Raw genomic sequence first — 216861 nt, forward strand, 5'->3', positions numbered from 1 at the left:
CGCGTGCGTGCTGCCCAGCCGCCGCTTCCTGCTCGGCTCCCGGACCCCGGAGACCGCATGACGACGCTCCACCGACTCCTCGTCGGCCTGGCGCTTTTACTGACGGCCGCCTGCTCCTCGGGGGGTGAAAAGGGCGACCACGCCGAGCCGACGCCCACGCGAACGCCCTCGGTCGTCGCCGACCCCACGCCGTCCGCGAGCGCCTCGGCCTCCGTGAGTCCGGGTATCTCGTCGCCCACCCACAGGCCCAAGCCGTCCGCGTCGCCTTCCCGTTCTCCTGACAGGACCCCGGCCACCACTGCCGCGCCCGCGGGAGCGGGGTTCCCGGACGCCGGCAACACCGGCCCCCGTCTCCGGCTCAAGGCGCGTGCCGCCGGGAACATGAGCGTCAGGACCGACGGGGCCGTCATCCGGGGCCAGGACATCACCGGCTCGCTCGACATCTACGCGAACAACGTGACGGTGATCGACAGCAGGATCACCTCCACCAACTGGTGGGGGATCAACCTGCGCCCCGGCTACAGCGGGCTGAGGGTCCTGCACACCACCATCACCGCCGTTCCGGGCAAGGGGCCCGACAACGGCGGGGTCGACTACGCCGTCTCCAACATGGGCAGCAGCGCCATCGAGGTCGGCTGGTGCGACATCTCGGTGTTCGGCAACGCCCTCTCCATGGGCCAGGGCAACCTCCACGACAACTACGTCCACGGCCTCGTCCCCTTCCGCAACAACGGCGGCGAGTGGCAGCACACCGACGCGGTGATCAGCGGCGGCGGCAGCAGCGGCACCCTGGTCGTCCGGCACAACACCCTGCTCAACGCGGTCCCCGTCGACCAGGGGGCGTCCGCAGCCGTCGGCCTGTTCGCGGACACCGGGCACGTCTCCAACACCGTCATCGACGGCAACCTGCTGGCCGGCGGCGCCTACGCCCTGTACGGCGGCGGTGACGGCGCCACCGGGATCACCGTCACCAACAACGTGTTCTCCACCCGGTACCACCGCTACTCCGGCGTCTACGGTGCCGTCACCGCCTGGAACGCGGGCGGCGCGGGCAACGTGTGGCGCGGCAACCGGTTCGACGACGGCACCCCCATCACCCCGGAACCGGCAGGCTGAGGAAGAGGATCATGCGACGCATCGCCCGCGCCCCCTGGGAGCTCCTCAAGCGCGCCTTCGGCTGGCTCGTCCTCTTCGAGCTGCGCAACAAGGTGCTGCTGCTGCCCTCGGCGGTGCGGCTGCGTCGCCTCGAGGACGCCGAGACCCGCCGCCTCACGGCGGTCGTCGGGCCGGTGCCGCAGGCCCTCGTCGCCACCGTCATCGCCACCCACCGACGCCCCGACGCGCTGCGGGCCGCGGTCGCCTCGGCGCTGGCCCAGACGGTGCGCGACCATGTCGTCATCGTCGTCGACGACGGCGCCGGGCTCCCCGAACTCCCCGACGACCCACGCCTGTTCGCCGTCTCGCTGGCACGCAACACCGCCGTGGCGGGCGTCGTGCGCAATGTCGGCATCCGTCTCACCCGCTCGCGGTACGTGGCGTTCCTGGACGACGACAACCTGTGGGAACCCGACCACCTGGAAAGGGCGTTGACGGTCCTGGAGGCCCCCGGCGGACCCGACGGCGTCTACACCGCGCTGCGCCGCGTCCTGCCGGACGGGACCGAACGGGACGTCCTGTCCGTGGAGTTCGACCGGCACCGGGCCGCCCGGGAGTCCTTCCTGGACACCAACGCGTTCGTCGCCCGGCGCGACGGCTCCCTGCACTTCAGCCGTCTGCGCAGGACACCGAAGGTGCTGCCGCGCGAGGACTGGGAGCTGGTGTACCGCTACAGCCGCCATCACGCTGTACGCCATGTGCCGCACGCCACCGTGCGGTATCTGGTGAACCCCGGGAGCTTCTACACCACGTGGTCCGGCTGAGCGGCGCCCGGCCTGAGCAGCGCGGCGACCGCGGCCCTGCTGGCCCGCCGGCCCAGCATCGCCCGTGACGTCTCACGCAGCAGTACGGCGGCCCGGAAGCAGGCCGTCGGGACCGCTCCGTGGCGCCGCCGGTACAGCCGCACCCGGTTGAGGGTGAGCAGGGCCCACAGCCGGGGCGACACCTGGGAGTCGCCCCCCAGGTGAACGGCCTCGGCCGACGGCTCCAGCTGCGTGACGTGGCCCAGGTCCCGCGCCCGCAGGCAGTACTCGGTCTCCTCCGAATAGAGGAAGAAGGACTCGTCCCAGGGACCGCAGGCGGCCCGGCACTCGGCCGAGATCGCCATGAGCGCGCCGGTCGCCCAGTCCGCACGTGTGGGGCGCCGGTAGGCGCCGGGGTCGGTGACCAGTTCGCTCAGCCACGGGAAGCGCCCGGCCCGCCGGTTGCCGATGACGGCCTCGCCGAGGGCCCGCAACACGCTCGACTCCCGCCGCAGCGAGTAGTGGGGCGTGTCCCGGCCCTCCTCGTACAGCAGGGGTACGGCGATCCCGACGCCGTCGCCGAGGCTGTCGACGAGGCGCTTGGCGCAGCCCTGCCGCATCCGGATGTCGGGGTTGCAGATCAGGGCCACGTCCCCGCGGTCGACGGCCTTCAGCGCCGCGTTGACGCCGGCCGCGTACCCGGCGTTGCGGCCGGTCTGCACGACGGTCGCGTCGGGGGCCAGCTTCCCGAGGAGCTCGACGGTGTCGTCGGCGGAGTCGTTGTCGGCGACGACCAGCCGCCAGTCGAGGCCGGCCATGCCGTCCGGGAGGGCGGCGAGGAACCCGGGGAGCACCTTGGCGCTGTTCCAGGTGACGACGATGACGGCGACGGGGCTCAACGGGACTCCACGAGTTGGGGAAGCCGGTCTTCGGAGGCCTTGCGGGGGACGGCCGGGAGAGCGGCGGCGGCTGCCTCGCGCCGGATGAAACCGAGGTAGCTGCCCCCCGCCCCGAGCACCAGGAAGAACATGCCGGCGAACATGGGGAAGCTGAGCGAGTCGAAGGTCGCGCTGCTGACCAGGGCGACCAGCGACGAGGCGAAGAACGCCTGCCCGAGTTCACGGTCGGACTCGGTGCGGGCGAGCCGCCGGACGGCACCGCCGTGGTGGATGCCGGTGATGAACAGGACGAGCAGGGCGAGAAGTCCGAGCGCCCCCATCTCGGCCAGGGTCAGCATGTACTGGTTGTCGGTGAAGAAGTACAGGTCCGGGGTGAAGGTGCCGAAGCCCCGCCCGAACAGCGGGTGCTCCTTCAGATAGGGCACGATCGCGCTGTACTTGACCGTGCGGGCCTGGGTGCTGCTGTCGGAGTTGGTCAGGAACGACGCGAACAGGCCCGTGATCGTGCCGATCAGTCCGGGGACGAGCACCTTGAAGACCGCCACGGAGGCCGTCATCACGCCGATCGCGGCCCAGCGCCGGGCCGGCTTCCAGCGCGGCACCATCACCAGGGCCACCAGCAGCAGCCCGATGATCGAGGTCCGCGACACCGACAGCGGCAGCGCACCGCCCATGAGCACCACCGGGGCCCAGCGGCGCAGGACGTGGCGGTGGCGTCGTACCGGATCGAAGGCCTGCTGGATCGCGAAGGGCAGCAGGATGGCCAGCATGCCGGCGAACTCCAGCGGCTGGGCCGTGGTGGCCCGGGGCCGGGTGAAGGCACCGCGGTCCATGGCGCTCACCTGGGCGACGCTGGTCTGCAGGCCGGGGATGTGGATGGAGTCGGCGATGTTGGTGGCCGCGAAGAAGTCGTAGAAGCCGATCGCGGCGACGACGGACGCCAGGACGACCACCCGGCGCATCAGGACGTCAAGGCGGCCGCGTTCCTGCATGGCCGCCGAGGTCAGGACGACGAGCGAGACCCACACCAGGTATCCGATGAGCCCGCGGTCGGCCCCGAGGACCTCCTGGTGCGAGCTCTCGCGCATCGCGTCCGCGATGTAGGCCATGAGGACGGCCGTGCCGAGCACGCACATCGAGACCCGCACGAACCTGGTTCCCGGCGCGGGCAGAATGCGGCCGCCCAGCCAGGTCGCGAGGTACCACAGCAGGCCGAGCAGGGCGAAGACGTTGGCCGGGGTGCCGACGCCGCCAAGCGCGGGCAGGGCGAGGTTCGAGGGGATGAAGAAGGCCAGTGCCAGGTAGACGGTGAGGATCGCGGTGGCGTCGACGCGGCGGTTCAGCCAGCCCACCCGTTCGCGTTCGCGGGCGGGGGCGCGGGCCTGGCGCGGCCGGGCGGCGGCGTTGCGCCGGCGGCGGACCACCGTGATGCCCTCCACCAGGATCGACAGCAGGAACGCGCTGACGACGCCCACGATGACGACGGCCGCGATGCCCTGGTAGCGGTTCTTCGACTCCGCCACCGGGGTCTGCGGCAGCACCACGGGGGCCGTCTGCACGAGATAGGCGGGCGGCACCTTGGCGGCGGCCTGGAGGGCGTCGAGCTGCTCGCCCGCGAAGGCGGTCAGGATGTCGGTCTCCTCGAGCACCTTCTCCCGGTCCGTTCCGGTGACGCCGAGGACGAGCAGCGGGCTCTCGCTGTCCGGTGCGAACCCGGTCGTGTAGGGGTCCGTGACGCCTCTGCCGTGCAACTCCTTGGCCGCGTCGCTCGATTCGAGGGTTCTGATCAGCACGTCGGCCGTGACGATCAGCGAACCGCCCGCGTTCGAGATGGGGTTGCCGAAGGTGGGGGCCAGCCGGGCGACGGCCGAGGAGTCCAGCAGCGCGACCGAGCTCTGCGACTCGTAGGAGACCGGGACCGTCTCGTACAGATACGCGCCGCCGAGCAGGCTCAGGACGGTGAACGGCACCATGAAGTACCACCGTCGGCGCAGAATGGCCCATATCTCACCAATGCTCACGAACCATTCCTCCTTTCGGTGGCATCCGGCCACATGTCCTGCCAGTATCGGGGGCGACGGAAGGAACTCACATGTCGCCCGGGAACGTCGCCGACGCCCTGCTCCGCCGCTGGTACGTCCTGGTGGTGGCGCTGCTGTTGACGGCTGCCGGTGCCTACCACGTGGTGCGCCCCGCCCCCCAGTACGTCGGTTCCGCGGTGGTGGTGCTCAAGCCGCCGGTCACCCAGAACCAGCCCAACCAGCTCACCAACCTCCAGCCGCCGCTCGCCGTGCTCTCCTACGGCGTCGTACGGCAGCTGGAATCCCCCGCCGGGACCAAGGAGCTGAAGGCGGCGGGCGTGCACGGGACCTACCATCTCGTCCCCCGCAACAGCGGCACCAGCGCGACGCCCCGCTATCTGATCCCCTCCTTGCAGGTGCAGTCGCAGGCGTCCGGCGCGAAGGCCGCGGTGACGGCGGTGAGCCGCATCATCGACGTCTACACCCGGCATGTCGACGCGCTGCAGAAAGCCCAGGGAGTTCCGACCGGGGCGCGGATCACGGCGACGGTCCTGACCTCCCCGAGCGCCGCCCAGGTGCAGGGCGACAGGATGCGGGGCCTGGCGGGTACGGCGTTGCTGGGCGCGGCGGGCGGGATCGTCGGCGCGTTGTGGCTCGACCGGCTTCTGCTGAGCCGCCGCAAGGACGCTCCGGGACGCCGCCGTCGCACCGATCCGGTGCCCGTGGTGAGCTGAGGGGAACGGGTCGTTCATCAGATTCCGCGGCGCTTCCAGGACTCCCACCACAGCCACTCCCGCCCGCGCTCGGCCACGGCCGACCACACCAGCGGCTGGAGGTAGGGCATGGCCTTCGGCCCGATCCGCCGTCTGAGCCGCAGCGCGCGGTACTCGGGCAGACTCCGGTAGCCGGGCAGGCACTCCTCGGCGAACGCGACGCACTCCTCGACCGGGACGACCGCCGTACGTCCCCGGTCGTAGGCGCGGTAGGCGCGGCGCAGCGCGAAGCGGGCGAGCCGGGTGTGGACCTGGTCGGCCAGGCGGTCGGCGTCGGGCAGCCGGTCGGCGCACTTGGTGAGCACCGAGTCGAAGGCCACGAGCCGCTGGCGCAGGTCGTCGAGCTGGCCGCCGAAGTCGACGGTGGACATATTCTTGCCGTGGACGCGGTAGAAGGCCTGGTCGGCGCCGCGGATGTAGCCGACGTCGGCGTGCGCGGCGAGCCGCATCCACATCTCGATGTCGCCGGCGTGGGGCAGCGCCGGATCGTAGCCGCCGACCTTGCGCTGGAGGCTCGTACGCACGACGACCTCCGGCGAGGTGATGCAGCCGGTGCCCTCACGGAAACGCCGGTCGAGCCACCAGTGGCCAGGGTAGACGACCGAACCGGTGCTCCGGGTACGGGCCTCGGGCAGCGGGCCGCCGTGCTGGAAGCGCAGGGGCCGTCCGTAGGCGAAGCCGGCCTCGGGGTGGGCGTCCAGGAGGGCCGCGGCCCTTACCAGCGCGCCCGGGACCAGCCGGTCGTCGGCGGAGAGCAGGGCCACGTAGTCGCCGTCGGCCCACTCCAGCAGGCCTTCGTTGTACGTGGCGATGTGGCCCTTGTTGGTCTCGTGGACGTGGACCTCGATCCGCGGGTCGGAGGCGGCCAGTTTCTGCGCCACCTCCGCCGAGTCGTCGGGCGAGGCGTCGTCGATGATGAGCACCCGGACGTCGACGCCGTCCTGCTCGTCCAGGACGCTGCTCACACAGTCGGCCAGGAAATGGCCGTACTTGTAGCAGGGGATGACAACACTGACGGTGCTCATCTGTGGGGAAGCCAATCCCCGGTGACGGCCCGCGCCGGACTCGGCGCGGGCCACCACCGGTGGGTTCTGGTCGGTCAGTTCTTCTTCTTGCGGACGGTCGTCTTGCTGGTCAGGGTCCAGGTCTGGGACTTCACCGTGTGTCCCTTCTTGTCCAGGGCCTTGACGCCGACCTTGAACCGGGTGCCGTCCGGCAGGGGCGACGACAGGTGGACGGACACCTTGTGGGTGGCCCGGTTGTAGGAGGTGACGGCCGTGACGTGGAGCTTCTTGGCGGCCTTGGAACCGCTCAGGACGGTCACGGTCGCCTTGACGGACGACAGCTTGGCCGAGGCGGGCAGGGTGGTGACGAGCGGGCTCGTCGCGTCGGCGGTGTGCGCCAGCGAGGACGCGGTCACCTCCGAGGCGTTGGCCGTCGCCAGGGACGCGCTCGGGTTGTCGGCGGTGAAGACCGGGCCGACCCAGTAGTTCGCGGATCCGTAGGAGCCGTTCGGGAAGGCCGCCGAACTGCCGTACCGGTAGAGCCCGTTGTGGTGGGCGCTGGTGTCGGCCGTGGCCGTGAGCGGATAGGACTGGTGGGCCGCCGAGAAGTAGCCGCCGTCCACCGCGTAGTTGCCATTGGGCGCGTGGTAGGAGGCGACGTAGGCGGTGTCGGCGGTGACGGCCACCGGGGTGGCGAAGGTCATCGTCTGCCAGCCGGAGGCCGACTCGGTGGTGAAGGTGCCGGTGGCGAGCAGCGTGCCGTCGTCGGACCACAGGCTGCCGGTGTGGGTGCCCGTGTTGGTCGCGCCCTTGTAGAACGTGACGCCGGTGATCCAGCCGTTCGCCGAGGACGTGAACCGGGTGCCCAGCTCCACCGAGTTGCCGTCACCGGTCACCGCGGCCGTGGCCGGGGTGGCGGAGGAGTTCCACAGCGTGCAGGGGCAGGTGACCGCCGGCGGCTGGGAACTGGTGGTGAAGCTCCACGTGACCGGGTCCGCCATGGCGTTGCCCCACAGGTCGGAGGCCTGGACGGACGCGGTGTACGTGGTGTGCAGCGACAGCTCGGTCGACGGGGTGAAGGTCGCCTTGTTCGACGCGGGAAGCGTCTTGGTGCCCGGCACGGTGTTGCCGTCCGGGTCCTTCACGGTGAACGTCAGGCTGTCGGCGTCGATGGCGTGGTCGAAGACGGCCGACACCGGTGCCGTGATCGACGTACCGGTCGCGCCGGACGTCGGCGAGGTGGAGGTGACCGACGGCGGGGTCGTGCTGGCCGTCGAGGTGTCCAGCACCACGTCGACCCAGTAGTTGCTGCCGGAGGACGCCGAGGACGGGAAGGCGCTGGTGGAGCTGTAGCGGTAGACGCCGTTGCCGCCGTCGGTGCCGGACTGGAGTCCGGTGAGCGGGGCGAGGCCGGCGGCCTTGTCGGAGAAGTAGCCGCCGTCGTAGGAGTATCCGCCGTTGGGGGCGAAGTACGAGGCGACGTAGGTGGTGTTGGCCTTGACGGTCACCGGGGTGGAGAAGTTCAGCTGCTGCCAGCCGGAGGCCGTCTCGCTGGTGAAGGTGCCGGTGGCCAGGCGGGTGCCGGAGGCGCTCCACAGGCTGCCGGTGTGGGTGCCGGTGTTGGCCGGCGACTTGTAGAAGCGGACACCGGTGATGGAACCGGCCACCGTGGTACGGATCTTGACGCCGAGCTCCAGCGAGCTGCCGTCACCCGCGTTGACGGTGCCGGGGACGGCGGAGGCCGGCCAGATGGTGCAGGGGCAGGCCTGGGGGCCGACGGTCAGTGCGAGGGTGGTGGTGGCGCCGATGTTGACGCTGTCGTCCACCGCGCGGACCTTGATCGACGCCGCGCCCGGGGTCGTCGGGGTCCAGGTGTAGCTCCAGGAGGTGAGGCCGGTGGCGGCGTTCCAGGTCGATCCGCCGTCGGTGGACACCTCGACGCGGGCGACGACGCCGCCGGAGTCGGAGGCGGTGCCCTTGACGGTGACCGGCTTCAGCGCCGGGACCGTGGCCCCGGAGGCCGGGCTGGTGACGGTGACGGCCGGGCCGGTGGTGTCGGTGGTGGCCGTGGCGGCGACGAGGTTGCTCTGCCGGGTGAGCGGCTGGACGCCCATGTCGGCGAGGATGTTCACGGTCGCCTGCTGCATGCGGGCGTCCTCGGTGACCACCGTGTCCGCCGGGTCGTACGTCGGCAGGTTGGTCAGGCCCCACGACCACTGCACGGTTCCGGCCCCGAACACCAGGGCTCCGGAGTCCTGGTCGCGGAACTCGACGAGGTTGTGCGTCGCGGTGCCGTTGCCGTACATGTTGCCCCAGTCGAGGCGGTACTTCCCGTCGTTGATGTCCACCGTCGTGGACGACAGGTCGATCGCGCCGGCCGGTCGGGTGCTGTTGGAGATGTCGCTGTCCCACTCGTAACCGAGCGTGCCGGTCGGGAAGGTGGCCGTCTGGCTCGCCGTGAGGTTGGCGATGGAGGTGCCCCGCCACAGCCGGTTCTTGCCGTACGAGCCGGGGACGGTGATGGCGTCGGCGCGGTAGCCGTTCACCGTGAACATGGAGCCGGTGAGGATGTTCGGCGGCTGGTAGGCCTGACCGTAGTTCGTGCTGGCCGGGTCCATCCAGGTGCCGGTCCACTCGCCGCTCGGGTCGGCGATGCCGTTGTTCTGCGCCATCTTGGTCATCTTGTAGCAGACCATGGTGCGGTTGGCCGTGTTCGCGCCGTCGATGCTCGGGGCGAGCCGGGTCTTCCAGAACACCTCGTTGCCGCTGAAGAAGGCCTGCCTGACGCCTGCCTTGCGGGCCGCCAGGACGTTGGAGTACTGGCTCTGCGTCCAGTACTCGTCATGGCCCGAGGACAGGTACACCTTGTGCTTCTTCAGCAGGGTGGCGCCGTTGGTGGACACGTCCACACCGGACAGATAGCTGACGTCGTAGCCGTTGCGCTCCAGCCAGGACAGCATCATGAACTCGGAGCCGTAGATGCCGTTGTCGCCGCCGATGTCCAGCGGCCGGTTGTAGCTGACCTCGTAGGCGCGGCCGTCGGGCGCCGGGCCCGTGCCGCCGTAGAGGTCCTGGCCGCCGTAGTCGTTGTACGCCTGCCAGGTCTGGTCACTGGTCTGCACGACGACGTCGGAGGTGCTGGAGTCCTTGCGGACGACGAACGGGTACGGCATCAGACCGTCGCCGTCGGTCTGCGTGAGGTTCGCGATGTACAGGCCGGAGACGGCGTCGCTGGGCACCGTCCAGTTCACGGTCACGGGCCAGTTGCCGCAGTCGACCAGGCCGGTGGCGGCCTTGGTGGTGCAGTTGGCCGGCTTCGTCGTGTAGTTGGCCGGGTAGGTCGTCGCCGCCTGGGCCGCGGTCGAGATCAGCCGCGCCCCGTCGCCGCCGTACCAGCCGAGGCGGTAGATCTCCACCCGGTACGAGACCGGCGACTGGATCTTGAACTGGACGTTGTCACCGGCCTGGACGCTCTCCTTGGTGGAGAACCCCTTGATGTCACCGTAGGCGTTGGGCGAGTACCAGTCGGACATGGGGCTGCCCGCCTTGGAGTTCTCGCATACGACAGGGTTCGAGCCCGTACCGCAGGGATCGGAAGCCGCCTGTGCGGACCCCGCCTGCGGGAGCACAGCCCATACCAAAGCGGCTATGACGGCGAGGCGCCCGCCCCGGAACCGTCTGCTCCATCTGTTCATGTGTACCTCTCAGCGGTGCTGTGCAGGACCGACCCTGAAGTCGGGGGTGAGGCGTGTGGTGAGGGGACCGATCAGCCTCGGAGCGCTTCGGCGAGCGCGGCCACGACCTGCTGCTGCTGGTCGGGGGTGATCTGGGGGAACAGCGGGAGCGACAGGATCCGCTCCGCGGCCTTCTCGGCGTTCGGGAAGTCGCCCCGCTCGTGGCCGAGATGGCGGTAGGCCGGGGTGAGGTGGACGGGGGCGGGGTAGTGCACCCCGGCGCCGATGCCCTCGGCGTTGAGCTTGCCGACGAGGTCGTCGCGGTCGGCTCCGGCGACCTGGACGACGTACAGGTGCCAGACGTGGACGTTGCCGGGGGCCGTCACCGGGAGGACGACCCGGCCCCCGGCCGCGAGGTCGGCGAGCAGTTCGTCGTAGCGGGCGGCGGCCGCCCGGCGGGCCGCGTTGCCGCCCGCCAGCCGCTTGAGCTTGGCCCGCAGGACGACGGCCTGGAGTCCGTCCAGGCGGCTGTTGAAGCCGGGGACGTCGTGGCGGTACTTGGCGACACCGCCGTGGTTGGCGATCGCTCGTACCAGGCCGGTGAGTTCCTCGTCGTCGGTGAGCACCGCGCCCGCGTCGCCGTAGGCGCCGAGGTTCTTGCCCGGGTAGAAGCTGGTGGCCGCGACGGTGCCGCTGCCGGGCGCGCGGCCGTCGCGGGTGGCGCCCTGGCACTGGGCGGCGTCCTCCACGACCCGTACGCGGTCCGGAAGCCGGGCGGCCAGGTCGGTGACCTCGGCCATCTGGCCGTACAGGTGGACCGGTACGACCGCGCGGGTCGCCGGTCCGACGGCCTCCAGGGCGGCCTGGGGGTCGAGGAGATGGCTGTCCGGCAGACAGTCGGCGAGGACCGGGCGGGCGCCGATCCGGGCCACGGCCCCCGCGGTGGCGATGAAGGTGTTGGCGGGCACGACGACCTCGTCGCCGGGCCCCACCCCGCTCGCGCGCAGGGCGAGTTCGACGGCGTCGGTGCCGTTGGCGACCCCCACGCAGTGCGCGACCGAGCCGAACTCGGCGTACTCGCGCTCGAACTGGCGGACCTCGTCGCCGCCGACGAACGCCGTGTTCGCCAGTACCCGGTCGAAACCGGCCCGGACCTCGTCGGCGACTTCTTCGTGGGCCGCCTTGAGGTCCACGAGCGGAATCTGGTTCATGTCAGTGGTCCCCCCACTGTCGGTGTTGCGAGTTCGTCCAGCGCGGGCGCGCCCGCCGCGCGCAGCCGTCGGGCCGGGCTCCCCACCCAGACCTCACCCGGCGGTACATCGTCGAGTACGGCACTGCCCATGCCGATCTGTGACCAGGCGCCCACGGTCGCGCCCTCCCTGACCAGGGCGCCGGAGCCCACGTAGGCGCCGCGCTCCAGCCGCACTCCCCCGCCCAGGCGGACCCCGGAGGTGAGTGTCGCGTAGTCCTCGACCACGTCGTCATGGGTGAGGACCACCTGCGGCATCACTGCCACATGGGCGCCCACCCGTACGGCGGCGGTCAGGACGCAGTGCGCGAGCAGGACCGAGCCGGGGCCGATCGCGGAGTCCGTCGAGACCACCGCGGTCGGGTGGACCACGGTGGCGTAGCGCTCCTCGGGCAGGGCGAGCCGCCGGACCAGCCGGGCGCGGGCCGCGTAGTCGCGCGGGTTGCCCACGCAGATCACCACCCGCGCCTCGGGCAGTTCGTGGACCAGCTCGCAGCCGCCGAGGACGGGCACGCCGGCGACGTCGGTGCCGTGCAGGTCCGCGTTGTCGTCGAGGTGTCCGAGCAGCTCGAAGGCGCCCGTGTCCGCCACGGCCCGGGCGGTCTCCCGGGCGAAGCCGCCCGCGCCGACGATCACGAGTCCGGTCATCCGCGGGCCTGTTCGCGCAGTGCCGCGACGACGCGGTCCTGCTGGGCCTCGGTCATCGTGTGGAACAGCGGCAGGATCAGCGAGTCGCGGCTGATCCGCTCGGTGACCGGCAGCGGCACGCTCGGGTGGTCCGCGTAGGCCGGTTCGAGGTGTGCGGCCATGATCCCGCGTCGGGCGGAGACGCCGGCGTCGGCGAGCGCTTCGAGCAGGTCGTCGCGGCCCACGGGGAAGTCCTCGGCGAGCAGCACCCAGTAGGACTGGAAGTTGCTCTGTCCGTGCGCGGGGTCGCACACGGGGGTGAGGCCGGGGACGTCGTGCAGCAACACGTCGTAGCGTGCGGCCAGTTCGCGGCGGCGGGCGATCATCGCGTCGAGCTTGCCGAGCTGGACCAGGCCGATCGCGGCCTGCACGTCGGTCATCCGGTAGTTGAAGCCGACCTCCAGGTAGCTTTCCAGCATCGGCTTGTTGCTCGCGTGGCGCTGGGCCGCCGAGGCGTTCATGCCGTGCTCGCGCAGCCGGCGCAGCCGGGCCGCCCACTCGGCGTCGTCGGTGGTGACCATCCCGCCCTCGCCGGTGGTGACGAGCTTGCGGGGGTGGAAGGACCAGGCGGCGAGCAGCGCGCCGTGTCCGACGGGCTTGCCGCCGACGGTCGAGCCGATGGCGCAGGCCGCGTCCTCGACCAGCGGCAGGTCCCAGTCGGCGCAGGCCGCGCGCAGGGCGTGCACGTCGGCCGGTACGCCGCCCTGGTGGACGGCGAGGACGGCCTCGGTGCGGGCGGTGCGGACCTGCTCCACGGTGGCCGGGGTCAGGTTGCCGGTGACGGGGTCGACGTCGGCGAACACCGGCTCGGCGCCGACGTACCGTACGGCGTTGGCGGTGGCGATGAACGACAGCGAGGGCACCACCACTTCGTCGCCGGGCCCGATACCGAGGGCGACCAGCGAGAGGTGCAGCGCGGTGGTGCAGGAGCTGACCGCGACGGCGTGCTCGGCGCCCACCCGCTCGGCGAAGGCCCGCTCGAAGGCGGCGACCCGGGGGCCCTGGGCGACCCACCCCGACAGCACGGCGTCGGAGGCGGCGCGGGCCTCCTCCTCGCCGAGCCAGGGGATCATCACCGGGATGCGGTCGGTACTCACTCGGCGGCCCCCTGCTCGGCGGAGCGCTCCGCGCGCCACCACTGGACCAGGTCCCTCAGGCCCGTGCGCAGGTCGATCTCGGCGGTGAACCCGAGCCGTTCGGTGGCCTGGCTGGTGTCCGCGAGCCGGCGCACCACCGAGTTCACCGACCGGGCGGGACCGTGCACCGGTTCCAGCCCCTCGGCGCCCATCGCCTCCAGCAGCCCGTCGGCGAGCTCGCGCAGCGAGGTCTCGCTGCCGCTGGCGATGTTGAACACCTCGTCGGTGACGTCCGCCTCGGCGGCCAGGATGTTGGCCCTGGCGATGTCGCGGACGTCGACGAAGTCCATGGTCTGGGTGCCGTCGCCGAGGATCAGCGGCGGCTCGCCCGACTCGATGCGCTCCATCCAGCGGATGAGCACCTCGGTGTACAGGCCGTGGATGTCCATCCGGGGGCCGTACACGTTGAAGTAGCGCAGGGCCACGTAGTCGAGCCCGTACATGGCGTGGAAGCTGCGCAGCATGCCCTCGTTGAAGGCCTTCGCCGCGCCGTAGAACGTGTCGTTGTTGTAGGCGTGGTGGCGCTCGGTCGTCGGGAAGACCTCGGCCATGCCGTAGACGGACGCCGAGGAGGAGGCGATCACCTTGCCGACGCCGGCCGCGGCCGCCGCCTCCAGCACGTTGAAGGTACCGTCGACGAGGACCTCGTTGGCGAGCCTCGGCTCCTCCGCGCACTGGGTGATGCGGATCGCGGCGAGGTGGAACACCAGGTCGGCGCCCTCGGTGACCTTCTTGACGGTGTCGACGTCCCGGACGTCACCCTCGACGACCTCCACCACACCGCTGGGCAGGGCCTTTTCGAGGTTGGCCCGGCGCCCGCGCACGAAGTTGTCGAGTACGACGATCTCGCGGGCGCCGCCCTCGGCCAGCAGGTCGACCAGGTTGGAGCCGATGGTGCCGGCTCCCCCGGTGACCAGGATCTTCTTGCCACGTACGGTGCTCAACTGCGGTTGCCTCTCAGGTGATGGGGATCTGTCAACGCCCGGCGCGCAGGCCGACGACCGCGCCCTTGAACTGCAGGCTCCGGGAGGCCGCTTCGAGGATGTCCAGCACCCTCAGGCCAGCCCGGCCGTCGGTCAGCGGCGCCCGGCCCGTCCTGATCGAGTCGGCGAACTCGTCGACCATGCTGCGCAGCGCTTCCTTCTCGCCGATCGCGGGCGCGACCATGTCTCCCGAGCGGTACGAGATGAGCATGTCCCGGCGCTCGTCGGCGCCGATCTCCTGCGGTGCGGCCATGTCCACGCCGCGGTCGTAGACGGACACCCGCTGCAGCGGGTTGAGGTCGTCCCAGAGCAGGGTGCGCTTGGAGCCGCCCACCATGGTGGTGCGCACCTTCGTCGGCGACAGCCAGTTGACGTGCACGTGGGCGATGGCCCCGGTGCTGAGCGTGAGCGTCAGATAGGCGATGCAGGCCTGTCCGGCGCCGATCGGGTCGGCCCCGTGGGCGGCGACGGCGACCGGCTCGACGCCCGCGGGCAGGATGAAGTCCAGGATGGACAGGTCGTGCGGGGCGAGGTCCCACAGGACGTCGATGTCCTTCTGGACGAGCCCGAGGTTGATGCGGACCGAGTCGACGAAGTGGACCTCGCCGAGCTCGCCGGAGTGGACCAGTTCCCTGATGCGGCCCACGGCGGGCGTGTAGCAGTAGGTGTGGTCGCACATCAGGGTGAGCCCGCGCTCCTCGGCCTCGGCGACCAGCCGCATCCCGTCGGCGTAGGTCGCCGCGAGCGGCTTCTCCACGAGGACGTGCTTGCCGGCGCGCAGGGCGGCCAGGGCGATGTCGAGGTGGGTTCCGGCGGGCGTGGCCACGGCGACGGCGGCCACCTCGGGATCGGCGAGAACGGCCGCGTAGTCCGAGGTGGCCTCGACGGTCGAGTAGCCGCCGAGGACCCGCCGGGCCCGCTCCACGTCGAGGTCGACCAGCGAGCGCAGCCGAAACTGCTCGCTCGCCTGGAAGTTGCGGACGAGGTTGGGTCCCCAGTAGCCGGCCCCTACGACCGCCACCCCCAACGGCTCGCTGCTCTGCGTCACGTGGTCCCTCTTCCTTCGGTCCATCAGTAGGCCCCCGTTCCGCGCACCACCGCTGTCGTGGTGCGCGCCAGGATGGACAGGTCGAGGCTGGTCGACCAGTTGTCCACATATGCGAGATCGAGCCGGACCGCTTCCTCCCACGGCAGGTCCGAGCGGCCGCTGACCTGCCACAGCCCGGTGAGGCCGGGCTTCACGAGCAGCCGGCGTCTGACCTCCGCCGGATACTCCTCCACCTCCTCGGGCAGCGGCGGGCGCGGGCCGACGAGCGACATGTCGCCCTTGACCACGTTGATCAGTTGCGGCAGTTCGTCGAGGGAGCTGCGGCGCAGGAACGAGCCGACCCGGGTGATCCTCGGGTCCCCCTTCACCTTGAACAGCAGACCGTCGCTGTTCTCGTTGAGGTGCTCCAGTTCCGCGCGCAGCGCCTCCGAGTCGGCGCGCATGGTGCGGAACTTGAACATGGTGAAGTGGTCGCCGTACCGGCCCACCCGCTGCTGCCGGAAGAGTGCCGGTCCCGAGCTGTCCAGGCGGACGATCAGGGCGACAAGCAGCATGGGCAGGGCGAGCAGAAGCAGCAGGCCGGCGGCGAAGGAACGATCCAGCAGTTCCTTCGGCAGCCGGGAGGTCCGGGAGAGGTTCGGCGCCTGGACGCGCACCAGCGGCACCCCGTTGGTGGGCCGTACCGCGAGCCGGGCCGCGGACACGTCGGCCAGGACGGGAGCCAGCAGGAAGTCCACGCCCCGCGCGGCCGCGGTCCAGGACATCCGGCGCAGGACGGAGGCGTCGAACTCGGGCGCGGGCAGCACCACCAGGGTGCCGATGCCCATGGCCCGGATGACGTCGTCCATGGTGTCCACACCACCGAGGACCGGGATCCCCAACTTGCGGACCGCCGAAGCGTTCTCCGGATCGCTCAGGCACACGCCCGCGGCCCGGAGCTCCTGGACACCGTCGCGCCGCAGCACGGCGACCAGCTCCGCGATGCCGTGCGCCGGCCCCACCAGGAGCGTGGCGCTGCGGCCCCGGTCCCTCGCCCACCTGCGGTGCAGCCGGCGCCGGAGCGCGTACCGGACCAGCACGGCGAGGAGGCCGGCGGGCAACGCGGCCATGATCATGTCATGAAAAAGGCCCGCATCGTGGGTGAAAGACCAGTGCGCGACCGCGGAGAGCGCCGGCAGGGCGACGGCGCCTCGGAGCACCCGTCGGTACTCCTCGGTGCCCAGTCCCAGGGCGCTGCGGTCGTAGGAACGGTGGGCCACCATGGCCACGATCCACGTCGGGGGCAGCACCAGGGCCACCGCCCAACGGCCGTACACCGAGTGGATCACGAAGGCCGCGGCAACAGCCGCGAGGCTGTCCGCGACCAGCAGAACGATCCGGTACCTCTGCTCCCATGGTCTTCGACGACCTTGCGGAGTCCTGTGTTCCACAAGCAATTGCTCATGCGTGACCTCAATGGTCATGCGCCCCCCACACGTGCACGGTTACCCCTGACCGAACACCGATGTGTCCCCAACACAGCGGCAGCTGAAAAACAAAGGAAGCCTCAGCGGTTCCCCAACCGCCGCATGTCCCCATACATGTCGGCTAGCGCCTGACGTTCCCCACCCAAACCCGTTCGGCGGCCCTCAATCTAGACCACCGAACGCAGTCACGGGAACAGTTGGACGAAACACACATCGCAATAGTGACATCGACTGCATACTGCCCAGGTGACGAGCATCGTGATCCCGGCCCACAACGAGGCGCAAGTCATCGGCCGGCTCCTCGACTCACTTCTGGCCGATTCCTCGGAGGACGAGACAGACATCGTGGTCGTATGCAACGGCTGCACGGACGACACCGCCCGGACCGCGGCCGCTCGCGGTCCGCGCGTGCGGGTGGTCGAGATCCCCGTGCCGTCCAAACACGCCGCTCTGCGGGCGGGTGACGACCATGCGCGGGGCTTTCCCCGCCTCTACGTGGACGCCGACGTCGTACTCGGCGGCGCCGACGTACGGGCGTTGACCGCGCCCCTCGACGACGACACCTCGAGCATCCTCGCCACCGCGCCGCAGCGGAGCATTCCGCTGGCCGGCTGCGCCTGGCGGGTGCGCGCCTACTACCGGGTGTGGCAGCGGCTGCCCGCCGTCCGCGAGGGGCTGTTCGGCCGGGGTGTCATCGCGGTCTCCAAGGCGGGACACGCCCGGATCGCGGCCCTGCCGCCCCTGATGGCCGACGACCTGGCCGCTTCCCTGGCCTTCACGCCCGAGGAGCGGCTCGTGGTCGACGCGGCCCGGGTCGTGGTCCAGCCGCCGCGAACATGGCCGGATCTGATCAAACGGCGGATCCGGGCCGCGGTGTCCACGGCCCAGGTCGAACAGCAGCACCAGCGCCCGGAAGAGGCCTCGGCGCGCACGAGCAAGGCGGACCTGATCGCCCTGGTCCGCGCCGAACCGAGGCTGCTGACGGGTGTCGTAGTCTTCCTCGCGGCGGCGGTCGTCGCCCGGCGCGGGGCCGCGAAGGCCATCCGCGCCCAGGACTTCGGCACCTGGCTGCGGGACGAGAGCAGCAGACAGCACTGAAGCGCACCAGATCCGGAGTACCGAACATGTACCTCACCGACCGCTCCGCGCCCGCGGAGGCGGACACCGGACAGGGCCGAAGACGCGGTCTGCGGCCCGGGGTCGCCCCGGTCGTGCTCGTGCTGGGCACGGTCAGCCTGATCACCGACATCTCCTCGGAGATGGTCACCGCGGTCCTGCCGCTCTACCTCGTCAGCACGCTCGGCTTCAGCCCGCTGGCCTTCGGCACCCTCGACGGCGTCTACAACGGTGTCAGCGCGCTGGTCCAGCTGACCGGCGGCCACCTCGCCGACCGCATTCGCAACCACAAACTCCTCGCCGGCCTGGGGTACGGCCTGTCCGCGCTGTGCAAGCCGCTGCTCCTGCTCGTGAGCAGCATCGGCGCGCTCGGCACGGTCCTCGCCCTGGACCGCACCGGCAAGGGCCTGCGCACCGCCCCGCGCGACGCGATGATCTCCCTGTCCACCTCGTCCGGGAAACAGGGCCGGGCCTTCGGTGTGCACCGGGCGATGGACACCACCGGCGCAATGCTCGGCCCGCTCGCCGCCTTCCTCATCCTGAGCGCGGCGGCCGACGGCTACGACGCGGTGTTCGGTGTGAGCGCGTGTGTGGCGGTGCTCGGCGTGGTCGTCCTGGTGCTGTTCGTGCCGGGACGACGGCAGGGAGGGCCGGCGGCCGGCACGGACGGCACGGGGGCGTCACCCACAGGGCGGCAGGACCCGGGCGATGCCCCGCAGGCGTTCGTGCCCGGCGCACGGCACGGCGCGCCGACCGACCAGGCGCCCGGCACGGACCTGGTCGCATCCGGCGGGCGGCAGGTCACCGGCGCGGACGAGCCCGGTGCCACCGACGACAGGCCCCCGGTCCGCGTCCGTGAAGCGCTCGCGCTCCTGCGGCTGCCCCAGCTGCGCGCCCTCGCCGGCTGCGCCGCCCTCCTCGGTCTGACCACCGTCAGCGACGCCTTCGTCTACCTGCTCCTGCAACGCCGCGCGGGCATCGCCGAACAGTGGTTCACGCTGCTCCCGCTGGGCACCGCCGTCGTGTTCCTGCTGCTGGCCGTGCCCGTCGGGGCGCTGGCCGACCGGGTCGGGCGGTACACCGTGTTCCTCGCGGGGCACGGAGCGCTGCTGACGGGTTACGCCCTCCTGCTGTGGGCGCCGGCCACACCGGCGCTGCCCTTCCTCGTGCTCGCCCTGCACGGGGTGTTCTACGCGGCCACCGACGGCGTGCTCCCGGCCGCCCTCGCGGACATCGTGCCCGCGCAGTTGCGCGCCAGCGGCCTCGCCATCGTCGGCACCAGCCAGGCACTGGCCCGGTTCTGCTGCTCGCTGGCCTTCGGCGCGGCCTGGACGGTGTGGGGGGACGGCCCGGCGCTGGCCGCGTCGGCGGTCGGCCTGCTGTGCTGTGCGGCCGTCGCGAGCCGGGTGCTGCGCCCGACGGGCGGCAACCGATGACCACCAGGGCCCCGACGGTCCAGGGGCCCCGACGACCACCACCGCCACACGGGCCCCCCGGCCGAGCTCCGGCCGGCCTGCGCGCCCGCATGCCGGAGCGGACCGTACGGCTGCTCCACTCCTCCCGCGCGGCCACCGGAACCGACAGCCCCGACGCCCGCGAGAAGCTCCGGGGCATGCCGCGCTCCGTTCGCCTCCGAGCCCCCGGGCCACCGAGGGAGCCCCGACGACCACCACCGCCACATCGAGGAACCACATGACACCGCTACGCCGCCGCCTGCTCGTTCTGCTCACGGCGGTCCTGCTGCTCGCGGGCGTGGGCACGGGCCTGGTGCTGCACGCCGCCGACCGCGCGGACCGGGCGAACCGACCCCAGTCGGACGGCCCCGCCGTCGGCACCGGCAAGCTGACGCTCGGCCAGAAGAACCGCCTGACCTTCATCAACGCGGCCGCGGGCCCGCACCGCACCGCGGTCGCCTCGGTCCCGTCCGCCGATCCGAAGGCCGGACGCACCGCCTCGGACCTCAAGTGCGCGCGCTTCTACGCGGCCGCCGGTACCGGTATCTGCCTCCAGTCCAACCCCGGCGTCCTCAAGCAGAGCAACCGCGCCCTGCTCCTGGACGCCGACCTGCGCACCCGCCACACCTACGCCCTCGCGGGCACCCCCAGCCGGGCCCGGGTCTCCCCCAGCGGACGCTTCGTCGCCTGGACCGTCTTCGTCTCCGGCGAGTCGTACGCGTCGGCCTTCTTCTCCACCCGGACCTCGGTCCTGGACACCCGGACCATGAAACTGACGCCCAGTCTGGAGTCCTTCGCCATCACCCTGGACGGCAAGTTCTACCGGGCCGCGGACGTCAACTTCTGGGGCGTCACCTTCGCTTCGGACGACGACACCTTCTACGCCACCCTCAACTCCGCCAACAAGACCTACCTGGTGCGGGGTTCGCTGTCCGCCCGCGAGGTCACCACCCTGGTCGAGAACGTGGAGTGCCCCTCGCTCTCCCCCGACGGAACCCGGGTGGCCTTCAAGAAGCGGGTGTTGTCCCGGACCGACCTGTGGCACGAGTACGTCCTGGACCTGCGCACCCTCGAGCAGACCCCGCTCGCCGAACGCCACAGCGTCGACGACCAGGCCACCTGGCTCGACAACAGGACCGTCGCCTACGCCCTGCCCGCCGAGGGCAAGGTGGGCACCAGCGACCTGTGGAGCGTCCCGGCCAACGGCACGGGCACGCCGCGTCTGCTGATCGCGGGCGCGTCCTCCCCGGCACCCCTGTAGCAGACCGCGGTCAGTGCAACTCGGCCTCCACGGGGTCGTCTTCGAGGAACCCGCCCGACTGGTGGCGCCACAGCTTCGCGTACGGGCCGTCCAGGGCGAGCAGTTCCTGGTGGCTGCCCTGCTCCACGATCCGCCCGCGGTCGAGGACGACGAGCTGGTCCATCCCGGCGACCGTGCTCAGCCGGTGGGCCACCACGAGTGCCGTCCGCCCCTCCATGAGCCGCCACAGCGCCTCCTGGACCAGGATCTCGCTCTCCGAGTCCAGGGCGCTGGTCGCCTCGTCGAGCAGCAGGATCGGCGCGTCGCGCAGGATCGCCCGGGCGAGGGCGACGCGCTGGCGCTGTCCGCCGGACAGCTTGACGCCGCGCTCGCCCACAAGGGTGTCGAAGCCCTCCGGCAGCGCGTCGGCGAACTCCGTGACGTGGGCCGCCTCGGCGGCACGGCGGATCTCCGCGTCGGTGGCCTCGGGCCGGGCGAAGGCGATGTTGTCGCGCAGGCTCCGGTGGAACATCGCCGGGTCCTGCGGCACGTAGGCCATCAGACCGCGCAGGTCGGTCTGGCGCAGTCTGCTGATGTCCTGTCCGCCGACCAGGATCCGGCCGCCGTCGATGTCCTGCATCCGCAGCAGCAGCCGGGTGAGCGTGGTCTTGCCGCCGCCGGAGCGGCCGACGAGCCCCACCTTGGTCCCGCCGGGCACGACCAGGTCGAGTCCCTCGAAGAGCCGCTCGGCGCCCGCGTGGGCGAAGCTCACCTGCTCGAAGCGGACCTCGGCGGGCCCGGGCAGCAGCGGCTCGGGCGACGGCGGGTCGAGCACGGTCGGCGGGGTCAGCAGCAGTTCGGTGAACTGCGCGGCCTCCGTCATAGAGCTCTCCAGGCGCCTGTAGATCTGATTGAACTCGAACATGATCCGGGTCGCGTTGGAGTAGTAGGTGAAGGCGACCACGACCGCCTCCACACCGTGCTCGCCCCCGCCGAGGGTGACCGCGAGCAGCAGCCCCAGCGCGTTGGTCAGCACCGACATCGGCGCGACAAAGGTGTCGATGCGCAGATTGCCGTAGTCCCACGACCGGAGCATGAGCCGGCGTGAGGCCGCGACGCGGGAGCGGTGCTCGGCGGCCTCGCGTTCCTCGGCGCCGAAGGCCCGGACGGTGTCCATGTTCATCAGGCTGTCGGCGACGTGCCCGGAGACGCGGGCGACCGCCGCCTCGCGCTCGGCGACCAGTGCCTGGCGGCGCCGGATGAGGGGCGCCGCGCACAGCGCCGTCACCGCGATCATCGTCAACAGACCGACGACGAGCAGCGGTTCGTAGCGCCAGAGCACCACCGAGCCGAACAGCAGCGGCACGACATTGCCCACGACCTGGAAGGCCAGGGTGTCGACGAACGGCTCGAAGCGGGTGGCGAAGCTCAGGACGCGCTTGGTGAGCGACCCGGCGAAGTTGTCGTGGAAGAACGTCGCGTCCTTGGCGAACAGTTCGTCCATCCCGATGACGTACAGCTGCTCGATACCGAGGGCGTCGAGACGGTTCATGCAGTGCAGGGCGACCCGCCACAGCGCTTCCGCGAGCAGCAGGACACCGGCGAAACCCAGGACGTATGGCAGGGCCGACCCGATGGTGAGTCCGCCGCCGTCGGCGATGTCTCCGGCGAGTTTCGCGACGATCAGCGGGGCGATGTAGTTGAGGCCGATGCCGCCCAGCGCGAACAGCAGCATGGCGGGAGCCGTCAGCCGGCGGAGCCGGGCCAACTCCCGTCCGTAGTAACGAAGTGCGAGGAGCACCGCGCCCCTGCGCGGGGTGATCTTCTCCAGCTCAGGCGTCTGCATCCTAACCCTGTGTGTATGGGGAGTAGCGGTCCGAGTTCGGCAGTGTCCCGCGACGACCCCCACCCGGTCCACGCGTTTTTCGGCAGGTCAGGCCCACGGTGACGGGCGAAATCTCAAGTGACGCAAGGGGATTGACGCAGAAAGCGCTTGCCATCTACGGTCCCCCGAATGGGTATGCAGCGAAGATTCGGATGGGCCTCGCTCGCCGCGGCGACCACCATGGCACTGGCGGCCGGGGTGACCGCGGCACCGGCCGCACACTCCGCGGACGATCCCGTGCGGATCGTGGTCGACGGGAACGACGTACGCGCCGGCAACGTGAACGGCCTGACCTACAAGGGCCTCGGTCTGCTCAGCTGCAACAGCACGAGCAATCTGCTGATGGACTACAAGGCGGAGCACCCCGACCGCTACTGGCAGCTCGTCAGAGTGCTGTTCGGCGGCAGGAACCCGCTCATCAACCACGTCAAGGTCGAGATGGGGTCGGACACCAACACGTCGACCGGTTCCGACCCCGCGACCATGCGCACGGCGGACGAACTCGCTGACGCGTCCCGCTCCCCCGGCTTCCAGCTGGCCGCCGACGCCAAGACGGTGAACCCGAAGCTCAAGGTCTCGATCCTGCGCTGGGTCATGCCCCAGTGGGTCCAGACCGAGTGGAACAAGGGCACCGGCACCGACGAGATGTACAAGTGGTACAAGGAGACGATCCTCGACGCGTACCAGAAGTACGGGTACATGGTCGACTACGTCGATCCGGACACCAACGAGACCACGAAACCCGACCTCTCCTTCGTCAAGTGGTACAAGCGCGCCGTGGCGAACGACACCGAATTCGCCGACTCCCGCTATGGCTTGACGCCTCGTCAGCAGCAGGCGGCCGCGAAGGCGTACCACGCCATCAAGATCGTCGCCTCGGACGAGAACACCACGAAGAACATCGGCCCGGCGATGCTCACGGACACCGAACTCTTCGGCGCGGTCGACGCGGTGGGCTACCACTACACCACCGAGGACCGGCTCGACGGCACTCCGGACAGCGCCACCTACCGGCCCTACTCGAAGCTGGCGACCGGTGACAACGCCTCCGGCCAGGACAAGGAGGTCTGGTACAGCGAGGGAGTCGGCTCCTTCGGCTGGACGGACTACCGGGTGGCCAACACCGAGGGGCCGGGCGGCGCGAGCACCGGGATCGGCGGTGTGCAGAGCGCCCTCGACATCGCCAACCGCTCCGTGAAGAGCTACGCCAACTCCAAGCGGACGCACTACATCTTCCAGCCGGCGATCGGGGCCTTCTACGAGGGCGCCCAGTACAGCCACAAGGAGCTGGTCAGCGCCCGCGACCCGTGGTCGGGGAGCATCCACTACGACGCCGCCGTGTACGTGATGCAGCACTTCACCCAGTTCGCGAAGACCGGCTGGGAGAACGGCACCAACACGGCCGGCATCTGGCGCACCGTGCCGGAGGCGAGTTACAGCGGGGTGAGCGGGACCGAGAACGTCGACGGCTCGAACGGCGCACCCAGTTACATGACGCTCGCCGACCCGGAGAAGAAGGACTTCTCCACGATCGCCGTCAACGACAGCGACCGGGCGAAGACGTACCGGATCAAGGCCGAGAACATGGACCTGGGCGGCGATCCCACCATGGAGGTCTGGGAGACCCGCGCGGCGGACCCCGGCCAGGCCTACGAAGCGAACTTCAAGCACCTCGCCGCCGAACTCCGCCCCGACGGCGACGGCTTCTACGTCTACACCGTGCAGCCGCGCTCGATCGTCACGTTCACCACGCTCGACCGCAGCCGCGACAAGGCGACCTTGCAGCGCCTGCCCGAGTCCGCGGCCCGTACCGTGCTCGACAGCGACGCGACCGGCAAGCGGCACGACACCCGTGACACCGTCCTGTACGCCGACGACTTCGGGTACGAGGAGGAGGGCCGGGTCCGGGTCGGCACGGACGACGGGGCCCGCAAGGTCTCCCAGCCGTACCTCGAGTCCCGTGGCAACCAACCGCGTTACCTGGTCGACCAGACCGGCGCGTGGGAGGTCGGCAAGGACAAGGACGGCGACAACGTCCTCTACCAGTACCTGGACCAGTCCATGAAGGACACCGGGGCCTGGAACCGGAACACCCCCAACACCACGGTCGGCGACTTCCGCTGGGAGAACTACAAGGCCTCGGTCGACGTCTCCTTCCCGGACCCGCAGGGCGGCCTCGCCACCCTCGGCGTACGCCAGCAGAAGGGCATGGCCGCGACGGACGCCGCGTACAGCATCGGGATCGGCCCGGCCGGAAGCTGGACCTTCTCCCGCTACGGCACGGCGATCCGCACCGGGACGGTCGCCGCGTCCGCCGGCTACCGCCTCGCCGTCGAGGTCAGGGGCGCGACCGTCACCGCGTACGTCGACGGACAGGCCGTCGCCACCTACCTGGACCCGGTGCCCGTGACCGAGGGCCGCGTCAAGCTCGGCACCGACTTCCACCGCACCGCGTTCGACGACCTGAAGGTCGAGAAGGTCGCCGGATACACCCCGTACGCCACCACGCTGACCGACAACATGGACAGCTCGGTTGCCTATGACGGCACCTGGAGCCGGAACGCCGCCCTCGGCGACGCGATGAACTGGTACCGGTCGACATCGACCAGCGCCACCGCCGGAGCCAAGGTCACCGTCCCGTTCCGTGGCACGGGCATCGACGTCATCGGCGGCAATGACGGAAGCGCCGTTCTCGACGTCTCCGTGGACGGCCGGCCCGTCGCCCGGGACGCCAGGACCACCGCCACCGACAAACGCCAGGCGACGTACTCGCTCCGCGGCCTGCCCGACGGCAGGCACTCGGTGACCTTCACCCTGAAGTCCGGGAAGATCGTCCTCGACGCCTTCACCGCGCTCTCGGGGGACGTGGACGGCCGGGTCGACACGACACCGGTCCGCAGTGCCCTCGAGGCGGTGGGCTCCCCGGACCGGAGCGACTACACAGCCGATTCCTGGGCCCTGTTCGCCTCCGCGCGCAAGGCCGCCAGGACCGCGGTGTCCGGACAGCGGGGCCTCGACACCCTCGGCGTCGAGCAGCTCGCGAGCAGGCTCGGCGACGCCTACGCCGGGCTGGTCCGCGAGGAAGCCTGACCAACGCGAGCGGCGGGCCCGCCATTTCTGGCAGACCCGCCGCTCGTCACCGTCGGGACGACAGGATTTGAACCTGCGACCCCTTGACCCCCAGTCAAGTGCGCTACCAAGCTGCGCCACGTCCCGGCCGCGAAACCCACGGTGTTCCGTGTGATCGCGCAGGTAGACCTTACCTCACGCGCGCGGCCGGGCCGACTGGCGGGATGTCAGCCCCGGGTGGTGACGGTCTCGCGGACCTCCGTGGTCCCCGTGACGACCCGGCGCACGCTCCGCCGTACCGGAACGAGAAGCGCGGCCAGCGCCGCCGCCAGGCACAGCACGGCCAGCAGCGAGAAACCGTGCGTGTAGCCGGACTCGTACGGCAGCCCCGACGGCTGGAGACGACCGGTGACCAGGACGCCGGTGACCGCCGCGCCGATGGAGCCGCCGATGGTGCGGATGTTGGCGTTCTGAGGTCGCCGACCGGGAGCCCTGGGAGGCGCTCACGGCCTGGCTCGACCGGTTCGCGGGCTACATGGTGACCGAGCGGGCGGTGCGCGAGGCCCTCAACGACGAGTCGGAGATCTTCGCGGCGTGCCGGGAGTCGATGTACGCGGCGGGCGGGCCGTTGCTCGAACGGGCTCAGGAGGCGGGCCAGGCACGCGGGACACGGACTTCGTGGACCTGTTGCGCATGGTCGCCGGCATCACCGCGACCGCCTTCGACGACGACGCCCAGCGCGACCGGGTGCTGTCGATCGCGCTGGACGGGGTGCGGGCGATGCCTGGAGCGGACACGCCTAGGGACTCGGGCCCGTCTCGTCGTTGGCGGGTGCGGGTTGTGGGGGCTGGTCGCGCAGTTCCCCCGCCCCTGGGTAGGTGAGGCGACTCCTGGTTCACAGGCGTCAGTGCGCGGCGACCAGTTCCTGCTCGCTGTCGACCGGTGCCTGCCGGGCGCTGCGCAGGGCCGCGAGGCCGATGAAGACCATGGACGAGAGGCCGGCGAGGGCGAAGGCGGCGAAGCCCAGGTCGCCGTTGCCCGAGGCGAGCAGCTGACCGCCGAGCCAGGGGCCGAAGACGGCGCCGAAGCGGCCCATACCCGAGGTCCAGCCGACGGCCGTGGCGCGGTGGTCCGGGTGGGAGCGGATCGAGACCGTGGCGTAGATCATCGTCTGGGCGCTGTTGAGGAAGACGCCGGTGAGGAAGACGACGATCATCGTGACGGTCATCGGCATGTGCACGCTGAGCAGGAAGACGCCCGCGGCGGTCAGCGCGAACCAGAGCGCGGAGATGCGCGGGGCGCCGAAGCTGTCTGCGGCCCGGCCCGCGACCAGCATGCCCACGATGCCGCCGAGGTTGAAGACGACCACGAAGGACAGGGCGGAGCCCAGTTCGTATCCTTCGGCGCGCATCAGGGTGGGCAGCCAGGTGGCGACGCCGTAGACGAGGAGCAGACCGCCGAACGAGGCCACCCAGTAGAGCAGGGTCTGGATCCACTCGTCGCCGCGGAAGAGCTTCGCCAGGTTGGCCCAGCGGTCACCGGCGCCGCCGGTCTTCGCGGCGGGCACCTCGACGTCGTACCGCTCGGCCAGCGCCCTGGCCTCCTCGCCGCGCCCCTTGGCGACCAGGAAGCTCAGCGACTCGGGCAGGAACTTCGCCAGGACCGGGGCGAACAGCAGCGGGAGCACACAGACCCAGAACGCGGCACGCCAGCCGACCGGGTCGATGAGCCACTTGGCGACGTAGGCGGAGAGGATGCCGCCCGCGTGGTGGGCGGTCATCAGCAGGCCGATGACGAGGGCGCCGCGGCCGCGCGGGGCGTAGTCGGAGACCATGCTGATCGCGGTCGGCAGCAGACCGCCGAGGCCGATGCCGGCCAGGGTCCGGCCGAGGCCGAAGACCTCGACGCTGCCGGCCAGCGCGCACACGCCCGAGGCCAGCGAGAAGAGGATCACGCAGCAGACCATCAGCTTCTTGCGCCCGACGCGGTCGGCGATCGTGCCGGCGACGAGGGCGCCGACCAGCATGCCGAAGGTGGCGTAGCTGCCGAGGTCGCCGGCCTGGTCCGCGGTGAGGCCGAAGGTCCTGGTCTCCAGCAGGTGGGGCAGCACCGAGCCGTAGATGAACATGTCGAGACCGTCGAAGAGCACGGCCAGCCAGCACAGACCGACGACCAGGAGGGCCAGTCCGCTGCCCCGGGCGGACAGGAGCGGGGAGGGGGAGGAAGACATCGTGGGTTACCTCTCGTACGTGGTGCGCCAGACGCTAAGAAGCCACCCGGCCGAGTGTCAACCTTTTTGTCAACAATCTCATCGACAGTCTTGCCGGATGGCTCCCCCGTGCCGCTGGCGCCGTCTCAGCCGACCGGCGGCGTCCCGTGCGTGTGGAACGACTCGATGGTCTTCAGCCCCCAGGCCTGCCCCTTCTTCCGCTCCTCCTCGGTCCAGGTGACGAGCGGCCAGTCGGGCGCGAGCACCAGCCGGGTGAGCGGGTTGCACAGCTCGATGCGGTTGCCGCCGGGCTCGTAGACGTAGAGGAAGAACGTCTGCTGGATGGCGTGCTTGTGCGGGCCCGTCTCGATGAACACCCCGCTGTCAATGGCGAGATCGGCCGCGCGCAGGACGTCCTCTCGGGTGTCGGTCGCGAAGGCGATGTGGTGCAGCCGCCCCTCGCTGCCGGTCCAGTCCGAGGTGTAGACGACGTCGTACGACTTGTTCGTGTACGTCAGCCAGCGCGCCGCGATCTTCCCGCTGTCCAGCCGGATCTGCTCGGTGGGCCGGGCGCCGAGGATGTTCTGCTGGAACTCGGAGTTGGCGAGCACGTCGGCGGCGAGGAAGTTGATGTGGTCCAACCGCCGTACGCCCACTCCCCTGTTGGGCTTGGCCTGCGGCTGGTTCTTCAGCGCGGGCCTGAGCTCGTCGGGGGCCCGGTAGTACTCGCTCTCCCAGTAGAGGGCGTGTTCGTGGCCGTCCGGGTCGGTGGTGACGTAGAGCTTGCCGAGACCGGGTTCGTCCTCGACCCACTTGCCGGTGCCGCCCGCGTCCTCAACTGCCTTGATACGGCGGTGCAGTGCCTCCTCGCTGGAGGTGCGCAGGGCGAGCCGGCCGAGGCCGGGCTGCTCACGGGCGGTGAGGACCAGGCTGTGGTGCTCGTAGTCGTCGTAGGTCCGCAGGTAGACGGTGTCGCCGTCCTGGCCGTTGACCGTCAGGCCGAGGAAGTCGCTGAAGAAGGCGACGCTGGCGTCGAGGTCCGGCGTGAACAGCTCGGTGTGGCCGATGTGGGCGATGTCGCCGAGCGGCGGAGTCATCAGTGACCTCCTGTGGGTCGGTCGGCGGCCCGGGGGAAGACGGTGCCGTCGAAGATCTTGCGGGCGGTGCGGACCACGGCGGTACGGCCGGCCCGGGGCAGGCCGTCGGGGGTGGCTGCCAGGCTGCTCTCGATGTCCAGGAACCCCGTGGGGTGTTCTATGCGCACGCGGTCGCTCCCGGGATCGAGCTCCGCGAGCCCGGCGCCCACGCTCCCGTCGATCCGCAGGCCCGCGGCCACACTGGCCGCGCCCAGGACGCCGATGGAGGTGTGGCAGCGCACGGGGATAAAGGTGCGGGTGGTGACCGCGCCGCCGTCGCGGGGCGGGGCGAGCAGGGTGAGCTTGGGGACCGTGGCGTCGGACACGTCACCGAGGCCCATCAGGCGGCCCGCCGCCAGGCGGACGGTGCGCAGGCGGCCGGCCAGGGCCACGTCCGTCTCCAGGTCCCGCGGCAGCTCGTAGCCGGTGACCTTGACGGAGGTCGCCGCGATCAGGACGGTCGGCATGCCGTTGTTCACGCAGGTCACCTCGACGCCGTCGATGACGTCGACGGCATTGCCGGTGGGGAGCAACTCCCCGGCGCCCGGCGGGAACTCGATCACCACGGCCGCGGCCGTACCCGGCACACCCGAGATCTCGGCGTCCCCGGTGTAGTCGACGCGCCCGCCCGAGGTCGGGAAGGTCGCGGTCGCGTAGTCGCCGGTGTTGACCATGCGGATCCGGACGGAGCTCTCCTGCTCCCCCGCCGTGACGATTCCGCGCTCGACGGCGAACGGGCCGACGCCGGCGAGGATGTTCCCGCAGTTCTGACGGTCACTCACCTCCGGCCTGTCCACGGCGACTTGGAGGAAGTGGTAGTCCACGTCGGCCTGCGGGTCGGCGCTCGGCGAGATCACGGCGACCTTGCTGGTGAGCGGGTGCGCGCCGCCCAGGCCGTCGATCTGCCGGTCGTCCGGGCTGCCCATGATCCGCAGCAACAGGTCGTCGCGCAGGGCGGGTTCGTCGGGCAGGTCGTCGGCGAGGAAGTAGGCGCCCTTGGAGGTGCCGCCCCGCATCAGCATGCAGGGCACCTGCTCGTTCACGACCGCTCTCCCTCGTACTCCTCGTACGTGCGGTACTCCACTCCGAGCCTCTGCAGCGTCTCCCGCAACCCGTAACGGTCCAGACCGAGTTGACCCTCGATGAAGGCGGCGCGGGTGGCGGCCTCCTTGGCCTCGCGGGCCTCCGCCTTCTCCACCGTCTCGGCCACGCGTCCGCGCGGGACGACCACGACACCGTCGTCGTCGGCGAGGATCACGTCGCCCGGGTCGATCACCTGGCCGTCGATGGCGATCGGCACGTTGACCGAGCCGCCGGTGGCCTTGACGGTGCCCTGCGAGGAGACCGCGCGGGACCAGGCGGCGAAGCCCATGTCCCGCAGCTCCTGAGTGTCACGGATGCCGGTGTTGGTGACGACCCCGCGCACTCCGCGCTGCCGCAGAGCGGTCGCGAAAAGCTCGCCGAACAGTCCGTCCGTGCAGGGCGAGGTGGTGGTGACGACGAGGAGGTCGCCCTCGCCGCACTGCTCGACGGCCGCGTGGATCATGAGGTTGTCACCGGGCCAGCCGATCACGGTGACGGCCGTGCCCGCGACCCGTACGCCCTGCTGGATCGGGCGGATCGCCGGGCCCAGCAGGCCCGTTCGGCCCATCGCCTCGCTGACGGTGGCCACGCCGTACCGCGCGAGCGCGTCGACGTCCTTCAGATCCGCCTTCGGGGGGTTGGTGACGATCACGCCGCTCATGCCAGCTCCTTCGCGATCTGCGGGTAGGGGCGCATGTACGCCTCGGCCATGGTCTTGTGGGCCAGGCCCAGGTTCGGGCCCGCGTTGCGCCTGAGCTGGACGCCGCGGCGCACGGCCAGGTCGGTGTAGTAGTCCCACAGGTGCTGCTGGGCGCCGAGGCACTCCATCGCCTTGCGCTTGGTCTCCCAGACCTCGGTGATGTCGAGGAGGACCTCGGGCTTGAAGCCGCTCATCTCGGGCTGGTGGGGCTCGAAGTAGAAGACCGGCGGGGCGCCGATGATCTCGCCCTCGCCCGGGTAGCCGATGGCCTGCGCCAGGACCCGGGCCTCCAGGGCCATCCGGTTGGCGGCCGGGTGGTCGCCGTTGTACGGGTCCTCGACCGGGTGGGTGAGCACGACATCGGGCTGGGTGGCCCGGTAGACCTCGACGAGCCCGTCGGTCAACTCGGCGGTGGGGAGCAGCGGGTAGTCGCCGGCGTCGAAGAAACGGATCTCGGCGCCGAGGGTCGCGGCGGCACGCTCGGCCTCGTCCCGGCGTATCGCCTTGATCTCGTCGAGCTTCTTCCCCTCGCGCCAGGCCTTCGCGGACTCGCCGCGCTCGCCGAAGGTCAGACAGGCGATGGTGACCTTCTCGCCCCGGGAGGCCGCCAGGGCGATGACTCCGCCTGCGCGCCACACGAAGTCCCCGGCGTGCGCGGTGATCACCAGTGTCGAACGTGGAGTGGCGGGCGCGCCTGACTGCGTCATTACGTGAATCTCCTTGGAATGGACAGGTTCGCGCCCACCTCTGCGTCGCTCAGTCGCGCAGCGCCTCGATCACACTGGTGAGGTGGGCGCGGACGGCCTTCTCGGCCGCCTGCGGGTCCCTGGCCCTGATCGCCTCGATCATCGCCAGATGCTCGTTCAGGGAGTGCTGCGGGCGTCCGGGACGCAGCGCCAACTGGAAGCGGTGGCGCACCAGTTGGGCGTTGAGCCGCTCCAGCAGATCCAGGGCGGTCCGCTGGCCGGAGAACTCCCGCACTCTGGCGTGCAGCTCCTGGTTGAGCTCGGAGTAGGTCATCGGTTCGCCGTCGGCCACGGCCTTGGTCATCGCCGTGCCCAGTTCGGTCAGCTCGGCGAGCTGATCATCACTGGCCAGGGTCGCCGCCTTGGCCGCGCACAGCCCCTCGAGGACCATGCGGCACTCGGTGATGGCGACCGCCTCCTCGACGGTCACCACCCGCACCCGGGAACCCCGGTTGCGGATCCGCTCGACGAGACCCTGGGCCTCCAGATCGATGAGTGCGGCCCGGATGCTGGCCCGTGTCACACCGAACTGCTCGGCGAGCTCGTTCTCCACCAGCCGCTGTGCCGGTGCCATCTCGCCGTGCAGGATCGCCTGCCGCAGCTGCGCGAGCGCATGCTGCTTGGCCTGCTCCCCGGTGCTCGGACGGGCTTCTTTCGGCATCGTTGCCCTCCCTGAGTGAGTGCCTGTCGAACCTAAATCTAGCCAAACAAGATTGTCAACAATTTTGTCTGCCGTATCGCGGGCACATCCGCGAGGGGCGGCCGGCCGGTGGATCGTCGCGGTCCACACGCCGGGCGTCGCCAAGGGGTGCGCGAAGGCGCCGCCGGAGACCGCACCCGGACCGGCAGGTGGCACCCTTCCGGATCAGGGCGCCGCAGGAGGGTCGCGGCGCAAACCGCCGAGCCGCGGGTGGCCGGCAACAGCGTCGGGCCGGCCCCGACAGGCGGTCCGCGGCCATTGAAGAGGGGTGGACTGTCCGGGCAGCCCGGCACCCCGGACGACCAGGCGCACCAGGCGCACCGCCCAACTGCCCGCATCCGCCGACACCGAGCTCACGGCATACCGCATCGCCCAGGAAGCCCCCACCACCGTCACCAGACACGCGGCCGTCGACGCCGCACGGGTACGGCTCGCCCACCGGGCCGACGACCTTCTCGTGGCCGTCGTCAACCACGGCACCATCCGTCGACTCCCCCTCCCCCGACGATGGTTACGGCCTGGTGGTCGCCGAGCTGCCGTACCACCTGCGGACACGGACCGACTGAGCCGTGCTGACCAGCGCACATCAGACTGAACTTGCTTAAGTCAATCAATTACGATTCACTTGAGTAAGTCAAGCAACCCCCTTACCCCCTTGTTCCCGACCGGAGGACCAGCCATGTCCGACGCCCTTGCCGAACCCGTCGCAGCGGGGTCGTCCGCCCCGCCGAAACCGAACGCCGTGGTGGCGGTGCTGGCCCTGGCCGGAATCGTCGTCTCACTGATGCAGACCCTGGTCATCCCGATCGTTCCCGAGCTGCCCAAGCTCCTGCACGCGGAGGCCTCCGACACCGCCTGGGCGGTCACCGCCACTCTCCTCGCCGCGTCGGTGGCCACGCCGGTGGTCGGGCGGCTGGGTGACATGTTCGGCAAGCGGCGGATGCTGCTGCTCAGCATCGTGCTGCTGGTGTCCGGTTCGGTGGTCTGCGGCCTCGCCGACTCCCTCGTCCCGATGATCGTCGGACGGGCCCTGCAGGGGCTGGCCGCCGCGGTCGTACCCCTCGGCATCAGCATCATGCGGGACGCGCTGCCGGCCGACCGGCTCGCCGGATCCACCGCGCTGATGAGCGCCTCGCTCGGTGTCGGCGGCGCCCTGGGGCTGCCCGCCGCCGCGTTCATCGCCGACAACTGGAACTGGCACATCCTGTTCTGGGTCTCCGCCACGCTCGGTGTCGTCGCCTTCGTCCTCATCCTGCTGATCGTGCCGGAGTCCAAGGTGCGCGCCGGGGGCCGGTTCGACCTGGTCGGTTCCCTGGGGCTGTCGGCCGGTCTGGTCTCGCTGCTGCTGGCCGTCTCCAAGGGCGGCGACTGGGGCTGGACCAGCGGCACCACGCTCGGCCTCGGCACCGCCGCGGTCCTGATCCTGCTGGCCTGGGGCTGGTGGGAGCTGCGCAGCCCGCAGCCGCTGGTCGACCTGCGGACCACCGCCAAGCCGCAGGTACTGTTCACCAACCTCGCCTCGATCGCCCTCGGCGTCTCGATGTTCGCGATGTCCCTGGTGCTCCCGCAGCTGCTCCAGCTGCCCGAGCAGACCGGCTACGGCCTCGGCAGGTCCATGCTGACCGTCGGTCTGGTGCTGGCCCCGCAGGGAATGGTGATGATGGCCATGTCCGCGGTCTCCGCGGCCCTCACCAAGGCGAAGGGTCCCAAGATCACGCTGTTGATCGGCACCCTGATCGTGGCCGCGGGGTACGGGCTCAACATCGTCCTGATGTCCGAGGTCTGGCACCTCGTCCTGGTCTCCTGCATCATCGGCGCCGGCATCGGCTTCACCTACGGCGCACTGCCCGCCCTGATCATGGGCGCCGTGGATCCCACCCAGACGGGCGCCGCCAACAGCCTCAACACGCTGATGCGGTCTCTCGGCACCTCCTTCGCCAGCGCCATCGCCGGTGTGATCCTGGCCCAGATGACCACCGACTTCGGCGGCTACGCGCTGCCCTCGGAGAACGGCTTCAAGGTCGTCATGGTGATCGGTGCGGGGGCGGCGCTGCTCGCCTTCGCCGTCGCGACGTTCATCCCGCACCAGCGCCGGACGTCACCGCAGGCCCCGACGGACGGGCCGGTGGAGCCGGCGGAGGTCGGCGCCAAGGCATAGGACCTGGTCTGTTGCAGATGGATCGGCCGCCGCTTCCTCGTGGGAGAGGCGGCCGATCTGCGTTGCGGGGCCTGCGGAATGGGGCCCGTCACCTGAGCGCCGGCTCGGCGAGCAGCACGACTCGGTCCGCTGTGGCATCGCCGGACGGCGACACCGTCCTCGGAGTGGGCGTACGACCATCCCCGCGATCGACGGAAACTGCAGGGTCGGGCACACCCCGCACCCCCTACTTGATCACCGCGTTCGCCACCACGACCACGACCCCCAGCATCGCGTCCACCACTCCGATACCGATGGCGATCGTCCACGGGCGATGGGACCAGCGGGCCGTGACCAGGCCCAGGGCGAACAGGAGGGTGATGTTGAGAATGAAGGCCAGGTACTCGACGCCGTTCGCGGGCCACCAGCCCCAGCCGGCCCCGGCGAGGAGGGCGACCGTCGGCAGGACCGCGGCGATGAGAGGCCACTCGGCGACCAGGGTGCGCAGGGCGTCCCCGCGGCGGTGCGGGGCGCGCTCGGCGATGTAGTGGGCGTAGCCGTGCGCGAGGGCGGAGGCGAGGGCGGTGACCAGGAGCCACGCGGCGTCGTAGCGGCGGCTGTCCTGGGAGGTGTGCCCGTACTGGGTGAGCGCGGCGACCATGGAGCAGGCGAGGACCGAGCCGTAGACGCCGCCGAAGAGGACGGCCTCACGGGTGTCGTGCTGGCGCGGCCGGGATGCGGCAGTCTCGGTGTCCACCATGTCCCCACGATCACCCGGGCCGCCAGGTGCCGCCAGTTCGCGACGGAGTGTACGCCCACCTGCGCCGACACTCCACACACCGTCGGCGGACGGGCCGGGAACGATCTCGCTAGGGTCGCTCCATGGACCACAGCTTCGTACTGCACATCCCCGACGCCGAGCTCGAGTCCGAGCCCCTCGCCCGGGAGCAGATCGTCTCCGGGACGCCCGAGGTGTCCGGGAAGGTGGTCTGGGAGTCGGAGGACGGACGGCAGCTCCGGGGCATCTGGCAGATCACTCCCGGGGTCGTCACCGACACGGAGGCGGACGAGCTGTTCGTCGTCATCAGCGGCTCGGCGACCATCGAGGTGGAGGGCGGGCCGACGCTGAAGGTGGGGCCCGGCGACATGGCCGTACTGCGCGAGGGCGACCGTACGACCTGGACCGTGCACGAGACGCTGCGCAAGGCGTACGCGATCAACCTGTGACGGGGGCGGGGGCGCTGTTACTTGCCGTCCGGCGGGCCCGCCGTCGTCCCCCGGATCTCCAGCGCCGGCGCGGCGAGGTCCGTACGGGCCGCTCCCCCGCGGCCCTCGAACCGGTCGAGCAGACAGCGTGCGGCGCGACGGCCGACCTCGTGGCTGGCGTTGTCGACGGTGGTGAGCCAGACGTGGCGCAGCCGGGCGATGCTCGTGTTGTCGTAGCCGACGACGGACAGGTCCCGCGGGACGTTCAGGCCCAGTTCCTCGGCGGCCGACACCGCGCCGATCGCGGCGATGTCGTTGACGGCGAAGACGGCCGTCGGCCGGTCGGGGCGGCTCAGCAGCCGGACCGTCGTGCGGTAGCCGCCCTCCTCGGTCATGTCACTCGGCTCGACGAGCGCCTCGTCCGCGAGACCGTGCTCCCGCATCGCCGCCTCGAAGCTCCCCCGGCGCAGTTCGCCGACCGCCCCGTACCCCGCGATGTGCGCGACACGGCGGTGGCCCAGCCCGATCAGGTGCTCGGTGACCAGGCGGGCACCGCGCTCGTCGTCGTTGGCGACCACGTCCACCCCCGGCAGCCTGGGCTCGCGCGCGCCGGCCACGACCACCGGCAGGCGTTCGGCCACCGCACCGAGCGCGGCCGGTTCGGGCAGCGTGCCGACGACGATCAGGCCGTCCACCCCGAGGTCCAGGAAGGGGCCCGCCGGGTCCTGCCCGGTACGACGGTTGAGACGGGCGTCGGCCAGGAGCATGCGCAGGCCGTTGTCGTGGAGCAGCGAGTTGAGGCCGTCGAGCAGGTCGACGAACCAGGGGTTGCGCAGGTCGTTCAGGAGGACGCCGACCGTGCGGGTGCGTTGTTCGCTGAGGCTGCGGGCGGCGGCGTTCGGGCGGTAGCCGAGCTCGCGCACGGCCCGCAGCACGGCCTCCCGTTTCTCCGGGCGTACCTGGTCGGAGCCCCGCAGCACGAGGGAGACCAGCGACTTCGAGACACCGGCCCGGTCGGCCACATCACGGATCGTCGGCGGTCTCATGGGTATGGACCGTTCCATGCCGTCCGGCGGCTTGTCAAAGGGTTGACAGCGAGCCAAGACGGCACCCAAGGTGACCGGGACAGAATATGGACCGGTCCAAAGAGGGGCTGTCAGTCATGGTGGACACGCTCGGCGTCGCCGTCGTCGGATTCGGCTGGATGGGGCGGGTGCACACCCAGGCGTACGCCCGTGTCCCGCACCACTACCCACAGCTTCCCCTGCGTCCGCAGCTCGTGACCGTCGCCGAGGAGGTGCCGGGGCGGGCCGAGGAGGCCGCCGCGCAGTTCGGGTTCGCCTCGACGACCCGCGACTGGCGCGAGGTCGCCGCCGACCCGCGGGTCCAGGCGGTCAGCATCACCGCGCCGAACTTCCTGCACCGCGAGATCGGCGTGGCGATGGCCGAGGCCGGCAAGCACATCTGGATCGAGAAGCCGGCGGGCCTCACCGCCGAGGAGGCCCGGGCGGTGGCCGAGGCGGCCGCCCAGGCCGGGGTGCGGAGCACGGTCGGCTTCAACTACCGCAACGCGCCAGCCGTCGAGGCCGCCCGGGGGCTGATCGCCTCCGGCGAGATCGGCACGGTCACCCATGTCCGCATCCGGCTCCTCAGCGACTACGCGGCCCACCCGCAGGGTGCCCTGACCTGGCGCTTCGAACGTGAACGCGGCAGCAGCGGAGTGCTCGGCGACCTCGCCTCGCACGGCGCCGACCTGGCCCGCTTCCTGCTCGGCGACATCGCTTCCCTCACGGCCGACACCGCGATCTTCGTGCCGGAGCGCGCCCGGCCCACCGGCGCCACGGCCGGGCACACCCTCGCCACCGGAGAACTCGGGCCGGTCGAGAACGAGGACTACGTCAACTGCCTGCTGCGGTTCGCCTCCGGCGCCCGGGGTGTCCTGGAGGCCTGCCGGGTCTCGGTCGGCGAGCAGAACAACTACGGCTTCGAGGTGCACGGCACCAAGGGCGCGGTGTTCTGGGACTTCCGCCGTATGGGCGAGCTGGGCATCAGCCGCGGCACCGGCTACCAGGACCAGCCGGTCAGCACGGTGTATGTCGGCCCCGGCGACGGTGAGTTCGGCGCTTTCCAGCCGGGCGCGGCCAACGCCATGGGCTATGACGACCTGAAGGTCGTGGAGGCGTACCGCTTCCTGCGTTCGGTCGCCGAGGGCACGTCGTACGGGGCGACTCTGCGGGACGCCGTGCACAGCGCGGCCGTACTGGACGCGATGGCGCGGTCCGCGGAGAGCGGTTCGTGGGTGGACGTGTAGGAGGAGCCCCTTCAGTACGGCATGTTGTACGGCGTGACCACCTGTATCGCCGAAGGTGTCGTCGGCCCCGCAGGCGGCAGCGCCCCGTGCGCCCGCATCACGATGTGGCACGCCTCCCGCATGTCCTGCCGCAGGTCGTGGTGGAGGACCGCCGACAGGCGGTGTTCGCGCAGCAGCCGGTCGTTGTCGTGGTCGAGGTCGTGGGCCACGAACACCGCGCACTCCCTGCCCAGGTCCTCGAAGGCCCTGAGCGTGGCGATGTTGCCGCCGCCGATCGAGTAGACCGCCCGGATCTGCGGATCCCGCTCCAGCGCGGCCCGGACGAGGTCGTACTGCGTGGCGTCCAGGCCCTGGCCCTCGGCGATCTCCACCACCGCCCGCTCCGGGTGCCGGGTGCGCATGGCGCTGCGGAAGCCCATCTCGCGCTCCTCCTCGTTGCGGAAGAAGCCGCTGCTGAGGCTGGTGAGGACGTTGCCGGGGCGGTCGCCGAGCCACTGGCCCATGAGGTAGGCGGCGGTCGCTCCCGCCGCCCGGTTGTCGATGCCGACGTAGGCGAGGCGGGCCGTGGAGGGCAGGTCGGTGACGAGGGTGACCACGGGGATGCCCGCCTCCGCGAGCCGGCCGACCGCGGCCGTGACCTCGGGGACGTCGGGAGCCTTGAGGATCACTCCCTGGGAGCCGCGCCGGACTATCCGGTCGAGGGTCTTCGTCAGTTCCGCCACCGGCCCGGTCTCACGGAAGTGGAAGCGGGAGCGCAGGACCGCGGGGTGCAGCGCGGGCAGCTCGGCCTCCAGGGCGGCACGCACGGCCGTTGAGAAGCGCTCCGGCGTCTGCATCACTATGTCGATCATGAAGGTGCGGCCGACCAGCCGGACCTGGGTGCGCTGCCGGTCCAGGTCGGTGATCGCCTGACGGACCTCGCGGGCGGTGTTCTCCCGGACCCCTCCCCTGCCGTTCAGGACCCGGTCGACGGTGGCCTCGCTCAGCCCCGCCTGACGTGCGATCTCCCGGATCGGATAGGGGTGGCCCACGCGTGTGCTCCTTGAGGGGTTTTTGATGGCTGCCTGCTGGTTGTTCGACGGCTTTGTCATGACAAGAATGGCAGCGCTGAGTCGCCCCTGTCACCGAGAGGACGCCGATGTCCTTCACCGCCGTACACCGCCGTGCCTGGCTGTCCGAGCAGGACTGCGACCTCGACTCGTTCCGCGCGCTCGTCGAGCGGACGGCCGACCCCGCCGACTACCCGAACGCCGCAGTCGTGGAGCGGAACGTCCTGCTGTACGACACCGAGCGCGTCCTCGGTGCCAAGGGCCGCAGGGAGGTCCAGGAGGAGCTGGTGCGAGCCCTGGCCGACGGCCCCGGGGTCGTCGTCTTCCAGGGGGCGTTCCCCGATCACGCGGTCGTGGACCGGTTCACCGAGGTCTTCGACTCGCTGATCCGCGAGCAGTACGCGGCGGGCACCACCGCGGGCGACCACTTCGCCAAGCCCGGCGCCAACGAGCGGGTGTGGAACGCGCTGGAGAAGGCCGCCCTCTACGACCCGGCCGCGTTCGCCGACTACTACGCCAACCCCGTCGTCGCCCTGGTGTCCGAGGCCTGGCTCGGCCCCGGCTACCAGGTCACCTCGCAGGTCAACGTGGTCAACCCGGGCGGCCTCGCGCAGACCGTGCACCGCGACTACCACCTCGGCTTCCTCTCCGACGAGGTCGCCGCGGCCTATCCGGCGCACGTGCACCGGCTCTCGCCCGTGCTCACGCTCCAGGGCGCCGTCGCGCACTGCGACATGCCGGTGGAGTCGGGGCCGACCCTGTACCTGCCGTTCTCGCAGCTGTTCGAGCCCGGGTATCTGGCGTGGCGGCGGCCGGAGTTCCAGGCCTACTTCAAGGAGCACCACGTCCAGTTGCCGCTCGCGAAGGGCGACGCCGTCTTCTTCAACCCGGCGCTGTTCCACGCGGCCGGGACCAACCGCACCACCGACGTGCGACGCATGGCCAACCTCCTGCAGGTGTCGTCGGCCTTCGGGCGTGCCATGGAGACCGTGGACCGGGAGGCGGTGTCGAACGCCGTCTACCCGGCGCTGCTGCGCCGCAAGGCGGACGGTGCCGACGCCGAGTGGCTGGACAACGTGATCGCCGCGAGCGCCGAGGGCTACCCCTTCCCCACCAACCTCGACAGCGACCCACCGGTCGACGGGCTCGCCCCGCCCTCCCAGGCGGACCTCGTACGACGGGCCCTCGCCGAGGGCTGGACCGCGCGGACGCTCCGGGACGAACTGCGGGCGGGCGCCGAGCGGCGCACGAGCTGACTCGGCGCCGCACGAACTGAAAGGTACTGGCACATTCATGGGACTTCTCGACGACAAGGTCGTCCTCGTCAACGGCGGCAGCCAGGGCGTCGGTGCCGCCATCGCCCGGGCCGCCGTCCGCGAGGGCGCGGTCGTGGCCGTCACCGGCCGGCGCCCGGAGCCCGGTGCGGCGCTGGTGGCGGAGCTGGAGGCGGCCGGCGGCAAGGCGCTGTTCGTCCGCGCCGACCTCGCCGACGCCGAGCAGGCCAGGGCATCCGTCACCCGGGTCGTCGAGGCGTACGGCCGGGTCGACTGCCTGGTGAACTCCGCCGGGCTCACCTCCCGGGGCACGCTCCTCGACACCACGCCCGAGCTGTTCGACCAGCACATCGCGATCAACCTGAAGGCGCCGTTCTTCGCGATGCAGGCGGCGGTGGCGGACATGGTCGGCCGCAAGGCACCCGGCACGGTCGTCAACATCATCACGTCCTCGGCGCACGGCGGGCAGCCGTTCCTCGCGCCCTACGTGGCCGCGAAGGCGGGCCTGATCGGCCTGACCCGCAACGCGGCGCACGCCCACCGCTGGGACCGGGTGCGGATCAACGGCCTGAACATCGGCTGGACGGCGACCGAGGGCGAGGACGCCACCCAGAAGACCTTCCACGGCGCCGGTGACGACTGGCGTGAGGAGGCCGCCGCCAAACTCCCCATGGGCAAGCTCGGCCAGCCGGACGAGATCGCCGACTTCGTGGTCCTCCTGCTGTCCGACCGCTCGGGCGTGGTCACCGGATCGGTGATCGACTGGGACCAGAACGTCCTGGGCGGCCTCGACTGACCGTTTCGCCCCCGAGAAACACCGCTCGCAAGAAACACCCTCAAGGAGCTGCACCCTCATGCGTATCGGAATCCTCGGCCTCGGCCGTATCGGCGCCTTCCACGCCGAGACCCTCTCCGGACTCGACGCGGTCGAGTCACTCGTGCTCACCGACCCCTTCGCGGAGGCCGCCAAGTCCGCCGCGGAGCGGTTCGGCGGTGAGGTCGTGGACTCGCCCGAGGCTCTGCTGGCCTCCGGCGTGGACGGCATCGTGGTCGCGGCGGCGACGGACGCCCACCCCGGGCTGATCCTGGCCGGCGTCGAGGCCGGCATCCCCGTCTTCTGCGAGAAGCCCGTCGCCAAGCACATGAGCGACGGCGTCGCGGTCCTCAGGGCCGTCCAGGGCAGCGACGTACCGATCCAGATCGGCTACAACCGCCGCTTCGACACCGGTTTCGTCAACGCGCGGGCCGCCGTGCAGAGCGGTGAGCTGGGCAAGCTGCACACCGTGCGCTCCACCACCCTCGACCCGGCCCCGCCGCCGGCCGCGTACGTCGCCGCCTCCGGGGGCATCTTCCGGGACTGCTCGGTGCACGACTTCGACATCATCCGCTGGGTCACCGGCCGCGAAGTCGTCGAGGTGTACGCCGTCGGCGGCAACCGGGGCGCCGACTACATCAAGGAGGCGGGCGACGCCGACACCACCGGCGCGATCCTCACCCTCGACGACGGCACCATCGCGGTGATCTCCAACTCCCGCCACAACGCCCGGGGTTACGACGTCCGCATGGAGATCCACGGCTTCACGGACTCCATCGCCGTCGGCCTGGAGGACAAGCTCCCGCTGCGCTCGGTCGAGCCCGGTGTGACCTTCCCCGCGGGTACCCCGCACGACTTCTTCATGGACCGCTTCACCGCGGCCTACCGCGCCGAACTCACCGCGTTCACCGAGGTCGTGGCCGGCACCCGGCCCTCCCCGTGCACCATCGCGGACGCCCTGGAGGCCGGCTGGATCGCCGAGGCGTGCACGCTGTCCCTGCACGAGCACCGCCCGGTGACGATCGCCGAGGTCCGCTCCGCCTGAGCCCGCCGCCGTGTCCCGGGCGCCCGTGCCCGGGACACCCGGGGGTGAACGCTGCGCCCGCGACGCCCGTTTACGGTCACGTGATCTCTCCGTACGACCATGAGAGCCTCCCACGTCCGACCGACCCAGGAGTCACGAGCATGCAGGAGTTACGCGAGACCGCAGGCCCCCGAACCGTGGCCGTCGTCGGTGCGGGACCGAGCGGCCTGGCCGTCGCCCGTGAACTGGAGCGCGCCGGACACCGGGTGACCGTGCTGGAGGAGCAGGACACGGTGGCCGGGAAGTGCCAGAGCGTGCACGTCGACGGGCACGCCTTCGACCTCGGCGGTCACATCTGCACCAACAGGTACGAACGGATCGCGCAGTTGCTGACCGAACTGGACGTGGAGACGGAGCGCACCAGCCGCTATCGCGTCCTGGACGCCGGGGGACGTGCCCTGCGGCAGCCGATGGCGTTCCTGCGCGACGGCTCCCTGGAGCGCTACCGGGCCCTGCGCGAGAGGGAGTTCCCCCGCATCGGCGAGCCCGGGCTCGCCCACTCCGCGCGAGCGCTCGCCGCCCCCGTCGCCCGGTGGATCGCCGACCACGGTCTCGACTCGATGGCCGAGTCCTTCGGCACCGGGTACACGGCCGCCGGGTACGGCCATCTCGACGACGGCATTCCCGCGCTGTACTTCGTGAAGTACGCGGAGATGACCGGGCTGCTGGACCCGGGCCGCGAACTCCTCGGCCACCGCGGCGACTTCACCCTCGTGGGCGGGTTCGCCACGCTGTGGCGCCGGGTCGCGGAAGAGCTGAAGGACGTGCGGTGCGGAGTGCGCGTGACGTCGGTGGAACGCCGCGGGGACGGGGTGCGGGTGCGCACCGACTCGGACCCGGTCGAGGCGGACGACGTGGTGATCGCGGTCGCGCCGGACCGTGTCCTGCCGGTCCTGGACGCCACCGACGAGGAGCGCGACCTCGCGGCACGGATCCGCGGCAATGCCTACCACACCACCCTCGCCGCCGCGTCCGGGCTCCCGGGGGACGCCTTCTACTTCCTGGCCGCCCACACCGCGAGCCGCGAGACGGCCGGCCACTGTGTGTCGTACCACCACCGCTACCCCGGCAGCGAGGTGCGGACCTTCTACTCCTACGACCGCCCCGGTGACGTCACCGCGCTGCTGCGGGAGGACATCGAGACGCTCGGCGGGCGCCTCACCGAGGTGCATCTCCAGCGGGAGTGGGCGTTCATGCCCCACTTCGGCAGCGCCGACCTCATGGACGGCGCGCTGGACCGGCTCGACGCGCTGCAGGGCCGCAACCGCACCTACTACGTCGGCGGACTACCCGCCTTCGAGCTCGTCGAGTGCGCCGTGGCCCACGCCCAGGACCTCGCGCGCCGCCACTTCCCGCCCACCGGGGCACACTGACCCGGCAGGATCACGGCCCTGCCACGATCGAGGAGGAACGGCAGACATGAGCGAACCGCTGCGCATCGGAGTCCTGGGAGCCGGGCGGATCAGCGGGGCCTCGCTGATCGGCCCGGCCCGGGCGACCGGCCACCGGGTCGTGGCGGTGGCCGCCCGCGACCGGGCCCGCGCCGAGGCCTACGCGGCCGAGCACGGTGTGGAGCGGGTGGCGGGGTCGTACGCCGAACTGATCGCCGACCCCGAGGTGGAGGCCGTCTACAACCCGCTCGCCAACGGGCTGCACGGGCCGTGGAACCTCGCGGCGCTCGCCGCCGGCAAGCATGTGCTGAGCGAGAAGCCGTCGGCGAGCAACGCCGAGGAGGCCGCGGAGGTGTGGGAGGCGGCCGCGAAGGCCGGGACGGTCTTCATGGAGGCCTTCCACTACCTGTTCCACCCGGTCACCCGGCGCCTCCACGAGATCCTCGCGAGCGGGGAGATCGGGGAGCTGCGGCACGTCGAGACCATGGTCGCGATCCAGGCGCCACCGGACGGCGATCCCCGCTGGTCGCTGCCGCTGGCCGGCGGGGCGGTGATGGACCTCGGCTGCTACAGCCTGCACGCGCTGCGCATGCTGGCCCCCTGGGCGGGCGGCGCCCCGCGCCTGGTGTCCGCGCGGGGTAGGGAGAGGGCGGGCGCTCCGGGTGTCGACGAGTGGCTGGACGCCGATCTGGCCTTCCCGGGCGGTGCGACCGGGTCGGCGCGTTGCCACATGGCGTACGACCGGCTGGAGATGAGCTGCCGGATCATCGGTTCGCAGGGGGAAGTCCGGGCGCCGAACTTCGTGCTGCCGCACACGGACGACCGGGTCGTGGTGCGCACGGCCGACGGCGAGCGCACCGAACGGCTCGGCACCCGGTCGTCGTACACCTACCAGCTGGAGGCGTTCGCGGACCGGGTGCGCGGGGGTGCGCCGCTGCCGCTGGACGCGGACGACGCGCTGTCGACGATGACCTTGATCGACGCCGCCTACCGGGCGGCCGGGTTCGAGCCGCGGCCGCGCGTGTCCTAGCTGTCGCGCAGCTCGGCCAGGCAGTCCAGTGCCGAGGTCAACTCGCCCGCGCCGTGCGGCTTGCGGGCCTCGGCCACCGCCTCCACGGCGTACGCGCCGGCCTCGGCCGGGTCGCCTGTGGCGCTGTGGCAGCGGGCGAGGTCGACCAGGAGCCGTACCCGCAGCGGCAGGACGATCTCGGGGGCGGCCCACGCGAGTGGCCCCCGAAGCGCCGCCCGGGCCTCGGGACCCACGCCCAGCGCGTCCTCGTACCGGCCCAACGCCCGCAGTACACCGACCAGTTCGGAGAGCACCTGCGGCCGCACCAGCTCGACGTGCGCCAACTCCCGCAGTGACATGGCGGCGAGGAGCGCGGCACACTCCTCGTAGACGGCCACGGACTCCTCGCTGCGGCCGACCGCGGCGAGCAGCATTCCGTAGGTGCGCAGCGCCCCGGACAGGCTTCCGAGCGCGCGGTCCCTGCGGTCGGGGGCGGACAACGCGCGGTACGCCTCCACGCTCGCGTGGGCCACCGACACGGCCTCCTCGGCCCGGCCGGTGCCCGCGAGCGCCTGTGCCCGCACGTCCCCCAGGAAGGCGCTCAGCGCCGGCGACTCCTGGTCCGGCACGCCGGCTGCGGCAGCGTACGCCTCCTCGTGGCGGCCGGACAGCAGCAACGCGTGGGCACGCAGCGCGAGGGCGCGCCCGAGACCGTCCTCATCGGCCGTCGCGCGGTAGACCGCGACCGCCTCGTCGGCCCAGGCGAGCCGCCGCGCGGCCGACGGCGACCGCAGCCCCGCCCAGGAGGGCGTGACGCAGTGCGACAGTGCCGCCCCGAGCAACGGTCCGCCCCTCTCCGGCGCCAGCCGGGCCGCCGCGCGCGGCAACGGCAGCAGTATCCGTACGAGTCCCATGCGCACCCCCTCGCCGCCCCGCCGAGGACAGCCGCGCCATGGTCGCACAGGGGCTCACGCCGAGGCCGCGATTCACCGAGTACGTAGCGAGCACGGGGGAACTTCGCCGAACTCCCCCGCACAGCACGGAGTCATCCGTACAGCGCGGGCCGTTCCACGAGTTCCACCGGCACCCGGCCGCCCTCGTTCAGCGACCGTACGCCCGCCTCGCACACCGCGGCCGCCGCGTAGCCGTCCCACACGCCGGGGCCGGTGACCTCGCCGCGGCGGGTGGCGTCGACCCAGGCCTGGACCTCACGGTCGTAGGCGTCGGCGAAGCGTTCGACGAAGTCCTGGGCGATGGTGCCACCCCAGCGCCCTGCCATGTTGGTGACCATGGCGTGGCCGTCGCCGACGCGGGCGGTGCCGCGTTCGCAGACCGCCTCGGCCTGGACCTGGTAGCCGAAGCCGCAGTTGACGAAGATCTCCACGTCGGAGAGGGCGCCGCCGTCGGTCTCGAACACGACGAACTGGGGGTCCTGGAGGTCGTCGGGAGCGTTCGCCGACGGGGACGGGCGCATGACGGTGACCGCCGTGATCTCGTGTCCGAGCAGCCAGCGGGTCACGTCGGCCTCGTGGGCCACGGAGTCGCTGATCAGCATGGAGCTGGTGAAGAAGGGCGGGCTCGCGGCGTTGCGGTGCCGGTTGTGCAGCATGAGCGGCCGCCCCAACTGGCCCGTTCCCAAAAGGGACTTGAGCTTCATGTACTCGGCGTCGTAGCGCCGCATGAAGCCCACCTGGGCCCGCCGCCGCCCCAGTCTCAGCTCGGCCTCCATGACGCGCAGTGCCGAGGCCGCGTCGGGAGTGAGCGGCTTCTCGCACAGCACCGGCAGGTCGTGCTCGAATGCCTGGAGAAGTGCCGCCTCGTGAGCGGGCCCCGGTGAGGCGATCAGCACGGCGTCCACGTCGGCCGCCGCCATCGCGGAGGCCGGGTCGGTGTAGGCGGTGCAGCCTTCGACGCGGGCGGCGATCTGCTTGGCGCGGTCCGTGTCGAGGTCCACGACGGCGCTCACCCGGGCGCCGCTGACGACCTCGTGGAGACGGCGGACGTGGTCGGCGCCCATCTTGCCGGTGCCGATGACGGCGACGCCCAGCGTGGCTCGCTCGGTCATGGTCATCCCTTCAGGCGCCGCAGGACCTCAGGAACTTACGGGTGCGCGCCGCGATCGGCAGCGGCTTGTCCGGCTCGCACGGGTACATGTCCTGCTCGACGATGGCGAACAGTTCCACACCGAGCTTCTGCGCGGCCACCAGCACCGGCTCCAACTCCGGTACGCCGGACGGCGGTTCGCACATCACCCCGCGCTGGACGGCCGGACCGAACGGCACCCCGCCCCTGACGACGTCCGCGAGGACCTCCGGGTCGACCTGCTTGAGGTGCAGATAGCCGATGCGCTCGCCGTACGTCTCGATGAGCTTGACGCTGTCCCCGCCGCAGTAGGCGTAGTGCCCCGTGTCCAGGCAGAGGTTGACGAGCTCGGAGTCCGTCGAGTCCAGGAAGTGCTCGACGTGGTCCTCGGTGTCGAGGTGGGTATCGGCGTGCGGGTGGACGACGAGGTCGAGCCCGTACACCTCCTTCACCTCGTGGCCCAGCCGTTCCATGCCCTTGGTGAGGTGCGCCCACTGCTCGTGGGTCAGCTCGGGCGGCTCCAGGAGCTCGGCGGTCCTGTCGTCGCGCCAGAAGGACGGGATGACGACGAGGTGCCGGGCGCCGACGGCCTGGGTGAGCGCGGCGACCTGGCTGACGTGCTCCCAGGTCGGCTCCCATACCGAGGGGCCGCGGTGCAGACCGGTGAAGACCGTGCCCGCCGAGACCTTGAGGTCGCGCCGGGCGATCTCGTCGGTGAGGCGGGCCGGGTCGGTGGGGAGATAGCCGTACGGCCCCAGCTCGATCCAGGAGTAGCCTGCCTCGGCGACCTCGTCCAGGAAGCGTTCCCACGGCACCTGGACCGGGTCGTCGGGGAACCAGACGCCCCAGGAGTCCGGGGCCGAACCGACGCGGATACGGTCGAGCGGGGCCGCCATCTCAGGCCTTCCCCTCGCCGGCGGTGGCCGCGGTGAGGTCGTCCTCCTCGGGGAGGGCTTCGGTGTCGACACCGCGGACCTGGGACAACTCGTGCTTGAGCGCGGCGAGTTCGGCACCGCCGGCCATGTGGTTGGTCAGCTCCTCCAGGGTGATCCGCTCGCGGGGAGCGGACAGTTCCATGGTGCCCAGGCGCAGCACGCTGAAGTGGTCGCCGACCATGTAGGCGTGGTGCGGGTTGTGGGTGATGAAGATGACCCCGAGACCGCGGTCGCGGGCGGCGGCCACGTACTTGAGGACGACGCCGGACTGCTTGACGCCCAGGGCTGCGGTGGGCTCGTCCAGGATCAGGACGCGGGCGCCGAAGTAGACGGCGCGGGCGATGGCCACGCACTGGCGCTGGCCGCCGGAGAGGGTGCCGATGGGCTGTTCGAGGTCGTCCAGGACGATGCCCATCTCGCGCAGCTCGTGGTCGGCGGTCTGCTTCATCTTCTCGATGTCCAGACGCCGGATCGGCCAGGGGCCCTTGGTCATCTCGGAGCCGAGGAAGAAGTTGCGCCACACCGGCATCAGCGGGACCACGGCCAGGTCCTGGTAGACGGTCGCGATGCCCTTGTCGAGGGCCTCGCGCGGGGTGCTGAAGCGCACCGGGGTGTTGTCGACGAGGAAGTCGCCCTCGGTGTGCTGGTGCAGCCCGGAGATGATTTTGATCAGGGTGGACTTGCCGGCCCCGTTGTCGCCGAGCACGCAGGTGACCTGGCCGGGATGGACCGTCAGGTTCACCCCGTGCAGGGCGCGGATGTTGCCGTAGGACTTGCCCGCGTCGCGCAGCTCGACGATCGCCCCGCCGTCACCGCCGGGGGCGGTCTCGGGGGTGTCGGCGAGGATCGCGCCGTGCGGGCCGGTCTCTTCAGTGGTCATAGTGCGGTTACCTCCGGGTCGCGGTGCGGCTGACCCACAGATTGATCATGACGGCGCCCAGCAGCATCACGCCGAGGAAGGCCTTGAACCAGTCCGGGTTCCAGTTGGCGTAGACGATGCCCTGCTGGACCATGCCGAACATGAACGCCCCGAACACCGGTCCGATCGCGCTGCCCGCGCCGCCGGTCAGCAGACAGCCGCCGATCACCGCGGCCGAGATGTAGATCAGTTCTTGGCCGACGCCCTCGCCGGACTGCACGGTGTTGAAGGAGAACAGGTTGTGCATGCCGACGAACCAGGCGCCGAAGCCGACCAGCATGAACAGGCTGATCTTGGTGAAGGTCACGGGGACGCCCACGGCCCGGGCGGAGTCCTTGTTGCCGCCCACCGCGAAGATCCAGTTGCCGTACTTGGTGCGCAGCAGCACCCAGGTGGCCAGCGCGGCGAAGATCAGCCAGTACACGATGGTGATCTTGATCTGGACGCCGCCGACGTCGAAGGACGATGCGAAGACCTTCTTGGCCTGGTCGAAGCCGTCCATGTCGGAGATGTCGTCGGTGGCCACGTTGCCGGTGACCAGCTTGGTCACCGCCAGGTTCACGCCCTGCAGGATCAGGAACGTGCCCAGGGTGATCAGGAAGCTGGGCAACCCGGTCCTGACGACCAGCCAGCCGTTGAGGAACCCGATCGCCAGCGCCACCAGCAGCGCCACGACGATGCCCACCCACACGTTCAGGGTGAGCTGGAAGGCGAACATCGACGCGGTCAGCGCCGAGGTGATCACCGCGACACCGGAGGAGAGGTCGAACTCCCCGCCGATCATCAGCAGCGCCACCGGCAACGCCATGATCCCGATCGTCGACGACTGGTAGAGGATGTTCGCCATCGAGCTGCCGTCGCGCACCGGCGGGGCAGCGATCAGGAAGAACACCCACACCGCCACCGCACCCAGGAACACACCGACCTCCGGACGCGCCAACAGACGCCACGCGAGCGGTCGTTCCGCGGTCCGGCCGTCCTTGACCTCGCCCGGGCCGGAGGCCGGCGGTGTCGTCACCGCCGGCTCGGCGTGCTGGGTCATACCCATCACCTGGTGCCCTTCGCGGCGAACGCAGCCACCGCGTCGACGTTGGACTTGTCGACGAAGGCCGGGCCGGTCAGCACCGGCTGCTCGCCACCGCCCATGTAGTTGCCGTTGTTCTTGTAGAGCCACAGCGAGTCGATGGCCAGGTAGCCCTGGAGGTAGGGCTGCTGGTCGACGGCGAACTCGATGGTGCCCTTGCTGATGGCGCCCGTCAGGTCCTTGTTGAGGTCGAACGTGGCGATCTTGGCCTTGCTGCCCGCGTCGGACGCCGACTGCACCGCGGTCAGCGCGAAGGGCGCACCGAGGGTGACGACGTAGTCGATGGACTTGTCCTGCGTGAGCTTGGCGGTGATCGTCGACTTCACGGACGGCATGTCAGTGCCGTTGACGTTCAGCGTCTGCAGCTTGCCGGTGAAGGTCTTCTTCACACCGTCGCAGCGCTGGGTCAGGCCGATGTTGCCCTGCTCCTGGATGACACAGACGGCACTCTTGGCGCCGGCCTCGTTCAGCCGCTTGCCGAGTGCCTCGCCGGCCACGGACTCGTCCTGACCGAAGAACTCCATCAGGCCGAGCTTCTGCCAGTCGCTGACACCGGAGTTGAGGCCGACGACGGGTATGCCTGCCTTCTTCGCCTTGGCCACGACGTCCTTGAGGGCGTCCGGCTTGGCGAGGGTGATCGCAATGCCGTCGACCTTCTGGTCGATGGCGTTCTGGACCAGGTTGGCCTGGCTGGCCGCGCTCGGGTCGGCCGAGTAGACCAGCTTGACGTTGTCCTTGGCGGCGGCGGCCTGGGCGCCCTTGCGGACGATGTCCCAGAAGGTGTCGCCGGGCGACTGGTGGGTCACCAGCGCGATGGTCATCCGGGGGGTGGTGGCCTTGCCCGCGGAGGCGCCGTCCGCGCTCTCCTCGGACTTCTTGCCGCCCGAGCTGCTGGAGCAGCCGGCGAGCGTCAGGGCCGCGGCCGCAGCCAGGGCCACGGCGGGAGCGAATCTCCGCGAACGGGAGAGAGAAGAGCGGTCCATCTTTCCTTGCACCTCACTGTGCGACGGGGGAACGTCGGGAAAGGGGGCGGGATCTACGAAAACGCGCCAACTTGCGTTGGGACGGGATCCAACTCCCCTGGCGCGGCCGCTGTCAATACTTTGTTAAGACATCATTTCACGATCAGGTCCGAATGTAAGTACAAACTATTGACAGCGTCGCCCTTCGAGCCCTACACCTGGGATGCAACGGGCCCGGAGGGCCTCGCATCCCCAGTCCGGATCGAGGAGCGTCGCGCATGGTCGAGCCAGTCCAGCAGTTCGACGTGATCAGTATGGGCCGGATCGGAGTTGATCTCTACCCGCAGCAGTCCGGGGTGCCGCTGGCGCAGGTCCGGTCCTTCGGGAAGTTCCTCGGGGGGTCGGCCGCCAACGTCGCGGTCGCCGCCGCCCGGCTCGGCCGCTCCACCGCGGTCATCACCCGCACCGGAGCCGACCCCTTCGGTACGTATCTGCACCGGACCCTCACGGATCTCGGCGTCGACAACCGCTGGGTGACACCGGTGGAGGCCTGTCCGACCCCGGTCACTTTCTGCGAGCTCTTCCCGCCGGACGACTTCCCGCTGTACTCCTACCGCCATCGAACGGCACCTGACCTGCGGATACACACCGACGAGCTCGACTACTTCGCCATCCGCGCGGCCCGGATCTTCTGGATCACCGGCACCGGTCTGAGCGAGGAACCGAGCCGCTCGGCCACGCTCGCCGCGTTGAAGTGCCGCGACCGGGCGGGCACCACGGTCTTCGACCTCGACTGGCGGCCCGAGCTGTGGAGCGGCACGGCCTGGGCGGACCCCGACGAGGCCCGCCCGTACTACGCCGAGGCCCTGCGGCACGCGACGGTCGCGATCGGCAACCTCGACGCGTGCGAGATCGCCACCGGAGTCCGCGAACCCCGGGCGTGCGCCGAGGCGCTGCTGGAGGCCGGCGTGGAGCTCGCCGTGGTGAAGCAGGGCCCGAAGGGTGTCCTCGCCGTGCACCGGGACGGCACCTCGGCCGAGGTCCCGCCGATCCCGGTCGAGGTGGTCAACGGTCTCGGCGCGGGTGACGCCTTCGGCGGCTCGCTCTGCCACGGCCTGCTGTCCGGCTGGGAACTGGAGAGGACCGTGCAGTACGCCAACGCGGCCGGTGCCCATGTCGCCGCCCGCCTAGCCTGCTCCTCCGCGATGCCGACGCAGGCGGAGGTCGACGGCCTCCTGAACGGCGTCCCGTCGTGACCGCGTACGGGCCACGGGGCTGCCGTACGACGATCCCGGCACCCGGCGGCAACCGGTCCTTGCTCCCTCCCCACCGGCACGACGAGCACCGCCTCGATGAACACCGCCGCTCCCTCTACACCGCACCGGAGAAGTTCTGATGAGCACCACCACCCGCCTGACCGTCGCCCAAGCCCTGGTCCGGTTCCTGTCCGTCCAGTACACGGAGCGGGACGGCGTACGGCACCGGCTGATCGCCGGGACCTGGGGCATCTTCGGCCACGGCAACGTGGCGGGCATCGGGCAGGCCCTCCTGGAGGCGGGCGAGGGAGCGATGCCCTTCCACCAGGGCCGCAACGAGCAGGCGATGGTCCACGCGGCCGTCGGCCACGCCCGCCAGCTCAACCGCCTGTCGGCCCAGGCGGTCACCACGTCGATCGGTCCGGGCGCCACGAACCTGGTCACCGGCGCGGCCCTGGCGACGATCAACCGCCTCCCGGTCCTGCTCCTGCCCGGCGACTACTTCGCCACCCGCGCCGCCGACCCGCTCCTCCAGCAGCTGGAGCACCCCACGGAGGCGGACGTGTCGGTGAACGACACCCTGCGCCCGGTGTCCCGCTACTTCGACCGCGTCCACCGCCCCGAGGCTCTGATCCCCTCCGCCCTCCAGGCCATGCGGGTTCTCGCCGACCCGGCCGAGACGGGCGCGGTCACCCTCGCCCTCCCCCAGGACGTGCAGGCGGAGGCCTACGACTGGCCGGAGGAGTTCTTCGCCGAGCGGGTGTGGCGGGTACGACGGCCCGCGCCGGACCCGGTGGAGCTGGCGGAGGCGGTCAGGGCGATCCGGTCCGCCGATCGCCCCCTGATCGTGGCGGGCGGCGGAGTCCACCACAGTGAGGCCGAGGAGGCGCTGAAGGCCCTGGTGGACGCCACCGGCATCCCGGTCGCCTCGACCCAGGCGGGCAAGGGCTCCCTGCGCCACGACCATCCCGCCGACGTGGGCGGCATCGGCCACACCGGCACGGCGGTCGCCGACGACCTCGCGCGCACCGCGGACCTGGTCATCGGCGTGGGCACCCGCTACTCCGACTTCACCACCGCCTCCGGCACCCTCTTCCAGAACCCGGACGTCCGCTTCCTCAACCTCAACATCACCGCCTTCGACGCCCACAAGCTGGCCGCGCGGACGGTCGTGTGCGATGCGCGAGCGGGTCTGGAGGCGCTCACGTCGGCGCTGGAGGGCCACCGCGTGCTCGCGGCCTACGAGGCCGAGTACGGCACGGGCAAGGACCGCTGGGAGCAGGTCGTGACCCGGGCCTTCGAGGCCGCGGACGAGAGCGCGGTGCCGACCCAGACCCAGCTGCTGGGCGCGCTGGACGCGGTCGTCGGCGACGAGGACGTGGTGATCAACGCGGCGGGCTCGCTCCCCGGCGACCTGCACAAGCTGTGGCGGGCCCGCAGCCCGCGCCAGTACCACCTGGAGTACGGCTACTCCTGCATGGGCTACGAGATCCCGGCGGCGATCGGTGTCCAGCAGGCGACCCCGGACACCCCGGTGTGGGCGCTGGTCGGCGACGGCACGTACCTGATGATGCCGACGGAGCTGGTCACCGCGGTCCAGGAGGGCCTGCCGATCAACCTGGTCCTCATCCAGAACCATGGCTACGCCTCCATCGGCGGCCTGTCGGAGTCGGTGGGCGGCGAACGGTTCGGCACGGCCTACCGCTACCGCGCCGCCGACGGCACCTTCAGCGGGGCCCCGCTCCCGGTCGACCTGGCGGCCAACGCGGCGAGCCTCGGCATGGACGTCCTGCGCGCCAAGACCGTACGGGAGCTGCGGGAGGCCCTGGCCACGGCCCGCTCCTCGGACCGCCCGACCTGCGTCTACGTCGAGACGGACACCGCGACCCCGACCGCTCCCCCGGCGGAGGCCTGGTGGGACGTGCCGGTGGCGCAGACGGCGTCGCGCGAGGCCGCCGTGCGGGCGCGGACGGAGTACGACCGTCAGGCGGCCGCTCGCCGCACCCACCTGTGACGTCCCGCCCCCGACCCTTTGAGGGAGGTATCTCCATGGCGAAACCCGGCGCCACGTCTCGTGCCGCGACCGCGCCCGCGCTCGACTGCCTGGACTTCGCCCTGGACCGGGGCAGTCCGGTGCCGCTGTACTACCAGCTCGCCCGGCAGCTGGAGGAGGCGATCGAGCACGGGAAGCTCGCCCCGGGAAACCTCCTGGGCAACGAGATCGACCTCTCGATCCGCCTCGGCCTGTCCCGTCCGACGGTCCGCCAGGCCATCCAGACCCTGGTGGAGAAGGGCCTGCTGGTCCGCCGGCGCGGGGTGGGCACGCAGGTGGTGCACAGCCAGGTCAAGCGCCCCCTGGAACTCAGCAGCCTCTACGACGACCTGGAGGCGGCCGGGCAGGGTCCGGCGACGCGTGTCGTTCGCCACGAGACCGTGCCGGCCTCCGCCGACGTGGCGGCCGCCCTGTCCCTCCCGGAGGGCAGCGCGGTCACGGTACTGGAGCGCCTGCGCCTGACCCACGGCCAACCGGTGGCCCTGCTCTGCAACCACCTGCCCACCGACCTCCTCGACCTCGACGACGCCCGCCTGGAGTCCACCGGCCTCTACCGCATGCTGCGCACCGCCGGCGTCACCCTCCACAGCGCCCGCCAGACCATCGGCGCCCGCTCGGCCACCGCCGAGGAGGCCGCCCGCCTCGACGAGGAGGAGGGCGCGGCGGTCCTGACCATGCAGCGCACGGCCTACGACGACACCGGCCGCAGGGTCGAGTACGGCAGCCACATCTACCGGGCGTCGCGGTACACGTTCGACTTCCAGCTGCTCGTCAGGCCCTGACACAGGGGGCCGGACCTCAGCTGCGGCCGACTCAGTGCGCCCCGTCCAGCCGCGCCCGCTGCTCCCCTGTCAGCTCCAGATCCACCGCCTCCAGGTTCTCCTCCAGCTGTGCCAGGGAGGAGACTCCCGCGAGCGGGACGATCGGGAGGTCCGAGCGGATCTGCCAGGACAGGACCACCTGGTTGACGGTGGCGCCCGTCTCCTTCGCCACCTCGGCCAGGGCCCGCAGTCGGGGCGGGGTGCCCGGGTGGTCGAAGTCCGCGGGGAGGCGGTCCGGGTGGGTGTAGGCGCCCTTCAGGAGGGGTGAGTACGCGACCAGGGTGAGGGCGGGCTCGGCGCGCACGTAACTCAGCAGGTCCGCGCCCGCGTGGCCGAGGCTGCCGTCGGGGAAGAGGTCGTCGGGTATGTCGGTGCGGGGGCGCAGATGGCTGTGGGCGTACTGGAGGACCTCGTAGCCGGGAAGGCCGGCCGCTGCCGCGAGGGCCCGGGCCCGTTCCACCCGCCACACCGCGTGGTTGCTCACGCCCAGCAGGCCCACCGTGCCCTCGGCGACCAGTTCGGCGAACCCCTCCACCGTCTCCTGGAGCGGGACCCTGTGGTCCTCTATGTGCGCGTAGAGGAGATCCAGCTTGGCCACGCCGAGGCGTTCCCGGCTGCGTTCCGCGGACTCGCGGATCACCTTGGCCGACAGGCCCTCCGCGTTGTCGAGGTAGCTCGTGCCGGGGGCCAGGGGGCGGGCGCCGAGCTTCGTGGCGATGACGATCTCGTCGCCGACGCCGCGGCTGCGCCGCCAGCGGCCCAGCAGTTCCTCGCTCTGGCCGCCCTGGCCGCCGTCCTCCCAGAAGGCGTAGTTGTCGGACGTGTCGATGAAGGTGCCGCCGGCCTCGGCATAGCGGTCCAGGACGGCGAAGGAGGTCTCCTCGTCGGTCCGGGAACCGAACAGCATCGTGCCGAGCGCGAGGACACTGACCTCGCGGCGGGTCGCCGGGTCGGTGCCGATGGTGCGGTACTTCATGGTGATTCCCTCCCGTGTGTACCCGTCTTCGGGGCACACACGGGAGTCTTCATCTTGAAGCGCACTTCAAGTCAAGGGCCGGCGTGCTCACTTGGCGAACGGGCTCACTTGGCGAACGGCCCCTCCAGCGCCGCCCATTGGAGCAACATGATCGTCTTGGCGTCGGCGATCTCCCCGGTACGGATCATCTCCAGGGCCCTGCGGAAGGGCAGTTCGAGGATCTCGATGTCCTCGCCCTCCTCGTGGAGGCCCCCGCCCTCGTGGGTACGGGTCGACGAGGCGTACTCGGCGGCATAGAAGCTGACGCGCTCGGTGACCGAGCCGGGGCTCATGTAGACGTCGAAGACGTGGCGGACCTCGCCGATGGTGTGGCCGGTCTCCTCGACGACCTCGCGCCGTACGGCGAGCTCGGGGTGCTCGTCATCGTCGTCGAGCAGACCGCCGGGGGTCTCGATCAGCAGCCCGTCGGGGTGGCCGTTGACATACACCGGGAAGCGGAACTGGCGGGTGAGCAGGACGGTTTCGCGTTCCGTGTCGTACAGCAGCATGGTGGCGCCGTTGCCGCGGTCGTGGGTCTCGCGCTGCTGGGTGCACCAGGTGCCGTCGGCGCGCTGGAGGTCGAAGGTCGTGGCCCGCTCGACGTACCAGTGGCTGGACAGCAGTTTCACCTCCCGGACCTTGACGCGCGGGTTGCCGGTCAGATCGAGGCCGGTGCGGTCGAGCCCGGTGCGGCCCCGGCGGTCGGGGATGTCGGCGCCCTCGGTCATCGGAGACCCGCCGGGCGGGTGGAGGAGCGGGAGAAGTGCGAGTTGGTCATGACCGCTTCTACCATTCCGGCGCGGGCCACGTCCCGTGCGGCACCCCTTCCCCGGCGGGCCGCACGGTGCTTAGCGTGCTCGTATGGATCATCCGCGGCAGCCGTCCCTACGGCACTTCGACCACTGCCCCTGGCTCTTCGCCGACGAGGCGACCGCGGAACAGCGGGCCGCACAGCGGGAGGTGCAGGAGGGGATCGGCGGCGACACCGGGATCGGTGAGCGGTGCTACGTCGCCGAGTCCGCGGCGGTGTTCCCGGACCGGCTGCGGCTCGGCGACGACTCGTACATCGCCGCGCACGCCTATGTCACCGACGAGCTGACCACCGGCTCGGACTGCACGCTCAACCCGTTCACCACGGTGCGCGGGAACGTCGTTCTCGGCGACGGCGTCCGCATCGGCGCCCACACCTCGCTGCTCGGCTTCAACCACTCCATGGCCCCCGACCGGCCCGTCTTCCGCCAGCCGCTCACCAGCCGCGGCATCCGGGTCGGGGACGACGTCTGGATCGGCTCACACGTGATCGTCGTGGACGGCGTGACCATCGGCGACCACTGCGTGATCGGGGCGGGAGCGGTGGTCACCCGAGATCTCCCGGCATGGTCGGTGGCCGCGGGCAATCCGGCACGCGTGCTGCGGGACCGCCGGGAGCCGGCGACGGGACGGGCCGAGCTACGGTCGGCTGGTGGCCCCACAACTACGACCGGGTCGGAGACCGGCCCCCCTCCCGGACCAGGGACGCCGACCGAGAACGATCCGGCGCGGGCACTGCGGGACCGGCGGAAGGCGGGGGTGGTGGACGCAGCGGTGGAGGCCGCGGCGCCAGGGGCAGCGATACGGCCCGACGGCGGCCCCACGGCTACGACCCGCCCGGCGGCGAAGGACACGGAGGCTCCCACGGTCGGGAGCGCAGGGGCAGCGGTGGGTCTGGCGGGGGCGCGGCCAGGAGGCGGCCGTACGCCTGTGTCCGGCGCCGGACCCGGACCCGGACCCGGACTCGGACTCGGACTCGGACTCGGACTCGGACTCGGACTCGGACTCGGACTCGGCGATGGTGATCTGGCCGCCTTCGCCGGCATCGCGCGGGCCCAGGCCGGCGAGCTGCTCGACCGTTGCTGGGACGGTGGGCGATACGTCGACCGGCCCGGTGTCGCGCCTACCGTGCGGGCCCACTGCGATGCCGTGGAGATCGCCGATCTGCTGCTCGGGGACGTGCCGGAGCACCTGTCCGCCGAAGAGCACAGCGAGCGGCTGAGCGGGCTCCAGGATCCCAAGAACGGTCTCGTGCCGGAGTTCGGCGAACCGCTTCCCGTGACGGACGCCGACGGGTTCATCGGGGAGGGAGCGGCGCTCTATCACGTGCTGTGCGTGGGATACGCCCTCGATCTGCTGGGCACCGGTCTTCCTCATCCGGTGTGCGGGGCCGGGGACATGACTGCGCGTCAACTCCTCGCGCGACTGGACGCGTTGCCCTGGCGGACCGGGGCGTGGGGCGCCGGTGCCTGGGTCGACAGCCTTGCCACCGCGGCCCATTGGAACCTGCGGCACAGCGACGGTGGCGGCGCGGGCAACGGGACGCCGGAGTCGCTGTTCGGCTGGCTGCTGACCAGGGTCGATCCATGGACCGGGATGTGGGGCAGCCCCTCCGCCGAGGAGGGCCGGCTCCAGATGGTCAACGGCTACTACCGGCTGACCCGGGGATCGTTCGCGCAGTTCGGGCTACCGGTGCCGTATCCCCAGCGGGTCGTGGACACGGTCCTGGACCACGCCCGCGACACCCGGCATTTCGGGCCCGGGCGGGAGAACGCCTGCAATGTGCTCGACGTCGCCCACCCCCTGTGGCTGTGCACCCGGCAGCTCGGCAAGGCGGCCGGCGGCTACCGCTCCGCCGAGATCCGCGACTGGGCCGAGCGGCAGCTGTCCGCGGTCCTGCGCCGCTGGCAGGACGGCCGGGGCCTCGGCTTCGGCCCCGGCGCCGCGGGACCCGGCCCCGAGCCCGGCCTCCAGGGCACGGAGATGTGGCTGGCCATCACCTGGTACCTCGCCGACCTGCTGGGCCGCTCCGACGAACTCGGCTACCGCCCCCGCGGCATCCACCGCCCCGAACCGGCCCGACAGGGAATCGGCGGTCTCGGCTGAGCCGACCGGGGGCCTCCCTCGGCTCAGGAGATCTCGAACGCTCCGAGGTCCGGCGCCTGCCCCCGGTACGGCAGTCCGACGTTCACGCCCTTGTCGATCAAGGTGCTGTCGGCTCTGGGGCGGAGACCGGGCGGCACGGGCAAGCTCCCGTCGCTCCGGCGGGGCGCGTCCCAGCCGGACGTCGACACGCTCTGGAACTGGCCGTCCGACAGGGTGACGCCCAGGTTCCAGGAGTTGTTCGCGGCGCTCGTGCCGGTCATGTTCGATGTCAGCGTGCCGGTGTACGCGAGGTTGTTGCGCAGGTTGCCCCGGCCGACGGCGGCGCCGGCCGCGTCGACGCCCAGCATGTTGAAGTCGGGGTGATTGCCGTACCCCGTGTTGTTGAAGTAGTCGTTGGCGACCGGGTGGTGGTTGGCGTAGAAGCCGGACGCCCGGTTGAGGAACGCCACCGACGTGCGCACGGTGTGCTTGACGGCCCCGGCGTCGTAGTCACCGCCGTAGCCGCCCGCCTTGAAGCCGGTGCCGTTGCCGGCCGCGGTGGTCGTGCCCGGCATGTAGCCATTGCGCCACGCCCACGAGTTCTCGATGGTCACCGACGAGTAGGCGCTGATGAGGTCGAAGCCGTCGTCGGCGTTCCACCACGCGCGGCAGCCCCGGAACACGTTGCCGGGGCGGCCCGCCGAGATGTGCGCGCCGAACCCGTCGGCGTTCTCTCCCGCCCCGTTGGAGGAGTTGGTGTCGTAGTTGTCGTGCGAGTCGGAGTTGAGGACGAGGTTGCCGCCGCCGTTCTGGAGGAACAGGCCGGGTCCCATGTGGTGGTGGGTGTTGATCTGCTCGAAGGTGTTGTCGCTGCCCGAGATCCAGATGCCCCAGGACTCGTGGTTCAGCTTGTTGTTCTGTCGTACGCCGGTGACCTCGAGGCCCTTGAGGTGGATCCAGCTGCCGGTGACGTCGAAGCCCTTGATGCGGCAGTCGTCCGTCATCCCGGAGAAGTCGAAGACCGGCTTCTCCCCCGGAGAGGCCCAGTAGCGGATCGGGCTGCCCGAACTGCCGCTCTTGTTCAGGGTGATGGCGTCGACTCTGGCCGTCTGGCTCGTGCAGTCGCTGTTGGCGCGGGTGTAGCGGTAGGTGCCGCCCCGGAAGTACACGGTGTCGCCGGGCTGGGCGACGGCCTGCGCGTGGGCGATCGACGCCCAGGGGGCGGCCTGCGTCCCTGCCGCGCTGTCGCTGCCGTTCGGGGAGACGTAATAGGTGGTCACGGCCGCCGCGCTGCTCACGGCCCCCGAACCGGCCGGGATCGTGAGGGGGCTCAGGGCGACCGCCGAGATCAGCAGCGCCCGCCCCACAAGCTGGGCAGAACTCATCGTTGACTCCAGGTTCATCCGTTGAGGAATCCGTCCAGGGCCGCCGTGGGGCGCCGTGTGCTCTCGTCCCAGGCCGAGCTGTTGTAGCCGTTGAACGACGGATAGCCCTCGGGCTCCCAGAAGAAGGTGCCGAGACCGCCGAAGCCCTGCAGCCCCGTGACGAACGCCTTCAGCGAGTCGCGCACCTGCGTGGGCTTGCCGACCGGTCCGCCGTACTCGACCTGCATGACCGGCTTGCCGTAAGTGGACTGGATGGTCTGCATGTTGGCCAGCACGGCGGGCACGTTGCCGCCCTGCGCGTACGAGGACAGGCCGGTGATGTCCCACCTTCCGCCGTTGTCCCGGTACGCATTGAGGAAGTTCTGGACGCTCGCCAGGTTCTGCGGCTGGGCGAGGTGCACCAGCACCGGTGTGCTCGGGAAGACCTGCTTGGACATGTCGTACGCCGCGTTCAGCAGGCCCGTCATCTGAGCCGGCCGCGTGACGCTGCCGACCGGTTTGCAGATACCGGAGTTGGTCTCGTTGCCGATCTTCACCCAGGCCGGGGTGACGCCATGGCTCTTGATGACGTTGCACGAGTGGTACACGTAGTCGTACATGGCGTCGAGCATCTGGCTGTAGGTCATGCCCGCCCAGGCCGCCGGCGGGTTCTGCACCCCGACCGAGTTCCAGGTGTCGCCGAAGTGGAAGCCGACGAGGACCTGCATGCCGGCGTTCTTGGCCCGCTGCGCGAGTTGGGCGGTCTCCTCGATGGAGCAGTGCCCGTTGGCCGGATCGCTGGAGGGGTTGACCCAGGTGCGCAGGCTCACCGCGGTGATGCCGTACCCCTTGAGGATCGTGAACAGGTCCTGGCGCACTCCGGCGCTGTTGTTCCAGTAGTAGCCCTGCGCCTCCATCTGCGGCAGCCAGCTGACGTCGGCGCCCTTGACGAAGGTCGCGGCCTGCGCGGGGGTCGCCAGGGGGCCCGCGCCCAGGGCGAGCGCGCCGGCGCCGGCGGCCGCGCCGAGCAGGAGGGTGCGCCGCGGTAAGCCGGAGGGGCCGGTTCGTTCGGTGTCGGTCATGTGGGGGTTCCTCGGTTCATCGGATCCGGACCGCGGACGGCCCGGGTGGGGGTATGGCGATACGGAACGCCTCCCGCCGCCGGGCCGAGCCGCTTGCCGACCGTTACCGGGGCGGGAGACCGCCGGGACTTCGCCTGTAGGTGGCCGCCGGTCCCGGTGAGGTTGCCGCCCGCGTGACCGAAACCGTCCTGAGTCCCGGAACACACGAATAGGACCCCCGTAGGCGCCCGCCTCGCGCCGCCGACTGATCCTCACAGCGCCCGCCGCGACCGCCCGCTCATGCGGCCTGTTGGCCCCCGGCGCCCCTCGACGACGCCCACCGCGCCTTTGCCGTCCGGGACTCCCCGCTTCACTCGGCCGCAGATCGGCGCACGCATCCGACGCATGAGACGATCGCCCGGCTCGTCCAGGTCGGGGCCGCCTGTCGGCCCCCGGGCTCCGACGAACCGGACCTACTCGAACGCCCTGCTCAGTGCACCGGAATGATGTCGGGGGCGCCGAGCCGTACCGCGTCGGCGGTCCGGTCGTCCGGCTGCTGCTGGGCCTCGCGTTCGGCGGCCACCCGCTTCAGGTAGTGGTCGACCTCACGGTGCCGGCGCGCTCGGTCCCACCCCAGGTGAGGCGCCATCAGTTCTGCGACGGTCTGCGCCGCGTCCACCCCACGGTCCCAGGACTCGATGGAGATCCGGGTCCGGCGGGCGAGCACGTCCTCCAGGTGACGGGCACCCTCATGGGTCACCGCGTACACGGCCTCGACCCGCAGGTAGTCGTCGGAGCTCGGCAACGGCTCGCCGAGCGAGAAGTCGGCCGCGACCATGGCGAGCAGCTCGTGCACCAGGGAGCCGTAGCGGTTCAACAGGTGCTCGACGCGGGCGACATGCAGCCCGGAGGACTGGGCGAGGTTGTGGCGGGAGTTCCAGAGGGCCGGGTAGCCGTCGGCGCCGAGCAGCGGAACGCGGTGCGTGACGCAGTCGGGCACTTTCTCGTCCAGGCCGCGGGCCGCCTCGTCGACCGCGTCCTTGGCCATCACCCGATAGGTCGTGTACTTGCCGCCCGCCACCACGACGAGGCCGGGTACCGGGTGGGCGACCAGGTGCTCCCGTGACAGTTTGCTGGTCTCCGCGGCCTCGCCGGACAGGAGGGGACGCAGACCGGCGTAGACGCCTTCGACATCCTCCGGAACCAACGGCGTGGCCAGGACGCTGTTGACGTGTTCCAGCAGGTAGGTGACGTCCTGGGAGCTGAGGGCGGGATGGGCCTTGTCCAGTGTCCAGTCGGTGTCCGTGGTTCCGATGATCCAGTGTCGTCCCCAGGGGATGACGAACAGCACGCTCTTCTCGGTGCGGAGGATCAGCCCGGTACGGGAGTTGATCCGGTCACGGGGGACCAGCAGGTGTACGCCCTTGGAGGCGCGGACGTGGAACTGGCCGCGCGTGCCGGTGAGGGCCTGGGTGTCGTCGGTCCACACACCGGTCGCGTTGATGACCTGCTTGGCCCGCACCTCGGTTTCGTCGCCGGTCTCCAGATCCGTGACAGCGGCTCCCACCACCCGCTCGCCCTGCCGCAGGAAGCGGCTGACGCGGGTGCGGTTGGCGGCCAGCGCTCCGTAGGCGACGGCCGTGCGGACGAGGAACAGGGTGTGCCGGGCGTCGTCGACCTGGGCGTCCCAGTACTGGATCGCGCCGACCAGGGCGTCGGAGCGCAGCGCGGGGGCCTCGTGCAGGGCTCGGCGCTTGAGCAGGTGGCGGTGGTGGGGCAGACCTCGGGAGGTACCGGAGGCCGCGGCCATGGTGTCGTACAGCAGCACGCCGGCGCCGACGTACGGCCGCTCCCGGATCCGGTGTCGCAGGGGGTAGAGGAACGGCACCGGACGCACCAGGTGAGGGGCCAGGAACTGGAGCAGGAGTCCGCGTTCCTTCAGGGCTTCGGCGACGAGCCGGAAGTCCAGCATCTCCAGGTAGCGCAGGCCGCCGTGGATGAGCTTGCTGGAGCGGCTGGACGTGCCCGAGGCCCAGTCGCGGGCTTCGACCAGGCCGACTCTCAGGCCCCGGGTGGCGGCGTCCAGGGCCGCCCCGGCGCCGACGACGCCGCCCCCGACGACGAGGACGTCGAGCTCACCCTCTCCCAGTCGGACGAGGGCCTCCGCGCGTGCCCCGGGTGAGAGAGCCACCGGGTTCGCCATGGTGTCCTCCTCGTGCAGCGGGTGCGGGTGGAGGCCGCGCACGCGGCTCGCGCGGCCCCGTTCGGTCGCTCCCGGCCGGGACCTATTCGACCTTGGCCCAGTCGAGCGTGCGCTCCACCGCCTTCTTCCAGCCCGCGTATCCCTCCTCGCGCTGTTCCTCGGACCACTGGGGTTCCCAGCGCTTGGACTCCTGCCAGTGGGTGCGCAGTTCGTCCGTGTCCCGCCAGAATCCGGTGGCCAGGCCGGCGGCGTAGGCGGCGCCGAGCGCGGTGGTCTCGGCGACGACCGGGCGGCTGACCGGGACGCCGAGCACGTCGGCCTGGATCTGCATGCACAGGTCGTTGGCCGTCACGCCGCCGTCGACCTTGAGCACGTCGAGGTGGACGCCGGAGTCCTGCTCCATGGCTTCCACCACGTCGCGGCTCTGATAGCAGATGGCTTCCAGGGCGGCCCGCGCCAGGTGGCCGCCGTCGTTGTACCGGGCGAGGCCGACGATCGCGCCGCGGGCGTCGGAACGCCAGTACGGGGCGAACAGGCCGGAGAAGGCGGGGACGAAGTAGATTCCGCCACTGTCCTCGACGGTACGCGCCAGGCGTTCGCTCTCGGCGGCGTCATTGATGATCTTCAGCTGGTCGCGCAGCCATTGCACCGCGGAGCCCGTGACGGCGATGGAGCCTTCGAGGGCGTAGATCGCCGGGCTGTCGCCGAACTGGTACGCCACGGTGGTCAGGAGGCCGTGCTGGGACCGCACCAGTTCCGTGCCGGTGTTGAGCACCAGGAAGTTGCCGGTGCCGTAGGTGTTCTTGGCTTCGCCCGGCGCGTAGCAGACCTGCCCGACGGTGGCTGCCTGCTGGTCGCCGAGCACCCCGGTGATGGGGATGGCGGCCCGCAGCGGCCGGGACGTACGGGTCTGTCCGAACGCCTCCCGGTGGGAGGACGGGCTGATGGTCGGCAGCATCGCCCGGGGGACGCCGAAGAAGCCCAGCAGTTCGTCGTCCCAGTCGAGGGTCTCGAGGTCCATCAGCATGGTGCGGCTGGCATTGGTCACGTCGGTGGCGTGGACGCCGCCGTCGGGGCCGCCGGTCAGGTTCCACAGCACCCAGGCGTCGGTGTTACCGAAGAGGGCATGGCCCTGCTCGGCCGCCTCGCGGACTCCGTCGACGTTCTCCAGGATCCACTGGATCTTGCCGCCGGAGAAGTACGTGGCCGGCGGCAGCCCTGCCTTGCGGCGGATGACGTCGCCCTGGCCCGAGCGGTCCAGCGCCGCCGCGATGGAGTCGGTGCGGGTGTCCTGCCAGACGATGGCGTTGTAGTAGGGGCGGCCGTTGCGCGGATCCCAGACGACGGTCGTCTCCCGTTGGTTGGTGATACCGATGGCCGCCAGGTCCTCCGGCGAGAGGTTTCCGTGCCGTAGGGCGTTCTGGATCACCGAGTTGGTGCGCTCCCAGATCTCCACCGGGTCGTGTTCGACCCACCCCGAGCGCGGGAGGATCTGTGAGTGCTCCAGCTGGTGCCTCGCCACCTCGTTGCCGGCATGGTCGAAGATCATGAAACGGGTGCTGGTGGTCCCTTGGTCCACCGCGCCGACGAAGTCCGCCATGGGATGCCGCCTCTCCTTGGGCTCTCCCGGGGCAGCCGGATCACGGCAGCCCCGGAAGCCGGTCAGCTCTCGTGCCGCTTTCGTGTCAGCTCTCGTCCGGGGCCGGTACCCGTCCCGGGGGCTCCGGCTCGGCGGTCGGCAGGAACCGGCCGATGAAGACCTTGTACAGGGCCGCTCCCAGCAGACCTCCGATCAGGGGGCCGACGATCGGCACCCAGAAGTAGAGGTGCCCGTACTGATCTCGCCACGCTCCGCCGTACCCGGTGAAGAAGCTGGCCAGCCGGGGACCGAAGTCGCGTGCCGGGTTGATCGCGTACCCCGCGTTGGTGCCCCAGGCCATACCGATGGCCACGACGATCAGACCGACGATGAACGGCGCCAGGTTGGCGCCGGGGGGCGTGTTGAGCAGGTCCGTGACCGCGAGGATCAGCAGCAGCAGGATCGCGGTGCCGATGACCTGGTCGCGGAGTGCGCCCCAGTCGCTGACCGGCAGGTTCGGGTTGCCGTTGGCGGGGAGTGTGGAGAACACGCCCTGCGTCTTGATCGTGTGGGTGGGATCCGCCTTCGCCAGCGCCTCGGTGTAGTTCCACCGGACGATCAGGGCTGCCACGAAGGCGCCGGCCGTCTGGGCCAGCGCGTAGGGAGCCACTTTGCTCCACGGGAAACCCTTGAACGCCGCCAGCGCGACGGTCACCGCGGGATTGAGGTGAGCACCGCTCAGCCTCGCCGCGACATACACACCCAGGGTGACGCCGAGGCCCCAGGCCCAGGCGATGCTGTCGTGATTTCCCAGGCCACCCGGCGGAGTCGTGAGGGCTCCGCCTGCCACGACCTGAGCCACCACGCCACAACCGAAGAGGATGAGGATCATCGTGCCGGCGAATTCCGCTGAAAGCTCGCCGACCAGTCCTGATCTCTTGAGTCGCTCAGCCATGGGTACCCGCTTCCCGCCGGCCCGAGGACCGGCCGTCGACTCCCCCGAGTACTCCACACATCAGTGTAAAACGGGCCGGAGCCATGCGCGCGCGAGCCGACACTGCGGCTCACGAGCAGCTCTCGGCGGTGCAGGTCGGCAGCGAGCACCCGTCGCGGATGTCCACGGGGAGACGGACACTGGAGACGGACACTGCGGCAGAGGTTCCGCCGCCGTTCCACCCGGGAGGTTCCCATGAAGATGCTCATCAACAGTCCGGAGACCGTGGTCGCCGACGCCCTGCGGGGGGTCGCTGCCGCCCACCCGGAGCTGGACGTGGACGTGGAGCGGCGGGTGGTCGTACGGCGAGACGCGCGGGAGGGCGGACGGGTCGGGCTGGTGTCCGGCGGAGGCTCCGGGCACGAGCCGCTGCACGCCGGCTTCGTCGGGTACGGGATGCTGTCGGCCGCGTGTCCCGGGGATGTGTTCACCTCGCCCGTTCCGGACCAGATGCTGCGCGCGGCGAGCGCCGTCGAGGCCGGACAGGGCGTGCTGTTCGTCGTCAAGAACTACACCGGGGACGTGCTGAACTTCCAGATGGCCGCCGAGCTCGCCGAGGAGGACGGCGTCCGGGTCGAGCGGGTCCTGGTCGACGACGACGTCGCCGTCACCGACAGCCTGTACACGGCCGGGCGGCGGGGCACCGGGGCGACCCTGTTCGTGGAGAAGATCGCGGGGGCGGCCGCCGAGGAGGGCGCACCGCTGGAGCAGGTTGCCGCGATCGCCCGGCGCGTCAACGAGTCCTCGCGCAGCTTCGGCGTGGCGCTCAGCGCCTGCGCCACTCCCGCGAAAGGCGGCCCGACCTTCGACCTGCCGGACGGGGAGATGGAGCTCGGCGTCGGGATCCACGGCGAGCCGGGCCGGGAGCGGCGCGCGATGATGCCGGCCCGGGCGATCGCGGAGGTCGCGGTGGGCGCCGTGCTCGACGAGCTGGTGGAGGTGGCTCCGGCCGACGGGCCGGTACTGGCCCTTGTCAACGGGATGGGTGCGACGCCGCTGCTGGAGCTGTACGGGTTCCACGCCGAGGTGGCCCGGTTGTTGGAGGCCCGGGGCGTGCCGGTGGCGCGGACGCTCGTCGGCAACTACGTGACGTCGCTGGACATGGCGGGCTGCTCGGTGACGCTGTGCCGGGCCGACGCGGAAATGCTGCGGCTGTGGGACGCGCCCGTGCAGACCGCCGCGCTGCGCTGGGGCCGCTGACCCCCGGTCGATCGAGGACTACGACCGCTTCCCCCCCTTGAGGCCGGCCGGACCCACTCTGTCCGACCACACGCGGTGCTCGACCGCCTCCACCGCCTGTCTGAGCAACTCGGCGTCCCGAGGATCGGTCCACGCACAAGGCCGCCCTCGGGAGCGCTGGTGGTGCCGCGAGCAGGCATGCCCATACCCTCGGAACCCACCCCCTTGTCAGGGCCATGACCCTCTTCTACAGTCCCCGGATACGGAGATTGTGGGAGCGCTCCCACGAGTGAGGTGTTCCAGCACTCACTCCCCTCCCTCCGAGAGGACTCCCGTACGAACGTCACGGCGCCCCGTCACGAAGAAGGCGGATCCCTCCATGCAGCTTCTTTCGACCCCCCGCTCACCGGCCCGAAGGCGCACCGCCACGTTACTGGCAGCGCTCTGCTGCGCCGCGTCACCCGTCGTGGCCGCGGCGGCCCAGCCGCCCGCGGCGAGCGCCGCCGTCACTGAGGTCCTGGGCAACGCGACCCACTTCGCCGGGCTCGGCAGCCCCTACGGCGGCTGCGGTCTGCCGCAGCGCGAACTGGACAGCCAGGACTTCGTGGCGCTCAACGTGTTCAACACACCCGGCGACTACTCGAGCACCTACCCCCGCCCGGTGCCGGACTCGAGCGCATCGGTCAAGGGCGTCTTCGACAACGGCCGCAACTGCGGCCGCTGGGTCAAGGTCACCATCGGGGACTACTGCACCGGCACCAACGACGGCGCCCCGGGCCGGCCCTTCTGCCGCAACGGCTCCTGGGTGGCCGACAAGTACAACGGGGCCACCCTGAACATGCTCGTCGCGGACAGCTGCGCCGATTCCAACGCCTGGTGCCGGGACGACCCCAACCACCTCGACCTGGCAACCGACTCCCTCAACCGCTTCCGGATCGGCGGCACCCCCGTGGGGACGATGTACCCGGACCACTGGAACAACCGTCATGTCTCCTGGAGCTTCGTCCCGGCCCCGGACTACAGCGGTGACATCCGTATCGGCTTCCTCAGGGGGGCCCAGCGGTACTGGCCCGCCATCGCCATCTCCCATCTGCCGGGCGGCATTCACGGCGTCCAGTACCTGGCGAACGGCACCTGGACCGACGCCGCGATGAACAGCGACATGGGGCAGTCCTACGTCATCGGCGCGACGGCCTCCGGCCAGAGCAGCTTCACCATACGGATCCGCGACGCGGCCGACGCCTGGCTGGGCGGCGGCCGTACGTACTCCTTCTCGCTGCCGTCAGGCTGCGCGGGAGGCTGCTCGCAGGACTACACCGCCGTCCCTTACACCACCGACAGCTCCGGAGGGACACCGCCTACCACTCCCGCGCCGAGCCCCTCCGGCGACACCGCCTGCACGGCGGAGTGGAAGCTGAGCGGCTCATGGCAGGGCGGGTACCAGGCCGACGTCACGGTCACCAACACCGGGTCCCGGCCGGTCACCGACTGGTCGGTGCACCACACCCTGCCGGGCGGTGTGACCGTGGCGAACCGCTGGAACGCGGTGGTGGATCCGTCCCGCCCCGCCACCACCGTTCACAACGGCACACTCTCCTGCACCGCGTCCTGAACTCCCGGAGATTGATCATGGTCATGACTTCATTACGCGTGCGCCGCCACCGCCTGCCGGTCTGGGCATTGGTGCTGACCGTGGTGGTGGTGGCCCTTCCCGCCATCGCGACGTCGCGCGCTCAGGGCGCGGCGACGGGCTGCACGGTCACGTACACCACCAACGCGTGGTCCGGCGGCTTCACCGCCCAGATCCGCGTCACGAATCTCGGCGCCGCCCTGAACGGCTGGCGGCTGGAGTGGACCTACGGCGGCGACCAGCAGGTCACGTCCGCCTGGAACGCGCAGGTCACCCAGTCGGGCAGCGCGGTGACCGCCGTGAACGTCGCGCACAATGCCCAGCTCGCCGCCGGCGGGTCCGTGGACTTCGGGCTCCAGGGCACCTGGCGCACCGCCGACCCGGCTCCCACCGCCTTTGCCCTGGGCGGCACGCCGTGCGGCGGAACCGCGAGTCCCACCCCGACGGCGACCGCCTCACCGACAGCGACCGCGACAGCCACGGCACCGGCCGAATGCGCCGGGGCGACGATCTGCTCCGACTTCGAGGACCAGACCGGTACCGTGCCCTCGGGCCCCTGGCAGACCGCGGCACCCGACTGCCAGGGCACGGGGAAGGTCAGCGTCGACACGTCCGTCGCCTACAGCGGCACCAGGTCGCTGCGCGTCGACGGCGGCGCCGGCTACTGCAACCACGTCTTCGCAGCCTCCACCCGCGATCTGTCCTCCGTCGGGCCCGTGGTGTACGTACGCATGCGGGTCCGGCACACCACCGCCCTGCCTACCGGCCACGTCACCTTCGTATCCATGCCGGACGCCTCACAGGGCGGCAGGGCGCTGCGGGTCGGCGGGCAGAACGGCGCGCTGCAGTGGAACCGCGAGAGCGACGACGCAACGCTGCCGGAACAGAGCCCGGCGGGGGTCGCGCTCAGCACGCCGCTGCCGACCGGCCGGTGGCTGTGCCTGCGGTTCCAGATCGACACCACCGCCCAGTCCATGCGCACCTGGGTCGACGACGGGGAGGTCGCCGGACTGCACGTGGACGGGGTGGCGACCCAGAACGTCGACGGGCAGTGGCTCTCTCGTAGGATCCCTCCCCGCCCCACCGGCCTGCGCCTGGGCTGGGAGAGCTACGGCACCGGGGACGACACTCTCTGGTTCGACGACGTGGCCCTGGGCTCCTCACCGATCGGCTGCTGACGCCCGCATGGGATCCGTCGGGAAGACAGGATCCGAACGCGCGACAGTTGTTGATTCCTTGATCCGTACTGCACGCAGTACCCGCTGGTGGACCGGTCAGCTGCAGGCCCTCGGCCTGGTCCCGGCTCACCGGCTCGTCGATCAGTTGGGTATCGAGCTCATCGATCCCTTACGGCAAACGAGGAGATCAAGTGAAACGTCGTCACGCCTTAGTGGCCACCGGTGCCGCCGGTGCACTGATCGTGGGTGGCCTCGCCATCGCCACCCTGCCAGCATCGGCAGCCGCCACCGGCTGCTCGGTCGCGTACAAGGTGCAGAGCCAATGGCCGGGAGGGTTCACCGCGGACCTGGCCATCACCAATCTCGGCTCCCCCGTGCGAGGGTGGACCGCGACGTTCGACTTCCCGAACTCCGACCAGAAGGTCACCAACGGCTGGAGTGCCACCTGGACACAGTCCGGAACCCACGTGTCCGCCACCAGCCTCGACTGGAACGGGGCGGTGGATACGGGCGGGTCGGCTTCCATCGGGTTCACCGGTGCGTGGAAGGGCGCCAATCCGGAACCCGCATCGGTTGCGCTCAACGGCGTGACCTGTACCGGCTCGGTGACATCCCCGACCCCCAGCCCCACCACCACTCCGACCAGCGGTCCCAGTGGTCCGGCCCCGGAACTGAAGGTTTCCGGCAACAAGATCGTCACCGCGAGCGGCAAGCAGTACCGGCTGCTGGGTGTGGACCGCTCCAGCGGTGAATACGCTTGTGTACAGGGCAAGAGGCTATGGGACAGCGGCCCGGTCGACCAGGCGTCCGTCGACGCGATGAAGACCTGGAACATCCACGCGGTACGCGTGCCGTTGAACGAGGAATGCTGGCTCGGCATCAACGGCTCGCCCAGTGGAGCCACCTACCAGCAGGGCGTCAAGGACTACGTCAACCTGCTGGTGGCCAATGGCATCACCCCGATCCTCGATCTGCACTGGACCCGGGGTGCCTACACCAACGGGCCGGACTGGCACTGCAAGGACGCCACCGCGACGTGCCAGAAGCCGATGCCGGACGCGCAGTACGCCCCCCAGTTCTGGACCGGTGTCGCCAACGCGTTCAAGGGCAACGACGCCGTCGTTTTCGATCTGTTCAACGAGCCGTACCCGGAGGTCGCCGGCAACTGGGACAAGACCCTCGGCTGGACGTGCTGGCGAGACGGCAGCACCTGCACCGGCCTTCCCTATGAAACCGCCGGCATGCAGGACCTGGTCGACGCTGTTCGGGCAACCGGAGCGACCAACGTCCTCATGCTGGGTGGCCTGGAGTGGGCCAACGACATGCGGGAGTGGCTGACGTACAAGCCGACCGACCCACTGAACAACCTCGCCGCGTCCTGGCACTCCTACAGCTTCAACGCCTGCGCGACCGAATCCTGCTGGGACAGCCAGGTCGCCCCGCTCGCGCAACAAGTGCCGGTCGTCATCGGTGAGTTCGGCCAGGACAACTGCGGCTTCGACTACATGCAGCGGCTCGTCGACTGGGCCGACGCGCACAACATGGGTTATCTCGCATGGACCTGGAACCCGTGGGGCTGCAGCACCGGCGCCGTGCTCATCAAGGACTGGGCCGGAACCCCGGAACCTGGCGTCGGCGAGGGGCTGAAGGCCCACCTGATCAGCCAGGACCCCTACACGACCCCGTAACCGCCCACCCAGCGGCTGCCCAGCCGCGCACGACGCCGCCCCGGCCGGATGCACCAACGGCACAACCCGGCCCGGGCGGCTTTCGACCACCACGAGTGTGAGTGTGGCGAGGTGCTCGATCCGCAGCCCACAGGGGGGTCGCCGGCTCCCGGACTCCAGGTGTGAACCCGGTCTGCGGCCGGCATCGGAGCGTCCCGCACCAGCCGGATGCCCATTCGTCCTTGTCCGACAGGGTTCCTCGTGCGTGCAGGCGGAGGGTCTGCTTGACAGTGCAGGCCACGAGCGCTTGGCGACCGGCTCCAGGCCACCCGTGACGACATCGTCAAGGTCAGCCCCGCCCGGGCCCCGGCTGACGACCACCACCGCGGCTGGGGAGATCGCGTCCCTTTCGCCGCCTGCACCGCCCGGACAGGCGAGGTCTCAGGCTGCCGCGTCGGAGACATCGACACCAGCCAATGGATCTGGACCGTGCGCGGTCCCCGACCGGCCCCCATAAATGATCAAGGGCCGGTTGCGGAAACCTCCGAAACCGGCCCTCACCTCCGACTGTCTCCAGTCGGGACGACAGGATTTGAACCTGCGACCCCTTGACCCCCAGTCAAGTGCGCTACCAAGCTGCGCCACGTCCCGGTGCGCTGCCCCGCGGTGGATCGCGGGAGCGCGCCGAAAGAACTTTACCCCACGGTGGGGGCCGCACCGAAGCCGACGCCGGGCGCGGCACAATCGGCGTATGGCCAGTACATCCTCAGGACGGCAGACGGGCGCGCGGGACCGGGACGACGAGGGGCGGGCGCGCAACGCCCGGCCGCGGGACGGGCTCGGGCGGCCGCTTCCGTACGGCGCCGACGGCGTCGCCCGGCAGCCGGAGGGCGTGGTGCGCACCCCGCAGCAGACCGTGGCCGAGGCTCAGGAACTGCTGGACGCGGGGCACCCGTTCCATGCGCACGAGGTCTTCGAGGACGCCTGGAAGTCGGGCCCCGACGAGGAACGGGCCCTGTGGCGGGGACTGGCCCAGCTCGCGGTGGGACTGACCCACTCCGCCCGGGGGAACGTCACGGGCGGACCGCGGCTGCTGCGGCGGGGCGCCGGGGCCGTGGAGGAGTGGGCCGCGTCGGAGGCCGGGCGGGGGCGGCCGTACGGGATGGATCTCGCGGGGCTGGCGGACTGGGCCCGGCGGCTCGCGGACCTCGTGGAGGAGACCGGCACGAGCGTCGACGCGGGGGCACGGGCACCGCGGTTGCGTGGGTAAGCCTATCGAGGGGTGCCGGGCGGGTGCTCCCCGCGCCCCTGGGGAGCCCTGGTGGACGCGGTGTACGTGCTGTCAGTGGTGTGGGGCAGACTCGGGGGGTGCGAAAGATTCATGTCATCGGTATCGGCGCGGGCGACCCCGAGCAGCTCACCCTCCAGGCGGTCAGGGCGCTGCGGGACACGGACGTGTTCTTCGTCCTGGACAAGGGCGAGGTGAAGAGCGATCTCACCCAGCTGCGCCGGGACATGCTGGACGCGCACATATCGGAGGGGTCGTACCGGGTGGTCGAGGCCCGGGACCCGGACCGGGACCGTGCGGCGGGCGGCGCCGCCTACTCCCCCGCCGTCGGTGACTGGCGCAGCGCCCGTGCCGACATCTACGAGCGGCTGATCTCCGAGGAACTGGGCGAGGAGGACAGCGGCGCGTTCCTGGTGTGGGGGGATCCGGCGCTGTACGACAGCACGCTCGGCGTCCTGGAGGAGATCCTGGAGCGGGGCTCGGTGTCCTTCGAGTACGACGTCGTGCCCGGCATCAGCAGTGTGTCGGCGTTGGTGGCACGGCATCGCACCGGGCTGAACCGGGTCGCGCGGCCCGTCCAGATCACCACCGGGCGGCGCCTCGCCGAGGGGTTCCCGGAGGGGGTGGACGACGTGGTCGTGATGCTCGACGCCCACCAGGCCTTCCGCGCGTACGCCGACCAGGACATCGACATCTACTGGGGCGCCTACATAGGCACGCCCGACGAGATCCTCGCCTCCGGTCCGATCGCCGAGACCGCGCCCCGGATCGAGCGGCTGCGTGCCGAGGCCAGGGAGCGCAAGGGCTGGATCATGGACACGTATCTGCTGCGCCGGAATCCCGAGCAGCGGTAGGCGCCGGAAGCACGGTGGCCACCCGGCGGACCGCCCCGTAGGCAGGGGTGATCCTCACGGTGAGCCGAGCTGGTCCAGCCATCTCTGCGCGCCCGCCACGTCGAGCACCGTCCTCACCCCGTCCGGGAGGGGCGGTCGGCGTACGACCACCACGGGCAGGGCCAGTTCGCGGGCGGCCGTGAGTTTGGCGGACGTGGCCGTTCCCCCGCTGTCCTTGGTGACCAGGACGTCGATGCAGTGGTCGTGGAGGAGCGTCGACTCGTCGGTCACCGTGAAGGGGCCGCGGGCCAGGAGGACTTCGGTGTGCGGAGGCATGGGCGGCTCGGGCAGCTCCACCGACCGTACGACGAAGTGCAGTTGGGTGAGGTGCGCGAAGGCGGCGAGTTCCGTGCGGCCGGTGGTCAGGAACACGCGTCGGCCGAGGCTCGGCAGCAACTGAGCGGCCTCGTCCAGGGAGTCGACCGCATGCCAGCGGTCCCCCGGTCCGGGCCGCCAGCCAGGGCGGCTCAGCACCACGGAGGGCACGCCGGTCGCGGCGGCCGCCCGGGCCGCATGAGCGGTGACCGCCCGGGCGAAGGGATGCGTGGCGTCGACCAGTGCGTCGACCCGCTCCTCCCGCAGCCAGCCGGCCAGCCCCTCCACCCCGCCGAACCCCCCGATCCGCATCTCCCCCGCGACTGTGCCCGGCCGGGCCACCCGCCCCGCGAGAGAGGTGGTGACGCGGACTCCCGGCCGCGACGCGAGCGCGGCGGCCAGTTCACGGGCCTCGGTGGTGCCGCCGAGGATCAGGATGTGCGGGGACATGGCGGGTAGCGTACGAGGTCAGGGGTGGGGCGCGGCGGGCCGGGTGACGAGCGCCAGGGAGCCCTGGGTCACAAGACCACTCGGCGCGTCAGCGGAGCAGCAACTGCACGCCGCCCACGATCGTCGCCGCGATCACCAACTGTTCGAAGAGCCGCTGGTTGATCCGGTTCACCGCCCATTTTCCGAGGAGCGCGCCGGGCACGACGAACGCCACGAGGGCGAGGTCGAGCAGCAGCGAGTGGCCGTCGATCAGGCCGAGGCCGACGCTGAAAGGCACTTTGGAGACGTTGACGATCAGGAAGAAGAACGCCGAGGTGCCGAGGAAGCCGAGCTTGCGGAAGCCCGCCGACAGCAGGTACATCGACATCACCGGGCCGCCGGCGTTGGCGACCATGGTGGTGAAGCCGCCGAGGACGCCGTAGGAGCGGGCCTTGACACGGCCGGTCCGGGTGACGACCGAGTCGGGGTCCTGCTCCGCGTCGGCCGTGCGGCGGCGCCAGACCGTCACCGCGGCCATGAACAGCAGGATCGCGCCGATCGACGTCCGTACCATCCCGTCGTCCGCCCATTGCAGGAACAGCGTGCCGGCGACCACGCCGACAGCGACCGCCGGGAACAGCCGCCAGAGGGTGGGCCAGTGAGCGTGCCGCCGGTAGGTGAGCACCGCGAGCACGTCACCGGCGATCAGGATCGGCAGCAGCGCGCCGGTGGAGGCGCGGGCGGGCAGCACCGCGGCGAAGATGGCGAGGCTGACCGTGTTGGCCCCGCTGACGGCCGTCTTGGAGAAGCCGACGAGCAGGGCCGCGGCGGCGAGCGCGGCGAACCCCCAGACGGAAATGTGCCAGAGCGTCATCGTGTCCATGCGGAGACCGATGCTAAGTGCAGGTAACCGGTGTCGTAAGTGCCGTCTCGCCGAGTGGTCCTGTCGACGCCCTCGGGCTAGTGCCGTTCCACCAGGACCGCGCTCCCCTGGCCGACTCCCACGCACATCGTCGCCAGTCCGCGCGCCGCCCCCGTCCGTCGCATCCGGTGCAGCAGGGTCGTGAGGATGCGGGCGCCCGAACAGCCGAGCGGGTGGCCCAGCGCGATCGCGCCGCCGGTCGGGTTGACCCGCTCGGGGTCGATGCCGAGCTCGTCGACGCAGGCCAGGGCCTGGGCGGCGAAGGCCTCGTTGAACTCGGCCTCCTCGATGTCGCCGATGCTCCAGTCCACGCGGGCGAGCGCCTTGCGGGTGGCGGGGACCGGGCCGATGCCCATCACGTCGGGGTGGACGCCCGCCGAGGCTCCGGCGGTGTAACGGCCCAGGGACTCCAGCCCCAGGTCGTTCAAGGCCTCTTCGCTGACCAGGAGGAGTCCCGCCGCGCCGTCGTTCATGGGGGAGGCGTTGCCCGCGGTGACGGTGCCGCCGGCCCGGAAGACGGGCTTCAGGCGGGCCAGCTTGTCGTACGAGGTGTCCTCGCGGATGCACTCGTCGCTGTCGACGAGCACACCGTCAGGGCGCTCCACCGGGATGAGTTCGTCGTCGAAGTGGCCGTTCTTACGGGCCTCGGCGGCGAGGCGGTGGCTGCGCAGGGCGAACTCGTCCTGGCGTTCGCGCGGGATGCCGTAGCGCTGGGCGACCTCCTCGGCGGTCTCGCCCATGGGCAGCAGGCCGTGGAGTTCCTTCATGGCCGGGTTGACCAGGCGCCAGCCGAGCCGGGTGTCGTGGGTCTCCATCCGGTGCGGCAGCGCCTCGTCGGGGCGGGGCAGCACGAAGGGGGCACGGCTCATCGACTCGGAGCCACCCGCGAGCACGATGTCGGCCTCACCGGCGGCGATGGTACGGGCCGCGAGCGTCACGGCCTCCAGGCCGGAGGCGCACAGCCGGTTGACCGTGGCACCGGGCACGGTCTCGGGCAGTCCGGCGAGCAGCGCGGCCATGCGGGCCACATTGCGGTTGTCCTCGCCGGCCTGGTTGGCGGCGCCCCAGTAGACGTCGTCGATGCGCGCCGGGTCGAGCGCGGGGACGTCGGCGACCAGGGCGCGGATCACGGTGGCGGCGAGATCGTCGGGGCGTACGGCGGACAGGGCGCCGCGGAGTCTGCCGATGGGGGTGCGGCGGGCGGCCGCGAAGTGAACGGGGCGCACGACTTGACTCCTGACCGTCGGGATCCGGGGGACCGGGAGGCTTTTCCTCGGCAGCACTTTAATTAGCACCGCTAGTTTCGGACAATAGCCGGAGGAGACGGGGCCTGGCACGGGGCCCGCCCTGCCAGGTCGCAGGTCTTCGCAGATGTGACGGGTTTCCTCGGCGGTGTGCTCACACCCTGAGACGCCGCTGTTTGCACGATTGCGGCCGGGGCACCCGCGCCCCCATGGAGTGGTTGCGTCGAGCGGCCTGTGTGGGAGAGGACCCCGAGTTGTTCTTCCCCGTGGGCACGCAAGGACCCGCGCTGCGGGACACAGCGGCGGCGAAACGCGTCTGTGCCCGCTGCCCGGTCGCCCCCGAGTGCCTCGACCTGGCGCTCAGCAGCGGGCAGACCTCGGGCGTGTGGGGCGGGACCGGCGAGCAGGAGCGCGACGAACTGCTCCGCACCGGCATTGACCATGCCAGAAGGAGGAGCACGGTATGACTGTGGTCAGGAGCACCCTGTCCGATTCGGCCCGCGAGACGGCCGGGGACGCCCTGCAGAGCACCCTGGTGGATCTGATCGGCCTGTCGCTGATCGGGAAGCAGGCCCACTGGAACATCGTGGGCCCGCGGTTCCGGTCCATCCACCTCCAGTTGGACGAGGTGGTGACGACGGCCCGCTCGTTCTCCGACACGGTGGCGGAACGTGCCGCGGCCCTGGGGGTGTCGCCCGACGGCCGCCCCGAGACGATCGCCTCCGCCTACACGCTGCCGGGCTCGAAGAGCGGCTGGATCCGGGACGACGACGTCGTCCGGTTGATCGTGGAGACGCTGGAGGCGGCCATCGGCCGGCTGCGCGAGCGCATCGAGGCGACCGAGAAGGCCGATCCGGTCACGCAGGACCTGCTGATCGGCATCACCGCAGAGCTGGAGAAGCAGCGCTGGATGTTCGAGGCCGAGAACTGGCCCCGGGACTGACCGGCCCGAAACCCCCACGGAAAGGCGCAGGCGATGACCGACCCTCTCGAACTCGACGCGCTGTGGGAGGACTTCCACCGCGTGGTGAACATGACCTCACAGGAACTGGCCGCCTGGCTGCGGGTCAGCGACGCCGCCGAGTCCGCGGAGCCGCTGCCGGAGCACGCGGGTGAGCCGACCGGGCAGCATGTCCTCGCGATCCTCCAGAAGCGGCGCACGGACCTGACCGACGACGACATCGAGGTCATGTACGAGGTGGTGGACACCGTGGACGCCTGGCCTGCTGATCAGGGCGTTGGCCTGCGCGAGGTCCTTTTGGGTCTAGCTGAAGGTCGCGGAAGTTAGCTGCATCGCGCTGATTCTCACAATGATCGTCTCCCATCCGTCTCCCATGCCGCCAGAATTCGGCCGGGAAGCGGGGTGAGCAACCGGGTTGCTTGGGGCGTAAATAGAAGAGCCGGAGCCGGAGTCGTCTTGCACACCTTGGGGGTTGTGGACCGACTCCGGCTCCGGCTCTTGCCTAACGAGCGCCTCCCCGCACTCGATACGGGGAGAGTTCACTCGTTCGGGCGGGTACGCGACGAGCGGTGTCGGGTACCCCATCAGGTCCACCACTCAGCCGTCGTAGGGGGTACACGGCTGAGTGGTGGCCCATTCGGCCCTGCGGGAACCTGAACCCCGCAGCGCCGAAGCCTCAATCTGTAGTTGCCAAAGGGCCTTGGTGACGGCCTTGATATATCAAGGCCCGGATGATGCCCCTAGCGTCGGACTCCACGTCATGATCGTCGCCAGGGGTCCGGATGCCGCCAGTTGCGCGCCACAGGCGGATCGCTGCTGACATCCAGCGCCGTATCGCCGCTGGCGAGTGGCGGCCGGGCCAGGATCTGCCTTCGAGAGCCGAGCTAGCTGCCGAACTCGGCGTACATGAACAAACGGTGCGCCTCGCCTACGTTCTCCTGCGCCGGGCCGGCGTCTTGGAGGGCGAGCAGCGCCGGGCCGTGTATGTGGCGCATCCTCCACCTATGCGCACTCTCACGGACGCGGACGCCGAGTGGCCGTATTCCAGCGAGACCACCGACACCCGCTCGCGTCCCGCCACGGTGGAGCTTGCGGAGCGGCTTGGCGTCCACGAGGGCGCGATGCTGCGGCACGAGACGGTGGAGTGCCTGGACCCGGGTGGCAGGTCGGCGATGCTGGTGTCGTCGTGGTGGCGTGGCCAGCGTCGGCCGCATGCTTCCTATACGGCTGAGCTGGGTGTGGTGTCGCTGGCCGAGGAGCAGGCTCATGCGCTTGGGCTGCTGGTGGACGCTGTCGCGTTCCGTGTGGTGCGTACCCGCCTCGACCATTTAGGTCGCCCCCTGGAGACTTCCGATCTGATTTTGCCCATGGATCGCTGGCTGATTCGTCTTGCGCCCACGCGTGAGCAGTGAGCGCTTTCATGCTTGGCGTTGGGGGGCGCCGAGTCACGAGTAAAGCCGAGTTTCGGTCGTGAGGGAAGGTGTCCCCTGCATATTTGTTGACCTTTAGTCGACGTGCCGTCTCTTTGTGTAACCGCTGGTGGGGCGTTGGCCAAACGTTCCTGCGGGTAACCCCGCCGGGCGCATGAGACGCCCCCAGGCAGGGTCAGGACCGTTCGATACGGGCCACCCGCCGACGGTGGCAGCGGTGGCCGCATCGCGTCAGCGGTACAGCCGGCCCTGCCCCCGCCTTCAGGTCGACGTTCCCGTCACAGTGCCCACACTCCCCGATCCGGCAGGGCCCGCACACGTCGCGTCGCTCACCGCCCGCCGCGGTCACAGGGCGCCTCGCAGTCCGGCGGGTGATTGGGCGGGGCACACGTAGACGGGCCCGAGCCCGGCGCCGCTGGGCGATAACCGTTCTCCGATGCGGATGCCCGGATGGTCGAGGCTGCCGCAGGGGCAGGGTTCGGTGGTGGTCTGGTGCTGGGGCGGGGGTTCCGTAGGCTCGGCCACGTCGACGCTCCGTTCGTCGGCCATGCCCCCGGGCCGCGGCGCAAGCGGTCGCGGGGGTCTCGTGCAATTGCAGGCTAGTCCTGCTTGTATCGGTCTGTCTCGCGACGTCTCGATACGTAGCCCGAGATGCCGGCTTGTGGTGCCCTGTCTAGCTTCGGATCATGGCGACTGATCCGGACGCGGAGATTGACCACGAGGGTCCTGTCACTCCTTATCGGCAGCTCGCCGAGATCCTGAAGGCCCGGATTGCCCGCGGCGACTGGGCGGACGGCAGGCCGATCGCCAGCGAGACACGGCTGGTGCAGGAGTACGGGATCGCCCGGACCACCGTGCGGCGAGCCCTCGACGTGCTCGTTGAGGAGCGGGTCGTGTGGAAGGTGCAGGGGCGCGGAACCTACGTCGGCCAGCCGCCCTCGCCATGAGTCTCTGACAGTGCCCGTCGATAGAATCTGTGGCGTGTCCCCCACTCCGTCCGAGCGCCCTCCGACGTGCACGGCCGCCGACCGCGCGGCCGAGCTCAACGCCGCCATCCGCGCCCTGTGGGCCGGACGCGGACACCCGGCGCCGCCCTTGTCGGAGGCGCAGCGGGCCGAGTATCGGCGGCTCCTCGCCGAGCTCGACCGGGTCACACGCGGAGACGTGACGACCGCGGCGTGACGTTCAGGCGTCCACGATGACCCCGAGCATCATCAGGCGGTAGCCCATCGCGGCCGGGCTCAGGTCGAAGCGGTCGGCGAGGATCTGCACCAGTTCTCGAGCCGTCCCGAACGTCGCCTCGGCTGCCGCCCTTCGCACGGCCCCTTCGGGGGCGAGGAGCGCGCCCGCAAAGCGGTTGGCCTCAGCCTCCTCGCGGTCGGTAGGCAGACTGGCGAGGTTGCCGTAGGAGTAGCGGGCCGAGGTGTCGAGGATCAGCTCGCGGGCGCGGTGCATCTGAAAGTGGCCGATGAGATGGGCCAGCGCGAACCTCTGGGTGGCCGCAGAGTGCTGCGGGTTGAGCCCGATAGCGTCCTGACCGTCGCGTCGTAGGAGTATGCCGGACAGCCCGGCCGGGCCACCCTCCCGGATGACCAGGATGCCGAGTTCGCGCGCCACCTTCTCCGGGTTGATGGGGAGATCCGTGAGGCCGAACTGGTCGATCAATTCGCGGGCCGCGACGTCGGCTCTGGACATGCGGCTCCTCCGTCAGGTTGGGCAGTGCGCTCATCGTAGGATCCTGCGGTGGCCACAATCGACTTCCCCGACAACCTGATCGCGCTGGAGACGACCGCCTGGGAGGAGATCCAGGCTGGGCGGCTTACCGTCGAGACGGCAGCCGCCGTACAGGAGCGGCTCACCCAGTTCGCGGCCGAGGCGGGCATCGACCGGCACACAGCGGAGATGGCGCTGAAGCGGGCCGTGCGGCATGCGGCAGTCGCCGAGGGCTAGATGTCGCAACGCCCCGCCCGGTCGCTGTCCCGGGCAGGGCGTCATTCGAATAGCCAACCGGGCCATACGAGCACGGATGGATGCCCCCATGCTACGACGGGCCACCGACAAAGCCGGGGCGACGACTCGACAGGACGTAGGTCCCAGATCCGAAGCTCTGCTCGGCGGCCCGCCGCAGGCCTGTGCGGATCCGCTGGAAGCCCTCGCCGACCGATTGCAAGGCGGGCGACTGCGCCAGCACGGGCGCGGGCGCGGGCGGGTAATGCCGGTCGAGCTGCTTCAGTGCACGCTCGGCGTTCGGGTACGGGCGGTACGACGTGGGCGCCTCCTCGCGTCCTCGCCAGGATGGCAGACGGTTACGCCTCGTCCGGCCAGGTCGTCAACGTCGCGCCGGTCTCCTCGTCGACGAGGGTGATGCGCGCGTCCGGCAGGGTGCCCCAGCTGCCCACCCAGACCGGCAGCTGATCCCGCGCCGTCGCTTCGACCGGCCACCAGCCCTGCATGACCGGGCGGCCGGCGGAGGTGAGGGTGAGGTGGAAGCGTTCCGGGGCGGTCACGCGGGCTTGCGGTTCTTCGGTCGGCCGTGACGCTCGAGGATTCGGTAGAGCCGCGACGGGGGCATCCCGGCCGCGATCGCGATGCCTTTGCGGTCGGCCTGCTCGTGCGTCTTGTCGGCCTCGATGATGGCCAGGTCCCGGAACTCCTCAAGGTGCTTGATGACGCGGGATGTCTGGGCGATAAGGCTCGTCAGTTGGTTGTAGCCGGACAGCTGGTCGCCGTTGCCGGCGTGCTGGGGAGGCTGGACGTCGGCGCGGTTGCGGATGGCGTCCATGAACGCCTCGGCAAGGTCGGGGTGGACGTCGCACACGATTCCGACGTTGTCGTTGTCCTCGCTGCCGAATCGGGCGAACCACTTCTTCATCATGACGCGAACGCTACTCGCATCGCGTTCGCTACACAAGGGGTAGCTCGAGCTATATAGCGAACGCAACACGCATCGGGCGCGCACAACCGCCCCAGCTCGAGCTGAATAGCATTCGCTACACACCTCGAGCTACGTCAGCCGGATTCCGCGCGGCCGGCGCGATTCGCGGACGATCGCGGCCTTCGCCTCCAGCTCGCCCAGCTGGTAGTGCACCGACGAGGGGCGCATGCCGACCTGGTCGGCGATCTCGGCGACGGTGGGTGCGTCGCCGCTCTCCGTGATGGCCGCGCGGATGATCCGGAGGATGCGCTCCTGGGTGGTGGTGAGGTAGTCGACGCGATGCTGTGCCATGCCTCGACTAGAGCACGTGTTCGAATTTTGGTGCAAGCTGGAGTCGTGACCGACCTGCCGCCCGACCTGCCCAGACTCCGCACCCTGGAGACCTGGCTCGGCCTCACCCTCGACCAGGTACGGGCAGCGATCGCGGCAGCCGAGAAGCGGGAGCAGGAACGGCAGACCGGCATCGAACGACGGCCGCCCCCGCCCGACTGGCTCCTCGAAGTCGGCCTCAACCGCGACAGCCCGCCCGTCCAAGTCCACGTCGGCGGATGCTGGAACGCAGGCAAGCGCCACCGCGACATCGGCCGGGACGAAGCGCTGCGGGCGCTCGCCGACGGGGTCAAAGCCTGCGGAGCCTGCCGGCCCGACACGGAACTCGGCTACCTCGAGGGCTAGGCGCTCTTCGCCTTCCGGGCCGCCGCCTTCTTCGCCGTCTTCTTCGTCGGCTGCTTCTTCGCCGCGGTCTTCTTCTTCGGCAGATCGTGGACATCGGCGTCCTCGCCACGGGACGCCTTGGCCTTCTCCACCGACTCGTTGAGGGCGGCCATCAGGTCGAGAACCTGGGCGGGCTTCTCCGGCTCCGGCACCTCTGGGAGCTCGCGGTCGTCGCGCTTGGCTTCGATGATTTTGGCGAGGGCGTCGGTGTAGGCGTCCTCGAACTCGGGACCGTCGAGGTCGTCGCGGCTCATCGACTCCATGAGGGCGAGCGCTCCGTCGATCTCCTCATCCGACACCTCGACGGTCGGCGGGTCCACCGCAGCGGGGTCGCGGACTTCGTCCGGCCACCTCATGGCGTGCAGGACGATGGCGTCCTCGCGGATCCGCAGCAGGCCGAGGCGTTCCCGGCCTGACCACGCGTATTTGGCGATCGCCACCTTCGATGAGCGGCCCAGGGCCTGGACGAGCAGCTTGTACGGCTTCGCCGCCACAGCGCCGTCCGGGGCGAGGTAGTAGCCCTCGGCGATGCGGATCGGGTCGATCGACTCCAGCGGCACGAAGGCTTGGATCTCGATGGCCTTCGCTGTTGGGAGCGGCAGGTCGCGGAGCTCCTCGTCGCTGATGGGGACGACCTGGTCTTTGGCGTACTCGTAGCCCTTGCCGATCTCCGACTGGGCAACCTCGCGGTCCTCCAGCTCGCAAACCTTCCGCGTGCGCACCCGGCCCATGTCCTCCAGGTGGTACATGTGGAACTGGATGCTGTGGTTTTCGGTAGCAGACTGAACGTGAATAGGCACCGTGACCAGGCCAAACGAGATGGCGCCGCTCCAAATGGTTCGGGGCATGGGTGACCTCCGCGTGAGCCCCGAGCAGGGCCAGCTTACGAGCCGAACGAGAAAACGGCATATCCGGCAAATAAGCTGAATGGGGCATGTACGGCTGGGCACTCCGACCCGTGAACCCCCACAGGAACGGAGCAACCAATGATCATCAAGAGAATGCACGACATGGGCATCCGCAGCGAACACGCCTACACCGCAGCCATGGTCTCCATCGGCCTCTCCGTCTTCACCTGGGCAACCAGCCTCAAAACCGAACCCGGCAGTCACGCCGACCTCGCCCGCGCCGACCGGTGGGGCATCTTCATCGGCGAATGGGCACCCACCTTCTTCGGCCTCGGCGTCGCCCTCTCCCAGCACGAGCAGCAAGAAGGCACCCTCACCACCAGCGTCCGCGACCTCTGGGTGGAAAAGCAGCAGCAGGACCGCCAGACCGGCTGACTCCCCGCCGCCGGCGCCATCATGCAAGGGGCGGGCAGTCGCGTCTTAGGCAGCCGCAAGCCCTCCCGTGGGGAGGACCGGGAGGGGCGGCGGGCCCTGCTGCTCGCAGCGAACGGCAGGGCCCAACAGGGACTCCACCTGGGGGAAGGGGAAGCACCCGGACGCACAGCATGCGCCCAAAACCAGCCACGGGGGAAGATCCCGGCCGGAAGTAGTTCATCCGGCGATGTCAGTGCCGCCAGCGATGATGACCCCATGACGATCACCATGCAGAGCTATGGGCTGACCTGGACCGACGCCGACGGGACTCCGCGCGCCTCAGCCGTCTCCTACGACGAGAAGTCCGCCGACCACCGCACGACCGAACTTGAGAAGGCCGACGCCACGAATATCGAGATCCTGCCGATCAAGCCCGGCGAGCTGCCTGAGCCCAGAGCGTGAGTTCGGAGTCGACGCTCCTGCGTTCGTTCGGGCGCTAGCGTGCCTCCATGGAAAACACTTGGGCGAGCCGCGACTTGCCCGTACTGGACGCGATCGTGAAGTACCTCGACGACGCTGTCGGCATGCAGTACCCGGAGCTGCGCGACATCGCCGAACTGACTGGTTTTGCGGTTAACGAGGTCGGCAAGGCCGCTCTCGCCCTGGAGAGCGACCACTTGATCGAGCTCGGGAAATCTGCTGGTGGTCCCGGAACATGGCACGTAAGCGGGGTCTCCGGAGGCGCTCGTCGCCTCGTGGGGCAGTGGCCCACGCCAGAACAGTTTGTCGACGAAGTTGCCCGCCGGCTCCAGGCCGCTGCCGACGAGGAGCCCGACCCTGAGCGGCGCGGTCGGCTCCGCGAACTGGCCAGCTCAGCCGGTGACGTAGCGCGCAACGTCTTCGTCGACGTAGCTTCAGCGGTCATCACGCGGCAGATGGGCGGCTAGACGACAAAACCCCCACCGAGACGGGGGTGCTCGGTGGGGGCAACGCCAGTGTGACACGGCGCGGATCAGCCGTTCCTGTCTTCGCCGTCGCCGCGCGTCTCTTCTTGCTCCGCGATCAGCTCGTCGAACAGGTTCAGGATGCGCTTGTTCGCTTCAGGGGAGAGCGGCTTCTGCCAGGTGATCTCCCCGGTCTCGTACCAGATCTCCATCCAGTCCTTGGACTTCCCGGGTGGCTCGTCGCTCACGGGGCCTCCTCGGCGGGCTGAACGCGCAGCATGCTCAGTGCTCGAGCGCGGGTTCCATCGTCGGTGCGCTTCCCGGCGCGGCGCAGGCCAACCTTGCGATACTTCTCCACCATCTCCGTGCTGGACCAGTCCCCGGTGATCTCCTTGATCTCACCCGCGGTGAAGCCAGCCGCTCCCAAATCCGTCGGCACGCCGGCCCGCAGTCCGTGGGCGGTGACGGCGTCCGCGACGTCTACTTCGGCGTCTGCGGCTATGGCCTTCACCAGGTTGTTCACAGCCTGACGGGTCAAGCCCTGTCCGGTGGCGTTCACGGGCCCTACGCTCCCCCACTTGTCCACGCTTCGCAGCAGGGGCAGATGAGGTGCGACCTGATCCAGCTCAGCAAGGGAGGCAAGCCACTCGTGAAGCGCGTCGAGGCAGACGGGATCGTCAACCTCGTATTCGCGGCCTTCGCTGTCCTTGTCGTTCTTGCTGACGCGCTTGCGGACCACGACCAGATCGGCGGAGACGAACTCCAGGTCACCGATTCGCAGCGCGGCCAGCTCGGAGGCTCGGCCGCGAATGTAGTAGCCGAGCAGCAGCAGGACTCGGTTGCGCTGTCCGGCTGGCGTATCCGGCGGGCAGACGCCGAGCATCTGGCGGAGTCGAGAGAGATCGACGGGCGCCGACGATTTCTGCGTCTTGCCGGCGTGCGCCCAGGCGTAGCGGTGGTCCTGGTAGATCTTCAGTGCGGGCGCGGCGTCGGGGGTGTCCTCGTAGCCGGCGCGGGCGTTCATGTGGCGGACGGCGGCGATGGCCAGGCGGAGCGTGCCGGGCGGGGAGCCCTTGCGGCGCAGGTGTGAGATGTATGAGGTCAGGTTCTTCGGCGTAGTGGGGGTGCCGGGGTTGCGACCGTTGGTGGCGCACCAGCGGGCAAAGGCGTTCCACTGATCCTGGTACGTCTGCCGAGTGTTGGCGCGTCCGCTGTTGGCGAGATCCTCGGCGGCTTCGACGGTGAGGGTGTCGTTGACGTCAACGGGCGCAGGCAGGTTCGGCGTCGACTCTTCGACGAGCTCCGCCTCGTGGACGACGTCGAGTTCGTCGTTCATGCCGTCCTGAACCTCTCGACCACTGCACTGACGACACCTGCCGGGTCTGCGGCGTCAACGAAGGCTTGGACGGACTCGTAGAAGAAGAGCCAGATGTCTTCGGAGCCGTAGGGCCACCGTGCGACGATCCCGCCTTCACCGAGATGGAGCAGGGTTCGGGAGGCGTCGGTGTATCCGATCTCCAGGGGTGCCGAGTTGGTCCATTCACAGAGGGGGCGTTCGGACTCGTTGCCGTACCCGTCCCTCCACGGCATCACGATGTCCTGGGGCCAGGTAAGAAGGGCGTCGCCGTCGTGGCTGTTGCCTTCGTAGATCTCGGCGGTGAACTCGTCCGGGAGGCCCTCGTTGAGTCGTCGCTGGTTGCCTTCCCTGTCGGCGTCGTGTCCTGGCGATGCCTCTACGGGGATGGTCAGTTTGGTGACCGTGCCGGTGGCGATGAGGTAGTGGACTCGTGCGTAGGCCGCTACCTGCCCGTCGGTCCAGCCTCCGTAGGGCTGGCCGATGGCGTTGGTGTAGTCGATGCCGGATCGGTCTTCGATCATGTCGCGGTAGCTCGCGATGAGGGCGCGACCCTCGTCCGACTGGCGAAGCTTGCGTCCGTAGTTCTCGGCGGTTTGGGCGTGGATGGCTCGAGCCATGGAGGGGCCTGTCTGTCGATGGCGGGGCGGTGCTGACAGGCTATCAATCTCACTTTCCATAAGTGGAGTTATGGAAAGTGATTCGCTTGTTCGATTCATCTGGAGCATCAAACTCCGCATCAACCCTTGCCATTCACCCTTGACTGCAAGTCTTGACTTGCTACCTTGGATGCATGCCAGGCAACAGCAAGCCCCGTCTCCTGCCCACCGGCAACTGCTGGTGCGGCTGCGGTCGTGAGGTCGGCCTCGGGAAGTTCTTCGCTCAAGGCCACGACAAGACAGCCGAGTCCGCGCTCATCGCGCTCAAGTACGAGGGGAGCGTGCCCCACTTCCTCCACGCCCACGGCTACGGCCCCCAACACTCCGTCACCGGCCACGCCGTCGAGGATGCTGGATGGCTGGAGTGCGACGAGTGCGAGACTCGGCCCGGCTACCGTGGCGCGCCCGCCAGCGTCTCCAAGCACAAGCGGCTCTACCACAAGAACGGGGACTGACCATGCCGATCACCGCCCGCAAAGCGAGACGCGCCAGACTGGCCGTCACCCTCGCCGGCCTGGTCGTCGCCGTCGTCGGCATCATCCTGTGGGGCACCGGAGAGACTGCGAAGGGCGTCGCCGAAACCCGCATGGACATGAACTCCGCCAGCAGTTGGGGTGACGCGCTCGGCTTCGACTCCGACCAGGATGCCGACTACGCGGCAGCCGTATCCGACCGGGACAGCGCCGACACACAGATGACGTTCGGAATCATCATCATCCTGCTCGGGGTAGCGCTGGTCGGGTCCCGGTGGTTCATCGCGGCACCCGCCGTCGCCCTGGCCAAGCCCACTTCGGCGGCGACGCTCACGCCCGCACAGCAGGAGCAGGCTATCGCCATGTACCTCGAAGCACAGAAACGCGCCGACGAGAAGTAAGACTGGCCCGCCTGAGGTAAGCAGGCGGGCCAGCGTCACGACACTACCCGGGATGGCCGACGCCCCACTCTTCCACTCGGAGGGTGGGGCGTCGTCGTACCCTCACGGCATGACGACTGCCGCGCTCCCGTCTGTCGACTGGATCCACCTCACGATCGGCAACCGCCGAATCAACCTCGCGCCGTCGGCCGGCATCGAACTGCGTCTCGTCGTTGACCCTGTCGCCGACGACCGCGCCTTCGGCCTTCTTGACGCACCGCGCCCGCCGAAGCTGCGAGTGGCGGTCGACCTGATCCCCGCCGACGTAGAGGCAGTCGCCCGGTGCGAGTCGGAGGCTGCGCGGATCGCCGCAGAGCTGGGGGCGTATGCCTCGCCGTTGGTGGCGCTGCAGGAGTTCTCGCTGGAGGCCGCGCTCGACGGCGAAGGCGTTCCGTACAACCGGGTGTCGGTCCCCCGCCTCACGCTCCGGCCGGGCCCGCCACCCATCTTCGACGAAGGCCAGCCGACGCCCGGCGTGCGCGTCTTCACTGCGACAGCGCACGCTGACGACGAAGCCATCAAGTACACGTTGCGACGCGCCGACTGAGCGGAGGGCCGTTGCCCGTCGGCGCCGGCCCTCCTATCCACTCGCCGCATACGCGCGCCAGACCGTGGATGCGTCCGGCGTGCGGGCTTCTCGAGCCAGCGACTCATGCCAGGGTGAGACAGAGCCGCCCCCGCTCCCCCGCCGCCGTCAGGCAGCGTAAGGGAGCGGAGGCGTCGTCATGTCACGACGGGGTGACGCGTGTTCACGGATCGTCCACATGTGGTCTACCGTGTTTCGCCTGTACCAACATCACTCGGGGGAATCTGTGCGTACCCGCATCATTTCTGCTGCCCTGTTCTGTGCCGCCACGGTCAGCATGGTCGCCTGCCAGCCGACGACCAGCCCCAAGCCGTCGGGCGTCGCAAGCCCGAAGACGTCTGCGGCCCCGGCTAGCAGTGCGCCGGCCAGCGCGAAGCCTGCCGCGAGGAAGGCCACTGTGCCGAACTTCGTCGGCATGGGTCTGCAGTCCGCGCAGGACAAGGCGCAGGAACTCGGCTTCTACGGGCTCGCCTCGCACGACGCGCTCGGCCGGGACCGCATGCAGGCCTTCGACCGGAACTGGAAGGTGTGCAGCCAGAATGTGGCCGCCGGCACGAGCGTCACGACAGAGACGACGCTGGACTTCGGCGCCGTGAAGCTCGAGGAGACGTGCCCGGCGACGGACGAGAAAGCGCCGGCAACCGCGGGCGGAAAGATGCCCAACTTCGCGGGGAAGTCTGCGAAGGCGGCGCGGGCCGCCCTGGACCCCAGTACGTCGATCGCCGTGACGGACGCGACCGGCGACAGCCGCATGATCCTCGTGGAGTCGAACTGGCAGGTGTGCACGCAGGACCCGGCTCCGGGGAAGGCGTTGAACGGGCAGCCGGTGGAGTTCACCGCAGTCAAGTACGGGGAGACCTGCCCGTAGTTACGACGATGCGCCCCCGCTCCCCCGCCGCTGATGCGGCGAGGAGTGGGGGCGTTGTCGTGCCGGTTTCGCAACGGGTCCGTATCGCAGGTCCGCATGTGGTCTACGGTGCTGGGACGTTCAACCTTGGGGGATCTATGCGCGCACGCACCGCAGCCACGGCCGTCCTGCTCCTCGCCACGCTCACCGCATGCGGCGGCGGGGGCAAGGATGCGGCGGACAAGCCGGAGACTGGCAGCCCGAAGCCGTCGGCGTCGGCAGGCCAGCCTGGCGGGCAGTCGTCGCCGGCGCAGCCCGAGAAGGGCATGAAGTTCGGAACGCCGGCAACCACGACCGGCGACGGCGGGACCGGCGTCCTGCAGATCACCCCGGAGACGGTCGTGTTCACGAAGGAAGGCGGCGGGGAGACCGCGGCGAACGGCGTGTTCGTTGTCGTCACGATGAAGGACAAGGCGATGACCGCGGTCGCTGCCGATGAGCCGGCCCCTATTAGTGGCGGGGGTTGGAAGTGGATGGCGTCGGACGGGGAGACGATCACCACCCAGGTGGGCAACGCGTTCAACGTCGTCATGGACAAGTACAACAATGCCGACCCGGTGCAGCCGGGCGCCTACCAGTGGCGGGCGCAGGTCTTCGACCTCACCGAGGCGCAGGCGAAGGGCGGCACCCTGATCTACATCGACGGAGCTGAGAAGGCGTTCCGCTGGGAGATGCCCGCAACGGATAGCGGCCCGAGCGTGGCTGAGGTGAAGAAGCAGTTGGAGTTCTGACACGACGAAGCGCCCCCTCCGGAAGGAGGGGGCGCTGCTATTCGGTCTCGTCGTCGCGGGGCGGCAGGTCGGGTTCGATGAACGGCCGCGGCGACAGCCAGAATGGTGTCGGCTCGTCCGCGTTCTCTTCGGGCACGGGGCCTCCTACGTGCTGCTGGCCTTGCCGGGCTTCGTTTGGACCCAGCGGGTGACGGTTTCGAGCGTGGCGGCGTCGAGCTGTCCGAGGGCCTGCAGCGCGGCGTGGTCCGCTGCGGTTGCGGTGACGCCGACGCCCGCGAGCGCTTCCTGCAGTTCTGCTGTGTCCTGCTCGGCTGCCGGATCCTCAGCCGATTGTTCCGCCGCGAGTTCGGCGAGGGCTGCCGGGATGGGTTGTTCTTCGATGCGGCCCATGCGTTCCAGGGAGCCGGCGTCGGCGGCGGTGTTGTCGCGGCGCGGCTGCCGGGGGACGGCTTCAGGCATCGGGTCACACTCCAGTTCGGTTGTACTCGTCCACCAGAGGATGCGCAGGCTCCGGCTCGATGCCGGCCCGGATCATCTGGCGACACCACCGGTCGGCGCTCCACGAGAACGCCCGCAGGATCGCCTCGGTGCGGGACTGCCGCTGCCTCAATTCGCCGTTTTCCTTGTCGACTCGGTCCACCGTTGCTTGCAGTACGGCGAAGTCCTGGGCCTTCGCTTGAGGCGCTGTCTGGATCGCGGCTGCCGTCCGGCTACCCCGGTAGGTGAAATAGCCCGTAACGATCACACCGAGGACGGTGACGGCCGCCCCGACCAGTCCCCAGACGCCGTTCACCCGGGTCTCCCCTCAGCCACCTGGCCGGGAAGATCAGGCGATCCGGCGCTAGGTGGCACACGAGACGCGCACCAGATCACCCCACAGTGCGATGTGATGTACCAGCCGAACAGCCACAGTCCACGGGGGTAGTCGCCGAGGATCCCTGCCCAGCCATAGGTGAACGCCCAGAAAGCTGGCGGGACGCTCGCAGCGACGAAGCCGAGGCCGTCCTGGCCGAACTTCAGCCAGGCGCAGGCGAAGGTGGCGGTACCGCAGACGATCCACAGCCAGGCCCAGCAGTGGACCGGCGCCCAGCGCGTCAGCATGCCGAGACCCTGCGTGATAGCCGGCGGCTCGAAGATGAACGACGCGCCGAAGCACACCTTGCCGATCCCCATGAAGACGAGGAACGGGCCGCGCTGGCCGAGGTGTCCGCTGAACCAGCGGGACGCTCGGCGCTGCACTCAGACTCCCTGAACCGGGGATGCCTTTACCGGACTGGACAGTTCGAGCGACACGGCCGGCACCGGCGCGGTGACGCGTTCCCGCAGCCACAGGGTAATGAGCGCGGCGATCGCGGCCATGACCTTGGACTGGTGGTCGGCGGACCAGTCGAGGCCGAGGCCGACGCAGAGTGCCATGGCGGCCTGCGCGAACTGCACGAGCATCGCGGCGAGGGCGCCGTTCTTCAGGACGATCGCGGTGATGACGCCGACAGCAGCGGCGGAGGCGGCGTTGATGGCGGTCTGGGTGCCGTCGGAGATGTCGACGCCGAACGCGGACAGCGCCTGAAGCAGTGCCGCGATGAACCCGAGCAGGTACACGGGCTCTCTGCCGAAGATCTTCATGTTGTTCTCGCTTCCTGTTCGGCGAGCCAGCGCCGGACGGTCTGGTTGTGTCTGGCGTCGGCGAGGGCGTTGTGCTCGCCGGTTTCCTGCTTGGGGAGTTCGTTCCAGCCGATGCCAAGGCGTCGGGCTTCCTGCTGGATGTCGTTGGTGTACATGGGAACGCCGTCGGGGAGGTCGATCATGCGGCCCCACAGTTGGGCGAGGCAGACATGGTCGTAGGCGCCGTAGTTGGCCCAGAGTTCGACGTCGTCGCCAGAGTCGCGGATGAAGTCGCGGACCTCGCGGGCGATCTGCTCGATGGGCTTCACTGCCGGATCGTGGTAGTTGAACAGCCACGACTGCGGCATGTGGTTGTTCCAGTCGCCGGACGGCTTCGGCAGGTTGGGGACGACGTTTTCCATCAGCCACTGGTGCTTGCGCACCCGGCGCCGGAGCCGCCAGCCCTTCCATCCGCGGGCGGCCAGCAGGCCGTTGACGGCGTAGTAGGTGCGGCCGTCGTCGGCCACGATGCCGATGGAGATCGGCTCGATGGTCCGTCCGTTCTCCAGGAACTCCCAGTCGTAGTCCAGGGCGGTCACTCGGCGAGCCTCTCGGCGAGCCTGGCCGCCACCTTGTCCGCGATCGCGTCGGCGAGGCCCGGCGCCGCGGCCACCTTGGCGGCCAGCGCGTCCAGGTCCACGCCACCGGCGGCAAGGGAATCGACGACCTCGGCGACCTGCCCGACAACCTGCTGGGTCTTGCGGATGCCCTCGACCGCAGTCTGGAGGCTGTAGCCGCCGGGCCAGGTGGTGTTCTTGAGGGTCCTGCCGTCTTCCTCGTAGTAGTCGCCGTTGTTCACCGGCGGCCGGGCCGCGGGGACACTGTCCGACGCCCACACCGCAGCGGCGATCTTCTTGATTTCGGCGTCGGTAAGCGCCACGTCGTCCTCCTGGGGGGTGGTGGTTTTGCCGGTCGCGCGGGCGACGATGCCCGGGAACACGACCTCCTTGAACTGCTTCACTCGCGCATCGCCCGGGCACGAGTGCGCGCTCGGGTTCCATGCGTCGAACAGGCGGTGGTAGCCGTAGCCGGGATCGTCGGCGCTGCGGCAGATCCGCAGCGGGATGCCGTGTTTCTTGTGCAGCCACACGCCGAGCTGGATGAGCGCTTCGACCTGCGCGGCCGTCCACGGGTCGGATGCCTGCAGGTTGGACGCCGACTCCAGGGACACCGCGCCGGTGCCGTCCGCCCGCCGGTTCGCTGCGGCGTTCGCGTCCGCGCGAGTCTCGGTACCGATGAACTGACCGAGCGAGCCGTCATAGCCGAGGCCGAAGTGGCTTTCGAGGTTGGTAGACTTCCAGTACTCATAGAGTCGTTCCGGCGTCCACGGAGCCACGACGCTGTGCACGATGAACTGCGTGGGCCGGATCTCCGGTTGGCCATCGCTCTCCGGCTGAAGCTCCATCTTCTTTACGAACGGGCACCAAGCCATCAGGGTGCCTCCTTTCTCTCCCCCGAAGGGACACCGGTATGGATGTGCCCACCTGCACAGTTGACGGATGTGACCGCGCCGTGCGCGTGCGCTCCCGAGGGTGGTGCGCCATGCACTACAGCCGCTGGCAACGCCATGGGGACACGGGCCCTGGAACTGCGCATCGTGTGCACGCCCGCACGGCGGCGGAACCTCGGCGGTGCGAATTCCCGGGCTGCACGCGGGCGTACATCAGCAAAGGGCTGTGCGCTAGCCACAACTGGCAGCGCAATGTGGGGCGGGACCTGACTTCGCTGCCAGATCGCCGAGAGGCGAAGCCAGCCGACCGAAACGAGCGGGGTGAGAAGCAGTGCCGCACTTGCCTCGTATGGCTCCACGTAGGCATGTTCACCCGCCTCGCCAGCGCCACTGACGGCCTGCAAGGACACTGCCGGGACTGTGGCCGGGACGCCCAGCGAAAGGCTCTCTATCGGATGCCTCGCGGAATGTACGCGGACATGCTGGCAAGCCAGGGGGGCGTGTGCGCCATCTGTGAACAGCCGAGTAGTGACGGCCGGGCCCTTGCTATCGACCACGACCACACCTGCTGTCCCGACTCCGCTGGGTCTTGCGGTCGATGCGTGCGCGCCCTGCTGTGCACCGCATGCAATCACGGACTCGGCAGGTTCCGGGACGCCCCTGAACTCCTGCGAGCCGCAGCCGCGTACCTGGAGCATCACCGCTCCAGGTAGTCCCGCGTAGTGCTGCGCATCCGACTCGGCTGCAGCTCCATTCGCGTGGCACCGGGATACCAGGCCATGAGGGCCCCTCTCTGGGCATGAAAAAGGCCCCTCACCTGGGGCGCGAGCTTCGTGTTCGTGAGGGTCAGGTGGTCTTGATAAAGACGACGTGCAGTCGCACGTTGGAGCCGCTACTGATGTCGCCTGTGGCGGAACGCAGGGTGCAGACACCATCGGTGCCGACGACGAACCCGCCGGATGCGACACCGCTGTCCCAGGCGCCGTTGATCGTCTGATGGGTGGGCCGCCAGCCGACCGGAAGGGTGCAGCAGACGGTGTCGGCGATGTTCCCGCTAGATTCGCTGATCGTGCCACCGGTGCGGGCCAGGAAGACGTCGACAGCGGTGACGCGGCCTTCACGGTAGGCGGCGAAGTCGAGCTGGCTGAACCCGGAGGCAACGGACAGGCCGCTCGTGGTGGAGGTGAGGGCCTGCGGTGGCGGCGCCCACGCCGACCCGTCGTACACCTCCAGCCGGTTCACATCCAGCAGGTAGGTGGCCATGCCCTCGACCGGCGCATACGAGCCGACCAGGGTGGCGCCGCGGGCCGACGCCGACGCGAACCGCATCACCGTGCGAGGAATGATGCCGTCGGCGAGGGCCTGCGCGGCGCCCGGGATGGACGGGACATCCGTCATCTGCCACACGCCGACACTCTGGCCGTAACTGTCCGGGGTGGGCATCAGTCGCTCGCCTCCTGCGGCCAGTCGAGCTCGGCCGGGACGGCTGCACTGAACTGCTGAAGATCCATGCCGTGCTGCCGATAGACGGCGCGCAGCGCCGCCGCCAGGTCTTCGACCGGCGACACCTCGCCCGACTCCAGATAGCTGGAGAAGGCGGCGGTGCCGACGTACTCGCCCCCCTCGTTGACGATCTGCGTGCGGAAGGTGGTTTCCGGGGGGAAGGCTGCGCCGTCCACAGGGTCTCCTAAAGGTCGTAGTAGCAGCCGTCCAGGCTCAGCCAGGTCGTGATGCTGGTGGTGGCGCTGGCGTAGACGGTGAGCGTCCCGGCCGCGGCCAGTTCGACGCGCACCGTGCCTTTGGTGTCCGCGCTGTAGTTGCGAGCCACAGTCCACGTGCGGGGATTGGCGGGGCGCGCCACTGCCGGGAACGTCGTGCAGACGGTGGGCGCGGTCAGGTTCGTCGTCGACGTGAGTGCGCCTCGCAACTCGACCCGCCGGCCGCCGCCCGCTGGGGTGACGATGCGGAACTGGGCCACATCGAGGCTGCCCTGGCCGGCGGTGAAGCCTGCGGCCGGGGTCAGCGCGGTCCAGGGCGTGCCGGTAGCTGTGGAGAGCCGGCCGCGGGCCAGCCAGTTGCCTGAACTGTTCTGGTCGATGGCGATGACGTCGCCGACCGCGGGCAGGGTGTAGGCCTCCAGGCAGCGGATCGACGGGATGCCGTCGGCGTCGACGGTGCCGTCCGTGTTGACGGCGGTGACGGTGGCGAGCCGCCAGTCCGAGCCGTGGACGCTGGGCGTCCGCTCTCCCGTGCGTTGGGCCTGGCGTCGCAGGGCCGCGGTCAGGTCCCGGTCGATGGCGTGCCCCGTCATGCGTCCTCCTTCGCGGAGATCGTGGAGATCGGGAAGTCGCCGCCGAAGTCGAGGGGGACGGTGAAGGCGGCCACCTGGTGCAGTTCGCGGGTGCCGTCTTCGTGGGCGATCCGCAAAACGTCGCCGGGTTCGAGTGCCGGGTTGGGCAGTGAGGAGATGTCGCCGGACGCGTTGGGGGCTTTGGCCTGGGCGAGTTTGAGGGTGGCGGCGTTCTGGCAGGCGCTCACCGAGACGAGGGTGGCCGAGCTGTAGAACAGGGGGCGGCGCCCGTAGGGCCCACCCCAGTAAGTGGGGCTTCCCGTGTCGTTGTCGGTGGCCAGGTACTGGACGGGGGCGACGTTGTCGCTGGTGTTCTCGCCGCGGGCCAGCACCCCGTTGAACACGTTGTCGGAGGTCATGGCCCGGTTGGCGGAGATGTAGGCGCCGCCTTCGGCTGCGTCGATCGACCAGGCGGGGGTGGTGGTGAGCAGGTCGGGCAGGGTGGCGATGGCGAACACGCCGTCGGCGTTGGCGTACACCTCTGCCCCTGCCGCAGCGGCGATCTCCTGGCAGCCCGCCCACGGGTCTGCTTCAGTGTCGAAAATCCTCGTACCGATAGGGATGTCGACGATGGTGGAGATGACGTCGGCGGTCGGCAGGCTGCGCCGGATCAGTTCGGTAACCGCGGACACGACGGTGCCGGTGACCCGGTACGGGGCGGTGAACTTGTCGTCCGTGACCACGGCAGCCAGGTCTTTCCCCTGCAGGGTAACCGGGCCCTGGGTGACGTCACCGCTGACGGCGTCCAGCCGGAATACGCCCAGCGGGACCAGCTCCTGGGTGCCGTCGCCGTAGTCGACACCACGGTAGAGCTGTAGCCGTGCCCCGTAGGTGGCCAGCTGGTCTGCCGGCGTCCGGGGGATGCGGGACGGGTCGGCGCAGGTAACAGTGCAGGTGCGGCGGATCGCTTGCGACCGGTCCACCACCACCGAGCCGCCCGTGTGTTCGATGTCGGTGATGCGGCCGTCGGCGAGAAACAACTGCACCCGTGTGACCGGCTTGTGGGATTCGGTGATGCGCTGCAGGAACCGGTCGGAGACGGGATACAACGCGTCACCCCGTCCGGCGGTCGAGCAGCAGATCCTCACAGGTGGCGTATACGGCCAGGAGGTCGGCGCAGGTGTCGAACTCGGTGAGGACGTCCTGGCAGGTGCGGCCCGCTGACCCGTTGACGCCGGTGGTGACCGGCATGTCGCTTTCGGTCAGAGGCAGTGTCCAGGCCCGCCACTGTTCTTGCGCCAGCCGGCCGACCCGCACCTCCGGCACTTCGGCGACCGACACGTACATGTCGTCGACGCCCATGCCTGGATTGGCTTGCCACAGCAGGGTGTTGCCGGAGTCGAGCAGCAGGTGCAGGGCCTTGCGTTCGGCGTCCGAGCGGGTCCAGATCGCCAGATCGCCTTCCAGGCCTTGCCGCACGCCGGAGAAGGTGACCTTGTTGCGGCGTCCGCGCACCACGTAGGAGGACTGCTCGACGGGCCGCTTCCAGTCCGGTGCCTGCTGCACGACGACCAGGCAGTTCCGCTGCGGGTTGCCTGGGTCTTTCAGCCAGCTGGTGTTGATGTCGGCGAGTGTGAGCGTCACCGTCGACGATGACCGAGTTCCGGAGATCACGTCGGGGCTCGTATAGGTCTCGATGTGGTAGTAGACGGGCGCCCCGATGGGCGCCTCATGATCCTCGACAATCATCAGGTCGGAGGTGATGAGCTGCTGGTCGATCAGTCCGGCCGCGCCGCGAACCAGGGTCCGCAGGCCGTCCGGGCCGACCCGGTACACGGTGATCAAGTCGTCGACCAGCAGCTCCCGCAACGTCAGCTCGATGTAGCCGTCACTGTCGTGGGCCTCCACCGCGGTCTGCGGCAGCACCTCCCACAGCGTGACCTGATCCACGTGGATCACGCTCGACGTCGCCGATGCGGTCACCACCACCTCGACCGCGGCCTGCGTTGCCCCCGCGGGCGCGACCGCATCAGCGGGAAGCGCGTACCAGGAAGAGCCCGGCAGCGAATAGGTGGTACCGGTCGACGAACCCAGGTCGACGTTGGAGGCGTTGAACCAGCGCACCCGGGTCCGTACCGACGACCAGGAGCCGGCCGCCGGATGGACGATGACCTGCGCCCGATAGTTCAGACCGGCCGTGATCCCGCCGACCTTCGCCGATTGGAGCGTTGAAGCCGTCGCAGTCGCCGACGAGACGGCCAACGAGTAGGAGCCGTCGAACGAGGACAACCCCCACGGTGTAGTGCGGGCGAGCGTCGCCACCCCGGACGTCACCGTCCAGCCGGCCACGCCCTGCTCGATCGACGAATCCGCATACGGCAGCAGGCTGCCCGCCTGCAGCTTGGGGGCGACCGTCACCACGACGGTTTCCAGGCGCAGCACCTGCCCGGCCGACGCCGAATCCAGGCCGGCCGCCACCGAGCACGTCGCCGCGTTCGCCGGGGCGACCATGCTGGCGCGCTGCCGGTACATGCCCGTCGTCGCAGGAGGTGCCAGCGTGGAGCGCTGGGCCGCGACCTGGTTGCCCGCGGCGTCGTAGAAGCGCAGTTCGATCCACGCCTGCGAGGTGAGGACTGGGGGCTGCAGGTAGGCGTAGGCCAGATATTCGGTGCCCGGCGTCACTGCGGGCCGGTCGACGGCGAGTACGGAGGCGTTGCCGGTGGCTACGGCGGTCATCGCCAGGGTCTGACCGCCGGCCAGGTAGTTGTCGACAGCCCAGTTGATGGCGGGCACTTGGCGGGAGATCGTCGCGTTGACGACGGCCGCCCACCCGGAGGCGTCGACCTCGGTGGATTCAGTGTTGAACGGCAGCAGGTTGCCGGTCGTGCGGATTGGCAGCCCGAGGTAGACGTTCTCCCAGAAGTGGCTGATGTTCGCGCCGGTCTCCGTCGACGACAGCAGCACCTGCGCCATGGTTGCGCCGGCCGGTGCAGCCCCTGCCACCGATACGCGGTGCCAGCTTGCTGACGCCGCCATGGTCACGGTGGACCAGGTGATGCCGAGTTCGGTTCCGCTGCTGCTCAGCCAGCGGATCCCGATCCGCTCCGCCGTCGATGTCGCCCCGGCCGTGTCGGAGAACGTGTAGTACACGGTCCCAGCTACGACGGGGTAGGAGGAGACGGTGCGGGCCTGCATCTCCCCCGCGGCCACCGACCGCACGGACAGGCAGCCGCCCCCACCGGTTCGACCCCCGACACCCAGGCCGATGGTGCAGTTCAGCTTGGGTGTCCACCCGGAGGTGTTGGGGTCGATCGTTTCGGTGGTGGAGCTGAGGAGGTTCCCGGGGATCGTCAAAGTGGGTCCTCCTCAGCTCGCGTAGAGGCTGCTGATGAGCCGCTGGTTGCCTTCGTTGACGACCTGCTGCGCTTCGCCGCGGACCTTCCCAAGGAACTCGCCCGAGTCGAGGTACAAGTTGCCCTCGAAGCTGGAAGCTCCTCCGTGCGCGGCCATCGACGTCAGCGCGTTGGCCTGCGATGTGGTGAAGACCGGCTCGGGCCTGCCGGTGCCGTTGTAGGCAAGGTTCAGCCCTGGCTGCAGGTAGCCGCCAGAGTCGTACTTGCCGGGCTGGAAGCCATACCACGAGGTGAACAGGGGATCGTTGTATCCGCGGGCGCTTGGGCCGTAGTGGACGCCGCGGCCTCCACTGGACTCGACGTTCGTGCGTCCGAGCGTCCCTGCCGTGTGGCCGACACCGGCGTTGGTGATGCCGATACGGAACGGCGAGCTGCCGTGGTACACCCAGCCGGGAGGCGCCGTCTTCCCGGAGAACGCCCCGGTGGCCCACCGTCGCCGGTTGGGCGCCTGGCCGCGGATCACGTTCTCGATGGCGCCCATGAACCCGGAACAGTCGAACCCGGCCGGGCCGACCCCGCCCCAGAGATACGGCTTGCCGTTCTGGCTCTTCGCCCACTTCAACGCCGCGGCGATCCGTGGTCCGCCGACCCCTCCGGCGCCCTTCTTGTCGGCCTCCTTGCTGTAGCCGAACAAGGCGTCGATGATCTTGCTGGGGATGCGGCGGATCAGCTTGCCGAAGCCGGTGTCCATGCCGGGGAAGGCGCTCAGCAGCGGATTGACGACAGTTTTCACGCCGGACCGCGCCGAGCCTTCCAGGGTGTCAGCGAGCCAACTCGCCCCCTTCTTGATGGTGTTCCAGGCCGCAGTCCCGGCGCCGAGCGTGGCGGAGGCTGCTTTGCCGATCCATCCGAAGATGCCGCCGTCCGCGAACCGCTGCACGACCCCGCCGTTGGCGTAGCGCAAGGAGGTGTCCGTCGGCGTGCGCGGGTTGCCGCCCAGGAGCGGCGCCAGTGCAGCTTTCACCCCGTCGGAGCCGCGGGACTTCGCGATCGAGTTCATCGAGCCGACGAACCCGGAGCCCACCGCCCTCGTGAACTCCGGCCGGAAGATGGACTCGCCGCCCGACAGTTCAAGCTGGCCGCCGGTCGGGGACACGAACTTGTGGACGTCACGGCCCGGCGTGTAGCCGGGCATGATGCCACCCGAGGCGAACTTGAACTTCGGCAGCTGTGGCGCACCGAAGGCCTTCGCCACACTGTTCCAGACGCCCCGAATGCCTGAGTTGTACACGACATCCACGACATATTGGACGGGCTTGCGGGCAAGGTCGCGGACCTTCGACCACTGTTCGCCGATGTAGTCCTTGGCTGTCCGGAACGCGGCTCCGACAGCCTTCACGCCTGCCTTTAGCAGGTCGAACTGAGGCTTTACGCCCTTCGACCACAGCCAGGTCGCCCGGTCTACGATCCACCCGAAGGCGGGCCTGATCGCGTTCGTGTACAGCCACTTGGCCTGCTCGCCGATTGCCCGGAAGGCGGGGGCGAGGGCGTTCTTCCACAGCCACGTCGCGACCCGTGCCACCACCCGGAAGGCGACCGCCATCGCGTCGAACTGCGGCTTCAAGACGTTCTTGTACAGCCACACGGCGAGCGCCGCGATCGCCTCAAACGCAGGCTTGATCGCGACCTTCCACAGCCAGCCTGCGATCGCCCCGAACACCTTGAACGCGACGATGATCGGCAGGATTACCGCGACGACGATCGCCGTGAACAGGATTCGGGCCGCCAGCGAGATGGCGTTCCAGGCGGGCCTGATGGCGTTCGTCCACAGCCACATCGCGGCGCGGCCGAGCTGCTGCAAGCCTTGCCAGATGAAGCCGAAGACGGGCTTGAGGACGTTGTTCCACGCCCACAGGGCCGCCGTCTGGATGCCGGCCCACGTGGCCTGCACGGCCGCCCGGAACCATCCGAACTTGTTGTAGGCGTAGATGACCGCGGCGGTGAGGGCGACGATCCCGATGATGATCAGCGTGATCGGGTTCGCCATCGTTGCGGCGTTGAACGCCCACACGGCGATCGTCCACAGCTTCGTCGCCACATAGGCGGCGTAGATGCCCTGCACCAGCCACGGCGCATGCTCGGCGATGATGCCGATCGCCTCAGCCAGCCCGCCCAGCGTCTTCAGCAGGATGCTGCCGATCGGCCCCAGCGCCTTACCGACGTCGAAGAACGCGCCGAAAATCTTCCCCAGCGCGTCCGCGACGATCGGACCCTGAGTTGCCGAGTAGTCCAGGAACTTCTCGAACGCCGGGCTCCCCTTCAGCCCGGTGGCCCACGCGGAGAATCGTCCCGTGATCCGCTGCATTCTCGTCGAGATCGAATCCATGTGCGGCAGGAAGGCGTCGATGACGCCGACCATGCCCTTGAAGATCCGGCCGAAAGACACTCCGAGCCCGGTGATCGCAGGCCCGACCGAGCCAGCCAGCTCCGTCTTGAACTGCCGCCACCACGGCGACTTGAAGCCGCGCGACACCCGATCCTGCAGGCCACCAATCGCCTTGGCCGCCGCCAGGACGAAGGGAGTGAGCCCCGGCAGGCTGCGCCTCAGCCCGTTCAACGCGCGGGTGAAAATGGGCATGACGGCAGGCTGCAGCGCCCTCGACCAGGCGCTGAAAGCTGTACGCAAGCCGACGAACGCGTTCAAGGTTGCGCGGGCAGACGGAGTCAGCTTCGCCAGCTCGGCACGGTACTTGGCCTGCGCGATCGCAGCCTGATCCACGCCGCCGGCGGCCGACTGCGACGCGGAGGCGATCTGCCGCTGAGCCGAAGCGATCGAATCAGCCCCCGACTGCTGGGCCTGCACGACACGCTCCTGCGCGCGAGCAATGCTCTCGGCGCCCTGACGCTGCGTCTCCGCAACGTTCTTCTGTGCCTCGCTGAGCTTCTGTTGGGCGTCCGCGATCGCCCGCGTGTTCTCGATCTGCGTCTTCGCGACGCTGTCCTGCGCTTTCTTCAGCGCAGCCGTCCGGTCGACAACATCCTGCTGGGCGGCAGCAAGCCGCTCCTGTGCACTCCGGACCGTGTCGCTGCCCTCGACGCCGGCCTTGTTCGCCTTCGCCGTGTCCGACTGGAGGCGCTGCGTCTCCTGGCGCTGCTCCTTGAGCCGCTGCAGCGCCTGGTCGTAGGCCAGGATCGCCTTCTGCTTGTCCAGGGCCGAGGAACTCTGGTTGCCCAGGACCGCATTGCGCTGGGCGGCGGCTTCCTTCAGCGCGATCTCGGCATCCCGCTGCGACAGCACCGAGTCGGCGAGCTCGTTGTTCATGTCCTGCAGCTGCCGGGACGCCTCCGCGCGGGCCGCCGTCAAGTCCAGTTGTGCCTGCCGGGCACTCTTCTGCGCTGTGCTGAGGTCCCTCTCGGCCTGGGCGACTTGCTCGTTCGCCTGCTCCATGCGGTCCGCGGCCTGGGCGTAGGCATCGGACAACGACTGGCGGGCCTGCTTCACCTGCTGCGCCGCCTGCGCGTTCGCCTGCGACGCCTGCCGCACCGCATCCGATACACCGCGCTCGGCATCGGCGATCTGACGGGCCGCATTACGGCGGGCCGTCGCCAACGCCTGCTGCGCGCCAGCCATCTGCAGAGCCTTCGACGCGCCCTGCGCGTTCGCCTGGTTGCCCTTGTAGGTGGCGTTCGTTGCCGCGTCCTGCGCCGACTTCTGCGCCTGCAGCACCGTGCCGATCTGCTTGAACGCCGGGACCGCCACCAGGGCGATCGAACCGACACCGGCTGCCGCAGCCGCGCCCGCGGCAGCGATCGCCCCCAAGCCGGCGGCGATCACCGGCAGGACAGGCAGAATTGCCGGGCCGAGGGCAATCGCGGCGAACACGAGGCCGTTGATGCTGGCCGTCGCCGACGAAGCGTCGACGTCAATGCTCTGCCCGTCGAGCCGGTTTACGGCGGCCTGAAACGCAGCCAACTGGGCCAGTGCAGCCCCGGCATCCACGCGGACGGCAACGTCCGCGTCCTGCACTGACAGACGCGCCAGGCGGGCCCGAATGTCGTCGACGCGGGCGAGCGCCTCACCCGCGTCAATGTCGATGCCAACCCGCTGATCCTTCAGGGCCGTCAACTGGGCCCGCAGGGAAGCTATCTCCGCGCGTGCCGGAGACGTATCGGCATCAATGTTGATGTTCGGCAGTGATGCTTCAGCCTGCTCGACCGCAGCCCGCAGTCGTGCGCCCAGGCCGCCGTCCGTCTCGATCCGGATCCGGGCCGGGTCTGCCGTCAACGCATCGATCTCGGCCCGGATTTCGGCGAGCGCGGCCCGGGCTGCAGCTGTGTCGGAACGTACCGCCACGTTCGGGTGGGCCGCTCCGAGGCGGCGCAGGCGCTCCTCAATGTCGGCGATCTCAGCATCCGCCGCCGTCACATCAACATCGACGCCGATGCGCTTGTTCGACAGCGTTTCCAGGCGGGCGCGGAGCCGGGCCAGTTCGGCATCGACACCCGTGTCGGACAGCTTGACGTCCAGCTTGGGCATAGCCCGGAACGCCTCGGTGAGCTTGGCCCTCAACGAGCGAGCGAATGCGCCACCCGTGTCCGCACCCTGCCGAGTGGCAGCCGGGCGTGCCGCCTTCGCACCGTTGTTGATGCCGTCCCGAATCGCCGGCGCCATCTGCGCGGCGATCTGCCGCCCGATGATCCTGCCGACCTCGTCGCCGATCCGCGATGCAGGGGGTACGAGAGCCGCCTGAAGGCGACCCTCAATGCCCCGCGCGTTGGGCAGAACATCGACTTCGACAGAACCGACAGAGATAGCGGGCACCGGGAGCCTCCTCCCGGCGCCCTACGCGGCGCCCCCGTTGAGCAGCGTGAACAGATGGTTGGCCTGCGCGTCGGACAGGCTCTGCTTCGGGCGGAGCGGCTTCGCTCCGGGCCGCCGGATCGGCTCCGGAGGCCTGGGCCGCTTCGACTTCTGCTCGGTGTTGACGCACAGCAGCACGTACTCAAGGCGGGCTACACGGTCAGCGACCATCGCCAAGAGCTGTTCGGTCTGCGACCAGCGGCCCTTCTCCGGCTCGCCCTTCTCGCCCTGCTCCGCCAGCTCCTCGTCCGGCATGGCGTTACGCAGGGCCGTCCACGTGGCCGACTCCGGCGGCAAGTGCTGGATGAGGACCCGCAGCCTGCGCCACGACATCTGCCCGCGGTGCACGTCCAGCAGGTCGACCCCGTGGTAGTAGCGCAGCAGGTCGGCTTCTATCGCCTCCGCGTGCGCCTCGACGACGGCGCGGGTCCACGCGAGTTTCCCGGGCTCTCACCAAGCCGAGACGACGCCTCTTGCGTGAACTCGATGAACTCGACGATCGTCGGGTCGAGCTCCAGGTACAGGTCGTAGTCGTCGGGATGGAAGATCTTCCCTGCGAAGCCGTCCAAGTCCCCCTGGTTCAGCATCCGCTGCCACGACGACCTCCACGCCGAAGCCGGAATGATCTGCACCTCCTCGCCGCACAGTTCAGCGGTGACGTAGTGCCCCTCGGCCTCGATCTCCTGGGCCTCCGCCGCCGAGACCTCCAGGTCGTCGACATCCTGCTCTTCGACGGGCCGGCGGCTGGTGGCCGGGCGGGATGCCGCCCTCGCCCCGCTGCGGGGCTTCCTGCTCGTGCTGCTGGGGGTCTTGCGTGCGGACTCGGCCACGGCGCGGGCTCCTCATCTCTACGGCGCGGGGCAGGGGTTGAAGGTGAACGGGCCGCGCCCGCGCCAACGGGGCACCCGCAGGTGCCTACGGCCCGTCCACCAGCTCAGGAGCCCGTGTAGGCGGGCGTCACCGGGATCTTGTCGACGTGGTAGACGGTGTTCCCGGACGCGTCCGGGTACGTGGTGATCGTCCACTCGTAGCCGCTCATTTCGTCCTGTTTGAACGTCACGTCGCTACGGTCGTTGATCTCGCCCTGCGGCACGTAGAAGCCCTTGTAGGCGTCCCCGTCGACCACCAGGAACCAGAACGCACGCCGGTCCGGCACCGGGCTCGCGGTCTCCGCGTACTTGGTGAGACCGTCACCGTCCGGGACCAGGTCGGCGGCGTCCAGCCGGTACTGCAGCGACTGCACCGCCACCCGCGACGTCTCCCACACCGTCAGCCCGAACGTGCGCACCGACTTGGTGATCTGCGTGCGGAACGGCGACGTCAGACCCCACGGCGTGAACTCCTGGGAGTCCTCGTCGAATCCGTAGGTCAGACCGTCGTCCGAGATGGCTCCGAGCGGCTCCCACGGCGCCGTCGGCTGGTTGCGGGGATCGGCAGGCGCGGTCGTACCGACCGGCGCCACCCAGCCCCCGCCGTTGGCACCCACCAGGGCGAGGTCCGCGGCGCGGGTGATGTTGACCATGATGTCTCCAGACATGCGAAAGCCCGCGCACGGGCGGGTGTTGAAGGGGCACGGCGCGGGCCCAAAGCCGGTCAGAAAACCGGGTGACAGAAGATCTCGTAGGTGCCGCCGACGCGGCGCAGCGCGGTGTTCTCGTAGTCGCGGGGGCCAGGCAGCGTCAGCGCCCGGATACGCCCGAAGACGACCGTCTCCCCAGCCGTTCCGGGCAGTTCGCCCGTCAGCCAGGCATGCACGGCACGGCTCCACGTGATGGCATCCGCGCGATTGGTTCCGAAGACGTCCATGTCCACGAGGAATCGGGCCACGAGAAGACCGTCATCACTGCCAGCAGGCACCTGCTGGAGGCGGATTGTCGGCAGCTCGGCGAGCAGGTTGTTGTCGAGCTCGTCCCGCACCACCGCATCCGGGAACTTGGCCGTTGCACGGGTGATGAGTTCCAGCTCGACATCGACGAGGGCGGTCACTGGTTCCGGCCCCCCAACTGGGCGGCTCTCAGCAGGACGTGATGCGCCCTCACCTTTTCAGAGCCGTACTCGACATGCCACGCGTAGTAGGCGGTGTTCCGGACGTGCGCCACTGCACGGTTGCGCCGGTGGCCGCCGCGGGTACCACTACTGGTCTCCCATGAGGCCTTGTAGTGACCGGGGTGCGGGCCCTCCTCGTAAACCGGGGAAAGACCCACAGCAACATCCTTGATGAGGTTGGCGCGCCGTAGCATCTCGGCCTGCATGCCCGGCATGCGCAGCATCTCGCCGACACCTTTGCGCTTCATCTTGAACCGTGCCTCCACAGCCCACCTCCTGTCGGTCAGCCAGTGACGCGGTCGGCGGCGAACTGGATGACGCCGCGGGTTCCGGTGAACGGAGAGCGGCCCCAATCGCCCGGTTCGCCCGTGATGTCGCACTTCACGCCTCGCACCATCACCTGATCCGTAGTGCGCAGCGGCAGTCGGGCCGTTGGCGGTTGGTCGGCCGGAACATAGACGGTCCAGCCGACGATGACCGTGTCCCGGTTCTGCTGTTGATCGCCGCCCACCTGAGGCGTCTCCTGCCGCGGGGTCACGACGCAGCGCGCGAGGTCGAACGACTCGTCCGGGCCCGGAAGCGGATGCCCGCGAGGGTCCCGGTCCGGCGAAGTACCGGTACGCAGCACCCGCACGGTCTCCCCGAACGGATACGGCATCAGCCATACCCCCAGCCCGGCTCGAACTCGTCCACGAACCCGGCATCGTCGACAGGCCACGTCGGCGACGGATCCGCCGTCGAAGGTGTCGGGTCGACCGTGAACGCCCCGCCGCGGCCAGCCAGCGACTTGAGGGCGCTCTTGTCCGCCTTCGTCAGGTACAAGCCGCCCGAACCAGTCGGCCGCTGCACCGACATCGGTCCGATCGTCTCGTAAGACACCTGCTGCGGGTTCACGTAGGCCCGGCCGGCGACCGACAGCACCACCGCTTCGGCACCCTCAGGCAGCGGCTTGACCACTGTCTGACACAGCTGGATCGCAGTGTTCAGCAGCAGATCGGCACGGTCCCCGTCGATCTCCCCAAGGCCCAAGTACAAGCCCAATTGCTCAGCGGTAGGAGGGACGAAAGCCACGACGCCTCCTCAGGCCAGGGACTCCACAGCGCTACACCAGGCCGCCAGATCGGCAGCCGGATTGAGCTCGACAGACCGGGCCTTCGCCCGCTTCGACGCCAGCCGGTACTCGGCAGGCGCCTGCAGCTTCCGCAGGACCGCCTCATAGCCGGCCACGTCGTTCCGGTCGACGAAGACGCCCGCTTCCCCGAGTGACTCGCACAGGCCCTCGGTGGGGTGCGCGACGACAGGGATCCCCGAGGCCAGCGCTTCGACCCCGGCTCGCCCCCACGACTCATACGAGGACGGCATCAGCAGCACCTCCGTGCGGCCGTACACCGCCTCCCTCATGTCCTCGCCGCGTACATGCTCGACGATCTCGACGTTGGGCAGGTCGGGAAGGATCTGCTCACCGTAGGCGCCCTTCACAGCGAGGAACTGCTGGTCCGGCATGCGGCGGGCCAAAGCCTCGAGGACCTTGCCGCCCTTGGCCTCATTGCAGTTGATCAGCGTGATGGCCTTACCGGCCTTCGTCGTGTACTCGTCCGCGAACACCGGCGGGCGCACGATCAGAGACGACACGGGCCGGATGGACTTCGGGTACTCGGCGAAGAAGAGCTCCGCCTCCCGCTCCATCCACTGGCTGTTGTACACCGCCAGCGCGGTCCCGCCCGCCGCCATATCCCGGAACGTCGGGCGATGCGTGTTGTGGCAGACCACGGCAAGCGGCTTGCCCCACCCCCGGGCCAGAGACGCCGTCGCCGGCACCGTCTCCAGATGCGCCAGCAGCACATGGGCGCGCTTCACCGCAGTCGGGAAGTCGAGCCGCGACTCCAGCGGCACGACCTTGATGCCGCGGTACTCGTACTCCTTGTGGGCCTTGCCGTAGCGGGACAGCCACACCTGCACGTCATGCCCGCGCTCCACCAGCGGCCGGAGCATCGACACGACCATGTGCTCGGCCCCGGCGTTGTGCTCCGGCGGCATCGCGTGCACGCGGGCGACGATGGACAGCGGCTTGGCTGCCCCGCCCGGCGCGGAAGCCGGGACAGCCCGCCCCATCAGGAACCGCTCGGGGTGCCGGTGAACTTCACGAACGCGTCCGCGTCGCCCATGACGAAGCCGTAGTACGCCTCCGCGAGGATCAGGACGAGGTTCTCCTGGAACGCCGAGTGCACGCCGCCCTCCTCGTCGACGTAGGTGGCCTGGTCGGAGATCCGCACGGTGATGTCCATGCCGACTCCGTAGGCCGCCTGAGACCAGTCGCCGCCGATCGCACGCAGCCCCGTGTCCGTCGATGCGGACTGTCGGCGCTGCTTGCCCGACACGCTGCGCGAGTAGGCGAGTGGCTCACCGATCAGAGTGCCGGCCGCGGCCATGTCCGTGCCGGGGGTCTGCGTGTCGACCAGGATTGGCCGACCCGTCGTGTCGGTGGCCAGCAGCAGCTTCGGCTTCAGCCGGTGGTCGGCGACGGTGCCGGTGTAGTCCCAGTCGTCGTCGATGACCTGCTCCATGCCCTTGACCAGGTCGGCCCAGATGCCGCCCGTGGCCTGGCTGGCCGTACCGAGCGCGACCGAGTTGGAGGTGGCGGCCAGGTACTCGCTGAAGGGGCCGGTGGCGCCCTTCATGGTCTTGCCGTGGATCGCAGCGTGGTCGAAGGCCCGGGCGAACGCGGTCGGCAGGTCCTTCTGCAGCTGGGCGTACAGGCCGGCCGTGTTGGTCCGAGCGACCTCCATCGCGACCGGGATCAGCACGGCGAGCTTCTTCGCCTGCATCTGCTTGACGTCGATTCCGCCGGTCGACAGGGGCTTCTTCGCCGCCTGCCCGACCCAGTCCGCAGTCGGGACGTCCATCGGGATCGGCACCGAGGTCGTGGCGTCCAGCGCCAGCGGTGCGGGACGGGCCAGCGCCATGACCGCGGACTGTTCCACGGACTTTTCGAAGATCGGCGCCGTGATGGTCCGCGGCAGGAGCTCCTCGGGCAGGCCGGACGTGGTGATAGGGGCCGTAGCCACCATGATTCCTACTCTCTCAGCGGCCGTTCAGCCGCGTAGTCAGCCACCCGGCGAACACGTCCTCCGGGCTGGGGGCCTTGGTTCGGTTGGCACCGGACGCCTGAGTGCGGTCCGGTGCAGGACGCCGCGGGCCCTCCTGGGGCTGGCTCTTCGCCCAGTGCGGCTTGCGCTCCAAAAGCGCCTGAAGGTCGGCCTCGATAGCCGCCTCGTCGATGTCGCCGTCAGAGTCGATGTACGAGTCGAGATCCAGCGCGCCGACCGCGTCCTCCGGGTCAGCGAACGAACCGCCCGCCAGGGCCTGCACGCGGCTCTTCGCGAGCCGCTGCCGCGTGCTGGCGATCTGCTCGTTCGCGCGGGCGAGCTGGTCGTTGAGGCGCTCGGACTCCGATTTCTCGGAGTCCTTGATGGCCTGCAGTTCTGCCGCCTTCGGTTCCAGCTCCTTCAGGCGCTTGCGGAGGTTCGCGGCCTCCGAATTCGCCTTCCGGATCTTCGCCTCAGCCTGCTTCCGGTCGAACGGCTTCTCCTCAGCCCCTGCGTCCGCCTCCTGGGCGTCCTCCGCGGCCTCGGTGGTGTCGTTCTCCTCGGTCGCCGTCTCGTTGACGGTCTCCTCGGTACCGGTGTCCTGCTGCTCGGTCGTCTCGGTCTCTTCGGGCATGACGAATCGGCCCTCCAGGGGCTGTGGAAATGAGAAAGGCCGCCACCAGGGCGACCTCGTTGATCAGAAAGATCCGGGGAGCGGGTTCGAATCGTGCTCGGCCAATGCCCGCCTGAAGAGGCTGAGCTGGTCTCCCGGATGGCCTTGGGCGTACTCGCGGTAGATGCGATCCCACTCCGCCGCGTGCGGTGAAATCTCGAACCGCTGCCCCCGGAAGACGGGGACGATCCCGCAGTGGCAGTTGTTGTGGAACTTCACCACCGACGCATCACCGGAGAACCGGTCGTTGGCGTCACGGCCGGCGGTGTCTGCCGTCGCGTACACGGCGCCACGGCTGGACATGAGCTTGCAGAAGTAGCAGGCTCCGAGGGCTGCCGTGCGCGCATAGGCCACGGCTTGCGGGTCCTGCTGCACGGCTTGCCGGACCGTCGAGCGGCCCGCGTCGGCGACCAGCCTCTGTGTCGCCATATCGGCTTTGCCGAACGCCGCTTCCAGGCGGACATTCAGCGGCTCCAATTGGGCGACCGTGGCGTCGGCCTCGTCGCGCGGCCACAGGTCTTTCGTGGCCCAGCGCAGCGAGCTGTCCGTCTGCCCCGCCGACGGCGCCTCGGCGAGCGGCACCGTGAACGCCCCAGGTGCGCCAGCCGCGTCCCGTTCGCCGTCGTAGAAGTCGGCAGCCAGAGTCGCCGCCACCTCCGAGTAGCGGGCTACGACCACGCCCACAGCTTCGATCCATGACGGCACCGTCGCCTGCAGTCGGGCCGGATCAATGAGACGCCGCAGGCCACGCAGATCACGTAGCAGCAGAGCCGTCAGCCCGGCTTGGGCTGCGCGCCAACGGGCCGCTGTTGCTGAGCTATCCGAGACTGTCGATGCCAAGACCGGCCTCCGACGGCTCCGGACCCGCGCCGCTTCCGCCAGCACCAAGCTCAGCGAGACGATCCATCAGAGCGTTGCTGCCAGCCCGTCCCGCGGCGCGCTGTCGGTCCGCCCGAACCCGCTTCCGCTGGTTCTCCGTCAGGCCGGCCATCTCCAGCGCAACGTCCGAGTCGGCAGGCAGGATGCCTTGGCTGACGAGCTTGACGGTCGCGTCCACCTGGGCTGCGATCGTTGGTGTCGCCGGGTTCCGCCACACCGTCTCGATGCGCCGCGTCTTGTCCGGCGGCTCCCCGTCACGGATCCATAGAGCCAGCCGCATGGCGTCCTGCCAGCCCCGGCCGAGGCGGCGGATCCGCCGCTCCGACTTCTTGACGAGCTTCGCCTCGGTCGACCGGATGGCGTCCGCCGAAGCCGGGTTGTCGGTGGTGTAGCCGAGCATGTGCGGCGGCAGCCCGAACTGCGACGACATGATCCGCGCATACAGGTCGATGATCTTCGTCTGGCCGGACGGATCGTGAGCTGCGAACTGGCCGACGTCCGGGACGTTGCCGTCCTCGTCCCGCTCGAGCGCGAGGACACGGCCGATGTACGTCTCCCAGGCGCTCTTGGCGTTGCCCTCTGCGTCCTGAAAGGCGGACTCTGAGGCGCCGAGGATGTAGCGCTGGGGGGCGCCGAAGAACTCGGCCGCGACCTCGATGCCCATGAGGCGCCGGCACGCCGCATCCGTGATCGACATGACGTCCTGCGTGATCTCAGACTTGCCGACCCTGTCGGCTGTTCTCTGCCGGTTCGCCAGCCGCACCACCGGAACAACACCCAGGCCGTGCATGTCCCGATCGACGACCTCCCAGCCGCCAGACTCCGACGGCAGGGCCGTGATCGTCTGATCCGGCAAATACAGGACGATCATCCGCTCTTCGGGGCCCGACTCGATGTACGTGTCCGCCGCACACTCGCGGAGTGCCGCGGTACCCATACGGATCCGGGCGTCCCACATCAGCGTCATATCCAGCGGCGACTCCACCGTAATCAGCGGCGGGCAGTCGTCACCGCAGTCGCCAGTGCCGACCGCCAGATACTCGCGGCCGTAGATCAGGGCATCCAAGTGCGCCAGTGACGACTCGTCGAAGAGGTCGTTGGCGTCGGCGATCTCCTCCAACTCCGTCGAGTCCGCGCCATCAGCCCACCGGAACGCCTCCAAATCGAGGCGCTCCTCAAGCGACTCGACACCGACCCGCGGCCAACCGATGACCGTATGCAGCCCCTTGAGCTGCGGCGGAATACTGATGCCGAGGTCGCGGACCAGCTGCTCGCCGTTGAAGTACGCGTCCCGCAGCAGCAGCGCCCATCGGTCCCGCTGCATGTCCGCACGCAGCACGTTGATCAGCGCAAGCTCGTCGTCCGACAGGAAGACCAGCGGGATATCCGGACTGGTGACGGTCACCGCAGCACCACCACCCTCCCCTTGCCTGGCGTCTTCTTCTTGGCCCGCTTCGGGGAGTTCAGGATCATGCGGCGCAGCATCCGCGCCCCGACCATGCAGACGGCGAGGTCGATCTTCCGGGCAGACTCACGGTGCTCCTTGCCGATCGTCACGCCCCACCGGTTCGTCCGCCGACGGGCGTTGATCACATGCGTGCGCAGCACCTTGTGCCCGTCATGGAAGAGCGTCCTCTCGAGCACGTCCGCATGCGTGCGCTTCACGGCCTCCGTGAACGTCTCCTGATTGCGGGTATCGCGCATATCCCAGCGCACCGCGTGCGCTTTCGGGCCCGACAACACCGACCTCAGCGTGAGCTTCGCGCCCCACGTCTGGCCCCACGTGTCGATGTAGGTGTCCCAGTACATCTCGCCGTCGTCATCGTCCTGGCCCGAGCCGGGGTCAGCGAAGAACGCCAACACCCTGAACCGGGCAAACGCGTTCTCGACAACACCATGCACCTCGTCGCGAGGCACTCGATACGGCACGAACCCGGGCGTGTTCGGCGCCGGCCAGTTCGCCGGCTTCTGCCACACACCCAGGGCGGACACCAGGCCGTCCGACATGCGGCAAGCCGCCAGGCCCGTCGCGTCGTCCGACTTGGAGCCGTCAAAGAAGAGGACGATCTCGTCGCCATCCGCCAGAGCCAGATCCTCGCGCTTGCAGGCATCCCACTCGTAGCGGGCCAGCCACGCATCCTCAGCTGCAGCGATCTGGTTGTACCAGAAGCGGCGCGACCGGCTCGGCGGGTTACGGACGTCGAGGATCGACGCCTTCAGCCGCTCGATGTCCAGCCATGTCGAATCCCCGCGGACCGCCCGCAGCGTCGGCCCAATCCACGCCTCCGTCAGCTTCGCCTCAGGCGGAGCCTCCAGCGTGTCGTAGAACAAGCCCGTGTCCACAGCGCGCCCGGCCTCTGCGGCCTCGTAGGCGTCCCTGGTGCGTTCGGCCACCGAGTCCTCGCCAGGTTCGAACGCGTTCGTGTCCGCCAGCGTCCGGGACTGCCCGTCCGCCGACTTCGTGGCGTTACGCTCGATGACCGCGGCCATCTCATGGCCCGAGTTCGACTCCAGCCAGTGGTGCGTCTCGCCCATCGACGTGAACGTTGGCCGGCCGCCCTCAAGAGCGCGCGGCGACGACGTCACAGCCTCAGTGCGTGCCCGCCCCTTGTCGGCGTAGATGATCTCCTTGCCAAGGTCGATGCGATACTCCTCGATCGCCCGCTTCGACAGGATCAGCGGGAACAACGTCATCGTGTTCCGCGTCTGGTCCTGACTGACGGCCGCGATCTGCACCCACGCCGCCGGATGCTGCATCCCGAGCGGCTGCCCCGGAGGGACACCCCACTCGTTGCCCTCGTCGGCAACCTCGTTGAAGCGGCACGGCCCGACGAACTCGAACGCTGCCCACGTCGCCTTCAACGGGTCCTTGCCGTGCCCCTTAAGGCGCTGGATCACTCCATCTCGCCACAGGAACCGGTTCGTCGCCGGGTCCATCGCGTACCACCACAAGGTCAGACGAGCCTGCTCTGGCGTGTACTGCCACGGCTTCCCGACGTAGTGCTGCAGGTACGTCTTCGTCCACGCCAGGCAATGCCAGCCCAGCGTGTACTCGGGCAGGATGAACTTGCCGTCCGGGCCGCGCTTCCACGTCGGCCCGAGAGTGAAGGGCGTGACAACGTCCGGGACCTGCTCGTCAGCCGCCTGCGATGTCACGGTACGAATCCAGCGGACTCACCGACGCCAACCGCGGGCTGTCGGGCTTCTTCCGCTCCAACTCCATACGCGCCCGACGTCGGTCGCCCTCCGTCGTCAGCAGCGACGCCATCACCGAATTCAGTGCAGCGACGAGCTGGCCGTTCGGACCACGCTCGGAGCAGTCCAACACTCGCGACATCAGCTCCGCGGCATACCGGGCCACCGCCCAGTCCGACGGCTCATAGAACGCGGCCTGCCCCGATTGACGCAGGCTCAAGTACCAGTCCCTGGCTATCGGATCCCACTGCGCGCTCGGCTCAGGCAGGTCCGGAAGTCCTTCCGGTTGCCCGGATGGGGCCTGGATCAGTTCGGGACCGTCGTCCTTATTACGGCGACGGCGCTCCTCAGAACGCTTCGGGATAGGTCCGTGTGCGCCCATGACGACCTCCAGGGTCAGAGCACGCCACCAGGGCGCGCAGAGGGCTGGAAACAACGACGCCTCAGGAACGCCGCCGGGGCGTCAGAGCGAGGCAATCAAACCGGCCGCATCAGGCAGCTCGGCAAGCTCAAGCGGCGTACCAGGAACCCTGTCGCCGACGATGATGTAACGGCGATCCGAGTACACCTCGAACGCCAACTCCCCCCGGCGGATACGCCGGCCCTGCGCGACCGCGCCGCGGAACCACAGATGCAGACCAGTACCGGACCGGCCACGCTCCATATACGTCGGCGGCAACTGATCCACGATCCGCCGCGCCCACGGCAACACCCGGCCGTCCTCAACCGCGTGATCCAGATCCACCACGACCATCCGGTCACCGGCCGTCAGCACGAACCCGACCCCGTCGCCGGTCTTGGAGGCGCAGGCCGCGGCGAAGTCCGCCCAAGACGACGGGTCGTTGACTGAGGCGAAACGCCCGTCCGTGCGCATCGGCACCTTGTCCTTGTGGCGCACCCAGCGAGGACGCGACGTCAACTCGGCCGGGACGCGAGCCTGCTGCTCGGCCCTCACCCGCTCCTGGCGGGCAACGATCCGAGCCCGGCTCGACCGCTTCCGGCAAGTCGCACCACAGAACCGCGCATCCGCCCGCGCCATCAAAGGCAGCGGGCCGGCGCACTGCGCACACTTGGTGCGGCGGCCCGTGGCGGTCGTCTTCATGCGCCCAGTCTAGCCACCGAATGTCACGGCTATAGCGCCCCGACCTGCATCGTTACCATCTCGCGACTAGGTCACCCAAGGCGCGCGGACTAGACCAGCCGAGCATCATTGCAGGTCAGCAGCCTTGGGAACCCGTACAGCCGGTCAGGTGCTATACGAGGCCGATCCCGAAAGGATCATGGTAGGGGGTATGTCCCCTATGTCCGTTTCGGGTTGGATCATGGTTCGAAGATCACGGTCAGCCGGCCTGATGCCTCCAGTCGTGCGCGATCACGTCGGTCAGGTCAGGCTCAACACTCATGATCAGCTTGTTGCCTTCGATGCCTCTTGACGTGGTCTACGTCGTGATCGGGACTGCGACGTCGCACTCGGGACAGTGGACCTGGACCGCACCAGCGGCTGCCATGCCTGCCTCCCCGTGCCCTGCCGCCCTGCCCTGCCCTGCGGCCTGCCGTCGAGGGAGTGGTGCACCAGCGTCAGCCCGTCGACCCGTCCTCCTGGGCGGCTGGCCTGACCTCGGGTCCGCACACGCAGTCGGCTTCGCTCGTGCTGGTGTCGTGGTCTACGGGGTCGCGGATCGGCGTGACGTGAACGGTGTTGGTCACCGCTCGCCCCCTCCCGCGAGAGCGTCGCGAGCGTGCCGTTCTTCGGTCGCGCCGATCTTCAGGCAGCCATCTGCATGTTCCCTCAAGGCGATCACGAGGCGTTCGTAGGGAACGTTGAGAGCATCCGCAACAGCCTCAGCCTTGGGAGTCCGAAGCCATGTGCTGCCCGGCTTGGAGGGCGCGAGCAGTCCTTGTCCGCGAGCCGCATGGACCCAGCGATCGATGGTCCTGCGCGAGCGACCTGGGTAGGCGGCGTGCACCGCCTTGGTCGGGTCTTCGCCGGCCGTGGCCGCCTGCCGCCAGATGACCGCCACGGCCTCGATCAACTCAGGGCGAATCCTCACGTGCACCTCCAGGGAATGCGGAAGCCCCGACGCCTGGAACGTCGGGGCTTCCTTCCCGCCGGGATCAACGGCGGGCGTCTATTGGATCAGGCGGCAAGCGGAAGCTTCCGCCGGTGTCGCCACTCCGCAAGGAGTGCTGCCTGCTTGGAGTGGTTGCACGACGGGCAAGCCGGAAGGACGTTGCCGATGGCGTGGCGTCCGCCCCGTGCGAGCGGGATCACGTGGTCCATCTGAACCACCTCAGGTTGCTTGCCGCAATATGCACAGCATCCGCGATGCCGGAGGACGAGACGTCGCCAGTCGTTCAGCTCCACGCCGACGCTGCCAGGGTTGCTGCGCTTGAGCGCCCGGCGTGCACGCCGACGGACCCTCATCTCCTCGGGGTGACCTACTGCCCACTGGGCGGCGCTAGCGATCAAGCGTTCACGGTTCGCCTCGTAGTAGGCCCGCTTGCTGCACCAGGGCGAGCAGTACAACGCGTCCGACCTGATCGCCTGGAAAGCCGCCGCGCAGTGGGCGCAGAGGAAATCGCGCATGCCCTTGTTCTTACGCCTGCCAATCCGCCGCTTGCTGCACTTGAGAGAGCAGGTAAGTCGATCGGTCCTGGTGGCGGGGAACGGCGCTCCGCATTCGAGACAGAGCCTCGTCTCGTCGGGGCGCCGGTTCCGTTGATAGCTCGTCTGCGTGGTGCATCGACGCGAGCAGTGGAGGGCGTCGCATCGGGTCGGCGTGAAGCTCACGCCACAGGAGAGGCACGAACGAGGCGGCGCCGATAGATCGACTCCTGCCTTGACCGCCCGCTTGTAGTGCTTCGAGCAGCGGAGTCGGCGCAGCTTTCCCGTGGTGCACTCGTCTACATCGTTGCGGTCAAAGCAGTTGGCGGAGTCGTCGAGGTTGCGGGAACTCTGCGCCTTCTGATGCACAGCAGAGCACGGCTCGCATCTTCGCGTGTTTCCGTGCCGGTGGCTGATGTCTGTGCTGCACCCTAGGCAGGCGCGCGTAGTCTGCGTCATGTCGACCTGTTCGCTCAGGTTGGCCACGGCCCCGGGAGTGTTAGCGCACTCGCCGGGGTTTCTTCATCCCATTATCGCAGGTCAACTGCCTTACTGTTGGGGGTTGTTGCTGTTACCTGCGTCGCCCCTTGGTGCCCCGATTCGCCTTGGATCCGGGCCAAGCGCCTGTCGCCTCGTGGAACCTGAGGGCGCAGTATCCCTTCGCCCGCGGGCCCATAAAGCGCTGAACTCGGGATACGCAGCGGGTGAACGACCCGGAGTGAAGGCCGTAGCCGATGCCGGCCGCCTTGCCGTTCGACGTCGGGCGGTCGCTCCAGTACCTGCGTCCTTCGCGGACGATGCGCCGGTTGCTCTTGGCTCGGTTGGCCACAGCTCTCACTCCTTCTGCGGCGCGGGCTCCGGTTGGGGGTCCTGTTCTTCGTCTACCCGCATGATGCTGCGGACTTGCTCGCGGGGGACGGCGTAGCAGGCGCCGGCTGCGTCGTGGAAGACGGCCCAGCCTTGGGTGAGTTCGAGGGTGAGCGGGTCGTCTTCGAGGAGGGTGTCGTCGCCGCGGCGTTCGGCGTGGACGATGAGGTAGCGCGGCATGGTCACCGCCTCACAGGAGTCCGGGATGCTGCTCACTCGGCCGTGTTCGTCCGGGCCGCGGGTTGGTGCGCTGGGCGGCATTCCCTTCCGCACTGCTCTTCAGCCCATGACACGTGGCACACACGCCTTGCAGCCGGTCTTCCGCGTGGGCGTCGGTCTTCGCTTCGATGTGGTCACAGTGGGTCGCCGGACGGACCTGACAGATCTGGCAGACCACGTCGCGGGCAAGCACCTTGGCGCGGATCTTCGACCAGTTGGACGGCAGCCGGCTCTTGCGGTCGGAGTTCTTCCATCCTCCGCTCACAGCCGCCTCCTACTCTTCGGGGCAACGTTCGGTGTCGCTGTTGAGCGCCCATCCCCCGAACCCGGTGCGTTGTCCAGCGGGCGCGTTGGCGACTGCGACGCCGTAGAGCCGGACGGCCGCAGCTTCAGCCCGTTCGAGTGGGTCGTAGCTGCTGCCGCTGATCTCAACGGTGATCTCGCGGACTCCGTCGGACAGCTTGACCGTCACCTCAGGCATCGGGCGAGTCTGATCGTCCGACCGACTTGCCGAGGCGCGGACCTTGCGGCGTCTGGCGTACCACGGACGCGGCGATGTCCCGGAGGTCCCGGTCGCCGACCGTCAAGTTGAACTGATCTGCCACGACTTCGGTGGCGGTGTACCCGCTGAGGTCGTTGGCGGGGATGTCGATGGTCTCTTCGAAGACGAGGACGGCGCGGGCGCCGATCTTCTCGGCGAGGTCTCCGTCGTTGAGGTCGCGGCGGAGCGCTTCGAACGCTGCTTCGTCGGTGGGGACCTGGTCGACGACGAGGACGAATGGCGGCCGGTCGTCGCCGCTACCTTCGGGGAGTTCGAGGATCTGCAGGCGGGCCATCAGTCGGTCACCGCCTTGGCGTCCTCTCGATGAATGCTTCGGACGTTGGCTACCGGGATGTGGCTGACAATCACGGAATCGTCCTCGTCGCTGCCCAGGTAGGCGGTGTACTGCGTTCCTTCTTCTTCGACCCGGTCGACCTGGATGGTCTCGGTCTCGCCGTCGAGGTAGCTGATCAAGTAGCGGGGCATGGCGCGGGCTCCTGTGGTGTGGGGTTACGGCTTCCAGCGGGGTCCGCGTAGCGCTTCTGGCACGTCGCTGGTGGTGATGGGCGAGGTGAGCGCGCTCGTGAAGGCGTCTCGGAGCATCCCGGGGAGGCCTTCAGGGTGGCGCTTACGCTCTGGCGCCGTCGGCCTGTCAAGCCCGGCGAGGATCTCGGGCGTGATGCCGTGGGCGGGCGCGAGGTCGAGGAGTTCGGGGCAATCGTTGACGCTCTCCACTCCCGGGAGGCCCCAGTCGTCAATTCCGCATCCTTCGCAGGCTCCTGGGAATGCGACCTCGGCGGTGTCCGTCCGGTGTCGGCCGAGGATTCGACGGTCTGCCTCGCAGCGGCGGAGAGTGTCGAACGCGGGCTGTACGACGGTGATGCCGTCGCCGACTGGCTCGACGCCGTACTGGGTGATGGTGAGTTGTGGTCCTTCGGCCGTCTGCTGCACGTCGGTGACGGTTCCGGTGATGACTGGTCCGCCGTCACGGGGCTTGAATGCGACGCGGCGACCTTCGAGCTCTGCGCGCACGCTCGCCTCTGCGGCGTCGACTTGCTGGGTGATCCAGGCGTGGAGATCCATGGCGCGGGCTCCGGGTGTGGGTTAGAGGTCGCCTTCGGCTGCGATCACGACGCGGCGGGCGAACATGGTGAGCGTCACGGTGACGGCCTCGTCGTCGGAGATATCGTGCACGCGGATCTTCGTCCCGGAGGGGATGGGGATGTCGACCCCGTTGATGCGGACAGCACTCGGTACGAGCACCGGGTCGCCGCTCCCACGGTCGATGATCTCGATGTCGGCGCCTCGGCGCTGCGGGGCGGAAGTCATGGGCGCGGGCCTTCCGTGGGTTCAGTTGGCGGGGTCGCCGCACCATTGGCAGCGCGGGTTGATGCCGAGTGGGGGGCGTCCGTGACGTCCGCGCTTGTGGAGGTAGCGCATGCGGGCGGCGTAGGCGCGCGAGTAGACGGCCGTGTACAGGCGGTAGAGGCCGCCCGATTCGCGCCTGAAGCTGGGTATGTGGCGGTAGGCGAGCTGCTGTGCGCTGTTCACGCGACGCCTCCCGTCAGGCGTTGAGCGCCCGCCGCACGCCCTCTTCGAGCGTCACGGTGGGCACATAGTGGTTGAGCATCCGCGTGGGGTCGCTAACGCGGTGGTGTACGCCTTGGGGTGCGTCGGCGCGGTGCTTGAAGTGGGGCCGGTAGCCCGCTGTCGTGGTGACGATGTGGGCGAGGTCGTCGAAGCTGGTGGCGCGTCCCCAGCCGAGGTTGACGGGTCCGGTGACGTCGGCGTCGAGGAGCGCGAGGGTGGCGCCGACGAGATCCGAGATGTGGATCCAGTCGCGGGTGCTGCTGCCGTCGCCCCAGATCTCGAACGGATCCTGCCGCTCCTTGGCCCGGCGGATGAACGCGGGGAACGGGTACGCCTCGTCCTGGTCCTCGCCGTACCCGGAGAACGGCCTGGGTATGAGGATGCGGCAGCCTTCGGCTTCGGCGTACTGGGCGAGCTTCTCCCCCGTCAGCTTCGCCCAGCCGTAGGTGGCGTCGGGCTCCTCCATGTAGGCGAGGTTGATGTCCTCTTCGTACAGGCGCCGCACCTCACCAGGCTGCTGAAGCGCCACCGGGTACGCGGCGGAGCTGCTGAAGTAGACGGCACGCGGGGTGCCGGTGCGGATGAGCCACCGCATGTACCAGGCGTCGAGTGCGAGGTTGGTGGCGACGCCGAGCGGTGAGCCGTCGATGCTGGCCCGGCCTCCGACGATCGCCGCACAGTGGATCGCGAGATCCCAGCGCTGGTCGTCGGCGCGGAAGAAGTCGAGGGCGTCTCGGCTGCCGTCTGCGAGGTCGACGCCGGTGACGTCCCAGCCTCGGGCGTCCATTGCCGCGTGCAGGTGTCGACCGACGAAGCCTCGGTGGCCGGTGAGGAGGACGCGCACGGGCACCTCCTGACACGATGTGAACCATGGAGTCCGAAGAGACCGCGAGCGGCTACAGCAACGGCGGCATCTTGGCGCCGGGAGTGGCGTACTACCGGAATGACCACGCGTGGAAGTGCGAAGTGATCGTGCCCCTACGTCCGACGCCGGAGCAGATCAGGGACGCAGCGCTGATCGTGGCGTTCCAGGATGAGATTGATCTGATCGACACGTCAGCCCTCGACGAGCTCCCGTAGTCGCCCGGCCGTCTGCGTCAGCCTGCCTTGACGGCCTTGTAGACGCCCCATGGCAGTTGCGCCTCGACGGGCTTCAGCCCGATGCGGGTGCAGGCGTCGTCGTGGGCTTCCTGGCTCCAGGTGGTGACGTCGAGCCACGCCTGGCCTTCGACGGGCTGCTCGCTGATGGGCCAGTCGAGGACGAGGATCCCGCCGAGCTTGACTGCCTGTCGGAGTTCGGCGAGGAGGTCGAGGCAGTCCGCGTATCCGTGGTGGATCAGGATGGCGAGCGCGACGACGGCGTCGACTTTCTTGCCGAGCTGCCCGTACAGGTCCCGGCCCGGGTTGAGCAGGGTTGGCATATCGGGGTCGCGCTGGTGGAGCCGGTCGAGCATGTTCTGGGAGGCGTCGACAGCGGTGACGTCGTAGCCGAGTTCGCGCAGCGGGATGGCGACGCGGCCGTCACCGCACCCGAAGTCGATGACCTTGCAGCCGTCCGGGAGGACGGTGCCGATCAGGGCCGCTTGGTTGCGGCCCGAGCTCCAGTAGGCGTCTTCGTCGATGCCGCGTGTGGGGTGGATGGCGGCGGGGTCGGCCTGGTTCCAGGCTTCGATGATGTCGGCGGCGGTCACGCGACCTCCTCGGCTGCGCCTGTGGTGTTGGTCGCGAGCGTGATGCCGGGCGCCAGGGTGCCGCCCTGGCTGTAGGCGACGAGCTTGCGCAGCTTGTCCAGGTCGGCTTCGAGGCCGCCGTTGTCGCGGTAGTCGTAGTAGGCGGCGGCATCGGCGCTGGCCCGCTCGGAGCTGTTGCAGTCCTCGTAGACGGCGTCGACGCTCGCCTTGCCGGCCGCAGGATGCAGGTGCTCGATGACCATGTCGTTGAGGTAAGTGATTCGCTCCATGCCGCGACCCCAATCGACCCAGCACAGGTCGACGCACAAATGCACCATGACTGGAGGCGCCATGTAGCCGAGCGTCTCGACGATGTCCGAGGTCATCGCCACGGCGGTGGCCATCTTCTCGCCCTGCAGCAGGTCGTTGCCGTAGACGATGCCGGGACCGCCCGACAGGCAGATCCGGATGCGTTCGTCCCACGGCTGGGCTGCGGGCCGGGGCCGGTGGTCGTCACCGAGGAACGCGAGGAACCGGTAGTCTCCGGCGTTCTTCACCGCGGCCTGGTTCAACGTGCCGACGAGCCGTTTGCGTGCCCAGAACACGAACCGGGCCCGGTCGTCGTCGGCGAGCGCCTTCGCCTGCTGCTTGTAGCCGGCCAGCTCGGGGTCGTCCTTGTCGACGCAGAACAGCACGTCTGCGGTGGCCCCGGTGTCATCCCAGGCTTGCATGATCTGGGGGATGGCCTGGGGTCGGCCGCGGGTCGGGATGATGACGAGGAGGTCGTCGGCCATGGCGCGGGCTCCGGTCTAGTAGACGGTGAGTGTTCCGGCCCGGTAGACGGGGACTTCGGCTCCTGCGGCCCAGGTGAGCCATACCGAGTACTCGCCGGGGGCGAGTGTGAGGGTGCCGCCTGTGGGGCCGATGAGGATGCGGGCGTGGGGGGCGTTCCATTCGCCGGTCTTCCAGTCCCCCGATACGGGGTTGTCGGTGGAGGAGGCGGGCAGGAACGCGAACTTGGGGGGCGCCGCCGCGGTGATGACGGTGCCGCCGATCTTGGCTTGTGCGGTGATGCGCACGTATTCGGTGGAGGTGGCGGCTATCTCCACGGCGTGCTCACCGCCCATCCTCGGGTCGGCTTGCCGATGTCGAAGTCGACGTCGCTGAGATCTGTCGTACCGGTGGCGGCGGCGGTGGCGTCGGTGTCCAGGCGTCCGCTGCCGGTGGCGTAGTAGACGGCCCGGGGTGTTGCCGCGACCGCGGTGTCGAAGGTGGCTGTCGCGGTGCCCGTTGCCGCCCGGAGGGGGGTGGCGGTGACGTTGGTGGTGAAGGTTCCGGAGCCGGTCGCCACGACCGTGGCGCCGTTGGAGAGGGTGTTGAACAGGTCGTAGGCGGCTTCGTCGACGGTGCCCGCGTCGCGGTGGGCTGACATGTCGACGGCGCACTGGTTGGTGGAGGCGGTGACCCAGGCGGGGGTGGCGAGCGTTCTGCGGTTCGTCCAGGTGGAGCCGTCCGGGGAGGTATCCCAGAAGACGCTGCCGCCGGTTTCGCGCAGCCGCAGGAACTTGTGGGTGGTCGCCGAGTAGGCGATCGATACGGCGCCGGCGTCGAAGTAGCCGGACTCGCTGGACATCTTCAACTGGCCGGTGACGGTGTTGATGACGAAGCCGATGCGGGTGCCGTAGAGGGAGTTGGTGTTGTCGCCGATGCCTGGGGCGTTGACGAACACCGATGTGTAGGCCTCGGTGGCGGTGGATGCGGCTGGCACGTTCGTCACGGACACGTAGAAGGAGGCGCCGGCGAGGGTCCATGTATAGGAGGTCTGGTAGCCGGCATAGGAGGTGGTGCAGGGGACGTGGGCTTTGCCGCCGGATTCGGTGACGCCGCCGTAGGCGTTGCCCCAGTCGGGGCCGATCACGCCGTCGTTGAAGTTGTCCACCAGGGCGGTCAGAAGAGGCATGGCGGCCTCCCTTCCGCGCCGGGATCAGCTTGCGGTGAAGGTCCAACCTCCGGCCGCCACCTTGAAGTCGTCCCCGGCGGCGACGGTCTTGGAGACGTCGAACAGGCCGTAGGACCAGCGGACAGGCGTGCCTGCAGAGTCCCAGATCTCCCAGCCGACGACCGTCGCTGCGGGCATGCCGGAGAAGATGAGGTCGGCGCTGTTGGAGACGGCGCCGTTGACGGCTGCGGCGACGGTGATGTTTTTCCGCGCGTAGGAGCCGCCGGTGACTTCGGTGCCCGCCGCGGTGTCGCTGCCGTTGGCGGTGGTGAGCGCCATCTTCAGCGGCAGGGTTGGCGCTGTGGTGGCTGTTCCGAACAGCCAGTCTGTGACCCGGTTCTCGGCCGTGTTCGAAAGGTTGTCTGCGATCGGTCTCGCCTCCTTCGGCTAGCTCGGTTCGGGGCCGAGGTTCTTCAGGCGCAGCCGGAACGGGTACGTCGAGTGGGCGTAGATCACGTTCGCGTTGCCGGCGGCGGCGCCTTGGTGGGCGAGGGCCACGGTCGCTTTGCCGGTGCCGTCGATGTGTCCGGCGTCGACGGTGAACATGGGCGGTCCGGGCTCGTAGCCGAATGACAGCGACGGGTACAGGGCTGGGTCGCCTTCACTGAGGGGGCTGCCGGTGTCGGTGCCTGCGTAGACGGCGATGCTGCCGGCCGAGTCGAGGAGAACCCAGTCGAGGAAGTGGCCGCCCTTGCGCATGAACCGGCCGATGACCTCGATCCTGTCCCCTGCCGCTGCTGCGATGGAGCACTGCAGGGGGGTGCCAGCCGAGGTTGGGACGACCGCCCACGACGCGGCACCTGGGAGGCCGGAGAGGTTGTCGTCGGTGATGCGCACCTTCGCCGTGCGGATCGCCGCGCCGCCGCCTACTGGCCCTGGGTCGCCCTGATCGCCTTTCGGACCGACAAGGGAGGCGAGCCACTCGGCTTCCGTGCCGGAGAATCCTTCGGTGACGGCGACCTCGTAGGCTGACAGGCCGTCGGCGCCTGCCGCTCCTGGTGCCCCGTCGGCTCCCGGCTCGCCGGGGTCACCCTTGTCACCCTTCGGTCCTGGGGCGCCGGTTTCTCCCGACGGCCCCTGTTCGCCTGGGTCGCCTTTGGGTCCTGCCGCGCCGTCGGCTCCTGCGGATCCAGTCGGGCCGGTCGCTCCCGTGGCTCCGGTGTCGCCCTTCGGGCCCGTCGCGCCGGTGGCTCCTGTCGCGCCTGCCGGTCCGGCTGCTCCGGCCGGTCCGGCTGCTCCGGCTGGTCCGGTGGGTCCGATGAGGGAGGCGAGCCATTGGGTGAGGGTGCCGGTGAAGCCCTGCTCGACGGCGATCTCATACGCCGACTTGCCGGGGGTGCCGGTGGTTCCTCCGCCGGGGGCTTGGGCGGGCACGAGGTCGTCGAGGTGGACGGTGGCGCCGTCTGCGCCGTGGATGTCGGCCCAGAAGATGATGCGCTGGCCGCGGGAGGGCTGGACGTCGACGCGCCATTTCCATCCGGTCGGGCTGAGCCCGGCCGCGTTGTTGGGGATGACCTGGACGCTGAACTGCCCGTCAGTGATCGCTTTCTTGCCGCCGCCGGGGTAGATGGCGTGCCGGGTTTCGTCGGTGAGGATGGCGGAGGGGGTGAGGACGATGTTGCCGCCGAAGCCTGTGCCTGCGACCGGGGAGGGGAGGGTGCCGACGAGGGTGACGACCGGGGTTCCTGACGGGAAGGCCACGGTGCACCTCCTGGGGGGTCCCGCCACCCACGACGGGGGCGCTGCGGGCGGCGGGACGTTCGGGGCGTGGGACCGGACCCGCCCCGGTCTGGTGTTGTTGCCCGCCCGGACCCCCACAGGTCCGGGCGGACGGCGGGCCGAGCGCGAGGCGCTACAAGGCCCTCCCTGCGCTCGACCACCGCGCGCAGGAGATCAGGCGGCGAGTAAGCCGCTTTCGATGATGTCGGGCGTGGGGCCGGGCGCGATGAGCGCGCGGGTGTCCTTGTCGCGGCGGGCTTCGGGAAGTTCGGCGAGGTCGTAGAGGACGCCGTTCCGTCGCTGCGGGTTGTGGTGCCGGGTGAGTCTGCCTTCGGCTGCCCAGCGTCGGATGGTGGTGGCGGGCCGTCCGGTCCAGTAGGCGGCGAGGTCTTCGGGGACGAGCTGTGGGGGCATCGGCTCACCCCCTGAATATGCGTGAGGGCCGCGCGGCGGCGGCCCTCAAACACAGCTAGATCAAGTTGAGCACACAATACGCTCGGCTCCGCGATCTCGGCAACCCCTGTTGCTCATGTGGCAAGTCGAGGTGTCACGGCGCCCACTCGTCGCCCTTGTGATCCGGATGCCCGGCGAACGGCTGGGCGAGGATGCGGAGCATGTGGTCGCCGAGCCCCAGCATCGCGCCATCGCCTACTCCCCATTCTCCGTCTACGGCATCCTCCAGCTTGTCGATCTCGGGCACGATCTGGTTGATGAGGGCGAACTTGGCGTCGATGTCCGCGACCACGCCTGGATCGGGGGATGACTCGGTGGCGATCTCCCGCCACTTCTCGATCGGGTATGGGTGGCCGTCGACGAGTAGCCGCTCACCGTCGTGGTCGCGGACGAGCGCGACGTCGTGGCCGTCGAACACGCTGGGGATCGTCTGCCGCTTCGCATTCTCGCGAGCGCGCGCCTCCGTGTACCGGGCCCGCAGGAAGTCGGCGATGTCGCTCATGCGGTCTCCGTGGTGTGGGCGATGGCGCGCGCTTCGAGGGCGTCGGCTTCGATGTCGATGGCTTCACCGGCGCCGGGAAGGGTGCAGTCGGGGTCGTCGGCGAGGTTGCGGCAGGATTCGGCGATGGCGCGCAGGAGCGCCAAGACCGCATCGCAGGGGATGAACGGCTGGCCGTTGCTGGCAGTCACAATGGGGAGGCGGTCTGCCGCGTGAGGGAGTGGCTCCACACTCACGGTTTACCTCCCCGCGCCCTGTCCATGGCAGTGATCAGCTGGTCTGCGTAGTGCACAGAGACGCCGTGCGGGGAGCAGAACTCCCGCATCTCGTCGGCGTACTTGCGGGCCGCTGCGACTTCATGCTCGGCGGCCTCTGCCCGCTCGCGCCATTCCTGCGCATAGGCGTCTAGGTTGGCCTCTGCGCGAGCCGTGCTAATCCCAGCCTGACGCAGGTAGGCGAGGAGTCTGTCGCGCGTCGTCATGCCGCGACTCCTGCTGCTTCGGCGAGCACGGCTTCTTGTGCGGCCCGCAGCTCCCGCCACTCCCCCAGGGTTTCCCACCGTCCTCCGCAGCTGCCGCAGTGGACGCGGTGACTGTCGGCGCGAGCGGTGAGCGGCGTCCAACACAGGTCGTCGCCGACACGGACGGGGCAGTTGCCTATCTGGACACGGCCGGGACGCCGTTCGTCGTTGACGAGGGCCGTGCATTCTCCGTGCAGGCGCCGCAGGTCGTCGATGTCCTGCCCGACCTCCTCATACGACGAGCACGCCCACAGGAGGTTGTTGGCGAGGAACCCCGCCAACTCCGGTACCGCCTGCGCCGGGTTGCCGCGCCACGGCGCTACCGTCCAGCCCAGCGTCTGCCGCCAGGCGTCCTCGATCGCCGACAAGCGGGCCGCGACACCACCCGGCCCGACCAAGTTGAGGACGTCGAGACGGGGCGGGATCGGTGCCGTGCGGGTACCGCTGCCGCCTGCACCCCGGCGGCTGGCGCCCTTCATCAAAGCCGCCGTCGTGTCCAGCTGCCGGAACAGGGCCGGGAGTTCAGCTATCCACTGGGCTGCACGATCCTCGCATGGACGGCACGCCCACCGGTCGGCCTCGGTAACCCACAGCTGCCGGTTGCAGCGGGGGGTGGCGCATACCGGCCATTCGTAGCCGTCGAGTTCGGGGGTGGGGTCGTACATGGTGCGGCTCCTCCGGCGGTGGTACGGGAAGCAGGGGCACTACTGAGCCAATGGTGGCATGAGGTGTTGACACAGTGGGCCAATGGCTCAGTGCGGAGCGCGCGGATCGCGCCTGCCGGCGGAAGCGACCCGCTTCTTCGAATCCCGCCCCGGCGCTCTATCGGCCGCGTCACACTGCCGGTATGGCGCTTCGTTTCACGGTGCAGGGCGATGACGAGCAGGAGACGGCGGAGGGCTGGCAGCTGCTCCTCGACGCCGGTCTCGCGCCGGCCATGCCGCCCCGGCAGTTGACGGACCAGCGGTGGATGGCGCGGGCCGTACCCGCAACGCAGGCCCCGGCCGGAGACGATCCCGGCCGGGGCCTTGACGTGCCCTCTCAGTGACGGTTGTTGGTCTTGGACCAGACGGCCCGGGTCTGGGTGATGCGGGTTTCCTGGTGGACGTTGCCGGTGTACGTCTGGTGGATCTCGGTGGGGGCGGCTTCGCCGGCGCGCCGGATGAGCCGGGCGAGGGCGAGGATCGGTACGGCGATGGCGGCCGGGGCTGCGCAAATGAGGCCGATGACGGTCGGGTTGGCGTGTTCGGAGGCGACCATGACGGCCACCGCGATCAGGCCGGGCGGCACGGTGGCGAGGCTGCAGTACATGACCGCCCGGGCGACCTCGGTGGTGCGCTGCGACATCGCGGGAATGCCGGGCTGGGCGACGGGCGAGGTGTTGCCGATGCGCGGCCCGTCCTCGTGGCTGGGCACGTCGGGGTCGGGGTTGCGGTAGCTGGTCTGGGTGATGAAGTCGCGGACAGCCGCCTGCATGACGGAGTCGGTGAGCGGGTTGTCGGCCTGCCCGGTCGTGACGGGCGGCTCGGGCAGGTCATACATGTGCTGGTTCTCCTTCTGACTGGGGTTACGGGGTGGCGGCTTTCGCTGTGGCCTTGCCGGCGGCGGCCTTGGGGGCAGGTGTGGGCTTGGAGGGGGCGAGGGCTGCGGCTTCGGTCTGCTGCGCGTACCAAGTGCCGCCGACGCTGGCGCCGCCGTGCTTGGTCTTCTCGTGGGCGCGGAGGGCTTTGGTGGCGGTCTTCGCGTCGCGGTAGCGGGGCTTCTCCTTCTTGCCGCAGGGGCAGGTCCAGCCGACGAGCCCGGTGCGTTTGGCGGCGCCTATGCGGGCGGCCCGGTTGATCTCTGTGCGGGAGACCTTGGTCTTCGTCGGCTTGGCGGGGCAGGGCTTGGAGCCGGTGAAGGAGCCGTCTTTGCTCTGGGTGAAGATCTGGCCGTTGCCGTGGCAGGTGGTGCAGCCCACGTGGGTGGCGCGGAGGATGGCGGCGTCCTTGCGGGACTGCATGACGGATCGGCGGTCGGCGACCATGGGGGCGATGACGCGGAGGACGAGCCAGCTGCCGAGGCGGGCGTGCATGGGGCCGCCGCGGGGGATTTTGACTCGGCGTGCGGGGTGCTTGCGGGCTGTCGGCTTGCGACGGCGTGCGGGGGCCGTGCGGCGGGTGGTCGGCCGCCTTGCGGGACGCTTCGCTGCCATGATCGGAACTCCTCGGACGGTGATCGGTTTGTTGTGGTTTGTGAAGTGCTCGGGCACCGCTCGCCGCTGCTCCGTTGCAGGTCACAGCCGCTCGGGGTGCTGCTCGCGGGGTGCTCGGGTTTTCGGCGAGCAGTTGACCGAGCGGCTGGTCGAGCGGCTGTGACCTGCGGTCGAGCAGTGCCGAGCACCCCGCGAGCAGTGGACGTTCTAGGTCAAAACAGTCAGCGCTTCGAGCTTGTAGCCGCGCGGATTGATCAGCCCGTCGATGTCGCCGATCGGCACCGGAGCGCCAGCACCGACGTCCTTGAGCGCCTTCCGGAGTGCAGCCGCCGTGAGGTCGCCGTAGAGATCCGGATTGAGATCGGCAAGCGCCTCAGCGAGAGGCTCGGGCCGGATCCGCTCGACGCCAGCCGTAGCCATGACCTCGATCGCGTCGACAACAATCTGCCGGTCGCCGGGGATCACCTTCTGTCCCGATCCCCCGTCGGCAAGGTGCAGCAGCCCGGCGGCCTGCAGCGTATCCCGGTCGAACCACGGACGGCCCGCAGCCTTGCGGTCGGCGACGGCCTGCTGGATGCCGCTGCGGCTGTGCTCGTTCCACCCGTACAGCAGTGGCCGGTCGAGGCCGGGGCCCTTGATGTAGGACTGGCCCGCGTCGTTCTTGATGTCCTTGTTCTGGGCGGGCACCAGCCGGTCGGGCCGGAACCCCTTCGCGGCGGCGCCCTGGCCGAAGACGATGCGGATGTCGTCCCACCGGGACGCCAGCATGATCTTCGTGGTGAAGGTGTCGGCGATCGCATCACCCATGGCGTCGGAGGTGGCGTCCTGACCGGCCGCCACCACGTAGATGCCGGACTGCTTGCCGATACGCAGCAGTTCGATGAACCGCTCCTTGGCCAGCGGGCTCATGTAGATGTACTCGTCGAAGAACCCGACGATCGCCGGGTGCTCCTTGGTCGCCACCCACGTGTCGCCCATACCGAGCCGGTTGCGCACCACGTTGCGGCCCTTGGCCATCTTCACCAGGTGCTCCAGCCACTCCTCGCAGGCCTTGTTGCCGCGGATGGGTGGGGCGGCCATGACGCCTTCGAACTCCCTGAGCCCGTCCTTGACGGGGTCGAAGTCGAGGGCGATCGCGTTGTGGCAGGCGGTGATGACCTCGGCCAGGTCGCGGAGCACGCCGGTGGACTTGGCCGCGCCGGACACGCCGATGACGAGGATGCGCTGACCCTCGATGACGAGGGTGAGGTCGCTGCTGTCCATGCAGCGGCCGAAGTTGTGCGGGGCGGAGATGTCCAGCGAGTTGGGGGCGTGCACGACCGGCTTGGGCATGTCGTCGAACGGGTTGCCGGTGACGAGGCGCAGCACGATGTGGGCGGAGGCTTGCGGGTCGGGGTCGATGAGGGTGCCGCCGTGCTTGATGTTGAAGTGCGTGTCCAGCTGCTCGGCGACGGCGTTGACCTTGCCGGGGGTGGCGCCCTTGAGGATGACGTCGATCTCCCAGAACTTGCCGTGGAAGCCGAGCGCCCGGATCTGCCGGGTATCGATGCCCTCCCAGGCGAGCGCACGGGACACGCAGTCCTCGACCATGCTGTGCGAGGTGCACACGGCCAGCGGGAACGGCTCATCCGACTCGGGATTGTCCTGGTCGGCGACGATCTGCTCGGGGGCAATGTCGGGCCGGTTGATCCGGTAGCGGCCATACCAGGAGACCGCGGCGAACGCGGCGAGCGTGAGCGTGGCCGGGGTCATCCACCACGAGTCGGCCGCGGTGAGGCCCGCGTACTTCACGAGCGCCCACCAGCCGGCCACGTTGAGGCCGGCGACGGCGGCGGCGGTCCAGCCGAGGATCTTCCAGCGGGAGCGGCGCTCGGCCTTGTTCTGGTTCCAGTCGGACTTCTTCTGGATACCGCCCACGGCTTCCTGGAAGTCGTGGGTGCGGACGTACCGCATGCCGAGGTAGCCGATGGCGGTGGCGCCGGCCCAGAACCAGCGCAGCGTGGTGCCGGTGCCGCGCGCCGACAGTCCGATGGCGCGGCCGGTGACGGAGGCGACGACCATCGCCGCGGAGCCGGTCTTCCGCAGCACGGGGAAGGACGGCTCGTAGGGGACGATGATGCCGGGCGGGATGTCCTCGTCGGACAGGTCGTCGGGCACTTCGAGCTCGCCCGGGATCACCTTGGACAGGTCCCAGTCAGCGGGGAAGTCGGGGTGGTCGAGGCTCATGACGGGTCCTTCTGGCGGGTGATTCCGCGTTCGGCGAGAACGGTGTCGAGGAGGCTTCGGGCAGTTGCGATGCGGCATCCGACTGCGCGGGTGACGGCCCGGTTGGAGGGGTGCTTCCGAAGGTCTCGATTGGCTGCGGCGGCATCGGCGACGAGCTTGCGGACGACGTCGAGCCGGTCGTCGGCGACGGATTCGCGGACGCGGTTCGAATCTGCGTCCTTCCCTTGCGGGAAGCGGGTTGTAGCGGTTCCGTCACGCCGCGTCCAGGAGCGCTTCGGAGTCGTCATGGGAAGCACCGGCACCCGGTGCTCGGCCCACTCTCCGGAGCTTCCGGGAACCAGTAGGGCGACCGGCAGGAAGGTGGGCTGTACAGGGGTATGCACCGCGCTGGAGAGCCGCGCCTCGGACGCTTCCGGCGAGACCGAGGCGGAATCGGGAAGCACCGCCTCGGGGGCGTCCGACTGCGTCCTCCAACCTCGCTGCCCGTTCCACGCCTGCGCCCGACGGCGACGGAACGCGGCCCGCTGGGAAGCACGGATCTCACGGATCGACGGCTCCCCCGGCTTGGCCCCGTTCGCCCGCTCCCAAGCCAGCGCGTAGGCCGCTTCGATCTTCATGCCAGTGTTGTCGGCGATGCGGCGGGCCCGGCGCACCAGGATGGGGTGGCGGCGGGCGAGCCGCTTCCAGCGGGCGATCTCGTCCGCGGTCTTGCCGGCCAGGACGGCACGCTTGGACCGCATCGCGACCCACCAGAGGATCATCGCGGCCAGAGAAGCGAGGGCGTAGGCGCCGGCCCGGTACATACCCGGCCCCGAGTTGTCCTCGATGAGGTGCCCGGCGCCGTTGATGGTGGCGGCGATCAGAGTGGTGATCCAGGTGATGCGCATCAGGCCGCGGTAGGGGCGACCCTGCTCGATGGCCTGCCCGGTGAGCCCGGCGAAGGTGAGCACCATGCCCTCGGTGAGGACAGGAACACCTGCGGCGAAGAGCCCCATACCGAGGTGCGCAGCGGCGCCGGCCTGCCCGGACCAGCCCATGATCAGGGAGACGATGACGACGGGCAGTCCCCACAGCGGCACGTGGTGTGCGAGGCGCACCTGGAAGTTGTGCCAGGCGGTACGCCGCTCCTTGCGGCGTTTGGCCCGCGCCTTCTCCTTGTCGGCACGCTGCTGCTGCCTGCGCTCCAGCTTGGCCTGCCGTTCCTGCTCCTTGAGTTGGCGCTGGTGTTCGGCGTCCTTGCGGTTCTCTTCCCTCTCGCGGGCCCGGTCCTCGCGGGCTTCGCGCCGGTCGGCAACCTGGTCGAGTCGCTTCTCTTCCCGCCGCGACGGCCGCGGCGTGGGGGCGCTCTGCTCCTGGTCGGGCTTGGGCCGCCCCTCCCCGAGTTCGGGCGAGGTAACGGGCGTCCCGTTGACCTTCTCGACGGATGCGGCGGTCACGGTGATCGGTGTCCTTTCGGTGAGCGGCGGGGTGGATCAGAGGCAGGCGGCGAGGATGATGACCACCAGGGCAATGAGCCCGGGGATCGCGAAGCTGAGGACTTCCCAAGTGCTTTCGCGCATGGTGGTCATCCCTCTCGGTTGCGGCGGGTGCGGGTGGACCTGTAGCCGAACGGCCCGGGGAGGTCGCAGCTGGTGGTGGTGCGGCCGGTGCTGGACCATGTGCGCTTCGGACCGTTGCGCGGGCCGACCGTGATCGACCACGACTTGGCGTTGATGTTGAGGCGGACACCGGGAAAGACCCGGAAGCTCTTACGGAACGTGATCGGCATGGACAGGCCTTTCGAGGGTCGAGGCGGTGTGGTGGCGGAGGTAGTCGGTGATCTCGCGGATCAGGTCGCCGTCGCCGTCCGGGGCGTCCGGCTCGGGGTCGTCGTCTTCGTCGTCACCGTGGTCGTCGTCGCAGAACTCGCAGACGAGGTCGGCCCAGATCAGGCCGCGACCCCACAGCGTGTGGGCAATCGACCCGGCGAACGCGACGAGACTGCTCGGGCCCAGCGCAATCAGCAGGACGTAGACGGCGAGACTCGTGCACGGCTGGCTGAACGCGAGGTCCACGAGCATGGCGACGAGCAAGACGAACGTGCTGCCTGGCAGGTGAGCCCGGTTCAACAGCACCTGCCGCGGATAACGGGGCAGGTCCCGCCACAGAGCGAGCCAGTCGGCAAGGAGTCGAGGCAGGTGATTCATCGGGCACTCCCGGCGGGTGCGGTACGAGCGCGGTGGAATTCGCGGATGAACTCGTCGGTCAGGCCGGAGCCGACAGACGCCCCGACCGGGCCGATCCCGGTCACCGACGCCGCCCACAGCTCCAACCACGCGGCCCGGGTCGCGACGTAGTTGATGACCGGGCGGGCGGAACGGATGGCGAACACGACAGCCCCGAGGGCGGTCATGACGGCCAGGGCCAGCACCCGCACCGTCCACCGGCCCGCCCAGTCGGCGGCACGGCGCCACCGGCCGGGCTTCGCAGTGATCAGATACGGGTGCATGACGTCAGCCCTTCTTGCTGCGGCGGCGGGGCTTGTCGGGGATGGGGGTCGTGCGGGGCTGGACCGTGGTCATTGGCAGGCCCGAAATCACGTCGAAGGTGAGTCCGAGCTCCAGTTCGTCGTTCGGGTCGGCCTTCTTGGCGCGGCGCTTCGGCACGGGATTCCTCTCGGTTCGGCGAGGGTGGTTGCGTGCCCCGGGCGGGAGTCGATCCCGCGCCCTCACGGCTGGATGCCGGGGCTGTGACTGTGGGTCAGCTCTCGTTGTAGGTGGCGTCGTCGATGTGGACGTTCTTGTAGCCGTCACGCGCCAGCGTGTTGCGGGCCACGTTCTCGGCGTTGCCGCGCGACACGGTGCTGGTCTTGGTCTCGCCTGCGACGCGCGTCCGCTGGCCGCTGCTGTTGGTGGCGAAGCCCGTGTACTTGATCTTGGCCATGGGGGTTCCTCTCGATCGGTGAATGGATGGGGTGGTGCTGGTCGTGCAGGGCGCCGCACCGGTGATGCGCCGGCCAGCAAAGCCAGGAGGTGCCGGGCGGGGCAGGGGGATGGACCCCGCCCGGCGGATCAGGGGGTCAGAGCTCGCCGCGGCGCTCCAGCTCACGGGCGATGTCGTTCTGGTCGGCGATGGCGCCCACCGAGGTGTCTCCGAGGCTCCGCGCGCGGTCGATCAGCCGGTACTCGTTGCGCAGGTTGTCGCTGGTGCGGCTCTTCGTCTCAGCGGCGGCGGGGGAAGGGTTCGAGCGGAATCGCATGTCGTTCTCCTCTTCGAGTGGGCGATGTGGGGCGTGCTGGGTCAGCGCTGTACGACGGGAAGGTGCAGGTCTCGGTGCTGGACGGTGACGGTGTGGCCGCGGCGGCGGAGACGGCGAGCCAGGATTTCGGCAACTACCACCGACCTGTGCCTGCCGCCCGCGCAACCGGATCCGATGACGATCCGGTCGACAGACGGACCGGACGCGTAGGCCGTGACCTGCCGGGTCGTGGCCCGCAGTAGGGCGCGAACCCCGCTCGTGTGGAGCACGGTCCGCTTGACGGGCCGGTCGCGGCCGGTCAGCTGCCTGAGCGCCGGATCGACGTGCGGGTCACGGAACGCCCGCCGCAAGTCGAGCACAACGTCTGCCTCCGGGGCGCCAGCGTGCAGGAACCCGAACGACACGATCTCCACCTCGGCCATCAGGCGGCGGCCGGGTGGTTGACGAGCTCGGCCAGCTGGTCGACGAGACGCGGACCGAACGGGTTCGCGGCGTCGATTTCCTCGGCCCGGGCGACGATCGCGTCCAACACGGCCCAGTCGCCGGTCTTGGCGGCGGCGATCGCACGCACCGTCAACTCGGCGGACTCGTCGCCGCGCACCTCCTCCCAGGAGGCGTCGATCTGGTCGACCAGGAGACCGGCGCGGATCTCACGCACCTCGGCGGAGAAGAGAGCGGCATCGGCGGAGAAGATGAACGGAGACATGGCAGTGCCTTTCGAGTGGTGAACAAGGGAGATGGGGATGGGGTGGGGCACCGCGCCGGCGGGTGCCGTGGGGGTCGGATTTCTCCGCCGACGCGGTGGACTAGGGGGCTACTTAGGCCGGGACTCGGAGCGGTCGTTGACCTCGCGCAGCTTGCGGCGGAGCTCCGCCCACTCGTCGGCGGTCACGACTCGCCGCCGTCGATGACGCGGAGGAGGAAGTCGATGGCGGCCAGCGCCTTCCCCATCCGATCCGCCTGCCAGGCGGTCGCGGCGGCCTCGCCGTCCGGGCGGGACCCCGGCTCAATCTCGGCAAGCAGCTCGCGGGCACGCTCCACGAGGTGGCGGTCGGCGTCGTCCAGGTCGATGCGGCTCACGACTCGCCGCCGTGGTTCGGGACGACGACGAGGAACACGTCCGCGTCGAGATCCATCACGACCTCGGCCGGCTGACCCTCCCGGCGGCGGTCGGCGGCGAACTCCTCCGCCGGCCAACTGCCACGCGGGGCACCAGCAGGGAACCGCTCCAAAACCGTGCGGGCGGCCATCACGCGGCCTCGATCAGGTCGAGGCGGCCGGCGGCGGCGAGGGTGGCCTTGTGGCCGGCCATCAGGTCGACGTAGTGCGCCAGGTCGTCCGCGTGCAGGTCCGACATGATCCCGGTCTGCGCGGCCCGGATCAGCCGGTTCGCGCGGGACTCGGCGCGGCGGTAGTCGGACGCCGCCACGACCAGGTCAGGGATGACACGAAGCGCGCCAGCCTCGATGCCCTTCGGTGCATCCCCAACCGGGGACGTCACCGAACCATGCACCTGGATGAAGGCGCCGACGCGAGGCGGAGTCCCCGTGCCTCGGAACGCGGCCACCAGCTTCGACGAGGCGACCGTGACGATCGCGCTGCCACCCACGCCGTCATCGACCACGAGGCGGACACGGCCGCTGAAAGTACGCAGGCCGGTGATCGCGCCCGCTGCGGTCACGCCGTTCCCGACCGGCACCCGGTCGAGAGTGACCCTGCTGGTGCCGAGAATCGACCGGCGCTCGACGGACAGAAGCCCGAGCTCCGGGAAACGGTCGCCCAGCTTCAGCTCCAGACGGGCCAGAGCAGCCGACGCAGCCAGGGGAAGCGGGGCGGTGGGGGTGGGGAGCTGGGTGGGGGTTGCGGTGCTCATGCCGTCACCGCCTGCGGTGCCTCAGCCTGGTTGTGCAGGCGGGCCGTGCGGGCGGCTGCCCGGATCTTCGCAACGAACGCGGCCAGCTCATCGGCTGCCTCGTCGGCGGCGTCCGGGGTCAGGTACGAGTCGAACGGGGCGCCGTTGCCGAGCAGGACGTGCGCGGTCCGCAGCTCGGGGAGCTCGTGGGACGGGTCGGAGTGGACCCGCACATACAGCTCGTGGACGGCGGTGCCGGGTTCGAGCATCGAGTCGATGCTCCAGCCCACGATGCTGGAGTAGTGGTCAACGTCCTCGATCGCTACCTGCCGGTCCGCGACGTGGTCCTGGGTGCACCAAGCGGTGGGGCACTCGATGTACACCACCTGCGTGTGTCCCGAACGGCCAATCGTCGCCGGGACCAGACGGTGACCCGGCTTGATCGCCGGGAAGGGGTGAACGTTCGTGGGGTGATCGGCGCGCACGGGCGCACCGCTAAGCTTGGTCATGCCGACTCCTTGGTTACGTCAGGGAGGTCGTGCCGGTCCTGTCCTGGTGTGTGGAAGCCCAGGGCAGGGCCACATTCATTTGTGCACACGGTTGCTGGTGGAAGGCAGCTCCGTGGTGGAACTCCACCACCATAACCCGACCTATGGACCGGTGGCAATCCACCGTGCGAAGATTTCGCCATGCCCCATGGAGTCCACAGAATCCCAGCGAAGACGTACCGCCCGGAGCCCGAGCTCCTTGAGCGCGCCAAGGCCGCCGTGGCCGAGGTGGACTCCACCTTGAACGCGCACATCAACGCGTTCTTCCGCTGGCTCACGCATGAGTCAGACGAACTCCCGAAGCGGCCCGACAAGCCGCCAGTCACGCCCTCGTAGTCTCTGGGCTTTGCCGTCAAGATCACTCCTCGGGGTGCGGCGGGGAACCCCGCCTCTCGATACGAGGAGACCGCCCGCGGGCGGTGTGACGGCAGCCTGAGAGTCGATCACTCACAGCTCAATCACAGGCACAGGCAGGGGAGCCATGCCCGAGCAAGCAGCCGAAGCGTTCGTCGCTGAACTCAAGTACTGGCGGGATGTCCGGGGCCTCTCGCAGTCAGCGCTCGCCAGCAGGGTCGGCTACACGCCGTCCTACGTCTCCAAGGTCGAGGGCGGACAACTGGCCCCGTCCACCGCGTTTGCACGCCAGGCCGACGACGTCCTCAACGCGGGTGGTGCCCTTCGGCGCGCCTTCCGCGACCTGGAGGCGACCGGCCGGCCGGCCGTCCCTCATCAGGCACTGAACGGCGAGGATTCGCATACGACGAACCTGATCGTCGAGCACGAGGACACGACGCTCTACTACGACGGCCACACCTACCGGGCCACCCAGCGGCGCAAGCTCTACAACGACTCCCCCGACCCGGTCACCCGCTACCTGATCCGCATCTCCGTGGACCGCTACCCGGGCGACCCCGAGCGGTCGAACCAGCACTACCGGGAGAACCCGCTCACCTGGGACGAGATCGGACTGTCGGCCTCCATCGACGGCGAGCCGCTGACGTGGCGGGTCAAGCACGACCGGGACGCCTTCAAGGAGTTGTGGCTGCTCTTCGGGCAGTACCCGCTCTACCCGGGCGAGTCCGTGTGGCTGGAGTACAGCTACACCGTCGGCGACGACAAGTGGGGGTCTTGGTTCCAGCGCGCGGTCCGTCTGCCCACGCACCGCATGAGCGTCCGCCTCGGCTTCCCGGCCGAGCTCGACCCGGTGGCGTGGGGCACCGAGACGAGCATGACGGCCGAGGCGATGCCGTTCCGCACCGCGATCCGCCGCACCGAAGAGGACGGTCGGCGGGTCTTCTCCTGGTCCACCGAAGACCCGCCCCTGCATGCCCGCTATCGGCTTGAATGGAAGTTCCGAACCCGCCCAAACCAGGAGGAAGACTTGCACGTACTGGAGCCCGAGGCGACCGCGAGCGAGAGGATGCGGGCCGTCGGCATCGTCCAAGAGGGCGACACGATCCTGACCAAGACGGCCCGCCCGTTCGTCCTGCCCGACGAGGCCGAAGACGCTCGCCGGGTCGTCGCCGAACTGATCTCCGCCGCCGAACGGGCCTCCACCGTGCACGTCTTCGGCAAGGGCATGGGTGTCGCCGCCCCGCAGGTCGGCATCGACCGGGCCGCGGCCATCGTCCGCTCCCCCGACGGTGAGTCGATCACTCTGTTCAACCCGCGCATCGTCGAAGAGTCGCCCGACACCGACGAGCAGTACGAGGGCTGCCTCTCCTTCTTCGACGTCCGCGGCAAGGTCCCCCGCCCTCTGGCCATCAGCGTCGAACACACGGACATCAACGGTCAGGAGCGCATCACCATCTTCGAGCGCGGCATGGCCCGCCTCGTAATGCACGAGGTCGACCACCTGCACGGCGTGCTGTACCGCGAGCGAATGCGGGAGGGCGTCACCCCCATCCCCGTCTCCGAGTACCGCGGGACTGGCAACAAGTGGAGCTACGGGGCCGGCCAGTAACCCGGACACACGGAAGCGCCCCACCCGGGACTCGGGTGGGGCGCTTCTCTTTGGCCAGCCTTTGCCTAGATCAGACCGCGCTCGCGCAAATCGCGGATGACGCGTTCGCTCATCTCGCGGATCTCTTCGGCGGTGGTTCCTTTGGCCGTGGCGATGAGGGCGAGCTGCACGACGTCTCGCGCTTGGCTGTCGATGACGTCTTGGGGTAGCGGCGACTTCTGCACTCCCCCGGCACCTGGGACGTCCCCGATGGACACGGGTTCGCCGCCTTCCAGGATCATCAGGCAGCTGCCGGGTGCCCACTGGAGCAGGCCGTCGATCTTCACGTAGTTGGTCTCCCGGATTTCGAGACCCTTTTCGACGCGCTGCCATGTCCGGTTAGAGAGTCCGCCAGCTGCCGCGTTCTTGTCATTGAGGGCGATGCCGAGTTCGGCTCGGCGTCGCCTGGCGATCGCCGCGAGCCTCTCGTAGTCGCGAGTCGATTCGCTGGTCATGCGCCTCAGTATGCCAACGCTGGGCATCTCCCGCTACCCCATGGGACCTAGTTACCCATAGATGTAGCGGGATGCCTAGCGAACGGTCTACTGTGAGACGCGGCGGGCCCGCCCCGAACCGCCAAGAACCGGGCGGGCCCAGTCGATCAATCCACTGTGTCCATACAGATCGGAGAGACCATGCCCATGGTCGCATCCCCAGAAGATCCTGGTGAGAACCGGGGGCTCCAAGTCTTCGCCTTCCGTGGCGCCGAAGTGCGCACCATCATGCGGAACGGCGACCCGTGGTGGGTGGCTGCCGATGTGGCAACCGTCCTGGAAATCGGGCGAACGCACGACGCCGTCCGGTCACTCGACGACGACGAAAAGGGTACGGAGACTATCCGCACCCTTGGTGGTGAGCAGACCATCACCATCATCAACGAACCCGGGCTGTACTCACTGATCCTCCGCAGCCGGAAACCCGAGGCCAAAGCCTTCAAGCGGTGGGTAACGCACGAGGTGCTGCCGTCCATCCGGAAGACGGGTTCGTACTCGGTCGCCGAGGTATCCCGCAAGGACCTGGCCCTCATGGTGATCCAGGCCGAGGAGGAGAAAGAGGCGCTGGCCACCCGGGTCCGGGAGTTGGAGCCGGCCGCGCAGTCGTGGAACGTGCTCGCCACGGCTGACGGGGACCTGGCGGTGGCGGACGCGGCGAAGATCCTCGCCCGGGATCCGCGGATCGAGACGGGCCCGCGGCGCCTGTTCACCATGCTCATCACGATGCGGTGGGCGTACCGGCAGCAGGCCGACAACCGGCCGCGGGCCATGCAGTACGCGATCGAGCGGGGCTGGCTTTCCGAGTTGCCGCAGTCGCACAACCATCCGGAGTCGGGCGAGTTGGTGCTTGATCCGCCGCAGGTGCGGGTGACGGTGAAGGGCCTGCATGAGCTGCACAAGCGACTGGGAGGGGAGGGGCCCCTGCAGCTGTCGGCATAGCCGCCTCCGAAGCGCCCCAACTGCTCTGACGTTGGGGCGCTTCGCTGTCTCCGCGATGATGCCCGCATGACCGACTCCCTCATCGCTGGCGCGGTGATCGCCGACGCCGGCCGTGTCCTCCTGATCCGCCGCGCCTCCCCCGAGGGTGCCCTCGTCTGGTCGTTCCCGAGCGGCAAGGTCGAGCCGGGCGAGACCGCGAGCGAGGCCGCTGCTCGGGAGGTCGCGGAGGAGGCGGGCGTGGTCGTGGCGCCGCTGGTGGTCCTGGGCAGCCGGGTGCATCCCGACACCGGCTGGCGGGTGGTGTACGTGGCGTGCCGTCTGCTGTCGGGCACCGCGCATGCGGCGTCGCCGCGGGAGGTTGCGGAGGTGCGGTGGGTGCGGCTCGACCAGATCCCGGCGCTCGCCCCGGCTGGGCTGTATGGGCCGGTCGGGGCGTACCTGGGCGGGGTGCTTGCCCGCTAGACCGCCTGCTCGGCCGCTGCTGCTGGGGTTGGTGGGTACGGGGTAGCCGTGTGTCGTCTCGGCTGTCGTGTTGTGCCCGTGTGGGCGCGGGGGTCCTGTCTGGTTGGCGCCGTGTGTCGGGGGCAGTGGCGTCGCACGCTCGCGGTATGGGGGATTTCGGCGACGCGGCCGTTGGGTTGGACAAGGCGTATTGGGATCAGCGCGAGGTGGTTGAGGATCGGGCGGAGGCGTTGCGTGTGGGGGCGACGGCTCCGGGGCCGCCGGCACCGCCGGTCTGTCGGGAGTGCGGGCTGACGGCGGACCGGTTCCCGACGTATTCGGATGCGTGGGTGCTGCTTGAGCCGTTGGATCCTGCGGAGGTGTTGCCGGCACATTTTGTGCCGCCGGGCCAGCGGTGGGTGGTTGATGGGAATGGTGTTGCCTGGAATGCGGGGGATGCCGAGCCGGCGCCGGGTGTGGTGTGCCGGATTGCGCACCGTCTGGTGTGTCCGGGCCTGGAGCCGGTGGATTTGTGGCGGTGGCTGACGGCCATGCGGGAGGAGAATGCGCGCCGGGCGCAGCGGCAGGACGCTGAAAGGCTGCCTCTGCTGCGGGAGGTCGAGTTGCCGGACGTGGGCTGAGGTTGGTCTGTCGAACGCAATGTCGTCTGGATGCGTATATGACGGCTACTCGGGTGAGTGCGGCTCATGCTCGAGTGGGAAGGATTCAGTCGATGGTGGTCTTCGACTGGACAGGCGAGTGTGGCCTAGGCCACATTGTCAGACCCGTAGGGGAGACTAGGTTGTCGAGAAAGCTACTGGGGGGTAGGGGCGATTCAGATGACCATCCAAGAGCAGCGAACTTCGGACCATGACGACGATGTCATCACCGAGGTGTCCGAGGAAGAATTCCGCGAGGCCGCCTATGCGGCACTGGACCGGCTCGGCTTGACGTATGCGCAGCTGCGCGACATGGCCAGCCGCCGCGACTTCTCCTCGGCACAAGCCCACTCGCTATGGGTGTCCATCGGCGGTGCACTTGATCTCTGACAAGCTTCGTGATCAGACGACGAGATTCACGACGGAGATCAAGACTCTCCTGAACTGCACCATCGCTGATCACGTCCAGATAAAGGCGGTCGCACTCCAAGTGGGTGACGACCGCCTTTTCATGCTCGGACACCTGCTCGACAAGCGAACACTGACCGCGCACCGGTTCCGCCTCAGGCCGCGGGCAGCGAAGGTCGAACTGTGGATGGACGTCAGCTTCCAACTGCGCCTGGACGCCGAACGCGAGCACCTGATGGTCCACAAGTCGTTCTTCGGCGTCTTCCCGTCCCAGGACGCCAAGCACGGCCTGTTCCACTACGACTACGAGCGCGACAAGGCCGACGGCTACCCGGACGCCCACCTGCAGGTTGACGCCACGTCGGAGATGTTCTCGAAGCTGAACGATCCCCGCTGCGACACGGGCCGCTCGCTGGCGCAGCTGCACTTCCCGGTGGGCGGGAAACGCTTCCGCCCCTGCCTGGAGGACATCATCGAATTCCTGATCGTGGAACGGCTCGTACTCCCCCGCGACGGATGGGAGAAGGTCATCGAGGCCGGCCGTGAAGGGTTCCGCAAGAACCAGCTGATGGCGGCGATGCGGCGCGACCGGGCGACCGTTGAGGCATTCGTCGAGAAGTACGGGATCGGGTCGCAGGCGTAGTGCGCACGCCGGAAGGCCCGACCCGCTGAGGGTCGGGCCTTCGTCATGTCTCACCAGTCTGGGTCGTCGGGCGTGTAGCCGGCGATCCAGAATCCGACGCGTTCCCTCGCGTCGCTGACCGCTTCCCGGGTCTTCCATCGTAGGCGGCGGTGCCACGGCCAGCGGGGTGTGGGCGGGGGTGGTTCCATGCCGGGCGGGAGGGGGATCCCGGCGTCGAGGAGCTGTTCGGCGGTGACGGGGACGGGAAAGCTGAGGCGTTGCACGGTGATGGGCGGCTTCGGGGGCTGGGTGTCGGTCACGGTCACTCCCCCGCGTACTTCTGCGTCCAGTGCGCGCGGTCGTCGGCGGCGGCTTCCCGCACGGACGGCCCGTCGTCGCCAGCTGCCTTCAGGGTGGCGCGCCATCCTTGGAAGTGTTCGGGTTGCACGGTCGTCTCGCCGGGCCCGGAGTGGCTGGCGCGCGCCCAGTACGCCTCGAACGCGTCGAGGACTTCGCGGAGGGTGGCGGCGAGCTGGCAGGCGCGCTGTCCGTTGCTGATGCCCCGGTTGGCGTACTCGCTGTTGCGGCGGATGAGTTCGTCGATCTGCAGCCGGTAGGCGGCGTTCGCTGCGGACTGCTGCCGGTACATCTCCTGCAGTTCCCGTAGCGGGTTGTCCGTCGGGTCGCTGCTGGTGGCGGGGTTGTCCGGGGTTGTCCGGGCGGGGTTCGGCCACCAGCGGCCACCTTGATTGTCGGCGTGGCTGCCGGAGTGGTCGGGGCGCAGGACGCATTCGGTGCGCGCCCCGAGGGGGCCGGGCGACCACTGGCCGCAGCGCTCGGCGGGGGTGATGACGGGCCGGAGTGTCGGCTGGTCGGTCATGCGGCTCTCCTGGCGGGCTCGTTGAGGTCGAGTTCGTCGAAGTGGATGACGGCTCGGCGTAGGGCGATGACGGCGGCGTGGGTGCGGGAGCGGGCGCCGAGCCGCACCTGGGCTTCCTTCAGCCGCAGATGGACGGCTTGCTCGGTGGTGTCCAGGCGGGTGGCGATCTGCCGGCTGGTGTAGCCGGATGCGGCGAGGCGGAGGGCGGCGGTCTGGCCGGGGCTGAGGGGCTTGCCGGTGTAGCCGGGTGATCTCACGTCCGCCTCCCGGGGGTTCGTCCGCTGGGTGCGCCTTTGATGCGGCCGTTGGGTGTGAGGTGGCCGTCGGCGGTGGCGAGCATGCGGACAGCTTTGGCGATGACGTCGCGTTTGCGTTGGCCGCGGTAGCAGCGGGTGAGGATTTCGGCGAGGTCGGGGTCGAGGTAGACGGGCGTTTGCGGTGCGGTCACAGCTGCGCCTTTCGGGTGGGGGCCGGGCCGGTGAGGGCCCGGCGTGCGGGGGTCAGTGGGTGTGGCGGATGCATCCGCAGCGGGGTGGGCAGGTCCAGCGGGCGTCGCCGTTGTGGTGCTTGCCCCACCGGTGGCGTTCTCGGCCGCAGGCGATCTCCCGGATGACGCCGTCGGGGGTGTCGATTTCGGCGTGGGATCGGCAGGGCGCCGAGTTGTGGGGGTCGGGGATGGATGGGTGTGTGCGGGTGAGGTGTTCGTCGAACTGGCTGGCGGGGATGGCCGGGTGGCCGGGGCACCAGATGCAGGTTTCTTGCAGCTCGGTCATGCGGCTTCCTTGGGTTGGGTTCGTGTGGGTCGACGGTGTGCCGGGCCCGGTGCGAGCCCGGCACGAGACGGGGTCAGCGGGCGGCGGTTTCCATCTGCCGGGCCCGGTCGGCGGCGGCCTCAAGCAGGTGGGCCAGCTGCTGCTCGTTGTGGGTGGCGAACCATTCGGAGATCACCTCGTGGGCGTGGCCGACACGCTGCGAGAAGTACCCGGCCTCCCAGGTCTCGTCGGGCCAGCCGTGGTCGGTGACTTCGGGGTCGATGAGGCCGCCGATGAGGATGAGAGCGACGCCTTCGGCGATGGCGTGGTCGGGGGTGATGACGGCCGCGAAGTCCTCGAAGGTGGTGGTGCCGAAGAGGGCGCGGCGGAGGGCGAGGAAGGGTCCGTGGTCGGCGTATCCGGCTGCTTCGGCGAGGGCGCGGGACAGGGTGGGTGCGGTGGGGAGGTCGGCGAGTTCGGCGACGGATATGGGCATCAGTGGGCCTCCTGCTCGTCTTGAAAGCCGTGTGCGCCCGCCTGCGGCCCGTTCTGGGGGTTCAACCCTCCCGAGATACCGGCTGCGGGGGTTGAGGCGCTCCTGGGGCCGTCTGGGCCCGTTCCTGGCGCCGAGTTGGTGGTGTGGGAATCCCCGGTCATGCTTCACTCCTTGATCCAGTTCCGGTTTGCGGTGATTCGACGCCCATGCGGAACGCGGCCAGCTCCACCGCCTCCGCAATCGACAGCTCGCCGTCCGACTCGGCCCACATCTGCGCGGCCCGACGGGACAGTTCGTCGGCGAGGGCCTGCTGCTCGACGGTCATCTGCGGGCGGCCCTTGCGGGAGCGGCAGCCGGGCTGGAAGTCGGCGACCGTCACGGGGCCTCCTTCGGCTGCGGCGCCCCACCAGCAGGCGGGGTGGTGTTGCGGGTCTCGGCGGCCACACGACGCAGCTTCTCCAGCTCAACGCGCATCTCCTCGCCGAGTCGGTGCAGCGCGTCGAACGCCTCGGACTTCACCGGGACGCCGTCGTCGTCCAGGCCCCGGTCGTAGTCCCACTTGCGCCGGTGGGCCTCGGCAGTGAAGTGCAGCAGCAGAGCCTCGGCCTTCCACGACCGCACGTCTGCTCGGTCGACGCTCGCGGGCAGCACAGCGGCGCGGCGGGCCACCCCTTGGAGCGCGGTCCGGTACTGGTACGCCTCCGCCTGCGCTCGCAGGAGTTCAGCAGGCAGCACGGCCAGGACGGCGTCGGCCATGTACGCGACCGCGGCGGCCTCGGTCATGCCGCCGAGCCCGGGACGGCGGGCGTCGGATAGCGCCTGGGCGATGCGGTCGCGGAGCTCGGTTCGGTCGGTGGCGGGCTTGGGCTGGGTCATCGGAGGCTTCTTTCGGTCGTGCCCGGCGGGCGGGCTACGGTCAGGGATGGCCGGCCCGGGGGGCAGTGGCGGGCCGGGTGTGGGTGGGGTGCGCGGGCGTGGGATGCGGGCCAGTCAGGCGGCTAGCGGTAGCGCCGGGAAAGCAGCTGCGGGCCGCTGTCGTTGGCGTAGGCGGAGCGGCAGCCCGCATCGCAGAAGGCGGCGTCGGACCGTTTGCGGAGCCGGCGGTGCGGGCCGCCGGTGGTGGCGCACGGCTTCTGGCCGGTCTGGCAGCCGGTGCACCAGTCGATGGGGTCGATGTGGTCGCCGCACCAGGCGCAGCGTCGGGCGCCGTCGCCGTACACGACCGCGGTCTCGGCCCGCCGGCTCGCGTAACGATTCCTCACGCGCCTGCTCCGTTCCGGTGGTTGGTGTGCATGGGTTGCTCCTGGGGTCGCGGGTAGGGTGCGGGGCAGAGCTGGGCGCGGTTGCTGCGCGCCCAGCTCGCGGCATTCACGGGGCGGGAGTGGCGGGCGTCTCGTCCTCGGCGCCCGTCGTGTCGAGCAGGTGCCGGATGCGTGCGGCCACCGGGTGCACCGCGTCCGGCCCGGCCAGATGGCGTGCGGTCTCGTCGAGGCTGGCGGCGAACTCCAGCACCCGCTCGATCGCTTCGGTCTTCCGGCGCAGCGCCTTGCAGGCCTGCTCGTAGGCCCATGCGGTCGGGTACGGCTGCTGGTCATGGGCGATGGCGAGGTCCCTCTCACGGCGGAGCTCGGCCTGCTCTGCGTCGGCTACGGCGAGAACGGCGTCGAGCACGAGATCCATCTCGCGGTCCAGGCGCTCGGTGTGCTCGCCGTCCCAGCCGTTCTGTCGCATGAGCGCGAACAGTGGGGTGGCGTACCGCTCGCGGCGGTCAGTGGGCTGGTCGCTCATCGCTGCACCCCCGCCTTTGCGAGGCGCTGCGTGCAGTCGGCCCAGGCGACGACGGCCGGAAACTCGGCGGCGTTCGGCAGATCCGAGCAGGCCTCGCAGGCCTCCATCTCGCGGAAGTGCGAGCAGGACTCCTTGCCGGGGATCTCGTCGCCGTCGTCGGTGAAGTACTCGTCGCACTCCCGTTCCAGGCACTCCAAGTCGGCGACGTCAACGGTCACCGGACGGTGCTGCGGCTCCTGGGCGGCTGCCGGTTCGGGCTTGGCGGCGCCCGTCCAAATTCGGGGGCGAGCCGAGCAGGCGAGCCAGGGAACGAACTCGCCGTTCTCCTCGGAGCAGGCGCCACAGGCCTTCCCGGCGGGTGCGTCGAGGCAGATGCGGACGTCCTGCGGGCTACCGGTGTGGCGGGCGGACGTCAACTCGTCCCAGGCATCCCACTCGGGGGTGTCGTCGTCGGGCTCGGCGCCGTGCGGGCACTCGTCGCTGCCGATCTCGTGGAACCAGGCCTCGGGCTTGTGGTCTTCGGCGGTGGTCATCTGGTGCTCCTTCGGATTGGTGAGGCGGGTCAGGCGGCGGTGGTGGTTCGGTCTTCTGCGCGCCAGCGCCAGACGGTGCGGCGGTCCACGCCGATGAGTTCGGCGACCTCGTCGACGGGAGCGTCTTGTTCGGCGAGCCGGCGGGCGGCGATGCGGCGGCCGAGCCGGGTGAGCCCCCAGTCGGGAAGCCGGTGCTCGACCACGAAGTCGATGTCGGAGTCGTCGGCCGTCGACCAGGTCTCCTTGCTGGCGTGCCAGGCGCTCATGCGGCGGTGGCCTCTGCTTCCTGGTAGCGGCGGTCGTGGACGGTGGTGCGGGCCCGGCCGTCCTCGTGGCACGGAACCTCTGGGGTGACCTGGCACTGCGGGCAGCAGGCCGTGGCCTCAGCCCACGCGGACCGGCGCTGCGGGTGCGGCTCGGTCAGAAGCCGGCCGGAGGTGCGCAGCCGGCACGGCTTGTGCGCGGCCACGCCGCAGTGCGGGCAGGGGACGGCGCGGGCCGGGTCCTGCTTGGCGCGCATGAAATGCCGCAGGGACTCGGGCATCGGGGCACCGGCGTGAAGGGTCATCGGGTCTCCTCCGGGTCGATCAGGGCGGCGGTGCTGCGCATGGTCGACGCGGTTTCGGTCGCGGTCCCGAGCGCGGCATCCAACTCGTCGGCGGCCGCACGCTGCTGCTCGGCGAGCTGGTGGGCGTGCCGGTCCTTGATCTGCTTCAGGAGGCGCTCGGCTTCAGCTCGACCGCCGGTGATGAGCTGGCCACTGATGAAGAGTTCGATGGCGAGCTCGTCGGGCGTCATGGTCAGGTCGGGCTTCTTGGTCATCGGGTCTCCTCGGGAGGGCAGTTGCCGCAGTCGCAGGGCTGGTCGGGGTTGTGCTCTTCGTTGCGGTAGTGGTGGATGGCCGCATCCCAGACGGGCTTCGGGATGGACCGCTCCGGAGGCGGGCCGGGCGGAGAGGTGCCCGTCGGCCAGGCGCCGGGACGGTGGCCGGGCGGCTTCAACACCGCGGGCTTTGCCGGGGGTTGGCGGCGGGACTTCCCGGTGGCGATCTGCGCCCGCATGAACGCCCGCAAGTCCGCGCCGCCGCTCTCGGCGCGCATCGCCTTGATGTCCTCGACCTCGGGCTCCCAGTCGGCGCTCACGAGGCGGCCTCCTCGTCGACGATCACCGCGTCGGGGATGTCCTCGACCTCACGGGCGAGGCTTCGAGCCGAAGCCGCCTTACGGCGTTCCATCTCGGCCTGCTCTGCGGCCGGGTCCGTGTCGCCCGCTCGGGCTGCGTGCGGTGCACGCTCGCTGCCGCCAGGAGTCCGGCACGGCCGGCCTATCGCCGCCTTGCACTTCGGGCACGCGGCTCCGAGCGGGCCCGGCCGTTTCACCGCGGCGATCTCACCCGGGACCTGGCGGCCGATGCCAGCGACGAGTTCGGCGACGGGGCGGCGCTTCATCTCGATGCCGTCCGCGGCACGGACCCGCATACCGCGGAGCGCCGAGAGGTACGCCTGAACGTCGTCCGGGTCCGCGTCCGGGATCTCCGCCGACAGGCCAGGACCCTGAAAGTCCGCGGCACGCTCGTCTCGCTGCTTGCGGATCTCGGCGATGATCTCCGAGGGGCTGACGAACGGCTGCTTGCGGGCAACAGCGGCAGCAGCGGCACGGGCGTCGGCGAGGGCGAAGTCCGCGAGGACGTCGTGCCAGGCGTCGGGCGTGTACTCGTCGAACTTCTGGCCGGGGCACAGGGCCCGCACGTAGCGGGCGAGCACCACAGCTTCGTCGGGGGTCATGAGGATTCCTGCTCCATTCGGGCTTTGGCCCGCGTCATGGCGCGGTCGAAGAGGTCGTTGGTCTCTTGCTGCTGGCGGCTGCCGGTCAGCGAGTTGCGGAGTGCGACGACGTTGCTGCCGTCGGAGGTGCTTCCGAGCTCGACGGGTGTGCGCATCGCGTGCCAGCCGTCGTAGAACCAGCGGGAACTGAACGGCGGCGGGTTGGCGCCCTGCTCGGCCTTGAGCGCTTGCTCGACCATCAGCGGGATGCCAAGTCGCTTGATGTCGTTGATCACGCGGATCATGTCGTCGCCGAGGAACTTCCAGGGCAGGTTGATCCCGGCCCCGCTCATGGCGTCCTGGAGGCGGGTGATGTCCTCGGGAAGCCGGGCTTCTTCCACACCTCGGGCCGCCGAGCGTCGATCTTGTCGAGCCGGCCGGTTGTTGTGGTGGTTCCCTGACGGTTCCCTTGACGGTTCTACTGGTGGTTCGGGTGCACTCTGGACGCTGTTTCGCGTCGCAGAGTGCGCTGTTTCGCGCAGATCTGACGCTGTTTCCTGCTCAAAGTGCGCTGTTTCCGAGTCCGATACCGCGTCAGATGTGCGCTGTTCCTCGGGAGTAACCGCGTCAGATGTGCACGGTTTGGGGATGATCCGGTAGCGGTTCGAGCGGTGCCGGCCGCCGCCGTTCTCGACCACCAACTCGCCGTCCTCGACGAGTGCGGCAATCCCCTTCTGGACCGCGCGGCGAGACAGCTTGGTCCGATCCATGAGGTCGTCGATGGAAGGCCAGGCAAGGCCCTTGTCGTCCGCCCGGTCGGCCAGCGCGAGCATGACCAGCCGCGCCCCGTTACGGGACTCGGACCGGGCCCACACCCAGTTGGTGACCTTGATGCTCACGGGATCTCTTTCCGATCGCAGGGATGGCGGACGTCAGGCAGCAGGAGCGAGAGGACTGGCCGCGGCCTCGAACACGGACAGGTGCCGCGTCAAGGAGGTGGTCAGATCCGGGTCCTGGTAGTTGCCAGCTGCAGCCGCTGCCTCGTGGACGTCGACGACGTAGAAGCCCCCGTCATTGCCGATGCGGCGCAGGTTGGCGGTGAACTGCGCGGTTTCCTCTGCTGACGGCTCGCGCTCACCGGAGGCGGTGAAGGCGACCCGCCACAGTTCGATCGCGCGCGCCACCCATCCCGGCTCGTCAACTGCCTCAAGGTCGGCGTAGTCGAGGCCGCGATAGATTCGAGTGGACTTGTGGAAGCCGGCGTGAGTGGCAGCCTGGATGGCACGAAACACAGAGACCTCGGCGTCAAGGAGCTTCCCGATCTTCGCCTTCACGAGCTCCATGGCCTCTTTACCGGGGCCGCCGACGTACCGGCCGTCCCACGGATCGCCGCTTTCACCGGGCACGTAGGTCTGGGGCCACGCGGAAATCCATGCGCTCCAGATGCGGGAGTGATCGAGATCCCTGAACGCTTCGGCCATGTTGGCAATGCCGAAGTTGGCGGCATGCTGCGCTGCTTCGACGATGCGTCCCGGGTCCAGTACGGCCCAATCGGAAAGCGCGTCCAGGCTCCGCCGGAACTCGTCTCGCTGCTCAGTGGACGGAGCTCCTTCCCCGTCGTCCATGCCGGAGACCCAGACTGCGAACGCCGCCTCCAGCACGACGGATCGATTGTCGACGTCGGGGGCTCCTGCGGCAGCGCCGACGAGCACCCGCGCCCGCTCCTGGAGTTCGCCGACCATGCGCCAGCCGATGCCGCAGCAGTAGCGGAAGAGGTTCTCCGACTTCACCGTCTTGTTGGTCATCGCCTTCTCGACGATGTCGGGCCAGACGTCCTGTGGCAGGCCGGCCTCGCGGAAGGCGTCGAGGCTCCCCTTCCAGTCCTTGGGGAGGTCGAACGTTTCCTTCTTCCCGTCGCGCTCCCAGGTCCATCCGTTCCATGCGGTTCGGAAGGCTTCGCGGTATGCGACCTTCGGTGCTTGCTGCTCTCGCAGTTCGTCCACGGCCTGCCCCATGGCGGCGGCCCAGCGGAGCGCGTCATCCGAGACGCTGGCCACCAGTGGCGCGTCGGGGTTCGAGGAGCTTTTGCCGTTGTTGCAGGGTTCGCAGCTGGTGACGAGGTTGCTCGGTTCGTCGGTGCCGCCGAGCGCGACGGGGGTGACGTGATCGACGCGCAGCGGGACGTCCGGGGCGGACGCGCCGCAGTAGCGGCAGGTGTGTGAGTCCCTGCGGAGGATCTCGTACCGGAGGCGCTTTGAGACGGCCATTTGTCCCTCGATTTGGTAGTGCGTTTCGGGTTGCGCAGGGCGAATTGGGGTCGCGGAACCGGCGGGCCAATTGGCTCCGAGGTTCACTGTCTCGCGTACATCATAGCGCTCATCGCGCTTATGTACATGAATACGGTGAGGTACACTGCCGACATGACCGCGCCCAAGAGGGAGCACCAGGAGAAGATCGCCGACGTCCGCAACTCGCTTGCCGACGCGATCGAGCGCGCCCGCTACTTCGACGAGACGACCGTCATGACCAGCCGCGGGAAGCGCGTCGCCGTCATCGTCGGCATGGACTTCTACGAGCGCGCCCTGACCGCTCTGGGCGAGGAGCGCGTCCTCGTCGAGAAGCCGTCTGCTGACTGATCCCACGTCCCCTCCTCTCCTCCGGCCCCGCATTGCGGGGCCGTTGTCGTGCGCGGTCAGGCGGCTTGCTGGCTGGTGCGTTGGCGGCGTTGTCCGGCCCGGAGTTCGCGCAGGATGCCGTTGACGGTGGACTCGGCGATGTCGAGGCGGCGGGCGATCTCGTGGCTGGACAGGTTGAAGCGGCTGAGGTGTTCGACCTCGCTGCGCCGTAGGGCGGCGAGTTCGTCGCGGTTCAGTTCCGTTTCGTCGGCCGGCTCGGTGTCGGGCTGCTCGTTGGGGTTGTCGATGTCGTCCCAGGCGAGGGGGCCGTGCCATCCGCGGGCGGCGGCGAGGTTGCGGGTGCGCTGGGTGAACTTGTTGACGGGGGCCGGCCGGAAGGCGAGTCGCGTGTAGGCGTCGGCGATGCGTTGGGCGACGTCGGCGCGGACGGTGGGCTGCAGTCCGAGGGCGATGTCGTGGGCCCGGTCTTTGGCGATGGAGCATTCGCGGGCGATGAGGCGGACGGAGTGGCCGACGGTCATGAGGGCTTGGAGGCGGCGGCGCGATCCGAGGGCGTCGATGTGCAGGGTGTCGACGGCCTTCGGCCCGGGCTGAACTGCGAGGATGGCGTCTCGTGTTGCCCGCTGGACTTCGCTGCGGGTGCCGTTGGCGATGTAGAACAGGTTGCTTTGGGCGATGCCGGTTGTGGTGGAGATGGATGCCCAGGTGCGGGTTTTGCGCAGTTCGGCGAGGTGTTCGCGGGCGGGCGTTGCGTCGACCATGGCGGGCTTGCCGAGGGCCCGGCTGACTTTCCATTTTTTGTCCTGGCGGCGGCGGGCGATGAGGCAGGGCTCGCATTTGCAGGGCTTGCGGTAGCGGGGGCTGCCGTTGGCGCGGGCGTAGGTTCCGTGGGCGGGCAGCGGCTTGACGGCGGTGGTCACGGTGTCTCGTCTCCTTTCTCCCGCAGGTAGCGGTAGGCGGCGCGGCTGATGTCGGGGCTGGCGAGGGGTTCGCGTGCGATGCATCGGCAGCGGATGAGCAGGTCGTCGTCGGCGGGCGGCTGGTTGTCGAAGGCCGCCGGGGTACGGCGGAGTTCGCGGCGTTCGCGCGCCCAGTCGCAGAGCTGGAGGCCGCGGCGGCAGATCCACCGGGAGACCCTCCAGGCGACGACGAGGCCGGAGCCGAGGATGATGCCGGGCCCGTACAGGTCGCCGAGCTCCTGCATGCGGATGGCCGCGTTGGTGACGGCGTCGATCTGGTCGGGGGTCATCAGGCGGCCTTCGCCTTCTGCGTGCGGGCGGCCCGGCGTTTGGCGGCGATGACCTGCCCCTTGACGGTGAGACGCCAGACAGCGATGGGGTGCCCGTGGGTGTCCTTGCTGGTGGACGGCACGTACCGGCCGGTGTGCTCGATGACTTTCGCCGAGCGCAGGCTGTTGATTGCTGCGCCGAGGAAGCCGGGTCCGAGGTCGGGGAGGACGGTGCGGAAGTCGTTGCAGGAGAACTCGGTGACGTTCGCCCCGAAGTGCAGGACGGCCTGCTCGACGAGGAAGCGGTCCCACTCGGAGTGCTTGGCGATGTCGTTGAGGAGGGCGTCCTTCTCGGTGGACGCGAGACGCTCGGCGACAGACAGACGACGGGTCATGACGTGGCTCCGATTCGGTCGAGCAGCGGCCCCGAGTCGAGGCGGCCGTCTTCGTCTTCGAGGGCGGAGAGGCTGTGGCAGCGGGCGCACAGCTGGATCTCCTTGAACTCCATCCAGCCGTCCGGCACCCAGGAGAAGGGCCAGAGCGGGCGGGTCTGGGAGCAGCGTCCGCAGCGCCCCTCGGGCGGGGTGGTGGACGGCTTGGGGCCGCGCTCGTGCAGGGCGGCGACGGCGGCTGCAGTGTCGGCGAGGACGCCGACGAGGTGGGCGGCATGCCCGACGCAGGAGTTGCACCAGGACAGGCCGTCCGGGGGCTCGTCGGGGATCGGGTCGAGGATGACGGCCGGCGATTGGGTGACGCCCCATCCGGGGGCGCCGCACAGGCCCTGCTTGCCGGCGAACCTGCCGTCCTCGCGCATTACATGCAGGCGGCGGACCTGCTTGGCCCTGCGACCCGTCGCGGCGCTGTAGCCGCGGTAGAAGGCGCGCATGTGGTGTCCTTAGAGGTAGCGGAGCTGCTCGCATTTCGGGTGCGAGCAGCTCCGAGGCGGTTACTGCTGGGCGCTCTTGAGCGCGATGCCGCGCTCCTTGATGAAGGCGCCGAGGCTGGTCGGCTGGCCGGTCTGCGGGTGCATCAGCGGGGTGGCGAGAGAGCTGGCGGCCTCGACCTCGCGGTAGAGCTTCAGCAGCCCCTCAGCGGTCGCCTCTTCGTCGCTTGCCGCATCGATCCAGGCGGTGACGTCGATGTCCTTCGCGCCGTCGCGAAGCCAGTCGAGGTACGGCTTGGCGATGTCCCGGGCCCCGTCGGGCTGGTCGAGGCGGACGCCGCGGAAGCTGGGGCAGCGGGACTTGATGAAGCGCAGCTGGTTGTCCTGGTTCATCTCGGTGGCGACGCCGAACTCGAACTCGATGCCCTCGCGCTGTTCGGCGCGCATGCCCTTGTTGACGGGCTCCTTCTTGCCGCGCTCGTTGTCTTCGAGCACCCACTTGATCGAGGAGCGCATGGTCACGACGACGTGGCCGGGGTAGGCCATGAGCGCTTCGATCATTTCCGTCTGGATCTCGCCGCCGTCTTTCCAGCCGGCGAATTTGTTGCCGCCGTACTTGCTGGCGGCCTTCTCGACCTGGTCGAGGGTTCCTTCCGGGCCGTTCCAGAAGGGCGACAGCGAGTCGACCATCACGACCGGGTACTCAGCCTGTGCCGCTGCAGCCAGCGCCTTGGGCAGGTTGCGCGGGTCGAAGCGGCGCATCGGGAGGATGTCGAACTGGGCGGCGAGGTCGTTGACGTAGAGGGCTGCGGCGCCGCGCTCGGTGTCGATGACGGCGAAGCGTGCACCCTCCGCCAGGCCGCTGGCGACGGACAGGCCGGTCCACGTCTTGCCGGACCCGGACGGCCCCTGGATGGAGATGCGGGCCTTGGCGCCGTCCTTGGTGGCCGGGCTGAAGGTGAACAGGTTGTCGTCGTACTCGCTGGCCTGCGGCTGTGGCTGGCGACTGGTCTGGACGGGCTTGCCGAGCTGGGACATGCGGGTCTCCTAGCGGTACTGGCGCTCAAGCCAGGCGGGCGGCGAGATGAGCGGGGTCTGCAGGTAGCCGGGCCACTCGCCGGCTTCGCGGCAGAGGGCGTAGGTGTTGAGGGCGACCTCGTTGAGGTGCTTGCCGATGGCGCACGCGGCCGAGTCGAGCTCGATCACCGAGACCAGGTAGGGCGGTTCCTTCTCCTGGAAGATGAACTTGAATGGGCAGACCAGCTCGGTGAGCCCGAACTCCAGGGCGCCGTCGCGGTAGTACTCCTGCTGCTGGTGGTAGCCGTATTCGAAGATGTGGCTGGTCAGCTTCGAGGGGTTCGCGGAGCGGCAGGACTTGTAGTCGACGAGGGTGCCGTCGTGGCGTGCCCAGTCGATGCGGACGCGGCGCCAGACTCCGCGGTCGTTCCAGAGGATGGTGCGTTCGGCGACACCGCTGCCGGGCTGAAGGAGTTCGGCGGCTTCGGGGTGGAGTCGGAGGGCGTCCGCCATCGCGTTGACCTTGTCGAGGTCCCCCTGCTTGAGCGGGATGTTCCCGGCGGCGCGGATCTTCTTGATGCGCTCCTTGACCTCGTTGGTGTCCCAGCGGTCGCGGTCGACGAGGACGAGTTCGGGGCCGTCACCAAGGACGACCTTGTGGGCGGCGGTGCCGAAGTCGAACTCCTTCTTGGCCGGCTCGGGGTTGTCGAGCCAGTGCTTGAAGGCGGCCGGGCATTCGGTGGCGAGCTTGCGGGCGCCGGTCGAGGAAAGGCTGCCGCCAGGTACGGGATCGGCGTGGTAGACCTCGGACGGGACGCTGTCGTACACGCCCGGCTCGACCTCGGCTTCCACCTCCACCGCGGCGGTCACTGGTTCGCCCCGCGCATGGCGCTGGCGGTCTCGGGCTCGCACTCCTCGCACAGGCCGTCTTTGGTGAACGGGCCGTCGCTGTCGCCGCAGCGGGTACACGCCAGTGGCGCGACCTGCTTTGTGGTGCTTTCGGTGCTCATGTGACTCTCCTGAAGATGTGACTGTGGGCGGGCGGTTCGCCCCGACCGGGGGGTGGTGCGGGGCGAACCGCCCTGGGGTGGCCGCGGAGTTGGGGGGACTCGACACGGCCGGTCTGGAGGTGTTGGTCAGAGGAGGCGGACCGGCATGACGACATGCCGGTAGCTGCTGGCGTCCGGGTCGGCGGCGGTGATGACGGCCGGCCTGGTCGGGGTGGTCAAGCTGATGCGCACCTCGGGCACGTCAGCAGCGGTGAGCGCGTCGAGTAGGTAGCCCGACTTGAAGGCGATCTGCAGCGGTGGCCCGTCGATGTGCTGGCCGTCGATGTGGTTGAGAGCAACGGCACCGGTGTCGTCGCCCGCGGCGCGGACGGTGATGTCGTCGGCGCCAAACCCGAGAAGGATCTTCGGCTTGCCGTCTCCGGCGACCAAGGTTGTGCGCCGCACGGTCTCGACGAGTTCGGCGACCGGCACGACCGCCTCGGTGGCACCCGAGACAGGGAACTTCTTGTATGGGATGCGGCTGCCGACGTCGATCAAGCCGATGGTCGAGGTGCGAACCCGGTCCCCGATCCCGAACGTCTTGCCTTCCAAGGACAGGCCGATGGATCCCTCGAGCCCCTTGACTGCGGCCTCCAAGTAGTGGCCAACGACAAGGGCTTCCAGCGGCCCGTGATCCCGGCCCGGCGTCCACGGAATGGTTTGGGCGGTCATGCGGTAGCGGTCCGTGGCCCAAATCAGCAGTTGGTCGCCATCAGCGACGAACTGGATGCCGGACCGCCACAGTTCGTTGCCGATCGATTTGAGGTCGTAGTCGGTGGCCTTCACCACCTGCTTCACTGCGGCGATCAGATCGTTTGCGTCGACGTGGCCGTCAACGGCGCGGCGTTCAGCCAGCCTCGGATAGTCGTGGGCCGGCAGGACACTCAGCCGGAACACGTCCCTCTCGGCGGTGATCTCCAGTTGCTGGTTGGCGTCGGCGAGCTCCACGAGCTCTGACTTGTAGGAGCCCATGACCTGGGCGGACATGCGTCCTGGGATCACGATGCGGCCTGGTTCCATGACGTCGGCGGGCAGGGCGGCCCGTGCATCGCCGCAGTAGCTGGTGCCGGAGATGGACACCTGGTCCTCGTTGGCCTCGAGGAGGAGTCCTGCGAGGACTGGGTTCGTGGGCTTGGCGTCCAGCTGGCTAGCTGTCCAGGCGAGGAGGTCGGCGAGCTGGCGTCGTGCGAGCCTGGCTTTCACGCCGCCTCCTCCTCGCTGTCGTCTTCGACGTCCTGGAAGGCGAGCTGGTCGGCGTCGACGGCCTGCGTCTCCGGCTCGGGCTCCGGGGTGGCAGCCGGCCACGGTGCAGGCTTGCCGGTGCCGGTGACGGCGGTGTCGGGGAACAGGGCGAGCTGGGTGGCGTCCATGGCGGTCTCCTGGCGGGGTCAGGCGGCCTTGGCCGCGGAGATGGTGGGGGTGGCCGCCTGCTCGACGGGGACGTCGTCCATGGCGCGGATCAGCTCGCAGCCGGTGCATTCGCAGCGCCAGCCCGTCTCACGGCTGCCGGTCTGCCCGTGCTCGACGTGAAGCCGCTGACCCTGCTGGGTGACGAAGTCGCGCAGGCGCCAGATCTCGTCGCGCTGCTTCTCCACCAGCTGGATCTGCTGGCTGTGGCGCCGGACATCGTCGAACTGGCTTCCCCGGTCGCCGATGAGGCCGGACATTGCCCACTTGGCGCGCTCGGCGGCGGCCTTGAGTTCGCGGGTCAGCTCGACCGGGACGCGCCCGTCGGGCAGTTCAGCGGCCCGGTGGATCAGCCCGTTGATGTTGTGGGCGGAATGGGAGACGAGGTTGTGCAGGTACATCCCGGCCCACGCCTGCCTGTCTTCCACGGCGGCGCGCCGGGCCGCGGTGCGCGTTGCCCGCTCACTCTTCGCCTGGTCCTGGAGTAGAGAGCTGTAGGCGTTCTCGTGGCGCCGGCTCTCGCCCTGCGTCCGCTCCAACTCGCGGTTCAGCAGGTCGAGGTCGGCCAGGTGGTCGACGTTCTCGCCCAGCCGGGCGTACTCGTCGCGCAAGGCGGCGATGCGTTCGGCGGCGGTCTTGATGGTCACTGGGATCCTCCGTGAGAAGCTGGTGGCGAATCCCCGGGTGCTACAGACATCCGGGGCTTCTTCTTGTTCAGGCGGCGCTGAGCGCCCCGCTGTCGCGTGCGTCGTCGTGCGCCGTGTCGGAGGCGATGCAGGCGAACCGGCCGCCGCCGAGGCCGGTCCACTCCGAGCTGATGGCCCAGTCGGTGACCTGTTCGGGAGTGTCGAGGCGGAGTTCGCCGTCGTCGACGATGAGGCGCTGCCTGCAGACGTCGCATTCGGCGACATGGCAGGTGATCTGACGGATGGGCATGAGAGGTCTCCTTCGATGTGGTTGGCCGCCGCCTCGCCGGCCGGTGTCATCCGGCGCGGCGGCAGTTCAGGCGGCGGCAAGTTCGGCCGCGGTGACGACGGGGATTTCCTGGGTGCGGACGGCGTCGGCCTTCAGTTGCCGGTGGAGCCGTTCGATCTCTGCGTCGCGTTCCATGAGCTGCATGACCTGCCGTTGGATGAGCTGTTCGGCGAGGACGCGCTGCCCGTCGGCGATCTCGGCCTGTGCGGCGAGGGCCCGGCATCGGGCGGTGGCCGCTTTGAGGCGGCGCTTGTACCAGGCGAGGTCGTCACGAACGGTTTTGATCTCGCCTCGCAGCCGGATGTTGTCTTCGCCGGCCCGTCGTTTGCCGGTGCCGCGCATCACGCCGTCTCCTTGCGGAGGCGCTCGGCGGTGTCCCACAGGGCGGTGATGACCTCGTCGGAGGTGCGGCCAGGCTCGTCGTTCCAGCCCGGCACGGGCTTGCCCACGGTCTCTTCCAGGGCGAGAGCCGCGGCCTGGGCGAGCGAGCTGCCGTCGTGGTCTTCGGCCGGCCAGCGCGGCTTGCCGAACGCGGCCACGTTGATGGCGCCGACCGCATCGACGGGGCAGGCCTGCAGGAGCAGGCCGTCGTCGGCTTTGGCCTCGTCGTACAGGTAGCCCTGGTGGTGGCCGTTGCGGTCGATGACGTCGGCGGCCTTGTCGAGGATGTCGGCGACGGCAGTCTTGGACGGGGCGGTTATGGTGCGGCTCACGGATGCTCCTAGCGGGTGGGGCAGGAGGCCGATGGCGTCGAGGAGTTCGAGGACGTCGGCGCGTGCGGTGGGGTCGTGTGCGATACGTCGGCCGGGAAGATCGGGGAGCCGGGCGGCCACCTGGTCGGCGACGTGTACGGCGGTCGCGCGGTCCATGCGGCGTTTCACGTCGGCCCGGATCCTGGGGAGGGCGAGGCTTCGTGATTCGATCTCCCGGCCGGACATCAGGCGGCCCGCCTGCTGATGCGGCCGGTGAGGGTGTTGTCGGCGGCGCACCATGTCAGCGGCTGGTCCCAGTTCGCGTCGGGGTACACGGCCTGCAGTAGGGAGGCGATGCGCTGCGAGCCGCCCGCCGCGAACTTGATGATCCGGCCGTCGGCGTCCAGCGCCCGCGCCAGGTAGTGACGGACGCTGCGCCCGGTGCCGTCCATCCAGATCGGCGTGACGAGGATGGTGACCGCGTCAGGGGCGATCTGGTGGAGGCGCCACGGCAGCTGCCGCAGGTGCCGACGCCGGCGGCTGGCGGACGCCTTCCGGGGGTGTACGGGCATCTGCTCGCAGTCGGCGGTACGGCGGGCCCGCTGCATTTCCAGGAGTTCACCGCGTACTCCGCGCGGCCAGACGGTCATGTCGGGGCCGTGGATGGCGGTGAAGTCGCGGTCGAGGCGGATGAGGACTTCCTCGACGTCGTCCTCGTGGCGGCGCGGTTCGGTGACGGTCGCCATGTCAGGCCACCGCCTTGAGGGTCATCGCGGGCGGCGGGGTGCGGCGGGCGTCGATGGCGTCCAGGAGGGCGGACACCGCGCCGGTGAGGGCGGCGTACTCGCAGGCGTCGATCGGCTTGCCGCCGGTGATGGCCTGGTCGATCGGGGTGTGCATCTCGCGGACGAGGTCGATGACGGCGGCGATACCGGGGTCGAGGTCGAGCTGCTTCACTTGCCCTCCTCGGGCGGGAAGATGTCGGGATGGTTGGCCTTCCAGGCGGCCCAGGACTTGCTTGGGTACTCGCTGTGCATGTGGTGGTCGCGGTCCATGACCTGCACCAGCGACAGCGGCCCGAGCTTGGCGTCGTACTGGCCGCCCCGCAGACGGGGAGCAACGGGAACCCAGAACGGGCCGTACTCCCACGTGACGACCCGGTAAGACCAGTCGCCCTCGCCCCACTTGTGGAAGATCCGCGTCACCGCGTCGACATCCAGCGGGCGCTCCAGGAGCTTCGCCTTGTACCAGTCGTTGAAGAAGTGGTCCTTGTACTCCTCGATGTAGGAGGCCAGTTGCGCCGCCTCCGCGTCGGTGGGACGCGCTTCCGACTCGCGGTCGAAGGTGGCGATGTAGCGCCACATCGGGTGCTGGCCGGTTACCGGGATGCGCATCGCGGCCAGCGGGTCGTCCTCGTCGGCGTCCGTACCGAACGGCCACGCCTGGGTGGTGCTCACGACGCCTCCTGCGGGCGGAAGTAGGTGGGGAGGGTGGCCAGCGCGGCAGCCCACTCGGCGTAGTCGGCGTCGACCGACACGGGCGCTTCGGGGTGGCCGAGCAGCCACTCGTCGAGGGCGTAGGCGAGACGATCCGACGGGGACGCCGTGTGCGACGCGGCCACCTGCAGCGTCAGCACCGGCAGGGGCACGTCGACGTGAGCGATCGGGCGGGTCATGACGCCGCCGCCTCAGCCTTGAAGCCGCCTCGCTCGACAGCTCGGCGCACGGCACGGGCCTGGTGCTCCCAGTAGGAGCGGTCGTCGTCGGACATGCCGTCCCACGGGGCGCCGTTCGGGTCGAAGCGGTTGGCCAGCCAGGGAGCCAGCGTGTCCTTCGGCTGGACGGCCTCGGCGGTTGCCTCGGCTTCCTTCGCCGCCTTCCACACGCTCTCCGACACCGGATCGACGTGGGTGAGGGAGATGTAGGCGCCGTGATCCTCGACCCAGACGACACCGTCGCGGTCCAGACCGACCGACTTGGCCTCGGTGCGGGTGCGGGTCACGATGCGCCGGGCGTCCGAGGAGTGCTCGGGACGGCAGCCCGGGTAGGCGAAGACGAGCGTGCCGACCGGGTACAGCGCGTTCCACTGCTCGGCGTTCATGCGGCCACCGCCTTACGGGCGGCGTCCCACACGTCGATGCCGTGGCGGATCGCGTAGCAGGAGTGCAGGAAACCTGGCGTGTAGTCCTTCAGCCGCCACTCGTGCCAGTCGACGAAGTAGTAGGGCCACTCCGACTCGTCGCCCTCCGGCCGGTACGAGAAGTCGTTGAGGGCGCGGTGCGCCTCCGACTCGTACTCGATGCCGTAGTCGGCCATGTCGCTGAAGAAGTGCTCGTGGACCGCCTCGCGCAGCTGCCGGTTGGCCTTCATCCACTCCGGGCGGACCTGACGGGACAGCTCGCGGCGGATGCCGGGCGTGATCTCCTCGCGGGTGAACCGCAGCTCCTTGGCCCGCTTCGCCACCCGGCCGTCGAGGTCGTCCCGCATCCACTGGCCGAGCGTCGATGCGATCTCTCCCTTAAGGAGGTCCGGGTCGAAGCCCTCGACCTCGTCGCGCCCGGCGCGGACCTTCTCCGACCAGTAGCCGGGGTTGATCTGCCCGGTGATGGCGGTGCGGCGGAACAGGTCGAACATGTCGGGGGTGGCGTCGATGTCGAAGTGGAACGTCCAACCCGCCTTCACGACGAGGTTGTAGGGCCAGGTGATCAGCTCGAACGCTCCGAAGCTGCCGTGCTCCAGGTTCATGAACTTCAGATGCCGGTAGAGGCCGTGCTCGTGCTTGACGGTCATCTTGTGGGCGGCCGTGTCCCGGGCGAACCGGGCAGCGATCTCCGGGTAGTTGGTCACCGGACACCGCCCGTCTCGATCGAGTCGAGCGCGAGGATCGTCCGGCACGGCCAGCCGTCGCCGCACTGGTTGCAGTAGCCGTCCGACTCGGGGCCGCTGTCGACACACAGATGCAGGGAGCGGATTGCCTTCATGCCGGCACGCAGTGCAGTCAGATCGACAGAAGGGAACTTCGCGTCCAGGTAGCTGCGGATCTCGTCCGCGTCGCGCTGCTCCAGCTCGACCTCAAGCAGGAGCTCTTGGGAGCCGTTGTACTTCGGGCCGGCGATGCGGAAGCCGTGACCGCCGCCTTCCTCGTCCAGCTCGGAGATCCCGAGCTGAATGCCCTTCGTCCAGCCGTCCCGGCTGACATCCATCACGATGCGCTTGGTGCTGGCGGGCTTGCTGTTCTCGGATGAGACCATGGTCTTGGTCCACCTCTCTGTTCACGGATGGTTGCGGGTGGATCGCGCGGCTTTCGGGCCGCGACGCCCCTGCTGCCGGTGTCTGGAAGCCCGGTAGTGGGGGCCTTTGCCTCTCAGGCGACAGACTTGAGCGGCTCGCGGTCGAGCTGGGTGGTGATGGGCTCAGCCGATCGGCGGGCGGGGCGCCTGCGAGAGCCGCGGCGAGCGCCCTGTGTGGGGGCGTTGCGGTGCATCGCGGCGATCTCGGCGAGGTCGCTGTCGCTGAACTGGAGTTCGCGGCCCATGCGCCGGTGGGGGAACGGTGCGCCCTTGCTGCCGTCTTCAGGGCGGTTGGCGCCCTCGCGGAGCCACCTCTCGCCCTTGATGCTTCCGGCGTCATGCTCTTCCTGGGTCTTGAGGCCAAGCCGGACTGCGGCTCGGCCGACGTTGTAGAAGTTCTCCAGCGGCGTGGGGGACGCCTTGCGGCGGGTCTGGGGGGACATGTCACCTCTCTATGGACTGGCCCTCTGGGGGGAGGAGGAGCTGAGTGGAGTCGGCCGGCAGGCCGAGCGCTTGGCTGAGACGTGAGTAGGAATGCGGTCTCATGCGGGTGCGGTAGCCGTTTTGGAGGTGGTCGAGGTAGCGCCTGCTCAGGCGCGCCGCTCTGGCCAGCTCGTCAGTGCTCAGCCCTGCCTTTATGCGGAGCTTTCGGATTTCCGCCCCGTTCACCTGGTGGGTGGTTGGGGGTTGTTCCATGCGTTAAAGCTAGCGGAAGATGGCGACCACGTCTAGCTAATGTTCGCAGAACTTAGCGGAAGTTAGTTACCGGCCGGTCGCCTCGGAAGTGCGCCCGCGCACGCCGTCATTGATCGCTCTGCGCCATTGATCCGCTACGTTCCGGACTCCTTTGGCCCGGTCCTAGCGGGTCCTAGCGGGTCCTGCGAAGATGGCGCCATGACCTCCCCCGCCCACGAGCGACTCGCAACGCTCGTACACCAACGCCGAGCCGAGCTGAAGCTCGGCGTCGAGCCAGCAGCCAAAGCGGCTGGCATCTCCAAGGACACCTGGAAGCGTGTCGAGGCGGGCCTGAAAGTTTGGGACCGCTCCTTCGCCGGAATCGAGACCGCGCTCGGGTGGGAAGCCGGCACCTGCCGCGGCATCCTCGAAGGCCTGGACCCGGCCCCCGCCGACCCCGCGCCCGATGCCCAAGTCACTCAGATCCCGAAGGACGAGTTGAAGCGTCTCGTCGGTGACGCCGTCCAAACGGCCGCCATCGCCACCAAGGGATCCCTGACGGGGGACGAGATCCTGAAGCTGAACGAACGTGTAATCCAGGAGCTGCACAGCCGCGGCGTGATCTAGAAAAATTCACCCGTTCGACGTACAACCATTTGCATTCTTCAGGTTGTTACCCACCCCCCAGAGACCTCTTGGGTCCTACACGGTCCCAACCAGCGCAGAACATGGCAGAGTCGTCACACACCTTGGGGGTTCCCCGTTAGCACCCAAAAGGGGGAACCGTTGTGCTGAGCACTTTGCTCCAAGCGGACCTTGGTTCCGACTTCGCAGGATGGGCCGGGAAGCCGGACGGATCGGATGGGAGAATGATCTGTGTAGCTCCACCCGAGATCGCTACGAACGAAGCACTGCAACACTCCATGCGTGAGACCGTGAGGCGCGCTGGAGGCGACTGCACGAACTGCCGGGGCTGCTGGCTCGGCAGCTGAACAGCCGGACGCGGTAGTCCCGGCGGTAGGGGTACCTGCCGGGCCGCCGCAGCCGGCACCCAAGGGGACGGCATGCCATACGTCGAAGTCCGCGGCGGAAGTATCCGTGTCAAATGGTGGGCCGGCGCCTACGTCCTCGATGCGCAAGGTGTGCCCACGAAGCGGAAGAAGTACGAGTCTGCTTCCGGCCCCGCGCCAGGGGTGCCCTTTCAGGGCGAGGACGAGGCCTACGACTTCGGTCTCGATCGGGAACACGAGGTCCGGCACGGCAAGCACATCCCGCGCGCATCGGCGCGCACTCCCATGGATACCTACTGCTGGGCCTGGTACGAGGCCACCGCACTGCGGCCCCACTCCCAGAAGGCCTACCGGTCGATGCTGAAGGCCGTCATCGTCCCCTACTGGGCCGCTCGCCCCGTCGGCGAGATCAGCGCGATCGAGTACGACGTGTGGAAGCGCAAGGTCCGCGCCGAGTACTCCGACAACTACGCCGCCCAGCTGCTCGGCCTGTTCAAGATGCTCATGGATGACGCCGTCCTCAAGTACAAGATCCGCACGGAGTCCCCGGTCGTCGAACAGCGGCGCCGCGGCCGGTACGAGAAGAGAACCACCCGCAGGGCGAAGCGCAACCTGCCCATCACTGCCATCCACAAGCTGGCCACCAACGCCTACCACGTGTGGGGCTTCACCGGCTGGACCTACATCTGGACCATTGCCTTCACCGGCATGCGGCCGCCCGGCGAGATGTACGGCCTGCAGCGCGGCTACACCTCGCCCAACTGGCCGGCCTGCGACCCCGACCCGGAGCGCCGCGAAGAAGCGCAGCAGCGCTACGGCACCGCGCTCAATGCGCTGCGGGTACAGCAGCAGTTGTACAGCGCGGACCGCCAGAGGGTTCTGGCCAGCCCCAAGTACGAGTCGCACCGGACGCTGGTTGTGCCGCCGTTTCTGCACGCCATGCATGCCGCGTTGCTGTCGTCGCACGCGTCTGCGTTCACGTTCACGTCGATGACGGGCAAGCCGCTGCTCGGCACTCAGTTCAGCGAGTCGTACTGGCGGCCGATCCGTGACGGGGCCGAGGAGCGGACCGGGCGGCGGGACCGGCTGCGTCCGCGGGTCGAGGCGGTGGAGGAGATGGCCGGGCAGGACATCTACCGGCTGCGGCACTGGCACCGGGAGTTGCTGGATGAGCCGGGCGCGGACATTGCGCGGGTGGCGAAGGAGGCCCGGATGGGCCACGAACTTCCCGGCGTTGAGGGCGTCTACAGCATGGTGACCTTGGCGATGGAGGAGCGTATCGTCGAGTACCTGCAGGGGGTGTGGGAGAAGTTCACGGCGAGCGGTGTGTGGCTTCCGCCGTTTCCCAGTTCTCTCCCATCGGACGCCCCGTCGGGGGTGTCTCCCCTGTTCAGCGACTATCCGATCGTTGATTAGGGTTCATCGAGGTCATGTACGAGGTGGTGGACACCGTCACCGCGGATGCCGACGTGGAGAACGAACCCCGGGCCGAGGACAGTGTCCGCAGGCAGCGGCTGATGTCCGTCGGACACGACCCGCTCAGGCGGTGACCGGGGCCCAGGCGTCGTAGCGGAACGCGTCGGCGCGCACGGACGGACGTACGCCGCGGAGGCGGGCATCACGCCGAAGGACACCCCGCAGCCCTTGTACCGGCTGCTGGTGCCGTTCCTTCTGCTCGGCGCCCGCCTCCGCGGCGTCGCCGTGTGAGCTGTACCGGGCGCAGCTGGCGCAGGGGTGGCCGAAGACCGCCTCCGCCGCGCCTGGGTGACATGGCACACTGCTCGCACATCTTGTCGAGCAGAGGAGTTTTGCGTGACCGGGACCGAGTCGGCCGGCCGGCGGATCGACACGAGCAGGCCCCATCCGGCCCGGGTGTACGACTGGTTCCTCGGCGGGAAGGACAACTACCCCGTCGACGAGGCGCTCGGACGGCAGATCACCGCGCAGGGCGACGCTCCCCGGCAGGCCCGCGCCAACCGCCGGTTCATGGAGCGGGCCACGCGGGTCGTCGTACGGGAGGCGGGAATCCGCCAGTTCCTCGACATCGGCTCCGGTATCCCCACCGAGCCCAATCTCCACCAGATCGCCCAGTCCGCGGTGCCGGACGCGCGGGTGGTGTACGTCGACAACGACCCGATCGTCCTGGCCCACGCGGCGGCCCTGCTGCACGGCACGCCGGAGGGGGCGACGCACTACCTCCAGGCCGACGCCCGCGAGCCGCAGCGGATCCTCCAAGGAGCCTCCGCCGTCCTCGACTTCGATCAGCCCGTCGCGCTGTCGCTGGTCGCGCTGCTGCACTTCATCTCCGATGAGGACGGCGCCCAGGAGCTGGTGGACACACTGGTCGACGCGCTGGCGCCGGGCAGTTGCCTGGTGCTGTCGGCGATGACGGCGGACTTCGACCCGGAGAAGGTGAACGCGGGCATCGCGGCGTACACGGCGAGCGGAGTGACTCTCGTGGCCCGCTCGCACGACGAAGTGAGCCGCCTGTTCAAGGGACTTGAGGTGCTGGAGCCGGGGATCGTGTCCCTGTCGCGGTGGCGTCCGGACAAGCCCGAGGACGGCGAGCCCGTGTCGCTGTACGGGGCGGTCGGCGTCAAGCGCTGAACCCTGTACGGGGCGGTCGGCATCGTGCGCCGAACCCGCGAGCCCCTCGCAGTCCCGGCGGCTGCGGGGCCTGCGAGAGGCCACGCTGGGCCTTGCCCAGAAACGGCTGCCGGACGTGGTCGCGCGGCTGGAGCGGGTGAGGCCAAGGTGTTCAACGCGGCAGAGCGCACGGCCGTGGTGGACCGCCGTCGAACTCGCCGACACCCGGCGGGGATTTCAGAAGGTGATCCTCGGGATCGCCCGGCAGAGCCAGAGCCTGGTCAACCTGCAGCTCAGCCGCCTGCACACACTGGAACGCGAGCACCAGGACCCAGACGTGCTGTCGGGACTGGCCCTCACCCCAGCAGCCATCCCCCGTCCACGCTCAACTCCACCGCGTTGACGGAGCCGTTGCGCAGCAGGAAGTCCACGGCGTCCACCACGTCCGCCATGGTCGCGAGCCGTCCGGTCGGGGTCCTGGCCCGCAGGCCCGCCAGGACCTCCTCGGGCTTGGCCCGCCAGTAGGGGCTGTCCCCCACCACACCGGGATGGATCGCGTTGACCCGGACGGGAGCGAGTTCGACGGCCAGGGTGCGCATCAGCCCGGTCACCCCGGCGTTGACGGTCGCCACCGTCGTCGCCCCCGGGTAGGGCCGCTCCTTGGCCTGTCCGCCGAACAGCACGACGGCGCTGTCGTCGTGCAGCCGGGACCGCAGCGCGTGCACGACAGCGGTGTAGCCGACGAGCTTGAGGGTGACGAGATGGACGGCGGCGTCGATGTCGTACGCGGCCACCCGGTTCTCGTCGCGGGAGACGCCCGCGATCACCAGGTGGTCGACGGCTCCCACATCGCTCAGCGCGTCGACGATCTCCTTCGGCCGCGCGAGGTCCAGGGCGAGGCCCCGGGCGCCGATCTCCTCGGCCGCGGTGTCGGTGCGGTGCGGGTCCCGACCGGTGATCACCACGTCGTCGCCGCGTCGCGCGCGCACCCGGGCGAACTCCCGCCCGATCCCCGAGGTCCCGCCGACCACCACCACACCGCTCATCGGGAAGCCTCCCTCAGGTACTCCCAGTCCCGTGTGAACCGGTAGGAGTGCCGCACCGGCGGCTGTGGTGCCTGAGTCTCCAGCCAACGCAGCGGCCCGTCACCGGCGTTGGAGAAGCCGTGCACACAACCGGCCCCCGCCCAGGCGCAGTCGCCCGGACCGAGCCGGTACACCGAACCGTCGAAGACCGCGTCCACCTCGCCTTCGAGGAACAGGTACGTCTCCTCGAAGGGGTGGTCGTGCGTGCCCGCGACGCCGTCGGGCGCGTACTGCACCATGAACATCGTCGAGGCCACCGCGCCCAGATCACTGTCGACCATCATCTTCACGGTGATCCCGCTGTAGACGAGGAGCGCGGTCCGCATGCTCGCCGACACCGCGAGCAGGTCCTGGGACTGCTTCCCCGGATCCATCTGAGCGGGCTCGAAGTGCCCGAAGGACCGGGTGCGCGGGTCGCGGACATCGATGCGGACGGGCGGGCACACAGGCCAGGGAGGGACCGTCTGGGTGTCGTAGCCATACCTGGCCCGCGGTACCGGCGCGAGCATGTCCGCCCAGCGGGCGACACCGTCCCCGGCGCCGCGCCAGGCGTGCGGGACCCCGGACGGGAGGAGCCCGTAGTCACCCTCCTCCAGCAGATACGACCCCTCGGGCACATCGAGGACCACGGTCCCGTCGAGGACGTGGAAGCTCTCCTCGTACGAGTGCACATGGGCCGCGACCGCGCCGTCCGGGCGCAGCTCGCACACCCCGAAACCGGTGTGCGAGCTGCCGTCGGCCTCGCCGACCAACTCCCGTCGCCGATAGCCGTGTTCGTCGTACGGCGGCTCCGGGAGGTCGGTGGCCCGGCGCACCAGGTGTCGCGTCACGCCGGGGTCTCCTTCGCGGCCAGCAGCCGGTCGCGGGACTCCTCGACCAGGCGCCGGGCCCGTGCCACGTCGGCCGTGAGCCTGCCGTCGCGCTTGCGGACCACACCGTCGACGATGACCGTCTCCACGTTGGACACGTCGGCACTGAGGGCCACCGCGGCGGTCGCGTCGTGAACCGGGGCCACGTTCAGGGCCGTTGCGTCGATCGCAACGACGTCGGCCCGCTTGCCGGGGTGAGGGAACCGGTGCGGTCCTCCAGGCCTGCGACGTGGGCGCCGTTGCGGGTGGCGACCTCCAGCATCTGACGTGCCGTCAACATCGTGTCGGGGACCGGGACATCCGCCTGCCAGCTGTCCGCGTTGACGCGGGCGCGCTCGGCGCCGAAGGCCGCGCGGATCTGGGTGAACATGTCGCCGGGCACGGTGGTGACGACGTCGATGCTGAGGGAGGGCCGCAGTCCGTGCTCGATCGCCTTCATGACCGGCGGCCAGCCGTGCCCCATCTGCGTCTCGACCTGCGGCGCGATGGAGACCGTACCGCCGCTGTCGGCGACCAGCCGCCACTCCTCCTCGCTGAGGTAGCAGCAGTGGACGTAGGTGGTGTCGGGGCCGAGCAGTCCGAGGTCGTGCAGCTGCTTGACCATCCCGAAGCGGCCGGCGAGCCGTCCCATGGCCACGTGCACGGTGATCGGGATGCCGAGCTCGCGGGCGAGGGCCCATTCGGAGGTGACGACGTCGTTGACGCAGAAGCCTGGGCCGCGGGTGGCGAGGGCGAGGGTGAGCAGACCGTCGCCGGAGGAGAAGTACTCGCCGCGGATACGGCGGACGTCGTCGCCGGGGATGGCGATCTTGCTCTCGAACCAGTAGTCGGCGAGGGAGGTGTTGGCGCTGCCGTACGCGTACTGGGCGCGGATGCCGGTCTCCGTCAGGGCCCGGATCGCCGCGTCCGGATGCTCGGGCGTGTTGTTGATGTGGGACCAGTCGACGAGCGTGGTGATGCCCGCGTTGAGGCACTCCAGGGCGCCCGCGAGGTTGGCCGCGTACACGTCCTCGGGAGTGTAGAGGGGTGCGAAGGTGTCGAGGATGTCGACGAAGTAGTCGTCGAGGGTGGCGTCCGGGGCAACGTTCCGGATCGAGGCTTCCCAGGTGTGGCGGTGGGTGTCGACGAAGCCGGGGATCACGATGCGGCCGGTCATGTCGAGGACTTCGGCGTCCGCGCCGATCTCGCGGTCCACGGCCGCGATCCTCCCGTCCTCGATGAGGACGTCCCCGCTCGGCAGATCCCCGATGTCGGGGTCCATGGAGAGCACGTGTCCGGCTCGAAGGAGTGTCCGATGGGTCATCGCGCTTCCTCCTAGGGGATGTTCAGTACGCGGCGAGGCTCCTGACGGCCGCCACGACCTTGTCGACGGTGGGAATGACCTGTTCCTCCAGCGCGTCCGCGAACGGCAGCGGAACGCACTCCCCCGCCACCCTGCGCACCGGCGCGTCCAGCAGCCCGAACCCCTCGTCGGCCACGACGGAGACCAGGGTGGCCCCCCAACCGCCCTGGTACGGGTTCTCCTCGACGGTCACCAGCCGGGAGGTCCGCCCGAGCGAGGCGAGGACGGTGGCCATGTCGAGCGGCACCAGGGAGCGCAGGTCGACGACCTCGGCGTCGATGCCCTCCTGCGCGAGCCTCTCCGAGGCCGTGAGCGCGACCGGCACCATCGAGGCGAGGGCGACCAGCGTCACGTCGGCACCCTCGCGCACGACGGCGGCGCACCCCAGGTTGACCACGTGGTCCGGCGGCGCGGGCGGCCCCTTCGTGGCCAGCAGCCCCTTGTGCTCGAAGAACACGACCGGGTCGTCGCTGCGGATCGCCGCCGCCATCATGCCGATCACGTCGGCGGGCGTCGAAGGGGCGGCGATCTTCAGCCCGGGGACGGTCAGCGCCCAGTTCTCGGTGGCCTGCGAGTGCTGGGCACCGAAACCGAGCCCGCCGCCGTTGGCGGTGCGCACGACGAGGGGCACGGTGACCTGGCCGCCCGTCATGTAACGCACCTTGGGTATCTCGTTGGCGAGGTAGTCCCAACAACAGGCCAAAAAGTCCGAGAACATGATTTCCGCGACGGGCCGCATCCCGGTCATCGCGGCCCCCATCGCCGCGCCCACGATGGCCTGTTCGGAGATCGGCGTGTCCCACACCCGCCCGGACCCGAACTCCTTGTGCAGCCCCGCGGTGGTCTTGAACACCCCGCCGGCCTCCCCGATGTCCTCTCCCAGGCACACCACGGACGGATCGCGCCGCATCTCCCGCGCGATGCCCTCGGCGACCGCCTCCCGATACGTGATCACGTCCGCCATGCCGCACCCCCGTCCGCCCACACGTCGGTGAACGCCTCGCCCGGATCCGGCGGCGGCGCGTTCTTCGCCGCCTCGATCGCCTGCCGTACGACTGCCTGCGCGCGCTCGTCGGCCGCGGTGACCGTGTCCTCGGGCACCCCGGCCTCGATCAGCCGCCCGCGCGCGATGTCCAACGGATCGTGCTTGAGCCAGCGTTCGACCTCCTCGGCCGGGCGGTAGGTCGCCGGGTCGGCCCGTGAGTGCCCGAAGTGGCGGTAGGTCTCGGCCTCCAGTACGGCGGGCCCGTCTCCGGCCCGGGCCCGTCGCGCCAGCCGTGCCACCGTCTCCTGGACGGCGACGACGTCGTTGCCGTCGACGACCTCGCCGGGGATGCCGTACGCGGGCGCCCGGTCGGCGGCGGGGCGGGGCACCGCCGTGACGTCGGCGATCGGGGTGTACTCCATGTACAGGTTGTTCTCGCAGACGAACAGCACGGGCAGCTTCCACACGGCGGCCAGGTTCAGCGCCTCGTGAAAGGCGCCGATGTTGGTGGCGCCGTCCCCGAAGAAGGCGACCGCGAGCTGGCCGGTGCCGCGCAGCTTCGCCGACCAGGCGGCGCCGACCGCCATGGGAAGGTGGGCGCCGACGATGGCGTAGGAGCCGAGCATGTTGGTCGCGGCCTTGGTGAGATGCATGGAGCCGCCCTTGGCTCCGCACAACCCTGTTGCTCTGCTCATGAGTTCGGCGAGGCACTCCTCAGGCGTGGCGCCCCGGGCCATCGCGTGGTGGTGGCCGCGATAGGTGGCGAAGACGTAGTCGTCGTCGCGCAGGGCGGCGCTCACACCGACAGCGATCGCCTCGTGGCCGGCCGCGAGGTGGGTGGTGCCCTTGACGAGCCCCTGGAGGAACAGGTCGTGGGCGGCCTTCTCCGTACGGCGGATGAGGGCCATCTGCTCGTAGAGGGCGAGGAGTTCAGCGGTGTCCATCGCCGGTCCCCTGGTGTCCTTGAACGGTTCCGGTCCCTGTGTTCAGGTGGGACTGGGCCTCCCGGGCGGTGTTGAGTTCGCCGCCCACCGTCCAGTACTTGCGTCCCGCGACCAGGAGCTCCTCGGCCGGGAACTTGGTGATGACCTCGCAGCCGTCGGCGGTGACGACCAGTTCCTCCTCGATCCGGGCGGCGGACCAGCCGTCGGCGGCGGGCCAGTAGGTCTCCAGGGCGAACACCATGCCCGCTTCGAGGACTTCGGGGTGGTCGAGGGAGACCAGGCGGCTGAAGATGGGCTTCTCCCAGATGGACAGGCCGACGCCGTGGCCGTACTGCAGGGCGAAGGCGGCGGTCTCGTCGGCGAAGCCGAACTCCTCGGCGCGTGGCCAGACTTGGACGATGTCGGCGGTGGTGGCGCCCGGCCGGACCAAGGAGATCGCTACGTCCATGTACTCACGGCAGCGGACGTAGGCGTCGCGCTGGGCACGGGAGGCGCTGCCCACGGCGAACGTGCGGTAGTAGCAGGTGCGGTAGCCGAGATGGCTGTGCAGGATGTCGAAGAAGGCGGGGTCGCCGGGGCGGATGAGGCGGTCGCTGTAGACGTGCGGGTGAGGCGAACAGCGCTCCCCGGAGATGGCGTTGACACCTTCGACGTACTCGCTGCCGAGGTCGTAGAGGACTTTGCTGACCAGTCCGACGCACTCGTTCTCGCGGACTCCGGGGCGCAGATGGGCGTAGAGCTCCTCGTAGGCCGCGTCGACCATCGCGCAGGCCTGGGCGAGCAGGGAGATCTCGTCGCCGGTCTTGATGCGGCGGGCCTCCAGGAAGACCTGCTGGCCGTCGACGACGTCGATGCCCTCGGCGCGCAGGGCGGCGAGGACGGGCATCTCGGCGACGTCGATGCCGAGCGGTTCGCCGGCGAGGCCGTGGGCGCGGAGTTCGTCGGCGATCTTCGTGGCGACGTCCTCGGCGATGCCGGCGTCCGGGTGGAAGGCGCCGCGGAGGGTGGAGATGCCGGCGCGGGCGCCGGTGGGCGGGCCAGTGGGCGGGCCGTCCTTGCCGTCGCTGTAGTCGAGCCACGGGTTGTAGAGCTGGTGGTGGCGGGCGGCGGAGCCGAAGTCCCAGACGATCGGTTCGCCGCCGCGGACCAGCAGGGCGAAGCGGATCAGTTTGTCCATCGCCCAGGTCCCGATGTGGGTGGCGGTCATGTAGCGGATGTTGGCGAAGTCGAAGCTGAGCACCGCGCCCAGTTCGGAGCGGTTCAGCGTGTCGTGAAGACGGGCCAGGCGCTGTCTGCGCAGCCGGTCCAGGTCGACGCGCTCTTCCCAGTCGACGGCATTGGGGCCGTATGTACGGATCGCCATCGCGACCACCCCCACCATCGAGTCAACGACCGTCCGCGAGGAGTGTCAAGCGTCACTGAACAGTTTGGCTCGACACGAACCAGACACCGACGGCCGGTTCGTCGCCGTCGTTGCGGTAGCGGTGGGGGGTGGTGGACTCGAAGCTGACGGCGTCGCCGGGGCGCAAAACTTGCTCGTCGAAGCCGAGGGTGAGGACGAGTTCGCCGGAGGTCAGATAGCCGTATTCCGTGCCCGCGTGCCGCATCAGGCCGCCCGAACCGGAGGAGGAGCCGCCGGGCCGGTAGGTGACGAGCAGGAAGTCGACGTCCGTGCCGGGGACGTGCCCGAGCCGCTCCCACACGACGCCGGAGTCCAGTTCCAGCACGTCCCGCTCACCGGGGCCGACCAAGGGGCCGATGCGTCGGCCGGGGTCGGCCGCGAAGGCCGCCAGGGCGTGTACGACGGTGTCCTCACGCGCCGCGGCGGCCTGCCGCCCTTCGAAGAGCGACTCGACGGAGATGCCGAGAGCCGTGGTGATCGCGTACAGGGTGCTGACCGACGGCTGGCTCTTACCGGTCTCTATCTGGGAGACCAGACTCGCGGAGACGCCGACCTCACGGGCCAGGGCACGCAACCCCAGACCACGCTCCAGCCGCGCCTGCCGAATGCGCGCCCCGACGGCCGGCACGGGAACAGGGGACACGGGCGGGCTCCTCTCCTGTGCAGCACCATTGAACAGCCCGGCCCCACGACGGGGGAAGACTGCCCGCGTGATCGGGGCGAGAGCGCCGAGTACGCCTGGATTGGGCCGCCCGCAGTCCTGGGAGAAGCTTTCGCGCCGTCCGGGGACGACTGCGCGCGTCTCCGGGACAGAACACCCGCACCTCGACGGGAGCCCCGTACCCACGGCAAGAGCCCGCGTGCCATCCGGCGGAGACCACCCGCGCCCCCGCCGCCCCCGAGCCCCCCGTCATCCCGGAAGCAGCGCCCGCACCTCCCACCCGTGGTCCGCACGAGGTCCCGCGTGCAGTTCGCCGCCGAGGGCCGTCACCCGTTCCTTCAGGCCGACGAGGCCGAAGCCGCCCCCGTGCGCCGCCGGCGGCAACTGGCTGCCGCCGCGCCCGTCGTCGGACACCGTCACCTCAAGGCCGGCCCGCTCGTAGCGCAGCTCCACGGTGACCTGGCCGGCGTCGCCCGCGTGTCGCCGTACGTTGGTCAGCGCCTCCTGCACCACGCGGAAGGCGGCCGCCTGAACCTCGTGCGGAAGGTCGTCGGGCACCTCGGGTGCGCGGTTGAGGGCGGCTTTCTGGATGGGACTCGCGAAACCTTCTATGAGACCGGTGACGCCCGCGAGGTCGCCCACCGGGCGCCGGTCGGCCGGGTCCTCGGTGTCGCGCAGCACACCGACCGTGCGGCGCATCGACGCCAGCGCCTCGGTCGCGGCCCTCTCGATACCCGCGAGGACGGGGTCGAGTTCGTCGGCGCCGGTGTCCGCCATCATGCGCGCCACCTGCGTCTGGACCAGGATGCCGGTGACATGGTGGGCGACGAAGTCGTGCAGGTCGGCGGCGATGGCCAGGCGCTCCGCCCGCCGGGTCTCACTGACGGCGACGGTCCGCCGGTAGTCCTGCGAGCGCAGATACGCGGCGAACGCCACGGTGAGGCCGATCAGGACGAACCCGATCAGCATGTACGCCAGCATGAGGTCCTCGTCGTCGAGGAACGGGCGCACCGGCAGCGCGAGGACGGCGGCGCCGTCGAGCGTCGCGCATGCCATCACCGAGGAGCGCGGACAGTGCCGTACCGCGACGAACAGCAGGCACAGCAGGATCGCCGGCTCGCCAGGTCCGAACAGGGCACCGGAGCGCAGCACGGAGTCGGCCGTGCACAGGAGGGAGGCCACGGCCGGCACAGCGGCGCGCAGTTGGGGGGTGAGCCAGGGCGGGCGCCGGTGGGCCGGCCACAGTACGGCGGCGGTGCCGAGCAGCAGCACGGCGGTCTGTGGCCAGCCGACGCCCTTGTCGGTGCCCGAGGCGAAGAGGTCGACAGCGGCCGCCGCGACGAGGGCACCGATGCTGGCGGCCCCTACGCAGCCCCGGGCGGAAACGGACTTCATGCCGCTCACGCTATGCGCAGCCGCCGCTCACGGGATCGGCCGAACGGTCGAGACGCCGCCGTGCCGAGCCCGGAGACCCTGGCCGTTCGGCCGAGGCGGGCGCCCGGCTCCGCGGGTGAGAGTGGAGGCACTTCCGAGGAGACGCCTCTCCCGCCGGAGGCCCCCTCCTTCCCCTGTCCTCAGGAGTACGTGATGCAGAGCAAGTACCTCGTCGGCGCCGTCGGCGCAGTGGCCGGCGCGGCCGCCGTCCTCGGACTCGGCAGCCACTTCCTGGCCGGCACCGAGTCCAACACCTCCCTGGACACACAGACCACGGCGTCGGTCGGCGGCCACAAGGCACTGGCCGCGTACGTCGTCGAGGGCCGCACCCAGAGCAAGTACCACCCGCTGCCGTGGGTCGGCGTGAAGGTCACCGACGTCTCGTGCCCGAGCGGGCTCAAGGCCGTCGCCGGCGCCACCCTCACCTGCACCGGCACGAGGAGCGGCGGCGGGACCGTGGACATACCGGTGACCGTGGTCAAGGCCTCGGACACGTCCGTCACCTGGAAATTCGACCGCTGACAAGACCGCTGACAAGAGGACCGGCTCACATCATGAACACCGTCCTGGCCGGTTACGGCCTCGTCAAGAAGTACGGCTCCACCACCGCGCTCGCCGGAGTGGACGTCGATGTCCGCGAGCGCGACTCGCTGGCGATCATGGGCCCGTCCGGCTCCGGCAAGTCCACCCTGCTGCACACTCTCGCGGGGATCGTCCGCCCGGACGGCGGCGAGGTGCTGCTGCGCGGCGAGCGCATCGACCGGCTCGGCGAGAACAGACTGAGCGCGCTGCGCCGCAAGCGGTTCGGGTTCGTCTTCCAGTCGGGTCAGCTGCTCCCGGAGCTGCCCGCCGAGGAGAACGTCGCGCTGCCGCTGATGCTGGAGGGCATGCCCCGCAGACAGGCCGTCGAGCGGGCCCGCCGCTGGTTCGCGCCACTGGGCCTCGACGGCCTCGCGCACCGCAGGCCCGGTCAGCTCTCCGGCGGTCAGGCCCAGCGCGTGGCGATCGCCCGGGCCCTGGCGGTCGAACCGGACGTGGTCTTCGCCGACGAGCCGACCGGCGCCCTGGACCAGGCCACGAGCGCGGAGGTGGTCCGGCTGCTGACGTCTGTCACGCGGGAACAGGGTGCCGCCCTGGTGGTGGTCACCCACGACGCGGAAGTCGCCGGCCATTGCGACCGGGTCCTCCAGGTTCGCGACGGCCGCGTCAGTGGCCACAGCCAATACACGGTCGCCTGAGCGGCAGGAGATGCCATGCGTTCCCCCGTCATTCCGCTGACCTGGCACATCGTCCGGTCCTCCGGCCGCCGTGGCCTGCAGAGCCGGCTGCTGGCGGCCGGCGCGGCCGCGGTCGGCACGTTCGTCCTGCTGGTCATCGTCGCCGCCGCCCTCGGCTCCGGCGCCCGCGCCGACCGCACCGCCTGGCGCACCCCCGAACCCGCGAAGCACGGCACCGCGGTCCAGGCGCTCGCGACGACATACGTCCGCCACGAGCCGGTCACCGTCGTCTCCCTCGCCCACCTGCCCGGGCGCAGCGGCACCCCTGCACCGCCCGGCCTGACGTCCTTCCCGGCGAAGGGAGACGTGTACGTCTCCCCCGCCCTGGCCTCACTGCTGCACGAGCTGCCCGCGAACCAACTGGCCGACCGCTTCCCGAAGGTGCCCTCGTACGGCACGATCGGCGCCGCCGGTCTGGCCTCGCCGGACGAGCTGGTGGCCGTCGTCGGGCGTGCCCCGACCGATCCCGCGGTGTCCAGAGCGGCCGAGGGGTCCACGGTCTCCGACATCGATCAGGCGGCGCGTGCCGAGATCACCGGCTTCTCGGGCACCCACGCGAGCCTGTTCACCGCCTACGACCAGCAGATCGCCCTGGTGGGTGTGGCGCTGCTGGTGATGCCGGTGGTGGTCCTCGCGGCGGCCTCCGGACGGCTCGGCGCGGCCCGGCGCGAGCAGCAACTGGCCGCGCTGCGACTGGCCGGGGCGACCCCCCGGCAGATCATCGGCATGACCGCGCTGGAGACCGCGGCGCTCGGCGCGGCCGGTGCCCTGACCGGTGCGGCGCTGTACGCGGGACTGCTGCCCCTGCTCGCCGAGATCCCGTTCGGCATCGGGGGTTGGTACGTGAGTCAGCTGTGGGTGGGGCTGCCGTGGCTGGCGACGGTCGTCGTGGCGGTCACCGGACTCATCACTCTCAGCGCGGTGTCGATGCTGCGTCAGGTGGCGACCTCGCCGCTCGGCGTCGCCCAGCAGGCCGACCCGCGGCGGACTCGGATCATCCGGCTCGTCCTGTTCGTCGTGGTCCTGCTCTATCTGTGGAGTTCCACGGGCGGCGGGCAGCTGTCGACCCGGCAGGTGATCGGTCTGCTGCTGCTCTTCTACGGAGCGTTCTGGCTGTTCGGGCCGTGGGTGGTGGACCGGCTCGGCCGACTGGTCGGCCGCTTCGCCCGGGGCCCGGCGACCCTGCTGGCGGGCCGTCGTCTGAGCGACGACCCGCGCGGTGCCTGGCGTACGGTCAGCGGTCTGGTGCTGGCCGGGTTCGCGGCGGGGTTCTTCGCCGTGAGCATGGTCGGCATGGACGGCTCGGCCCACCGGGACCAGGTCGCGGTGGCCGGTGCGCATGCCTCCCAGGTCCGTACGCTGCTCCGTGACGCCGGTGTCACCGCCACCGTCGACACGGTGGGCGAGGACGACTGGGACGGGCTGCTGAGCGGCACACCGGGCGTGATAACCCACATATCCGGCGGCGGCCGGGCCCGTCTCGACACCGCCGTCACCGCGTTGACGGCCGCGAACCCGGCGCGGGCGCCCCTCACCCAGGACTACGTGACGGCGGGCGACCGTACCGCCATCGGCCGCTTCGCCGAGGTCAGCACGGCGACTCTGGCGCTGAGCTTCCTCGTCGCCACGACCTCGGCCGGCCTCACCGCCACCGCGGGTGTCCTGGACCGGCGCCGGATCTACGGCCTTCTCCGCCTGGCCGGCACTCCCCTCAAGGTGCTGGACCGGGCTCGCGTCCGCGAGACGGTGATCCCCCTGGTCGTCCTGGCCGGCGGCACCACCGCCGTCGGCGTCTACGTCTCCTACCGCCTCAACCAGGCCGTCGGCGCCTCGATCAATATGACGGGCGTCCTGGAACTGTCCGTGTGCGTGGCCGTGGGCGCGCTGGCGATGTTCGCGGCGATCGGCGGCAGCAGGCCGTTGCTGCGGAGAGTGACGGAGGACGCGGCACGGAGCGCGGACTGAGGCACAGGCCGGAGCGGCTCCGCTGCTCGGAGGCGGGGCCGAGGCTTACGAGCCGGCTCCCGCCAGAGCGGCGGGCGCGTCGGCCGACCGGACGACCATCAGCTCCCGGCCCGGCGTGACTCTCCGACGGAGGAAGTGCCGGCCACGAGTCGGCTCCCGCCAGAGCGTGGGCGCGTCGGCCGACCGGACGACCATCAGCTCCCGGCCCGGCGTGACCCTCCGACGGAGGCAGTGCCGGCCACGAGTCGGCTCCCGCCAGAGCGTGGGCGCGTCGGCCGACCGGACGACCATCAGCTCCCGGCCCGGCGTGACCCTCCGGCCGAGGCAGTGCCGGCCAGGAGCAGGCCCCCGCCCGAGCGGCGGGGCCGGTCGGCCGCCCCACCGTCGGCTCCCGGCCCGGCATGGACCCGATGGCGTCCTCGCGCCGACTCGGGAACTGATGCGAAGCACCGGCCCTGACCAGGACACTGCCCGCCCTCGAACCGGCACCGGGCCCGACCGTCACCCTCCGGCCGGGCCCGGTGCCACAACCCCGTCCCGTCCCGTTCCGCCCCGTCCACAGCGCCATCGCGCCCGCCCCTCCCTGAGGCATGATCGACCCATGACGAGCCCCTCCCCACCGGCCGTGCCCATCCGTGTGCTGATCGCCGACGACCAGGACATGGTCCGTACCGGCTTCCGTTTCTTCCTGGACGCGCAGCCGGACATCACGGTGGTCGCCGAGGCCGCCGACGGGGAGACGGCGGTGCGGCTGGCCCGGGAGGTGCGGCCCGATGTGTGTCTGCTGGACATCCGGATGCCGAAGCTGGACGGGCTGGAGGCGACCCGGCTGCTGGCGGGGCCCGAGGTGGCCGATCCCCTGCGGGTGGTCGTGGTCACCACCTTCGACCTCGACGAGTATGTCTACGGCGCGCTGCGCGGCGGTGCCTGCGGGTTCCTGCTGAAGGACTCCGGGCCCACCCTCCTCGCCGAGGCGGTCCGTGCCGCCGCGGCCGGTGACTCGCTGGTCTCTCCCTCGGTCACCGTGCGCCTGCTCCGGCACCTCACGGAGGGCCCGGGGCCCGCGCCGGTCGTCGCGGCCCGCCCCGCACCGGCCACCGAACCCCTGACCGACCGTGAGCTCGACGTGGTCCGCCGGGTCGCCCTCGGCCGTACGAACGCCGAGATCGCCGCCGAGCTGTACGTCTCCCTCTCCACGGTCAAGACCCACCTGTCCAGCGTCCAGCTGAAACTGGCCGCACGGAACCGCGTCGAGATCGCCGCCTGGGCCTGGCAGCACGGGCACGCGCGGCCGGAGAGCTGAGTCACCCGTTCTTCTTCGCCTCCAGCAGTTCTTCCAGCCGGTCGAACCGCTCGTGCAGGGCATGCAGCGTCCGGGTGCCCACAGAGTGCAGGCGCTTCTGCTCCCGCCCCACGAACCACGTGGCGAGCGCCGCCGTGACCATGCCGTACGTCGTGATCCCGACGACCATGACCACCGTGCCGACGACCCGGCCCCACCAGGTGACGGGGTAGAAGTCGCCGTATCCGACGGTCGTGGCCGTCTCGACCGACCACCACAGGGCTTTCGGGTAGGACGTGAGGTTGGCGCCGCGCGCCCGCTCCTCGGCGACGAGCACCGCCCAGGAACCCGTCAGCATCACCGCGAGGAGCACGAGGGTCGCACCGCCCGCCGCCTTCATATGGAGCGAGCGCCCCTCCCGGCCGAGCATCAACCCGACGGCCCTGACGAGGAATCCGGGCAGCATGCTCACTCCTGGCAGTCCGCGGGCAGGGGCGGGGCGTACCGGGCCAGTGTCACCGCCGGGAGGGCGCCCGGCACCTCGGGCAGGGCGTTCGAGTCGCGGTTTCCAGGACAAGCTGATCATCGGACGGCACAATGGCGGCAACGGCCGCAGGCGCGAGAAGGAGCACAGTCGTGAGCGAGAGCCACACCTCGTCGGGTGCGTCGGCGAGGCTGAACACAGGTGTGGCGCACAACGCGCGCGTGTGGAACTACTGGATCGGCGGCAAGGACAACTACGAGGTCGACCAGCGGGTCGGCGACCACGTCGCCGGGATGTTCCCCATCATCCGGGAGATCGCCCGCGCGGACCGCTGGTTCCTGGGCCGCTCGGTGCGCTTCCTCGCCGAGGAGCAGGGCATCCGGCAGTTCCTCGACGTCGGCACCGGGCTGCCGACGGTGGACAACACCCACGAGATCGCCCAGCGCATCGCGCCCGACTCACGGATCGTCTACGTCGACAACGACCCGATCGTCCTCGTCCACGCCCGCACCCTGCTGACCAGCACCCACGACGGCGTCACCGACTACATCGACGCCGACGTCCACGACCCGGCCGCCATCCTCGAACGGGCCGCGGGGACCCTGGACTTCAGCAAGCCGGTCGCGGTGATGATGCTCGGCATCCTCAACTTCGTCCTCGACACCGACGAGGCGCGCAGGATCGCGCGCGAGATCATGGCCGCGATGCCCGCCGGCAGCCATCTGGCCCTGACGCACCCCACGTTCGACGCCGACCTCGGCGGCGAGGGCCAGATCCCGGCCATGAAGTTCTGGAACGAGAACGCCACTCCGCCGATCACGGCCCGCAGCGGCGAGGACATCGCCACCTTCTTCGAGGGACTCGACCTCCTCGAACCGGGCCTGGTCTCCTGCTCGCAGTGGCGTGCCGAGTCCGACTCCCCGGCCGTGGTACCGCAGTTCGGCGCAGTGGCCGTGAAACCCTGACGCGGGATCCGATCGGCCGAGCCCGTCGTGGAGGACGTATGACCACCCTTGCCGACCCCGTCCCCGGAGGCCGTCCCGGGGACGTGGACCGGGCCACCGCACTGAGCGAGGAGCTGTCTGCGAAGGGTGTGCACGGCGTGGTCCTGGCCTATGTCGACACCGCGGGCATCTGCCGGGTGAAGACGATCCCGACGGCGAAGCTGCCTTCCGCCGCGGCCTGGGGCGTGGGCATGTCGCCGGTGTTCGACACCTTCCTGGCGAACGACTCAATCGTCACCACGGACACCCTGGGCTCCCCCGACGGCGATCTGCGCCTGTACCCCGATCTCGACCGGCTCGTGGCACTGGTCGGGCAGCCCGGCTGGGCATGGGCGCCGGTCGACCGGATCACACAGGAGGGCGAGCGCCATCCGGGCTGCTCCCGCACGGTCCTCAGGCGGATCGTCACCGAGGCGGCCGAGCGGCACGGGATCACCTTCAAGGCAGGCATCGAGATCGAGTGGGCGGTGGGCCGGGGCCCGGCGGCGGACGGTGACTTCGTGCCCGCCGTGTCGGGACCGGCGTACGGCGCCACCCGGCAGGTGGAGCTCGGCGACTACGCGGCCGACCTGCTGGCGGCCTGCGCCGAGCAGGGCATCGAGGTGGAGCAGCTCCACCCCGAGTACGCGGCCGGGCAGTTCGAGATCTCCACGGGCGCGCTGGACCCGGTGGCGGCGGCCGACGTCAGCGTCCTGGTACGGCAGACGATCCGGGCGGTGGCCCAGCGGCACGGGCTCGTCGTCTCCTTCGCCCCCGCGGTCTTCGCGGAAGGCGTCGGCAACGGCGGCCATCTCCACCTCTCCGCCTGGCGCGACGGCGAGAACCTGCACTCGAGCGGCAAGGGCCGGTACGGCATGACGCCCGAGGCCGAGTCGTTCGTCGCGGGTGTCCTCGCCCACCTGCACGCACTCGCGGCCCTGACCGCGCCGAGCCCGGCCAGCTATCTGCGCCTCAAACCGTCCCAGTGGGCCGGGGTGTTCACCGCCTGGGGCCGTGAGGCCCGGGAGGCGGCGGTCCGGATCGTGACCGGCACGGCGGGCCAGACCCATCGGGCCGCGAACCTGGAGCTGAAGCCGGTCGACCTGGCCGCGAACCCGTATCTCGCGTTCACCGGTCTGATCGCCGCCGGACTCGACGGGCTGACCTCGGCCCTGCCGCTGCCCAGGGAGATCACCGGGGATCCGGCCCTGCTCCCCGCCGAGCGGGCCGCCGCCATGGGCGTACGCCGGCTGCCGACCTCCCTCTCCCAGGCGGTCCGGGCCTTCCGCGCCGACGAACAGCTGCGGGCCGCGCTGGGCCCGGTTCTCGCCGACGCCGTGGTCGCCGTGCGCTTCGGGGAGAGCGATTCCGTGGCCGAGCTGGACGACGAGCAGATCGCGGCGGCGTACCGCTGGAAGTACTGAGCATGAGCGGAGCTGTCCACGAGGCCCTCGCCGCCGCCCGGCTGGTGGACCACCACTGCCACGGGGTCGTCACCGACGGACTCGACCGGACGGGCTTCGAGTCGCTGCTCACCGAGGGCACGGTCTGGGCCGGGATCTCCCCGTTCGACAGCCCGGTCGGTGTGGCGGTCCGCCGCCACTGCGCACCCCTGCTGGACCTTCCCCGCCACGCGCCGCCGGACGCCTACCTGGCCCGCCGTGCCGAACTCGGCCCGTACGAGGTCAACCGCCGCTTCCTGACCGCCGCGGGCACGGAGGTGTTCTGCGTCGACACCGGGTACGCGCCGGACCGCATCACCTCGCCCGGGGAGCTGGCCCGGATCGCGGGCGGCACGGCCTACGAGGTCGTACGGCTGGAGAGTGTCGCCGAGGCGGTGGCGGCGCGGGGCGTGGAGCCGGGCGCGTACGCCGACCTGTTCCGGGCGGCCGCTCTGGAGGCCGTGGGGCGGCCGGGTGTGGTGGCCGTGAAGTCGGTCGCCGCCTACCGCACCGGCTTCGACCTGGATCCGGCGCGCCCCTCGGACGCGGAGGTCACCCGTGCCGCCGCCGACTGGCTCGCTCGAGGTGGCCGACTGGCCGATCCGGTTCTGGTACGGCATCTGCTGTGGACCGCCGTGGACCTGGGGCTGCCGCTCCAGCTGCACACCGGGTTCGGCGACAGCGACATCCGGATGCACCGGGTGGACCCGACCCACCTCACGGACTGGCTGCACCTGACCGCGGGCACCATCCCGGTCCTGCTGCTGCACTGCTGGCCGTACCAGCGGCAGGCCGCCTATCTGGCCGCCGTGTTCGAGCAGGTGTACCTGGACGTGGGTCTGACCCTGCACTACGTCGGCCCGGCGCGGTCCCGGGCGATCCTGGCGGAGGCGCTGGAGATCACGCCGTTCCGCAAGCTGCTGTACAGCTCCGATGCGTACGGAGTGGCCGAATTCCATCTGCTCGGCGCACTGTCCTTCCGGCAGGGCCTCGCCGGTCTGCTCCAGGAGCGGGTGGACGCCGACGAGCTGAGTCTGCCGGACGCGTTGCGCGTCGCGGCCTGGACGAGCGGCGACAACGCCCGCCGTCTCTACGGGCTTCCCGCCCCGGTTCCCGTCCCACCAGGCGAGCGCGACTGAGCGCCCGCTGTCCCCGGAAAGTATGATCTAGCAATGTCTGACTTGACCGATACCACGCCCGGCTGGCTGAGCGCCGACGATCTCGAGCACGCGCGCGCCCGGATGCCCATCCTGTACGTCGAGGCCGTACCCGTGCGCGTCGACGACAGCGGCGAAGTCACCAGCGTCGGCCTGCTGCTGCGCATCGGACCCGACGGAACGGTCAGCCGGACTCTCGTCTCCGGCCGCGTTCTCCATCACGAGCGGGTCCGGGACGCCCTGCTGCGTCACCTGGAGAAGGACCTGGGCCCCGTGGCACTGCCCCGGATCCCGTCCTCACTCCAGCCGTTCACGGTGGCCGAGTACTTCCCCACGCAGGGGGTCACGCCGTTTCACGACCCGCGTCAGCACGCCGTGTCCCTCGCCTACGTCGTCCCGGTGACCGGCGACTGCCGGCCCCGGCAGGACGCGCTGGACCTGGTGTGGTTCAGCCCGCAGGAAGCCCTGTCACCGGCGGTGGCGAGCGAGATGCCCGGCGGTCACGGGGTGCTGCTCAAGCAGGCGCTGGCCCACGTGGGCTGCGCGATCTGAGGCGGCCGGTCAGTCGGTCTCCTTGCGCTGCGTCGTGCCGGGCTCGCCGCCGTCCCGCGTCCACTCGACGACCAGTTCGTCCTTGCTGCCGAAGCGGACGAGGTGGCTGCCGACGACGTTCTCCAGGAGATCGAGGTGCTCGGACTCCGTCTCCAGTGTGAGCAGCAGGGCGTCCTCGGTGGCGGTGAGGGAGCCCTTGCCTCCGTTCTGGAAGAGCAGGGTGCCCTCACCGCTCTCCTCGTCCCAGGTGGTCCGGCTGCGACGCCCGAGGTGTGAGGCGAGCTGCTTGGCGTAGCGGTGCGGCCGGTCGGTGGCGACGCGGGCTTCGGAGCGGGGCATGGGAACTCCCAGGAGTGCGAGGGCGCGGTACGGACTCGATGCTGCCGCAACACCGGCCGCCCCACGCCCATTCCGCACCCCTCGCGCCCCGTGAAGCGGAAGTGCGGACTATGCGCGGGTCGCGTTCGTCATGGAGAACTCGTCGGCCTCCGCCAGGTCGAAGTCGCCGTGGTCGCTGCCCAGGCCCTGCGCCACCAGTGCCGCCGCGGCACTGCCCAGGACGGCCGCCTCGCGTGGCGTGCGGCCCAGGCTCATCCCGCGCAGGAAGCCCGCTGAGAAGGCGTCGCCGCAGCCGGTGGTGTCGACGACCTCGACCTCGAAGGCGGGGACGGTCTCCGTGGCCTCGGCGGTGACCAGGAGGGCACCGTCGCCACCGCGGGTGACCGCGACCAGGCCCACCCCGCCGGCCAGGAACTTCTTCGCGCCGGTGACGACGTCCTGTTCCTCGCTGAAGCCGAGGACCTGGTCCTCGTTGGGGAGCAGGAAGTCGACGTACGGGAGCAGCGGTTCGATCTGGTCGAAGGTGCCGAGCGCGCCCGGGGCGAGGAGGTCCACCGAGGTGACCACGCCGTGCTCCTTGGCGTGCGCCAGGATGCGGGCGGCGACGTCGGCGCCGATCAGCTCGGGGCCGCCCAGGTGCAGGTGGCTCGCCTCGGCGACCGCGTCCCAGGGCACGTCGTCCAGGCCGTAGGTGATGTTGGCGCCGAGCAGGTGGAGGGTGGGGCGGTCACCGTTGGGCCGGATGGGCAGCACCGTCGCGGAGGTGGAGGTGTCGATGCGGCGGACGAGCAACCCGGTGTCGATCCCGGCCTTGTCGAGGAGCTGGGTGAGCAGGTCGCCCGTCGGGTCGGTGCCGATCGCCCCGGCGGTGCGCACCGAGGCGCCCAGCTTGGCGAGGGTGAGGGCGGTGCCCGCGGCCGTGCCGGCGGCGGTCATGCGGATGTCCTCGACCAGGGTCGCGCCCTGGCCCTCGGGTATCTCCTCGACCGGCCGGACCAGGACGTCCAGCACGTGCACGCCCATGGTGACGACGTTCATCGGTTCCCCTCCTGCGCGGATGGTGCGGAATCTGCGGATTGCGTGGTGCCGTAGTTGCGGGCGAGGGCGGCCTCGATCACCGCGATCTGCTGCTGTTCGTCGAGGACACGGGGCTGCCCCAGGGCGGCCGCGCGCTGGTAGACACCGCAGGCCCACTCCAGGAGCAGTCCGTGCTCGACCGCTTTGTCGAGGGTCGGGGCGTGGGTGACGGCTCCGTGGTTGGCCATCAGGGCGGCGCCCCGGCCCTCCAGCGCGGTGAGGACGGACTCGGCGAGGTCGGGGGTGCCGAAGGTGGCGTACGGCGCCACCCGGACGGTGCCGCCTAGGGCCAGCAACTGGTAGTGGATACACGGAAGTTCGTCGAGGACGAGGGAGAGCGCGGTGGCCATCGGGGCGTGGGTGTGCACGACGGCGGCGGTGCCGTAGCGGCGGTAGACGCCCAGGTGGAGGTCGAGCTCCGAGGTCGGCAGCAGACCTCCGGCGACGATCTCGCCGTCGAGGTCGACGACGGTGACCTGGTCCGGGGTGAGCTCGGCCAGGACCGCGCCGGTCGCGGTGATCGCCACGCGGTCCTCGACACGGACGCTGACGTTCCCCGCCGTACCGATGAGCAGTCCCTCGGCCCCCAGACGGCGGCAGGCGTCCGCCACGGCGGCCCGCTCCTCGCTCAGCACCGGGCTTGAGTCGGTCATGCGCGCGACGCTAACCTAAACCTGAAACAAAGTCACGTTCACGTTCGGAGGTTGTCCCGTGAGGTGGTCACGTGGGTGAGCGGAGGTCGTGCCGTGGCTGAGTCCGCCCCGGACGCCGACCCGGCCGCATGGATCGCCTCCCTGCGCCGCACTCCCCAACAGGCCCGCAGCCGGGCCCGGTTGGCCAGGGTGCTCGAAGCCGCGGAGCGCATCCTGGTCGAGGAGGGCGTCGAGTCGCTCACCACGACCCGGATCGCTTCCGAGGCGCGGGTGTCGGTCGGCTCGCTGTACCAGTACCTGCCCGACCGCGGGGCGATCATCGAGGCGCTCGCGGCCGGTTACTTCGCGAAGCTGGAAGCGGCGATGGACGCGCTCGTGGAGGCCGCGGCCGCCGAGCGCTGGGAGGACCCGGTCGGTGTCCTCGTCGACGCGTACGCCGAGATCTACCGCAGCGAACACGGCTTCCGCGCCCTGTGGTTCGGCAGCGGACTGACCGAGCGGACCCGGGCCGCGGACCGTGAGCACAAGCTCCGGATGGCCGACGGGATCCGCCGCATCCTGCTCGCGCTGCGTCTCGCCGAGGACGACGAGACCCTCGCCCGCGTCTGCCACGCCGCGATCCTCACCGCCGACGCCCTCGCCCAGGAGGCCTTCCGCCGGGACACGAAGGGGGACACGGCGCTGCTGAAGGAGTCGAAGATCCTGCTGCGCGGATATCTCACGGACATCGCGGCGCGGTACGGACCGTCCTGACGTCGTCGGGACAAAGGCGGGCGCCCGCGCGGGCGTTGCGCAGGAGGTGAGCCGCCCTCATGAACTCCGGCGCGGCCGGACCGGGTGGCACCGGCGCACGAGGCCTCGCGGCCGGCTGATCACGGCCTCCACGTATCGTGCACCCGTGACCGACACCGAGCCCCTGCGCCTGCCCGACATGCCGTTGCACGACCCCTTCGTCGTCGCCGACGAGGAGACGCGGACGTACTGGCTCTACACGTCCAACGAGCCGTCCGTGTCCGGGGTGGAGGGCGTCGGGACGATGGTCTACCGCAGTCAGGACCTGCGGGACTGGACGCGGCCCGACGTGGTGTTCCGGACGGACGAGCAGGAGGGGATCTGGGCGCGGGACGGAGCCTGGGCCCCGGAGGTGCACGCGTGGGGCGGCAGGTACTACCTGTTCACCACCCTGCACGACGAGGGCCGGATGCTGCCGGTGCCGCCCGCCGGGCGCTGGGGTACGCCGTTCCCGCTGCCGAACCACGCGCGCGGCACGGTGACCGCCGTGTCCGACTCGCTGCTCGGGCCCTTCACCGTCGTCGATCCGTGCGGGCCCACCCCGCCCGCGCACCTGATGACTCTCGACGGCACGCTGTACGTCGATCCGGCCGGGCAGCCCTGGATGGTGTACGCGCACGAGTGGCTGCAGACCGTCGACGGGACGATGGAAGCCGTCCGGTTGGCCCCGGATCTGACCGGGACGGTCGGTGACCCCGTCTTCCTGTTCAAGGGTTCGGACGCGTTCTGGCTCGGTGAGCAGATCCCCGCGGGTGTACCGCACCAGCTCGCGCCCTACGTCACCGACGGCCCGCAGCTCCACCGCACCCCGGACGGTGCCCTTCTCATGCTGTGGTCGACGTACGAGAAGGACACGGCCGGTGCGGACGGCACCATCAGCGGCGGGTACGTGCAGACCTACGCCGTCTCCAAGTCCGGTGAGCTGCGCGGCCCTTGGGAGCAGCGCCGGCCGCTGGTCCGGGAGGACAGCGGGCACGGCATGCTGTTCCGGACCTTCGACGGCCGGCTGATGATGATCCTCCACCGTCCCTTCGAGAACGCCCGCGGCAAGCTGTACGAGATGCGGGTCGAGGGTGACGAGCTGCGGGTGCTGCGGCAGTGCACCGACCTCGACGGCGACGACGTCAGCGCCTGAGGCCCGCGTTCTGCGCGGCGGTGATCACCCGGTCCCTTTCGGCGGTGCTCATCAGCCCTTCCGAGGTCCAGGTGTCGGTCAGGGCGCGTACCGCTTGCACGAACACTCCCGAGGACGCGAAGGGCGCCTCGGCCCAGAGCACGTCGAGGAAGGTCAGGCCGTCACCGCGGGCACGGTTCGGGACGCCCGAGTCGGCCCGGCCGAAGAGGATGAGCGGTTCGACGCGCTTGAAATAGGCGTGGTAGCGGGTGTCGTCCGCGAGGTGGAAGGGGGCGAGGGTGAGGCCGTGCGTGGTGAAGTGCAGCGGACGGCCCTCGGGGCGGACCGCGTCGGCGAGGGCGCCGCGAAGCGTGAGGTCCTTGTAGAAGGAGAACTCCCGGAAGGTCGTGGCCGGGCTCTGGGCGACCAGCAGGACCGGGCCGTGGAAGAGCGACTGGACCGTCGGATCGTCCGAGGCCCGCTCGACGCGCAGGCGGTAGGGGGTGGAGAGGCCGACCCGGTCGCCGGTCCGCCAGTCCCTGTTCAGGCTGAGGTAGCTGCCCGGCACGGCCGGGACCCGCTGCCGTACGCCGTTGACCGTGACGGTGACGCCTGCGGTGGCCCAGGACGGGATGCGGAGTCTCAGGTCCAGTCTGCCGCCGCCCTCGCGGAAGGTCAGGGTACGCACGCCCTCGTACGGAAAGGCACTGCTCTGCTCGACGACGAGCCCGCGTTCCGGCCAGCGCAGCGTCGAGGCTATGTGGAGGTTGACGTACAGGGCGGTGCCGTCGGCGGAGCGGAAGTAGATCGAGTCCTGGTACTTGGTGTGGTTCTCCATGCCGGTGCCGCCGCAGCAGGTTCCGGTGTTGTCGTACTCGCGCACCATCCCCGGGCCCATCCCGACGAAGTAGGTGACCTCCGGGCTGCTCGTGCTGGGAGCGTCACGGCGGGAGGCGAGGATGTGGTTGGTCAGGCCCCGCTCGTAGTAGTCCGTGTACTTGGGGTCCGGGTCGCGGAAGAAGAGCTGTCGGCTCAGCTTGAGCATGTTGTAGGTCGCGCACGTCTCGGCGTTGTTGTCACCCAGGGTGGCCGCGATGGCGCCCCTGGCCCGGAACATCTCGCCCTGTCCCGTGCCGCCCAGGCTGTAGGTGCGGGGGCCCGCGACCATGCCCCAGAAATTCCGGGCCGCCGCGGCGTACCGCTGCTCTGCGGTGTGGTCGAACAGCCGGATGTAGCCGGTGAACTGGGGAATGTGCTGGTTGGCGTGCCGGCCGTCGAGGATGTCCCGGTTCTCGGAACAGGCGTCCAGGAGTGCGGTGTTGTCGAAGCACCGGGCGGCGGCGAGGTGTTCGGGGCGTCCGGTGAGGGCGTACAGGTCGGCCAGCACCTCGTTCATGCCGCCGTACTCACCGGCGATGTAGATCGACCACATGCGCTCCAACTGGGCCTTGGGCAACCGGCTCAGGCGGCTGTGCACCCAGTCGCCCATCCCCGAGGCGATCCGCAGCGCCTGCTGGTTGCCGCCCAGGGTGTGCGCGTCGAGCAGGCCTCGCATGATCTTGTGACAGGTGTAGTACGGCGCCCAGATCGTGGGATACGTCGTGTAGCTCTCCAGCAGGACGAACTGCGTCTCCGGGTACGCCGCCAGGTAGCCGGGATGGCTCGGTTTCGGTGAGCCGTGCTCCGCGAAGGCCTGCCGGCACTCGTCCAGCGCGGTGACGAGATAGTCGAGCTTGGCCTTGAGGGCGGTCTCCCGGGTACCGGCGTACGCCTGGGCGACGAGGGACAGGAAGTGGCCGCCGTAGTGGCCGCGCAGGTTGCCGTCGGAGGTCTCCCAGCCGCCGGGCGGCCGCGCACCCCTGGTGTCGAGGCCCGCGTTGGCGCGGAAGACGGCCAGGATGCGGTCGGCGGGGTAGGAGCGGGCGTAGTCGAGCATGAGGTCGCGCTTGCGGCGGAACACGCTCTCGCCGAGGCTGACTTGGTCGAGGGGGAAGGGCCGCACGGGCCAGTCGGGCGCCGCGGCGGCGTAGGACGGGGTGGCGAGCTGCGCGAGGGGCACGGCGGCCGCTGTGGCGGCGGCCAGAGCCAACACACGTCTGCGGGTGGGGGGTTGGGACATACCGGGTCTCCGATCGTCGGTCGCGTCTGTGCTGGGCCCCGTTTCTGTACTGCTCTCTGTTTCTGTGCTGGTCCCGGTCTCTGTGCCGGCCTTCGTCTGAGCCGGACATCGTCAGTGCCGGGTCGTCGGCAGCCACACCCGCATCGTCGACGGGCCGCGGTTCGCCCAGGAGTGGTACGGCACCAGCACGATCCCCTGCCGCTCGGCGGCGGGCACCTCGGCCTGGTCCGGCGGCCGGTACGGCCACTCCTCGTCGTGCGGCTCGGCGAGTTCACCCGGCGCCACGACCGTGTCGTCCGGCCCGTCCACCGGCTCGGCGGCGGTGTCCACCCGTACGGCGTCGACCTCGCGTCCGTCCGGCAGGTCCACCGACTCGGCGCAGTACACCAGGGGGCCGCGCTGGACGGCGACCGTGCCACGTACCGCGTCGATGCGGGGGTCCGGCACGATCCAGCGCGGGGCGACGGGCAGTTCGAGCCGGATCTCGTCGCCGGGGCGAAAGACTCGGGTGACCGTCGCCGTGCCCGGGGCGACGGTGCGGCGGGTTCCGTCCACGTCGACCAGCCGGGCCGTGGCTCCCTCCGTCCACGCCGGGACGCGCAGGGACAGCGTCCACGGGTGGTCCGGGGACCGGTCGATCCGTACGGTCACGGTTCCGTCGGACGGGTAGCCGGTGCGGACGCGCAGGGCGATGTGGTCGACGGAGATCTCGGCGTCCGCGTACTGGTGGAGCTGGATGCCGTGGTCGTCGACGGAAGCCAGATACGCGGGCAGCTGGGCCAGGGTGCGGGCCACGTTGGTCGGGCAGCAGGACACCGCGAACCAGGGGGCGCGCAGACCCGATTCGGCACGTGGGCTCACAGCATCCGCCACCGGGTCGGTGCCGCGTCGGCGGCGGTGCAGGGTGTTGGCGTAGAAGAAGGAGCGGCCGTCCTCGGAGGGCGAGGTCGCCACGACGTTGAACAGGGTCCGTTCGGCGAGGTCGGCAAAGCGCGGTTCGCCGGTGGCGAGGAGGAGCCGCCAGCTGAGCATCACGGAGGCGACCGCGGCGCAGGTCTCCGAGTAGGCGCGGTCGGGTGGGAGGACGAAGTCGTCGCCGAAGGACTCGTCGCGGTGGTGGGAGCCCATGCCGCCGGTCAGGTAGGTGCGTCGGGCGACCGTGGTCTCCCACTGCCGTACAACGGCCGTGAGGAGGGCCTCGTCCCCCGTCTCCACTGCGACGTCCACGGCACCGGCCGCGAGGTAGAGGGCGCGGACGGCGTGGCCGCGCAGGACGGTGGCCTGCCGGACGGGCAGGTCGTCCTGGTAGTAGGCGCGGCCGAACTCGCCGTCGGCGAGCGTGGCGCGGCCCCGGCGGTCGATGAAGAGTGCCGCCTGGTCGAGGTAGCGCTGTTCGCCGGTCGCTCGGGCCAGTTCGACCAGGGCGGTCTCGATCTCGGGGTGTCCGCATACGGCTTCGATGCCGCCGGGGCCGAAGGTGGCGCACACGTGGTCGGCGGCCCGCTGGGCGATCTTCGCCAGCTCGCCCTCGCCAAGGGTGCGGATCTGCGCCACGCCCGCCTGGATCAAGTGGCCGTAGCAGTACAGCTCGTGGCCCCATTCGAGGTCGCTGTAGCGAGGCTGCTGGCCGGGGCGGCCGAAGGCGGTGTTGAGATAGCCGTCGGGTTCCTGGGCGGAGGCGATCGTCTCGGTGATCGTGTCGGAGCCGGTGCCTGCCCAGGCCATCGCTTCGAGCAGCTTGTAGACGTCGGAGTCGGCGAACTCCCGTCCCCGCCGCTGTTCCACGGGTGTGCTGAAGTTGCCGGTCCAGCCGACGCGTTCCATCCAGTCGCGGCAGTGGTCGAGGGTGGCGCCGGCGTTGATTTCCCTGCGCCGGGCCCAGAAGCCGCCGGTGATCCGGACCTCGTCGAGTCCGAGCGGCCGGAGCCGACCGCGACTCGGTGCGACCGGTACGACAAGGTCCCTGTTCGCCTTCAACAACGCGTCATCCCTTCAGGGCGCCCGACATGAACCCGCGCACGTAGTGCCGTTGCAGAAGCAGGAAAACGAGGAGACAGGGCACGGCGAGCACCACCACACCCGCTTCGGTGGCGCCGTAGTCGACGGCGCCCATGCTCTGTTGGCGCAGATTCGCGACGGCCAGCGGCAGGGGCGCCTTCTCGCTGTCGGAGATGAGGATCAGCGGGGCGATGAAGTCGTTCCAGGCCGCGAGGAAGGCGAAGAGGCCCACTGTGATCAGTCCCGGCCGCACCGCCGGGAGCAGCACCCGGCGCAGGGCGCCCGCGGTGCCGCAGCCGTCGACGAGGGCCGACTCCTCCAGTTCGCGGGGGACCGCCTCGAAGGAGATCCTCATCATGAAGGTGGCGAACGGGAGTTGGAACATGGCCAGCACCAGGCTCAGCCCGAGCAGGGAGTTCTGGAGGTGCAGCCGGCCGAGGAGGACGTAGAGGGGGATCAGGAGGGTGGCGTACGGGACCATGAGGATGGCCAGGGTCAGCAGGAACAGCAGGTTCTTGCCGGGGAAGCTGAACCGCGCGAAGGCGTAGCCGCCGAGGAGCGACACACCGACGGTGAGCGCGACCGTGAGGGCCGAGACGACGGTCGAGTTGAGGAGGTAGCGCCACAGTCCGGCGTCGTAGTCGAGGAGGGTGCGGTAGTTGCCGAGGCCGTAGCCGGACTCCTGGGCGGTTCCGGGCTGGGCGCTGACGGAGGCCCAGGTGTTCCAGAGCAGCGGGAAGAGGAAGATGACGGCGAGGCCGGAGGCGACGACGTAGTACGGCGTCTGTCCGAGGGCGCGGGTGCGCACGGCGCGGTCCCCCTTCATGATTCGTCGGCCTGCCGCAGACCACGGAACTGCACGGCGTTGAGGAGCAGGAGCGCGGCCAGCACGATGATCGAGAGGGCCGCCGCGGTACCGAGGTCGAGCCGCTGGAACGCCTCCCGGTAAATCAACTGCACCAATGTCACCGTGCTGTTGTCCGGGCCACCCTTGGTCAGGACGAAGAACTGGTCGAAGGCGAGCAGCGATCCGGTCACGCACAGCAGCAGGGACAGGGCGAGGGAGGGCCGCAGCAGCGGCAGGGTGATGGAGCGGAAGACCTGGCCGCGGCTCGCGCCGTCCATGCGCGCCGCCTCGTACAGCTCGTGCGGGATGCGCTGGAGGCCGACGAGCAGGATCAGCATGTAGAAGCCGGCGAACTTCCAGACGACGAGGAACACCGTCGACAGCAGGGCGGAGTTCGGTGTGCCGAGAAAGGACACCGGGCCGTCGACCAGGCCGAGTTTCTCCAGCGGGCGGCTGAGCGGGCCGGTGGTGGGGCTGTACATGCCCCAGAAGAGGAGGGATGCGGAGGCGAGGCCGAGGGCGCCCGGCAGGAAGTAGACCGTGCGGAAGAAGCCGGTGCCGGGGCGGGACTCCTGCACCAGCAGCGCGAGGAGGAGCGCGAGGCCGAGGAGGACGACCGTGACGATCCCCGTGTAGAGGAGCGTGAAGCGGACCGCGGGCCAGAACAGGGTGCTGTCGGTGACGTCGGTGTAGTTCTCGGGAGTGTTGCCGCCCTGGTCTCCGGCGAGCAACGGCCAGTCGTGGAGCGACATCTGGCCGACGAGGAGGAGGGGCAGGACGAAGAGGACGGCGACGAACACGGCTGTCGGGGTGGCGTATCCGAGGCCTTGGAGGGTGCGGGAGTGCCGCAGGCGGCGGTGCCGGCGTTCCGTCCGGACCGGGGGTTCGACCGCCTCCCGGTCCGGCGTCTGCACCTGCATGTCCCTCCTCAGCCCTAAGCCCTGGGTCACGGTCAGTCGCCCAGTGAGGCGGTGACGGCCTCGTTGTCCTTGGCGACCTTCGCCGCGTCACCGAAGACGGCGTCACGCATCAGGGTCAGCCAGGGCCCGTTGGGGTCGTTGAAGGTCTGGCCGAACTTCAGGGCGTAGGGGGTACGGCCGTCCGCCACCAGCTGGTTGATGGTGACCAGGCGCGGGTCGGCCTTGGAGTACTTGTTGGACGCGAGGTCGGTGCGGGCCACCACGTCCTTGTGCGCGGCGACCACGTCGACCTGTGCTTCGTCGCCCAGGGACCAGGCGAGGAAGTTCCAGGCCTGGTCGGTCTTGTCGCTGGTGGCGGAGATGCCGACGGCGTCCCCGCCGACGAAGGTGGACTTGCCGCCGTCGGGACCGGGGATGGCGGCCACACCGAGGTCGAGGTCCTTGGGCATCAGGCCCAGGGTCGTCGACGGCATGGGCATCACGCCGACCTTGCCCTTCGGGAAGACTCCGGTCCAGGTCACACCGGTCTCGTCGCGGGCGCCGGGGGCCACGATGTCGTCCTGGACCCAGCCGCGATAGGTGTCGTAGACCTTCTCGGCGGTGTCGGAGGCCAGGAGGGCCTCGGTGCCGTCCTTGTTCAGTACGTCCTCGCCGGCCGCCCAGATCGACGGCCACCAGGTGAAGACGCCGCAGCCGCCGCAGTTGCCGCCGAAGAAGGTGCCGCTGACGCCACCGCCCAACTTGTCCACCGCGCGCGCCTGTTGGTCCCACTCGGCCAGCGTGGTGGGCGGCTTGCCGGGGTCGAGCTTCGCCCGGCGGTAGAGGTCCTTGTTGTAGAAGAGCACCGAGAGGTCGAGGGTGTGCGGGACGACGTACTTCTTGCCGTCGTACGTGCCCGCCTTGATGTGCGACTGGGCGAGGTCGTCCGCGAAGGGCAGGGCGTCGATGCGGTCGGTTAGGTCGGCGAAGAGCCCGCTGGAGGTGTAGTTGGGGACGAACACCACGTCGGAGGCGAACAGGTCGGGGAGGTCCTTGGAACCGGCGGCCGCGCCGACCTTGGCCTGGTAGTCGTCGGTGGGGACGACGGTCAGTTCGACCTTGTTCTTGTGGTGGGCGTTGTACGCCTTGACCAGGGCCTCGCTCTGCGGGCGGGTCGCCGCGCGGGTCCACATCGTCAGCGTGGCGCCGTCGTCGGCCCCCTTCGCGTCCGCTGTGCCCCCTCCCCCGCCGCCGGAGTCGTCGTCCCCCGATCCGCAGGCCGTGGCCAGGCCGACGGTGGCGGCCAGGGCGACTGCGGCGGTGACGAGTCGGCGGACGGGTCCACACGATCCGAACGGGCTCCCCATGACGATCCCCCTACGTGACGAGCACTCGGAAGAAAAGAACCGAAAAGGCTTTCGTCAAGCTAGAACCGAGCTCACTGCCCGTCAATCCCCTGTGCAGAAGAACGAGTTCAGGTGGGGGACCGAAAATTCTCGGTTACGGTTGGGAGTGCGCGACGCGAGACAGGAGACCCCGTATGACACCCGCCCCCGGCCCCGCTCGTTCGCACACCGCCACCCTCACCGACGTCGCCCGGCTCGCCGGGGTCTCGGTGGCCACGGCGTCCAAGGCCCTCAACGGCCGCAGCCAGGTGCGCGCCGAGACCCGGCAGCGGGTGATCGAGGCGGCGGAGCGGCTGTCGTTCCGGCCCAACCAGCTGGCCCGGGGACTGCTCGCCGGGCGGACCGGCACGGTCGGACTGCTCACCAGCGACCTGGAGGGCAGGTTCAGCATCCCGATCCTCATGGGCGCCGAGGACGCGTTCGGCGCGGGCGAGGTCGCGGTGTTCCTGTGCGACGCGCGCGGTGACGCGATCCGCGAGCAGCATCATGTGCGCGCGCTGCTCGGGCGCCGGGTCGACGGGCTGATCGTGGTGGGCAGCCGGACCGATCCACGCCCCTCCCTGGGCCGTGACCTGCCCGTTCCCGTCGTGTACGCGTACGCCCCCTCCGACGACCCGACGGATCTGTCGATCGTGCCCGACAACGTGGACGCGGGCCGGATCGCGGTCGAGCACCTGCTGGCCTGCGGGCGCACCCGGATCGCGCACATCACCGGCGACCCGGGCTATCTCGCCGCGCGGGACCGTGCGGACGGCGCCCGGGAGGCGCTCGCGGGCGCGGGGCTGGCCTTTGTCGGGGAACCACGGTTCGCGGAGTGGTCGGAGGGGTGGGGGCGGGCGGCCACCGCGATGCTGTTGGAGGGGCACGCCGACGTGGACGCGGTGCTGTGCGGCAGCGACCAGATCGCGCGCGGGGTCATCGAGGTCCTGCGGGAGCGCGGGCACCGGGTACCGGAGGACGTGGCGGTCATGGGCTTCGACAACTGGCAGGTCCTGACCTCGGCCTCCCGGCCGCCGCTGACGAGCGTCGACATGAACCTGGAGCAGGTCGGACGGGCCGCCGCCCAGGCACTGTTCGGTGCGATCGACGGCATTCCCCGCTCGGGGGTGGAGACGCTGCCGTGCCGGGTGGTGATCCGGGGGTCCACGGCTCAGCTGTCCTGAACCATGCGGTTGCCGAACTCGGTCATCGGCGACCTCTCTTGACACTCCATCAGCTCGCTCCTACGTTGCGAAAACCTTTTAGGTCGTTTCAGCAAAGGGGAGCATCCGATGCGAAGACGAACTGCGCCGCGAAGGCGAACCGGGACCGTCCCCCAGCGCCTCCTGGTGATCCTGGCGCTCCTCCTGTGCTCCGTCTCCCTCGCGGCCCCCGCCCGCGCCGCGCAGACCATCGGGTTCCCCACGTTCACCGGGCCCGCGATCCCCGCTCCGCCCGTCGCTCAGACCACCGGCGACATGATGCGGGCCATCTACGACGCGGAGAGCTCGGGCACCGACTTCTGGATGGACCGGCTGCTGGCCCGCACCGGCGACGACCCGGCCGGACCCTGGCTGATGAGCCGCGGACGGGCCCTCTTCATGAAGGAGCACGACCCCGCCCGGCTCGGGTTCGCCGGCAAGGTCGCCTACTGGGAGAGCATCAACGACAACAGCGCCTACACGGTCGCCGTCACGCCGGGAACCTTCACCGAACAGGTCTCCCAGCGCCGTCAGACGCCCAGCCACTGGAAGAGCGTCCACACCAGCGGCTCGGTCTCGGTCGAGCAGACCAAGTTCATCACCGACAACAACGTCGCCGTGACGAATCTGTCGATCAAGAACAGCGGCAGCAGCTCGACCACCCTGCAACTGCGGGCGACCTCGCCGTACGCCACCACGGGCACCGGCAGCGAGCTGACCGGCCAGGTCAACGCCTACAACAACCTCACCACCATCCGCCCCCGGCTCACCGGTGACGGTTTCGCCGTGTCCGGCGGCGGCCTCAACCGGTCGGTGACGATCGCGGCCGGTGCGACGGTGACCGCCAAGGTGGTCATGGGCTTCGTCACAGACGAGATCCCCGAGTCGCTCAGCGAGTACCAGGCCTACGCGGGCTACTCCAACGCGACCGCCTTCGCGACCCACGTCCGGGCCTACAACCTGTGGTGGGCGCAGAACGTGCCCTACATCGACGTACCCGAGCCGGCGATCAAGAAGAACATCTACTACCGCTGGTGGCTGATGCGCTTCAACAACCTCGACGCCGACATCCCCGGGCAGACCTTCCAGTTCCCGACCTCCACCGAGGGCGTCCTCGGCTACAACAACGCGATCGCGCTGACCCAGCCGATGCACATCGACGACCTCAAGTACCTGCGCAACCCGGCCTATTCGTACGGCGACTGGCTCAGTGTCGGCCAGGTGTCGAAGGGCGGCCGGTTCCTCGACAACCCGGGCGATCCGGAGAACTGGTCGAACAGCTACACCCAGTACATCGCCGAGGCGGCCTGGAAGAGCTACCAGATCCACGGCGGCCAGCCGGCGATCGCGGGACAGCTCGCCCACTACGCCGAGGGCGACGTGAAGGGACAGCTCGCCCACTACGACCACGACAACAACAAGCTGATCGAGTACGACTGGGGCGCCCTGACCGGCAACGACGCCGACGCGGTCTCCTTCCACTGGAAGCCCGGGAACATGGACCGCGCCGAGTCCGCCTACCAGTACAGCGGGGCTCTCGCCGCCGCGCAGGCCTACGAGGCGACCGGCAACACGGCCAAGGCGACGGAGATGCGCACGCTGGCGAACCAGATCAAGGACGCCATCGTCAACGTGCTCTGGAACCCCAACAGGCAGCTGTTCGAGCACCGGTTGAAGTCGACCAACGAGTGGGTGCCCTGGAAGGAGATCAACAACTACTACCCGTTCTCGGTCGGAGCGGTCCCCGACACGGCCACGTACAAGCAGGCGTTGCGCCTCTATGACGACCCCGCCCAGTACCCGGTCTTCCCGTTCTACACGGCCAACCAGGTCGACAAGAAGGCGGCCGCCGACGCCGGTGAGCCCGGCTCCAACAACTTCTCGACGATCAACTCCACCGTCCAGTTCCGGCTCTACTCCTCGGTGCTGCGCAACTATCCCAACTCCTGGATGAAGGCGGCCGACTACAAGAAACTCCTCTACTGGAACGCCTGGGCCCAGTACGTCGGCGGCGACACCCGGTGGCCGGACGCCAACGAGTTCTGGGCGGACTGGAACGGCAGCGCGATCACCTACCGTTCCTGGATCCACCACAACATCCTCGGCAGCAGCAACTGGACCGTGATCGAGGACGTGGCGGGGCTGCGGCCGCGCAACGACGCCAAGGTGGAGCTCTCCCCCATCGACATCGGCTGGGACCACTTCACGGTCAACAGCCTCCGGTACCGGGGCGCCGACCTGTCGATCGTCTGGGACGACCCGGCCGACGGTGTGGTCCGGTACCCGGGCATACCGGAGGGCTACTCGATCTACGTGAACGGCAACCGGGTCGCCACGGTCGGCTCGCTGGTGCCGTTCACCTGGGATCCGGCCACCGGTGACGTCACCACGAGCGGCACGGTCACCCACCACACGGCCGTCTCCGGGCTCAAGGCGCCGAACCAGGTCGTGCAGGACAGCCCGCGCATGGTCGACATGCTCGCCAAGGCCGGCGTCGACCTCACCGCCGACCTGACCAACCTGGCCGCCGGGGCGACCGTGTCCGCCTCCTCCACCGGTTCCGGCAGCGCGGTGGGCGGAGCGGTCGACGGCTACCCCACCAACGAACCGTTCTGGGGTGCCGGCGGATCGGCCGCCCAAGACTGGTACGAGCTGAACTTCGGCACGGCCCGCACGCTCAACGAGGTGCGCCTGTACTTCAAGGACAGCCGCCCGGCGAGTACGACCTACCGAGCACCGTCGGCGTACACCGTCCAGTACCACAACGGCAGTTCATGGGTGGACGCCCCGAGCCAGACGAAGAGTCCGGCGGCACCGCGCGCCAACTACAACCTGGTGAGGTTCCCGGCGGTCAGCGCCCAACGCATCAGGGTGCTGGCCACCCACGCCTCCGGCGCCAGGACGGGCCTGACCGAGGTCAAGGTGTTCAACCGGGGCGGGGCCCAGCCACCGGCCAACCAGGCGCCCTCGGCGACGGCATCGGCGTCGTACACCTCTTCCTGGGAGAGCGTCGCCGCGGTCAACGACGGCATCGATCCGCCCTCGTCCAACGACACCGTCAACCCGCGCTGGGGCACCTGGCCGGAGACGGGTCAGCAGTGGGCCGAACTGACCTGGCCGTCGGCGAAGACCCTGAACAAAGCCGACGTCTACTTCTTCGACGACGACCAGGGCATCGACATGCCCGCCTCCTGGAAACTCCAGTACTGGAACGGCAGCGCGTACGTCGACGTGCCCGGGGCGAGCGGCTATCCGCTGGCCAGGAACCAGTACAACAGCGTCACTTTCTCCGCCACCAGCACCACCCGGCTGCGGGTGCTGCTCACGAGCAACGGCACGAACTCCGTCGGCCTCCTCGAAGCGAAGGTGTACGGCCCGTGACCAGATCCAGAATCCTCCTGGCCCTGCTGGTTCTGGCAACGGCCCTGCTCGTCGCACCGCCCGCGTCCGCCGCCGCCACCTTCACCTCGACGGCGGTGAACCAGAGCGGCGGCAACTGCCTGGATCTGCCCGGGGGTTCGACGACCACAGGGGCTCAACTCCGGGCCTTCACCTGCTCTTCGGGCGCCGACCAGAACCTCGTCTACACGCCCGTCTCCGGTACGAGCGACACGTACACGATCACCACCCGCTCCGGTCAGTGCGTCGACGTCAGCGGCGCCTCCACGGCGGACAACGCGGCGATCATCCAGTGGCCCTGCCACGGCGCGACGAACCAGCAGTGGCGGCTCGTCCCGGTGACGGTCGCGGGTACCGACAAGACCTTCAACCTGGTGTCCGTGAGTTCCGGCAAGTGCGTCGCGCCGAGCGGTGGTTCGTCGGCATCCAACACCAGCCTGGTCCAACTGCCGTGCGCCACAAGCAACGGCCGGGTGTGGCGACTGCCCGCCTTCACCGGCGGCGGCACCGGCCCGGGCACCTTCACCAACCCGCTGTCCCAGCACGGGCCCGACCCCTGGCTGACGTACTACGACGGTTCCTACTACCTCGCCACCACGACCTGGAACTCGACGGTCACCATGCGCAGGGCGAGCACCCTCGCGGGCCTCGCCACCGCCTCCGACCAGGTGATCTTCAACCTGACCCGGCCCAACGGGGCGGGCACGATGTGGGCTCCGGAGTTCCACCTGCTCGACGGCCCCAACGGGAAGCGCTGGTACTTCTACTACACGGCCGGGCGCGAGCCGTACGACCTCGGCACCCAGCGCATCCATGTGCTGGAGAGCGCGGGACTGGACCCCATGGGCCCCTACAGCTTCAAGGCCGACCTGCTCGACCCCACCCAGGACAACACCTGGGAACTGGACCCGGGCATCCTCCAACTCGACGGCAAGCTCTATCTGTTGGGCACCTTCTACAACGGCTCACAGCCCATGTTCATCCGTCCGCTGTCCAACCCCTGGACCGCGAGCGGCACCCGGCGCGTGCTGTCCACGCCCACCTACAGCTGGGAGACGGTGGGCGGCGCGGTCAACGAAGGCGCCGAGGTGCTCCAGCGGGGCGGGAAGACGTTCATCGTCTACTCGGCCAGCCACTGCTCCACGCCCGACTACAAGCTGGGGATGCTCACCTACAACGGCGGTGATCCGCTCAGCTCGTCCTCGTGGGTCAAGTCGCCGAACCCGGTCTTCCAGCGGTCCAACGCCAACGGCGTGTACGGCCCCGGCCACAACGGTTTCTTCAAGTCGCCCGACGGGACCGAGGACTGGATCGTCTACCACGCCAACAGTTCCGCGAGCGGCGGCTGCGACATGAACCGCACCACCAGGGCGCAGAAGTTCACCTGGAACGCCGACGGCACGCCGAACTTCGGCACCCCGGTGGCGCTCGGGGTCACCCTGCCCGCGCCGTCAGGTGAGTAGTCGGTTCCCCTTGGCGTAGAACGTCTGATCAACCCCGCAGAGCCCCCTGGCAAGACCCGCCGGTCTCAGATCGCCTCACGGATCGCCTGCTCGAAGCCCACGACGTGGCTGCGGGCGAGCCGCGCGGCCGTGTCGGGGTCCCCGGCGACGATCGCCTCGATCAGCGGTCCGTGCTCCTCGACATGGCCGGCCATGTCGGCGAGCCGGTCCACGAACAGGCACCAAATGCGGGTGGCGAGGTTGTCGTGGCGGACGAGGGTGTCCTCCAGGTAGGGGTTGTGCGTGGCCGTGTAGATCGCGCGGTGGACCTGGAGGTCCAGGTGCATGAGCTCGGCGGAGTCCCGCCCGGGAGCCCCGGCGGTGTCGAGTTCCCGCCGTAGCGCCGTCAGGTTCGCCCGGTCGGTGGCCGTGGCGCGGCGGGCGGCCTGCGCCGCGGCCAGGGGTTCCAGTTCCTGGCGCACCTCGGAGATGTGGGCGAGGTCGGTGATGTTGACCTCGGTGGCGAAGGTGCCGCGCCGGGGGTAGGTGGTGATCAGCCGCTCGTACTGGAGCCGCTTGAGGGCCTCACGCACCGGTGTGCGTCCGACGCCGAGGGACTGCCCCAGCTGCTCCTCGTTGATCGGCGCTCCGGGCCGGATCTCCAGCATGACCAGCCGGTCCCGGATGGCGCGGTACGCGCGCTCGGCGAGCGACAGCTCCTCGATCTCGGTCGCGACCTGCTGCATGGATGCCCCCTTGACCTGTGCGGCGAGCTCCCATACCTTACCGCACAGGCTGATATATCAGTTGCTCATTAGCTGGCTCTCAGGATGGTGCACAGATGGCAACGAGTACGTCGCTCACCAAGGCCACCTCGCCGCTCTCCCTCCCCCTCAGCGAAATCGACCCGGACGTCGCCGACGCGGTGGCCGCCGAGCTGCACCGCCAGCAGTCCACCCTCGAGATGATCGCCTCCGAGAACTTCGCCCCGGCCGCCGTGATGGAGGCCCAGGGCTCGGTCCTGACCAACAAGTACGCCGAGGGCTACCCGGGCCGCCGCTACTACGGCGGCTGCGAACACGTGGACGTCATCGAGCAGTTGGCCATCACCCGGGTGAAGGAGCTCTTCGGTGCCGAGGCCGCGAACGTCCAGCCGCACTCGGGCGCCCAGGCCAACGCGGCCGCGATGTCCGCCCTGCTCGATCCCGGTGACACGATCCTCGGCCTCGACCTGGCGCACGGCGGGCACCTGACCCACGGCATGCGCCTCAACTTCTCGGGCAAGCTGTACGACGTCGTGCCGTACCACGTGCGCGAGTCCGACCTGCGCGTCGACATGAACGAGGTCGAACAGCTCGCCCTCGCACACCGGCCGAAGATGATCGTCGCGGGCTGGTCGGCCTACCCACGGCAGCTGGACTTCGCCGAGTTCCGCCGGATCGCCGACGCGGTGGGCGCCTATCTACTGGTGGACATGGCGCACTTCGCCGGTCTGGTCGCCGCGGGCCTGCACCCGAGCCCGGTGCCGTACGCCGATGTCGTCACGACCACCACCCACAAGACCCTCGGCGGGCCGCGCGGCGGTGTCATCCTCAGCCGCGCCGGCCTCGCCAAGAAGATCAACTCGGCGGTCTTCCCGGGCCAGCAGGGCGGCCCGCTGGAGCATGTGATCGCGGCGAAGGCGGTGGCCTTCAAGGTGGCGGCGGGCGAGGAGTTCAAGGAGCGCCAGCGGCGCACGCTGCGGGGAGCGAAGATCCTCGCCGGACGGCTGCTGGCCGACGACGTGGCCGAGGCCGGGATCACCGTCCTGACCGGCGGCACCGAAGTCCATCTGGTACTGGTCGACTTGAGAAAGTCCGAGCTCGACGGGAAGCAGGCCGAGGACCTGCTGCACCGCGTCGGCATCACCGTCAACCGCAACGCGGTCCCGTTCGACCCGCGCCCGCCGATGGTGTCGTCCGGCCTGCGGATCGGTACGCCCGCCCTGGCCACCCGTGGCTTCGGCGAGACGGAGTTCCGCGAGGTCGCCGACATCATCGCCGAGACCCTGAAGGGCGAACGGCCCGAGGACGAACTGCGCACCCGGGTCGAGAAGCTCGCCGCCGCCTTCCCGCTCTATCCCCACCTCGACGGAGGCCCGGCATGACCGCCGAACCGCTGCCGGAACACCCGGACTTCCTCTGGCGCAACCCCGAGCCGCGCTCGTCGTACGACGTCGTGATCGTCGGTGCGGGCGGCCACGGCCTCGCCACCGCCTACTACCTCGCCAAGCACCACGGCATCACCAATGTGGCCGTCCTGGAGAAGGGCTGGCTCGCGGGCGGCAACATGGCCCGCAACACCACGATCATCCGCTCCAACTACCTGTGGGACGAGAGCGCGGCGATCTACGAGCACGCGCTGAAACTGTGGGAGCGGCTCCCGGAGGAGCTGGACTACGACTTCCTGTTCAGCCAGCGCGGTGTCCTCAACCTCGCGCACACCTTGCAGGACGTCCGCGAGGGCATGCGCCGCGTGGGTGCCAACCGCCTCAACGGGGTCGACGCCGAATGGCTGGAGCCCGAGGAGGTCGCCAAGGTCTGCCCCATCCTCAACGTCTCGTCCCGCACCCGGTATCCGGTGCTCGGCGCCACCTTCCAGCCCCGGGCCGGCATCGCCAAGCACGACCACGTCGCCTGGGCGCTGGCCCGCCGCGCCGACGAGCTGGGCGTGGACCTGATCCAGGGCTGCGAGGTCACCGGCTTCCTCAAGGACGGCGACCGGGTGGTGGGCGTGGACACCAACCGCGGCCGTATCCACGCCGGCCGGGTCGGTCTCGCGGCCGCCGGACACAGCAGCGTGCTGGCCGAGCGGGCGGGCATACGGCTGCCGGTGCAGTCCCACCCGCTCCAGGCCCTGGTCTCCGAACTCCACGAGCCGGTGCATCCGACCGTCGTCATGTCGAACCATGTGCACGTCTACGTCTCCCAGGCCCACAAGGGCGAGCTGGTGATGGGCGCGGGCGTCGACTCGTACAACGGGTACGGCCAGCGCGGCTCGTTCCATGTGATCGAGCAGCAGATGGCGGCCGCCGTCGAGCTGTTCCCGGTCTTCGCGAGGGCGCATGTGCTGCGGACCTGGGGCGGCATCGTCGACGTCACCCCGGACGCCTCACCGATCATCGGCCGCACTCCGCTGGAGAACCTCTACGTCAACTGCGGCTGGGGCACCGGCGGTTTCAAGGCCACTCCGGCGGCCGGCTGGACCTTCGCGCACACCATCGCCACGGGCGAACCGCATCCGTTGAACGCCCCGTTCGCCCTCGACCGCTTCACGACCGGCGCGCTGATCGACGAACACGGCGCAGCAGCCGTGGCCCACTGAGGCATTGAGGAGGACACCGTGCTGCTGATCACCTGCCCCTGGTGCGGCCCGCGCAACGAGACCGAGTACCACTACGGCGGACAGGCCCATGTCACCCACCCCGACTCCCCCGCCGACCTCACCGACGAGCAGTGGGCTGAGTACGTCTTCTACCGAGACAACCCCAAGGGCCCCTTCGCGGAACGGTGGATGCACAGCATCGGCTGCCGCCGCTGGTTCAACGTCCTGCGCGACACCGCCACCCACGAGGTGCTGACCTCGTACCGGCCCGACGAGCCACGCCCCGGAGGGAACCGATGACCGACCAACGCTTCCGGCTGCCGCGAGGCGGCCGTGTCGACCGCGGCACCCTGCTGCGATTCACCGTCGACGGACAGGAGTTGACCGGTCACCCCGGCGACACCCTCGCCTCCGCGATGCTGGCGAACGGCCTCGTCGAGGTCGCCCCTTCGCTCTACCGCGGCCGCCCGCGCGGCATCGTCGCCGCAGGCGTGGAGGAGCCCAACGCCCTGGTGCAGCTGGGCGGTCCGTGCTCGGAGGGCATGCTCCCGGCCACGACTGTCGAGCTGTACGACGGCCTGTCCGCCACCACGCTCTCCGGGATGGGCCGCCTCGACCCCACTCCGGATCCCGCCGTCTACGACAAGAAGTACGTCCACACCGACGTACTGGTCGTCGGCGCCGGGCCGGCCGGTCTCGCGGCCGCCGCCGCTGCCGCCGCCTCCGGCGCCCGGGTGATCCTCGTCAACGAGCAGCCCGAGCCCGGTGACGGGGAAGGGACCGACGAACTGCGCGCGACGCTCGACGCCGCCCCGGAGGCCGTCGTACTGCATCGGACGACAGCCTTCGGTTCGTACGACGACAACTACGTGCTGGCGCTGGAGCGACGCACCGATCACCTCGGCGCAGCCGCCCCCGAGGGGGTCTCGCGGCAGCGGCTGTGGCACATCCGGGCCGGGCAGGTGGTCCTGGCGACGGGCGCGCACGAGCGTCCGCTGGTCTTCGCGGGCAACGACCGGCCCGGCGTGATGCTCGCGGGGGCTGTGCGCACCTATCTCAACCGGTATGCCGTGGCCCCGGGTTCGCAGGCCGTGGTGGGCACGACCAACGACAGCGCCTACGACACGGTCGCGGACCTGTGTGCGGCCGGAATCCCTGTTGCCGTCGTCGTGGACGCGCGCCCCGAACTGTCCGACCGGGCCGCACAGGTGGCCGCGGCGACCGGGGTGCGGGTGCTGACGGGCAGCGCGGTTGTCGACACGTCGGGTGAGCACAGGCTTACCGGCGTCACTGTGCAGGCCCTCGACGGCGAGGGCCAACTCACCGGTGAGTCCGAGTCGTTCGCCTGCGATCTGCTCGCGGTGTCGGGCGGCTGGAGTCCGGTGGTGCATCTGCACAGCCAGCGTCAGGGCAAGCTGCGCTGGGACTCCGGGCTCGCCGCGTTCGTGCCGGACGGGGACGTGCGGGATCAGCAGGTGGTGGGGGCCGCCCGGGGGACGTACGACCTGGCGGGTTGTCTGGCCGAGGGGGCACGGGCCGGAGCGCTGGCGGCGACGGCGGCGGGGTTCCCGGTGCCCGTACCGGCCGAGCCCGCGCGGCGCGGCCCCGCCCCGACACGCGCCCTGTGGCTGGTGCCCGCCCCCGACGGAGAACCCGGCACCTGGGACAGCCACTTCGTCGATCTCCAGCGCGATGTCACGGTCGCCGACGTCTGGCGTTCCACCGGTGCCGGGATGCGCGGTGTCGAGCACGTCAAGCGGTACACCTCGCTCGGCACGGCGAACGACCAGGGCAAGACGTCCGGCGTCAACGCGATCGGGGTGATCGCGGAGGCCCTGGGCGGTTCGCTGGGCGAGATCGGCACCACGGCCTACCGGGCGCCGTACACGCCGATCGCGTTCGCCGCGCTGGCCGGGCGTGAGCGCGGCGAGCTGTTCGACCCGGAGCGGACCACGTCGATCCACAGCCGGCATGTGGCGCACGGCGCCGAGTTCGAGGACGTCGGGCAGTGGAAGCGCCCCCGGTACTACCCGCAGGCCGGTGAGGACATGGACGCGGCCGTGGCGCGCGAGTGCCGGGCGGCCCGGGAAGGGGTGGCGTTCATGGACGCCTCCACCCTCGGCAAGATCGAGATCTGGGGCGCGGACGCGGGCGAGTTCCTCAACCGGATCTACACGAACGCCTTCAAGAAACTCAAGCCCGGCACGGCTCGCTACGGCGTGATGTGCAAGCCCGACGGCATGATCTTCGACGACGGTGTGACCCTGCGCCTCGACGACAACCGCTACTTCATGACCACCACGACCGGCGGCGCCGCGAACGTCCTGGACTGGCTGGAGGAGTGGTTGCAGACCGAGTGGCCCGAGCTCGACGTGCACTGCACGTCGGTGACCGAGCAGTGGGCGACGATCGCCGTCGTCGGTCCGCAGTCGCGCGAGGTCGTCGCCCGACTAGCCCCGGACGTCGATCTGTCGAACGAGGCCTTCCCGTTCATGGCCTTCCGCGAGACGACCCTGGCCTCCGGCGTTCCGGCCCGGATCTGCCGGATCTCCTTCTCCGGCGAACTCGCCTACGAGATCAACGTCTCCGCCTGGTACGGACTCGCGGTCTGGGAGGAGGTGGACGCGGCCGGCCGGCCGTACGGCATCACCCCGTACGGCACCGAGGCGATGCACGTCCTGCGGGCCGAGAAGGGCTACATCATCGTCGGCCAGGACACCGACGGCACGGTCACCCCGCAGGACGCGGGCATGAGCTGGGTGGTCTCCAAGCAGAAGGACTTCATCGGCAAGCGGTCCTTCGCCCGCGCCGACACCGCCCGCACCGACCGCAAGCAACTGGTCGGCCTGCTCCCGGCCGACCGCACGACCCGGCTGCCCGAGGGCACCCAGCTCGTCGCACCGGACGTCGATCTGGAGACGGTGCCCGTGCCGATGCTCGGCCATGTCACCTCGAGCTACCACAGCCCGGCGCTGGGCCGTCCGTTCGCCCTCGCCCTCGTCGCCGACGGACAGGCGAGGAAGGGCCAGACCCTGCTCGCCCCGGTGGGCGAGGCGCTGGTGCCGGTCGAGGTGACCGACTTCGTCCTCTACGACCCCGAAGGGACCCGGCGAGATGGCTGAACCGATCATGGCGGGACCGGTGGCCCTGCGCACCAGCCCCCTGTCCCACCTTCAGGAGCGGATGCGCGCCGCCGCCGTCACCGGTGCCCGGGGTGTCACGCTGACCGAGGTGCCGTTCCTCACGATGGTGAACGTGCGGGTCGACCCCGCGTCCGCGGCGGCCGGCCGGATCGGCAGGACTCTCGGGGCGCCGCTCCCCCGCCGGTGCGGCGACACGGCTGCCTCGGGCCTCCATACGATCATGTGGCTCGGCCCCGACGAGTGGCTCGTGCTGTCCCGGGCCGACGCCAGCGCCGTGACCGCCCAGATACGGCGGGCCCTCGACGGCGACCCCGGCTCGGCCGTGGACGTCTCGGCGAACCGCACCACACTGGAGCTGAGCGGCCCGTCCGCCCGGGAGGTGCTGGAGAAGGGCTGCCCACTGGACCTGCACCCCCGCGTCTTCGGCCCCGGCCGCGCGGTGTCGACCACGGTCGGACCCGTCCCGGTACTGCTCCGGCAGCTCGACGACGCTCCGACGTACCGCCTGCTGCCGCGGTCCTCGTTCGCCGACTATCTGGCCCGCTGGCTCATCGACGCGATGGGCGAGTACAGCAGACCGTAAAGCGGACGCTCCGTCGTGCGCCATCGCGCACACCGTGCGGTCCCCGACATCGACTGTCAGGCGCCCAGGGAGAGCGTCCCCGCCCCCTGGCCGGGTATGTCCTCCCAGCCTCGGATCCTGGCCGCGAGCCGCTTCAGGCGCGCGTCCGAGGGGGCTACGTCGATCTGGAAGTGGGACTCGTTCGGGCGGCGGAAGTCTCCACCCCAGGCCACCACGTCCTGGCATTCCTTGAGGATGTCGCGGACCGTGGCCAGTTGGTGGGGGAAGAGACCGCCCTTGGCGCCGTCCGGGTACCAGGTCGGGCGTATCGCGACCGCGGTCCCCGAGGCGTGGTTGGTCGCGCGGCCCTTCAGCGTGCCGTCCGCGGGGCGGAAGCCGATCACCTCCCCGTCAACGAGTGTGTCGATCTCGTAGTGGTAGCGGCGGATGACGTGTACGAGCACGGTGGCGGCCTCGCCGATGCGCAGGGCCACGGAGACCGAACTGCCCGGCACCTGACGGGTCCAGATGGCTCCCGAGGTGTCGGCCTGCGATTCCGTCGGCCAGCCGTTGGCGCTGGTGTGGTGCGCGGGCGAGCCGTCCGCGGCCGTTCGCGTGGACGCGGACGCCGGGGAGGGAACCGCGAGAGTGGCGAGGCCGGCCGCCGCGGTCAGGCCGAGGCCGGTGCGCAGTACGCGGCGGCGCGGCGGGTGTGGGGATGAGATGGTCACGTCCGTCCTGTCTGAGAGTGTGGACTGCAATGGGTGCGATGGGTGCGATCGGTGCATCACAGGCCGCGCAGGGGCGCGTTGTACTTCTCGAACACCTGGTGGAGGCCGAGCATGGCCCGGCCGTAGTCCTGGGCTCGCTCGTCGGTGCCGTTGTAGCGGGCCAGTGTGAGGCGGGTGTGCTCCTCGCTGGTGAACATGGACGGCCGGGGAACGCCGACGTCGTCGGCACCCTCGATCAGGACCGTCGGCACGGTCCGGATGTTGTAGTCGTGGTCGTTGTGCAGTTGCTGCCAGACGTTCCACAGGTCGTTCTCGTCGGAGGGGAGCATGAGGTCGCCGCCGATCAGGCCGGCCAGGATGCAGTGGTTGCGGCCGCGGATGGCGGTGGCCGCGAAGATCTGCGCGAGACCGGTGCTGGAGTCGGTCTTCGTGCTGAGCCCTGTTCCGTCGTAGTGGTCGATGACCGCCTCGTCTCCGATGACGTCCAGGCTGTTGTACATCCGTATCTCCCAGAGGAGCGGGGCCTGGATGATGGCCTTGCGCATTTTGAAGGTGCGCGCGAGCTGGGTGACCAGCCCGTCGAAGCTCATCATCAGGTCGAACGCCTCGGTGGTCGACCGGTATGTCAGCGCCTGGGCGCCCTGGTTTCCGCCCGTCTCCGGCACGCCCATGCTGTTGAGGAGATACGACTGGACGTCCGCGAGCAGGGCGCCCCGCATGGACATGTCCATGTTTACGTCCAGGATTCCGGTGACCTGCTCGGTGCCGTAGGTGTTCTGGCCGGTGTCACGGCCGGACACGATGTTGTTGTCGATCTCGATGAGGCCGCTGCCCGCTCCCACCGAGACCGTGGAGATTTGGTCGAACGCCCAGTCGTCGGGCAGCGGATAGCCGAGGTTCCCGGAGAAGCCCGTGGACATGTCGCAGACGAAACTCGCCGAGGTGTAGCCCGCGGCGGCGACCCGGCTGCAGACGTTCCGGGGGCCGTAGATGCCGGTCAGGTACCCCTGGCCGTGCTCGTTCATGATGTCCCGGATGCCCCGGAAATGCGGCAGGATGTTGTCGGTCACCTCGTAGTCGAGCGCGTCGAAGTCGACGGCGAAGTAGATACGGGTGCCGGGTTTGAAGCCGTAGTACTTGGCCCGCTCGATGGCCGCGAAGGCGTCGGCGATTCCCTGCGCGCGCCGGAAGTAGGCCGCCTCCCCGCCCCAGGTCTGGTAGATCGGGAAGCAGCTCAGACCGTAGGCGGCCATCCGGCTCAGCTCACCGAGCTTGATCTTCTTGTCGAGTGAGGTGCCCGGGACGTTGGACAGGTAGCGCCCCACGATCTGGTACCCCGCGTCCCTGAGCGCCGCCGCCCGCGCGTCGGTGACCTCGGTGACACAGTCGGCTGCGGTCCCCTTGCGGGTGGCGTCACCGGTGGACACCAGCAGCGAGGCCCAGGTCTGGAAGTCCCCTCGGCCGGTGACCGGGAGCTTCGCGAAATTCTGGAAGCTGCGCACGCGTGTTGCCAGGTCGGCGTTGAAGGCGCTGCTGAACAACACCCCATGGCGCTTGTTGAAGATCATGGCGGCGGTGAAGAGACTCACCCAGGTCCCCGAGGAGCCCTCCGAGAGGGGGTTGTTCCTGATGCCCTGCTGGGTACCAGGGCCGAAGACCCCGTTCGCGACGTCGTCGCTCATGCCGATCTCGTACTGGATCGCAAGCATCAGTGCCTTCTGCACGTCCCGTGAGAAGTGACCGTCGCACGGCACGATGAAGAAGTTTCGGCGGCCGACATAGCGGCCGTTCATCCACTGCTGTACCGCGCGGGTCGGCTCGCTCCCGCCCTCGGTGACGACATAGGCGTCCATGGTGAGCAGCGCCTTGAACACCTTCGGCGGTACCCCGTCCGCAAAGGCGCCGTCGACGCCCATGTTCTGCTTCAGCTCGCGGACCGACGCCGCTACGGAGTCGTTGTAGGTGCCGTCGATGCCGCCGCCGTCGTAGCCCTTGCAGTACAGCGCGGACTGCACGATCTTGAGGACCTTCTCGTGCCGGGTGCCCGCATTGATGACGGGGTGGCGGGCCTGGAGGGTGGCGAGCGTCGTCGGGCCGAAGCTGTCGGACAGTGAGGTGATGCCCAGCTCGTACTGGAGCGCCCGGGTCAGCGCGAACATGACGGACCAGCCGGTGCGGCCGTTCTCCTCGACCTTCGGGATCCCGGCGACGTTGTAGGAGTTGATGAATTTCTGTGCCTCGATGACCATTTGGTCGGCCATGCTGTGTCCTTTCATGCGCACCTGGGCTGCGGCGGGAACGGGTCGGATGCGCCGGCGTGGACATCGGCCTTGCCGCCCCGGCTTACGAAGTACTCGCTGCGAACCCGGGCTTGCGGGACCAGCGGGGCAGACCGGCGGGCCTACGACGCGTTTGACGACTGCCCGGGCCGATGCGCGCACCGGCCCGGAAAGAGGTGCTCTCCAAGTGGTCGTGTCTGCGAGGCCGCGTCAGCAGCGCTCGACACCGTCGATCCAGTTGGTGGCGTTGTCGGTGTAGTAGCTGGCCATGTAGCCGCGGTGACCACTGGGGGTGAGCACCCAGACCCAGTAGGGGTTGCCGCCGACGCTCTGAGCCCCCTCCTGCTGGCAGTACACCCACACCCGGGCCGGGCTGCTCACTGTGGTCTGCACGTCCGGACAGTTGGTGGCCGACGGATACAGGTAGCACTGCTCCCCGCCACCGGCACGGACATTGACGCCGGAGGCCCAGACGCCGTAGTAGCCCTCGCCGTGACCGGTCGCGTGGGCAGCGCCCGCCGTACCGAAGACGAGGCCGGCGGCGGCGATGACGGTGGACGCCGTGGCCGCGGCGGCGGCTCTCACGGAATGGATCACGAGTGATTCCCCCTTGGGACGGCCCAACAGGCCTTGGAAGTAAAGGTGCTGACCCGAAACAGCGACGTGGCCAGAACCTAGCGAGGGAGCGGCTGCCGAGGTCCTGACAAATGTCAGGGCAACCGCAGGGCCCACGGCACCCTGACATCCGTCAGGACCGCCGGTCCCCTTCCTCTTTCTAAGGTTCGAGTCGTCTTCCAGGCCCGGCGGTATCGCAGGGCACCCTCCACAGACAGGAAGAGACAGCTCCCATGCGTCCGTTCCGCTCCGCTCTCGCCGCGGCCGCCGCCTTGACCGCGATCACCACCGGCGTCCTCGTCGCTCAACCGGCGCAGCCCGCACACGCCTTGGCCTCCGACTGCGAAGGCGGCGCACATGGCTTCCGCGACCACCCCGACGACGCCGAGGGCGACACCGACAAGCCCGCCGACTTCAGCCTCGGCAGCGTCCGCATCACGCTGGAGAAGGGCGTCTACGTCGGCCAGCAGATCGCCTTCGGAAAGATCAGCGGCCGGACCCAGCCCGGCGACAACGTCTGGATGGACTGGCGTGCCGACGGCTGGGACCGCGATCGGAACGCCATGTCCCCCTGGCTGCAGTGCGGGCCCTTCACCGTCCGCTCAGCCGGGCAGAGCCTGACCACACCGTTCCGCCGCACCAGCACCGACCCGCAGTACCAGTTCCGCGTCTGCGGCTCGCTGAAGTCGGACGGCGCGGTCCGCTGCTCCAACTGGTGGTAGAGCCCGCCCGCCGTTCCCGCTTCCCGGCATTCACCCGAAAGGCATGACCATGCGCAGAATCCTGCGCGGCGCCGCCGCGCTCGCTTTCACCGCCGCCGCCGTTCTCACCGGAGCCGCCCAGGCCGAGGCCGACGGCGGCACATGGGACGGCTGCCCCTACGGCGCCGTCTGCATCTACCCGGAGAACGTGACGCCGGCCACCAACCCGCACCCGAGCCACATCTTCTACTCCTACGGCTTCCACCCCATCTACAACCAGTACGGCAACCACTGGGTCTTCAACAACCAGTACGACGGCGCCCTCGTCGAGCTGTGCAAGTCCGTCAACACGGACTGCCATGAGTCCATCCCTCCGCAGGAGGGCTGGTACGTCGACCTCGGGCCGATCAACTCCCTCAACCTCAGGGAGCACTACCAGTGAGGCGCCGACTTCTCGCTGGGGCCGCCGCGCTGCTGCTGATCGGCGGCGCGGCGGGCTCCGCCGCTGCCGACGCCCCGGACAGACAGCCGGCCCGTCCCGCCGCCGCGTCCGCCGAGGTCCCCGCCGGCGTCAGCGCCGGGGTCGCCGTCTTCGACCGGCAGACCGGTACCTTCACGGAGCAGCTCAACACGAGCACCCGCTTCCGGTCCGCCTCGGTCGTCAAGCTGCTGCTGGCCCTGGACTACCTGTGGAACCGGGGCCCCGACTACACCGTGCCGGCCGCCGACCGGGCGTGGCTGGAGCCGATGTTGCGCGGCAGCGACGACGACGCGGCCAGCGACTACTGGTCGGACCACGGCGGTACGGCGATCATCACCCGCATGGTCGACCGCCTCGCCCTCAAGGACACGGCACCGCCGCCCACCGGGTACGAGGGCTACTGGGGCTACACCGCACTCTCCGCCCGCGACACGGTGACGATCTACCGCTACCTCCTGGACTCGGCGCCCGGCCCCGTGCGCGACTTCATGATGGGCAACCTGCGCCAGTCCACCCGCTGTGCCTCGGACGGCTTCGACCAGCACTTCGGCATCGCCGGGGCGTTCGACAGGCCGTGGGCGGTGAAGCAGGGCTGGTCGGGATCCTCGTACGAGAAAGGCACCTGCGGCCAGAAGCGCACCGCGACCGCGACAGTGGCGCGTGCCGGGAGTCCGGCCGCGGACGTGGATCTGACGCGGCCCGCGCTGCACAGCACGGGCACCGTGGGCGCCGGTGACCGGTCCATCGTGGCCGTGTTCACACTGCATCCCGTCGGCACCTCGTACGGGAAGGCGTACACGGACATCGGACGGCTGACCCGCTCCCTGAACGTCCCCGGAGCCGCGCGGCCCGCGGGATGGTGGTACGGCACGTGGAGCGACCATGTGAACGTCCGCCCCGACCCCGGCACCGGCAACTCACCGATCACCCAACTCCCCGCAGGCGTCGAGGTGTTGGTGGGCTGCCAGGCCAGGGGCGAGGTGGTGAACGTACCGCCTTACACCAACGAATGGTGGGCGTACCTCCCCCAGTACAACGGCTGGATCTCCAACATCTACATCAACTCGCCCGACAACAAGATGCCGGACGTCAAGGACTGCTGAGCGGCCTTGGACGACAGCTCCGCCACCTCACCCCTCGTAGTCGGCGAGGTAGCGGAGCACTTTCTCGACGTGGGGCTTCACCCGTTCGGGGACGCCGCCCTCTGTGATGACCGTGCGGTCACTCGTGCGGTAGCCGGCCGCCATCAGCGCGGGAAGGTCCTTGGCGGGCATGTCGGCCTTCTTGAACTGCTGGTCGAGCCAGCACACGTACAGCGACATCGTGGAGATCGCGTCCGGCGGCGACCGGTAGTCCTTGTCCCCGTCGCCGTCGCCGTCGACCGCCCAGGCCCGGAACACCGACGGCGTCCACATGGCGATGCCGTACTCCTCGCTCGCCGGGCGGGCCGCGTTCACGTCGAAACCGCTCTCCGCCTTGACCATGGCGGCGAGAAACGCGGGCGTGACCTCCGCGTCGGTGCAGCGGTGGGCTGCCTTCACCATGACCGGTCGCAGTGCCTCGGGTACGTCGGAGTCCTCCGGGATCTCCCCGTCGGCCGGGCTGTGCGTGACGATGACGGCCGGTGCACGCCGCCCTTGGTCTTCACCGTCGTCTTTCCCGCCTCCACCACCCCCGAGCAGCGCGGCCCCGGCGATGGCGGCAGCCGCCGCCGCGGCCAGCGCCATGGCGGCGGCCGGCAGCAGGCGACGTCGGCCACGCGGGCTCGCCAGTTGCTCGACCCGGGCGGACAGGCTCGCGGCGGTGTGGCGCAGGCGGCCCGCGTGATCGGGCGCCAGACAGTCCCCGATGAGCCCGCGCCAGTTCTCGTCGAGTCCCGCATCCAGACGCAGTGGCGCGGTGCCGCGGGCGTAGGCCTGCGCGGCGAGCGAGCGGGCCCGGGCGGTGGCGCCCGGGAACGGGTGGAGGCCACCGGTGAGCACCTGGTGGGCCAGGACGCCGAAAGCCCAGATGTCGGCGGTCGGCCGCAGCATCGTCCCGTCCGCCCCGGTGCGCTGGGACCACCACTCGGGCGGCACATGGTCGAGCGTGCCGAGCGGCGGCACATAGGCGTGGGTGCCCTCCAGTTCGGTGGCCAGGCCGAAGTCGGCGAGCCAGACCGCTCCGTCCGCGCCCAGCAACACGTTGGCGGGTTTGAGGTCGCCGTGGACCCAGCCGGCGCCGTGCATATGGGCAAGTCCGGCGGCGACGCCGCGCAGGACCCGCGCGGCGTCCGGGATCGGGCGGCCTGTCGCGGCAGCATCCAGCACCTGGCGCAGACTGGCCTCGGCCCGGTCCATGACGAGCGCGATGGCCCCGTCCAGCGCGGGCAGGTCCGGCGCGTCCACGGTGCACACCGCGTGTGTCCGTACGAGGTGCGGGTGGTCCGCCTCGGCACTGAAGCGCACCTCGCGCGCGACGAGTTCGCCGAGTGCGGCACGCTGACCGGGTGCCAAGGCGCCGGTCGGCAGCACCTTCACCGCCACGACCGTGCCGTCGGCGACCGCGCGGGCCTCGTACACGGTCCCCCAGCCGCCCGACCCGATGACGGCGTCCAACTGCCAGCCCTCGATGCGGAAACCCGCCGGCAGACGCGGCATTTCGAGAGCGCCCTGCTCGGCGCCTGAGGAGGTCATGCGCCGCTCTCCTGCGGGACGGGCCGTCTGCGGGACGGCAACAGGGCGAGGTGTTCCTCGCGCACCAGGCCGAAGCGCAGGGCGAGGGAGGCCAGTCGAGCGCGCTTGACGCCGGTGCGGCCGTTGCCGTCGGCTCCGGGCTCGTCGCCGAGGTCCAGGCGCAGCTTGGCGAAGGACAGGTAGTCGATGTGGTAGTTCACCGCGGAGCGGGTCAGACCACGACAGCTCTCCAGCGGGCGAAGTCGCTCCGCGATGTCCCCGGCGCCCGGCAGTACGTCGTCCGAGGGGTCGCGCAGCCGCGGCTCGCACAGGGCCACCAGCACCAGGAAGTACTTCGCCGTCGTATCGAGCGCGTAGGGATGCACGGTCAACTCCCCGCCGCCTGGCGGAGACTGCTCGTCCAGATAGGCGTGCTGCGGTGCGAACACCTTGAAGTCGACGGTCCCGCCCAGCGCGGGCAGGACGACTCTGGAGAACTCGAAGGGCACCGGCGCTCCGAGCCGACCTGGCGCGACGGTGATGTATTCGCCGGCCCCCTCCAGGTTCTCGACCACATACGCGGTGTCACGGCTGAAGTTCGACAGCCGCCAGTAGTCCTCGGCCGCCTCCAGCCGTCCCGCCCGCCGGGAGATTCCAGGGTCGGGCAGGACGATGGAGACTGTCCGGCCGCCGGGCATCCCGCGCCCGAAGTCGGCCACGTCCCCCGGTCCCATGTGCAGCAACTCGGGGCCGCCGACATCGACTTCACTCGGCCGTGACGGACCGGGCGGCTGCACAATGATCGTTTCCATACCGACTTTCCCCCGATGTGGTCGCCAGGATTGTAGAGACGCCTGGAGGTTTCCGCCGACCCGGTGCCTGCGCACGGGGCAGGGGCGCATCCCTCGGTCACAGTCGCCGCTTCGCCGCCGCCTCGTGAGTGGAACGTTCGCCACGGCGCGCCGGCTTCTGGTCAAAAGCCGCACGCGTGACGTCGTCACCCATGCCAGGCACCGCGTACGGGCCGATTCCAGGGGTGAGAGCACGAGGCACGACCACTAGGACGATCGGCCGATCATCCCGGTTCCCTGCGCGGGGCCGACCACTTCGGAGGTCGAGGCCAGGGTCCGGTGGCCACCCTGCCACTCAAACGACCAAGACACCGTATTCGGCATGCTCCGATACGACCTCCGACCGCTCAGCGCGTCCTGTCCGCCGACCCCTCAAAAATGATCAAGGGCCGGTTTCGGATACCTCCGAAACCGGCCCTGACCTGCAACTGTCTCCAGTCGGGACGACAGGATTTGAACCTGCGACCCCTTGACCCCCAGTCAAGTGCGCTACCAAGCTGCGCCACGTCCCGGTGCCCGTCTGACCTGGGGTTTCCCCTGGCCGAACGTGCAAAGAAACCATACCGCACTCGCGTCGGTGATCGCGCACCCCTTTCCCGCTCCTCACCCCCTGGGCGGATCGGGCAGCCCCAGCTCGGGATACGCGTCGAGCAGCCCGGACGGCGCCGCCTGCCGCCAGGAGTCGGCGAGGATGTCCCGCAGTTCGCCCTCGTCCTCGATCGCGGTGAGACGGGCGCGCACCCACGCGAACTGTGCCTCGTGGTCGGCGATCCAGAACTTTCCCGGCTCGGCCAGCACCAGTTCGTCGCGCTCCTCCTTGGGGCAGCGCACGGCGATGGACGTCTCGTCCTCGGGCAGCGTGGCGAACATCTTCCCCGCGACCCGGAACGTGGGCATGCTCCAGGCGATCTTCTCCGTCGTGTCCGGCAGGGACAGGGCGATACGGCGTACGTCTTCGGCGTCCGGCATGACAGGCACCGTAGCGGCCGGCACTGACAATCACCTGGTCACAGTGGTCCCCCGAGCCGCTTGTAGTACAGGGTGGTCGGCCGCAGTACCCCGGCGGGATCGGCCGCGT

The 216861-nt window shown here is 69.8% G+C and carries 251 protein-coding genes, 3 tRNA genes and 7 pseudogenes (1 of these 261 running past the window's edge); 81 read left to right on the plus strand and 180 right to left on the minus strand.

Going from position 1 to position 216861, the window contains the following annotated elements:
* The first annotated feature begins 57 nt into the window (after nt 1-57).
* Together ACZ39I_RS08890 and ACZ39I_RS08895 are read left to right on the plus strand one after the other, a co-directional pair.
* Nucleotides 58-1116, plus strand: coding sequence for a hypothetical protein (locus ACZ39I_RS08890; RefSeq protein WP_467243756.1), 1059 nt, complete (start codon nt 58-60; stop codon nt 1114-1116).
* A gap of 11 nt (nt 1117-1127) precedes the next feature.
* Nucleotides 1128-1919: a glycosyltransferase family 2 protein gene (locus tag ACZ39I_RS08895; RefSeq protein ID WP_467243757.1), complete on the plus strand. Its 792-nt coding sequence runs from the start codon at nt 1128-1130 to the stop codon at nt 1917-1919.
* On the opposite strand, the gene ACZ39I_RS08900 is transcribed toward ACZ39I_RS08895, so the two are convergent.
* Nucleotides 1898-2797, minus strand: coding sequence for a glycosyltransferase family 2 protein (locus tag ACZ39I_RS08900; RefSeq protein ID WP_467243758.1), 900 nt, complete (start codon nt 2795-2797; stop codon nt 1898-1900). The genes ACZ39I_RS08895 and ACZ39I_RS08900 overlap by 22 nt on opposite strands.
* Nucleotides 2794-4818 carry an O-antigen ligase family protein gene (locus tag ACZ39I_RS08905; protein WP_467243759.1) on the minus strand — a complete coding sequence of 675 codons (2025 nt, stop codon included), beginning with the start codon at nt 4816-4818 and terminating at the stop codon, nt 2794-2796. The genes ACZ39I_RS08900 and ACZ39I_RS08905 overlap by 4 nt, the downstream gene beginning before the upstream one ends.
* A 71-nt stretch (nt 4819-4889) precedes the next feature.
* Here ACZ39I_RS08905 and ACZ39I_RS08910 point away from each other — a divergent pair, with 71 nt between their 5' ends.
* Nucleotides 4890-5552 (plus strand): hypothetical protein, encoded by a 663-nt coding sequence (locus ACZ39I_RS08910; protein ID WP_467243760.1) that lies wholly within the window; start codon nt 4890-4892, stop codon nt 5550-5552.
* A 17-nt stretch (nt 5553-5569) separates the two neighbouring features.
* Here the strand turns inward: ACZ39I_RS08910 and ACZ39I_RS08915 are convergent, their stop codons facing one another.
* The 8 genes from ACZ39I_RS08915 to ACZ39I_RS08950 form a co-directional block, all read right to left on the minus strand.
* Complete coding sequence (locus tag ACZ39I_RS08915) at nt 5570-6616, minus strand: glycosyltransferase family 2 protein (RefSeq protein ID WP_467243761.1); 1047 nt, start codon at nt 6614-6616, stop codon at nt 5570-5572.
* Nucleotides 6617-6690: 74 nt separating this feature from the next.
* Entirely contained in the window at nt 6691-10128 is a 3438-nt protein-coding gene (locus tag ACZ39I_RS08920) for a DUF4082 domain-containing protein (protein WP_467243762.1), read from the minus strand.
* Between the two features lie 233 nt (nt 10129-10361).
* Complete coding sequence (locus tag ACZ39I_RS08925) at nt 10362-11480, minus strand: DegT/DnrJ/EryC1/StrS family aminotransferase (protein ID WP_467243763.1); 1119 nt, start codon at nt 11478-11480, stop codon at nt 10362-10364.
* Nucleotides 11477-12166: an acetyltransferase gene (locus ACZ39I_RS08930; protein WP_467243764.1), complete on the minus strand. Its 690-nt coding sequence runs from the start codon at nt 12164-12166 to the stop codon at nt 11477-11479. Before ACZ39I_RS08930 ends, ACZ39I_RS08925 begins: the two co-directional genes overlap by 4 nt.
* Nucleotides 12163-13302, minus strand: a complete 1140-nt coding sequence (locus tag ACZ39I_RS08935; protein WP_467243765.1) for a DegT/DnrJ/EryC1/StrS family aminotransferase — start codon at nt 13300-13302, stop codon at nt 12163-12165. The genes ACZ39I_RS08930 and ACZ39I_RS08935 overlap by 4 nt, the downstream gene beginning before the upstream one ends.
* Complete coding sequence (locus tag ACZ39I_RS08940; RefSeq protein WP_467243766.1) at nt 13299-14285, minus strand: NAD-dependent epimerase/dehydratase family protein; 987 nt, start codon at nt 14283-14285, stop codon at nt 13299-13301. Before ACZ39I_RS08940 ends, ACZ39I_RS08935 begins: the two co-directional genes overlap by 4 nt.
* A 31-nt stretch (nt 14286-14316) precedes the next feature.
* A complete protein-coding gene (locus tag ACZ39I_RS08945) occupies nt 14317-15372 on the minus strand; it encodes a Gfo/Idh/MocA family protein (RefSeq protein ID WP_467243767.1) in 1056 nt (351 codons plus the stop codon).
* A 23-nt stretch (nt 15373-15395) separates the two neighbouring features.
* Entirely contained in the window at nt 15396-16835 is a 1440-nt protein-coding gene (locus ACZ39I_RS08950; RefSeq protein WP_467243768.1) for a sugar transferase, read from the minus strand.
* Between the two features lie 249 nt (nt 16836-17084).
* Between ACZ39I_RS08950 and ACZ39I_RS08955 the strand changes: the two genes are divergently transcribed.
* The 3 genes from ACZ39I_RS08955 (at nt 17085) to ACZ39I_RS08965 (ending at nt 20669) form a co-directional block, all read left to right on the plus strand.
* Nucleotides 17085-17936, plus strand: a complete 852-nt coding sequence (locus ACZ39I_RS08955; RefSeq protein WP_467243769.1) for a glycosyltransferase family 2 protein — start codon at nt 17085-17087, stop codon at nt 17934-17936.
* 26 nt (nt 17937-17962) lie between these two features.
* Nucleotides 17963-19390: an MFS transporter gene (locus tag ACZ39I_RS08960; protein WP_467243770.1), complete on the plus strand. Its 1428-nt coding sequence runs from the start codon at nt 17963-17965 to the stop codon at nt 19388-19390.
* A 256-nt stretch (nt 19391-19646) separates the two neighbouring features.
* Nucleotides 19647-20669 carry a TolB-like translocation protein gene (locus ACZ39I_RS08965; protein WP_467243771.1) on the plus strand — a complete coding sequence of 341 codons (1023 nt, stop codon included), beginning with the start codon at nt 19647-19649 and terminating at the stop codon, nt 20667-20669.
* A gap of 10 nt (nt 20670-20679) precedes the next feature.
* Here ACZ39I_RS08965 and ACZ39I_RS08970 read toward each other — a convergent pair whose 3' ends face one another.
* Nucleotides 20680-22494 (minus strand): ABC transporter ATP-binding protein, encoded by a 1815-nt coding sequence (locus tag ACZ39I_RS08970; protein WP_467243772.1) that lies wholly within the window; start codon nt 22492-22494, stop codon nt 20680-20682.
* A gap of 174 nt (nt 22495-22668) precedes the next feature.
* On the opposite strand from ACZ39I_RS08970, the gene ACZ39I_RS08975 reads away from it, so the two are divergent.
* Complete coding sequence (locus ACZ39I_RS08975) at nt 22669-25623, plus strand: GH59 galactosidase (RefSeq protein ID WP_467243773.1); 2955 nt, start codon at nt 22669-22671, stop codon at nt 25621-25623.
* 52 nt (nt 25624-25675) lie between these two features.
* Here the strand turns inward: ACZ39I_RS08975 and ACZ39I_RS08980 are convergent.
* Both ACZ39I_RS08980 and ACZ39I_RS08985 read right to left on the minus strand, forming a co-directional pair.
* Nucleotides 25676-25749 (minus strand) — tRNA-Pro (locus ACZ39I_RS08980).
* Between the two features lie 80 nt (nt 25750-25829).
* A pseudogene (locus tag ACZ39I_RS08985) lies at nt 25830-26072 on the minus strand (MFS transporter); the annotation flags it as partial.
* A gap of 2 nt (nt 26073-26074) precedes the next feature.
* Between ACZ39I_RS08985 and ACZ39I_RS08990 the strand changes: the two are divergent.
* Nucleotides 26075-26379 (plus strand): annotated as a pseudogene (locus ACZ39I_RS08990) (SbtR family transcriptional regulator); the annotation flags it as partial.
* Between the two features lie 127 nt (nt 26380-26506).
* Here the strand turns inward: ACZ39I_RS08990 and ACZ39I_RS08995 are convergent.
* The 6 genes from ACZ39I_RS08995 to ACZ39I_RS09020 all read right to left on the minus strand — a co-directional run bounded on the left by ACZ39I_RS08995 (nt 26507) and on the right by ACZ39I_RS09020 (nt 32137).
* The gene (locus tag ACZ39I_RS08995; RefSeq protein ID WP_467243774.1) at nt 26507-27832 is read right to left on the minus strand and encodes an MFS transporter; all 1326 of its coding nucleotides are present in this window, start codon (nt 27830-27832) and stop codon (nt 26507-26509) included.
* A gap of 125 nt (nt 27833-27957) precedes the next feature.
* Complete coding sequence (locus tag ACZ39I_RS09000; protein ID WP_467243775.1) at nt 27958-28908, minus strand: catechol 2,3-dioxygenase; 951 nt, start codon at nt 28906-28908, stop codon at nt 27958-27960.
* On the minus strand, nt 28908-29990 hold the full coding sequence (locus ACZ39I_RS09005; RefSeq protein WP_467243776.1) for a 4-oxalomesaconate tautomerase: 1083 nt from the start codon (nt 29988-29990) through the stop codon (nt 28908-28910). The genes ACZ39I_RS09000 and ACZ39I_RS09005 overlap by 1 nt, the downstream gene beginning before the upstream one ends.
* A complete protein-coding gene (locus ACZ39I_RS09010) occupies nt 29987-30691 on the minus strand; it encodes a 4-carboxy-4-hydroxy-2-oxoadipate aldolase/oxaloacetate decarboxylase (protein ID WP_467243777.1) in 705 nt (234 codons plus the stop codon). The genes ACZ39I_RS09005 and ACZ39I_RS09010 overlap by 4 nt, the downstream gene beginning before the upstream one ends.
* Complete coding sequence (locus tag ACZ39I_RS09015) at nt 30688-31437, minus strand: PIG-L deacetylase family protein (RefSeq protein WP_467243778.1); 750 nt, start codon at nt 31435-31437, stop codon at nt 30688-30690. The genes ACZ39I_RS09010 and ACZ39I_RS09015 overlap by 4 nt, the downstream gene beginning before the upstream one ends.
* Nucleotides 31438-31486: 49 nt before the next feature.
* Entirely contained in the window at nt 31487-32137 is a 651-nt protein-coding gene (locus ACZ39I_RS09020) for a GntR family transcriptional regulator (protein WP_467243779.1), read from the minus strand.
* Nucleotides 32138-32855: 718 nt separating this feature from the next.
* On the opposite strand from ACZ39I_RS09020, the gene ACZ39I_RS09025 reads away from it, so the two are divergent.
* Nucleotides 32856-34334, plus strand: a complete 1479-nt coding sequence (locus tag ACZ39I_RS09025) for an MFS transporter (protein WP_467243780.1) — start codon at nt 32856-32858, stop codon at nt 34332-34334.
* Nucleotides 34335-34560: 226 nt separating this feature from the next.
* On the opposite strand, the gene ACZ39I_RS09030 is transcribed toward ACZ39I_RS09025, so the two are convergent.
* Nucleotides 34561-35073 (minus strand): hypothetical protein, encoded by a 513-nt coding sequence (locus ACZ39I_RS09030; protein WP_467243781.1) that lies wholly within the window; start codon nt 35071-35073, stop codon nt 34561-34563.
* A gap of 122 nt (nt 35074-35195) precedes the next feature.
* Between ACZ39I_RS09030 and ACZ39I_RS09035 the strand changes: the two genes are divergently transcribed.
* A complete protein-coding gene (locus ACZ39I_RS09035; protein ID WP_467243782.1) occupies nt 35196-35540 on the plus strand; it encodes a cupin domain-containing protein in 345 nt (114 codons plus the stop codon).
* A gap of 17 nt (nt 35541-35557) precedes the next feature.
* Here ACZ39I_RS09035 and ACZ39I_RS09040 read toward each other — a convergent pair whose 3' ends face one another.
* Nucleotides 35558-36565: a LacI family DNA-binding transcriptional regulator gene (locus ACZ39I_RS09040; RefSeq protein WP_467243783.1), complete on the minus strand. Its 1008-nt coding sequence runs from the start codon at nt 36563-36565 to the stop codon at nt 35558-35560.
* Between the two features lie 116 nt (nt 36566-36681).
* Between ACZ39I_RS09040 and ACZ39I_RS09045 the strand changes: the two genes are divergently transcribed.
* Nucleotides 36682-37830: a Gfo/Idh/MocA family protein gene (locus ACZ39I_RS09045; protein ID WP_467243784.1), complete on the plus strand. Its 1149-nt coding sequence runs from the start codon at nt 36682-36684 to the stop codon at nt 37828-37830.
* An 11-nt stretch (nt 37831-37841) separates the two neighbouring features.
* Here ACZ39I_RS09045 and ACZ39I_RS09050 read toward each other — a convergent pair whose 3' ends face one another.
* A complete protein-coding gene (locus ACZ39I_RS09050) occupies nt 37842-38861 on the minus strand; it encodes a LacI family DNA-binding transcriptional regulator (RefSeq protein WP_467244365.1) in 1020 nt (339 codons plus the stop codon).
* Between the two features lie 107 nt (nt 38862-38968).
* On the opposite strand from ACZ39I_RS09050, the gene ACZ39I_RS09055 reads away from it, so the two are divergent.
* From ACZ39I_RS09055 to ACZ39I_RS09075, 5 genes are all read left to right on the plus strand, one after another.
* The gene (locus ACZ39I_RS09055) at nt 38969-40135 is read left to right on the plus strand and encodes a phytanoyl-CoA dioxygenase family protein (protein WP_467243785.1); all 1167 of its coding nucleotides are present in this window, start codon (nt 38969-38971) and stop codon (nt 40133-40135) included.
* Nucleotides 40136-40172: 37 nt separating this feature from the next.
* Nucleotides 40173-40949, plus strand: a complete 777-nt coding sequence (locus ACZ39I_RS09060) for an SDR family oxidoreductase (protein WP_266511042.1) — start codon at nt 40173-40175, stop codon at nt 40947-40949.
* Between the two features lie 58 nt (nt 40950-41007).
* Complete coding sequence (locus ACZ39I_RS09065; protein WP_467243786.1) at nt 41008-42012, plus strand: Gfo/Idh/MocA family protein; 1005 nt, start codon at nt 41008-41010, stop codon at nt 42010-42012.
* 140 nt (nt 42013-42152) lie between these two features.
* Nucleotides 42153-43424, plus strand: a complete 1272-nt coding sequence (locus ACZ39I_RS09070; protein WP_467243787.1) for a protoporphyrinogen/coproporphyrinogen oxidase — start codon at nt 42153-42155, stop codon at nt 43422-43424.
* Between the two features lie 46 nt (nt 43425-43470).
* Complete coding sequence (locus tag ACZ39I_RS09075) at nt 43471-44472, plus strand: Gfo/Idh/MocA family protein (protein WP_467243788.1); 1002 nt, start codon at nt 43471-43473, stop codon at nt 44470-44472.
* On the opposite strand, the gene ACZ39I_RS09080 is transcribed toward ACZ39I_RS09075, so the two are convergent.
* The 6 genes from ACZ39I_RS09080 to ACZ39I_RS09105 all read right to left on the minus strand — a co-directional run bounded on the left by ACZ39I_RS09080 (nt 44469) and on the right by ACZ39I_RS09105 (nt 50454).
* Nucleotides 44469-45365: a hypothetical protein gene (locus ACZ39I_RS09080; protein ID WP_467243789.1), complete on the minus strand. Its 897-nt coding sequence runs from the start codon at nt 45363-45365 to the stop codon at nt 44469-44471. The two genes, ACZ39I_RS09075 and ACZ39I_RS09080, sit on opposite strands and share 4 nt — an antisense overlap.
* Before the next feature lie 131 nt (nt 45366-45496).
* The gene (locus ACZ39I_RS09085; protein ID WP_467243790.1) at nt 45497-46516 is read right to left on the minus strand and encodes a Gfo/Idh/MocA family protein; all 1020 of its coding nucleotides are present in this window, start codon (nt 46514-46516) and stop codon (nt 45497-45499) included.
* Between the two features lie 10 nt (nt 46517-46526).
* On the minus strand, nt 46527-47429 hold the full coding sequence (locus ACZ39I_RS09090) for a sugar phosphate isomerase/epimerase family protein (RefSeq protein WP_467243791.1): 903 nt from the start codon (nt 47427-47429) through the stop codon (nt 46527-46529).
* A gap of 1 nt (nt 47430) precedes the next feature.
* On the minus strand, nt 47431-48348 hold the full coding sequence (locus ACZ39I_RS09095; RefSeq protein ID WP_467243792.1) for an ATP-binding cassette domain-containing protein: 918 nt from the start codon (nt 48346-48348) through the stop codon (nt 47431-47433).
* Nucleotides 48349-48355: 7 nt separating this feature from the next.
* A complete protein-coding gene (locus tag ACZ39I_RS09100) occupies nt 48356-49435 on the minus strand; it encodes an ABC transporter permease (RefSeq protein ID WP_467243793.1) in 1080 nt (359 codons plus the stop codon).
* Nucleotides 49435-50454, minus strand: a complete 1020-nt coding sequence (locus ACZ39I_RS09105; RefSeq protein ID WP_467243794.1) for a sugar ABC transporter substrate-binding protein — start codon at nt 50452-50454, stop codon at nt 49435-49437. Before ACZ39I_RS09105 ends, ACZ39I_RS09100 begins: the two co-directional genes overlap by 1 nt.
* 257 nt (nt 50455-50711) lie before the next feature.
* On the opposite strand from ACZ39I_RS09105, the gene iolC reads away from it, so the two are divergent.
* The 3 genes from iolC (at nt 50712) to ACZ39I_RS09120 (ending at nt 54524) form a co-directional block, all read left to right on the plus strand.
* Nucleotides 50712-51689 (plus strand): 5-dehydro-2-deoxygluconokinase, encoded by a 978-nt coding sequence (gene iolC, locus ACZ39I_RS09110; protein WP_467243795.1) that lies wholly within the window; start codon nt 50712-50714, stop codon nt 51687-51689.
* A 139-nt stretch (nt 51690-51828) separates the two neighbouring features.
* Complete coding sequence (iolD, locus tag ACZ39I_RS09115; RefSeq protein ID WP_467243796.1) at nt 51829-53703, plus strand: 3D-(3,5/4)-trihydroxycyclohexane-1,2-dione acylhydrolase (decyclizing); 1875 nt, start codon at nt 51829-51831, stop codon at nt 53701-53703.
* 35 nt (nt 53704-53738) lie between these two features.
* Entirely contained in the window at nt 53739-54524 is a 786-nt protein-coding gene (locus tag ACZ39I_RS09120) for a GntR family transcriptional regulator (protein ID WP_467243797.1), read from the plus strand.
* A 31-nt stretch (nt 54525-54555) separates the two neighbouring features.
* Here ACZ39I_RS09120 and ACZ39I_RS09125 read toward each other — a convergent pair whose 3' ends face one another.
* Both ACZ39I_RS09125 and ACZ39I_RS09130 read right to left on the minus strand, forming a co-directional pair.
* A complete protein-coding gene (locus tag ACZ39I_RS09125; protein ID WP_467243798.1) occupies nt 54556-55539 on the minus strand; it encodes an aldo/keto reductase in 984 nt (327 codons plus the stop codon).
* Nucleotides 55540-55643: 104 nt separating this feature from the next.
* Nucleotides 55644-56306 carry an NUDIX domain-containing protein gene (locus ACZ39I_RS09130; RefSeq protein WP_467243799.1) on the minus strand — a complete coding sequence of 221 codons (663 nt, stop codon included), beginning with the start codon at nt 56304-56306 and terminating at the stop codon, nt 55644-55646.
* Between the two features lie 133 nt (nt 56307-56439).
* Between ACZ39I_RS09130 and ACZ39I_RS09135 the strand changes: the two genes are divergently transcribed.
* On the plus strand, nt 56440-58494 hold the full coding sequence (locus tag ACZ39I_RS09135; RefSeq protein ID WP_467243800.1) for an acyltransferase: 2055 nt from the start codon (nt 56440-56442) through the stop codon (nt 58492-58494).
* Between the two features lie 23 nt (nt 58495-58517).
* On the opposite strand, the gene ACZ39I_RS09140 is transcribed toward ACZ39I_RS09135, so the two are convergent.
* The 5 genes from ACZ39I_RS09140 to ACZ39I_RS09160 form a co-directional block, all read right to left on the minus strand.
* Nucleotides 58518-59858, minus strand: a complete 1341-nt coding sequence (locus ACZ39I_RS09140; protein WP_467243801.1) for a right-handed parallel beta-helix repeat-containing protein — start codon at nt 59856-59858, stop codon at nt 58518-58520.
* A gap of 14 nt (nt 59859-59872) precedes the next feature.
* Nucleotides 59873-60919 carry a glycosyl hydrolase 53 family protein gene (locus ACZ39I_RS09145; protein WP_467243802.1) on the minus strand — a complete coding sequence of 349 codons (1047 nt, stop codon included), beginning with the start codon at nt 60917-60919 and terminating at the stop codon, nt 59873-59875.
* Between the two features lie 469 nt (nt 60920-61388).
* Nucleotides 61389-63101, minus strand: coding sequence for a glycerol-3-phosphate dehydrogenase/oxidase (locus tag ACZ39I_RS09150; RefSeq protein WP_467243803.1), 1713 nt, complete (start codon nt 63099-63101; stop codon nt 61389-61391).
* An 82-nt stretch (nt 63102-63183) separates the two neighbouring features.
* Entirely contained in the window at nt 63184-64701 is a 1518-nt protein-coding gene (glpK, locus tag ACZ39I_RS09155) for a glycerol kinase GlpK (protein ID WP_467243804.1), read from the minus strand.
* Between the two features lie 85 nt (nt 64702-64786).
* Nucleotides 64787-65635 carry an MIP/aquaporin family protein gene (locus ACZ39I_RS09160; RefSeq protein ID WP_467243805.1) on the minus strand — a complete coding sequence of 283 codons (849 nt, stop codon included), beginning with the start codon at nt 65633-65635 and terminating at the stop codon, nt 64787-64789.
* 234 nt (nt 65636-65869) lie between these two features.
* Between ACZ39I_RS09160 and dhaK the strand changes: the two genes are divergently transcribed.
* The 4 genes from dhaK (at nt 65870) to ACZ39I_RS09180 (ending at nt 71349) form a co-directional block, all read left to right on the plus strand.
* Complete coding sequence (gene dhaK / locus ACZ39I_RS09165; RefSeq protein ID WP_467243806.1) at nt 65870-66874, plus strand: dihydroxyacetone kinase subunit DhaK; 1005 nt, start codon at nt 65870-65872, stop codon at nt 66872-66874.
* A 358-nt stretch (nt 66875-67232) separates the two neighbouring features.
* The gene (locus ACZ39I_RS09170; protein ID WP_467243807.1) at nt 67233-68465 is read left to right on the plus strand and encodes a cellulose binding domain-containing protein; all 1233 of its coding nucleotides are present in this window, start codon (nt 67233-67235) and stop codon (nt 68463-68465) included.
* Between the two features lie 23 nt (nt 68466-68488).
* Nucleotides 68489-69661 carry a cellulose-binding domain-containing protein gene (locus tag ACZ39I_RS09175; protein ID WP_467243808.1) on the plus strand — a complete coding sequence of 391 codons (1173 nt, stop codon included), beginning with the start codon at nt 68489-68491 and terminating at the stop codon, nt 69659-69661.
* Between the two features lie 191 nt (nt 69662-69852).
* On the plus strand, nt 69853-71349 hold the full coding sequence (locus ACZ39I_RS09180; protein WP_467243809.1) for a cellulase family glycosylhydrolase: 1497 nt from the start codon (nt 69853-69855) through the stop codon (nt 71347-71349).
* A gap of 556 nt (nt 71350-71905) precedes the next feature.
* Here the strand turns inward: ACZ39I_RS09180 and ACZ39I_RS09185 are convergent.
* Nucleotides 71906-71979 (minus strand) — tRNA-Pro (locus tag ACZ39I_RS09185).
* A gap of 100 nt (nt 71980-72079) precedes the next feature.
* Here ACZ39I_RS09185 and ACZ39I_RS09190 point away from each other — a divergent pair.
* A complete protein-coding gene (locus ACZ39I_RS09190) occupies nt 72080-72598 on the plus strand; it encodes a DUF309 domain-containing protein (protein ID WP_467243810.1) in 519 nt (172 codons plus the stop codon).
* Between the two features lie 98 nt (nt 72599-72696).
* The gene (cobF, locus tag ACZ39I_RS09195) at nt 72697-73470 is read left to right on the plus strand and encodes a precorrin-6A synthase (deacetylating) (protein ID WP_467243811.1); all 774 of its coding nucleotides are present in this window, start codon (nt 72697-72699) and stop codon (nt 73468-73470) included.
* 54 nt (nt 73471-73524) lie between these two features.
* On the opposite strand, the gene ACZ39I_RS09200 is transcribed toward cobF, so the two are convergent.
* The 3 genes from ACZ39I_RS09200 to ACZ39I_RS09210 form a co-directional block, all read right to left on the minus strand.
* Nucleotides 73525-74274, minus strand: a complete 750-nt coding sequence (locus ACZ39I_RS09200) for a cobalt-precorrin-6A reductase (protein WP_467243812.1) — start codon at nt 74272-74274, stop codon at nt 73525-73527.
* 88 nt (nt 74275-74362) lie between these two features.
* Nucleotides 74363-75136: a sulfite exporter TauE/SafE family protein gene (locus ACZ39I_RS09205; RefSeq protein ID WP_352380572.1), complete on the minus strand. Its 774-nt coding sequence runs from the start codon at nt 75134-75136 to the stop codon at nt 74363-74365.
* Nucleotides 75137-75213: 77 nt separating this feature from the next.
* On the minus strand, nt 75214-76401 hold the full coding sequence (locus tag ACZ39I_RS09210) for a thiolase family protein (protein ID WP_467243813.1): 1188 nt from the start codon (nt 76399-76401) through the stop codon (nt 75214-75216).
* A 227-nt stretch (nt 76402-76628) separates the two neighbouring features.
* Here ACZ39I_RS09210 and ACZ39I_RS09215 point away from each other — a divergent pair, with 227 nt between their 5' ends.
* The 7 genes and pseudogenes from ACZ39I_RS09215 to ACZ39I_RS09245 all read left to right on the plus strand — a co-directional run bounded on the left by ACZ39I_RS09215 (nt 76629) and on the right by ACZ39I_RS09245 (nt 79992).
* The gene (locus ACZ39I_RS09215) at nt 76629-76886 is read left to right on the plus strand and encodes a WhiB family transcriptional regulator (RefSeq protein WP_467243814.1); all 258 of its coding nucleotides are present in this window, start codon (nt 76629-76631) and stop codon (nt 76884-76886) included.
* Entirely contained in the window at nt 76883-77362 is a 480-nt protein-coding gene (locus ACZ39I_RS09220) for a Dps family protein (RefSeq protein WP_467243815.1), read from the plus strand. The genes ACZ39I_RS09215 and ACZ39I_RS09220 overlap by 4 nt, the downstream gene beginning before the upstream one ends.
* Nucleotides 77363-77395: 33 nt before the next feature.
* Nucleotides 77396-77707 carry a DUF3140 domain-containing protein gene (locus tag ACZ39I_RS09225; RefSeq protein ID WP_467243816.1) on the plus strand — a complete coding sequence of 104 codons (312 nt, stop codon included), beginning with the start codon at nt 77396-77398 and terminating at the stop codon, nt 77705-77707.
* A 455-nt stretch (nt 77708-78162) separates the two neighbouring features.
* A pseudogene (locus tag ACZ39I_RS09230) lies at nt 78163-78309 on the plus strand (GntR family transcriptional regulator); the annotation flags it as partial.
* A 75-nt stretch (nt 78310-78384) separates the two neighbouring features.
* Nucleotides 78385-78792: a hypothetical protein gene (locus ACZ39I_RS09235; RefSeq protein WP_467244385.1), complete on the plus strand. Its 408-nt coding sequence runs from the start codon at nt 78385-78387 to the stop codon at nt 78790-78792.
* 704 nt (nt 78793-79496) lie between these two features.
* A complete protein-coding gene (locus ACZ39I_RS09240; RefSeq protein WP_467243817.1) occupies nt 79497-79757 on the plus strand; it encodes a GntR family transcriptional regulator in 261 nt (86 codons plus the stop codon).
* Nucleotides 79758-79791: 34 nt separating this feature from the next.
* Nucleotides 79792-79992, plus strand: coding sequence for a hypothetical protein (locus ACZ39I_RS09245; RefSeq protein WP_467243818.1), 201 nt, complete (start codon nt 79792-79794; stop codon nt 79990-79992).
* A 3-nt stretch (nt 79993-79995) separates the two neighbouring features.
* Here the strand turns inward: ACZ39I_RS09245 and ACZ39I_RS09250 are convergent, their stop codons facing one another.
* Entirely contained in the window at nt 79996-80505 is a 510-nt protein-coding gene (locus tag ACZ39I_RS09250; RefSeq protein ID WP_467243819.1) for an ImmA/IrrE family metallo-endopeptidase, read from the minus strand.
* Nucleotides 80506-80553: 48 nt separating this feature from the next.
* Here ACZ39I_RS09250 and ACZ39I_RS09255 point away from each other — a divergent pair, with 48 nt between their 5' ends.
* On the plus strand, nt 80554-80760 hold the full coding sequence (locus ACZ39I_RS09255; RefSeq protein ID WP_467243820.1) for a hypothetical protein: 207 nt from the start codon (nt 80554-80556) through the stop codon (nt 80758-80760).
* Between the two features lie 356 nt (nt 80761-81116).
* On the opposite strand, the gene ACZ39I_RS09260 is transcribed toward ACZ39I_RS09255, so the two are convergent.
* The 3 genes from ACZ39I_RS09260 to ACZ39I_RS09270 form a co-directional block, all read right to left on the minus strand.
* Entirely contained in the window at nt 81117-81317 is a 201-nt protein-coding gene (locus tag ACZ39I_RS09260; protein ID WP_467243821.1) for a hypothetical protein, read from the minus strand.
* A complete protein-coding gene (locus ACZ39I_RS09265; protein ID WP_467243822.1) occupies nt 81314-81685 on the minus strand; it encodes a hypothetical protein in 372 nt (123 codons plus the stop codon). Before ACZ39I_RS09265 ends, ACZ39I_RS09260 begins: the two co-directional genes overlap by 4 nt.
* A gap of 129 nt (nt 81686-81814) precedes the next feature.
* Nucleotides 81815-82036: a LexA family protein gene (locus tag ACZ39I_RS09270; protein WP_467243823.1), complete on the minus strand. Its 222-nt coding sequence runs from the start codon at nt 82034-82036 to the stop codon at nt 81815-81817.
* 45 nt (nt 82037-82081) lie between these two features.
* Here ACZ39I_RS09270 and ACZ39I_RS09275 point away from each other — a divergent pair, with 45 nt between their 5' ends.
* Nucleotides 82082-82420: a DUF6233 domain-containing protein gene (locus ACZ39I_RS09275; RefSeq protein WP_467243824.1), complete on the plus strand. Its 339-nt coding sequence runs from the start codon at nt 82082-82084 to the stop codon at nt 82418-82420.
* Here the strand turns inward: ACZ39I_RS09275 and ku are convergent.
* Entirely contained in the window at nt 82417-83307 is an 891-nt protein-coding gene (gene ku / locus ACZ39I_RS09280; protein ID WP_467243825.1) for a non-homologous end joining protein Ku, read from the minus strand. The two genes, ACZ39I_RS09275 and ku, sit on opposite strands and share 4 nt — an antisense overlap.
* Before the next feature lie 138 nt (nt 83308-83445).
* Between ku and ACZ39I_RS09285 the strand changes: the two genes are divergently transcribed.
* The 3 genes from ACZ39I_RS09285 (at nt 83446) to ACZ39I_RS09295 (ending at nt 84668) form a co-directional block, all read left to right on the plus strand.
* Nucleotides 83446-83742, plus strand: a complete 297-nt coding sequence (locus ACZ39I_RS09285) for a hypothetical protein (RefSeq protein WP_467243826.1) — start codon at nt 83446-83448, stop codon at nt 83740-83742.
* Nucleotides 83743-83997: 255 nt separating this feature from the next.
* Nucleotides 83998-84183, plus strand: coding sequence for a hypothetical protein (locus tag ACZ39I_RS09290; protein ID WP_467243827.1), 186 nt, complete (start codon nt 83998-84000; stop codon nt 84181-84183).
* A gap of 47 nt (nt 84184-84230) precedes the next feature.
* Nucleotides 84231-84668 (plus strand): hypothetical protein, encoded by a 438-nt coding sequence (locus tag ACZ39I_RS09295; protein WP_467243828.1) that lies wholly within the window; start codon nt 84231-84233, stop codon nt 84666-84668.
* A gap of 65 nt (nt 84669-84733) precedes the next feature.
* Here ACZ39I_RS09295 and ACZ39I_RS09300 read toward each other — a convergent pair whose 3' ends face one another.
* The 3 genes from ACZ39I_RS09300 to ACZ39I_RS09310 are packed head-to-tail and all read right to left on the minus strand — an operon-like array spanning nt 84734 to nt 86639.
* Nucleotides 84734-84913 carry a hypothetical protein gene (locus ACZ39I_RS09300; protein ID WP_467243829.1) on the minus strand — a complete coding sequence of 60 codons (180 nt, stop codon included), beginning with the start codon at nt 84911-84913 and terminating at the stop codon, nt 84734-84736.
* Nucleotides 84910-86001 carry a tyrosine-type recombinase/integrase gene (locus ACZ39I_RS09305; RefSeq protein ID WP_467243830.1) on the minus strand — a complete coding sequence of 364 codons (1092 nt, stop codon included), beginning with the start codon at nt 85999-86001 and terminating at the stop codon, nt 84910-84912. Before ACZ39I_RS09305 ends, ACZ39I_RS09300 begins: the two co-directional genes overlap by 4 nt.
* Nucleotides 85998-86639: a hypothetical protein gene (locus ACZ39I_RS09310; RefSeq protein WP_467243831.1), complete on the minus strand. Its 642-nt coding sequence runs from the start codon at nt 86637-86639 to the stop codon at nt 85998-86000. Before ACZ39I_RS09310 ends, ACZ39I_RS09305 begins: the two co-directional genes overlap by 4 nt.
* A 173-nt stretch (nt 86640-86812) precedes the next feature.
* Between ACZ39I_RS09310 and ACZ39I_RS09315 the strand changes: the two genes are divergently transcribed.
* The 5 genes from ACZ39I_RS09315 (at nt 86813) to ACZ39I_RS09335 (ending at nt 89815) form a co-directional block, all read left to right on the plus strand.
* Nucleotides 86813-87133, plus strand: a complete 321-nt coding sequence (locus ACZ39I_RS09315) for a hypothetical protein (protein WP_467243832.1) — start codon at nt 86813-86815, stop codon at nt 87131-87133.
* A gap of 2 nt (nt 87134-87135) precedes the next feature.
* Nucleotides 87136-87552: a hypothetical protein gene (locus tag ACZ39I_RS09320; RefSeq protein WP_467243833.1), complete on the plus strand. Its 417-nt coding sequence runs from the start codon at nt 87136-87138 to the stop codon at nt 87550-87552.
* Between the two features lie 109 nt (nt 87553-87661).
* Nucleotides 87662-88138, plus strand: coding sequence for a hypothetical protein (locus ACZ39I_RS09325; protein ID WP_467243834.1), 477 nt, complete (start codon nt 87662-87664; stop codon nt 88136-88138).
* Between the two features lie 217 nt (nt 88139-88355).
* Complete coding sequence (locus tag ACZ39I_RS09330; protein ID WP_467243835.1) at nt 88356-89045, plus strand: hypothetical protein; 690 nt, start codon at nt 88356-88358, stop codon at nt 89043-89045.
* A 59-nt stretch (nt 89046-89104) separates the two neighbouring features.
* The gene (locus ACZ39I_RS09335; RefSeq protein ID WP_467243836.1) at nt 89105-89815 is read left to right on the plus strand and encodes a hypothetical protein; all 711 of its coding nucleotides are present in this window, start codon (nt 89105-89107) and stop codon (nt 89813-89815) included.
* A 144-nt stretch (nt 89816-89959) separates the two neighbouring features.
* Here the strand turns inward: ACZ39I_RS09335 and ACZ39I_RS09340 are convergent, their stop codons facing one another.
* From ACZ39I_RS09340 to ACZ39I_RS09365, 6 genes are read right to left on the minus strand one after another with little or no spacing between them, the layout of a single operon-like run.
* On the minus strand, nt 89960-90274 hold the full coding sequence (locus tag ACZ39I_RS09340) for a hypothetical protein (RefSeq protein WP_467243837.1): 315 nt from the start codon (nt 90272-90274) through the stop codon (nt 89960-89962).
* Nucleotides 90275-90278: 4 nt separating this feature from the next.
* On the minus strand, nt 90279-90608 hold the full coding sequence (locus tag ACZ39I_RS09345) for a hypothetical protein (protein ID WP_467243838.1): 330 nt from the start codon (nt 90606-90608) through the stop codon (nt 90279-90281).
* On the minus strand, nt 90605-91054 hold the full coding sequence (locus tag ACZ39I_RS09350) for a hypothetical protein (protein ID WP_467243839.1): 450 nt from the start codon (nt 91052-91054) through the stop codon (nt 90605-90607). Before ACZ39I_RS09350 ends, ACZ39I_RS09345 begins: the two co-directional genes overlap by 4 nt.
* Nucleotides 91055-91438, minus strand: a complete 384-nt coding sequence (locus tag ACZ39I_RS09355) for a hypothetical protein (protein ID WP_467243840.1) — start codon at nt 91436-91438, stop codon at nt 91055-91057.
* Nucleotides 91435-92016, minus strand: a complete 582-nt coding sequence (locus tag ACZ39I_RS09360) for a 3'-5' exoribonuclease domain-containing protein (RefSeq protein ID WP_467243841.1) — start codon at nt 92014-92016, stop codon at nt 91435-91437. The genes ACZ39I_RS09355 and ACZ39I_RS09360 overlap by 4 nt, the downstream gene beginning before the upstream one ends.
* Nucleotides 92013-92882, minus strand: coding sequence for a peptidoglycan recognition protein family protein (locus tag ACZ39I_RS09365; protein WP_467243842.1), 870 nt, complete (start codon nt 92880-92882; stop codon nt 92013-92015). Before ACZ39I_RS09365 ends, ACZ39I_RS09360 begins: the two co-directional genes overlap by 4 nt.
* A 410-nt stretch (nt 92883-93292) precedes the next feature.
* Here ACZ39I_RS09365 and ACZ39I_RS09370 point away from each other — a divergent pair, with 410 nt between their 5' ends.
* Nucleotides 93293-93640, plus strand: a complete 348-nt coding sequence (locus ACZ39I_RS09370; protein ID WP_467243843.1) for an endonuclease VII domain-containing protein — start codon at nt 93293-93295, stop codon at nt 93638-93640.
* A 133-nt stretch (nt 93641-93773) separates the two neighbouring features.
* Here the strand turns inward: ACZ39I_RS09370 and ACZ39I_RS09375 are convergent, their stop codons facing one another.
* The 33 genes from ACZ39I_RS09375 to ACZ39I_RS09535 form a co-directional block, all read right to left on the minus strand.
* A complete protein-coding gene (locus ACZ39I_RS09375; protein WP_467243844.1) occupies nt 93774-94370 on the minus strand; it encodes a hypothetical protein in 597 nt (198 codons plus the stop codon).
* A complete protein-coding gene (locus ACZ39I_RS09380; protein ID WP_467243845.1) occupies nt 94370-94606 on the minus strand; it encodes a hypothetical protein in 237 nt (78 codons plus the stop codon). Before ACZ39I_RS09380 ends, ACZ39I_RS09375 begins: the two co-directional genes overlap by 1 nt.
* An 8-nt stretch (nt 94607-94614) precedes the next feature.
* Nucleotides 94615-95238, minus strand: a complete 624-nt coding sequence (locus tag ACZ39I_RS09385; RefSeq protein ID WP_467243846.1) for a hypothetical protein — start codon at nt 95236-95238, stop codon at nt 94615-94617.
* Nucleotides 95235-96326, minus strand: a complete 1092-nt coding sequence (locus ACZ39I_RS09390) for a DUF5047 domain-containing protein (RefSeq protein WP_467243847.1) — start codon at nt 96324-96326, stop codon at nt 95235-95237. The genes ACZ39I_RS09385 and ACZ39I_RS09390 overlap by 4 nt, the downstream gene beginning before the upstream one ends.
* 4 nt (nt 96327-96330) lie before the next feature.
* Nucleotides 96331-98571, minus strand: coding sequence for a hypothetical protein (locus tag ACZ39I_RS09395; protein WP_467243848.1), 2241 nt, complete (start codon nt 98569-98571; stop codon nt 96331-96333).
* A 12-nt stretch (nt 98572-98583) separates the two neighbouring features.
* Nucleotides 98584-103392, minus strand: coding sequence for a hypothetical protein (locus tag ACZ39I_RS09400; protein WP_467243849.1), 4809 nt, complete (start codon nt 103390-103392; stop codon nt 98584-98586).
* 21 nt (nt 103393-103413) lie between these two features.
* Nucleotides 103414-103764, minus strand: coding sequence for a hypothetical protein (locus tag ACZ39I_RS09405; protein ID WP_467243850.1), 351 nt, complete (start codon nt 103762-103764; stop codon nt 103414-103416).
* A gap of 59 nt (nt 103765-103823) precedes the next feature.
* The gene (locus tag ACZ39I_RS09410) at nt 103824-104261 is read right to left on the minus strand and encodes a hypothetical protein (RefSeq protein WP_467243851.1); all 438 of its coding nucleotides are present in this window, start codon (nt 104259-104261) and stop codon (nt 103824-103826) included.
* A 104-nt stretch (nt 104262-104365) separates the two neighbouring features.
* Nucleotides 104366-104968: a phage tail tube protein gene (locus ACZ39I_RS09415; protein ID WP_280912310.1), complete on the minus strand. Its 603-nt coding sequence runs from the start codon at nt 104966-104968 to the stop codon at nt 104366-104368.
* Nucleotides 104969-105024: 56 nt separating this feature from the next.
* Nucleotides 105025-105417 (minus strand): phage tail termination protein, encoded by a 393-nt coding sequence (locus ACZ39I_RS09420; protein ID WP_467243852.1) that lies wholly within the window; start codon nt 105415-105417, stop codon nt 105025-105027.
* On the minus strand, nt 105414-105743 hold the full coding sequence (locus ACZ39I_RS09425) for an HK97 gp10 family phage protein (RefSeq protein WP_467243853.1): 330 nt from the start codon (nt 105741-105743) through the stop codon (nt 105414-105416). Before ACZ39I_RS09425 ends, ACZ39I_RS09420 begins: the two co-directional genes overlap by 4 nt.
* Nucleotides 105744-105760: 17 nt before the next feature.
* Entirely contained in the window at nt 105761-106135 is a 375-nt protein-coding gene (locus ACZ39I_RS09430; RefSeq protein WP_467243854.1) for a hypothetical protein, read from the minus strand.
* Nucleotides 106135-106548, minus strand: coding sequence for a hypothetical protein (locus tag ACZ39I_RS09435; RefSeq protein ID WP_467243855.1), 414 nt, complete (start codon nt 106546-106548; stop codon nt 106135-106137). The genes ACZ39I_RS09430 and ACZ39I_RS09435 overlap by 1 nt, the downstream gene beginning before the upstream one ends.
* A gap of 9 nt (nt 106549-106557) precedes the next feature.
* Nucleotides 106558-107589 carry a glycosyltransferase family 4 protein gene (locus ACZ39I_RS09440; RefSeq protein WP_467243856.1) on the minus strand — a complete coding sequence of 344 codons (1032 nt, stop codon included), beginning with the start codon at nt 107587-107589 and terminating at the stop codon, nt 106558-106560.
* Nucleotides 107589-108545 (minus strand): phage major capsid protein, encoded by a 957-nt coding sequence (locus ACZ39I_RS09445; protein ID WP_467243857.1) that lies wholly within the window; start codon nt 108543-108545, stop codon nt 107589-107591. The genes ACZ39I_RS09440 and ACZ39I_RS09445 overlap by 1 nt, the downstream gene beginning before the upstream one ends.
* Before the next feature lie 13 nt (nt 108546-108558).
* Entirely contained in the window at nt 108559-109197 is a 639-nt protein-coding gene (locus tag ACZ39I_RS09450) for a hypothetical protein (protein WP_467243858.1), read from the minus strand.
* Between the two features lie 63 nt (nt 109198-109260).
* A complete protein-coding gene (locus tag ACZ39I_RS09455; protein WP_467243859.1) occupies nt 109261-110076 on the minus strand; it encodes a VG15 protein in 816 nt (271 codons plus the stop codon).
* On the minus strand, nt 110054-111520 hold the full coding sequence (locus ACZ39I_RS09460; RefSeq protein ID WP_467243860.1) for a phage portal protein: 1467 nt from the start codon (nt 111518-111520) through the stop codon (nt 110054-110056). The genes ACZ39I_RS09455 and ACZ39I_RS09460 overlap by 23 nt, the downstream gene beginning before the upstream one ends.
* Nucleotides 111517-113271, minus strand: coding sequence for a terminase (locus ACZ39I_RS09465; protein WP_467243861.1), 1755 nt, complete (start codon nt 113269-113271; stop codon nt 111517-111519). Before ACZ39I_RS09465 ends, ACZ39I_RS09460 begins: the two co-directional genes overlap by 4 nt.
* Nucleotides 113252-113692 (minus strand): phage terminase small subunit, encoded by a 441-nt coding sequence (locus ACZ39I_RS09470; RefSeq protein ID WP_467243862.1) that lies wholly within the window; start codon nt 113690-113692, stop codon nt 113252-113254. The genes ACZ39I_RS09465 and ACZ39I_RS09470 overlap by 20 nt, the downstream gene beginning before the upstream one ends.
* An 81-nt stretch (nt 113693-113773) precedes the next feature.
* Entirely contained in the window at nt 113774-114412 is a 639-nt protein-coding gene (locus ACZ39I_RS09475) for a bifunctional DNA primase/polymerase (RefSeq protein WP_467243863.1), read from the minus strand.
* A gap of 476 nt (nt 114413-114888) precedes the next feature.
* Entirely contained in the window at nt 114889-115017 is a 129-nt protein-coding gene (locus tag ACZ39I_RS09480; RefSeq protein WP_467243864.1) for a hypothetical protein, read from the minus strand.
* A complete protein-coding gene (locus ACZ39I_RS09485; protein ID WP_467243865.1) occupies nt 115014-115343 on the minus strand; it encodes a hypothetical protein in 330 nt (109 codons plus the stop codon). Before ACZ39I_RS09485 ends, ACZ39I_RS09480 begins: the two co-directional genes overlap by 4 nt.
* 104 nt (nt 115344-115447) lie before the next feature.
* Complete coding sequence (locus ACZ39I_RS09490; RefSeq protein WP_467244366.1) at nt 115448-116374, minus strand: HNH endonuclease; 927 nt, start codon at nt 116372-116374, stop codon at nt 115448-115450.
* Between the two features lie 375 nt (nt 116375-116749).
* On the minus strand, nt 116750-116962 hold the full coding sequence (locus ACZ39I_RS09495; RefSeq protein ID WP_467243866.1) for a hypothetical protein: 213 nt from the start codon (nt 116960-116962) through the stop codon (nt 116750-116752).
* A gap of 10 nt (nt 116963-116972) precedes the next feature.
* Nucleotides 116973-117266 (minus strand): HNH endonuclease, encoded by a 294-nt coding sequence (locus ACZ39I_RS09500; RefSeq protein WP_467243867.1) that lies wholly within the window; start codon nt 117264-117266, stop codon nt 116973-116975.
* A 9-nt stretch (nt 117267-117275) separates the two neighbouring features.
* Nucleotides 117276-117482 carry a hypothetical protein gene (locus ACZ39I_RS09505; RefSeq protein WP_467243868.1) on the minus strand — a complete coding sequence of 69 codons (207 nt, stop codon included), beginning with the start codon at nt 117480-117482 and terminating at the stop codon, nt 117276-117278.
* The gene (locus ACZ39I_RS09510; RefSeq protein WP_467243869.1) at nt 117475-117837 is read right to left on the minus strand and encodes a hypothetical protein; all 363 of its coding nucleotides are present in this window, start codon (nt 117835-117837) and stop codon (nt 117475-117477) included. Before ACZ39I_RS09510 ends, ACZ39I_RS09505 begins: the two co-directional genes overlap by 8 nt.
* Nucleotides 117837-118028, minus strand: a complete 192-nt coding sequence (locus ACZ39I_RS09515) for a hypothetical protein (protein ID WP_467243870.1) — start codon at nt 118026-118028, stop codon at nt 117837-117839. Before ACZ39I_RS09515 ends, ACZ39I_RS09510 begins: the two co-directional genes overlap by 1 nt.
* A 24-nt stretch (nt 118029-118052) precedes the next feature.
* A complete protein-coding gene (locus tag ACZ39I_RS09520) occupies nt 118053-118625 on the minus strand; it encodes a hypothetical protein (RefSeq protein WP_467243871.1) in 573 nt (190 codons plus the stop codon).
* A 21-nt stretch (nt 118626-118646) separates the two neighbouring features.
* Nucleotides 118647-118871, minus strand: a complete 225-nt coding sequence (locus ACZ39I_RS09525) for a hypothetical protein (protein WP_467243872.1) — start codon at nt 118869-118871, stop codon at nt 118647-118649.
* Between the two features lie 21 nt (nt 118872-118892).
* Nucleotides 118893-119093: a hypothetical protein gene (locus ACZ39I_RS09530; protein ID WP_467243873.1), complete on the minus strand. Its 201-nt coding sequence runs from the start codon at nt 119091-119093 to the stop codon at nt 118893-118895.
* A 13-nt stretch (nt 119094-119106) separates the two neighbouring features.
* Complete coding sequence (locus tag ACZ39I_RS09535; RefSeq protein WP_467243874.1) at nt 119107-119976, minus strand: NAD-dependent epimerase/dehydratase family protein; 870 nt, start codon at nt 119974-119976, stop codon at nt 119107-119109.
* Nucleotides 119977-120002: 26 nt separating this feature from the next.
* On the opposite strand from ACZ39I_RS09535, the gene ACZ39I_RS09540 reads away from it, so the two are divergent.
* Nucleotides 120003-120212, plus strand: a complete 210-nt coding sequence (locus ACZ39I_RS09540; RefSeq protein WP_467243875.1) for a hypothetical protein — start codon at nt 120003-120005, stop codon at nt 120210-120212.
* A 17-nt stretch (nt 120213-120229) separates the two neighbouring features.
* Here ACZ39I_RS09540 and ACZ39I_RS09545 read toward each other — a convergent pair whose 3' ends face one another.
* The 11 genes from ACZ39I_RS09545 to ACZ39I_RS09595 all read right to left on the minus strand — a co-directional run bounded on the left by ACZ39I_RS09545 (nt 120230) and on the right by ACZ39I_RS09595 (nt 126657).
* Entirely contained in the window at nt 120230-120823 is a 594-nt protein-coding gene (locus ACZ39I_RS09545) for a class I SAM-dependent methyltransferase (RefSeq protein WP_467243876.1), read from the minus strand.
* Nucleotides 120820-121596 carry a glycosyltransferase family A protein gene (locus ACZ39I_RS09550; RefSeq protein ID WP_467243877.1) on the minus strand — a complete coding sequence of 259 codons (777 nt, stop codon included), beginning with the start codon at nt 121594-121596 and terminating at the stop codon, nt 120820-120822. The genes ACZ39I_RS09545 and ACZ39I_RS09550 overlap by 4 nt, the downstream gene beginning before the upstream one ends.
* A 15-nt stretch (nt 121597-121611) precedes the next feature.
* Nucleotides 121612-121911, minus strand: coding sequence for a hypothetical protein (locus ACZ39I_RS09555; RefSeq protein WP_467243878.1), 300 nt, complete (start codon nt 121909-121911; stop codon nt 121612-121614).
* A complete protein-coding gene (locus ACZ39I_RS09560) occupies nt 121902-122762 on the minus strand; it encodes a hypothetical protein (RefSeq protein WP_467243879.1) in 861 nt (286 codons plus the stop codon). The genes ACZ39I_RS09555 and ACZ39I_RS09560 overlap by 10 nt, the downstream gene beginning before the upstream one ends.
* A 24-nt stretch (nt 122763-122786) precedes the next feature.
* Nucleotides 122787-123170: a phage tail fiber protein gene (locus ACZ39I_RS09565; protein WP_467244367.1), complete on the minus strand. Its 384-nt coding sequence runs from the start codon at nt 123168-123170 to the stop codon at nt 122787-122789.
* Nucleotides 123171-123188: 18 nt separating this feature from the next.
* Nucleotides 123189-124502, minus strand: coding sequence for a hypothetical protein (locus tag ACZ39I_RS09570; protein WP_467243880.1), 1314 nt, complete (start codon nt 124500-124502; stop codon nt 123189-123191).
* Nucleotides 124503-124694: 192 nt separating this feature from the next.
* Nucleotides 124695-124934 (minus strand): helix-turn-helix domain-containing protein, encoded by a 240-nt coding sequence (locus ACZ39I_RS09575; protein WP_467243881.1) that lies wholly within the window; start codon nt 124932-124934, stop codon nt 124695-124697.
* A 133-nt stretch (nt 124935-125067) separates the two neighbouring features.
* Nucleotides 125068-125475 carry a DUF6221 family protein gene (locus ACZ39I_RS09580; protein WP_467243882.1) on the minus strand — a complete coding sequence of 136 codons (408 nt, stop codon included), beginning with the start codon at nt 125473-125475 and terminating at the stop codon, nt 125068-125070.
* Nucleotides 125472-125663 (minus strand): hypothetical protein, encoded by a 192-nt coding sequence (locus ACZ39I_RS09585; protein WP_467243883.1) that lies wholly within the window; start codon nt 125661-125663, stop codon nt 125472-125474. Before ACZ39I_RS09585 ends, ACZ39I_RS09580 begins: the two co-directional genes overlap by 4 nt.
* A 41-nt stretch (nt 125664-125704) precedes the next feature.
* Complete coding sequence (locus ACZ39I_RS09590; protein WP_467243884.1) at nt 125705-125953, minus strand: hypothetical protein; 249 nt, start codon at nt 125951-125953, stop codon at nt 125705-125707.
* The gene (locus ACZ39I_RS09595; protein WP_467243885.1) at nt 125950-126657 is read right to left on the minus strand and encodes a hypothetical protein; all 708 of its coding nucleotides are present in this window, start codon (nt 126655-126657) and stop codon (nt 125950-125952) included. Before ACZ39I_RS09595 ends, ACZ39I_RS09590 begins: the two co-directional genes overlap by 4 nt.
* Nucleotides 126658-126839: 182 nt before the next feature.
* On the opposite strand from ACZ39I_RS09595, the gene ACZ39I_RS09600 reads away from it, so the two are divergent.
* Nucleotides 126840-127040 (plus strand): hypothetical protein, encoded by a 201-nt coding sequence (locus ACZ39I_RS09600; RefSeq protein WP_467243886.1) that lies wholly within the window; start codon nt 126840-126842, stop codon nt 127038-127040.
* On the opposite strand, the gene ACZ39I_RS09605 is transcribed toward ACZ39I_RS09600, so the two are convergent.
* The 16 genes from ACZ39I_RS09605 to ACZ39I_RS09680 all read right to left on the minus strand — a co-directional run bounded on the left by ACZ39I_RS09605 (nt 127034) and on the right by ACZ39I_RS09680 (nt 136011).
* Nucleotides 127034-127534, minus strand: a complete 501-nt coding sequence (locus ACZ39I_RS09605) for a hypothetical protein (RefSeq protein ID WP_467243887.1) — start codon at nt 127532-127534, stop codon at nt 127034-127036. The genes ACZ39I_RS09600 and ACZ39I_RS09605 overlap by 7 nt on opposite strands.
* 25 nt (nt 127535-127559) lie before the next feature.
* The gene (locus ACZ39I_RS09610; protein WP_467243888.1) at nt 127560-128186 is read right to left on the minus strand and encodes a hypothetical protein; all 627 of its coding nucleotides are present in this window, start codon (nt 128184-128186) and stop codon (nt 127560-127562) included.
* Between the two features lie 207 nt (nt 128187-128393).
* A complete protein-coding gene (locus ACZ39I_RS09615) occupies nt 128394-130412 on the minus strand; it encodes a hypothetical protein (RefSeq protein WP_467243889.1) in 2019 nt (672 codons plus the stop codon).
* The gene (locus tag ACZ39I_RS09620; RefSeq protein ID WP_467243890.1) at nt 130409-131848 is read right to left on the minus strand and encodes a hypothetical protein; all 1440 of its coding nucleotides are present in this window, start codon (nt 131846-131848) and stop codon (nt 130409-130411) included. The genes ACZ39I_RS09615 and ACZ39I_RS09620 overlap by 4 nt, the downstream gene beginning before the upstream one ends.
* Before the next feature lie 128 nt (nt 131849-131976).
* Nucleotides 131977-132180, minus strand: a complete 204-nt coding sequence (locus ACZ39I_RS09625; RefSeq protein ID WP_467243891.1) for a DUF4236 domain-containing protein — start codon at nt 132178-132180, stop codon at nt 131977-131979.
* Nucleotides 132161-132598: a hypothetical protein gene (locus tag ACZ39I_RS09630; protein ID WP_467243892.1), complete on the minus strand. Its 438-nt coding sequence runs from the start codon at nt 132596-132598 to the stop codon at nt 132161-132163. The genes ACZ39I_RS09625 and ACZ39I_RS09630 overlap by 20 nt, the downstream gene beginning before the upstream one ends.
* Nucleotides 132595-132900 carry a hypothetical protein gene (locus ACZ39I_RS09635; protein ID WP_467243893.1) on the minus strand — a complete coding sequence of 102 codons (306 nt, stop codon included), beginning with the start codon at nt 132898-132900 and terminating at the stop codon, nt 132595-132597. The genes ACZ39I_RS09630 and ACZ39I_RS09635 overlap by 4 nt, the downstream gene beginning before the upstream one ends.
* 4 nt (nt 132901-132904) lie before the next feature.
* Nucleotides 132905-133057, minus strand: a complete 153-nt coding sequence (locus ACZ39I_RS09640; RefSeq protein ID WP_467243894.1) for a hypothetical protein — start codon at nt 133055-133057, stop codon at nt 132905-132907.
* Between the two features lie 94 nt (nt 133058-133151).
* The gene (locus ACZ39I_RS09645) at nt 133152-133334 is read right to left on the minus strand and encodes a hypothetical protein (protein WP_467243895.1); all 183 of its coding nucleotides are present in this window, start codon (nt 133332-133334) and stop codon (nt 133152-133154) included.
* Between the two features lie 136 nt (nt 133335-133470).
* Nucleotides 133471-133650 carry a hypothetical protein gene (locus ACZ39I_RS09650; RefSeq protein ID WP_467243896.1) on the minus strand — a complete coding sequence of 60 codons (180 nt, stop codon included), beginning with the start codon at nt 133648-133650 and terminating at the stop codon, nt 133471-133473.
* Between the two features lie 41 nt (nt 133651-133691).
* Nucleotides 133692-134054 (minus strand): RapZ C-terminal domain-containing protein, encoded by a 363-nt coding sequence (locus tag ACZ39I_RS09655; protein WP_467243897.1) that lies wholly within the window; start codon nt 134052-134054, stop codon nt 133692-133694.
* Between the two features lie 17 nt (nt 134055-134071).
* Entirely contained in the window at nt 134072-134356 is a 285-nt protein-coding gene (locus ACZ39I_RS09660) for a hypothetical protein (RefSeq protein ID WP_467243898.1), read from the minus strand.
* Nucleotides 134357-134538: 182 nt separating this feature from the next.
* On the minus strand, nt 134539-134730 hold the full coding sequence (locus ACZ39I_RS09665) for a hypothetical protein (protein ID WP_467243899.1): 192 nt from the start codon (nt 134728-134730) through the stop codon (nt 134539-134541).
* A complete protein-coding gene (locus ACZ39I_RS09670; RefSeq protein ID WP_467243900.1) occupies nt 134727-134900 on the minus strand; it encodes a hypothetical protein in 174 nt (57 codons plus the stop codon). The genes ACZ39I_RS09665 and ACZ39I_RS09670 overlap by 4 nt, the downstream gene beginning before the upstream one ends.
* Nucleotides 134900-135523, minus strand: a complete 624-nt coding sequence (locus ACZ39I_RS09675; RefSeq protein ID WP_467243901.1) for a hypothetical protein — start codon at nt 135521-135523, stop codon at nt 134900-134902. The genes ACZ39I_RS09670 and ACZ39I_RS09675 overlap by 1 nt, the downstream gene beginning before the upstream one ends.
* Nucleotides 135520-136011: a DUF6907 domain-containing protein gene (locus tag ACZ39I_RS09680; protein ID WP_467243902.1), complete on the minus strand. Its 492-nt coding sequence runs from the start codon at nt 136009-136011 to the stop codon at nt 135520-135522. The genes ACZ39I_RS09675 and ACZ39I_RS09680 overlap by 4 nt, the downstream gene beginning before the upstream one ends.
* Nucleotides 136012-136191: 180 nt before the next feature.
* Between ACZ39I_RS09680 and ACZ39I_RS09685 the strand changes: the two genes are divergently transcribed.
* A complete protein-coding gene (locus ACZ39I_RS09685; protein ID WP_467243903.1) occupies nt 136192-136386 on the plus strand; it encodes a hypothetical protein in 195 nt (64 codons plus the stop codon).
* Between the two features lie 145 nt (nt 136387-136531).
* Nucleotides 136532-138013, plus strand: coding sequence for a peptide deformylase (locus tag ACZ39I_RS09690; protein ID WP_467243904.1), 1482 nt, complete (start codon nt 136532-136534; stop codon nt 138011-138013).
* Nucleotides 138014-138078: 65 nt separating this feature from the next.
* On the opposite strand, the gene ACZ39I_RS09695 is transcribed toward ACZ39I_RS09690, so the two are convergent.
* Nucleotides 138079-138507: a hypothetical protein gene (locus tag ACZ39I_RS09695; protein WP_467243905.1), complete on the minus strand. Its 429-nt coding sequence runs from the start codon at nt 138505-138507 to the stop codon at nt 138079-138081.
* A 180-nt stretch (nt 138508-138687) separates the two neighbouring features.
* Here ACZ39I_RS09695 and ACZ39I_RS09700 point away from each other — a divergent pair, with 180 nt between their 5' ends.
* The 5 genes from ACZ39I_RS09700 to ACZ39I_RS09720 all read left to right on the plus strand — a co-directional run bounded on the left by ACZ39I_RS09700 (nt 138688) and on the right by ACZ39I_RS09720 (nt 141636).
* A complete protein-coding gene (locus ACZ39I_RS09700; protein WP_467243906.1) occupies nt 138688-139485 on the plus strand; it encodes a BRO family protein in 798 nt (265 codons plus the stop codon).
* A 66-nt stretch (nt 139486-139551) separates the two neighbouring features.
* A complete protein-coding gene (locus tag ACZ39I_RS09705) occupies nt 139552-139947 on the plus strand; it encodes an NUDIX hydrolase (RefSeq protein WP_467243907.1) in 396 nt (131 codons plus the stop codon).
* 146 nt (nt 139948-140093) lie between these two features.
* Nucleotides 140094-140567 carry a DUF6083 domain-containing protein gene (locus tag ACZ39I_RS09710; protein ID WP_467243908.1) on the plus strand — a complete coding sequence of 158 codons (474 nt, stop codon included), beginning with the start codon at nt 140094-140096 and terminating at the stop codon, nt 140565-140567.
* A gap of 198 nt (nt 140568-140765) precedes the next feature.
* Nucleotides 140766-140975 carry a hypothetical protein gene (locus ACZ39I_RS09715; protein WP_467243909.1) on the plus strand — a complete coding sequence of 70 codons (210 nt, stop codon included), beginning with the start codon at nt 140766-140768 and terminating at the stop codon, nt 140973-140975.
* A gap of 121 nt (nt 140976-141096) precedes the next feature.
* Nucleotides 141097-141636: a hypothetical protein gene (locus tag ACZ39I_RS09720; protein WP_467243910.1), complete on the plus strand. Its 540-nt coding sequence runs from the start codon at nt 141097-141099 to the stop codon at nt 141634-141636.
* A gap of 50 nt (nt 141637-141686) precedes the next feature.
* On the opposite strand, the gene ACZ39I_RS09725 is transcribed toward ACZ39I_RS09720, so the two are convergent.
* The 18 genes from ACZ39I_RS09725 to ACZ39I_RS09810 form a co-directional block, all read right to left on the minus strand.
* On the minus strand, nt 141687-141935 hold the full coding sequence (locus tag ACZ39I_RS09725; protein WP_467243911.1) for a hypothetical protein: 249 nt from the start codon (nt 141933-141935) through the stop codon (nt 141687-141689).
* Nucleotides 141936-141937: 2 nt separating this feature from the next.
* Entirely contained in the window at nt 141938-142495 is a 558-nt protein-coding gene (locus ACZ39I_RS09730; RefSeq protein WP_467243912.1) for a hypothetical protein, read from the minus strand.
* A complete protein-coding gene (locus ACZ39I_RS09735) occupies nt 142492-142752 on the minus strand; it encodes a helix-turn-helix domain-containing protein (RefSeq protein WP_467243913.1) in 261 nt (86 codons plus the stop codon). Before ACZ39I_RS09735 ends, ACZ39I_RS09730 begins: the two co-directional genes overlap by 4 nt.
* Complete coding sequence (locus tag ACZ39I_RS09740; protein WP_467243914.1) at nt 142749-142943, minus strand: hypothetical protein; 195 nt, start codon at nt 142941-142943, stop codon at nt 142749-142751. Before ACZ39I_RS09740 ends, ACZ39I_RS09735 begins: the two co-directional genes overlap by 4 nt.
* Before the next feature lie 52 nt (nt 142944-142995).
* The gene (locus ACZ39I_RS09745; protein WP_467243915.1) at nt 142996-143268 is read right to left on the minus strand and encodes a hypothetical protein; all 273 of its coding nucleotides are present in this window, start codon (nt 143266-143268) and stop codon (nt 142996-142998) included.
* A gap of 73 nt (nt 143269-143341) precedes the next feature.
* Nucleotides 143342-143743 (minus strand): hypothetical protein, encoded by a 402-nt coding sequence (locus ACZ39I_RS09750; RefSeq protein WP_467243916.1) that lies wholly within the window; start codon nt 143741-143743, stop codon nt 143342-143344.
* A 157-nt stretch (nt 143744-143900) separates the two neighbouring features.
* Nucleotides 143901-144122 carry a hypothetical protein gene (locus ACZ39I_RS09755; RefSeq protein WP_467243917.1) on the minus strand — a complete coding sequence of 74 codons (222 nt, stop codon included), beginning with the start codon at nt 144120-144122 and terminating at the stop codon, nt 143901-143903.
* The gene (locus ACZ39I_RS09760; RefSeq protein ID WP_467243918.1) at nt 144119-144619 is read right to left on the minus strand and encodes a hypothetical protein; all 501 of its coding nucleotides are present in this window, start codon (nt 144617-144619) and stop codon (nt 144119-144121) included. The genes ACZ39I_RS09755 and ACZ39I_RS09760 overlap by 4 nt, the downstream gene beginning before the upstream one ends.
* A 122-nt stretch (nt 144620-144741) precedes the next feature.
* Nucleotides 144742-145005 (minus strand): hypothetical protein, encoded by a 264-nt coding sequence (locus tag ACZ39I_RS09765; protein ID WP_467243919.1) that lies wholly within the window; start codon nt 145003-145005, stop codon nt 144742-144744.
* 106 nt (nt 145006-145111) lie between these two features.
* Nucleotides 145112-145531 (minus strand): hypothetical protein, encoded by a 420-nt coding sequence (locus ACZ39I_RS09770; RefSeq protein ID WP_467243920.1) that lies wholly within the window; start codon nt 145529-145531, stop codon nt 145112-145114.
* Nucleotides 145528-146064: a hypothetical protein gene (locus ACZ39I_RS09775; RefSeq protein ID WP_467243921.1), complete on the minus strand. Its 537-nt coding sequence runs from the start codon at nt 146062-146064 to the stop codon at nt 145528-145530. Before ACZ39I_RS09775 ends, ACZ39I_RS09770 begins: the two co-directional genes overlap by 4 nt.
* A 29-nt stretch (nt 146065-146093) precedes the next feature.
* Complete coding sequence (locus tag ACZ39I_RS09780; protein ID WP_467243922.1) at nt 146094-146330, minus strand: helix-turn-helix domain-containing protein; 237 nt, start codon at nt 146328-146330, stop codon at nt 146094-146096.
* The gene (locus ACZ39I_RS09785) at nt 146327-146632 is read right to left on the minus strand and encodes a zinc finger domain-containing protein (protein ID WP_467243923.1); all 306 of its coding nucleotides are present in this window, start codon (nt 146630-146632) and stop codon (nt 146327-146329) included. Before ACZ39I_RS09785 ends, ACZ39I_RS09780 begins: the two co-directional genes overlap by 4 nt.
* Nucleotides 146629-146886, minus strand: a complete 258-nt coding sequence (locus tag ACZ39I_RS09790) for a hypothetical protein (protein ID WP_467243924.1) — start codon at nt 146884-146886, stop codon at nt 146629-146631. The genes ACZ39I_RS09785 and ACZ39I_RS09790 overlap by 4 nt, the downstream gene beginning before the upstream one ends.
* The gene (locus ACZ39I_RS09795) at nt 146883-147206 is read right to left on the minus strand and encodes a hypothetical protein (RefSeq protein ID WP_467243925.1); all 324 of its coding nucleotides are present in this window, start codon (nt 147204-147206) and stop codon (nt 146883-146885) included. The genes ACZ39I_RS09790 and ACZ39I_RS09795 overlap by 4 nt, the downstream gene beginning before the upstream one ends.
* Nucleotides 147203-147847, minus strand: a complete 645-nt coding sequence (locus ACZ39I_RS09800; protein WP_467243926.1) for a zinc finger domain-containing protein — start codon at nt 147845-147847, stop codon at nt 147203-147205. The genes ACZ39I_RS09795 and ACZ39I_RS09800 overlap by 4 nt, the downstream gene beginning before the upstream one ends.
* On the minus strand, nt 147844-148725 hold the full coding sequence (locus ACZ39I_RS09805; protein WP_467243927.1) for a helix-turn-helix domain-containing protein: 882 nt from the start codon (nt 148723-148725) through the stop codon (nt 147844-147846). The genes ACZ39I_RS09800 and ACZ39I_RS09805 overlap by 4 nt, the downstream gene beginning before the upstream one ends.
* Before the next feature lie 33 nt (nt 148726-148758).
* On the minus strand, nt 148759-150093 hold the full coding sequence (locus tag ACZ39I_RS09810; RefSeq protein ID WP_467243928.1) for an HNH endonuclease: 1335 nt from the start codon (nt 150091-150093) through the stop codon (nt 148759-148761).
* A gap of 153 nt (nt 150094-150246) precedes the next feature.
* Between ACZ39I_RS09810 and ACZ39I_RS09815 the strand changes: the two genes are divergently transcribed.
* A complete protein-coding gene (locus ACZ39I_RS09815; protein WP_467243929.1) occupies nt 150247-150462 on the plus strand; it encodes a type II toxin-antitoxin system prevent-host-death family antitoxin in 216 nt (71 codons plus the stop codon).
* A 56-nt stretch (nt 150463-150518) separates the two neighbouring features.
* Here ACZ39I_RS09815 and ACZ39I_RS09820 read toward each other — a convergent pair whose 3' ends face one another.
* The 22 genes from ACZ39I_RS09820 to ACZ39I_RS09925 form a co-directional block, all read right to left on the minus strand.
* Nucleotides 150519-151382, minus strand: coding sequence for a hypothetical protein (locus ACZ39I_RS09820; protein ID WP_467243930.1), 864 nt, complete (start codon nt 151380-151382; stop codon nt 150519-150521).
* Nucleotides 151379-151711 carry a hypothetical protein gene (locus tag ACZ39I_RS09825; protein ID WP_467243931.1) on the minus strand — a complete coding sequence of 111 codons (333 nt, stop codon included), beginning with the start codon at nt 151709-151711 and terminating at the stop codon, nt 151379-151381. The genes ACZ39I_RS09820 and ACZ39I_RS09825 overlap by 4 nt, the downstream gene beginning before the upstream one ends.
* Nucleotides 151711-152085, minus strand: coding sequence for a hypothetical protein (locus ACZ39I_RS09830; protein ID WP_467243932.1), 375 nt, complete (start codon nt 152083-152085; stop codon nt 151711-151713). Before ACZ39I_RS09830 ends, ACZ39I_RS09825 begins: the two co-directional genes overlap by 1 nt.
* Nucleotides 152082-152576: a hypothetical protein gene (locus ACZ39I_RS09835; RefSeq protein WP_467243933.1), complete on the minus strand. Its 495-nt coding sequence runs from the start codon at nt 152574-152576 to the stop codon at nt 152082-152084. Before ACZ39I_RS09835 ends, ACZ39I_RS09830 begins: the two co-directional genes overlap by 4 nt.
* A gap of 60 nt (nt 152577-152636) precedes the next feature.
* Nucleotides 152637-153611, minus strand: a complete 975-nt coding sequence (locus tag ACZ39I_RS09840) for an AAA family ATPase (protein ID WP_467243934.1) — start codon at nt 153609-153611, stop codon at nt 152637-152639.
* A 9-nt stretch (nt 153612-153620) separates the two neighbouring features.
* Nucleotides 153621-154460, minus strand: a complete 840-nt coding sequence (locus tag ACZ39I_RS09845; RefSeq protein ID WP_467243935.1) for a PD-(D/E)XK nuclease-like domain-containing protein — start codon at nt 154458-154460, stop codon at nt 153621-153623.
* The gene (locus ACZ39I_RS09850; protein ID WP_467243936.1) at nt 154457-154600 is read right to left on the minus strand and encodes a hypothetical protein; all 144 of its coding nucleotides are present in this window, start codon (nt 154598-154600) and stop codon (nt 154457-154459) included. Before ACZ39I_RS09850 ends, ACZ39I_RS09845 begins: the two co-directional genes overlap by 4 nt.
* Before the next feature lie 126 nt (nt 154601-154726).
* A complete protein-coding gene (locus ACZ39I_RS09855) occupies nt 154727-155842 on the minus strand; it encodes a DNA polymerase III subunit beta (protein WP_467243937.1) in 1116 nt (371 codons plus the stop codon).
* Complete coding sequence (locus tag ACZ39I_RS09860; protein ID WP_467243938.1) at nt 155839-156009, minus strand: hypothetical protein; 171 nt, start codon at nt 156007-156009, stop codon at nt 155839-155841. The genes ACZ39I_RS09855 and ACZ39I_RS09860 overlap by 4 nt, the downstream gene beginning before the upstream one ends.
* 18 nt (nt 156010-156027) lie before the next feature.
* A complete protein-coding gene (locus tag ACZ39I_RS09865; protein WP_467243939.1) occupies nt 156028-156693 on the minus strand; it encodes a hypothetical protein in 666 nt (221 codons plus the stop codon).
* A 67-nt stretch (nt 156694-156760) separates the two neighbouring features.
* Nucleotides 156761-156982: a hypothetical protein gene (locus tag ACZ39I_RS09870; RefSeq protein WP_467243940.1), complete on the minus strand. Its 222-nt coding sequence runs from the start codon at nt 156980-156982 to the stop codon at nt 156761-156763.
* A gap of 66 nt (nt 156983-157048) precedes the next feature.
* Nucleotides 157049-157366: a hypothetical protein gene (locus ACZ39I_RS09875; protein WP_467243941.1), complete on the minus strand. Its 318-nt coding sequence runs from the start codon at nt 157364-157366 to the stop codon at nt 157049-157051.
* Complete coding sequence (locus ACZ39I_RS09880) at nt 157363-157902, minus strand: DUF6197 family protein (protein WP_467243942.1); 540 nt, start codon at nt 157900-157902, stop codon at nt 157363-157365. Before ACZ39I_RS09880 ends, ACZ39I_RS09875 begins: the two co-directional genes overlap by 4 nt.
* Before the next feature lie 56 nt (nt 157903-157958).
* Nucleotides 157959-158459: a hypothetical protein gene (locus ACZ39I_RS09885; protein ID WP_467243943.1), complete on the minus strand. Its 501-nt coding sequence runs from the start codon at nt 158457-158459 to the stop codon at nt 157959-157961.
* 1 nt (nt 158460) lies between these two features.
* On the minus strand, nt 158461-158670 hold the full coding sequence (locus ACZ39I_RS09890; protein WP_467243944.1) for a hypothetical protein: 210 nt from the start codon (nt 158668-158670) through the stop codon (nt 158461-158463).
* Nucleotides 158667-159170, minus strand: coding sequence for a hypothetical protein (locus ACZ39I_RS09895; RefSeq protein ID WP_467243945.1), 504 nt, complete (start codon nt 159168-159170; stop codon nt 158667-158669). Before ACZ39I_RS09895 ends, ACZ39I_RS09890 begins: the two co-directional genes overlap by 4 nt.
* Nucleotides 159167-159388 carry a hypothetical protein gene (locus tag ACZ39I_RS09900; protein WP_467243946.1) on the minus strand — a complete coding sequence of 74 codons (222 nt, stop codon included), beginning with the start codon at nt 159386-159388 and terminating at the stop codon, nt 159167-159169. The genes ACZ39I_RS09895 and ACZ39I_RS09900 overlap by 4 nt, the downstream gene beginning before the upstream one ends.
* On the minus strand, nt 159385-159813 hold the full coding sequence (locus ACZ39I_RS09905) for a hypothetical protein (RefSeq protein ID WP_467243947.1): 429 nt from the start codon (nt 159811-159813) through the stop codon (nt 159385-159387). Before ACZ39I_RS09905 ends, ACZ39I_RS09900 begins: the two co-directional genes overlap by 4 nt.
* Nucleotides 159810-160559 (minus strand): hypothetical protein, encoded by a 750-nt coding sequence (locus ACZ39I_RS09910; RefSeq protein WP_467243948.1) that lies wholly within the window; start codon nt 160557-160559, stop codon nt 159810-159812. Before ACZ39I_RS09910 ends, ACZ39I_RS09905 begins: the two co-directional genes overlap by 4 nt.
* A complete protein-coding gene (locus ACZ39I_RS09915) occupies nt 160556-160963 on the minus strand; it encodes a hypothetical protein (protein WP_467243949.1) in 408 nt (135 codons plus the stop codon). The genes ACZ39I_RS09910 and ACZ39I_RS09915 overlap by 4 nt, the downstream gene beginning before the upstream one ends.
* A gap of 113 nt (nt 160964-161076) precedes the next feature.
* Nucleotides 161077-161445 (minus strand): hypothetical protein, encoded by a 369-nt coding sequence (locus ACZ39I_RS09920; protein ID WP_467243950.1) that lies wholly within the window; start codon nt 161443-161445, stop codon nt 161077-161079.
* A gap of 1 nt (nt 161446) precedes the next feature.
* Entirely contained in the window at nt 161447-161698 is a 252-nt protein-coding gene (locus tag ACZ39I_RS09925; protein ID WP_467243951.1) for a helix-turn-helix domain-containing protein, read from the minus strand.
* A 198-nt stretch (nt 161699-161896) separates the two neighbouring features.
* On the opposite strand from ACZ39I_RS09925, the gene ACZ39I_RS09930 reads away from it, so the two are divergent.
* From ACZ39I_RS09930 to ACZ39I_RS09955, 6 genes and pseudogenes are all read left to right on the plus strand, one after another.
* Complete coding sequence (locus tag ACZ39I_RS09930; RefSeq protein ID WP_467243952.1) at nt 161897-162304, plus strand: hypothetical protein; 408 nt, start codon at nt 161897-161899, stop codon at nt 162302-162304.
* Between the two features lie 437 nt (nt 162305-162741).
* Nucleotides 162742-164103: a site-specific integrase gene (locus tag ACZ39I_RS09935; RefSeq protein WP_467243953.1), complete on the plus strand. Its 1362-nt coding sequence runs from the start codon at nt 162742-162744 to the stop codon at nt 164101-164103.
* 5 nt (nt 164104-164108) lie between these two features.
* Nucleotides 164109-164237 (plus strand): annotated as a pseudogene (locus tag ACZ39I_RS09940) (DUF3140 domain-containing protein); the annotation flags it as partial.
* Nucleotides 164236-164382, plus strand: a pseudogene (locus ACZ39I_RS09945) (endonuclease); the annotation flags it as partial. The pseudogenes ACZ39I_RS09940 and ACZ39I_RS09945, both read left to right, overlap by 2 nt.
* 117 nt (nt 164383-164499) lie before the next feature.
* The gene (locus ACZ39I_RS09950; RefSeq protein ID WP_467243954.1) at nt 164500-165294 is read left to right on the plus strand and encodes an SAM-dependent methyltransferase; all 795 of its coding nucleotides are present in this window, start codon (nt 164500-164502) and stop codon (nt 165292-165294) included.
* 46 nt (nt 165295-165340) lie between these two features.
* Nucleotides 165341-165625 (plus strand): annotated as a pseudogene (locus ACZ39I_RS09955) (histidine kinase); the annotation flags it as partial.
* A gap of 4 nt (nt 165626-165629) precedes the next feature.
* Here the strand turns inward: ACZ39I_RS09955 and ACZ39I_RS09960 are convergent.
* The 8 genes and pseudogenes from ACZ39I_RS09960 to ACZ39I_RS09995 all read right to left on the minus strand — a co-directional run bounded on the left by ACZ39I_RS09960 (nt 165630) and on the right by ACZ39I_RS09995 (nt 173956).
* The gene (locus tag ACZ39I_RS09960; RefSeq protein ID WP_467243955.1) at nt 165630-166319 is read right to left on the minus strand and encodes an SDR family oxidoreductase; all 690 of its coding nucleotides are present in this window, start codon (nt 166317-166319) and stop codon (nt 165630-165632) included.
* A complete protein-coding gene (locus ACZ39I_RS09965) occupies nt 166316-167188 on the minus strand; it encodes a cupin domain-containing protein (RefSeq protein ID WP_467243956.1) in 873 nt (290 codons plus the stop codon). The genes ACZ39I_RS09960 and ACZ39I_RS09965 overlap by 4 nt, the downstream gene beginning before the upstream one ends.
* Nucleotides 167185-168530 (minus strand): annotated as a pseudogene (locus ACZ39I_RS09970) (amidohydrolase family protein). The gene ACZ39I_RS09965 and the pseudogene ACZ39I_RS09970 overlap by 4 nt, the downstream one beginning before the upstream one ends.
* A gap of 22 nt (nt 168531-168552) precedes the next feature.
* A complete protein-coding gene (locus ACZ39I_RS09975; RefSeq protein WP_467243957.1) occupies nt 168553-169533 on the minus strand; it encodes an alpha-ketoacid dehydrogenase subunit beta in 981 nt (326 codons plus the stop codon).
* On the minus strand, nt 169521-170498 hold the full coding sequence (locus tag ACZ39I_RS09980) for a thiamine pyrophosphate-dependent dehydrogenase E1 component subunit alpha (RefSeq protein ID WP_467243958.1): 978 nt from the start codon (nt 170496-170498) through the stop codon (nt 169521-169523). The genes ACZ39I_RS09975 and ACZ39I_RS09980 overlap by 13 nt, the downstream gene beginning before the upstream one ends.
* A complete protein-coding gene (locus ACZ39I_RS09985; protein WP_467243959.1) occupies nt 170485-171861 on the minus strand; it encodes a M24 family metallopeptidase in 1377 nt (458 codons plus the stop codon). Before ACZ39I_RS09985 ends, ACZ39I_RS09980 begins: the two co-directional genes overlap by 14 nt.
* Nucleotides 171862-171913: 52 nt before the next feature.
* Complete coding sequence (locus ACZ39I_RS09990; protein WP_467243960.1) at nt 171914-172543, minus strand: helix-turn-helix domain-containing protein; 630 nt, start codon at nt 172541-172543, stop codon at nt 171914-171916.
* A gap of 267 nt (nt 172544-172810) precedes the next feature.
* Complete coding sequence (locus tag ACZ39I_RS09995; RefSeq protein ID WP_467243961.1) at nt 172811-173956, minus strand: sensor histidine kinase; 1146 nt, start codon at nt 173954-173956, stop codon at nt 172811-172813.
* A 192-nt stretch (nt 173957-174148) separates the two neighbouring features.
* Here ACZ39I_RS09995 and ACZ39I_RS10000 point away from each other — a divergent pair, with 192 nt between their 5' ends.
* From ACZ39I_RS10000 to ACZ39I_RS10015, 4 genes are all read left to right on the plus strand, one after another.
* Complete coding sequence (locus ACZ39I_RS10000) at nt 174149-174517, plus strand: DUF4333 domain-containing protein (protein WP_467243962.1); 369 nt, start codon at nt 174149-174151, stop codon at nt 174515-174517.
* A 32-nt stretch (nt 174518-174549) separates the two neighbouring features.
* On the plus strand, nt 174550-175233 hold the full coding sequence (locus ACZ39I_RS10005; protein ID WP_467243963.1) for an ABC transporter ATP-binding protein: 684 nt from the start codon (nt 174550-174552) through the stop codon (nt 175231-175233).
* Between the two features lie 15 nt (nt 175234-175248).
* Nucleotides 175249-177237 carry an FtsX-like permease family protein gene (locus tag ACZ39I_RS10010; protein ID WP_467243964.1) on the plus strand — a complete coding sequence of 663 codons (1989 nt, stop codon included), beginning with the start codon at nt 175249-175251 and terminating at the stop codon, nt 177235-177237.
* 601 nt (nt 177238-177838) lie between these two features.
* Entirely contained in the window at nt 177839-178540 is a 702-nt protein-coding gene (locus ACZ39I_RS10015; protein ID WP_467243965.1) for a response regulator, read from the plus strand.
* A gap of 1 nt (nt 178541) precedes the next feature.
* Here ACZ39I_RS10015 and ACZ39I_RS10020 read toward each other — a convergent pair whose 3' ends face one another.
* Nucleotides 178542-178985 (minus strand): potassium channel family protein, encoded by a 444-nt coding sequence (locus ACZ39I_RS10020; RefSeq protein ID WP_467243966.1) that lies wholly within the window; start codon nt 178983-178985, stop codon nt 178542-178544.
* Nucleotides 178986-179155: 170 nt separating this feature from the next.
* On the opposite strand from ACZ39I_RS10020, the gene ACZ39I_RS10025 reads away from it, so the two are divergent.
* The 4 genes from ACZ39I_RS10025 to ACZ39I_RS10040 are packed head-to-tail and all read left to right on the plus strand — an operon-like array spanning nt 179156 to nt 183137.
* The gene (locus ACZ39I_RS10025) at nt 179156-179968 is read left to right on the plus strand and encodes an SAM-dependent methyltransferase (protein ID WP_467243967.1); all 813 of its coding nucleotides are present in this window, start codon (nt 179156-179158) and stop codon (nt 179966-179968) included.
* Nucleotides 179969-180006: 38 nt separating this feature from the next.
* Entirely contained in the window at nt 180007-181410 is a 1404-nt protein-coding gene (locus ACZ39I_RS10030; RefSeq protein WP_467243968.1) for a type I glutamate--ammonia ligase, read from the plus strand.
* Nucleotides 181411-181412: 2 nt separating this feature from the next.
* A complete protein-coding gene (locus ACZ39I_RS10035) occupies nt 181413-182567 on the plus strand; it encodes an amidohydrolase family protein (protein WP_467243969.1) in 1155 nt (384 codons plus the stop codon).
* A gap of 33 nt (nt 182568-182600) precedes the next feature.
* A complete protein-coding gene (locus tag ACZ39I_RS10040; protein ID WP_352380614.1) occupies nt 182601-183137 on the plus strand; it encodes an NUDIX hydrolase family protein in 537 nt (178 codons plus the stop codon).
* Nucleotides 183138-183146: 9 nt separating this feature from the next.
* Here ACZ39I_RS10040 and ACZ39I_RS10045 read toward each other — a convergent pair whose 3' ends face one another.
* The 3 genes from ACZ39I_RS10045 to ACZ39I_RS10055 form a co-directional block, all read right to left on the minus strand.
* A complete protein-coding gene (locus ACZ39I_RS10045) occupies nt 183147-183476 on the minus strand; it encodes a DUF2218 domain-containing protein (protein WP_403663184.1) in 330 nt (109 codons plus the stop codon).
* A gap of 108 nt (nt 183477-183584) precedes the next feature.
* Nucleotides 183585-184514 carry a carbohydrate kinase family protein gene (locus ACZ39I_RS10050; protein WP_467243970.1) on the minus strand — a complete coding sequence of 310 codons (930 nt, stop codon included), beginning with the start codon at nt 184512-184514 and terminating at the stop codon, nt 183585-183587.
* Complete coding sequence (locus ACZ39I_RS10055) at nt 184511-185206, minus strand: class II aldolase/adducin family protein (RefSeq protein WP_467243971.1); 696 nt, start codon at nt 185204-185206, stop codon at nt 184511-184513. Before ACZ39I_RS10055 ends, ACZ39I_RS10050 begins: the two co-directional genes overlap by 4 nt.
* Before the next feature lie 93 nt (nt 185207-185299).
* Here ACZ39I_RS10055 and ACZ39I_RS10060 point away from each other — a divergent pair, with 93 nt between their 5' ends.
* On the plus strand, nt 185300-185959 hold the full coding sequence (locus tag ACZ39I_RS10060) for a TetR/AcrR family transcriptional regulator (RefSeq protein WP_467243972.1): 660 nt from the start codon (nt 185300-185302) through the stop codon (nt 185957-185959).
* Nucleotides 185960-186137: 178 nt separating this feature from the next.
* A complete protein-coding gene (locus tag ACZ39I_RS10065; protein WP_467244368.1) occupies nt 186138-187133 on the plus strand; it encodes a glycoside hydrolase family 43 protein in 996 nt (331 codons plus the stop codon).
* Here the strand turns inward: ACZ39I_RS10065 and ACZ39I_RS10070 are convergent.
* The 5 genes from ACZ39I_RS10070 to ACZ39I_RS10090 form a co-directional block, all read right to left on the minus strand.
* Nucleotides 187123-189231, minus strand: a complete 2109-nt coding sequence (locus ACZ39I_RS10070) for a glycoside hydrolase family 127 protein (RefSeq protein WP_467243974.1) — start codon at nt 189229-189231, stop codon at nt 187123-187125. The genes ACZ39I_RS10065 and ACZ39I_RS10070 overlap by 11 nt on opposite strands.
* A 111-nt stretch (nt 189232-189342) precedes the next feature.
* Nucleotides 189343-191208 (minus strand): glycoside hydrolase family 127 protein, encoded by a 1866-nt coding sequence (locus ACZ39I_RS10075; protein WP_467243975.1) that lies wholly within the window; start codon nt 191206-191208, stop codon nt 189343-189345.
* Between the two features lie 7 nt (nt 191209-191215).
* Nucleotides 191216-192037, minus strand: coding sequence for a carbohydrate ABC transporter permease (locus tag ACZ39I_RS10080; protein ID WP_266392658.1), 822 nt, complete (start codon nt 192035-192037; stop codon nt 191216-191218).
* 14 nt (nt 192038-192051) lie between these two features.
* Nucleotides 192052-192996, minus strand: a complete 945-nt coding sequence (locus ACZ39I_RS10085; protein WP_467243977.1) for a carbohydrate ABC transporter permease — start codon at nt 192994-192996, stop codon at nt 192052-192054.
* A gap of 32 nt (nt 192997-193028) precedes the next feature.
* A complete protein-coding gene (locus tag ACZ39I_RS10090; RefSeq protein ID WP_467243979.1) occupies nt 193029-194342 on the minus strand; it encodes an ABC transporter substrate-binding protein in 1314 nt (437 codons plus the stop codon).
* A gap of 173 nt (nt 194343-194515) precedes the next feature.
* Between ACZ39I_RS10090 and ACZ39I_RS10095 the strand changes: the two genes are divergently transcribed.
* The 3 genes from ACZ39I_RS10095 (at nt 194516) to ACZ39I_RS10105 (ending at nt 200424) form a co-directional block, all read left to right on the plus strand.
* Complete coding sequence (locus ACZ39I_RS10095) at nt 194516-195544, plus strand: LacI family DNA-binding transcriptional regulator (RefSeq protein ID WP_467243980.1); 1029 nt, start codon at nt 194516-194518, stop codon at nt 195542-195544.
* Nucleotides 195545-195652: 108 nt separating this feature from the next.
* Nucleotides 195653-198943 carry a discoidin domain-containing protein gene (locus ACZ39I_RS10100; protein ID WP_467243982.1) on the plus strand — a complete coding sequence of 1097 codons (3291 nt, stop codon included), beginning with the start codon at nt 195653-195655 and terminating at the stop codon, nt 198941-198943.
* Entirely contained in the window at nt 198940-200424 is a 1485-nt protein-coding gene (locus ACZ39I_RS10105) for a family 43 glycosylhydrolase (RefSeq protein ID WP_467243983.1), read from the plus strand. The genes ACZ39I_RS10100 and ACZ39I_RS10105 overlap by 4 nt, the downstream gene beginning before the upstream one ends.
* Nucleotides 200425-200489: 65 nt before the next feature.
* On the opposite strand, the gene ACZ39I_RS10110 is transcribed toward ACZ39I_RS10105, so the two are convergent.
* On the minus strand, nt 200490-201149 hold the full coding sequence (locus ACZ39I_RS10110) for a GntR family transcriptional regulator (protein ID WP_467243985.1): 660 nt from the start codon (nt 201147-201149) through the stop codon (nt 200490-200492).
* A gap of 95 nt (nt 201150-201244) precedes the next feature.
* Here ACZ39I_RS10110 and glyA point away from each other — a divergent pair, with 95 nt between their 5' ends.
* From glyA to ACZ39I_RS10135, 5 genes are read left to right on the plus strand one after another with little or no spacing between them, the layout of a single operon-like run.
* The gene (glyA, locus tag ACZ39I_RS10115; RefSeq protein ID WP_467243987.1) at nt 201245-202549 is read left to right on the plus strand and encodes a serine hydroxymethyltransferase; all 1305 of its coding nucleotides are present in this window, start codon (nt 201245-201247) and stop codon (nt 202547-202549) included.
* Nucleotides 202546-203766, plus strand: a complete 1221-nt coding sequence (locus ACZ39I_RS10120; protein WP_467243988.1) for a sarcosine oxidase subunit beta family protein — start codon at nt 202546-202548, stop codon at nt 203764-203766. Before glyA ends, ACZ39I_RS10120 begins: the two co-directional genes overlap by 4 nt.
* A gap of 18 nt (nt 203767-203784) precedes the next feature.
* Nucleotides 203785-204066 (plus strand): sarcosine oxidase subunit delta, encoded by a 282-nt coding sequence (locus ACZ39I_RS10125; RefSeq protein ID WP_467243989.1) that lies wholly within the window; start codon nt 203785-203787, stop codon nt 204064-204066.
* Complete coding sequence (locus ACZ39I_RS10130) at nt 204063-206888, plus strand: sarcosine oxidase subunit alpha family protein (protein ID WP_467243990.1); 2826 nt, start codon at nt 204063-204065, stop codon at nt 206886-206888. The genes ACZ39I_RS10125 and ACZ39I_RS10130 overlap by 4 nt, the downstream gene beginning before the upstream one ends.
* Entirely contained in the window at nt 206881-207492 is a 612-nt protein-coding gene (locus ACZ39I_RS10135; protein WP_467243992.1) for a sarcosine oxidase subunit gamma, read from the plus strand. The genes ACZ39I_RS10130 and ACZ39I_RS10135 overlap by 8 nt, the downstream gene beginning before the upstream one ends.
* 56 nt (nt 207493-207548) lie before the next feature.
* Here ACZ39I_RS10135 and ACZ39I_RS10140 read toward each other — a convergent pair whose 3' ends face one another.
* The 3 genes from ACZ39I_RS10140 to ACZ39I_RS10150 form a co-directional block, all read right to left on the minus strand.
* On the minus strand, nt 207549-208202 hold the full coding sequence (locus ACZ39I_RS10140; RefSeq protein WP_467243993.1) for a hypothetical protein: 654 nt from the start codon (nt 208200-208202) through the stop codon (nt 207549-207551).
* Between the two features lie 56 nt (nt 208203-208258).
* Nucleotides 208259-210463, minus strand: coding sequence for a glycoside hydrolase domain-containing protein (locus ACZ39I_RS10145; protein WP_467243994.1), 2205 nt, complete (start codon nt 210461-210463; stop codon nt 208259-208261).
* Nucleotides 210464-210691: 228 nt separating this feature from the next.
* Nucleotides 210692-211078, minus strand: a complete 387-nt coding sequence (locus tag ACZ39I_RS10150) for a hypothetical protein (RefSeq protein ID WP_467243995.1) — start codon at nt 211076-211078, stop codon at nt 210692-210694.
* A 251-nt stretch (nt 211079-211329) separates the two neighbouring features.
* Here ACZ39I_RS10150 and ACZ39I_RS10155 point away from each other — a divergent pair, with 251 nt between their 5' ends.
* From ACZ39I_RS10155 to ACZ39I_RS10165, 3 genes are read left to right on the plus strand one after another with little or no spacing between them, the layout of a single operon-like run.
* Nucleotides 211330-211818, plus strand: coding sequence for a hypothetical protein (locus tag ACZ39I_RS10155; protein WP_467243996.1), 489 nt, complete (start codon nt 211330-211332; stop codon nt 211816-211818).
* Nucleotides 211819-211861: 43 nt separating this feature from the next.
* The gene (locus ACZ39I_RS10160; protein ID WP_467243997.1) at nt 211862-212239 is read left to right on the plus strand and encodes a hypothetical protein; all 378 of its coding nucleotides are present in this window, start codon (nt 211862-211864) and stop codon (nt 212237-212239) included.
* Nucleotides 212236-213381 (plus strand): hypothetical protein, encoded by a 1146-nt coding sequence (locus ACZ39I_RS10165; protein WP_467243998.1) that lies wholly within the window; start codon nt 212236-212238, stop codon nt 213379-213381. The genes ACZ39I_RS10160 and ACZ39I_RS10165 overlap by 4 nt, the downstream gene beginning before the upstream one ends.
* Nucleotides 213382-213408: 27 nt before the next feature.
* On the opposite strand, the gene ACZ39I_RS10170 is transcribed toward ACZ39I_RS10165, so the two are convergent.
* The 5 genes from ACZ39I_RS10170 to ACZ39I_RS10190 form a co-directional block, all read right to left on the minus strand.
* On the minus strand, nt 213409-214953 hold the full coding sequence (locus tag ACZ39I_RS10170; RefSeq protein ID WP_467243999.1) for a serine/threonine-protein kinase: 1545 nt from the start codon (nt 214951-214953) through the stop codon (nt 213409-213411).
* Nucleotides 214950-215744 carry a serine/threonine protein kinase gene (locus ACZ39I_RS10175; RefSeq protein WP_352380658.1) on the minus strand — a complete coding sequence of 265 codons (795 nt, stop codon included), beginning with the start codon at nt 215742-215744 and terminating at the stop codon, nt 214950-214952. The genes ACZ39I_RS10170 and ACZ39I_RS10175 overlap by 4 nt, the downstream gene beginning before the upstream one ends.
* Nucleotides 215745-216221: 477 nt before the next feature.
* Nucleotides 216222-216295, minus strand: a tRNA-Pro gene (locus tag ACZ39I_RS10180).
* Nucleotides 216296-216386: 91 nt separating this feature from the next.
* Nucleotides 216387-216752, minus strand: coding sequence for an MmcQ/YjbR family DNA-binding protein (locus ACZ39I_RS10185; protein ID WP_467244000.1), 366 nt, complete (start codon nt 216750-216752; stop codon nt 216387-216389).
* Nucleotides 216753-216790: 38 nt separating this feature from the next.
* On the minus strand, nt 216791-216861 hold the 3' end of the coding sequence (locus tag ACZ39I_RS10190) for a GNAT family N-acetyltransferase (protein WP_467244001.1). Its footprint extends 454 nt past the window's final position; only the last 71 of its 525 coding nucleotides appear in the window; its start codon lies beyond the right edge, outside the window — the gene reads right to left on this strand; the stop codon is at nt 216791-216793.

It is taken from the genome of Streptomyces sp. NPDC024687 (genome assembly GCF_055559055.1).

What these genes read in the sequence shown, in the direction of transcription:
- ACZ39I_RS08890 (WP_467243756.1), top strand. Translation starts at nt 58, where the DNA reads ATGACGACGCTCCACCGACTCCTCGTCGGCCTGGCGCTTTTACTGACG.
- ACZ39I_RS08895 (WP_467243757.1), top strand. Translation starts at nt 1,128, where the DNA reads ATGCGACGCATCGCCCGCGCCCCCTGGGAGCTCCTCAAGCGCGCCTTC.
- ACZ39I_RS08910 (WP_467243760.1), top strand. Translation starts at nt 4,890, where the DNA reads ATGTCGCCCGGGAACGTCGCCGACGCCCTGCTCCGCCGCTGGTACGTC.
- ACZ39I_RS08915 (WP_467243761.1), bottom strand. Translation starts at nt 6,616, where the DNA reads ATGAGCACCGTCAGTGTTGTCATCCCCTGCTACAAGTACGGCCATTTC.
- ACZ39I_RS08920 (WP_467243762.1), bottom strand. Translation starts at nt 10,128, where the DNA reads ATGTCCGACTGGTACTCGCCCAACGCCTACGGTGACATCAAGGGGTTC.
- ACZ39I_RS08925 (WP_467243763.1), bottom strand. Translation starts at nt 11,480, where the DNA reads ATGAACCAGATTCCGCTCGTGGACCTCAAGGCGGCCCACGAAGAAGTC.
- ACZ39I_RS08930 (WP_467243764.1), bottom strand. Translation starts at nt 12,166, where the DNA reads ATGACCGGACTCGTGATCGTCGGCGCGGGCGGCTTCGCCCGGGAGACC.
- ACZ39I_RS08950 (WP_467243768.1), bottom strand. Translation starts at nt 16,835, where the DNA reads ATGACCATTGAGGTCACGCATGAGCAATTGCTTGTGGAACACAGGACT.
- ACZ39I_RS08960 (WP_467243770.1), top strand. Translation starts at nt 17,963, where the DNA reads ATGTACCTCACCGACCGCTCCGCGCCCGCGGAGGCGGACACCGGACAG.
- ACZ39I_RS08965 (WP_467243771.1), top strand. Translation starts at nt 19,647, where the DNA reads ATGACACCGCTACGCCGCCGCCTGCTCGTTCTGCTCACGGCGGTCCTG.
- ACZ39I_RS08970 (WP_467243772.1), bottom strand. Translation starts at nt 22,494, where the DNA reads ATGCAGACGCCTGAGCTGGAGAAGATCACCCCGCGCAGGGGCGCGGTG.
- ACZ39I_RS08975 (WP_467243773.1), top strand. Translation starts at nt 22,669, where the DNA reads ATGCAGCGAAGATTCGGATGGGCCTCGCTCGCCGCGGCGACCACCATG.
- ACZ39I_RS08995 (WP_467243774.1), bottom strand. Translation starts at nt 27,832, where the DNA reads ATGTCTTCCTCCCCCTCCCCGCTCCTGTCCGCCCGGGGCAGCGGACTG.
- ACZ39I_RS09000 (WP_467243775.1), bottom strand. Translation starts at nt 28,908, where the DNA reads ATGACTCCGCCGCTCGGCGACATCGCCCACATCGGCCACACCGAGCTG.
- ACZ39I_RS09010 (WP_467243777.1), bottom strand. Translation starts at nt 30,691, where the DNA reads ATGAGCGGCGTGATCGTCACCAACCCCCCGAAGGCGGATCTGAAGGAC.
- ACZ39I_RS09015 (WP_467243778.1), bottom strand. Translation starts at nt 31,437, where the DNA reads ATGACGCAGTCAGGCGCGCCCGCCACTCCACGTTCGACACTGGTGATC.
- ACZ39I_RS09020 (WP_467243779.1), bottom strand. Translation starts at nt 32,137, where the DNA reads ATGCCGAAAGAAGCCCGTCCGAGCACCGGGGAGCAGGCCAAGCAGCAT.
- ACZ39I_RS09025 (WP_467243780.1), top strand. Translation starts at nt 32,856, where the DNA reads ATGTCCGACGCCCTTGCCGAACCCGTCGCAGCGGGGTCGTCCGCCCCG.
- ACZ39I_RS09030 (WP_467243781.1), bottom strand. Translation starts at nt 35,073, where the DNA reads ATGGTGGACACCGAGACTGCCGCATCCCGGCCGCGCCAGCACGACACC.
- ACZ39I_RS09035 (WP_467243782.1), top strand. Translation starts at nt 35,196, where the DNA reads ATGGACCACAGCTTCGTACTGCACATCCCCGACGCCGAGCTCGAGTCC.
- ACZ39I_RS09040 (WP_467243783.1), bottom strand. Translation starts at nt 36,565, where the DNA reads ATGAGACCGCCGACGATCCGTGATGTGGCCGACCGGGCCGGTGTCTCG.
- ACZ39I_RS09045 (WP_467243784.1), top strand. Translation starts at nt 36,682, where the DNA reads ATGGTGGACACGCTCGGCGTCGCCGTCGTCGGATTCGGCTGGATGGGG.
- ACZ39I_RS09055 (WP_467243785.1), top strand. Translation starts at nt 38,969, where the DNA reads ATGTCCTTCACCGCCGTACACCGCCGTGCCTGGCTGTCCGAGCAGGAC.
- ACZ39I_RS09060 (WP_266511042.1), top strand. Translation starts at nt 40,173, where the DNA reads ATGGGACTTCTCGACGACAAGGTCGTCCTCGTCAACGGCGGCAGCCAG.
- ACZ39I_RS09065 (WP_467243786.1), top strand. Translation starts at nt 41,008, where the DNA reads ATGCGTATCGGAATCCTCGGCCTCGGCCGTATCGGCGCCTTCCACGCC.
- ACZ39I_RS09070 (WP_467243787.1), top strand. Translation starts at nt 42,153, where the DNA reads ATGCAGGAGTTACGCGAGACCGCAGGCCCCCGAACCGTGGCCGTCGTC.
- ACZ39I_RS09075 (WP_467243788.1), top strand. Translation starts at nt 43,471, where the DNA reads ATGAGCGAACCGCTGCGCATCGGAGTCCTGGGAGCCGGGCGGATCAGC.
- ACZ39I_RS09080 (WP_467243789.1), bottom strand. Translation starts at nt 45,365, where the DNA reads ATGGGACTCGTACGGATACTGCTGCCGTTGCCGCGCGCGGCGGCCCGG.
- ACZ39I_RS09085 (WP_467243790.1), bottom strand. Translation starts at nt 46,516, where the DNA reads ATGACCGAGCGAGCCACGCTGGGCGTCGCCGTCATCGGCACCGGCAAG.
- ACZ39I_RS09090 (WP_467243791.1), bottom strand. Translation starts at nt 47,429, where the DNA reads ATGGCGGCCCCGCTCGACCGTATCCGCGTCGGTTCGGCCCCGGACTCC.
- ACZ39I_RS09095 (WP_467243792.1), bottom strand. Translation starts at nt 48,348, where the DNA reads ATGACCACTGAAGAGACCGGCCCGCACGGCGCGATCCTCGCCGACACC.
- ACZ39I_RS09100 (WP_467243793.1), bottom strand. Translation starts at nt 49,435, where the DNA reads ATGGGTATGACCCAGCACGCCGAGCCGGCGGTGACGACACCGCCGGCC.
- ACZ39I_RS09105 (WP_467243794.1), bottom strand. Translation starts at nt 50,454, where the DNA reads ATGGACCGCTCTTCTCTCTCCCGTTCGCGGAGATTCGCTCCCGCCGTG.
- iolC (WP_467243795.1), top strand. Translation starts at nt 50,712, where the DNA reads ATGGTCGAGCCAGTCCAGCAGTTCGACGTGATCAGTATGGGCCGGATC.
- iolD (WP_467243796.1), top strand. Translation starts at nt 51,829, where the DNA reads ATGAGCACCACCACCCGCCTGACCGTCGCCCAAGCCCTGGTCCGGTTC.
- ACZ39I_RS09120 (WP_467243797.1), top strand. Translation starts at nt 53,739, where the DNA reads ATGGCGAAACCCGGCGCCACGTCTCGTGCCGCGACCGCGCCCGCGCTC.
- ACZ39I_RS09125 (WP_467243798.1), bottom strand. Translation starts at nt 55,539, where the DNA reads ATGAAGTACCGCACCATCGGCACCGACCCGGCGACCCGCCGCGAGGTC.
- ACZ39I_RS09130 (WP_467243799.1), bottom strand. Translation starts at nt 56,306, where the DNA reads ATGACCGAGGGCGCCGACATCCCCGACCGCCGGGGCCGCACCGGGCTC.
- ACZ39I_RS09135 (WP_467243800.1), top strand. Translation starts at nt 56,440, where the DNA reads ATGGATCATCCGCGGCAGCCGTCCCTACGGCACTTCGACCACTGCCCC.
- ACZ39I_RS09140 (WP_467243801.1), bottom strand. Translation starts at nt 59,858, where the DNA reads ATGAGTTCTGCCCAGCTTGTGGGGCGGGCGCTGCTGATCTCGGCGGTC.
- ACZ39I_RS09145 (WP_467243802.1), bottom strand. Translation starts at nt 60,919, where the DNA reads ATGACCGACACCGAACGAACCGGCCCCTCCGGCTTACCGCGGCGCACC.
- ACZ39I_RS09150 (WP_467243803.1), bottom strand. Translation starts at nt 63,101, where the DNA reads ATGGCGAACCCGGTGGCTCTCTCACCCGGGGCACGCGCGGAGGCCCTC.
- glpK (WP_467243804.1), bottom strand. Translation starts at nt 64,701, where the DNA reads ATGGCGGACTTCGTCGGCGCGGTGGACCAAGGGACCACCAGCACCCGT.
- ACZ39I_RS09160 (WP_467243805.1), bottom strand. Translation starts at nt 65,635, where the DNA reads ATGGCTGAGCGACTCAAGAGATCAGGACTGGTCGGCGAGCTTTCAGCG.
- dhaK (WP_467243806.1), top strand. Translation starts at nt 65,870, where the DNA reads ATGAAGATGCTCATCAACAGTCCGGAGACCGTGGTCGCCGACGCCCTG.
- ACZ39I_RS09170 (WP_467243807.1), top strand. Translation starts at nt 67,233, where the DNA reads ATGCAGCTTCTTTCGACCCCCCGCTCACCGGCCCGAAGGCGCACCGCC.
- ACZ39I_RS09175 (WP_467243808.1), top strand. Translation starts at nt 68,489, where the DNA reads ATGACTTCATTACGCGTGCGCCGCCACCGCCTGCCGGTCTGGGCATTG.
- ACZ39I_RS09190 (WP_467243810.1), top strand. Translation starts at nt 72,080, where the DNA reads ATGGCCAGTACATCCTCAGGACGGCAGACGGGCGCGCGGGACCGGGAC.
- ACZ39I_RS09200 (WP_467243812.1), bottom strand. Translation starts at nt 74,274, where the DNA reads ATGTCCCCGCACATCCTGATCCTCGGCGGCACCACCGAGGCCCGTGAA.
- ACZ39I_RS09205 (WP_352380572.1), bottom strand. Translation starts at nt 75,136, where the DNA reads ATGGACACGATGACGCTCTGGCACATTTCCGTCTGGGGGTTCGCCGCG.
- ACZ39I_RS09215 (WP_467243814.1), top strand. Translation starts at nt 76,629, where the DNA reads ATGGAGTGGTTGCGTCGAGCGGCCTGTGTGGGAGAGGACCCCGAGTTG.
- ACZ39I_RS09220 (WP_467243815.1), top strand. Translation starts at nt 76,883, where the DNA reads ATGACTGTGGTCAGGAGCACCCTGTCCGATTCGGCCCGCGAGACGGCC.
- ACZ39I_RS09225 (WP_467243816.1), top strand. Translation starts at nt 77,396, where the DNA reads ATGACCGACCCTCTCGAACTCGACGCGCTGTGGGAGGACTTCCACCGC.
- ACZ39I_RS09235 (WP_467244385.1), top strand. Translation starts at nt 78,385, where the DNA reads ATGCGCACTCTCACGGACGCGGACGCCGAGTGGCCGTATTCCAGCGAG.
- ACZ39I_RS09240 (WP_467243817.1), top strand. Translation starts at nt 79,497, where the DNA reads ATGGCGACTGATCCGGACGCGGAGATTGACCACGAGGGTCCTGTCACT.
- ACZ39I_RS09250 (WP_467243819.1), bottom strand. Translation starts at nt 80,505, where the DNA reads ATGTCCAGAGCCGACGTCGCGGCCCGCGAATTGATCGACCAGTTCGGC.
- ACZ39I_RS09265 (WP_467243822.1), bottom strand. Translation starts at nt 81,685, where the DNA reads ATGATGAAGAAGTGGTTCGCCCGATTCGGCAGCGAGGACAACGACAAC.
- ACZ39I_RS09270 (WP_467243823.1), bottom strand. Translation starts at nt 82,036, where the DNA reads ATGGCACAGCATCGCGTCGACTACCTCACCACCACCCAGGAGCGCATC.
- ku (WP_467243825.1), bottom strand. Translation starts at nt 83,307, where the DNA reads ATGCCCCGAACCATTTGGAGCGGCGCCATCTCGTTTGGCCTGGTCACG.
- ACZ39I_RS09285 (WP_467243826.1), top strand. Translation starts at nt 83,446, where the DNA reads ATGATCATCAAGAGAATGCACGACATGGGCATCCGCAGCGAACACGCC.
- ACZ39I_RS09290 (WP_467243827.1), top strand. Translation starts at nt 83,998, where the DNA reads ATGACGATCACCATGCAGAGCTATGGGCTGACCTGGACCGACGCCGAC.
- ACZ39I_RS09295 (WP_467243828.1), top strand. Translation starts at nt 84,231, where the DNA reads ATGGAAAACACTTGGGCGAGCCGCGACTTGCCCGTACTGGACGCGATC.
- ACZ39I_RS09305 (WP_467243830.1), bottom strand. Translation starts at nt 86,001, where the DNA reads ATGAACGACGAACTCGACGTCGTCCACGAGGCGGAGCTCGTCGAAGAG.
- ACZ39I_RS09310 (WP_467243831.1), bottom strand. Translation starts at nt 86,639, where the DNA reads ATGGCTCGAGCCATCCACGCCCAAACCGCCGAGAACTACGGACGCAAG.
- ACZ39I_RS09315 (WP_467243832.1), top strand. Translation starts at nt 86,813, where the DNA reads ATGCCAGGCAACAGCAAGCCCCGTCTCCTGCCCACCGGCAACTGCTGG.
- ACZ39I_RS09320 (WP_467243833.1), top strand. Translation starts at nt 87,136, where the DNA reads ATGCCGATCACCGCCCGCAAAGCGAGACGCGCCAGACTGGCCGTCACC.
- ACZ39I_RS09325 (WP_467243834.1), top strand. Translation starts at nt 87,662, where the DNA reads ATGACGACTGCCGCGCTCCCGTCTGTCGACTGGATCCACCTCACGATC.
- ACZ39I_RS09330 (WP_467243835.1), top strand. Translation starts at nt 88,356, where the DNA reads ATGTGGTCTACCGTGTTTCGCCTGTACCAACATCACTCGGGGGAATCT.
- ACZ39I_RS09340 (WP_467243837.1), bottom strand. Translation starts at nt 90,274, where the DNA reads ATGCCTGAAGCCGTCCCCCGGCAGCCGCGCCGCGACAACACCGCCGCC.
- ACZ39I_RS09355 (WP_467243840.1), bottom strand. Translation starts at nt 91,438, where the DNA reads ATGAAGATCTTCGGCAGAGAGCCCGTGTACCTGCTCGGGTTCATCGCG.
- ACZ39I_RS09365 (WP_467243842.1), bottom strand. Translation starts at nt 92,882, where the DNA reads ATGGAGCTTCAGCCGGAGAGCGATGGCCAACCGGAGATCCGGCCCACG.
- ACZ39I_RS09370 (WP_467243843.1), top strand. Translation starts at nt 93,293, where the DNA reads ATGTTCACCCGCCTCGCCAGCGCCACTGACGGCCTGCAAGGACACTGC.
- ACZ39I_RS09375 (WP_467243844.1), bottom strand. Translation starts at nt 94,370, where the DNA reads ATGCCCACCCCGGACAGTTACGGCCAGAGTGTCGGCGTGTGGCAGATG.
- ACZ39I_RS09385 (WP_467243846.1), bottom strand. Translation starts at nt 95,238, where the DNA reads ATGACGGGGCACGCCATCGACCGGGACCTGACCGCGGCCCTGCGACGC.
- ACZ39I_RS09405 (WP_467243850.1), bottom strand. Translation starts at nt 103,764, where the DNA reads ATGTCGTGGCGCAGGCTGCGGGTCCTCATCCAGCACTTGCCGCCGGAG.
- ACZ39I_RS09415 (WP_280912310.1), bottom strand. Translation starts at nt 104,968, where the DNA reads ATGTCTGGAGACATCATGGTCAACATCACCCGCGCCGCGGACCTCGCC.
- ACZ39I_RS09430 (WP_467243854.1), bottom strand. Translation starts at nt 106,135, where the DNA reads ATGCCGTATCCGTTCGGGGAGACCGTGCGGGTGCTGCGTACCGGTACT.
- ACZ39I_RS09440 (WP_467243856.1), bottom strand. Translation starts at nt 107,589, where the DNA reads ATGGGGCGGGCTGTCCCGGCTTCCGCGCCGGGCGGGGCAGCCAAGCCG.
- ACZ39I_RS09445 (WP_467243857.1), bottom strand. Translation starts at nt 108,545, where the DNA reads ATGGTGGCTACGGCCCCTATCACCACGTCCGGCCTGCCCGAGGAGCTC.
- ACZ39I_RS09450 (WP_467243858.1), bottom strand. Translation starts at nt 109,197, where the DNA reads ATGCCCGAAGAGACCGAGACGACCGAGCAGCAGGACACCGGTACCGAG.
- ACZ39I_RS09470 (WP_467243862.1), bottom strand. Translation starts at nt 113,692, where the DNA reads ATGGGCGCACACGGACCTATCCCGAAGCGTTCTGAGGAGCGCCGTCGC.
- ACZ39I_RS09475 (WP_467243863.1), bottom strand. Translation starts at nt 114,412, where the DNA reads ATGAAGACGACCGCCACGGGCCGCCGCACCAAGTGTGCGCAGTGCGCC.
- ACZ39I_RS09490 (WP_467244366.1), bottom strand. Translation starts at nt 116,374, where the DNA reads ATGACGCAGACTACGCGCGCCTGCCTAGGGTGCAGCACAGACATCAGC.
- ACZ39I_RS09495 (WP_467243866.1), bottom strand. Translation starts at nt 116,962, where the DNA reads ATGCCGCGCTACCTCATCGTCCACGCCGAACGCCGCGGCGACGACACC.
- ACZ39I_RS09505 (WP_467243868.1), bottom strand. Translation starts at nt 117,482, where the DNA reads ATGCCTGAGGTGACGGTCAAGCTGTCCGACGGAGTCCGCGAGATCACC.
- ACZ39I_RS09510 (WP_467243869.1), bottom strand. Translation starts at nt 117,837, where the DNA reads ATGGCCCGCCTGCAGATCCTCGAACTCCCCGAAGGTAGCGGCGACGAC.
- ACZ39I_RS09515 (WP_467243870.1), bottom strand. Translation starts at nt 118,028, where the DNA reads ATGCCCCGCTACTTGATCAGCTACCTCGACGGCGAGACCGAGACCATC.
- ACZ39I_RS09520 (WP_467243871.1), bottom strand. Translation starts at nt 118,625, where the DNA reads ATGGATCTCCACGCCTGGATCACCCAGCAAGTCGACGCCGCAGAGGCG.
- ACZ39I_RS09525 (WP_467243872.1), bottom strand. Translation starts at nt 118,871, where the DNA reads ATGACTTCCGCCCCGCAGCGCCGAGGCGCCGACATCGAGATCATCGAC.
- ACZ39I_RS09540 (WP_467243875.1), top strand. Translation starts at nt 120,003, where the DNA reads ATGGAGTCCGAAGAGACCGCGAGCGGCTACAGCAACGGCGGCATCTTG.
- ACZ39I_RS09550 (WP_467243877.1), bottom strand. Translation starts at nt 121,596, where the DNA reads ATGGCCGACGACCTCCTCGTCATCATCCCGACCCGCGGCCGACCCCAG.
- ACZ39I_RS09560 (WP_467243879.1), bottom strand. Translation starts at nt 122,762, where the DNA reads ATGCCTCTTCTGACCGCCCTGGTGGACAACTTCAACGACGGCGTGATC.
- ACZ39I_RS09575 (WP_467243881.1), bottom strand. Translation starts at nt 124,934, where the DNA reads ATGCCCCCACAGCTCGTCCCCGAAGACCTCGCCGCCTACTGGACCGGA.
- ACZ39I_RS09580 (WP_467243882.1), bottom strand. Translation starts at nt 125,475, where the DNA reads ATGAGCGACATCGCCGACTTCCTGCGGGCCCGGTACACGGAGGCGCGC.
- ACZ39I_RS09590 (WP_467243884.1), bottom strand. Translation starts at nt 125,953, where the DNA reads ATGACGACGCGCGACAGACTCCTCGCCTACCTGCGTCAGGCTGGGATT.
- ACZ39I_RS09595 (WP_467243885.1), bottom strand. Translation starts at nt 126,657, where the DNA reads ATGTACGACCCCACCCCCGAACTCGACGGCTACGAATGGCCGGTATGC.
- ACZ39I_RS09600 (WP_467243886.1), top strand. Translation starts at nt 126,840, where the DNA reads ATGGCGCTTCGTTTCACGGTGCAGGGCGATGACGAGCAGGAGACGGCG.
- ACZ39I_RS09605 (WP_467243887.1), bottom strand. Translation starts at nt 127,534, where the DNA reads ATGTATGACCTGCCCGAGCCGCCCGTCACGACCGGGCAGGCCGACAAC.
- ACZ39I_RS09610 (WP_467243888.1), bottom strand. Translation starts at nt 128,186, where the DNA reads ATGGCAGCGAAGCGTCCCGCAAGGCGGCCGACCACCCGCCGCACGGCC.
- ACZ39I_RS09615 (WP_467243889.1), bottom strand. Translation starts at nt 130,412, where the DNA reads ATGAGCCTCGACCACCCCGACTTCCCCGCTGACTGGGACCTGTCCAAG.
- ACZ39I_RS09625 (WP_467243891.1), bottom strand. Translation starts at nt 132,180, where the DNA reads ATGCCGATCACGTTCCGTAAGAGCTTCCGGGTCTTTCCCGGTGTCCGC.
- ACZ39I_RS09630 (WP_467243892.1), bottom strand. Translation starts at nt 132,598, where the DNA reads ATGAATCACCTGCCTCGACTCCTTGCCGACTGGCTCGCTCTGTGGCGG.
- ACZ39I_RS09635 (WP_467243893.1), bottom strand. Translation starts at nt 132,900, where the DNA reads ATGCACCCGTATCTGATCACTGCGAAGCCCGGCCGGTGGCGCCGTGCC.
- ACZ39I_RS09645 (WP_467243895.1), bottom strand. Translation starts at nt 133,334, where the DNA reads ATGGCCAAGATCAAGTACACGGGCTTCGCCACCAACAGCAGCGGCCAG.
- ACZ39I_RS09650 (WP_467243896.1), bottom strand. Translation starts at nt 133,650, where the DNA reads ATGCGATTCCGCTCGAACCCTTCCCCCGCCGCCGCTGAGACGAAGAGC.
- ACZ39I_RS09660 (WP_467243898.1), bottom strand. Translation starts at nt 134,356, where the DNA reads ATGTCTCCGTTCATCTTCTCCGCCGATGCCGCTCTCTTCTCCGCCGAG.
- ACZ39I_RS09670 (WP_467243900.1), bottom strand. Translation starts at nt 134,900, where the DNA reads ATGGCCGCCCGCACGGTTTTGGAGCGGTTCCCTGCTGGTGCCCCGCGT.
- ACZ39I_RS09675 (WP_467243901.1), bottom strand. Translation starts at nt 135,523, where the DNA reads ATGAGCACCGCAACCCCCACCCAGCTCCCCACCCCCACCGCCCCGCTT.
- ACZ39I_RS09680 (WP_467243902.1), bottom strand. Translation starts at nt 136,011, where the DNA reads ATGACCAAGCTTAGCGGTGCGCCCGTGCGCGCCGATCACCCCACGAAC.
- ACZ39I_RS09685 (WP_467243903.1), top strand. Translation starts at nt 136,192, where the DNA reads ATGCCCCATGGAGTCCACAGAATCCCAGCGAAGACGTACCGCCCGGAG.
- ACZ39I_RS09690 (WP_467243904.1), top strand. Translation starts at nt 136,532, where the DNA reads ATGCCCGAGCAAGCAGCCGAAGCGTTCGTCGCTGAACTCAAGTACTGG.
- ACZ39I_RS09695 (WP_467243905.1), bottom strand. Translation starts at nt 138,507, where the DNA reads ATGACCAGCGAATCGACTCGCGACTACGAGAGGCTCGCGGCGATCGCC.
- ACZ39I_RS09700 (WP_467243906.1), top strand. Translation starts at nt 138,688, where the DNA reads ATGCCCATGGTCGCATCCCCAGAAGATCCTGGTGAGAACCGGGGGCTC.
- ACZ39I_RS09705 (WP_467243907.1), top strand. Translation starts at nt 139,552, where the DNA reads ATGACCGACTCCCTCATCGCTGGCGCGGTGATCGCCGACGCCGGCCGT.
- ACZ39I_RS09710 (WP_467243908.1), top strand. Translation starts at nt 140,094, where the DNA reads ATGGGGGATTTCGGCGACGCGGCCGTTGGGTTGGACAAGGCGTATTGG.
- ACZ39I_RS09715 (WP_467243909.1), top strand. Translation starts at nt 140,766, where the DNA reads ATGACCATCCAAGAGCAGCGAACTTCGGACCATGACGACGATGTCATC.
- ACZ39I_RS09720 (WP_467243910.1), top strand. Translation starts at nt 141,097, where the DNA reads ATGCTCGGACACCTGCTCGACAAGCGAACACTGACCGCGCACCGGTTC.
- ACZ39I_RS09730 (WP_467243912.1), bottom strand. Translation starts at nt 142,495, where the DNA reads ATGACCGACCAGCCGACACTCCGGCCCGTCATCACCCCCGCCGAGCGC.
- ACZ39I_RS09745 (WP_467243915.1), bottom strand. Translation starts at nt 143,268, where the DNA reads ATGACCGAGCTGCAAGAAACCTGCATCTGGTGCCCCGGCCACCCGGCC.
- ACZ39I_RS09750 (WP_467243916.1), bottom strand. Translation starts at nt 143,743, where the DNA reads ATGCCCATATCCGTCGCCGAACTCGCCGACCTCCCCACCGCACCCACC.
- ACZ39I_RS09760 (WP_467243918.1), bottom strand. Translation starts at nt 144,619, where the DNA reads ATGACCCAGCCCAAGCCCGCCACCGACCGAACCGAGCTCCGCGACCGC.
- ACZ39I_RS09770 (WP_467243920.1), bottom strand. Translation starts at nt 145,531, where the DNA reads ATGAGCGACCAGCCCACTGACCGCCGCGAGCGGTACGCCACCCCACTG.
- ACZ39I_RS09775 (WP_467243921.1), bottom strand. Translation starts at nt 146,064, where the DNA reads ATGACCACCGCCGAAGACCACAAGCCCGAGGCCTGGTTCCACGAGATC.
- ACZ39I_RS09780 (WP_467243922.1), bottom strand. Translation starts at nt 146,330, where the DNA reads ATGAGCGCCTGGCACGCCAGCAAGGAGACCTGGTCGACGGCCGACGAC.
- ACZ39I_RS09785 (WP_467243923.1), bottom strand. Translation starts at nt 146,632, where the DNA reads ATGACCCTTCACGCCGGTGCCCCGATGCCCGAGTCCCTGCGGCATTTC.
- ACZ39I_RS09790 (WP_467243924.1), bottom strand. Translation starts at nt 146,886, where the DNA reads ATGACCAAGAAGCCCGACCTGACCATGACGCCCGACGAGCTCGCCATC.
- ACZ39I_RS09800 (WP_467243926.1), bottom strand. Translation starts at nt 147,847, where the DNA reads ATGACCCCCGACGAAGCTGTGGTGCTCGCCCGCTACGTGCGGGCCCTG.
- ACZ39I_RS09810 (WP_467243928.1), bottom strand. Translation starts at nt 150,093, where the DNA reads ATGGCCGTCTCAAAGCGCCTCCGGTACGAGATCCTCCGCAGGGACTCA.
- ACZ39I_RS09815 (WP_467243929.1), top strand. Translation starts at nt 150,247, where the DNA reads ATGACCGCGCCCAAGAGGGAGCACCAGGAGAAGATCGCCGACGTCCGC.
- ACZ39I_RS09825 (WP_467243931.1), bottom strand. Translation starts at nt 151,711, where the DNA reads ATGACCCCCGACCAGATCGACGCCGTCACCAACGCGGCCATCCGCATG.
- ACZ39I_RS09830 (WP_467243932.1), bottom strand. Translation starts at nt 152,085, where the DNA reads ATGACCCGTCGTCTGTCTGTCGCCGAGCGTCTCGCGTCCACCGAGAAG.
- ACZ39I_RS09835 (WP_467243933.1), bottom strand. Translation starts at nt 152,576, where the DNA reads ATGCGCGCCTTCTACCGCGGCTACAGCGCCGCGACGGGTCGCAGGGCC.
- ACZ39I_RS09840 (WP_467243934.1), bottom strand. Translation starts at nt 153,611, where the DNA reads ATGTCCCAGCTCGGCAAGCCCGTCCAGACCAGTCGCCAGCCACAGCCG.
- ACZ39I_RS09850 (WP_467243936.1), bottom strand. Translation starts at nt 154,600, where the DNA reads ATGAGCACCGAAAGCACCACAAAGCAGGTCGCGCCACTGGCGTGTACC.
- ACZ39I_RS09860 (WP_467243938.1), bottom strand. Translation starts at nt 156,009, where the DNA reads ATGGACGCCACCCAGCTCGCCCTGTTCCCCGACACCGCCGTCACCGGC.
- ACZ39I_RS09870 (WP_467243940.1), bottom strand. Translation starts at nt 156,982, where the DNA reads ATGCCCATCCGTCAGATCACCTGCCATGTCGCCGAATGCGACGTCTGC.
- ACZ39I_RS09885 (WP_467243943.1), bottom strand. Translation starts at nt 158,459, where the DNA reads ATGGCGACCGTCACCGAACCGCGCCGCCACGAGGACGACGTCGAGGAA.
- ACZ39I_RS09900 (WP_467243946.1), bottom strand. Translation starts at nt 159,388, where the DNA reads ATGACCCGCCCGATCGCTCACGTCGACGTGCCCCTGCCGGTGCTGACG.
- ACZ39I_RS09905 (WP_467243947.1), bottom strand. Translation starts at nt 159,813, where the DNA reads ATGAACGCCGAGCAGTGGAACGCGCTGTACCCGGTCGGCACGCTCGTC.
- ACZ39I_RS09915 (WP_467243949.1), bottom strand. Translation starts at nt 160,963, where the DNA reads ATGGTCTCATCCGAGAACAGCAAGCCCGCCAGCACCAAGCGCATCGTG.
- ACZ39I_RS09920 (WP_467243950.1), bottom strand. Translation starts at nt 161,445, where the DNA reads ATGTCCCCCCAGACCCGCCGCAAGGCGTCCCCCACGCCGCTGGAGAAC.
- ACZ39I_RS09925 (WP_467243951.1), bottom strand. Translation starts at nt 161,698, where the DNA reads ATGGAACAACCCCCAACCACCCACCAGGTGAACGGGGCGGAAATCCGA.
- ACZ39I_RS09930 (WP_467243952.1), top strand. Translation starts at nt 161,897, where the DNA reads ATGACCTCCCCCGCCCACGAGCGACTCGCAACGCTCGTACACCAACGC.
- ACZ39I_RS09935 (WP_467243953.1), top strand. Translation starts at nt 162,742, where the DNA reads ATGCCATACGTCGAAGTCCGCGGCGGAAGTATCCGTGTCAAATGGTGG.
- ACZ39I_RS09960 (WP_467243955.1), bottom strand. Translation starts at nt 166,319, where the DNA reads ATGAGCGGTGTGGTGGTGGTCGGCGGGACCTCGGGGATCGGGCGGGAG.
- ACZ39I_RS09975 (WP_467243957.1), bottom strand. Translation starts at nt 169,533, where the DNA reads ATGGCGGACGTGATCACGTATCGGGAGGCGGTCGCCGAGGGCATCGCG.
- ACZ39I_RS09980 (WP_467243958.1), bottom strand. Translation starts at nt 170,498, where the DNA reads ATGGACACCGCTGAACTCCTCGCCCTCTACGAGCAGATGGCCCTCATC.
- ACZ39I_RS09985 (WP_467243959.1), bottom strand. Translation starts at nt 171,861, where the DNA reads ATGGCGATCCGTACATACGGCCCCAATGCCGTCGACTGGGAAGAGCGC.
- ACZ39I_RS09995 (WP_467243961.1), bottom strand. Translation starts at nt 173,956, where the DNA reads ATGAAGTCCGTTTCCGCCCGGGGCTGCGTAGGGGCCGCCAGCATCGGT.
- ACZ39I_RS10000 (WP_467243962.1), top strand. Translation starts at nt 174,149, where the DNA reads ATGCAGAGCAAGTACCTCGTCGGCGCCGTCGGCGCAGTGGCCGGCGCG.
- ACZ39I_RS10005 (WP_467243963.1), top strand. Translation starts at nt 174,550, where the DNA reads ATGAACACCGTCCTGGCCGGTTACGGCCTCGTCAAGAAGTACGGCTCC.
- ACZ39I_RS10010 (WP_467243964.1), top strand. Translation starts at nt 175,249, where the DNA reads ATGCGTTCCCCCGTCATTCCGCTGACCTGGCACATCGTCCGGTCCTCC.
- ACZ39I_RS10015 (WP_467243965.1), top strand. Translation starts at nt 177,839, where the DNA reads ATGACGAGCCCCTCCCCACCGGCCGTGCCCATCCGTGTGCTGATCGCC.
- ACZ39I_RS10020 (WP_467243966.1), bottom strand. Translation starts at nt 178,985, where the DNA reads ATGCTGCCCGGATTCCTCGTCAGGGCCGTCGGGTTGATGCTCGGCCGG.
- ACZ39I_RS10030 (WP_467243968.1), top strand. Translation starts at nt 180,007, where the DNA reads ATGACCACCCTTGCCGACCCCGTCCCCGGAGGCCGTCCCGGGGACGTG.
- ACZ39I_RS10035 (WP_467243969.1), top strand. Translation starts at nt 181,413, where the DNA reads ATGAGCGGAGCTGTCCACGAGGCCCTCGCCGCCGCCCGGCTGGTGGAC.
- ACZ39I_RS10040 (WP_352380614.1), top strand. Translation starts at nt 182,601, where the DNA reads ATGTCTGACTTGACCGATACCACGCCCGGCTGGCTGAGCGCCGACGAT.
- ACZ39I_RS10045 (WP_403663184.1), bottom strand. Translation starts at nt 183,476, where the DNA reads ATGCCCCGCTCCGAAGCCCGCGTCGCCACCGACCGGCCGCACCGCTAC.
- ACZ39I_RS10050 (WP_467243970.1), bottom strand. Translation starts at nt 184,514, where the DNA reads ATGAACGTCGTCACCATGGGCGTGCACGTGCTGGACGTCCTGGTCCGG.
- ACZ39I_RS10055 (WP_467243971.1), bottom strand. Translation starts at nt 185,206, where the DNA reads ATGACCGACTCAAGCCCGGTGCTGAGCGAGGAGCGGGCCGCCGTGGCG.
- ACZ39I_RS10065 (WP_467244368.1), top strand. Translation starts at nt 186,138, where the DNA reads ATGCCGTTGCACGACCCCTTCGTCGTCGCCGACGAGGAGACGCGGACG.
- ACZ39I_RS10070 (WP_467243974.1), bottom strand. Translation starts at nt 189,231, where the DNA reads ATGTCCCAACCCCCCACCCGCAGACGTGTGTTGGCTCTGGCCGCCGCC.
- ACZ39I_RS10085 (WP_467243977.1), bottom strand. Translation starts at nt 192,996, where the DNA reads ATGCAGGTGCAGACGCCGGACCGGGAGGCGGTCGAACCCCCGGTCCGG.
- ACZ39I_RS10090 (WP_467243979.1), bottom strand. Translation starts at nt 194,342, where the DNA reads ATGGGGAGCCCGTTCGGATCGTGTGGACCCGTCCGCCGACTCGTCACC.
- ACZ39I_RS10095 (WP_467243980.1), top strand. Translation starts at nt 194,516, where the DNA reads ATGACACCCGCCCCCGGCCCCGCTCGTTCGCACACCGCCACCCTCACC.
- ACZ39I_RS10100 (WP_467243982.1), top strand. Translation starts at nt 195,653, where the DNA reads ATGCGAAGACGAACTGCGCCGCGAAGGCGAACCGGGACCGTCCCCCAG.
- ACZ39I_RS10110 (WP_467243985.1), bottom strand. Translation starts at nt 201,149, where the DNA reads ATGCAGCAGGTCGCGACCGAGATCGAGGAGCTGTCGCTCGCCGAGCGC.
- glyA (WP_467243987.1), top strand. Translation starts at nt 201,245, where the DNA reads ATGGCAACGAGTACGTCGCTCACCAAGGCCACCTCGCCGCTCTCCCTC.
- ACZ39I_RS10120 (WP_467243988.1), top strand. Translation starts at nt 202,546, where the DNA reads ATGACCGCCGAACCGCTGCCGGAACACCCGGACTTCCTCTGGCGCAAC.
- ACZ39I_RS10130 (WP_467243990.1), top strand. Translation starts at nt 204,063, where the DNA reads ATGACCGACCAACGCTTCCGGCTGCCGCGAGGCGGCCGTGTCGACCGC.
- ACZ39I_RS10135 (WP_467243992.1), top strand. Translation starts at nt 206,881, where the DNA reads ATGGCTGAACCGATCATGGCGGGACCGGTGGCCCTGCGCACCAGCCCC.
- ACZ39I_RS10145 (WP_467243994.1), bottom strand. Translation starts at nt 210,463, where the DNA reads ATGGCCGACCAAATGGTCATCGAGGCACAGAAATTCATCAACTCCTAC.
- ACZ39I_RS10155 (WP_467243996.1), top strand. Translation starts at nt 211,330, where the DNA reads ATGCGTCCGTTCCGCTCCGCTCTCGCCGCGGCCGCCGCCTTGACCGCG.
- ACZ39I_RS10160 (WP_467243997.1), top strand. Translation starts at nt 211,862, where the DNA reads ATGACCATGCGCAGAATCCTGCGCGGCGCCGCCGCGCTCGCTTTCACC.
- ACZ39I_RS10170 (WP_467243999.1), bottom strand. Translation starts at nt 214,953, where the DNA reads ATGACCTCCTCAGGCGCCGAGCAGGGCGCTCTCGAAATGCCGCGTCTG.
- ACZ39I_RS10175 (WP_352380658.1), bottom strand. Translation starts at nt 215,744, where the DNA reads ATGGAAACGATCATTGTGCAGCCGCCCGGTCCGTCACGGCCGAGTGAA.
- ACZ39I_RS10185 (WP_467244000.1), bottom strand. Translation starts at nt 216,752, where the DNA reads ATGCCGGACGCCGAAGACGTACGCCGTATCGCCCTGTCCCTGCCGGAC.